General features: G+C 65.2%; 165 protein-coding genes, 1 tRNA gene and 1 pseudogene (2 of these 167 only partly in view). 55 read left to right on the forward strand and 112 right to left on the reverse strand.

Annotation, left to right across the window (positions count from 1 at the left end):
- A pseudogene (locus tag HZA32_14615) lies at positions 1-149 on the forward strand (transposase); it begins 67 nt to the left of the window's first position.
- A gap of 49 nt (positions 150-198) precedes the next feature.
- Complete coding sequence (locus HZA32_14620) at positions 199-1,131, forward strand: IS3 family transposase (protein ID MBI5425309.1); 933 nt, start codon at positions 199-201, stop codon at positions 1,129-1,131.
- 170 nt (positions 1,132-1,301) lie between these two features.
- Here HZA32_14620 and HZA32_14625 read toward each other — a convergent pair whose 3' ends face one another.
- The gene (locus tag HZA32_14625; GenBank protein MBI5425310.1) at positions 1,302-1,568 is read right to left on the reverse strand and encodes a hypothetical protein; all 267 of its coding nucleotides are present in this window, start codon (positions 1,566-1,568) and stop codon (positions 1,302-1,304) included.
- Here HZA32_14625 and tnpB (HZA32_14630) point away from each other — a divergent pair.
- Both tnpB (HZA32_14630) and HZA32_14635 read left to right on the forward strand, forming a co-directional pair.
- Positions 1,567-1,869: an IS66 family insertion sequence element accessory protein TnpB gene (gene tnpB / locus HZA32_14630; protein MBI5425311.1), complete on the forward strand. Its 303-nt coding sequence runs from the start codon at positions 1,567-1,569 to the stop codon at positions 1,867-1,869. The two genes, HZA32_14625 and tnpB (HZA32_14630), sit on opposite strands and share 2 nt — an antisense overlap.
- A gap of 48 nt (positions 1,870-1,917) precedes the next feature.
- Complete coding sequence (locus tag HZA32_14635) at positions 1,918-3,393, forward strand: IS66 family transposase (GenBank protein ID MBI5425312.1); 1,476 nt, start codon at positions 1,918-1,920, stop codon at positions 3,391-3,393.
- Positions 3,394-3,600: 207 nt separating this feature from the next.
- Here HZA32_14635 and HZA32_14640 read toward each other — a convergent pair whose 3' ends face one another.
- The 5 genes from HZA32_14640 to HZA32_14660 all read right to left on the reverse strand — a co-directional run bounded on the left by HZA32_14640 (position 3,601) and on the right by HZA32_14660 (position 19,874).
- A complete protein-coding gene (locus HZA32_14640) occupies positions 3,601-3,936 on the reverse strand; it encodes a helix-turn-helix domain-containing protein (GenBank protein ID MBI5425313.1) in 336 nt (111 codons plus the stop codon).
- A 100-nt stretch (positions 3,937-4,036) separates the two neighbouring features.
- Complete coding sequence (locus HZA32_14645; protein MBI5425314.1) at positions 4,037-4,399, reverse strand: hypothetical protein; 363 nt, start codon at positions 4,397-4,399, stop codon at positions 4,037-4,039.
- Between the two features lie 11 nt (positions 4,400-4,410).
- Entirely contained in the window at positions 4,411-15,351 is a 10,941-nt protein-coding gene (locus HZA32_14650; protein MBI5425315.1) for a VCBS repeat-containing protein, read from the reverse strand.
- 279 nt (positions 15,352-15,630) lie between these two features.
- On the reverse strand, positions 15,631-17,256 hold the full coding sequence (locus HZA32_14655) for a rhamnogalacturonan acetylesterase (GenBank protein MBI5425316.1): 1,626 nt from the start codon (positions 17,254-17,256) through the stop codon (positions 15,631-15,633).
- Positions 17,253-19,874 carry a DUF4982 domain-containing protein gene (locus HZA32_14660; protein ID MBI5425317.1) on the reverse strand — a complete coding sequence of 874 codons (2,622 nt, stop codon included), beginning with the start codon at positions 19,872-19,874 and terminating at the stop codon, positions 17,253-17,255. Before HZA32_14660 ends, HZA32_14655 begins: the two co-directional genes overlap by 4 nt.
- Positions 19,875-19,921: 47 nt before the next feature.
- Between HZA32_14660 and HZA32_14665 the strand changes: the two genes are divergently transcribed.
- Complete coding sequence (locus HZA32_14665) at positions 19,922-20,614, forward strand: hypothetical protein (protein MBI5425318.1); 693 nt, start codon at positions 19,922-19,924, stop codon at positions 20,612-20,614.
- Here the strand turns inward: HZA32_14665 and HZA32_14670 are convergent.
- From HZA32_14670 to HZA32_14680, 3 genes are all read right to left on the reverse strand, one after another.
- Positions 20,580-21,554 carry a glycoside hydrolase family 43 protein gene (locus tag HZA32_14670; protein ID MBI5425319.1) on the reverse strand — a complete coding sequence of 325 codons (975 nt, stop codon included), beginning with the start codon at positions 21,552-21,554 and terminating at the stop codon, positions 20,580-20,582. The genes HZA32_14665 and HZA32_14670 overlap by 35 nt on opposite strands.
- A gap of 73 nt (positions 21,555-21,627) precedes the next feature.
- Positions 21,628-23,652: a tetratricopeptide repeat protein gene (locus tag HZA32_14675; protein MBI5425320.1), complete on the reverse strand. Its 2,025-nt coding sequence runs from the start codon at positions 23,650-23,652 to the stop codon at positions 21,628-21,630.
- A gap of 121 nt (positions 23,653-23,773) precedes the next feature.
- Positions 23,774-27,595, reverse strand: coding sequence for a TonB-dependent receptor plug domain-containing protein (locus tag HZA32_14680; protein MBI5425321.1), 3,822 nt, complete (start codon positions 27,593-27,595; stop codon positions 23,774-23,776).
- A 273-nt stretch (positions 27,596-27,868) separates the two neighbouring features.
- On the opposite strand from HZA32_14680, the gene HZA32_14685 reads away from it, so the two are divergent.
- Positions 27,869-28,954, forward strand: coding sequence for a Gfo/Idh/MocA family oxidoreductase (locus tag HZA32_14685; protein ID MBI5425322.1), 1,086 nt, complete (start codon positions 27,869-27,871; stop codon positions 28,952-28,954).
- 20 nt (positions 28,955-28,974) lie between these two features.
- On the opposite strand, the gene HZA32_14690 is transcribed toward HZA32_14685, so the two are convergent.
- The 5 genes from HZA32_14690 to HZA32_14710 all read right to left on the reverse strand — a co-directional run bounded on the left by HZA32_14690 (position 28,975) and on the right by HZA32_14710 (position 33,979).
- Complete coding sequence (locus HZA32_14690) at positions 28,975-29,751, reverse strand: 3-ketoacyl-ACP reductase (protein MBI5425323.1); 777 nt, start codon at positions 29,749-29,751, stop codon at positions 28,975-28,977.
- 101 nt (positions 29,752-29,852) lie between these two features.
- On the reverse strand, positions 29,853-31,001 hold the full coding sequence (locus HZA32_14695; protein ID MBI5425324.1) for a Gfo/Idh/MocA family oxidoreductase: 1,149 nt from the start codon (positions 30,999-31,001) through the stop codon (positions 29,853-29,855).
- 94 nt (positions 31,002-31,095) lie between these two features.
- Positions 31,096-31,929, reverse strand: coding sequence for a sugar phosphate isomerase/epimerase (locus HZA32_14700; protein MBI5425325.1), 834 nt, complete (start codon positions 31,927-31,929; stop codon positions 31,096-31,098).
- A 116-nt stretch (positions 31,930-32,045) separates the two neighbouring features.
- On the reverse strand, positions 32,046-33,422 hold the full coding sequence (locus tag HZA32_14705; protein ID MBI5425326.1) for a glycosyl hydrolase: 1,377 nt from the start codon (positions 33,420-33,422) through the stop codon (positions 32,046-32,048).
- A gap of 23 nt (positions 33,423-33,445) precedes the next feature.
- Positions 33,446-33,979, reverse strand: a complete 534-nt coding sequence (locus HZA32_14710) for a helix-turn-helix transcriptional regulator (protein MBI5425327.1) — start codon at positions 33,977-33,979, stop codon at positions 33,446-33,448.
- Positions 33,980-34,158: 179 nt separating this feature from the next.
- On the opposite strand from HZA32_14710, the gene asnB (HZA32_14715) reads away from it, so the two are divergent.
- From asnB (HZA32_14715) to HZA32_14725, 3 genes are all read left to right on the forward strand, one after another.
- Complete coding sequence (gene asnB, locus HZA32_14715) at positions 34,159-36,021, forward strand: asparagine synthase (glutamine-hydrolyzing) (protein MBI5425328.1); 1,863 nt, start codon at positions 34,159-34,161, stop codon at positions 36,019-36,021.
- Complete coding sequence (locus HZA32_14720; protein ID MBI5425329.1) at positions 36,018-37,094, forward strand: glycosyltransferase family 4 protein; 1,077 nt, start codon at positions 36,018-36,020, stop codon at positions 37,092-37,094. The genes asnB (HZA32_14715) and HZA32_14720 overlap by 4 nt, the downstream gene beginning before the upstream one ends.
- 316 nt (positions 37,095-37,410) lie before the next feature.
- A complete protein-coding gene (locus tag HZA32_14725; GenBank protein MBI5425330.1) occupies positions 37,411-40,119 on the forward strand; it encodes a TonB-dependent receptor in 2,709 nt (902 codons plus the stop codon).
- 640 nt (positions 40,120-40,759) lie between these two features.
- On the opposite strand, the gene HZA32_14730 is transcribed toward HZA32_14725, so the two are convergent.
- From HZA32_14730 to HZA32_14870, 29 genes are all read right to left on the reverse strand, one after another.
- A complete protein-coding gene (locus HZA32_14730; GenBank protein MBI5425331.1) occupies positions 40,760-43,222 on the reverse strand; it encodes a DUF4838 domain-containing protein in 2,463 nt (820 codons plus the stop codon).
- A gap of 56 nt (positions 43,223-43,278) precedes the next feature.
- Complete coding sequence (locus HZA32_14735; GenBank protein MBI5425332.1) at positions 43,279-44,727, reverse strand: O-antigen ligase family protein; 1,449 nt, start codon at positions 44,725-44,727, stop codon at positions 43,279-43,281.
- Between the two features lie 4 nt (positions 44,728-44,731).
- Entirely contained in the window at positions 44,732-46,636 is a 1,905-nt protein-coding gene (locus HZA32_14740) for a polysaccharide biosynthesis protein (protein ID MBI5425333.1), read from the reverse strand.
- Entirely contained in the window at positions 46,623-47,243 is a 621-nt protein-coding gene (locus HZA32_14745; GenBank protein ID MBI5425334.1) for a sugar transferase, read from the reverse strand. Before HZA32_14745 ends, HZA32_14740 begins: the two co-directional genes overlap by 14 nt.
- A complete protein-coding gene (locus HZA32_14750) occupies positions 47,240-48,382 on the reverse strand; it encodes a DegT/DnrJ/EryC1/StrS family aminotransferase (GenBank protein MBI5425335.1) in 1,143 nt (380 codons plus the stop codon). The genes HZA32_14745 and HZA32_14750 overlap by 4 nt, the downstream gene beginning before the upstream one ends.
- Positions 48,383-48,485: 103 nt before the next feature.
- On the reverse strand, positions 48,486-49,241 hold the full coding sequence (locus HZA32_14755) for an exosortase-associated EpsI family protein (GenBank protein ID MBI5425336.1): 756 nt from the start codon (positions 49,239-49,241) through the stop codon (positions 48,486-48,488).
- Positions 49,241-49,870, reverse strand: a complete 630-nt coding sequence (locus tag HZA32_14760) for a NeuD/PglB/VioB family sugar acetyltransferase (GenBank protein ID MBI5425337.1) — start codon at positions 49,868-49,870, stop codon at positions 49,241-49,243. Before HZA32_14760 ends, HZA32_14755 begins: the two co-directional genes overlap by 1 nt.
- Entirely contained in the window at positions 49,867-50,601 is a 735-nt protein-coding gene (locus HZA32_14765) for an SDR family oxidoreductase (protein MBI5425338.1), read from the reverse strand. The genes HZA32_14760 and HZA32_14765 overlap by 4 nt, the downstream gene beginning before the upstream one ends.
- Positions 50,598-50,831, reverse strand: a complete 234-nt coding sequence (locus HZA32_14770; protein ID MBI5425339.1) for an acyl carrier protein — start codon at positions 50,829-50,831, stop codon at positions 50,598-50,600. The genes HZA32_14765 and HZA32_14770 overlap by 4 nt, the downstream gene beginning before the upstream one ends.
- A 4-nt stretch (positions 50,832-50,835) precedes the next feature.
- The gene (locus tag HZA32_14775) at positions 50,836-51,825 is read right to left on the reverse strand and encodes a ketoacyl-ACP synthase III (GenBank protein ID MBI5425340.1); all 990 of its coding nucleotides are present in this window, start codon (positions 51,823-51,825) and stop codon (positions 50,836-50,838) included.
- A gap of 134 nt (positions 51,826-51,959) precedes the next feature.
- Positions 51,960-54,773, reverse strand: a complete 2,814-nt coding sequence (locus HZA32_14780) for a right-handed parallel beta-helix repeat-containing protein (GenBank protein ID MBI5425341.1) — start codon at positions 54,771-54,773, stop codon at positions 51,960-51,962.
- A gap of 40 nt (positions 54,774-54,813) precedes the next feature.
- Positions 54,814-55,971 carry a glycosyltransferase family 4 protein gene (locus HZA32_14785; protein MBI5425342.1) on the reverse strand — a complete coding sequence of 386 codons (1,158 nt, stop codon included), beginning with the start codon at positions 55,969-55,971 and terminating at the stop codon, positions 54,814-54,816.
- Positions 55,968-57,089, reverse strand: coding sequence for a glycosyltransferase (locus HZA32_14790; protein ID MBI5425343.1), 1,122 nt, complete (start codon positions 57,087-57,089; stop codon positions 55,968-55,970). Before HZA32_14790 ends, HZA32_14785 begins: the two co-directional genes overlap by 4 nt.
- Positions 57,086-57,859, reverse strand: a complete 774-nt coding sequence (locus HZA32_14795; GenBank protein MBI5425344.1) for a polysaccharide deacetylase family protein — start codon at positions 57,857-57,859, stop codon at positions 57,086-57,088. Before HZA32_14795 ends, HZA32_14790 begins: the two co-directional genes overlap by 4 nt.
- A 3-nt stretch (positions 57,860-57,862) precedes the next feature.
- Positions 57,863-58,660: a GNAT family N-acetyltransferase gene (locus HZA32_14800; protein MBI5425345.1), complete on the reverse strand. Its 798-nt coding sequence runs from the start codon at positions 58,658-58,660 to the stop codon at positions 57,863-57,865.
- Positions 58,654-59,244: a methyltransferase domain-containing protein gene (locus HZA32_14805; protein ID MBI5425346.1), complete on the reverse strand. Its 591-nt coding sequence runs from the start codon at positions 59,242-59,244 to the stop codon at positions 58,654-58,656. Before HZA32_14805 ends, HZA32_14800 begins: the two co-directional genes overlap by 7 nt.
- Complete coding sequence (locus HZA32_14810) at positions 59,241-60,422, reverse strand: glycosyltransferase (protein ID MBI5425347.1); 1,182 nt, start codon at positions 60,420-60,422, stop codon at positions 59,241-59,243. The genes HZA32_14805 and HZA32_14810 overlap by 4 nt, the downstream gene beginning before the upstream one ends.
- The gene (gene asnB, locus HZA32_14815) at positions 60,395-62,332 is read right to left on the reverse strand and encodes an asparagine synthase (glutamine-hydrolyzing) (protein MBI5425348.1); all 1,938 of its coding nucleotides are present in this window, start codon (positions 62,330-62,332) and stop codon (positions 60,395-60,397) included. The genes HZA32_14810 and asnB (HZA32_14815) overlap by 28 nt, the downstream gene beginning before the upstream one ends.
- 46 nt (positions 62,333-62,378) lie before the next feature.
- Positions 62,379-62,927 carry an acyltransferase gene (locus HZA32_14820; GenBank protein MBI5425349.1) on the reverse strand — a complete coding sequence of 183 codons (549 nt, stop codon included), beginning with the start codon at positions 62,925-62,927 and terminating at the stop codon, positions 62,379-62,381.
- A complete protein-coding gene (locus HZA32_14825) occupies positions 62,908-64,236 on the reverse strand; it encodes a hypothetical protein (GenBank protein MBI5425350.1) in 1,329 nt (442 codons plus the stop codon). Before HZA32_14825 ends, HZA32_14820 begins: the two co-directional genes overlap by 20 nt.
- Entirely contained in the window at positions 64,233-65,360 is a 1,128-nt protein-coding gene (locus tag HZA32_14830; GenBank protein ID MBI5425351.1) for a glycosyltransferase family 4 protein, read from the reverse strand. The genes HZA32_14825 and HZA32_14830 overlap by 4 nt, the downstream gene beginning before the upstream one ends.
- A gap of 50 nt (positions 65,361-65,410) precedes the next feature.
- Positions 65,411-66,676, reverse strand: a complete 1,266-nt coding sequence (locus HZA32_14835) for a hypothetical protein (GenBank protein ID MBI5425352.1) — start codon at positions 66,674-66,676, stop codon at positions 65,411-65,413.
- A gap of 5 nt (positions 66,677-66,681) precedes the next feature.
- The gene (locus HZA32_14840; GenBank protein MBI5425353.1) at positions 66,682-67,179 is read right to left on the reverse strand and encodes an acyltransferase; all 498 of its coding nucleotides are present in this window, start codon (positions 67,177-67,179) and stop codon (positions 66,682-66,684) included.
- Between the two features lie 154 nt (positions 67,180-67,333).
- Positions 67,334-68,905 (reverse strand): hypothetical protein, encoded by a 1,572-nt coding sequence (locus HZA32_14845; GenBank protein MBI5425354.1) that lies wholly within the window; start codon positions 68,903-68,905, stop codon positions 67,334-67,336.
- Positions 68,905-70,395 carry an N-acetylneuraminate synthase family protein gene (locus tag HZA32_14850; GenBank protein ID MBI5425355.1) on the reverse strand — a complete coding sequence of 497 codons (1,491 nt, stop codon included), beginning with the start codon at positions 70,393-70,395 and terminating at the stop codon, positions 68,905-68,907. Before HZA32_14850 ends, HZA32_14845 begins: the two co-directional genes overlap by 1 nt.
- A 7-nt stretch (positions 70,396-70,402) precedes the next feature.
- Positions 70,403-71,437, reverse strand: coding sequence for an acylneuraminate cytidylyltransferase (locus HZA32_14855; GenBank protein ID MBI5425356.1), 1,035 nt, complete (start codon positions 71,435-71,437; stop codon positions 70,403-70,405).
- A gap of 4 nt (positions 71,438-71,441) precedes the next feature.
- Entirely contained in the window at positions 71,442-72,821 is a 1,380-nt protein-coding gene (locus tag HZA32_14860; GenBank protein MBI5425357.1) for a nucleotide sugar dehydrogenase, read from the reverse strand.
- Between the two features lie 17 nt (positions 72,822-72,838).
- Complete coding sequence (locus tag HZA32_14865) at positions 72,839-73,873, reverse strand: NAD-dependent epimerase/dehydratase family protein (protein MBI5425358.1); 1,035 nt, start codon at positions 73,871-73,873, stop codon at positions 72,839-72,841.
- A gap of 93 nt (positions 73,874-73,966) precedes the next feature.
- Complete coding sequence (locus tag HZA32_14870) at positions 73,967-74,524, reverse strand: helix-turn-helix domain-containing protein (protein ID MBI5425359.1); 558 nt, start codon at positions 74,522-74,524, stop codon at positions 73,967-73,969.
- Positions 74,525-75,349: 825 nt separating this feature from the next.
- Between HZA32_14870 and HZA32_14875 the strand changes: the two genes are divergently transcribed.
- Entirely contained in the window at positions 75,350-77,458 is a 2,109-nt protein-coding gene (locus HZA32_14875) for a hypothetical protein (protein MBI5425360.1), read from the forward strand.
- Between the two features lie 25 nt (positions 77,459-77,483).
- On the opposite strand, the gene tnpB (HZA32_14880) is transcribed toward HZA32_14875, so the two are convergent.
- A complete protein-coding gene (gene tnpB / locus HZA32_14880) occupies positions 77,484-77,927 on the reverse strand; it encodes an IS66 family insertion sequence element accessory protein TnpB (GenBank protein ID MBI5425361.1) in 444 nt (147 codons plus the stop codon).
- Positions 77,928-78,350: 423 nt separating this feature from the next.
- On the opposite strand from tnpB (HZA32_14880), the gene HZA32_14885 reads away from it, so the two are divergent.
- Positions 78,351-78,488 (forward strand): hypothetical protein, encoded by a 138-nt coding sequence (locus HZA32_14885; GenBank protein MBI5425362.1) that lies wholly within the window; start codon positions 78,351-78,353, stop codon positions 78,486-78,488.
- 135 nt (positions 78,489-78,623) lie between these two features.
- Positions 78,624-79,265 carry a response regulator transcription factor gene (locus HZA32_14890; protein ID MBI5425363.1) on the forward strand — a complete coding sequence of 214 codons (642 nt, stop codon included), beginning with the start codon at positions 78,624-78,626 and terminating at the stop codon, positions 79,263-79,265.
- A gap of 887 nt (positions 79,266-80,152) precedes the next feature.
- Here the strand turns inward: HZA32_14890 and HZA32_14895 are convergent.
- The 9 genes from HZA32_14895 to HZA32_14935 form a co-directional block, all read right to left on the reverse strand.
- The gene (locus tag HZA32_14895) at positions 80,153-80,923 is read right to left on the reverse strand and encodes a response regulator transcription factor (protein ID MBI5425364.1); all 771 of its coding nucleotides are present in this window, start codon (positions 80,921-80,923) and stop codon (positions 80,153-80,155) included.
- Between the two features lie 37 nt (positions 80,924-80,960).
- Positions 80,961-81,287: a transposase gene (locus tag HZA32_14900; protein MBI5425365.1), complete on the reverse strand. Its 327-nt coding sequence runs from the start codon at positions 81,285-81,287 to the stop codon at positions 80,961-80,963.
- 162 nt (positions 81,288-81,449) lie between these two features.
- Complete coding sequence (locus HZA32_14905; GenBank protein MBI5425366.1) at positions 81,450-82,514, reverse strand: LacI family DNA-binding transcriptional regulator; 1,065 nt, start codon at positions 82,512-82,514, stop codon at positions 81,450-81,452.
- A 124-nt stretch (positions 82,515-82,638) separates the two neighbouring features.
- A complete protein-coding gene (locus HZA32_14910) occupies positions 82,639-84,372 on the reverse strand; it encodes a hypothetical protein (protein MBI5425367.1) in 1,734 nt (577 codons plus the stop codon).
- Positions 84,369-86,660 carry a glycoside hydrolase family 65 protein gene (locus HZA32_14915; protein ID MBI5425368.1) on the reverse strand — a complete coding sequence of 764 codons (2,292 nt, stop codon included), beginning with the start codon at positions 86,658-86,660 and terminating at the stop codon, positions 84,369-84,371. The genes HZA32_14910 and HZA32_14915 overlap by 4 nt, the downstream gene beginning before the upstream one ends.
- A gap of 63 nt (positions 86,661-86,723) precedes the next feature.
- Positions 86,724-88,238, reverse strand: coding sequence for an MFS transporter (locus HZA32_14920; protein MBI5425369.1), 1,515 nt, complete (start codon positions 88,236-88,238; stop codon positions 86,724-86,726).
- Positions 88,239-88,252: 14 nt separating this feature from the next.
- Complete coding sequence (locus HZA32_14925; protein MBI5425370.1) at positions 88,253-89,329, reverse strand: beta-phosphoglucomutase family hydrolase; 1,077 nt, start codon at positions 89,327-89,329, stop codon at positions 88,253-88,255.
- Complete coding sequence (locus tag HZA32_14930) at positions 89,250-93,035, reverse strand: TonB-dependent receptor plug domain-containing protein (GenBank protein ID MBI5425371.1); 3,786 nt, start codon at positions 93,033-93,035, stop codon at positions 89,250-89,252. Before HZA32_14930 ends, HZA32_14925 begins: the two co-directional genes overlap by 80 nt.
- A 185-nt stretch (positions 93,036-93,220) precedes the next feature.
- On the reverse strand, positions 93,221-94,213 hold the full coding sequence (locus HZA32_14935) for an NAD-dependent epimerase/dehydratase family protein (GenBank protein ID MBI5425372.1): 993 nt from the start codon (positions 94,211-94,213) through the stop codon (positions 93,221-93,223).
- A 221-nt stretch (positions 94,214-94,434) separates the two neighbouring features.
- Here HZA32_14935 and HZA32_14940 point away from each other — a divergent pair, with 221 nt between their 5' ends.
- The 14 genes from HZA32_14940 (at position 94,435) to HZA32_15005 (ending at position 104,846) form a co-directional block, all read left to right on the forward strand.
- Positions 94,435-95,220 (forward strand): DeoR/GlpR transcriptional regulator, encoded by a 786-nt coding sequence (locus tag HZA32_14940; protein ID MBI5425373.1) that lies wholly within the window; start codon positions 94,435-94,437, stop codon positions 95,218-95,220.
- A gap of 50 nt (positions 95,221-95,270) precedes the next feature.
- Positions 95,271-96,590, forward strand: a complete 1,320-nt coding sequence (locus tag HZA32_14945) for a 4Fe-4S dicluster domain-containing protein (GenBank protein ID MBI5425374.1) — start codon at positions 95,271-95,273, stop codon at positions 96,588-96,590.
- The gene (locus tag HZA32_14950) at positions 96,587-97,138 is read left to right on the forward strand and encodes a BMC domain-containing protein (GenBank protein MBI5425375.1); all 552 of its coding nucleotides are present in this window, start codon (positions 96,587-96,589) and stop codon (positions 97,136-97,138) included. Before HZA32_14945 ends, HZA32_14950 begins: the two co-directional genes overlap by 4 nt.
- 132 nt (positions 97,139-97,270) lie before the next feature.
- Positions 97,271-97,948: a phosphate propanoyltransferase gene (locus HZA32_14955; protein ID MBI5425376.1), complete on the forward strand. Its 678-nt coding sequence runs from the start codon at positions 97,271-97,273 to the stop codon at positions 97,946-97,948.
- A gap of 44 nt (positions 97,949-97,992) precedes the next feature.
- Positions 97,993-98,262, forward strand: coding sequence for a BMC domain-containing protein (locus HZA32_14960; protein ID MBI5425377.1), 270 nt, complete (start codon positions 97,993-97,995; stop codon positions 98,260-98,262).
- Positions 98,263-98,289: 27 nt separating this feature from the next.
- Positions 98,290-98,568 carry a BMC domain-containing protein gene (locus tag HZA32_14965; protein ID MBI5425378.1) on the forward strand — a complete coding sequence of 93 codons (279 nt, stop codon included), beginning with the start codon at positions 98,290-98,292 and terminating at the stop codon, positions 98,566-98,568.
- 139 nt (positions 98,569-98,707) lie between these two features.
- Positions 98,708-99,898 carry an acetate kinase gene (locus HZA32_14970; protein MBI5425379.1) on the forward strand — a complete coding sequence of 397 codons (1,191 nt, stop codon included), beginning with the start codon at positions 98,708-98,710 and terminating at the stop codon, positions 99,896-99,898.
- A gap of 46 nt (positions 99,899-99,944) precedes the next feature.
- Positions 99,945-100,235, forward strand: a complete 291-nt coding sequence (locus HZA32_14975; GenBank protein MBI5425380.1) for a BMC domain-containing protein — start codon at positions 99,945-99,947, stop codon at positions 100,233-100,235.
- A gap of 145 nt (positions 100,236-100,380) precedes the next feature.
- The gene (locus tag HZA32_14980; GenBank protein MBI5425381.1) at positions 100,381-100,680 is read left to right on the forward strand and encodes a EutN/CcmL family microcompartment protein; all 300 of its coding nucleotides are present in this window, start codon (positions 100,381-100,383) and stop codon (positions 100,678-100,680) included.
- Between the two features lie 2 nt (positions 100,681-100,682).
- Positions 100,683-102,140, forward strand: a complete 1,458-nt coding sequence (locus tag HZA32_14985) for an aldehyde dehydrogenase (protein ID MBI5425382.1) — start codon at positions 100,683-100,685, stop codon at positions 102,138-102,140.
- A 4-nt stretch (positions 102,141-102,144) separates the two neighbouring features.
- Positions 102,145-102,417, forward strand: coding sequence for a EutN/CcmL family microcompartment protein (locus HZA32_14990; GenBank protein MBI5425383.1), 273 nt, complete (start codon positions 102,145-102,147; stop codon positions 102,415-102,417).
- Positions 102,418-102,476: 59 nt separating this feature from the next.
- A complete protein-coding gene (locus tag HZA32_14995; GenBank protein MBI5425384.1) occupies positions 102,477-102,797 on the forward strand; it encodes an ethanolamine utilization protein EutN in 321 nt (106 codons plus the stop codon).
- 51 nt (positions 102,798-102,848) lie between these two features.
- Positions 102,849-103,937 (forward strand): class II aldolase/adducin family protein, encoded by a 1,089-nt coding sequence (locus HZA32_15000; GenBank protein MBI5425385.1) that lies wholly within the window; start codon positions 102,849-102,851, stop codon positions 103,935-103,937.
- A gap of 57 nt (positions 103,938-103,994) precedes the next feature.
- Positions 103,995-104,846, forward strand: a complete 852-nt coding sequence (locus HZA32_15005; protein ID MBI5425386.1) for a hypothetical protein — start codon at positions 103,995-103,997, stop codon at positions 104,844-104,846.
- Between the two features lie 12 nt (positions 104,847-104,858).
- Here HZA32_15005 and HZA32_15010 read toward each other — a convergent pair whose 3' ends face one another.
- Complete coding sequence (locus HZA32_15010) at positions 104,859-107,024, reverse strand: alpha-galactosidase (protein ID MBI5425387.1); 2,166 nt, start codon at positions 107,022-107,024, stop codon at positions 104,859-104,861.
- A gap of 71 nt (positions 107,025-107,095) precedes the next feature.
- Entirely contained in the window at positions 107,096-109,759 is a 2,664-nt protein-coding gene (locus HZA32_15015) for a TonB-dependent receptor plug domain-containing protein (GenBank protein ID MBI5425388.1), read from the reverse strand.
- Positions 109,760-110,032: 273 nt separating this feature from the next.
- On the opposite strand from HZA32_15015, the gene HZA32_15020 reads away from it, so the two are divergent.
- The 7 genes from HZA32_15020 to HZA32_15050 all read left to right on the forward strand — a co-directional run bounded on the left by HZA32_15020 (position 110,033) and on the right by HZA32_15050 (position 121,883).
- Positions 110,033-111,520 (forward strand): alpha/beta hydrolase fold domain-containing protein, encoded by a 1,488-nt coding sequence (locus HZA32_15020; protein ID MBI5425389.1) that lies wholly within the window; start codon positions 110,033-110,035, stop codon positions 111,518-111,520.
- A gap of 56 nt (positions 111,521-111,576) precedes the next feature.
- Positions 111,577-114,168, forward strand: a complete 2,592-nt coding sequence (locus HZA32_15025) for a glycoside hydrolase family 2 protein (protein MBI5425390.1) — start codon at positions 111,577-111,579, stop codon at positions 114,166-114,168.
- A 13-nt stretch (positions 114,169-114,181) separates the two neighbouring features.
- Positions 114,182-115,987, forward strand: coding sequence for an FAD-dependent oxidoreductase (locus HZA32_15030; GenBank protein ID MBI5425391.1), 1,806 nt, complete (start codon positions 114,182-114,184; stop codon positions 115,985-115,987).
- 2 nt (positions 115,988-115,989) lie between these two features.
- Complete coding sequence (locus tag HZA32_15035; protein ID MBI5425392.1) at positions 115,990-117,246, forward strand: SGNH/GDSL hydrolase family protein; 1,257 nt, start codon at positions 115,990-115,992, stop codon at positions 117,244-117,246.
- 59 nt (positions 117,247-117,305) lie between these two features.
- On the forward strand, positions 117,306-118,343 hold the full coding sequence (locus HZA32_15040) for a LacI family DNA-binding transcriptional regulator (GenBank protein ID MBI5425393.1): 1,038 nt from the start codon (positions 117,306-117,308) through the stop codon (positions 118,341-118,343).
- Positions 118,344-118,419: 76 nt separating this feature from the next.
- Positions 118,420-119,640, forward strand: a complete 1,221-nt coding sequence (locus HZA32_15045) for an MFS transporter (GenBank protein MBI5425394.1) — start codon at positions 118,420-118,422, stop codon at positions 119,638-119,640.
- Complete coding sequence (locus HZA32_15050; GenBank protein ID MBI5425395.1) at positions 119,637-121,883, forward strand: right-handed parallel beta-helix repeat-containing protein; 2,247 nt, start codon at positions 119,637-119,639, stop codon at positions 121,881-121,883. Before HZA32_15045 ends, HZA32_15050 begins: the two co-directional genes overlap by 4 nt.
- A gap of 76 nt (positions 121,884-121,959) precedes the next feature.
- Here HZA32_15050 and HZA32_15055 read toward each other — a convergent pair whose 3' ends face one another.
- The 9 genes from HZA32_15055 to HZA32_15095 all read right to left on the reverse strand — a co-directional run bounded on the left by HZA32_15055 (position 121,960) and on the right by HZA32_15095 (position 131,978).
- Positions 121,960-122,487 carry a YXWGXW repeat-containing protein gene (locus tag HZA32_15055; GenBank protein MBI5425396.1) on the reverse strand — a complete coding sequence of 176 codons (528 nt, stop codon included), beginning with the start codon at positions 122,485-122,487 and terminating at the stop codon, positions 121,960-121,962.
- Between the two features lie 38 nt (positions 122,488-122,525).
- A complete protein-coding gene (locus HZA32_15060; protein MBI5425397.1) occupies positions 122,526-123,056 on the reverse strand; it encodes a hypothetical protein in 531 nt (176 codons plus the stop codon).
- A 136-nt stretch (positions 123,057-123,192) separates the two neighbouring features.
- Positions 123,193-124,674, reverse strand: coding sequence for a hypothetical protein (locus HZA32_15065; protein ID MBI5425398.1), 1,482 nt, complete (start codon positions 124,672-124,674; stop codon positions 123,193-123,195).
- Positions 124,675-124,830: 156 nt separating this feature from the next.
- Positions 124,831-127,440, reverse strand: coding sequence for a DUF4982 domain-containing protein (locus HZA32_15070; GenBank protein MBI5425399.1), 2,610 nt, complete (start codon positions 127,438-127,440; stop codon positions 124,831-124,833).
- 61 nt (positions 127,441-127,501) lie between these two features.
- Entirely contained in the window at positions 127,502-128,086 is a 585-nt protein-coding gene (locus tag HZA32_15075) for a GNAT family N-acetyltransferase (protein MBI5425400.1), read from the reverse strand.
- A gap of 427 nt (positions 128,087-128,513) precedes the next feature.
- The gene (locus HZA32_15080; protein ID MBI5425401.1) at positions 128,514-129,224 is read right to left on the reverse strand and encodes a response regulator transcription factor; all 711 of its coding nucleotides are present in this window, start codon (positions 129,222-129,224) and stop codon (positions 128,514-128,516) included.
- Positions 129,221-130,285 carry a response regulator gene (locus HZA32_15085; protein ID MBI5425402.1) on the reverse strand — a complete coding sequence of 355 codons (1,065 nt, stop codon included), beginning with the start codon at positions 130,283-130,285 and terminating at the stop codon, positions 129,221-129,223. Before HZA32_15085 ends, HZA32_15080 begins: the two co-directional genes overlap by 4 nt.
- Positions 130,282-130,725, reverse strand: coding sequence for a response regulator (locus HZA32_15090; protein MBI5425403.1), 444 nt, complete (start codon positions 130,723-130,725; stop codon positions 130,282-130,284). The genes HZA32_15085 and HZA32_15090 overlap by 4 nt, the downstream gene beginning before the upstream one ends.
- Before the next feature lie 23 nt (positions 130,726-130,748).
- The gene (locus HZA32_15095) at positions 130,749-131,978 is read right to left on the reverse strand and encodes a PAS domain S-box protein (protein MBI5425404.1); all 1,230 of its coding nucleotides are present in this window, start codon (positions 131,976-131,978) and stop codon (positions 130,749-130,751) included.
- A gap of 127 nt (positions 131,979-132,105) precedes the next feature.
- Between HZA32_15095 and HZA32_15100 the strand changes: the two genes are divergently transcribed.
- Positions 132,106-133,077, forward strand: coding sequence for a PocR ligand-binding domain-containing protein (locus HZA32_15100; protein ID MBI5425405.1), 972 nt, complete (start codon positions 132,106-132,108; stop codon positions 133,075-133,077).
- A gap of 91 nt (positions 133,078-133,168) precedes the next feature.
- Here the strand turns inward: HZA32_15100 and HZA32_15105 are convergent, their stop codons facing one another.
- The 13 genes from HZA32_15105 to HZA32_15165 all read right to left on the reverse strand — a co-directional run bounded on the left by HZA32_15105 (position 133,169) and on the right by HZA32_15165 (position 160,960).
- Positions 133,169-134,962 (reverse strand): ABC transporter ATP-binding protein, encoded by a 1,794-nt coding sequence (locus tag HZA32_15105; GenBank protein ID MBI5425406.1) that lies wholly within the window; start codon positions 134,960-134,962, stop codon positions 133,169-133,171.
- Positions 134,963-134,989: 27 nt separating this feature from the next.
- Positions 134,990-137,125: a glycoside hydrolase family 3 C-terminal domain-containing protein gene (locus tag HZA32_15110; GenBank protein MBI5425407.1), complete on the reverse strand. Its 2,136-nt coding sequence runs from the start codon at positions 137,123-137,125 to the stop codon at positions 134,990-134,992.
- Positions 137,125-137,808 (reverse strand): hypothetical protein, encoded by a 684-nt coding sequence (locus HZA32_15115; GenBank protein ID MBI5425408.1) that lies wholly within the window; start codon positions 137,806-137,808, stop codon positions 137,125-137,127. The genes HZA32_15110 and HZA32_15115 overlap by 1 nt, the downstream gene beginning before the upstream one ends.
- Positions 137,805-139,739, reverse strand: coding sequence for a glycoside hydrolase family 125 protein (locus HZA32_15120; protein ID MBI5425409.1), 1,935 nt, complete (start codon positions 139,737-139,739; stop codon positions 137,805-137,807). The genes HZA32_15115 and HZA32_15120 overlap by 4 nt, the downstream gene beginning before the upstream one ends.
- A gap of 2 nt (positions 139,740-139,741) precedes the next feature.
- The gene (gene bglX / locus HZA32_15125; protein MBI5425410.1) at positions 139,742-141,961 is read right to left on the reverse strand and encodes a beta-glucosidase BglX; all 2,220 of its coding nucleotides are present in this window, start codon (positions 141,959-141,961) and stop codon (positions 139,742-139,744) included.
- 65 nt (positions 141,962-142,026) lie between these two features.
- Complete coding sequence (locus HZA32_15130; GenBank protein MBI5425411.1) at positions 142,027-145,215, reverse strand: discoidin domain-containing protein; 3,189 nt, start codon at positions 145,213-145,215, stop codon at positions 142,027-142,029.
- 50 nt (positions 145,216-145,265) lie between these two features.
- Positions 145,266-146,684, reverse strand: coding sequence for an MFS transporter (locus HZA32_15135; GenBank protein ID MBI5425412.1), 1,419 nt, complete (start codon positions 146,682-146,684; stop codon positions 145,266-145,268).
- 21 nt (positions 146,685-146,705) lie between these two features.
- On the reverse strand, positions 146,706-147,596 hold the full coding sequence (locus tag HZA32_15140; GenBank protein MBI5425413.1) for a hypothetical protein: 891 nt from the start codon (positions 147,594-147,596) through the stop codon (positions 146,706-146,708).
- Positions 147,597-147,658: 62 nt separating this feature from the next.
- Positions 147,659-150,388: a TonB-dependent receptor plug domain-containing protein gene (locus HZA32_15145; GenBank protein ID MBI5425414.1), complete on the reverse strand. Its 2,730-nt coding sequence runs from the start codon at positions 150,386-150,388 to the stop codon at positions 147,659-147,661.
- A gap of 120 nt (positions 150,389-150,508) precedes the next feature.
- Positions 150,509-153,952: a cellobiose phosphorylase gene (locus HZA32_15150; GenBank protein ID MBI5425415.1), complete on the reverse strand. Its 3,444-nt coding sequence runs from the start codon at positions 153,950-153,952 to the stop codon at positions 150,509-150,511.
- A gap of 138 nt (positions 153,953-154,090) precedes the next feature.
- The gene (locus tag HZA32_15155) at positions 154,091-156,931 is read right to left on the reverse strand and encodes a TonB-dependent receptor (GenBank protein MBI5425416.1); all 2,841 of its coding nucleotides are present in this window, start codon (positions 156,929-156,931) and stop codon (positions 154,091-154,093) included.
- A gap of 52 nt (positions 156,932-156,983) precedes the next feature.
- On the reverse strand, positions 156,984-159,722 hold the full coding sequence (locus HZA32_15160; GenBank protein MBI5425417.1) for a hypothetical protein: 2,739 nt from the start codon (positions 159,720-159,722) through the stop codon (positions 156,984-156,986).
- A 152-nt stretch (positions 159,723-159,874) separates the two neighbouring features.
- Positions 159,875-160,960, reverse strand: a complete 1,086-nt coding sequence (locus tag HZA32_15165) for a LacI family DNA-binding transcriptional regulator (GenBank protein ID MBI5425418.1) — start codon at positions 160,958-160,960, stop codon at positions 159,875-159,877.
- 91 nt (positions 160,961-161,051) lie between these two features.
- On the opposite strand from HZA32_15165, the gene HZA32_15170 reads away from it, so the two are divergent.
- The gene (locus HZA32_15170; GenBank protein ID MBI5425419.1) at positions 161,052-162,719 is read left to right on the forward strand and encodes an alpha-glucosidase C-terminal domain-containing protein; all 1,668 of its coding nucleotides are present in this window, start codon (positions 161,052-161,054) and stop codon (positions 162,717-162,719) included.
- Between the two features lie 63 nt (positions 162,720-162,782).
- Here the strand turns inward: HZA32_15170 and HZA32_15175 are convergent, their stop codons facing one another.
- The 6 genes from HZA32_15175 to HZA32_15200 all read right to left on the reverse strand — a co-directional run bounded on the left by HZA32_15175 (position 162,783) and on the right by HZA32_15200 (position 171,374).
- Positions 162,783-164,975 (reverse strand): hypothetical protein, encoded by a 2,193-nt coding sequence (locus tag HZA32_15175; GenBank protein ID MBI5425420.1) that lies wholly within the window; start codon positions 164,973-164,975, stop codon positions 162,783-162,785.
- Positions 164,976-165,075: 100 nt separating this feature from the next.
- The gene (locus HZA32_15180) at positions 165,076-166,188 is read right to left on the reverse strand and encodes a DegT/DnrJ/EryC1/StrS family aminotransferase (GenBank protein ID MBI5425421.1); all 1,113 of its coding nucleotides are present in this window, start codon (positions 166,186-166,188) and stop codon (positions 165,076-165,078) included.
- An 8-nt stretch (positions 166,189-166,196) separates the two neighbouring features.
- Complete coding sequence (locus HZA32_15185; protein MBI5425422.1) at positions 166,197-167,228, reverse strand: NAD-dependent epimerase/dehydratase family protein; 1,032 nt, start codon at positions 167,226-167,228, stop codon at positions 166,197-166,199.
- Positions 167,229-167,365: 137 nt separating this feature from the next.
- A complete protein-coding gene (gene polX / locus HZA32_15190) occupies positions 167,366-169,129 on the reverse strand; it encodes a DNA polymerase/3'-5' exonuclease PolX (GenBank protein MBI5425423.1) in 1,764 nt (587 codons plus the stop codon).
- A gap of 23 nt (positions 169,130-169,152) precedes the next feature.
- The gene (locus tag HZA32_15195; GenBank protein ID MBI5425424.1) at positions 169,153-170,400 is read right to left on the reverse strand and encodes an AMP-binding protein; all 1,248 of its coding nucleotides are present in this window, start codon (positions 170,398-170,400) and stop codon (positions 169,153-169,155) included.
- Positions 170,382-171,374: an o-succinylbenzoate synthase gene (locus tag HZA32_15200; GenBank protein ID MBI5425425.1), complete on the reverse strand. Its 993-nt coding sequence runs from the start codon at positions 171,372-171,374 to the stop codon at positions 170,382-170,384. Before HZA32_15200 ends, HZA32_15195 begins: the two co-directional genes overlap by 19 nt.
- An 88-nt stretch (positions 171,375-171,462) precedes the next feature.
- Here HZA32_15200 and HZA32_15205 point away from each other — a divergent pair, with 88 nt between their 5' ends.
- Both HZA32_15205 and HZA32_15210 read left to right on the forward strand, forming a co-directional pair.
- Positions 171,463-173,025: an IMP dehydrogenase gene (locus HZA32_15205; protein ID MBI5425426.1), complete on the forward strand. Its 1,563-nt coding sequence runs from the start codon at positions 171,463-171,465 to the stop codon at positions 173,023-173,025.
- A 173-nt stretch (positions 173,026-173,198) separates the two neighbouring features.
- Entirely contained in the window at positions 173,199-174,971 is a 1,773-nt protein-coding gene (locus tag HZA32_15210; protein ID MBI5425427.1) for an immunoglobulin domain-containing protein, read from the forward strand.
- A 6-nt stretch (positions 174,972-174,977) separates the two neighbouring features.
- On the opposite strand, the gene HZA32_15215 is transcribed toward HZA32_15210, so the two are convergent.
- Positions 174,978-175,907, reverse strand: coding sequence for a hypothetical protein (locus tag HZA32_15215; GenBank protein ID MBI5425428.1), 930 nt, complete (start codon positions 175,905-175,907; stop codon positions 174,978-174,980).
- A gap of 165 nt (positions 175,908-176,072) precedes the next feature.
- On the opposite strand from HZA32_15215, the gene HZA32_15220 reads away from it, so the two are divergent.
- Positions 176,073-177,596, forward strand: a complete 1,524-nt coding sequence (locus HZA32_15220) for an adenylosuccinate synthetase (GenBank protein MBI5425429.1) — start codon at positions 176,073-176,075, stop codon at positions 177,594-177,596.
- Positions 177,597-177,656: 60 nt separating this feature from the next.
- Here the strand turns inward: HZA32_15220 and HZA32_15225 are convergent, their stop codons facing one another.
- The 5 genes from HZA32_15225 to truA all read right to left on the reverse strand — a co-directional run bounded on the left by HZA32_15225 (position 177,657) and on the right by truA (position 181,827).
- Positions 177,657-178,022 carry a helix-turn-helix domain-containing protein gene (locus HZA32_15225; GenBank protein MBI5425430.1) on the reverse strand — a complete coding sequence of 122 codons (366 nt, stop codon included), beginning with the start codon at positions 178,020-178,022 and terminating at the stop codon, positions 177,657-177,659.
- Between the two features lie 61 nt (positions 178,023-178,083).
- The gene (locus tag HZA32_15230; protein MBI5425431.1) at positions 178,084-179,397 is read right to left on the reverse strand and encodes a bifunctional folylpolyglutamate synthase/dihydrofolate synthase; all 1,314 of its coding nucleotides are present in this window, start codon (positions 179,395-179,397) and stop codon (positions 178,084-178,086) included.
- A gap of 17 nt (positions 179,398-179,414) precedes the next feature.
- Positions 179,415-180,311 (reverse strand): acetyl-CoA carboxylase carboxyltransferase subunit beta, encoded by an 897-nt coding sequence (locus tag HZA32_15235; protein ID MBI5425432.1) that lies wholly within the window; start codon positions 180,309-180,311, stop codon positions 179,415-179,417.
- A 9-nt stretch (positions 180,312-180,320) separates the two neighbouring features.
- Positions 180,321-181,064, reverse strand: a complete 744-nt coding sequence (locus HZA32_15240; protein ID MBI5425433.1) for a ComF family protein — start codon at positions 181,062-181,064, stop codon at positions 180,321-180,323.
- 7 nt (positions 181,065-181,071) lie between these two features.
- Positions 181,072-181,827, reverse strand: a complete 756-nt coding sequence (gene truA / locus HZA32_15245) for a tRNA pseudouridine(38-40) synthase TruA (protein MBI5425434.1) — start codon at positions 181,825-181,827, stop codon at positions 181,072-181,074.
- A gap of 52 nt (positions 181,828-181,879) precedes the next feature.
- Here truA and HZA32_15250 point away from each other — a divergent pair, with 52 nt between their 5' ends.
- Positions 181,880-182,539 (forward strand): HAD family hydrolase, encoded by a 660-nt coding sequence (locus HZA32_15250; GenBank protein MBI5425435.1) that lies wholly within the window; start codon positions 181,880-181,882, stop codon positions 182,537-182,539.
- 112 nt (positions 182,540-182,651) lie between these two features.
- On the opposite strand, the gene ruvX is transcribed toward HZA32_15250, so the two are convergent.
- Entirely contained in the window at positions 182,652-183,080 is a 429-nt protein-coding gene (gene ruvX / locus HZA32_15255) for a Holliday junction resolvase RuvX (protein ID MBI5425436.1), read from the reverse strand.
- A gap of 108 nt (positions 183,081-183,188) precedes the next feature.
- On the reverse strand, positions 183,189-184,274 hold the full coding sequence (locus tag HZA32_15260; GenBank protein ID MBI5425437.1) for a mannose-1-phosphate guanylyltransferase: 1,086 nt from the start codon (positions 184,272-184,274) through the stop codon (positions 183,189-183,191).
- Positions 184,275-184,362: 88 nt separating this feature from the next.
- Between HZA32_15260 and HZA32_15265 the strand changes: the two genes are divergently transcribed.
- Both HZA32_15265 and rimO read left to right on the forward strand, forming a co-directional pair.
- Positions 184,363-184,683: a sulfurtransferase gene (locus HZA32_15265; protein MBI5425438.1), complete on the forward strand. Its 321-nt coding sequence runs from the start codon at positions 184,363-184,365 to the stop codon at positions 184,681-184,683.
- Positions 184,684-184,903: 220 nt separating this feature from the next.
- Complete coding sequence (gene rimO / locus HZA32_15270) at positions 184,904-186,319, forward strand: 30S ribosomal protein S12 methylthiotransferase RimO (GenBank protein ID MBI5425439.1); 1,416 nt, start codon at positions 184,904-184,906, stop codon at positions 186,317-186,319.
- A 41-nt stretch (positions 186,320-186,360) separates the two neighbouring features.
- Here rimO and HZA32_15275 read toward each other — a convergent pair whose 3' ends face one another.
- Both HZA32_15275 and HZA32_15280 read right to left on the reverse strand, forming a co-directional pair.
- On the reverse strand, positions 186,361-186,780 hold the full coding sequence (locus HZA32_15275; GenBank protein MBI5425440.1) for a transposase: 420 nt from the start codon (positions 186,778-186,780) through the stop codon (positions 186,361-186,363).
- 98 nt (positions 186,781-186,878) lie between these two features.
- Positions 186,879-188,354, reverse strand: a complete 1,476-nt coding sequence (locus tag HZA32_15280) for a Mur ligase (protein ID MBI5425441.1) — start codon at positions 188,352-188,354, stop codon at positions 186,879-186,881.
- A 110-nt stretch (positions 188,355-188,464) separates the two neighbouring features.
- Here HZA32_15280 and HZA32_15285 point away from each other — a divergent pair, with 110 nt between their 5' ends.
- The 3 genes from HZA32_15285 to HZA32_15295 all read left to right on the forward strand — a co-directional run bounded on the left by HZA32_15285 (position 188,465) and on the right by HZA32_15295 (position 192,495).
- Complete coding sequence (locus HZA32_15285) at positions 188,465-190,252, forward strand: M2 family metallopeptidase (GenBank protein MBI5425442.1); 1,788 nt, start codon at positions 188,465-188,467, stop codon at positions 190,250-190,252.
- On the forward strand, positions 190,249-190,791 hold the full coding sequence (locus HZA32_15290) for a hypothetical protein (GenBank protein MBI5425443.1): 543 nt from the start codon (positions 190,249-190,251) through the stop codon (positions 190,789-190,791). The genes HZA32_15285 and HZA32_15290 overlap by 4 nt, the downstream gene beginning before the upstream one ends.
- Before the next feature lie 174 nt (positions 190,792-190,965).
- Positions 190,966-192,495 (forward strand): TolC family protein, encoded by a 1,530-nt coding sequence (locus HZA32_15295; protein MBI5425444.1) that lies wholly within the window; start codon positions 190,966-190,968, stop codon positions 192,493-192,495.
- Positions 192,496-192,628: 133 nt separating this feature from the next.
- Here HZA32_15295 and HZA32_15300 read toward each other — a convergent pair whose 3' ends face one another.
- Together HZA32_15300 and HZA32_15305 are read right to left on the reverse strand one after the other, a co-directional pair.
- On the reverse strand, positions 192,629-192,871 hold the full coding sequence (locus tag HZA32_15300; protein MBI5425445.1) for a hypothetical protein: 243 nt from the start codon (positions 192,869-192,871) through the stop codon (positions 192,629-192,631).
- Positions 192,872-192,878: 7 nt separating this feature from the next.
- Positions 192,879-193,514: a DUF1080 domain-containing protein gene (locus HZA32_15305; GenBank protein MBI5425446.1), complete on the reverse strand. Its 636-nt coding sequence runs from the start codon at positions 193,512-193,514 to the stop codon at positions 192,879-192,881.
- A gap of 175 nt (positions 193,515-193,689) precedes the next feature.
- Between HZA32_15305 and HZA32_15310 the strand changes: the two genes are divergently transcribed.
- The 4 genes from HZA32_15310 to HZA32_15325 all read left to right on the forward strand — a co-directional run bounded on the left by HZA32_15310 (position 193,690) and on the right by HZA32_15325 (position 199,933).
- On the forward strand, positions 193,690-194,517 hold the full coding sequence (locus HZA32_15310) for an MBL fold metallo-hydrolase (protein MBI5425447.1): 828 nt from the start codon (positions 193,690-193,692) through the stop codon (positions 194,515-194,517).
- Positions 194,518-194,597: 80 nt separating this feature from the next.
- Complete coding sequence (locus tag HZA32_15315) at positions 194,598-197,057, forward strand: transporter substrate-binding domain-containing protein (protein ID MBI5425448.1); 2,460 nt, start codon at positions 194,598-194,600, stop codon at positions 197,055-197,057.
- A 25-nt stretch (positions 197,058-197,082) separates the two neighbouring features.
- Entirely contained in the window at positions 197,083-198,459 is a 1,377-nt protein-coding gene (locus HZA32_15320; protein MBI5425449.1) for an MFS transporter, read from the forward strand.
- Positions 198,460-198,526: 67 nt separating this feature from the next.
- Positions 198,527-199,933: a PAS domain S-box protein gene (locus HZA32_15325; protein MBI5425450.1), complete on the forward strand. Its 1,407-nt coding sequence runs from the start codon at positions 198,527-198,529 to the stop codon at positions 199,931-199,933.
- A 44-nt stretch (positions 199,934-199,977) separates the two neighbouring features.
- On the opposite strand, the gene HZA32_15330 is transcribed toward HZA32_15325, so the two are convergent.
- Positions 199,978-200,052 (reverse strand) — tRNA-Cys (locus HZA32_15330).
- A 264-nt stretch (positions 200,053-200,316) separates the two neighbouring features.
- Between HZA32_15330 and HZA32_15335 the strand changes: the two genes are divergently transcribed.
- Positions 200,317-202,059 carry an HDOD domain-containing protein gene (locus HZA32_15335; protein ID MBI5425451.1) on the forward strand — a complete coding sequence of 581 codons (1,743 nt, stop codon included), beginning with the start codon at positions 200,317-200,319 and terminating at the stop codon, positions 202,057-202,059.
- A gap of 112 nt (positions 202,060-202,171) precedes the next feature.
- Here the strand turns inward: HZA32_15335 and HZA32_15340 are convergent, their stop codons facing one another.
- The 16 genes from HZA32_15340 to HZA32_15415 all read right to left on the reverse strand — a co-directional run bounded on the left by HZA32_15340 (position 202,172) and on the right by HZA32_15415 (position 224,190).
- A complete protein-coding gene (locus HZA32_15340) occupies positions 202,172-202,540 on the reverse strand; it encodes a Dabb family protein (protein ID MBI5425452.1) in 369 nt (122 codons plus the stop codon).
- 352 nt (positions 202,541-202,892) lie between these two features.
- Complete coding sequence (locus HZA32_15345; protein MBI5425453.1) at positions 202,893-203,963, reverse strand: alginate lyase family protein; 1,071 nt, start codon at positions 203,961-203,963, stop codon at positions 202,893-202,895.
- 40 nt (positions 203,964-204,003) lie between these two features.
- Complete coding sequence (gene uxaC / locus HZA32_15350) at positions 204,004-205,422, reverse strand: glucuronate isomerase (protein ID MBI5425454.1); 1,419 nt, start codon at positions 205,420-205,422, stop codon at positions 204,004-204,006.
- Between the two features lie 99 nt (positions 205,423-205,521).
- Entirely contained in the window at positions 205,522-207,339 is a 1,818-nt protein-coding gene (locus tag HZA32_15355) for a hypothetical protein (protein MBI5425455.1), read from the reverse strand.
- A gap of 107 nt (positions 207,340-207,446) precedes the next feature.
- Positions 207,447-208,235, reverse strand: a complete 789-nt coding sequence (locus HZA32_15360; GenBank protein MBI5425456.1) for an SDR family oxidoreductase — start codon at positions 208,233-208,235, stop codon at positions 207,447-207,449.
- 43 nt (positions 208,236-208,278) lie between these two features.
- Positions 208,279-209,331: a pectate lyase gene (gene pelA / locus HZA32_15365; GenBank protein ID MBI5425457.1), complete on the reverse strand. Its 1,053-nt coding sequence runs from the start codon at positions 209,329-209,331 to the stop codon at positions 208,279-208,281.
- The gene (locus HZA32_15370) at positions 209,332-210,747 is read right to left on the reverse strand and encodes an MFS transporter (protein MBI5425458.1); all 1,416 of its coding nucleotides are present in this window, start codon (positions 210,745-210,747) and stop codon (positions 209,332-209,334) included.
- Between the two features lie 26 nt (positions 210,748-210,773).
- Positions 210,774-213,368, reverse strand: coding sequence for a glycoside hydrolase family 88 protein (locus HZA32_15375; GenBank protein ID MBI5425459.1), 2,595 nt, complete (start codon positions 213,366-213,368; stop codon positions 210,774-210,776).
- Between the two features lie 22 nt (positions 213,369-213,390).
- The gene (locus tag HZA32_15380) at positions 213,391-214,470 is read right to left on the reverse strand and encodes a glycoside hydrolase family 88 protein (protein ID MBI5425460.1); all 1,080 of its coding nucleotides are present in this window, start codon (positions 214,468-214,470) and stop codon (positions 213,391-213,393) included.
- A gap of 6 nt (positions 214,471-214,476) precedes the next feature.
- On the reverse strand, positions 214,477-215,688 hold the full coding sequence (locus tag HZA32_15385) for a DUF4861 domain-containing protein (protein ID MBI5425461.1): 1,212 nt from the start codon (positions 215,686-215,688) through the stop codon (positions 214,477-214,479).
- Between the two features lie 143 nt (positions 215,689-215,831).
- Positions 215,832-216,590, reverse strand: a complete 759-nt coding sequence (gene kduD / locus HZA32_15390; protein ID MBI5425462.1) for a 2-dehydro-3-deoxy-D-gluconate 5-dehydrogenase KduD — start codon at positions 216,588-216,590, stop codon at positions 215,832-215,834.
- A gap of 36 nt (positions 216,591-216,626) precedes the next feature.
- Positions 216,627-217,457, reverse strand: a complete 831-nt coding sequence (kduI, locus tag HZA32_15395) for a 5-dehydro-4-deoxy-D-glucuronate isomerase (protein MBI5425463.1) — start codon at positions 217,455-217,457, stop codon at positions 216,627-216,629.
- 210 nt (positions 217,458-217,667) lie between these two features.
- Entirely contained in the window at positions 217,668-218,636 is a 969-nt protein-coding gene (locus HZA32_15400; GenBank protein MBI5425464.1) for a pectin esterase, read from the reverse strand.
- Position 218,637: 1 nt separating this feature from the next.
- Positions 218,638-220,827 carry a hypothetical protein gene (locus HZA32_15405; protein ID MBI5425465.1) on the reverse strand — a complete coding sequence of 730 codons (2,190 nt, stop codon included), beginning with the start codon at positions 220,825-220,827 and terminating at the stop codon, positions 218,638-218,640.
- A 137-nt stretch (positions 220,828-220,964) separates the two neighbouring features.
- Complete coding sequence (locus HZA32_15410; GenBank protein MBI5425466.1) at positions 220,965-221,261, reverse strand: TonB-dependent receptor; 297 nt, start codon at positions 221,259-221,261, stop codon at positions 220,965-220,967.
- A 76-nt stretch (positions 221,262-221,337) separates the two neighbouring features.
- Positions 221,338-224,190, reverse strand: coding sequence for a TonB-dependent receptor (locus tag HZA32_15415; GenBank protein ID MBI5425467.1), 2,853 nt, complete (start codon positions 224,188-224,190; stop codon positions 221,338-221,340).
- A 258-nt stretch (positions 224,191-224,448) separates the two neighbouring features.
- Here HZA32_15415 and HZA32_15420 point away from each other — a divergent pair, with 258 nt between their 5' ends.
- From HZA32_15420 to HZA32_15445, 6 genes are all read left to right on the forward strand, one after another.
- Positions 224,449-225,282, forward strand: coding sequence for an IclR family transcriptional regulator (locus HZA32_15420; protein MBI5425468.1), 834 nt, complete (start codon positions 224,449-224,451; stop codon positions 225,280-225,282).
- Between the two features lies 1 nt (position 225,283).
- Positions 225,284-226,579 (forward strand): DUF2088 domain-containing protein, encoded by a 1,296-nt coding sequence (locus HZA32_15425; GenBank protein ID MBI5425469.1) that lies wholly within the window; start codon positions 225,284-225,286, stop codon positions 226,577-226,579.
- A 191-nt stretch (positions 226,580-226,770) separates the two neighbouring features.
- On the forward strand, positions 226,771-227,406 hold the full coding sequence (locus HZA32_15430) for a bifunctional 4-hydroxy-2-oxoglutarate aldolase/2-dehydro-3-deoxy-phosphogluconate aldolase (protein ID MBI5425470.1): 636 nt from the start codon (positions 226,771-226,773) through the stop codon (positions 227,404-227,406).
- A gap of 24 nt (positions 227,407-227,430) precedes the next feature.
- Positions 227,431-228,507: a mannonate dehydratase gene (locus tag HZA32_15435; protein ID MBI5425471.1), complete on the forward strand. Its 1,077-nt coding sequence runs from the start codon at positions 227,431-227,433 to the stop codon at positions 228,505-228,507.
- A 48-nt stretch (positions 228,508-228,555) separates the two neighbouring features.
- On the forward strand, positions 228,556-229,653 hold the full coding sequence (locus HZA32_15440) for a sugar kinase (GenBank protein MBI5425472.1): 1,098 nt from the start codon (positions 228,556-228,558) through the stop codon (positions 229,651-229,653).
- Positions 229,654-229,846: 193 nt separating this feature from the next.
- On the forward strand, positions 229,847-230,686 hold the 5' portion of the coding sequence (locus tag HZA32_15445) for an amidohydrolase family protein (protein ID MBI5425473.1). It continues 333 nt past the right edge of the window; the window shows 840 of its 1,173 coding nt (coding positions 1-840); its start codon is at positions 229,847-229,849; its stop codon lies off the right edge, out of view.

Consider the following 230,686-nt stretch of genomic DNA (forward strand, 5'->3'; position numbering starts at 1 on the left):
ACACGATCGCGGAGCCGTGCAAGGAGAAGAACATCCCGGAGGTGACGTTCCACCGCTGGAAGCGCGAGTTCGGGATGATGGAAGTGAACGACGCGAAGCGAATGAAGGAGTCGGAGCGGGAGAACACCGAACTGAAGAAGATGCTGGCGGACTCGCTGCTGGAGAATCGGGTGCTGCGCTTCGTGAACGAAAAAAATTATGAGCCCGGGGCACAAGAAGCAGATGGTGCAGGCGGTGATCGCCGAGCGCCTGTGCTCCGGGCGCCAGGCGTGCCGGTTCCTGCGGCTGGCGCGGGCCACCTGGTGGTATCGCGCCGGGGAGCGCAGCGAGCGCCAGCAGCAGCTGGTCGCCCGCGGCCACGCGCTGTCCGAGCGACATCCGCGCTACGGCTACCGACGCATCGCGGCGATGTTACGCGACGAGGGTTGGTTGGTGGGCAAGCGCCAGGTGCAGCGACTGCGGCGAGCGGAAGGACTGCGCGTGCCACCGACCAAACGCAAGTTGGCGCGGCGCGGCCACTCGACCGGGCTGCCGACCCAGGCGACGCACCGCGGGCACGTCTGGACGTGGGACTTCATCGCCGACGCCACCGTGCGCGGCGGCGCCCTACGGATGCTCACGGTGCTCGACGAGTATACCCGCGAGTGCCACGTCCTGCGGGCCGACCGGGCCCTGAAGTCCGGAGACGTGATCCGGCTGGTGAGGGACGCCATCGAGCAGCACGGCGCCCCGGAGTATATCCGCTCGGACAACGGTTCGGAGTTCATCGCCAAGGAACTCCAGCAGTGGCTGGCCGATCAGAAGATCCGGACCATCTACATCGAACCGGCCAGTCCTTGGCAGAACGGGTTGGTGGAATCCTTCCACGGACGCTTCCGCGACGAGTGCCTCAACCGCGAGCAGCTCTGGACGCTGACTGAGGCTCGCATCGTCATCGAGGACTTCCGCATCGACTACAACACCCGCCGGCCGCACAGTCGGCTCGGCTATCGCAGCCCCGCGCGTTACGCCGCCCAACTTACCGCTGTCCCGACTCCGGTCGGCCTCCCGGCCTCCCTCCGTCGGGACAGCTGCAACGACAACCGTAAGCGTCGCTTCGGGTGCCTCGTAGATACGGTAGTTCCGAGGTGATAAGGTCGGTGGGTGGCAAATACGGTATCTACGGAATTGGTGCACCATGGTGAGAGGCGCGATCGTGCCGGACGCCGGCGCGTGCCGCGGGAGCGGCGGGAGCAGCTGTTGGCAGCGTTTCGCGAGAGCGGCCTGACGGCCGTGGCGTTCGCGGAGCGGGAGGGTGTCTGTTACACGACGTTTTGCCACTGGCTGCAGCGGGCGAAGCACGCGCCGCGCGTGAGCGGTGCCTCGACGGTGAGGTTTGCAGAGGTGGCGTTGCCGTTGCCGAGCGTCAGTGCGAGTGGTCTCGAAGTGCGATTGGCGGATGGCACGGTGGTGCGTGGAGGCGGGGTCGAGGAACTGGCCGCGCTGGTGCGGGCGCTGCGGAGCTGAGCGGCGATGCTGTCGTTCCCGCACTCGGTCCGGATCTTCGTGGCGGTGGAGCCGGTGGACATGAGAAAACAATACGACGGGCTGTGGCTCGCCGCGCAGTCGCAGTTGGGCGAAGATCCGAAGCAGGGCGCGGTATTTTGCTTCACGAATCGCGAGCGCACGCGCCTGAAGTTGCTGTATTGGGACGGCACGGGAGTGGTGATCGTCGCCAAGCGACTCGAGACCGGCCGGTTCTCCTGGCCGGAGCCGAGCGAGGCGAAGCGCAAACTCTCGCTGACGCCGGAGGCGCTGGCGCTGATCGTCGGCGGAGTGGATTTGAAAACCGCCACGTTGAAGCCGTGGTATGAGAGGGACGAAAAATAATATAACGCGCGCGGAACTTTTGGCGCGCGAGTTGCACTCAACGCGCGCATGTCCACCACCGCCGCGCCGCTCGACGAAGTCGCGCTCCTGAAACAGGAGGTGGCGTTGCTACGCGCGCAGATCGAGTGGTTCAAAAAGCAACTCTTCGGTGCGGGCAAGAGCGAGAAGCTGGATCGCGCGCAACTGCTCTTGCAGATCGACGCGCTGGAAAAAGCTGCGGCGGCCGCCGAGCGTCCGGTCGAGACGATCACCTACGAGCGCGCCGCCGGCCCAGCGCCGAAGCGCACGCTGCCGGCGGAATCCTTCGCGCACTTGCCGGTGAAGGAGACGGTGGTGATCGAGCCGGAGGCTGTGAAAGCGGACCCTGCGCTCTACGAGCAGATCGGCGAGGAGCGCACGTTCGAGGTGGATGTGGTGCCGCCGCAGCTGTTCAAGCGCGAGATCGTGCGCCCGAAGTATCGGCATCTTCTGGACCGGAGCCGGGCGCCGTTGTTGGCGCCGGCGCCGAAGCGCGTGGTCAGTGGCGGCTTCGCGTCGGCGGGATTGATCGCGTGGGCGCTGACCGCGAAATTTTGCGACCACCTGCCTCTGTTCAGGCAAGAGAAGATGCTGGCGCGGTGGGGCGCTCCGATCTCGCGGCAGAACTTGAGCGAGTGGGTCGGGATGGCGAGCGCTCAGCTCGAGCCGCTGGTCAAAGTGATGAAGCAAGACTTGCTGGCCAGTGGTTACGTCCAGGCCGATGAAACTCCCATCCGCTGCAACGACCCGGACCTGCGGGATGGGAAAACTACCACGGGATGGCTGTGGGCGTTGTCGCGCCCCGGAGGCGATGTCGTCTTCGAGTGGCGATTGTCTCGTCGGCACGAAGAGGCCGAGCGGCTGCTCGGCGACTACCGAGGTGTTTTGCACACGGACGGATACGCCGCCTACGGCGTGTTTGTTCGCAGCCATCCGCACGTCGAGTGGGCCGGATGCTGGGCGCATGCTCGCCGGCAGTTTATCGAAGCGGCGGCGGAGCGGCCGCGCACCGCGGAACGCGTGCTGCGCCTGATCAGTGAACTTTACGCGCTCGAGACGCAATGGGACGAGCAGCAGGTCGGTGATCGCCGCGCGGCGCTCCGACAGGAACACTTTGCCCGCCCGCTCGCGCGACTGCGTCGATTGGTGCTCGCGCTGCAGAAGCGTGTGCTTCCTCGCTCCGGCCTCGGCCAGGCTTGCACGTATCTGCTCGGCCAATGGACGCCGCTCACCGCTCACCTGAATCACAGCCAAACCAAGCTCGATACCAACGCCGTCGAGAACGCGATCCGCCCCTCAAAGCTTGGCGCGAAAAACTGGCTCTTCATCGGACATCCCGACGCCGGCGATCGCGCGGCCGTGATTTACTCACTGGTCATCAGCTGCCAGCGCCACGGCCATGATCCTCATGCTTACCTGCGCGACGTGCTGGCCCGGCTACCGTCGATGACCACGGCCGACGACTTGCGGCCGCTGCTGCCCGCGCACTGGAGCGCGGCATCATAGTCGCATCGGAAGTGCCGTAGTTACGGCACTTCCAATCCGTCCTGCACAAATACCGTATTTACCTCGTCAACGAGGCACTCGGAGCGACGCTTACCGACAACCGATAGATCAACCCATAACAACATCCCGGACCAACACCCGGGGTGGCTCGAAAAGTCGGGGCCGGTCACGCGGGGTAGACGCCGGGGCGGCGGCGGCGCTTCACGCTCAGGCCGTGGCGGCGCAAGATCTCGCCGATCGTGCTGCACGCCGGCGGGCCTCCACCCCGTGCTTCTTCCCCAGCAAATCCTGGAGCTTCTTCGGTCCCCACGTGCGATGGAGCCGACGCTCCGCCAAGATCAGCCGCTCGATCGCGGCAGCGGTGCGCTGCGGGCAACGGTGCGGCCGGTGGCTGCGCACAGCCAGCGCCTTCCAGCCGCCGAGCGCATAACGCTCCAGATGCTTGTAGGCCGTTTTGCGGCTGATGTGGAACTGCGCGCACAGCTCCGTGATCGTGAAACGATCCGTCTGCGCCAGGCTCACGAAGCGGATGATCTCTTCCATCGGGGTCACGGTTCTCCACGGCATAGTGCCGCAAAGTGTAACCCATCACCCCGGTCTATCTGTCACCTATCTCGCCGGATCGAACCTTGGCTCGGCTTTGTTAATCGCGTTTTCGGAAGACGGTCGTTGAACCAGAATCGGCGTCCTCACGAAAAATCTGACCCTGCTCAAAGCGCCATTTATACAACGTTGTAACGGAGAGATACGCCTTACTGTTGGAAGACCCTATCAACCGAATCTCACCGTTCTTGCTCACTGAGTAGGTGAGCCGCAGATTAAGCATTCGCGGCTCCTTTTCTCCGAAGACGCGAGAGAGCACTTTCATTTCCAAGGTGTCACGCGCAACAAGGATGGACTGCTCGCCTCCTGAGTCCAGATACGTGCCGACCGGTGGAAGATCACGGCTCACGCAGGCACTGGTCAGAAGACAGAAGCCCAAGCAAAGGAGGACTAGGGATTTCATGGGTGAGGAGGTTACCACGCATCACTTGGGTTGCCAGCGTATCCACCGCCTCCTTTCCCGTGTGGATCGGGATCACCAGGGCCGGGAATGCGATTTCCCCATTTGACCGCATTATCCCAACCTTCCACTCCGGGATAAACATAGCCGACGGTCATGCCGAACATGTTAGCCACGATATCCATCACCGAATCGATGGCATGGTTCACAGTGCCTTGGGCACTTTGCTCTGCGGAGAAAGAACCCCAATCAAAGGGTGTTTCGTGGTAGATGCCCCCGAGCGCAATGATGGGGGCACCGATCAACCCCAACTTTTGGGCGGCGTAGGCATTTGATCCAGCATGCCACGCATGCATGCCGTTATCAGCAGGGCTTGGGGTTTGAGCCCATGCTTTTTGCTGCGACTCGGCCACGCCCTTATTGAGTTCGCCTGACAGAACTCCACCGGTCTTTCCCTTCCCCCATGCACCGAAGTTGAGCATATCACGCCAAGCTTTGCCGTAATTCTCGCCGATCACGCGATCGATGACGACCTTTCCGGCGACACCCACGCCCTTCGCCATAGCTGAAGGACTCAACTGCGAGCGCGACGGCGGCGAGCCGAGCGCGTAGAAAGTCGCCGCCGCAACCGCTCCGTTGGCAAACTTTCCGCCGCCGAGTTCGGACGCAGTGCCGCCAACGAGCGCCTGGATAATCATCCCAGCGAACCAATTTTGTTTTGCTGCGGCGCTTATCGACGGCCCCATCGCGCCAGTCGCTAGACCGGCAATGAACCCGTGCCGGAACTCGCCACCAGTAGCTTCAGAGACAGCTCCTTGCGCTGCGCCGTGGGCGAGCATTTTTCCGAGCCCGCCGATGCCGCTAGCGTTGATTCCGAAAGTTATCCCGCCCGTGACTGCGCCTATTGCACCACCGATCAAGCCGGCCTTGAAGGCATCGCCGATACTCCCTCCATTGAGTAACGAGCCTGCAAATCCTGATCCGAAGCCGAACCCTGCTCCCGCTGTCACGGCGGCAGCAAATCCGGCCCAGCCGGTGCCGAAACTCATCGTGGCTACCATGCCCATCCCCGCCCACAGACTACTTGCTGCGCCGATGGCGACTAACCCGGCACCGGCAGTCACGACGCCTACAACGACGATGGCGACGATCTTGAGCGCATCCTTGAGCTTAAAGTAACCGCTGGGATCGGTGTGACTGAGCGGGTTGTTGTTAACGTAGCTATACCTGTTGTAGCTCTGCGAATCGTAAGCCCCATCGATGTAGGGATCCGCGCTGAGGAACCTTCCCAGCACCGGGTCGTAGACCCGCCCGTTCATGTGGATGAGACCGAGGTCGTCGAGTTGCTCGTGGTCGGTGTAGCCGCGGGTGAAGCCGCCGCTGGCGGTCGTGCCGGTGCTGGCGTTGGTCGTGATGACGCCGTTGGTCGAGGGCGCCACGCGCTTGCCCCACGCGTCGAAGGCGAAGCGTTTCACGATGGCGCCGGCCTCGTTAGTGACGGCGGTGATCGAGCCGAGGCCGTCGGTGTGGAACCAGCGGGTGTCGCTGGTCATGTTCGAGCGTTGCGTGACGACGGCGACGCGGCCGGTGGGCGTGAAGATGTAGTGCTTGTCCTCGGTGATCGCGCCGGAGCCGGTGGGCGTGAAGCGCTCGAAGAGCGCGCCGATGTAGGTCGTCGTGCCGAGATTGGAGGTCTGTTTCACGCGTTCGTGGCCGGCGCCGAAGGCGAACTCGCTGAACTTGCCGCCGGTCATGTCGGCGCGGAGCAGTTGGTTGAAGGACGTCCACGTGATCGTGCGTCCGCCGCCGGAGGTCATGTTGCCGTTGTCATCGTAGCCGTAGCTCTGGGAGCCGAGGGCGCCGCCGGAGACGGCGGTGACGGCGTGCGGGCGGGATGAGCCGTAGGTGTAGGTCGTGGCGGCGTCGGACTTCGACGTGATGTTGCCTTGCGCGTCGTAGGTGACGCTGACGGTGGCCTGCGCGGTGCCGCTGATGCTCAGGGTGTGCGTGAGCAGGCGGTCGAGACCGTCGTATGCGAACGTCTCGCTGCGCGCGGTGGGGCCGTCGGAGCGTGTGAGGACGTTGCCGACCTGGTCGTAGGTATACTGGAGATACTGGATGCTGTAGGGCGCGGCGGTCTCGGTGCCGCGGCCGATCGCGGCGGTGCGCAGGCGACCGGTGGCGGCGGAGTAGAAACGGTCGTTGGCGAGGCCGTTGCCGTAGAGCTCACCGTTGACGCGCCCGGCGGAGTCGTAGCTGTCGGCCATCCAGTAGATGAAGCCTTGGAGCTGGCTGTTGGCTTTGCCGTTGTCGGAGGCGAGGTATTGGCGGACCTCCTTGAGGTAGCCGAACTGGTTGTAGACGTTGCGCGTGCGGAACTGCGTCGGGTAGATCGTCGTCGCGGGGCGGCCGGCGCTGTCGTAGGTCTGGGTGACGAAGTAGCGCGACTCGGTGCCGGAGAACGGCGAGCCGGGGACGGTGCGCCACGTGGTGGAGGGGCGGCCGAGGCTGTCGTAGTCGTAGGTCTCGGTGTAGCCGCCGGGGGCGGTGACGCTGGCGAGCTTGCCGCGCCAAGCCGACGTGCCGGGGCGGGTGGCGGAATCGTAGTTCCACGTGGTGGTGCCTTCCGGCTCGACGCGGCTGTTCATGCGCCCGAGGGCGTCGTAGCTGAGCGTGACGATCTGACCCTTGGCGTCTTTCTGCCAAATGAGTTCGCCGAAGCCGTTATAGCGGTAATGCCACGTGCCCATGTCCGGATCGACCATGGAGGTCTTCCGCCCGCGAATGTCGTAGGTGAGCGTGGTGATGGCGCCGGCGGCGTTCGTGGAGAGGAGATTGCCGATGGCGTCGTAACTATAGGTGACGGTGGTGGCAGGGGCGCTGCCGGCCGCGTTCTTGTTGCGGGTGTTCGAGAGGGTCCATCCCTGCGAATTTTTCACCGTCTCGCTGACGCGGCCTTTCGGGTCGGTCGCGGTCGTGGTGAAGTTGCTGTAGGCGTAGGTGGTGGTCTGCGTGCCGTTCTCATCGTCCGGGGTGGTGACGGTGAGCGGGCGATCGAGCAGGTCGTAGGTCGTGGACGTCCAGTGGATCGTCGAACCGTTGTTGAAATACGGCACAGAGGATCCGCTCACGTGGCCCAGCGAGTCATAGGTCGTCTGCTGGTAGACGATCTTGCCATCGCCGTTGATGGCCTGGGACCAGCGCGCGCGGCCGTATTTGTCGTAGATCACGCGAGCGGGCGCGGTGCCGGTGGATTCGGTCTCGGCGCAATAGGTCGCGTCGGCGAGGTAGCCGCTGACCCATTTGTAGGTGGTGATCGTCTGAGTGCCGTCGGCGCGAACCTCGAGCAGCTTGCGGCCGAAGCCGTCGTAGGACCAGTCGGTAGGGAGATCGTTCGCGCCGGTCATCGATTTCAGGACACCGAGCGACTGGTCGTAATTCGTGTAGTTCTCCTGGTGGCCAAGGGCGTTCTTGGTCCAAACCGGGAAGCGCCCGTTGGAGTCGTAAGCGGTCTCGGTCGTGCGCCACGTGGGCCCGCCGAGCACGTAGTTGCCGCTGGAGTCGACCGAGCGGTCGGTGTTGATCACCCAGACCTTCGTCTTGTTGCCGAAGGAATCGTAGTCGTATTGGGTGGTGACGCCGTAGGTGAAGTCGCCGGGCTGCACGGACTCGGTCTTGAGCAATCCATCGGCATCGTAGGTGAACGAGGACGCGCGGGTGACCGCCGTGTAGCCCGAAGGTCCAGTGGACGTCACCGTCGCAGTGTCGAGCCGGCCGAGGATCCAGCGGGTGGTATCCGCAGTGAGGTAGGTGCTGGTCGTCGTCTTGGTGAAGCCATCTGACGTGCCGACGGTGATAGTGCCAACGTTGCCGTAGTCATCGGGCACTCCGCTGGTGGTCGTCGTGGTAAGGTAGTTGCTTTGGGTGCCGACGTCGTAGGTCTTCTGCACCACGGTCGTAGCGTAGAGGAGCCGGGTCGGATACGCCGCACCGGTGTTAAGCTGCTTCTCGGCCCAGGTCGTTGTCGACTCGCTGAGCAGCGGGCCGGCGTCGTTGACACGGGTGACCTTGGCGTAGCTCGCTTGGCCGACGAACGGGTAGTCCTGACGGAACGTCGTGATCGTGCGGACGTCAGTGGTGTTGTTCTTAATTTTCATCCGGCCGAAGCCGAGGCTGCCGCGGTCGCGGTGCGTGCGCAGGTTGGCGTAGCTGTATTCGAAGTTGTGCCAGACACCGCCGCCGGCCTCGTGGCTGACCACGCTCACCACATACATGGGCCCGATCACGTTGAGAACCTTCGCGCGTTCCGTGGTGTCGGGGTAGGTATCGGCCAAGTCGTCGTTGTTCGCCGCCTTGGTATAGACGGCGGGGTTCATCAGGGAGTCGTAGGTGATGTTGGCCACTACACCGAGGCCGTTGCTGACGCTGCTCATCCGATCCGCGGTGGGGCGCGCTTTGTTGATCTGCGCGCTCCCGAAGGTGGAATTGTCGGAGTGACGGCGATACCAAAGCACGTCGACCACGCCGTCGCCATTGAGGTCGACGAAGTCCGCGCCGACTTGAGCGACACCGGCATTGGTCGTGCCTTGCAGCAGCAGATACGGGAGGCCCGCAGGATGGCCGGTGCCGGCCCACGCCCAGCCATGGCCATTGCCAAACTGCACCTCGCGCTGGACGGGCTCGGTGCCGGTGAACTGCCGGCAGGTCAGCAAGTCCGCGATGCCGTCGGCGTTGACGTCGATGAAAGCAGAGCCGGCATTGAAAGCACCGTCGCGCGACAGGGGCGATGGAGGAGCGAAGGCGTCAAAATACCCCGTGCTTTGCACGAACTGCGTGCCGGTGTTGATGGCCACGCCGCGCCGCATGCCGCCAGATATCTCTCGATACCACACGACGTCGGGCAATCCGTCGCCATTGACGTCGGCGAACTCGGAACCAGCGGCCTTTTGCTCTGAGCTATCCAAAATCTCGGGGGGCTGGAACGAAGGGGCGGAAGTCCATCCGCTACCGGTGTTGAGCCATGCCTGCGTGAGGTGGATGCCGTCGGCCGCGAGGAAATGCGCCGCGATATCGACGAGACCGTCGCCGTTGAGATCGATGAAGCGCGGGCGATAGTTGCCGAGGTTGTCGTCGCTGGTGGGAATCGCGATCGAGCTGTAACCCGCATCGAACGTCCAGCCGTTGCCATTATTGAGGTAAACCCAGACCTTGTAGCCCGCAGTCCCAAAGAACGCGACGAAGTCAACGCGACCGTCGCCGTTGACGTCCAGGAATCGGCCGCTGCGATGTCCGAAGGTGTCGCGCGCGATCGGCGCGGGCAGCGCCCATTGCGGCGCCGCTTGCCAATCCACGCCGGTGTTGAGGACAGCGCCGCTGCCCTGGTTCCTGCCGCCGGAAGCTTGTTTGCTCCAGACGAAATCGATCAGCCCATCGCCGTTGAGATCGACGAAACGGCTGCCTTGATCGTCCGCTTCGTCTTGGTTGGCGAGACGGAACGGAAGCAGGAAACCGGAGGCATCGACCCAGCCGGAACCGGTATTGCGCTTGGCGTAGTTCGCCCAAACGGTGCCGCTGCTGTTCTCGCGCTTGGCCACAAAGTCGACGCGCCCGTCGCCGTCGAGATCGACAAAGCCGGAACCCGCCGGCTTCCCGCCATTGGCGTTGTCCGCCAGGAAATAGGGGGGCAGGAAGTTATTAACCTCCTGCCATCCCGAATCGTTTTCGTTGTAGCTGAAATTGAGCGGAGGGTAAGCTTTCCCATCCGCGCCCGCCTCGGTAATCGACGCGAGCAGTGAACGGCCGGTGAATTGGCGCTCGAGATAGTCGAGCGTGTAGGTGCGCGCGACAGATTCGCCGAAGCAGGACTTGATGCGCTTCAAACGCACGAGGTTCGAGACCGGCGAACCGGCGATGTAGCCTGACGACCAATCGGACCGGTTCTCATATTCGAAGCGCACGGAGGCGTAGGGTGTCACCGAGCCGTTGCCCGTGTAGTTGATTTGTGCGAGTCGATGCACGCCATTCGCCGCGTCTTCGGTATACACGAAGGTCATGTAATTGCCCTTCGTGTCGCTGATCCGGCTCACATTCCACGACATCACCTCGGACTTGCCCCAAGCGTCGAAGGCGGAGTCGTCCGAGTTGCCGAATTCGATGATCAGTCCCGCTTTGGTCCACACCTTGAAGTAGGCCGGACCGGTGCCGCGACTGCCGTAAGAGACGATCTTGGATATGGAGTCGAGTTCGGTCCGATACTCCGTATTGGCGTAACCGTAGGTTCCGCTAATCGCGAGCAGTCGCTGGCCGTCCAAATAGAAACGATCATCGGCGGTCAAGGTGACGCCCTTGTTGCGCCCATCGATCATCTTGGTCTGCGGCCCCCGCGTGATCGCCGAAACGCCGCCCAGCGACCAGCCAAAGCCGGCGATGCCCACGCCCGCCTGGCTGGAATAGTTCAGGCTCACCTGCGGCTGCATGCCTGCCGTGCCCGGTGTAACCCAGATCGGCACTGAATACGTCAGCGCCCCGGATTTATCGACGTTGAGATCGCCCTTGGTGGCTCCAACGGCAACCGAGGGGCGCGCGTCGGCGATATCCCATCCGCCAGGAATAGTGTTACCAAGCGTGCTGGTGCCGGCGTCGTAAACATTGGGATTTTTGCCTAGATTGGACTCGGCGACATTGGTGAAGCCATCACCGTCCCCGTCCACGAACGCATCGGACGCGCTCTTCGGATTCAGCCCGTTATCCTCCTCCCACCCGTTCAACATGCCATCGCCATCGAAATCCCCGAGGGGGTTGAGGCGGGTGCGGACCGACTGTGTGTTTGTCCACGCGGACCAGTTACCCGCCGCGTCGCGCGCGCGCACTCGCGCAACATATTCCGTGTCCTGCAGCAGTCCCGTGAAGGCCGCGGTCGTGCCAGGCGCGCCAATTGACAAAGTCTGCAGCGGTTGATTCGGCTGGTCTGCCCGCGCAATACTCGCTTCGTAACCGGTGACGCCTACGTTGTCGGTCGACGCATTCCATGACAGCGTGAATCCGGTATCAGTTCGCCCGCTGACAGGCGAGGCGGTGTATGCCGGAAGCGTCGGGGCGGTGGTGTCGACCACCGTAATCGTCAACAGCGGTGTCGCAGACTCGAAGAACGGGTCGCCCGGGACGCCATCTTCGACCATCTTCCACTGGTAAACATACTGCCCGGGGGTCTGCGGGATCGGGAAAGTGAAATTGAAAGTCGCGGTATCGTTGTCGCCGGGGAACGACTGTGGATCGACTTGCGCTTCGGTCATTTCGCGAGTGAGACCGGCCGTGCCACCCCAAACAGTGGGCTGCGGCCCGATGGCGCGCAGGCGATGGGGCGTGTTGAATTGAGCATCGACCTTCTGCCACGGCTTGCTTCCCGTATTGCGCATCTTGATCACGGCAGTGCCCACGCCGCCCGCGTCGCCGGAACCGAGCGTTAACGTCGAGCCCGTGATCTCTTGGCCGTTGATCGTCTGGCTGACAAAATTAGCCGCATTGGTATTACCGTAGACCCATACCGTGAGCGAGTCGCCCGGATGTGAGTTGACGCCGTCGTGTCCGAAGGAATTGAAGTCCCAACGTCCCGGAGTCTGTATGGTTATCGTCGCCTGCTTGGTGCTGTTGAACGGATTGCTGGGCGTATGGTTGCCCATGACCACCCATTGGGCGTCGATCGGATTGGCTCCGGTCACTTGCTGATAGCGAAGGGTGTGATCGACGAGGCCTCCTTCAGTGTCCTGCAGCGTGGACGTGAAGGTGATCGGGTTTTCCGACCACAGCACGTAGTGCTGGTAGGTCGAATTGTAGGATAGCGTCGGCCCGCTCAGAGAGAGAACCAACCGCGAGGGCGTCGAGTTGGGAGTGTGATAACGGATCACAACAATACCCGAACCACCGTTGCCGCCCTTTCCTTCAAAATTTCCGCCGCCACCTCCGCCAGAGCCGGTATTCGCCGCGGCGTTGCCGCCATTGCTGCCACCTGAGCCGCCGGCGCCGGCACCCGCGCCGCCGCCCGCACCGCCCGCGAACCCGCCACCGCCACCGCCACCAAACGTGCCGGCCCACGTAGCCAGCGCGGCACCACCGGTGACGCCATTGCCCGGCCCGCCGGCACCGCCACCGCCTCCGCCATTGACGGTGTCTCCCGTGCTGGAACGATTGCCGGAATAGCCCTGACCACTGGTGCCATCGCCACCTTGGTCCGGGGTGGGATAGCTCGAGCCACCGCCAGAGCCGCCGCTGCCGGCCGGATTGCCGCCAGCTCCGCCGCCGATAGCCCACAGATTGAAGACATTCGAATTTCCGCCGGCCAAACCATTGTAACCGGTGCTGAAGGCGTTATAGCCCGTATTACCGGAGCCACCGAATCCAACCAACACGGTGTAGGATCCGGGAGAAACGCTCACCGTGTTCGCAACTACGACGCCACCCGCGCCACCACCGCCGGCGTGCTGGGTCGCGCCGCCGCCACCACCGGCGACCACCACCGCATCGACAACGATCGGTGAGTTGACGGTGAATGTTCCGTTCCCCGTGAACGTGTGGATGGTGTAGCCACCGCTGGTTGTGACCGTTCCGCCGCTTGCGGCATTCGGATTGGCAATCGTCAGGGTTCCGGTGGCGGAGCCCTGGAAGTTGGAGTCATTCACCGTCGCCACGACCGCATAGAAACCCGCCGCACTCGGAACCGTGGATCCTCCATCGTAGGTCACCACGACAGGAAGCCCGCTCGGGTTGGTCGTGACCGTGACGCTTCGCGGCGAGCCGTTCGCAGTTTGGTTGAGGTTGCTCAAAGACACTGTGGCAGCGCCTTGCCCAATCACCAATGTTCCCGTAGCCGATCCCTGATAGTTGGCATCGTTGATTGTTGCGGAAACTGAATAGGAGCCACGCGCCGTCGGAGGAGTTGAGCTTCCGTTGTAGGTGACCGAAACGGGCAAGCCTGCCGGTGAAGTGCTGGCGACGACCGAAATCGGCGAACCCGTGTAGCCCTGATTCAAGCCGCCCAGCGAGATTGTCGCGGCCGCCTTGTTGATGGTCCACGAGATCGCGCCTGATGTGCCCGTATACAAGCCGCTCGCGTTCGCGGTGACCGAGTAGGTGCCGGCGTTGGTCGCCGTTGCGGTGCCCGTCGTAGTGAAAGTCGCCGCTGCGGGCGTCGGTGTGATCGTCGGGCCCTGCGCGGCCCCCGTGTAGGTGAAGGCGGTCGGGGTGACGGAGAACGTCGTGGCGATCGGCGTCGCGACCGTAATTGTGGCGGTGGCGGTGTTCGACGGGTTGTAATTTGCATCCCCCGGACTGCTCACGGTCACCGTGTAGGTGCCGGCGGTCGGGAAAGTCACGGACTTGCTCGCACCGCTGCCGGTCGCACCGGACGAGCCCCCCCACGAGTAGCCCCCGACCCCGCCGCCGCTGGCCGTGAAGTTCACGGTGGCGCCGGTCGCGACAGTCTGCGACGCGGGCGAAATCGTGACGGTGCTCTGATTCGCCTTCCCGACAGTCCATACCGCGTCCACCGTCGCGGCATTGTAGTTGCCGTCGCCCGCGTAGCTCGCGCGCACGGTGTAGCTCCCACCTGCCGCCAACGCCGTCCCAGCCGCAACTGTGCCGGACCCACCCGCGACGATCGAATAAGTCGGCGTGCCTGTCGGAGCGGCGACGGCGCCCGAATACGGGTTCGAAAATACCGCGTTCAAGTCCGAGGCCTGCACCGAATAGGTGGCGCCGCCGGGACTGAATGAGCGTCCACCAAACGTGCCCGTCGGCGTCGCCTTGGCGATTGTCACCGTGGCGGCGGGGGTATTTACGGCCGCGCCCGCCGCATCGATCACGCCAAGACTCACCGAAAGACTACCCGTAGCCACGGCATGGCGATACACGACACTCCCGCTCACCGCCCCCCCCCCGGAGGACGTAGCGATGGCATTGCCCGAGCTATATTGTCCGTTCCCGGCGACGATGGTCCCGTTCGCCAGCACCCAATTCCACTGGGACAGGCCGGCGCTTGTGATCCAGAGATTCGCGTAGGCTAAATTGTTGTCCGGATCCGATCCCGAATAGGTAAAGGTGATGGTCTGCCCGAATTGGACGGACGTGGAGGAAGGCGTGAGCACCGGCACGCTGGGCGCTCGGTTGGCCACCGAAATTGTCGCTATCTTGGCGGGCGGAGACTGCCACGCTCCCCAAGAACCGCCCCAGTCGATGGCATTGTTCGCGTAGTCCACGTCGCCGGAAGCGCCGCCGCGGAAGGCAATTCTCGTGCGCACCAAAATCGTGCTGCCCACTCCACCTGCGGTTATCGTCGCTGTCCGGGTCGCAGATGTGCCGACGTTTGCGTCATAACAAAACCCAGTCCAGCTTGCGCCTCCGTTTGTGGAGTATTCCGCATGGAAGAAGCCGATCTGCTCTCCGTCGCTCGCCGTTGTTGAGGCCGTTACGGGCACGGAGAAAGTCTGGCCCGCATTTACAGTCGATGGTGCGCTGATCGTCAACGCGCGGTTCGGAACAACTGGGACATTGACGTTCAAAACATACGATTGGGTCCAGTCGTAGTTCTCACCTTCGACGATCACGCGAAACGGACCGCTGAATCCGCTGATCGTCTTCGACATTGTCTGAGGGGGCCGCCACTCCCAGGTGCCATCGCCGGTCCAATAGGACTGCGGTTGGTCCTGCGGCACCGCCCACCAACCGGGCACATCAGCCAATGCCAACGCGCCATTGAAAGTATAGCGCATATAGGTGTGGTCGCCGGATATTCCGGTCGGATCGCAAACGACGTTCGCCGTCGTGGTGCCGGCAGGCAGCGTAATCGAGTAACTACGCCCACCGTTGTAGGTGGCAGATACACCGTTGACCGTCCACGAAAGTCCAAGCGCTTTCACGCAGGATACAATCGCAAGGAGGATGAGAGCGAGACGTTTGCTCATGAGGAAAGACAACTAACGATACGCTTGTTTTTGGCCGTCGAGATGCGTCTGCACGCCACTGTTATAGATCTCCCATGCGAGGAGGTATTTTTGGCCCAAAATACCGCCTGAGCGCATCTAAGAATCGTCCGTCGCTTGGCGACGAACACAATGACCGCACAAACTGTCGCGGAAGCGAACAGCCTGACGCCGCGAGGTCAAGCCACGCTCGCTAAGGGTGACTCCTTATTCCGAATTTTGAGAGATATTTCGCAGGAAACTACTGCGGCAGGAAAACCCTCAGTCTCGCTCGGGATGGTATTTCCTTAGGGCCGCATCAGCGTCGGCCCAGCGCGCAATTTCTCCGGCGACAATAGTGGCGTTCAACTCGGCGCCGGCGCGGCTGGTGTGCGTGTGCTCGTCGGCGAATAACGCGTTGGCGCCAATTTCGCGCAGCTCGTCGTAACGGACGGCGACGAGCTCGTTGAGATCAATGCAGCGGACGTTCTCCTGCTGCGCGACGTCGCGCGCCCACTTCGCGTAGCTGTCGTTACTGCGGACAATCTTTCCGTCTTTCCACGTCTTGCGCGGAACGAGCGTGCAGACGATCGGTGTCGCGCCGACGGCCTTCGCGTCGCGGATGTAGCGTCGCAGGTAGGAACCGTAGGTGCCGACGGTCTCGCGCTCATGCGTGAGCTGGTTGTCGATCGTCTCCGTCTCCTCGCCGATTCCCTTGATCGTGCCGCGAGCGCGCGTCGTGTCGTTAAGCGGGCCGTTGTCGTTATGGCCAAACTGCATCAGCACGACGTCGCCGCGCTTCAGCAATGTCAGCGCGCGCTCCCAATGCCCCTGCGTCAGGAACGTGCGGCTGCTGAGTCCGCCGATGGCGCGGTTGACGACGTTGATCTTGCCGGAATCGAAATGCTCCGCGAGCGGCTCGCCCCAGCCCCATTGCCCGCCGGCACCGTCGCCGCGTCCGTTGCGGACGGTCGAATCGCCGATGAGGAGCAGCGTCGGGAGTTTCGCATCGCGCGGCTCGGGAAGATTCAGCCAACCGATCGGGTCGGGCTTGATCGCGGCGCCTGCGGGCGAAAGCCAGCGAGCGAAGTTCGCTTCCTTCGCCTTCAATCCGGCGAGGCCAGCCACGACCTGCTGGGCCACGGCATCGGCGCCAGCGGCGTTGGTGTGCGTGTGATCCGTCGGGAAAAACGCCTTCACACGTTCTTCGCCGAGCTTCTGAAACGCGTCGGCGACAAGCCGGCTGACGTCCACAAACCACACGCCTTTCGCCTGCGCGAGCTCGCGCGTCCAGTCGCGATGCGGGCCACCGCGCTCGATTTTTCCGTCCGCCCACTGACTGCGCACGGTGCGCGAAAGGAGAACCGGCGTGGCGCCCTTGGCGCGGACGTCGCTAATCATTTCGCGCAGGTAGCTGCCGAAGGTTCGCACGGTCTCGGGCTGCTGGGTGAGAACGTTCACGATGTCCTGCGTCTCCGAACCGAGGCCGGGCAACGAGCCGCGCGAGCGCATTTTTTCGCGGGGCATCGACGGGTCCTCGTTCACCGGGCTGCTGTCGTTGTGCCCGAATTGGATGAGCACCCAGTCGCCGGGCTTCACATCCGCGAGGAGCTTGGCCCACCACCCTTGCGTGATGAACGTCCGCGAACTGCGGCCGCCGAGCGCACGGTTCGACAGGTTCACCTTCGAAAGGTCGAGGTATTTCGCGAACTCCACGGCCCATCCCTGTTGCGGTGCCTTGGCGCGCGCGGCGGTGGAATCGCCGGCGACGAAGATCGTCGGCAGAGCCGGATCGAGCTTGCCGGGATTTTCCGGCGGGGCGTCCGACAGGCCGGCCGGAGGAAGCGTCTGCGCCGACGCGAGGACGATTGAACTCATGGCGAGAAGAACGAATGCGGCGAGTTTCATTGGGCGACGACTTCGATTTGTCCGCTGGCGAGACCTTCGGAAGTGGCGACGATCTTGATGGCACCGCCGGTGCCGGAGCGAGGCCGGACAACAATGAGCGCAAGTCCGTTGAAGGCCGCGCGCTCGGGGCTTTGAAACGAGACGTGGCTGGTCGCGTCGCCGTTGTCGGTCGCGACCAGATCGGCCGGTCCTTCGACGGAGAATCTCAAAAGCGGTTTCGCACGCGGCACGATGTCGCCGCGCGCGTCGATAATTTCGGCGGTCACGAAAACCAAGTCCTGACCATCGGCGCGGAGCGACGTGCGATCCGCCTTCAGGCGCACGGCTGCGGCCGGTCCGGTCGTGCGCACCACGGCATCGGCCCAGGGCTGTCCGTTCTTGTAGGTGACGACTTTCAACTCGCCGGGCTGATACTTCACGTCGTCCCAGCGGAACCGGTATTCGAACGCGCCGCGCTTCTTCCGTCCGAGCGACTGACCGTTGAGAAAGAGTTCGGCTTCGTCGCCGGAACTGTAGACGTGCACCGGCGTCACCTGCCCCACGCGCTCCGGCCAGTTCCAGTGCGGCAGGATGTGCGCCATGCGAAGGTCGGGCCGCCAGCGAGATTGATAGAGATAGTAGCGGTCCTTCGGAAAACCCGCGAGGTCCACGATGCCGAAGTAGCTGCTGCGCGACGGCACGTGGATTTTGCCGAGTTCTGCCAACTCCTTCGCGGCGCGCTCGCGCGCGGCCGGATCGGCGAAGTTGAGCAGGCTCGTGGCGTCGGCGTTGAACGGCGTCGGCTCTCCGAGATAGTCGAAGCCAGTCCACACGAACTCGCCCAACACGCCCGGATTCTCGTCGAGACCCTTCCACTCGACATCGGGCGGGAACGCCCAGCGCGGCGCGGAGAGGTCGTAGCTGCTCACTTGGAAGTCCGAGCGCCCCTCGGCCTTGTCGTCCGACACCGGGAAGAAATACTCGCCTCGCGAGCTGACAGTCGACGCGGTCTCGGAGCCCATGAGCACGACGTTCGGGTAGCGGGCCCGGACCTTCGCGTAATCGTCCGGCTTGTAGTTGTAGCCGACCACGTCGAGCACGTCCTGAAAGCCCATGTAGGGCGCGTTCACGTTGTGCAGGCCCATCACGACGGGGCGCGTGCGGTCTTCCTCGCGCACGATCGCGGCGAGATGCGCGGCCAGCTTCCAACCGTCGGCCTCGAAGATTTCCCGCACCTCGTTGCCGATGCTCCATTGCACGACGCACGGGTGGTTGCGGTCGCGACGCACCATGGCGCGCAGGTCCTTCTCGTGCCAGTCGTCGAAGACGCGACTGTAGTCGTCGCGCTTCTTGCCGAGGCGCCAGGCATCGAACGCCTCGACCATCACGACGAAACCCATCCGGTCGCACAACTCGAGCAACTCGGGCGCCGGCGGGTTGTGGCTCGTGCGGATCGCGTTGCACCCCATCGCTTGAAGAATCTCGAGCTGCCGCTCCAAGGCGCGCACGTTGATCGCGGTGCCGAGCGCTCCGAGGTCGTGGTGGTTGCAGACGCCGCGGAGGACCACGGGCTCGCCGTTCAGGAGAAAGCCCTTCTCCGGCGAAACGGCGATCGAGCGAATGCCAAACGTCGTGCGCACCACGTCGATCGCTTTGCCGTCGCGCGACACGCGGATCTCGGCGACGTAACGGTTGCGCTCGTGGAGACTCCAGAGTTTCGGCCCGGCCACCGTGAGCGAATGAGCGACGTTGGCCTGCCGCCCGGCGGGAATGCGCGCCGCCTGCACAGCGCTCTCGGCCACCGGTTCGCCCACGGCACGCCCCTCGGCGTCCGCCGCGAAGATCCGCACGCTGGCCTGCACCTCGGCCGGCTCCGCGGTGAAATTGTCCAGCGTAACCGCGACATGCACCAACGCCGATTGCGCGCGCACTTCCGGCGTAGTCACGACGACGCCCCAACGCGCCACGGACACGTTGCCGGTCTTCGTCAGCCAGACATTGCGGTAGATCCCCGCGCCCGGATACCAGCGCGACGACTCGCGCGGGTTGTCGAGGCGCACAGCGAGCGTGTTCTCGGCGCCGGGTTTGACGAAGCGCGTGAGGTCGACGCGCCACGACGTGTAACCGTAGGGCCAGCCGCCGACGAACTCCCCGTTGCACCACACGAGCGCGTAGGACATCGCGCCATCGAGGTCGAAGTGGATGCGCCGGCCCGCGTCGCTCGCTGGCAGGTTGAATTTCTTCCGATACCAGCCGACGCCCGCGTAGGGGAGTTTTCCGGTGTCGCCCGAAAGCTCCTGTTGGAATGGTCCCTCGATTGCCCAGTCGTGCGGCAACGTCACGGTGCGCCACGCGTGGTCGTCGAACTCCGGCCGCGTGTATGAAATGGGGCGGCCGCCCGGCGCGCCGTCGCCGCGCACGCGCGGTGTCGGCAGGTAGTTGAGCAACTCGTCGCCCGTCGGCAGCACCCACGGGCGCACGCGCTCGTAGTCGAGCGACGCTCCGATGTCGGGTTGATCGCCGCGCGTGAATTTCCATCCGTCGTTGAACGGCAGACGCTCGCGAGGCGACTCGGCGGCGGCGGTGAACGCTCCCGTCGACAGCGTGGCGGCAAGGAGGAGACAGCGGGCAAGTTTCATGGGAAAAACGGTTCGCGTCGGCGCCGATGCGCGCTTTCGCTGCAGGGGTGAGAATTCGCCGGCTGGTTTCGTTGCTGCTGTTGCTCGCGACGCTCGCTCGCGGCGCCGAGCGCGTGGTGCTCGCGGACGACTTCGCGCACGGACTTTCGCTCTGGAGCGTCGAGCAGATGCCCGGCGGGCGCGTCTTCACCGAGGACGGGCGACTCGTGATCGACGATGCCGCCGGCTGCACCGTGTGGTTTCGCGAGAAGCTCCGGGCACCGGTGACGATCCGCTATCGCGCGACGGTCAGCGCGCGCAGCCGCGTGTCGGACTTGAACTGTTTTTGGATGGCCAGCGATCCGGGGCATCCGGAGCCGTTGTGGGAGAACGCCGCGCGGCGCACCGGCAAATTCGAGGACTACGATCGTCTCGCGACCTACTACGTCGGGTGCGGCGGCAATGAGAACACGACCACGCGGTTCCGCCGCTACGATGGCAAAGGCGCGAAACCGTTGTTGCCCGAGCACGACCGGCGCGATCGCGGCTCGCTGCTGGAAGCCGATCGCACCTACTCGATAGAGATCAACGTCACGGCCGAGGGGCGCGTGCGCTGGAGCCGCGACGGCGTGGTGGTGTTCGACTTCACCGATCCGCAACCGCTGCGCGAAGGCTGGTTTGGGCTGCGAACGGTGCATAGCCGGATCGAGATCGCGGGCTTCCAAGTTACGGCGCCAGTTTCAACGGTTGCAGCGCCCTGACGATCTCGCGCGGCACCGCGATCACCGTGCCATGACGCGGACGTTGCGGGGTGCCTTCATCGGGCAGGCGCAGCTGGCGAGTCGCGTCCTCCCAATGCTCGAGATCATGCGAGCGCAGGACGCCGTAGTGTTTTTCGATGTAGGCTTCGAAATAGAGCAGATACTCGCCGCCGACGCGCACCACCGACGGCCCTTCGGTCCAGAGCTTCGCCGGCGAGAACGGTTTCGAAACGCGCGTGAAGGGCCCGCGCGCGCTCGGGCCGGTCGCGTGCAAGAGATTTTTCGCCGGGTGCGGGTAGCGCGTCTCGTCCTTGAAAAACAGATGCCAGTCGCGCCCGGACTTCAGCAGCGTCGCGTCGATTGCACTGAAACCAAAATCGAACAGGACGCGCGCCGGCGTGAAGGTCGCGAAGTCCTTCGTCGCGGTGTAGTAGATGCGGTGGTTGAGGCCGTCCTCGGAACTCTCGGCTCCCGCCGAGAAGCATCCCGGAATCGTCGTCGCCCACAGGATCAGAAACTCGGCGGCGTCCGGGTCCCAGACGATCTCAGGAGCCCAGCAATTTCGGGCGGCGGATTCCCGCGCCATCACGGGAATTTCCCGCGGCGTGCTCCAGTGGATGAAGTCCTTCGTGGATGCGTAGCCGATGCCGCGTTCCCACCAGCCGGAAGCCCACACGACGTGAAACGTGCCATCCGGGCCGCGGGCGACCGAGGGATCGCGCATGAGCTTCTCCTTCGCGCCGATCGTGGGCCGCAGCACGCTGGCTCCGTCCGCGAGTTTCTCCCACCGGAATCCGTCGTTGCTCCAGGCGAGGTGCAAGCCGTCGGCTCCGTTCTGCGTGAAGTAGGCAAAGAGCAGCACGTCGGACTCCTCGCCGCGCGCCGCGACGAGCGCGGAAAACGCGAAACAGCAAACCAAGGCGAAACGGCGCGATATCATCGGCGAAGGCGGTTAAGGGGAGCGGCTGGCTGGCGGCGCGACAATCGCCGCGAGGGCGGACAGTTCAACGCGATCAAGGCGACGCGAGCATCGAGCGGGCGATGCCGAGATTGGCGCGCACAGCTGCGTCGGTCGGCCGGGATTTCAGGATGAGTTCGTATTCGGCGATCGCCTCGGGAAAACGGCGCAGCGCGAGGTAGCAATTGGCGAGGTTGTTGCGCGCCTGATAGTGCCCGGGCTCCGCCGCGAGCGCGGCGCGAAACGCGTCGATGGCTTCGGCAAAGCGGCCTTGCCGCGCGATGAGATTGCCGAGCGCGACCGATGCCGCCGCGTAGGCCGGCCGGGTGCGCAGCGCGACGCGCAACTCCCGTTCGGCGGTCGCGGCGTCGCCGGAGCGCTCGCGAATGCGCGCATAGTAGAAATGTGTTTCAGGCAAGTCGGGCGGCTCGACGAGCGCCTGCTCGATGAGCGGAGCGGCCTCGGCCGCACGACCGAGCTGGATCAACAGACCCGCGAGGCTGACGCGAATGTCGTTCGCGGGCTGCGGGGCGAGAGCGGCGCGCAGTTGCGCCACCGCGTCCTCCACCCTGCCCTGCCGCTCGAGCACCTGCGCCAGGTTCACGCGCGCGTCGACGTAACTGGGATCGGCCGACACGGCGGCCGCAAAACGCGTCTGCGCATCGGCGAGCGCGCCGGTCGACATCGCCATCAGGCCGAGCTGAAACTGCGCGTAGGCGTGCGCCGGCTGCAACGCGACAGCCGCGAGGAATTCCTTCTCGGCCGCGGGACGCATGCCGTCGACCAGCAGCGCCAAACCGAGATTGTAGTGGGCGCGCGGATTCGTCGGGCAAACCGCCGTCGTGTCGGACCAGAGCGAGCGCGCGGTGCGGTAGGTTTCGTTGCGCGCGTGCGTGGCGAGGCCGAGCACGGTCGCGAGCGCGGCGGTGCCGGAGACCGCGACTCCGGCGGGCACCCGCCACCGCGCGAACACACGGGCGACGCCAGCGGAGAGCAGCAGCAGCGGCGCGGCGAGCGCGAGATACATGCGATGCTCGGCCACGGTCTGCGTCGCGATCGGGATGACGCTGGAAGTCGGTGCGAGCAGCAGGAAGAAGCAGAGGCCGGCCACCCCGGCGGCGGAGCGGCGGGCAAAGCTCCACGCGCTCACTGCGAGCAGCGTCAGCACAATCGCGCTTGTCGTGGCGAGCGTCGCCGCATCGGCGATCGTGAACATTCCGTAGTCGAACGCCTGTCCCACGGGCCAAAGCGCAAGACGAAGGTAATGCACCACGGCCCACGTTTGCGTGAGCCCATACGTGATGACGTCGACGCCCGCGCCGCTGCCGACCGATCCGCCGCGACCACGATTGGCCCACACGAGAACGGCGAGCACGAGCCACGAGGCGGCGAGGCTCGCGTAGAATCGCGCCCGGAGCCGCCTCGCGGCGCGGAAACTGCCGGCAAAGAAACTGCGGTCGAGCAACAGCACGAGCAGCGGTGCGACGGCGGCGGTTTCCTTGGTCGCGACGCCGGCCAAGCACGCGATGGCGGCCGCGACCTGCCATCGCTTCGCGCGCGCATCGCCGCGCACGGAGCGCAGAAAGCCGTAGACCGTCAGCAGTGTGAACAGCGCGGCGAGCGACTCGGCGCGTTGCACGACGTAGGTGACCGCGGCGGTTTGCAGCGGATGAAGCGTCCACAGCAGCGCAGTCGCGAGCGCGACGCCGCTCGTGACCGGCGGCAGGCGACGGAGCACGGCCCAGAGCGTGAGCGCCGCGAAGGCGTGAATCAGCCAGTTGAGGACGTGGTAGCTCCAGACATCCGGCCCGCTGACGGCGTGGTTGAGCGCGAAGGTGAAGTTGAGCAACGGGCGCCCGCTCACGGTTTCGCCGGCGGTGTGCGGCGGGTTGAGCCACGAGAGCGAGGCGAGTTCGCGGATGCTGCGGTTTTCGACGATGGACGGGATGTCGTCGAAGACGAAGGGAGCGCTCCAAGAGTTGGCCCAGGCGAGCGCGGTCGCGGCGAGGAGCAGCGTGAAGACGAGCGCAGGGCGCGAGTGCCATTCGGGGCGCAGGACCGGGGCGTCGGGTTTCTTCATGGGCGCACGAATGGGAATCGGTGGCGCGCCAGCATCCGCCGAGCGGGATGAGGGAACAACATGAAAAGCCCTCCGGGGTCACCGGAGGGCTGAAAGCTTCGACGTTGTTTTTCGGCTTCGCTCAGAAGTCGAACGTGGTCGTCAGGGTGAACTGGCGCGGGTCGATGATGCGGAACGAATACGGCGAACCGTCGTAGTTGACTGCGACCGGGCGGAGGCCGCCGTTCTCGAAGACGTTGGCGACGTTGAGCTGCACCTTGGCGCGGACCTTGTTGTTCCAGGTCGTGAAGCGATAGCTGACCCAGAGGTCGGTGTAGTAGTGCTCCTTGTCGTAGTAGGGCTTCGTGATGTCGGCGTAGTCGAGGACGGGCACGCCGTTGTAGAGGTTCACGCCGCTGGCCTTGCCGGCGTAGCCGATGACGGCCTTGTCTTCCCAGCGGAGGCTGCCGCCGACGCCGAGGCCCTTGAGCTTGCCGGAGCTGAACGAGTAGTTGCTGACCATCGACCAGCGGTATTTGCGCTGGCCTTGGACGGACTGGCCTTGGAGGTCGCGGTCGAGCGTGAGTTGCGGGACGACGACGCCGTTCCAGTTGGCTTCGGGATTGGCGAACGCGTTGGCTTGCTCGGGGAACAGCGCGCTGTTGTAGCCGAAGGAACTCCAGAAGTTCGTCAGGTTCACCTGGCGGCCGGTGCCGTCGCTCTTGGTCTGATAGGTCGCCATGCTCTGGTATTGCGGGAGCAAGTAGTCGCTCGCCTTGGCGGCCTTCCACACGGCCATGCGCTCGTCGGCCCACGGCGTGAACTCCTTGAGGACGCTGGCGTATTTGGTGTCCTGTTTGCCGAAGGTGAACTTCAGGGTCCAGTTGCGGGTCGGGTTGTAGCTGATTTCCGCTTCCAAGCCCTTGGCGTTGGCGTTGCGCGTGGCGCCGGTGGTGTAAGGCAGCGTGCTGTAATAGTCGTAGGGCAGCTTCCAGATCTTCGCGGCGGCGGCTTGGACTTCGGCTTCTTCCGCGGTGCTGAGGTTGGAGCCAAAGTTCGTGGAATCGACCGGGTTGTAGCGCGTGTCGCCCGGGTGGGTCGCCTGGAGATTGATCAGCGAGATCGTGCGCGCCCAGTTGCGGAACAGCGTCGTGTCGATGTTGCCCGACAGACGGCCGAACACGACGGGGGCGGAGATGTTCTCGTTGAGGTTCGAGGCGTCGAACCACGTGACGCGAGCGAAGAGCCGGTTGTCGAGGAGCGAGAACTGGATGCCGATGTCCTTGCCTTCGCCGACGGGCTTTTCGAGCTGCTTGCCGTAGAAGTCGCCGAGCGCGGAGGACGGCGGGTTGAAGTTGTCGGATTTGTTGAAGCTGATGCCGAAGTCGCGGACGAACTGCCAGAGCAGCGAGCCGTTGTCGGCCCGGCGATCGATGTTGGCCCAGCCTTGGAACGGACGGAGCACGGCGCCGAGGGTCTTGGTGCGGCCGGTGAGCTCGGCGTAGGGGCCCCAGCGATTGAAGAGGAAGTCGCGCTGGAAAACGCCGTTGACCCACTTCTGCGGGGCGGTGATGGCGTCGGCGACGATGTTGCCGGCGGAGTCCTTGACGGCGGGGAGACCGGTGTTGGTGACGCGCGCCTTGTATTTGTCCTCACGGAAACCGAAGGTCGCGATGAGGCGGTTGCCCCAGAGGTAGCTGGTCATGCCACCGCTCTTGGAATCGACGATGCGCTGGTTGCGGCCGGTGCCGGAATCGAAGTCGTCGAAGGCGGTGGTGACGCCGATCGGAATGAACGCGCTTTGATCGTAGTCGTAGGCGCGAATGGTGCCGCTGTAGTCGAGATAATCCCAGTAGCCGGCCGAGCGAGTGACGACGCCGTTCGGATCCGAGGGAGAAGCGAGGTAGTAGGTGCGGCGCAGCGAAGTGGTCTGGCGATTCCAGCCGGACGGGGTGCCGTCGGCATTGTTGTTCGGGTTGCGCAGGTAGCGATAGGCACCCGTCTGGCTCGTGCTCGACATGTATTCGAGGCGCTGGCGGATGGTCGTGGACATGTATTCGTCGCGCGACCACAGGCCGAGGATCTGGTGCTTGCCGAGCCATTTGGTCCAGCCGGCGTTGCGCGTGAAGTCCGGCGTCCACGCGAGCATCGCGCGATAGTGGTCGTCGAGCTCCGCGTTGTAGTAGGCGTCGGGATCCTGGTCCTCGAGGTAGGGCTTGCCGAAGTAAGGATTCGCGGAGCCGTCGGGGAGAGTCTTGTTGGTGTCGACGAACAGCGTGGCGACGTTGAGCTGGGCCACGGTGTAGTTCGTGCGCTGGCTCCAATCCTGGCGGAACCAGCCGGCGTTGACGTAGAGGTTCCACGGGAGTTCCTGCTCGAGCTCGACGTTGTAGTTCTTGTTGTTCGCGACGCCGAAGTTCATCGAGTTGATGTTCACGTTCGTCCAATCGTAGATCGATTTGTCCGTGACGCTCGGGTAGCGGTAGCTCGACGCGAGGATGCCGTTGCCCGCGGCGGTCCAGCCCGCGGACGAAGTGTAAGTGCGCGTGTAGTAATCCGACTGGGTCGGGTTCGCCCAAATCGTGGCCTCAGCGGGACCGACGCTGGGGTTGCCCGCCGGATTGCCGGCGACGCCGAAGTTCGGCAGATAGCGGTAATTGTAGGTCGGCTGGAACCAGCTCACGAGCTGGCCGTTCGCGATCTGCATGATGCTGCGGGACTGGTTGACCTCGCCGATGCCGGGGACGAACAGGATGTTTGGAGACGTCGTGCCGGCTTTCCAATTCGCGGGGACGCCCCAGTTCGTGTTACCGAAAATGCTGAGACCGTTGTAGAAGGTGAAGTTCGTGTCGGTGCCGTTGAAGGCCGTCGCAGAAGTGCCGCGCTTGGCGGGGTCGTAGCCGGGTTGGGCGCGCACGAAGTCGCGGAGCGCCTGCGCATAGGTGGTGTTCGCGGAATTGTTCACCATCATCGAGAGGACCTGGCCGGTCTTGAGGCTGTAGATCTTGTGCGACGGCGCGTCGTAATAGGGCTGGCCGGCGAGATTCCACTGCGTGACGTAATCGCGCGGCGTGAGGCTGTTCGGGCGATGGTTCTCGTTATCGTAGCTCTCGAAGTTCGCCCGAATCGTCGTCTTGCTGAAGGGCTTGAACGTGATCGCGCCGTAGTAGCGCTCGGTCTTGTCGAAGGACGGCTTGCGCTGGAATCGGCGGTCGTCGTAGAGCGCCGCGCCGTAGATGGCCAACTTGTCGTGGATGAGGCCTTGGTTGAAATTCAGCGAGCTGCGGAACGAACCGTATTGGTCGGTGCGGAACGCGACCTGCGTGGTGTTGCGGTTCAGCAAAGCCGACGCCGTGCTCTGATTCGCGATGCCGGCCGGGCTGCCGAGACCGAAGAGCATCGAGTTCGGGCCGCGGCTGATTTCGACCGACTGCGTGTTGTAGGCGTCGAACGGCACCGACGAAATCGCCGGGTAGTAGTTGATCGCCGCGCTCGGGGAACCGAGACCGCGCACGCGGTTCGCACCGGCGTTCGTGTAGGACGCGACGGCGTTGCCCTGCGTGCCGCCGGCGATGGTGTCGAGCACACCGTCATTGCGAAAACTCTGCGTGCCCGGCGTGTAGGTGAGCGAACCTTCCGTGTTCACCTCGTAGCGGAAGATGTCGTTGATGTCCGTCGACGCGGTGTCCTCCATCTGCTGCTTCGTGATGACGGAGATCGATGCGCCGAGGTCGGCGAGATTGGTGTTGAGGCGGCTGCCGGCGAGCGTGTTGGCCGCGAAATAGCCCTTGTCGTTGCTCGTCGTAACAGTGAACGGCGAGAGCACGACGGCCTCGTCTTCCTTGCGCGCAGTATCCTTCACCGTTTCCACCGGGATCGGCTTGCGGTTGTCGGGCTGCCGGTCGGCAGCGGCGGGCGCCGCTTGCTGTGCCATGCCCGACGGAGCGAGCAGGACGGCAATCACCGGCGCGAGGGAACGAACTCCGAAACGGAGCCTCGAGGGTAGGTTCAGCATAAGGGTGCGGGGTCGATTCGCTGGGGAAGCGAAGTGCTTGGGTCTGATCGCGCGTGAGGAGGGGTGCGCGAGGTGCGAGAGCTTCCTGCACCTGCCGCAAAAAACAGACAAATCAGGCGCGCCTCAGACAGTTCGAAATCGCCAGGCTCGCGCGCGAAAACCGAGCGGCGAAGATCACGCGACAGTTGCCGCCGCGCCCCGCGGCGCTTCTGCTTGCACGCGATGACCCGCTCCCCTGCCCCGTCCGATTTGCTCCCCGGAGAAAAGCCGCGCCCGGTCGTCGCGGGCGACGACTTCGTGTTCGCCGCGGCGCATCTCGATCACGGCCACATCTTCGGGCAATGCGAAGGCCTCGTCGCTGCCGGGGCGCAGCTGAAGTGGATCTACGATCCCGACGCGCAACGCGCCGCGGCTCTGCAAGCCCAACACCCGACAGCGCGGATCGCGCGCTCGCTCGACGAGATCCTCGAGGATGGTGCTGTCCGTCTCGTCGCCGCCGCGGCTGTGCCCTGCGAACGCGGCCCGCTCGGAGGCCGCGTGATGCGCGCCGGCAAGGACTACTTCACCGACAAGACGCCCTTCACGACGCTCGCGCAACTTGCCGACGCACGGCAGGTGGTCGCCGAGACCGGGCGCAAGTATGCGGTCTATTTCAGCGAGCGGCTCCACAACGAAGCCGCGATGCACGCGACGGATCTCATCGCGCGCGGCGCGATCGGCAAAGTTCTACAGGTGATCGGCCTCGGGCCGCATCGTCTCGGCAAGGCAGGGCGACCGGCTTGGTTTTTCGAAAAGGCGAAATACGGCGGCATCCTCTGCGACATCGGCTCACACCAGTTCGAGCAGTTCCTCACCTGGTCGGGAGCACGCACCGCCGAAGTGACACATGCTGCCGTCGCAAACCACGCGCATCCGGAAACGCCGGAACTCGAAGACTACGGCGAGGCCTCGCTCGCCGGCGACAACGGCGCGACGAACTTCGTGCGCGTCGACTGGTTCACTCCGGACGGCCTCGGCACCTGGGGCGACGGACGCAATTTCATCCTCGGCACGCGCGGCTACATCGAGCTGCGCAAATACATCGACGTCGCGCGCGACGCGGTGGGCAACCAAGTCTACCTCGTCGACGAGCGCGGGGAGCATCATCTCCCGGTCGACGGCAAGGTGGGCTATCGTTTCTTCGGTGAACTCACCCTCGACTGCCTGAACCGCACGGAGCGCGCGATGACGCAGGAGCACACGTTCGCCGCGGCCGAGCTTTGCCTGCGCGCGCAGGCCGTCGCGCGCCGACTGCCGACGGTGCGCTGAGCGAGGCGAAACGCGCAGCGTCAGAGCCGCGGAATGGTCAGGCCGCCGTCGACGAGGATAACCTGCCCGGTGGAATATGGAAAATCGCCGCGCGCGAGCGCGGCCACGGCGCGGCCGACGTCGTCCGGGAAGCCCCAGCGCGGCTGCACGAACGCGCCGCCGGCGATGAGCTTGTCGTATTTCTCGGTTACGGCCGCGGTCATGTCGGTTTTGATCACGCCCGGGCGGATCTCGTAGGACGGGATGCCGTCGGCGCCGAGGCGCGCGGCGAACAGCTCGTTGAGCATCGCGAGGCCGGCCTTGGCGATGCAGTATTCGCCGCGGTTGATGCTCGCCATCGTCGCGGAGACGGAGCTGACGGTGACAATCGCGGCGCTGAACGCGGCGTCGGCTTTCTTCGCGGCCACCATGTCGCGCGCGATCGCCTGCGTGAGGAAGAACACGCCGCGGAGGTTGGTGTTCATCACGTAGTCGTAGCTTTCCTCGGAGGTCTCGAGGAGGTCGGCGCGGACCTTGGGCGCGACGCCGGCGTTGTTGACGAGGAGATTCAGCGCGCGGCCGCCAGTGAACTCGCGGCAGACGGCGAGGATGGCCGCGCGGCCATCGGCGGAACCGACGTCGCCGCGCGCGTAAGTGACGCGCACGCCGTGTTTCGCGAGCACAGCGAGCGGCTCGGTAACTTGGTCTTCGGGGCGCATGCCATTGATGACGAGGTCCCATTTTTCGGCCGCGAGTTTTTCGGCGATGCCGAAGCCGATGCCGCGCGAGCCGCCGGTGACGAGAGCGATTTTTTTCATAGCGATCAGCTGTCAGCGGTCAGCTTTCAGCTTTGGACAATGGAAGATCACAGTTGGGTTGGCTGACAGCTGAGAGCTGAAAGCTGATTGCTGCCGCGCGCTCACTTGAGCGCCGGCACGTCGACCCACTTGCGCTCAGCCCAGGACTTGAGGGCGAGCTCGGCGAGTTGGACGCCCTTGGCGCCTTCGAAGAGATTCCACTGGAACGGCGAGCCGGTGACGACGTGCTTGAGGAAGAGCTCCCACTCGACCTTGAACGCGTTGTCGTAGACGCCTTGGTCGGGCACACGCACCCAGCCGTCGCGATACTTGATCGGGCTGTCGATGTCGGGATTCCAGACGCAGCGCGGCGTAGCGGCGATGGATTGGGCTTTGCAATCGCGCAGGCCGGCGACGGCGGTGCCGTGCGTGCCGTCGACGTGGAGCGTGAGCAGGTCGTCGCGATCGACGCGGGTCGTCCACGAAGAGTTGAAGTGGCAAATGACGCCGTTGGTGAGTTCGAAGGTGGCGTAGGCGGCGTCGTCAGCCGTGCACTTGTAGGGTTTGCCTGCCTCGTCCCAGCGCTGCGGGATGTGGGTGGCGCCGAGGCAGGTGAGGCTCTTGATGTCGCCGAAGAGATTCTGGATCACATACTGCCAGTGGCAGACCATATCGACGATGATGCCGCCGTCGTCTTCCTTGCGGTAATTCCACGACGGGCGCTGGAGTTTCTCATGCTCGCCGGTGAAGACCCAGTAACCGAACTCGCCGCGCACGGAGAGGATTTTGCCGAAGAAGCCCTGGTCCATGAGCCACTTCAATTTCACGAGGCCGGGCAGCCAGAGTTTGTCCTGCACGACGCCGTTCTTGAGGCCGGCGGCGGTGACTTCCTTGGCGAGTGCGAGCGCTTCGGCGGACGTGGTGGCGGTGGGCTTTTCGCAGTAGATGTGTTTCTTCGCGGCGATGGCCTTGCGAACGCCGATGGGGCGCTGGCCGGTGAGCGTGGCGTCGAAGTAGATCTGGTTCGCGGGGTTCGCGAGCTCAGCGTCGAGGTTGGTGGAGATGCGTTTCACGCCGGTGCGGGCGGCGAGCGCCTGGAGTTTCTCCGCGCTGCGACCGACGAGCACGGGATCGGGCACGATGACTTCGGAGTCGGATAGCTTCACGCCGCCCTGATCGATGATCGCCTTGATGGAGCGGATGAGGTGCTGGTTGGTGCCCATGCGTCCGGTGACGCCGTTCATGATGATGCCGAGGGTGTGGACTTTCATAAAGTTGAGAGCTGAGGGTTGAGAGTTGAGAGAAGTGGGCGCCGGAATCTTGAAACTTGTCACTTGTGTCTTGTCCCTTGCGCGCGAAGTGCGCTCAGACGTGGTCGCGGTGGGCTTGGACGATTTTCTTGAGGTAGTCGTCCTGATCGGTGGCCCAGAGGCGCGTGGAGAAGACTTCGACTTCGTTGAAGCCGCGGTAGCCGGTCGCCTCGACCCACGCGCGGATTTGGCGGAGCGGGATGCAGCCTTCGCCCATGAGGCCGCGGTCGTTGAGCATGTCCACGGTCGGCGTGCGCCAATCGCAGACGTGATACGCGAAGAGCGCGCCGAGTTTGCCGCAGCGGGCTATCTCGCGCTCGAGCGCCGGGTCCCACCAGAGATGGTAAACGTCGACCGCGACGCCGACGTAGGGCGAGCGGAGTTGCTCCACCATGTCGTTGGCCTGGCCGAGCGTGTTCACGGCGGAACGGTCGCCGGCATACATCGGGTGCAGCGGCTCGATGGCAAGCTTCACGCCGGCGGCCTGACACTCGGGCAGGAGCGCGGCGATGCCGTCGGTGATTTGCTTGCGCGACTCGACGAGCGATTGGCCGGGCGTGGCGCCGCAGACGAGCACGATGAGCGGCGCGCCGAGCGCGTGCGCCTCGGCGATGGCGCGGCGGTTTTCGTCGAGGGCCTTGGCGCGGTCGGCGGCGGTGAGTGCGGGGAAAAAGCCACCGCGGCAGAGCGAGACGATGCTGAGATCGTGATCGCGCAGCATTTTTCCGGTGGCAGCGATGTCGCGTCCGGCGAGCGTGTCGCGCCAGACCGTGATGCCTTTCACGCCAGCGGCGGAGAACTTCGCGGCGGCGGTCTCGATCGGCCACGGTTTGGTGGTGATCGTGTGGATGCAGAGACGGGAGAAATCGGGAAGCGGAGCGGCGTTCATCTCGAGCAGGATTTGGTCACAGAGGCGGAAGAGGTGGCACAGAGGTCACGGAGAACTGTTTCGTAATGCTCTGTGCGCTCTGTGGTTCTCCGCCTCTCCTCTGTGTCGAAGTTCGATCACTTCAGGCAGCCGAAGAAGGTGTAGTAGGGCTTCGCTTCGATCACGCGCTGGAGGTAGAGAGCAGCTTCGCGGAGGTGGTAGTCGCCCCACTGGCAGGCTTCGCCGCACGGCACCTTCTTGCCCGGCGGGATGTAGTCCCAGCCGTTCGGGCGGTGATAGACGGTGTGGACGAGCAGACCTTGGTGGTCGGGCGCGGTGGCGAGATAGGCGTCGCTGAGGAGCGTGCGCATCGTCGTGAGACCGGCCTGCCAGTAGGTTTTGCCGTCGCCGGTTTCGCCGAGGTAGCGACCGAGGCGGAGCAGGCCTTGCGCGCCGATCGCGGCGGCGGAGGAGTCGACGGGCTCGAAGTCATTGAACGGCTCGGCCGGGCGCGAACGCCAGTCGCCGAGGCGGTGCAGGTGCGGCGCGCCGCCATCCCAATACGGGATGCCGTCGCTGGCGGTGTTGGCGATGAACCAGTCGCAGGTCGCGCGCGCGCCTTTGAGGAGGACCGCTTCCCATTTCGCGCGGCCGCCGAGCGGCGCGAGTTCGGCGTCGCTGAGCGTTTTCAGGAATTCGAGCTCTTCGGCGAAACCCACCATCGCCCACGCGAGACCGCGCGTCCACGTCGTGAAACCGGAGAAACCTTGCTGCGAATTCGGGCAGCGGAAGCGGCCGTCGTTGCGGTTGAAGACAGCTTCGTGCGTCGTGCGGCCGCGCTCGGCCGGGACGTCGTAGCTGTCGCGTCCTTCGCCGTAGTAGATGGAGAACTTCGCGGTGGCGTCGATGTGCTGCAGGCCGCGGTCGAGCAGCGAGTGCGCGGCGTCGTTTTCGCCCATGAGGCGGTGACCGAGGCGATGCGCGACCATGAGGATGCGGACGGAGCGGATCGTATCGACGAAGAGCGAGTGCGGGCCGTTGAACGAGTAGATGTAACCGCCGCCGCCGTGGATCGTGGACCAGCGCGCGGCTTGGACGGCGCCGGAGGTTTTCAGCGCGAGCTCGCAGAAATCGATGTGCGAGGCAGGGAGCTTGCCCTCGTGTTGGAGGCGCAGCCAGTTGCCGAAAGTCGAGAGATTGTTGAAGCCGTGGTCGTGCACGCCGACGTGCGAGACGTGCGAGGCCATGCGCTCGACGGTGAGTTTCTGCGCGGCGTCGGCGAAGTGTTTTTCGCCGGTCGCATCGAACTGAAGGAAGCCGGAGCCGTAGTTGAAACCCTCGGTCCACTCGGTCCAGCCGCGCGCGGTGTATTTGCCAGCGACCGTGAAGACGGGTGAGCCCTTCGCGGGATCGTAGCTGCGGAAAATGGAATCGATCTTCGCGCCGGAGAGTTGCCAGAAGCGCGTCAGCGCCGAGGCGAGCGCAGCGGGTTGGAGGGTGGAGTCGATTTGCATCGGATGGAATGCGGGAGCGCGGCTCAGTAGCGTTTGTCTTTGCGGAGGTGGAGAATAACGAACTGCGAGTCGGCGAGCGCCTCGTAGGTGTGTTGCTGGATCGCGTCGAATTGGATGCTCTCGCCTGCCTCGATCACGCACGTCTCGTGCGGCAGCATGAGGCGCAGCTTGCCCTCGGTGACCCAACACACCTCGGTGTCGTCGTGATGGATCTCGGGCCGCGAGACCTTCGCGCCCTTCGGCGCGGTGCCAAGAAGGCCGACGACGTTCGCGTATTTGATCTGCCGGAATTTGAACTCGCCCGAACGGTAGGTTTTCTCGGCCGTGCGATGGGCCAGTTGCGACTCGGCCATCGCAAGGAGGTCCGTCGCACTCAGCCCGAACGCGCGCGCCAAACGGAAGAGCGTCTCCAGTTCGGCGGATTGCTGATTGCGCTCGAGTTTCGAGATCACCGCCACCGAGACACCGGAGGCTTCCGAGAGCTGGGCCAGCGTGAGCTCGCGCTGCTCGCGCAGCGTGCGCAACACGGAAAAGTCGAATTGGGGCGCATCCGGCATGATTTCGCTGACGACAAATGGAGGCCTGTTTTTGTCTGTCAACGAAAACAACAAAACCAGGCCATCTCCATGCAATGCGCGAGGCGGCATCGCTCCGACGCAGGATTGGCTTGTCCCCTCCCCGCGCTCTGGTCTGCTCGGCGGGAATGTGCGGCATAGCCGGAGTCCTCAGCCCTGTATTGGACCCCGGGCGGCGTGAGGACGCCGTCCGACGCATGGTCGCGCGCCAACGCCTCCGCGGCCCCGACGACGACGGCCTGGCCTCGGACGGCCCCGCCACGATCGGCATGTGCCGGCTCGCGATCTTCGATCCCGCGCACGGCCACCAGCCGATGGTGAGCGCCGACGGGCGGTTCAGCCTGGTTTTCAACGGCGCGATCTACAACTTCCGCGAACTCCGCGAGCGTCTGGCCGGAAGCGGCGCACAATTCCACACGGAGTGCGACACCGAGGTCCTGCTCGCCGCCTACGAACGCTACGGAGACTACTGCGTGCATCACCTCCGCGGCATGTTCGCCTTCGCGGTGTGGGATCGGTTGCACCAGCGGCTTTTCGTCGCGCGCGATTCGCTCGGCATCAAGCCACTCTACTACGCGCGGCGCGCCGACGACACTTTCATCTTCGCTTCGGAGCTCAACGCGCTGCTCGCGAGCAACCTGATGGAGCGCGAGATCGACCCGGTCGCGGTGGGCGATTTCCTCGCTTGGTTCGCAGTGCCGGCGCCGCGCACGATTTATCGCGGCATCTCCAATCTTCCGCCGGGTCACTCGCTGATCGTCGACCGCGAGGGGCGTTGCCGCGTCAACAAGTGGTGGCGTTTGCCCGCCGCGCATCACGCCGCGCCGAAAGGCACGTATCAGCAGTTCGTCGGCGAATTGCGCGAGCGCCTCGACGACACGATCCGCGCGCATCGCCTCGCTGACGTGCCGGTGGGCGCGTTCCTTTCCGGCGGGTTGGATTCGACGGCAATCGTAGCCCTGATGTCGAAAACCGGCGGCGGACGACTGAAGACCTTTTCCCTCGTCTTCGACGAAGCGGACTATTCCGAGGCCGCACAGGCACGTCTGGCCGCGCGCGAGATCGGCACGGAACACCACGAAGAGGTGCTGACCGGCGATCGCATCGCCGCCGACATGCCGCGCATTCTCGATCTGTTCGATCAACCGACGGGCGACGGCATCAACACCTACTACGTGAGCCGCGCGGCGCAGGCGGGCGGCGTGAAAGTCGCGTTGTCGGGCTTGGGCGGCGATGAGCTGTTCGGCGGTTACCCCTCGTTCACAGACATGCCGCGACTGGCCAAGTTGCTGCCCGCGTGGCGGCAGCTGCCCGAGCAAGTGCGCTTGCGACTCGTCGCGCCGCTGCGCCGCCGCGGCACGTGGTCGCGCAAACTCGCGGACTTCCTCGAGAACGCGCGCGACCTGCACGAGCTGTGCGCGCTGCGCCGCCGGGTGCTCTCGGAATCCGTCCGCTTGGAACTGCTTTCGCCGGAGGCGCGCCGCCTCGCCGTGCGCCAGGGCGCGACGCACCCGATGCTCGACGACTTTGTGTTCGACCTGCTCGGCGCCGACCCGGTCCAGATCGTGAGCGCGTGGGAAATGCGCACCTACATGACCGACGTCCTGCTGCGCGACAGCGATGTGTTCTCGATGGCGAACTCGCTGGAATTGCGCGTGCCCTTCGTCGATCGCACGTTCGTCGAGTGGTGGTGGAATCAGCCGAGGGAATTTCGCTTCGACCCCAAGCGGCCGAAATCCGCGCTCGCGGACGCCGTGGCCGATTGCGTGCCGGAGGCCATCCGCACGCGACGCAAGCGCGGCTTCACCCTGCCCTACCCGATCTGGATGCGCGCCCAACTCCGGCCGTTCCTCGCGGAGACTTTCTCCGCGTCGTCGCTTGCACGCTGTCCGTGGCTGAATACCGCGACCGCGCAGCGCGAATGGGTGCAGTTCGACACGGGTCGCGACGACGCGAATTGGGGCCGCGTGTGGACGCTCGCCATCCTGATCGCATTCGCGAACCGCCCGGAGGTGCGCCCATGAAGACGCTCCTCATCTGTCCCGATCTCTTCCACGCGGAGGGCGGCATCGCTCGCATCATGCGCCAATACCTGCGCGCGCTGTGCGACCTCGCCGACCCGGGTGACTCCGTGGAGTGCGTCGCGATGATGGACTCAGGCGACACCTCCGCACGAGTGGCCACGCTGCTCGGCGGCCGGAAAGCCCGGGTCGAAAACTGCGAGCGCAGCCGGTTCGGTTTCCTGTTCGTGGTGATAGTCCGCGCTTTCTCCTGCCAACGGATCGTGTGCGGCCACCTGCACCAGCTGTTGATCGCGCGGATGGCGAAGATCCTCAATCCGCGCCTCAACTACATCCTGATCGCCCACGGCATCGAGGTGTGGCGGCCCTACACCTTGCTCGAGCGCGCCGCGCTGCGCGGAGCGCACCGGATTCTCTGCGTGAGCGAGTATACGCGACGCCAGATGCTTCGCTTCGATCCGTCGCTCGCGCCCGACAAACTCATCGTGCTGCCGAACACGTTCGACCCCGGCTTCAAGCCTGCGCTCCAAGCCGCAACGACGGATGCGGACGCCCATCCGCGCATCCTCGTCGTTTCGCGACTCTCGACCATCGATCCCTACAAGGGCGTGGATCTTATGATTGAAGCGATGCCCGCCATCGTCCGGCAATTTCCGCACGCGCAACTGCGAATCGTCGGCGGCGGCGACGCGCGCCCGCGGCTCGAGGCTCTCGCGCGTGAGCGGGACGCGGGGGCATCGATCGTTTTCCTCGGCCCGATCGACGACGCCGCACTGCGCGCCGAATACGAAGCGTGCGACCTGTTCGCGCTGCCGAGCCGCAAGGAGGGCTTCGGCCTCGTCTATCTCGAGGCCATGAGCTACGGCAAACCGTGCCTCGCCGCGCGCGCAGGCGGTGCGCCGGAGGTAGTCGACGACGACGTCGGCGCGGTCGTGGAATACGGCAACACCGAGCAGATCGCGCTCGCGGTCGCCGATTTGGTTTATCATCCGCGCAGCGCCGACGCGATCGCGGCGCGCGTGACGTTTTTCGCCTATCCGCAATTCGTGCAGCGCTTGGGATCGGCGCTGGCGTAACGTCGGGGACCGGCGGCGGCCGCGGCCCGCCTGGACCGGGTCGCGGCCCTGTGGGAGCTTAGTATCCCGCATATTCTCCGCAGTCTGGCGGTAGTTCCTGCCGAGATAGTCAGCTATCGTCCGCGCATGCCCCACCCCTGCCGATTCGGTGACCTCGGTCGCCAATCCGCATCACCTCCGCGCTGATCGCACGATTTCTCGCTCGTTTTGGATTTTTGATGGGCTCCCCCCGGCCCGCTCAACCCCAGCCCAAAAACCCGAACCACCACCACGAAACCTGGGTCGTGCCACGGTCCAAGTCAGTGGTATTCGTCATATGCAAACCACCCCGTCATTCATCCGGAGGGTAGCCGCTGCTTCCCTCCTCCTGGCCTCGCTGCTGCCTGCCTCAGCCCAGCTTGCGCCCGCCGAGCCCAAGGAGCAGTCCGCTCCCGCCGCCAAGGACGACAAGGTCGTTCAACTTCAGGAATACAAGGTCACCGGCCTGCGCGCCGCCCTAGCTTCGGCGGCTGAAATCAAGCAATCGAACCTGCAGCTCGTCGACTCGATCGTCGCGACGGACATCGACAAGCTCCCCGACATCAACGTCTCCTACGCGCTCTCCCGCATCCCCGGTGTGCAACTAGCCCACACGTTCTCGGGCCTCGGCGGCAACGGCGCCGTCACTATCCACGGCCTCAATCAAATCGTGAACACCCTCGATGGCCGCGAGGTCATCACGCCCGGCGGCATCGCCAACGGCACCGCCGGCGTCGGCACCGGCCAGCGCACGTTCGACTACTCGCAAATCCCCTCCGCGCTCATCGCCGGCATCGACGTCTACAAGACCTCCGCCGCCAACCAAATCGACGGCGGCCTCGGCGGCTTGGTCGACGTCCGCATGCGCAAGCCCTTCGACTTTGCCGAAGGCTTCGGCGCCGGCCTCACCGTCGGCACCGCTTACTCGACGCTGAAAGACGACACGGCGCAGAACTACAACATCTTCGCCAACGCCTCCCAGAAGACCGAGTTCGGCAAGATCGGCGTGCTCGTCGCCGTGAGCAACATCACCACGCCGTGGCGCGAAGACGCGATCGGCGTCGGCAATCCCACGCCCAACGCCAACGTCTCCTCCACTGCGCTGACCTCCGGCGGCTACACCAACAGCTCCGCCTACGGCGAGTTCAAGACCCAGGGCTACAACCTCGTCTTCCAGTGGCAGCCCACGAAGAACCTCTCGCTCTACGCCGGCTACAACCCGAACAAATGGCGCAACATCCAGGACACGGTCCAATTCAGCACCTCGCATCCCGTCGCCAACGTGCTCGCTGGCTCCACGACGATGTTCAGCGGCAGCACGACCGCGGTGCAGAAGGCCACGTTCGTCAACACCACGGCCACCGCCTACGGCCTGATCCGCGACCTGCAGAACAAGCTCTCGATGTATAACGCCGGCGGCAAATTCACCACCGGCGACTTCACGCTCAATTTCGACGCCGCGCGCTACACCAGCTCGAACCGCTTCTACAACAACCTCGTTTTCGCATCGGTCTCGATCCCCTCCCTAACCTACGACCTCGGCGGCGAAATCCCGTCGATTTCCGTCTCCGGCGTGAGCCTCATGGATCCGAGCGTCTACCGCCTCAACGCGGTCAACTACCGCCTCTTCCCCTCCAACACGGTCGGCAAGTCCGGCCGCGTCGACGGCGAATACAACTTCGCCAAAGGCATCTTCTCGAAACTGCTCGGCGGCTTCCGCTACGCGACGACCACGAGCGACAACCTGCCGACCGGCCTCTTCCTCGGTTCGTTCTCCATCCCGTCCTCGGCGAATCTGCTCAGCCAGTATCCCAACCTGTGGCACCCCTCCCCGATCCAGAACATGTTCTCCGGCTACAGCCAGCCGCAGATCCAGCAATTCTGGGCGTCGGACACGGCCTACATGCGCGACGCCAACGCGCTCTACAAAGCCTACAATGCCACCAACACGCCGGACACCTCCGCCACGGTGAATCCGCTCAGCCTCTACGACATCAAGGAGACGACGACCGCCTTCTACCTGATGCCGCAATTCTCGACCAAGGTCGCCGGCTACCAACTCGACGGCAACGTCGGCCTCCGCGCCGTCCAGACCAAGGAAGACCTCAAGGGCTACAAGGGCGCGACCGCTGCGACCGCCGTCCCGCTTCAGCTCGCCAGCAAGTATTGGGACTACCTCCCGAGCTTCAACGCCCGCCTGCGCCTCACCGAGAAACTCTACGCCCGCGCCGCCGTCTCGAAGACGATCACGCGCCCGACCTTCGGCTCGCTCTCGCCCTCGCTGACACTCAACGCCAATCCCGTCGACCCAAACCTCAACTCCGGTTCGCAAGGCAACCCGGACCTCAAGCCCGTTCGCGCGACAAGCTACGACCTCGGCATCGAATACTACCCGAACAAGTCCGACGTGTTCTACGCCGCCGTCTTCCAGAAGGACGTTACCGGTTTCATCGGCAGCTTTTCCGAACAGCGCACCTACGACGGCGTCAGCTACCTCATCCGCACCTCGAAGAACCTGAACCCCGCGAAGATCAAAGGCACGGAGTTCGGCTTCCAGCACTTCTTCAACTACCTGCCGGCGCCATTCGACGGCCTTGGCCTCCAAGCCAACTACACCTACGTCGACAGCTCCACGCCCACGACCGTCTCGGGCGTCGGCACGCCGGTGAACGCTCCGCTCACGAACCTCTCGAAGCGCAGCTACAACCTGATCGGCATGTATGAAAAAGGACCGTTCTCGGCCCGCGTCGCCTACAACTACCGCTCGGACTTCGTCACCGGTTTCGCCTACTTCGTGAACACCGGCCTGCTGAACCAAGTGATGATGGGCTACGCCGACCTCGACGCGTCGCTGAACTACAACATCACGAAGAACGTTCAGATCGCCGTCCAAGGCGTGAACCTCACCAACGCGCTGCGCTATCAAGCGTATGGCTCGAAACAGTTCCCCTCGAACATCTACTTGGACGGCCGCCAGCTGATGGCGAGCATCACGCTGCGCTACTGAGCGCCGCAAGATCACCGCTCCCCTCCCGACCCCGAGGCCGCAAGCCTCGGGGTCTTTTTTCTCAACCGCGGACAGGGAAGCCGCCGTCGATGGATCGCTCCTGGGACGATGGAAAAACGCACCCAGCCACCGAAGAGAAATCGCACTTGGGGTCGGTCCAAGACGGGACTGAGAAGGGCGGTGGGCGACGGCGGCCCCATCGCGCGCGAGCACACCTTCGGCCCTTCTTCGCGACCTCATTAAGCGTGCCGAGCAACGCGCCCACGTGCACCACATCAACGGTGCACTTTGAGAGGCGAACCAAGGCTTACCGCTTCTCGCTTGAGCTGTCGGTCACCACGACAGCGGCCAGAACCAAGACGAGCACCATGGCAATGCTGACGATGAGACTCGGCGTGAGCACATCGGTAGCTTTGTCATGCCGCCGGTTTCGTCAAAGGCGCACGTTGAAAAACTCTTTTAAAATACCCTACTGAAATACCCCACGCCCGTCCGGAGGTTCTCCGGGCGGCGGCGAAATGCTCCTCGCTCACTCGTCTGCGGTCCTGGGCCACATCGCCAGGGCGAAAGCCGCAACGAGGAGACAGGAAACGATCATGCTAACGGGCATGCCCGCCTATCGGCCCTCGGGCGCCGAACTTTAGCGGGAAATCAAGAAATCGATCTCCCGCAGGGATAGCCGATCGAATTCCAGCCAGTCGCCGGGCAACTGGGTGTAGACACTGGGAGACATTCCCACCCAAGCCGCCTTCGCGGGCGCGCGCACGATGATCTCGAGCGTTACGCCGTCGCGCCACTCCCCCACCGGCAACCGATCGACATGGATTCGGCCGACGCGCTCGTTCTTCCCATCCAGAAATGCCACCGAGAGCATCACGACGGAACCGGAACTTACTCGGCCTTTTGTGCGCACCGTTGCTCGATAGAGGCGGCCCGGCGTAGCCGCCACCCACTGCGAGAGGCTTTCCTGCATACACCCCACGTAACGCACACGCTTGCTGCCGTCCGCGTTCGTCAGGAGCGAAACCTCGCGCGTATCCGCCGGCTCGGTTCGTCCCTGCCAGGTCGGCCGCCCCCAGTCGGTGAAGGCAAAGGGATGACTCGCGGAAATCGTCACGTTGCGCAATTGGGGGTCGAGCAGGCACTCGCGGCCGGATGCGGCCAACTCCGCAACTGTGGGGCCCACGCCCTCGAATAACGGAGCGATGGACCGTGGCTCGATCTGCGCGAGGGCGCCTTTCGCGGCCAATGCTCCAACAATCTTGGGACGAGGATCGTTAAGCAGATAGATCTCCAAGTCAGATTGGATGGCAAGTGGCTCGCGGGCTTTGAGGGATTTGAACTGCGCGACGAGCGCCTCGCGCGCCGCAGTGTAGCGCACAAACGCGTTTTGAAGTGCGTCAACAGATGCTGCCCCCGAAAACACGAGTCGACTGACCTCTTCTCGCGCCTCGTCGTGCTCGCAGAACACTTCAGAGACCTTGAATGCCTCAGACACAAAGCGCACGCGTTCGCGGACGACGTTCGTTTCGGCGGCGGCAGCCGCGTCTTGCAGTAATCCACGCAACCGCTCGCGCACCTCTGGCGGAAAGAGGCGGCGTTGGTCCTCGTCCTTGAGATATTTGACCCAGCGCAGCGGGCGCGGCTGATTTTTCCACTGCTCATCGCAGAGTTCGTAGAAGGCCCGCATGGGGCCAGCAGCTTGCTTCCAAAAGCGCGCGTAGTATTCGTCGAGCAGCGTTTGCGGGTTCAACTTCGGGTCCCACAGGAGCTGCCCACTCAGCCAAGGTTTGGGCCCGTCGAGAGCCCAATTCGGTGTCATCTCGGCATAGTAGGCTCGAGCACCTTGCTCCCACGCATACGGGATCGGCTCCGTGACGGCCCACAACGTCGGTCGAGGAACAAAGAACGGCGCTCCGTAGAGATAGTCATAGAGGGCAATAAACTTGGGGCCCGCACGACCCCAGCGAGCGATCAACGCGCGATCCTCCTGCGCGAACGCGGGGTCGCACCACATGCTGCGATCAGCCGTGAGGTAAGGCACAACATTCGACGCCACCCGGAAAGACGGCGCATTCTCGGTCCAGTAGTAGGCGTAGGTCGAAACGAAGCGGTCGGGGTGCTCGCGCGCCACGTCGGCGGCGACCTCGTTCAGGAATCGATAGAACAGCTCCGAGTAGTTTGGGCGGCCGCGGAAATACTGCACGGGAGACACGGTGTTCAGCGTCGCCGCCGACTGATCGAAGCGGTTCGCGTCGTTAAGGCCAAACTGCACGGCCGGCAGATGGGGCGAAGCGGCAAAACGGCGATTGATCTCCCGAGCCACAAAGTCCGCGAATGCCGGCGCCAGGAGATTGGGTTGCCAGAGGCCGACCGAACGCGCCGACCATTTGACCCGGGCCCCGTTGATAACCGGCGCGAAATCCGGGTGGTCCGCCAATGCTTTTTCTGTCGTGAACTCAGCTGCCGTGTGCCCGGAGGACAGCCAATTCACCAATCGGTTCGCCCGAGTCCATGAATGCCCGTTCGGGCCTTTGTTAGCACCACCCAGGAGACGGGAACTGTAGCCGGGAATGACGACGAACTCTCGCGGCGAAAGCGTCAGCGAGCGCTGACGTCGGACCTCTGCGCCTAATTCGCCGGGCATGAACCAACGCGCGCCCACTGCATGCTCTAGAAAAGCGCTCGCGGCCGCGCAGATGTCACCGCGATGCAGACTGCGCACGACGACGCAATCGGCGTCGATCGAGAATGCGACCGGGCGCTCGATCTCAGTGCCGGCGATCGGCTTCGAAAGTCCAGCACGGCGGGTGCGGCCCACGTAAATCGCGCGTCGCGGCGACGTTTCGAGAGTGGACTCCTCGACGATTGGAAAACGACGCGCGGATGTTCCGACGCTCCGGGCGAGCGTTTCGGCAATGAGCTTCGCCGCTTCGCGTTCCTCCTCGGTGCTTCGCCGCGGCAACATGATTCCGCAGCCCGAACCGAATCGATCAAATGCGACGAAAGTCTTGGATTTCGCCGCTGTCTCGGCGGTCCGCCAAGCAGCCAGCGCTCCCACAAGAGCCAGCACAACTGCGGAGACTTGGAAGAGGTGGCGCACGTTCAGCCATGAAGCGTGCGAACGCTGTCGCTGTCCAGCACAGCGTCCGGGTCACTTCACCTAGGAGCGGCCTTGCGCTCCGGAGTCTCCAATTCCAGCCACCGCAACGCGACGACGAGCAGGGTCGCCCACGTCACCAAAACCGCCGGATTTTGAAACGGAAAATCGATCAACGCATGCAGCATCGTTTGCCCGCAGCCCAAGAAAATCATGAAAGCGATCGGGTGGCGCCACCCCGCTTGGCGGAAGAAACGAACGAGGCACCAGCCAAGACCAATTCCTATCAGCAGGACGCCGGGAGCGCCGAGTTCGATCGGGATCTCCAACCAATCGATGTGCGCGGCATCCCACCACACGCCACGCGGCACATCGGGGTGTGTGGCGAGATACGTCGGGAAAATGTAGCGGAAGCTACCTGCCCCGGTGCCCAACACCCAATGATCGGTATACATGTCCCACGCCACATTTCGCACCGCCGCGCGACTGGTCACGCTGGTCTCCCCTGCTTCGGTCAGCTTGAGGAATCTTCTCTCGATTTGGTCGAAGTCCACGTAGCGCAGAATTCCAAACAACGCGCCTGCAAAGACAATCGTCAGCGCCACTCCCACCGCACGAGGCATCGTGGAGGGCGTTGGATTCGCAGATCGCAAAACGAAATACGCCCCGACCGCACTCGCACAAAACACCGCCAAGGTAATCGCCGCCCCTCGGGAGAACGAAAATAGAACAGCAAGGAACAGCACCACCGTGAGCAGGATCCAGAGTGGCGCCGGAGACGACCGCGCCATGCGCTTTCGCGACTCAAAATGATACCACAACGCCAAGCCCAAGCTCACGGAGGCGAGCAAGCCGAGATAAGCCCCGGCATGGTTCCGGTAGACAAAGCTCGCGAAGTAACTTCCCGGCACGCTCCAGATCCAAAGGAGCTTCGGCTCGCCAACCATTCGATGGACGAAGCCCACGCTGGCCAGGAGCACGGCGTTGGCTCCGAGAATGGTCAGCAACAGTTGGAGCGAGCGTCTGCGCGTCAACCCGACCCACGCCGCGCAAATCGACAACCATACGGTCGCGTAGATGATGAAGGCCCGCCAGACATCGAAAATCTCAAACGGCGCGGTCGCACTGGACGGCAGCCATTTCACATGTGGAACCCTTTCCATCCACCATACCTTGGTGTTCGCGCGATACGCCCAAGCGGGATTAAACGCTTGGACCAAAAGGAGTGCCAGCAGACCCACGCCAACCCAAAAGGGAACGAAACGCACCAAGCGCGGCCAGGCAAGAAGCCGGAACGCGCCCGCCACTGCCAAGTCGCCGGAATAGTCGCGCGGCCATAGCGCAAGCACGAAGGCGATCAGCGCGAGCGTGGCGGCGATAGCCTGACTCCACCATCGTGTGGATCCGAAGGCCCAAGGCAGGAACAGCAACTCCACCATAAGCGCGACCAGTAGTGCCCGCTCGAGCGGGTGCAGGTCGGGCCGTTGCTTGTGCGCCGCGACGTTCACGCACTCACGCGGAATCCAGATGCGGATGATACTCCGGCACCAATTCCTTGATCACGAGTTTGACCTGATTCGCTTCCAGCGTGGTAACTTTGCGCTCGAGCGATTCGAGGCAACGCACGTGCCAATCCTCCGAAACCGGCGTCTGCACGCCGAGCCGCGTGATACGCGGATGCTGAGTCGGCAGCAGGGCCTCGGAGCTATGTTGGAGTTCTTCGAACAGTTTTTCCCCGGGCCTCAGTCCGATGAACTCGATCTCGATGTCCTCGCCGACTCTCAGTCCACTGAGTTCGACGAGCTGTTTGGCAAGGTCCACGATTTTGACCGGCTTGCCCATATCGAGAACAAATATCTCGCCCCCCGAACCAAGGTGCGCGGTCCGCAGCACCAAACCGACGGCTTCGGGAATGGTCATGAAATAACGCGTGACGTCGGGATGCGTCACGGTGATCGGTCCACCTGCCTCGATCTGTCGCTTGAAAATCGGAATCACGCTGCCGGAGGAACCGAGGACGTTGCCGAAGCGAACCGCGATGAACTTTGTCCGATTGCCGGGCCGATGCTGGACGTGCTGCAGACACATCTCCGCCAGCCGTTTCGTAGCCCCCATCACACTCGTCGGATTGATGGCCTTGTCGGTGGAGATGAAAACCATCGCCTCGACGCCCGCGGCAGAGGCGAGCTCGGCCAACAACCTGGTCCCGGTCGTGTTGTTTTTCACCGCCTCGCCGGGCTGTCGCTCCATCATGAACACATGCTTGTGCGCCGCGGCGTGAAAAACGATTTGCGGGCGAAAGCGCTCAAAAATGAACTGCATGCGCGGGATATCCAAAATATCCGCGACCAACGGCATGATCGTGTTGCGATGTCCGCGATCGTTGAGCTCGCTTTCGATCGTGAAGAGAGCGCCCTCCGCCTGTTCAACCATGAGCAGCCGTTCGGGGTGATAGGAAAGCAACTGACGGCAAAGTTCGCTGCCGATGCTGCCACCGGCACCGGTTACCAATACGACTCTGCCGGCCACCATTTTAGCCACCTCCTCCGAGCGCAGGTCGACCGACTCGCGACCAAGCAAATCGTCGACCTGAACCGGGCGGATCTTCGTGACCTGCACCCGTCCGCTGGCCAGCTCCGAAATCGACGGAATGATCTCCACGTGCAGCCCTTCGGTTCGCAGCAGCTTGTAGAGCTCCTGTAGCCGCTTGCCCGGCGCCGACGGCATCGCGATGACGCAAGCGTCGACCGCATATTCCTTCCGCAGGCGACCGATTTCCTCAGGGGCGCCCAAAACGGGAACACCGTGAATCTGGTGACCATGCTTGCGCCAATCGTCATCGAGAAAGAACGCCGGCTTCAGCCCGAGCGAGGGCCGAGCCTGCGCTTCCTGCACGAATTGGGCACCAGCGTCACCCGCACCTAACACGACGATGTGCCGAACCTTTTTCTTCTCCTCGCCTTTTCCACCCGTTCGATAGCGCTCGCGGTAGATTCGGAACCCAAGGCGCATGAAGCTCAGCGCGCCAACACTGAGGACAAAATCGATCAGAACGACACCGCGCGGCGCCGTCGCCCCGGGCGTGATCCCCATTCGGAGCAGATACGAGACGAGGTTCGCACTGGCCATCGCAGCGGCGATTCGCAGCAAATCCGGCACGCTAAAATAAGTCAGCAAGCTCCCGAACTGCCGAAAGAGAACCAGAAACAGCAACTTTACCGGGATGTTTACGACGAGGGAAAAAAGCCGCTCGTCCTGAAACGCGGCCGGCACCAGAAAATCGAACCGAAGCTCGTAGGCAAAGTAGCGGCACGCGCTCAGGAGAAACCCATAGAGCGCGAGCAACGCGATGGCCCGCAGAATGGGGTGCGTGAAGCTGCTCCACGCATACGCGCTATGCTGGTTAGCGCTTTTCATCGCTGCGAGAGGACAAATCGGGATTGAATTCCCGCATGGTAGCTTCTCCCTGCGCCGAAATTCCGCGCCGTCCGATGACCTGCCAGAATGTGAGGAAGAGGATTTTCAAATCGAGCCGGCTAGTGTGATTGTCGACATACCAGACATCCAGCGCGAACTTCTCGTCCCACGACAGCGCGTTTCGGCCGTTGATCTGAGCCCAGCCGGTCAAACCCGGCATCACTTCGTGTCGGCGTCGCTGCTCCCGAGAGTATCGAGGCAGATACTGAACGAGAAGCGGGCGCGGCCCGACCAAGCTCATCTCCCCTTTCAACACATTCCAAAGCTCGGGAAGCTCGTCCAACGAAGTTGCGCGCAGCCAGCGCCCAAACGGCGGAAGCCGATCGCCGTCAGAAAGCAAATTCCCCTCTCGGTCGCGCGCGTCCGTCATGGTGCGAAACTTCACCAGCTCAAAGACGCGCTCATCTTTCCCCGGGCGCTTCTGCCGGAAAAGCACCGGCGCCCCCAGCTTCAGGCGGACAACAACAGCCAGCAGCAGCAGCAACGGGATCCAGAGCGGCGCGGACAGCAGCACCAGGAGCAAATCAAGACACCGCTTCGCCCTCATCGCCCGTTGCTTCCGCCGAAACACTTGCGCACCGCCGCCACCACCCGCTCGAGATCCGGAGTGGTCAGGTTGGATCCGGACGGCAGACACAAACCATCGCGGAAAAGGCGCTCCGAAACGTCGCCCCCATAGCAACGCGTGCCGCCGAAGATCGGCTGCAGATGCATCGGTTTCCAAACCGGCCGTGCTTCGATGTTCTCCTCTGCGAGAGCGAGCCGCACCTTCTCACGATCAGTGCCCGCAATCTTGGAATCGATCGTGACGCACGTGAGCCAGCGCGTGCACCGGCCGAAATCCGCCTCCGGCATAAAAGCGATGCCCGGCAGGTCCGCGAACGCCTGCTGATAAAACGCGCAATTCGCGCGGCGTGCATTCACGCGGTCCTCGAGCACGCGCAATTGTCCGCGACCGATCGCCGCCAGGACATTGCTCATCCGGTAATTGAAGCCTACTTCGGAGTGCTGGTAGTGCGGCGCAGGATCGCGCGCCTGCGTCGCCCAAAACCGTGCCTTCTCGATCAGCGCGCGGTCGTTGCTCACCAACGCGCCGCCTCCGGACGTAGTGATGATCTTGTTCCCGTTGAACGAGTGAATGCCGCACAGTCCGAACGAGCCCGGTGCACGTCCCTTGTAAGTCGCCCCGAGCGCCTCGGCGGCGTCCTCGATGAGAGGGATGTCGTGAGCCGCGCAAATTGCGGCGATTGGATCGATGTCCGCGCTTTGTCCGTAGAGATGCACGAGCACGATCGCCTTCGGTCGCTTGCCTCGCTTGATTCCGTCCTCAACCGCCTCGGCGAGCCGCACAGGATCCATGTTCCAAGTGCGCTCATCAGAATCGACGAACACCGGTGTGGCGCGCTCGTAAAGAATCGGATTCACGCTCGCTGAAAACGTCAGAGTCGAACACAGCACCTCGTCCGACGGCTGCAGCTTCAGCCAACGCATCGCCAAATGCAGCGCCGCCGTCCCGGACGAAAGCGCCGCCGCGTGCTTGGTGCCCGCACGAGCTGCGATTTCGTTTTCGAACGCATCTACATGCGGTCCGAGTGGAGCGATCCAGTTCGACGCAAATGCGTCTTTGACCAGCTCCAACTCGTCGATGCCCACGTGGGGCGATGAAAGGTAAGTTCTAGGTTTCACAGGTGTGATCATGCGTTTCGCGGCGCTTCGCCCTCTGCCACGAGCGCCAAGGTCAAAAGCACTGCTTAGATCGATTCGCGTCAACTTCGCAGCTGCTCTCCGCTCACGGCTGCCCCTGCCCAACTTGGTTGCTCGCAGAGGGGGGCTCGGCCAAACCGAGTCTCGCCAGCGCCCCAAGCAACTTGACCCAACCCGGGTCGCCTTTGAACTCCTCGAACGGGCGGTTGCTGGTCAATCGGACGAAATACTGCTCTCCACTGCCCAAAGCTGCGTAGCTGGCGGTGTCCCGAATCCACTTGCCGGGATGAGTGAACAGGGTGAAGCGCTCACCGAAATCGAAAGCCCTGCCATTCACCAGATGCCAAAAGGCCACGTCCTCCCTACCGTTTACCGGAGAGACAAACACTCGTCTCTGGGTCGGCTGCAGTTTCGCACTGCCCGTCGACCACACCTCGTTGAAATTCATCGACTCGCAGGTCCAGCCATTTTCCGACCAACAACGATCCGGAGTGTGCGAAGCGACGCGGCTGACTGGCATTCGGTCGCGTTTCCAATAGGCGACGTAAACGCCGAGGTGCGTCGTGCCGCGCGTGAACACCCGAAAGACATAGTCGTCGAAATTCAGTATCGCCTCGACCTGCCCCTTGACCACTTCGGTAGTGCCCAGGGGCTCCTCCCGCGACCGCCAACCCTCGATCTCCTCGGGAATCTTGCCTTTCAAGTGCCCCACTGCCCGGGCGGTGCCAACATCCCCAGCCGACAGATCACGGATCCGTAGAAATTGAAAGGCGAACGCCGCGCAGAGCACCACGGCACCAACACCGAGACCCCAGTATGTCGTGCGGCAAACCCGTTTCATCAGGTCGCGACCGATCGTGCCGGCACGCCGACGGCCAAGACTCTGGCCGCAACTGCACGGTTGGCAAAAGACGCCGCCCCCAACAGGGACCATTCACCCATGTTGCCGCGAGGGCCGAGGACGGCGTTGGAGCCCATAAATGCGCCTTCGCCCAGAACCGCGAATCCCGAGACCCGTGCCCCCGGGCACAACTGCGAAAAGTCACCGATGACCGCATCGTGGCCGACGGAAACACCCACGTTAACGATTACGTGCTGCCCGACTTGGACTTGGGGACCGACAAAAGCCCCGGCCGCAATATAGGCTCCCGCGCCGATCTCGGCACTGCGGCTCACGGCCGAACGGGGATCGATCACCGCGACAGCCCGGTGCCCTGCTGCCCCGAGCCTAGCGGCAATCCGCAACCTCACATCGTTGGCTCCAATCGCCATGATGTAGGTGCCCTGCGCTCCCAATTCGAAATGACTGATGGGACCGAGGCACGGCCTGCCCATCACCACACGTCCCCTCGCGGATTCATCGTCGTCGTAGAGGGCTGTCACGGTCCAGCCCGCAAGCTCGGCGGCATCCACCACTTCGGCGGAAAAGCCGCCGGCTCCGATCACGACCAGCGATTTGTCGGTTTTCATTGTGCAGTATACCCTCCGTCCACCGGCAAGACGGCTCCCGTAATCCACTTGGCCTGGGGCGAGAGCAAGAAGGCGATCGCGTGCCCAACGTCGTCCGGCTCACCAAACCCCAAGGGATGACGGCCGCGGATCGTGTCGATATTTTCGGCCGTCAGCCCCTTGAACATTTTTTCAACCAGTGGCGAAGGCACGATGCCCGGCGCCACCGCATTGACCCGAATCCCACGCGCGGCCCATTCAACGGCCAAAGTACGCGCCAATCCCGCCACTGCAGCCTTGGAGGCTCCGTAGCCCGTCATCCCGGGCGCTCCGACGAGTCCCATGATGCTGGAAATAAGCACCACTGCGGGCTGAGTGCCCTGCTGCAAATTGGGCCAGCACGCCCGAAGGACGCGCAAGGCTCCGCTGACATTCACATCCATGACCGTCGCCATGTTTTCGTCCGAGGTTCTGGTCGCGGGATGCAACAGTCCGACACCTGCCGCATAGACAAGGCCGTCGAGCGACAGGCTTTCGGCGGCAATCGTTTCGATCAACCGCTGGACGCTGTCCGCGCTCGTGACGTCCAGGCGCAAAATTCGCGCTGAGGGGAACGCGCTTCGCAGATCCGCATCCTTGCCGTCACGGCAATGTGTCAGCACCAATCCCTCTCCACGACGTGAAAGCGCCCGCGCGGCTGCCCCTCCGAGGACCGACGACGCTCCGACCACAAGTATCCGCCGCACGCTCATGACGTGAGCTTCGTCTCCACCAGTGCCACAAGGTCGCCAACGGTTTGGCACTTCTGCAGCGAACCGGGCGGCAGCTCGAAGCCCAACTCGGCATCAAGCATCGCGACGACCGCCATGCGGCCCATTGAGTCCCACGCCGGGAAGGACCTGAGCGGGGCGGAGTCCGTCAATTTCGCCGGCGCGATGCCGAGCTCAGCGCCGAGTTTTTCAATGAATTGCGTTTTGCTCATAGAGTTAGTGCCATTCGAGAATACAGCCGCCCCAAGAGTAGCCGACGCCAAATCCCGCCAGCAATACTTTCATCCCCGGCCTCAGCCGGCCGGCTTGGAGGGCTTCCGCCAAAGCCAGAGGAATGGTCGACGACACGGTGTTACCGCAATACTCCAGGTTGATCACGAACTTTTCGGACGGAATGCCCAATTTCCGTCGCAGATGCTCAAGCATGAAAGCATTTGCCTGATGGAATACCACGAGATCGATCTCTCCGAGCGTCAGCTTGGCTTTCGCGAGGACACTTTGCACCAACTTAGGCACGGCTTTGATCGTGAAGTTGAAAATTTCCGGTCCGTCCATGAACAAGCACGACGGATCCCGCACGTTGCCGGAGTCGTCGACCGAAGTGGTGGGCTGCGCCGCCCGCGCATGACGAGCCCCACCGGTTCTTACGATCAACTGTTCCGCCCCGCGCCCGTCGGAGCCGAGCACGAAGGAATGCAGCCGCGTCTTGGAATCCCTCGTAAGCAAGGTGGCAGTGCCAGCGTCGCCAAAGATGGTCCGCGTGCTCTTGTCCAGCGGATGAACGAGACGGCTATAGGTATCTGCCGTCAAAAAAAGCACCTTCTCCGCCGCGCCACTCGCTAACAGCGCGTTTGCAAGCGACAGGCCGTAAACATATCCGGAACATCCGAGGTTGAAATCCAGCGCCGCGCAACTCGTCGGCAGCCCCAGCCGATACTGCAGCACGCACGCCGTTGTAGGCAGCAGGTAATCGGGCGTCTGAGTGCAAAACAGCAGGCAATCGGCTTGATCCGCGCCTTCGGACAACAGTTGCACGGCAGCGGCATGGGCAAGATCCGACGCGCACTCCCCTTCCGACACCACGCGTCTCTCTCGAATTCCCGTCTTCTCGAAGATCTTTTCTGCTGTCCAGTCAGGATACAACAACGCTAGGTCGGTGTTACTCAGGACGGTCTTAGGGAGGTGACAGGCAATTTTTTCAATCATCGCAGGGATTGGCTAAGACGCGCAACCATCAGGCCCCGAGAGGGAGACAGTGCGCATCAGGTTCGGGCAATCGGCCCCAAAGACCGATGATGGAACGCCGGCCGTAATCGCAACATGTGGAGGGTGAGCCCGCGTCACGGCGAAGCCCAATACTGGAGACTAAGCGAGCGGAGCACGGTATCCTGGAACGCCACTCCCTGTGCAGTGATGCGAAAGCCGATGGCGGTGAGCATATCGACATTGCCAAAATCCAGACGCCCGGGTTGGAGCAGCTTCGCACTGCCGTCCACGAAAACGATGATCGTCTGCGAAGTCGCGCTCGACCGCACGATTCGGAGGCGGAGAACCAGTGTGGTTCCATTCTCGGGTTTGGGATCCGAATCATAAACCACCACCGAACCGAAGTAGGCGCGCACGCGCTTGTTGTTCGCGTTTGCGGCGAAAGTGAGCGCGGCGATGATTTCCAAGGCGTCGCCATCCTTCCGCAGGGCCTGACTCGGCAGGCTAACCTGCCGGAGAGTGGTCTCTGCTCCGCCGGCGACACTCGACGCCGCTTGGGTCGACGAATAGATCATCTGCCCGTTGGTATAGGCGAGCGCGGCGGGCAAGTTACCGACGAGAACGTTGTCGGTCTCGTTGGTGATGATACTGACTCCTTGGGGCGAATTCACCGCCAAGTTGTCCCGCACGACGTTGCCGCCGCTCGCATCCCCGAGCGCAACAGCATAGAAGCTCTTTCGCGCAGTCCCGGTGCGCGAATCAATGATGGAATTGTCGGACACGAGGTTGTTTTCCGATTCCACGCCACCCACCGAACCGAAAACGATAAATGGAGTCGCCGAGGTCGAGCCCAGATTCCACGCGACGTTTCCCCTCACCAAACTGAACCGCGCCCCAAACAACTTGACACCACTACCGTCGGCGCTGCGGATCACCTTGTTGTTGCTGAAAGATCCTGCGACAACGCCATAAAGTTCCAACGGAGCGCCGCTGTCGAACCATGTGTTACTCTCGATAATGATGCCCGGACAGCTGAATTGATCCTCGTGCAACAACGGCCGATTCAGATCGAAGGGCCGATTGAAGCCAGACAGGATATTGTCCTTGATTACCATATCCTCGGCGTTCGCGAGCACGATGCCGCTCGAGTCTCCAGCACTCGCCTGAAGCTGGTTGTTCGAGAAAGTGTTTTTTCTGATTTTGCGCCCGCCGACCGCACTGTTGCACTTGAAACCGACGTAGACGTTTTGCGCGACATTTCCGACAAAAAGGTTGTTTGCCGTGTCCGGAACTGCCGGCGAGCCGCTCGAGTCCGCAGGATCGATCCGGAACGCGGTGAACAAATTTGAAGAGCCGATGCCACGCGCAACGTTTCCGGAGAACACGTTGTTTTTCGAGCCGTTCCAGCACTCATAGCCCGTGCCAAGCACGCCGGTCGCCCCTACGCCATCGACATAGCAGTTGACGACGGAACAATTATTCGCGCCCGAAAGTTCGATTCCGACGTCGCGGACGTTCGTGACTCGACAACTGCTGATCAGGACGGCCTCCGTGGAGCGGCCCGCCGCGCTCGGCGTGTCGTTGTTGCGCACCAGATGGATGGCGTAGCCGGAAGCCGCTTCGACCCAGACATTGGTGATCGAGCCACCCACGACTCCGCCGAACGCCAAACCGTTGTTTCCGGTCCCCTGCAGGTCTAGCTTCAGGTCGCTCACATGAATATCCGTGTCTCCCGTGTCTTGTGTCGTCTGGTCGCCGAAGGACCGAACATTCGCCAGGCAGACCGTTTGCCCCGCGGCGGGAAACCGGATCACGGTCGACCAACCCGCGCCACGAAACGTTGAACCGCTCGGCAGCAAAAGTCCCACTTGGTTCGTCGGGTCGGCAGAAACGTAGTAAGTGCCCGGAGGCAGATACACCTCCTTGCCAACTTCAGCCCCATAGTAAATTGCCGCTTGAATTGCCGCCCGATCATCCGTCACGCCGTTACCAGTCGCACCGAAAACCCTCACATCCACACTGCCCCCATCGCTCGTGATATCCTCCAGGATCACTTTGTTCGTCGCGGCATTGTAGTCCGCCGGCCGAACCAGCGTCACACCGTTGGGAACGTCCGAAACGTTTTCCGCCCGGAGTGCGTAGGAGCGTTGACGTCCGTTCACGTTCAACGTGACCACAGCTCCCGCGGTCATGGCCACCGTGTCGACCGTGCCAAGGGCGACGGTCGGCGTCGCTCCGTCCGCAACTACGTTCCGCACGCCGAGCCAGCCGCGCGTGGCCAGGACGCCCGACTCCGTAGGCAGCGTGAGCGTATTCCCCGCAGCGCTTGCCGACTTGGTAATGGTCGTGCGCGAAGCCGTCAAACCCAGTTGGACGGTGCCCACCCGCGTGTCGATGCCGCCACCGCCGTCATACGTGATGATGTCGCCACCGGGCAAGGTAGCGCCGTAAAGCAGCAGATCACCACCGCGCGCCTCGGCCGCTGTGCCACCCGAGGAATAGAAATTACCACCGCGTGCCGAGGTTGCGCTGCCACCACGCAGCAACAGCGACCCACCGAGTGCTTGGGACCCAGCGCCGCCATAGAGCAAAATGCTTCCGCCTCGAGCCGCATCGCCAGCACCACCGCTCAGGTCAACTTCGCCGGCATCCGCCGCTTGGTCCACCAAAGTCGCGCCGGCCCCAGCGTTCAGGTAAATTTTCCCGCCAACGGCTCCGCCCGTGTTACGCGCTTCGATCAGCGTGGCGAGATTCAGCGGGGTGATGAATTTGTCCGCCTCGGTCCCAGCCCGAATCGTCGCGGCTGTCGCGGCATTGGCTGAGATGAAGTTCAGCGGTGTGGTCAAAACGCCGTTATCATCCACACTGACCGTGGTCTGCCCCCTCAACGACAGAGTCGTCACCAAGATCATAGTGAACAACAGGAGATGGCGATGGGTGCGTTTCACGTAGGTGATTTGCAGTAATTCGCCTATTCCTACCGGTGCATCAAGCCCTGACTTGGATCCCCATGCCGACGCAGAGCACCTGGTTCACCGCCCGCACATCGAAACGCTCCACCGCAATCTGCCGCGAGCGAATGGCCATGCGCCGCACAAGCTCGGGGTCCGATGCCAGCCGTTGCATCGCGATCGATAAGGCGTGAGCTGAACGGGTCGGCACTAACAGTCCGTTCTCTCCCTGCAGAATACCGTGAACATCGCGCTTGCTCCCCGCGGGCACCACGACCGTGTCCCGACAACCGATCGTGTCCGTGGTGATTATCGCGCGCCCGACCGACATCGCCTCGAGCACGGAACGTGGCATGCCCTCGTGATACGATGGCAGCACATAAACCGAGCACTCCGCCAGATGGCCGCGCACATCCTCGCAGAGGGGAAAACGCTCCAGCCATCCGCGGGACACCCATCCGTCGATGTCGGTCTCGCGAATCCCGGTGGGATTGGAGTCTCCCGCCCCCACAATACGACACCCGGCTTCCGGGTGAGTCCGACGCAGCTCCGCCGCCGCTTCCGCCAACTCAACCAGACCTTTGTCGCGCAACATCCGCCCAAGATAGAGGAAACGTGTTCCCGACGGTAACGGCTTCGGAGCGAAATGCTCCGTGTCGACACCCGAGCCAGCCACCTGGACCAACTGCCTCCGGCTCGCTAAGCGGCGCTCAAGGAACAGCGCTTCAATCTCTCCGTTTTGCACGAACACACGTCCGCAGCCCCGCAGCGACCGGCGATAAAGCGCCTCAGCGACTCCGCGCAGCAAGCGCCCTTTAAGTCCTTCCGTGTAGAACGCCGTGCCCAGCCCAGTGATCAGTGCGTGCACAGACGGAACGCCGGCTGCGCGAGCTGCGAGCGATCCGTAAATCACCGGCTTGATCGTGTAGCTGAGCACGATGTCCGGTTTCTCCGCTGCGCAAAGCCGCCGCAAATTTCTGTAACTGCGCCAATCTGCCAAAGGATTTAGCCCAGTCCGTGCGAGGTGGACCGGCACAAAGCGAATGCCAGCCTCGGCCAGTTGAGCCGGGACGCGTGGTGTCTCCGCTGGCGCCGCGGCCACAACCTCCCACCCTGCCGCCAACACCGCCCGCATGAGCGGCAACCGGAAATTGGTCAGCGACGCATCATAGCCGGCAATCAGCAGGAATTTCACCGTTCCCTCCGTTCCAAGACCGCATGGAGGGCCCTTTCGGCCGCTATTGTCACCGCGGCTTCCGCGAAGTGCGCCTGGCAGTATTCCCGAGCTCGAACTCCCATAGCCCTCGCTCGACCGGGCTCGCCGAGAAGACGCACCAGTGCGGCATACGCCATGCGCGCATCAGCGATCGGCACCACCTCCAGTCCGTCACTTTCGCCGGCAATGCGTCGCAGGTCGCCAACCTCGGTCGCAATGCACGGAATGCCCAGCGCCATTGCTTCAAGCAACGCATTCGGCATGCCCTCGTAGCGGCTGAGGAGCATGAACACATCCGCACCCGCCAAGAACTTCACCGGGTCGTCGATCGGTCCCGCCCACGTGACGGTTCCCTCCATGCCTCGGCGTGCAATTTCGCCGTCGAGCCGAGTCTCGCCCGTCGGCTGTGCGCCACCGACCGTGAAGTGGACGTTAGCACCATCAGCGCACGCCAGCTGGGCAATCTCGAGCAGTTGATCGTAACCTTTGATCCAAAAGCGAACGTTGCCCAGCATCCGCACCTCCAACCGTCCCGCGGACTCTCCGCGACGCGCCGCGGATAGAAACGTAGCCTCGATGGCGTTCGGGACGACGTGAGCGCGCGACTCGATTCCGAGCGCAACCTCCTGTGCAAGCTTCACGTTGAGCTCGCTGTTCGAGAGATAGCCGGCGGCATAAAGCCGCGTGGCGCGCAGCAGCCAACCGCGCTTCCGCATCACCTCGCGACTTGCGGAGCGCAACGCCACGATACCCGCGGGCCACCAAAGAATCGGCAGCAATAGTCGCCACAGTTCCGCCCGAAAACCCCAGCACATCAGCACTCCCCGGGGGCCACGCACCACCGCCGCAACCAATGCCGCTAGCACCGACAGCGCCCCCGCACGACCCGGGCGGACGATGTGCACGCCAGCGCGCGCCGCCTCATCCAACAGGGCGGCATAGCGGCCCCCGCCGGGTTGCCATTGCAACACATAGACAGAGCAATCGTGGCCCCGCTCGCCCAACCCTCGGAGCAGCAGCAGCAGTTGCTTTTCCGCTCCCCCGCCCGCGAGCGTGTTCGTGAGCACGCGGACTACCATGCGCTCGCTGTGTTTCATGCCGGATCGTGCAGCGGAGCCGGTGCGGTCAGCGCGAAACGAGCGCGGCGTAGCCAGTGAAACAGCGGGCTCACCTTCAGGCGGAAATTCGTCGTGCCGTCGCCCCGGTAGAGCCCTACGCGCTCCAGCGTCAGCCAGTTCTCGCGGCGCACGAGGCCGCGCGCCCACGGCGTGATCGGCGCCAACTCGTAACCCGCCGCGCGCACCCGCGACAGTGTATCGGCCGTGAACTTGCCAGCGGGATAGCAAAACGACCCAACGCTTTCCCCGAGCAACGACTCGAGCACGCGCTTGGATTCGGCCAGCTGTCGTTCCTGTTCGCCGGCGGAGAGCGTCGGCAGACGCGCGTGATTGCAAGTGTGGCTCGCGATCTCCCATCCGGCGGAGCGCAGGGAGATCAGTTCCTTCGCCGTGAGAAATTCCTTGTGCGCGGGACAGTGCAGTGGCCGCGGTGCGCCGTCGATCAAGGAGTCGGTGATGACGAATACCGTTGCCGTAAACCCTAGTTCTTTCAACACCGGCCGCACATGCGTCCAGCAGTCGCGGTAGCCATCGTCGAAGGTCAGCGCCATCAGCTTCGGTGACCACCGTCCCTCCGCGCGCGCCGCCGCGCAAAACTCCCGGAGACTCACCAGCCGCCGGCCGGCCCGCGCGAGGTATTCCATCTGCCGACGAAAATCTGCCGCCGAGACGGTGAGCCCATCCACATGCAACGGATCGACCCCGTGATACGCCAGGATGCGCGTGGTGCGAATGACCGGAGGAAGCATCGCTCAGATAACCGAACCGGTGGGAGGAACTACTCGCGGTCGGACCAACCCGCGCGCCTTTATCGCCGCCGTCCGCGCGGCCAATGCGAATTGCCCGAGCGGCCCTGCGCCCACGAATCCATTCCATTCCATCGTGGGTTCGCCGCCGAATTCCATTTTGAAACGGTCGATCCCCGCCAGCTCCGCCGTATGGGCGATGCCGCCGAGATCGTAGGCCTCGAATCCTCGCGCCTTGAACGCGAGCATATCGCGCCAGTGCAGCAGCCGGTTGGCCCGGCCGATGAGGGCGCGGCGCGCCGAGTCGTCGCTACCTCGCGCGGCGGAATGCGAATACAGCAGCCGCGTCCGGCGGGCGTCATGCAGATACACGTGCTGCGCTAAGATTGCGCCCTCGCGGCGGACCGTGGAAAGCGTCAATGCGGCCGCCGCGTGCAACGCCACCAGCTTTTCGTTGTTTGCAGGAGCGATGCCGGTGGTGCGGGCAAATTCACTGAAGGCGGCCCGAAAGACGGCGAGCGCCGTCTCGTCCGGCCGCTCGAGCACCTCGCACTCGAGGCCGTCCTTGTCCTGTGCCCGCCGAACCTCGTAGCGACAGTTCTTAGACAGTCCGGCCAGCAGCGCTTCCTCTTCGCGGTCGATGTTCACAATCGAACTGTGAAACCGGATGGCTTGCGGTCCGGGCGGCACCGCGCATTGCACCAATTGGAGGATGTCGCACCCCTGCTCGCGCACGGGCAGATCCGCCGCAAAATAGATTTCGCGGATGCGCAGGCCCTTGAGGCGGCGGTTGATCGTCAGCATGCGGGAAACTCGACTTTCACTGCGGGATGGAATCCGGTGGGCAACACCGGCCGCGTCACGCGACACCGCGGATCGCCTTCGAACACGTCGGCATCCACGGCGTTGTAGTAGATGAAACGCAGATTGCGCAGCCGGCCGCTCGGGCCATAGAGCGCAAAGAGTCGCTCCTTGAACTGCTCCATCAAGGCGCGCGTAAACGGATTGAAAGCGTAGATCACCGTGGCGTCCGCCGGCAGCGTCTCCATGCAGTTGCCGACCGCGATGGTGACGTCGTCCCGGTGCCGCAGGCGATGCGCGACCTCGCCGGCGACTTCGGGGTCGAGTTCGAGACCATGGACTCGAGCGGCCCGCCCTTGATGGAGAACGAAATTGATCACACGACCGCGACCGCATCCGACATCCACGAACACGTCGCCCGCCCGCACCTCGGGATCGAGCAGCAACGCCAACGCGCGGTAATCCGAATTCATCGTGTCCTTCGCACCGAGGTGCGCGTAGGGCGTCCGCTTGCTCCCGCCGAGGAACCGGCCGTAGCGAAGATCGAGGTAGAGATTGCGCAGGAGGCGGCGAATACGAGCAATCATGGGACGCGAGCGGAGGCGCAGGCGGTGAAATAGGCTTGTTGCACGACCTGCACGTGCGCGAAGGCGCGCAGTCGATCGCGGGCTTCCGCCCAACGCGAGGGCGGCGAAGCCAGTGCCTGCGCCACGGTTTCTCCGAAATTCTCCTCGAACCGCTCGGCCGGCACCACGAATTCCGCCACACCGCACCGCGCCATCATCTCCCGCGTGCCGCCGCCCGAATCGATCGTCACTACGCGACACCCCGCAGCGAGGGCTTCCATCAGCGCGTTCGGCTGGCCTTCGTAGACCGACGACGCGAGCACCACGTCGGCCTGCGCCAACCAACGCCGGACATCCGGTGCGAAGCCCGCCAGACGCACACAGGCATCCAGCCCAGCGGCGGCGATCTGGCGCTCCAGCGCCGCGCGCTGACCGCCCTCGCCAAGGATCGTCAGCACCGCGTCCGGGAAGCACGCTCGTCCCTGCGCAAAGGCGTCGATCAGACGCGAGAATCCCTTTTCGGGGGAAAGCCGCCCCACCGCCAGGAACCGCAGGGTCGTGCCCGGCCGACTGCGCGCTCCGTTCTCCCAAGCATCGTCCGGCAGTGGATTGCTGATCACATGGCACTGCATGCCGCGCACGCCGAGATCGGCCAACTCCGCGGCGGCGAAATCGCTTTGCGCCACGACCGCATCAAAGCGCCGCAACACCGGCCGATAGAGCCACCAACGCGACCGCGGCACATTCGATTTCGGCAAGGAACCCTCGCGATAGATCAACGGATGGCGCACCAAGCGCGAAGCCGACGCGATGGCCAGAAGCATCGCCTGCGTGAAACCGAAAACCAGCAGCGGGGCCGGACCGCTGCGCCGGAGGTGCCGCACCAAAGGGCGAAACGCCTCCCGCGCCCGCCGGACCTCCAACGACACGACTCGCACGCGCCGATCCAACGCGCCGAGAAATTCCGCCTCGTGCCGTCCGTAGATGATCGCCTCGACGGCATGCCCGGCTTCGGCCCATGCATTGCAGAGCCGAAGGCAAACCCGCTCGGAGCCGCCGGCTCCGAAGGTAGGCACGAGACAACGCACGCTCGGCCGTCCATTCCACGCCACCGGCCAGAGGACGTTCGCCTTGCCCGGCTCCAAGTCCGGAGCTGATACCTTTTCGTGGCTCAACTCCACCGGTGCGCAGCCAGCCATTGTTTGAGGACGAAGACCCGCCACAGCGATTCGCTGTGATCCCACTTCGCAGTTTGGTGTTCAGTCCATAGACGCTCGACCGCGTCCCGAACCACGATGTCGTCGGCGGAGCCGTCGAAAAGCGCTTCAGCAACGCACGTCTTTAGTTCGGAGCGCATCCATTGCGCGAGCGGCGGGGTGAAACCCTGTTTGGGGCGTTCCATGATCTCGCGCGGAAGATGCCGCGCGACCATGTTGCGCAACAGGCGCTTTCCCCCCTTAAGCTCGAGTTTGTAACTCAGCGGCAGTGTCGCCGCAAAGTCGTGCAGACGAAAATCCAAGAGCGGCTCCCGGCATTCGAGCCCGACCGCCATGCTTGCCCGATCCATTTTGACGAGCAGGTCGTCGGGCAGGACGTTCAAGACATCGAAGCGCATCATCTCCTCACCCAAGTGCAAATTCAACCCTGGCACGCGCCGGTGCTTCCGCAAGTCCTCCCCGCGCTGGAAGACCAAGCGCCCCGAACACGGCAGCGACGTGGCGTCATCGTAAGCCCGGGAAAAGTCGGACCGCGAAGCAAGCTGTAATAGGCGCGCAAACCGGAACCAGCCCCGGCGCCATTTGCCCGACGTAGGCCGCCGCACCGTCAAGCGGGAGGCGACCGCCCGGATGACCGAGCGAAGGAATTCGGGCGTGTGATAGACCGGCCCCAGTCGATCCAAGGCGCGATAGCGCCAGTAGCCGCCGAAAAACTCGTCGCCGCCGTCACCCGTCATAGCAACCGTCACATGTTGCCGGGTCAGCGCCGAAACAAGGTAGGTGGGAACAAACGAGGCATCGGCCAGCGGCTCGTCGAGCAGTGCCCCCACTCGGCTGGCCACCTCCAGTGCCTCCTTGCGGCTGACCGACAAGGTGGTGTGCTCGGTGCCCAAGTGCCGGGCGATCGCTTCGGCATGACGACTTTCGTCGAACTCCGCGACGTCGAACCCGATGGAGAACGTGCGGATCGGCCGCCCGGAGCGTTGCTGCATCAGGGCAACCACGAGCGACGAATCAATCCCTCCGGACAGAAGTGCGCCAAGCGGGACATCGGCGACCATGCGGATCGCAATCGCATCGCGCAGGAGCGACTCACCGGCCTCGACCGCCTCGTCGAATGTCCCGCGAAACGGCGCAGCCAACCCGCGCGACCAGGACTCCGTCGAGCTCCAGAAAGTCCGATAGTGCCACCCGGCTCCGCGCAAGTCGAACGGACCGTCCGGGTTGCCCTGCGCGGCACTGAGGAAACCATTCCAATCGATCCGGGTTGCATCCGCAGCGAATGTGACCGTCGACCCCGGTGCCAAACTCACCGCCGATTCGTAGACGCAGTGATGGTGTGGAAAGTATCCGTAGGCAAAATACGACGGGAGTGCCACCCGATTCAACCGCGCCTCAAAGTGCTCGTCCCGCGCCAAAGCCCGCGCTTCCGAGCCGAAGAGTAGCGTGCCATCGCGTCCTCGGCCGACATAAAGCGGCTTCACCCCCAGCCGATCACGCACAAGCGACAGGGTGGCGGCGCGCCGGTCGTAGCAGGCGAAAGCGAACATTCCATTCATCTTTTCCAAGGCCGCATCGAGCCCCCAAGTTGCCACCGCCTCCAGCATCACCTCGCTATCCGAGTGCCCGCGCCACTCACGCTGCCGGCCGCAATCCAATTCCTGTCGCAGCACGGCGAAATTGTAGACCTCGCCGTTGAAGACGAGTTGATGTTCGCCCGCATGCGAACACATCGGCTGTTGTCCGGCGGGTGACAGATCAATGATCGATAGGCGGCGATGCCCCAAGGCCACCGGATTCTCGGGCGCAACCCATACGCCATCGCTATCGGGCCCCCTATGCTTCACCGCGTCGGCGAGCTGGCGCACCCGACGCTCAAGGTCGGGACGCATCGCCCCGCCCACACCGATCAGACCTACAATTCCGCACATGGTCGGCTCACGGTTTCATCTCCGGCTTGTAGGCATGCTCCAATACGCTGTCGACTCGCTCGCGAAACGTAGCGCCGCGCATCTGCTCGGACGTAGCCCATTGGGAGCGCAGTCGTTGTTCGAAATCGTCGTAGCGCATGATGATGCGCGCCGGGTTCCCCGCGACGACTGTGCCGTCGGGCACCGACTTGGTCACCACACTCCCCGCCGCGACGACCGCACGGTTGCCGACTCGGACCCCCGGCATCAAGATGGAATTCACTCCGATAAACACGTCATCGCCAATCCAAACGGGAGCGTAGCGGAAACGACGCCCCTTTTCATCCCGAACTAGCCAACCGCTTCCATCGTGGGTGATGAAGACGACGCCGGCCGTCACGGTAACACGATCGCCGATTCGCACCAGCCAAGGCTCGCTGCCGAAGCTCTTGCTGTAGATGCGACATCCCTCGCCGACCGTCACCCCGAGATACCGCGCTGCGGCCGGGCCGCCGCGCAACCAGCGGATGAAGTTGAAGGCGAAGAGCCGGTATAAACTAGCGAGACGCGACAGCATGGGAGGTGGGGGGCGGCATATACCCGAGCTGCACCCGTGCCATGATCAATCCGATGCCGAAGCTCACCCACGGAGTCGAATAGGTAATGGTTCCCTCAATCGATTGGAAGGCCACGAGCGCCAATCCTGAAACCGCCGCAGCCAGCGTGATCGGATCGAGTCGGCGCCAATTTCGCAAGCGTGCGATCACCCGAACCAAGGGAAGAAAATAGAGGACAAACAAGATGACGCCGCCTTTGAGAAAGGGCAGTGCCGCACCAGCATGGGTTGAGGTGCGGCCGAATTCGTCTCCCGTGAGTCGGTCGACGGACAGCGATTGGATTTGATTGGCCAGGAAGACCCCTCCCATTCCTCGCCCCACGAGCCATTCCGTGCCCTCGAGTTCCTCCGCGAGATCGCGGACCTCCGCCCAACGCTCGTTTTCCGACAACACCGTGGTCGCCACACCGTATCGGCCTTGGAACCGCTCGATGAGAACATCGAAGGGGAAATACAGCACGATCGCGGCGGCAAAAAGGATGAACCCCACGACCGCAAGCACGATGCGCCGCTGCTGCCGCAGCATGGCCGGCAACACGGCCGCCGCCGCAAAAAGCTCCAGCGCGCAACGCACGGAAATGCCACGGCGCCCGAAATAGAGATAAACAAAAAGGCATCCGGCCGTGATCACGAGGAGCGGCACATACCAGCGATTGCGCACTTCCGTGGTCGCGGCCACCAACGCCAGCAGCGGTGCGAGCGTGAGCGCCGCCTCGAACTGTGAGCCCGATTGTTCGTTGAGAATCGAACGATCGGTCAACACCATGCTATCCGTAAATCGAATCGCGAGGAGGACCGACAAGCCCGAGAGGATGGTCACGGTCAGGCGGATGTCGCGCCAAACGCTGTCGCGTCGACCCAGTATGAACGCCCCCAAGACCGTCCAATATGTGAAGCAATCGAACGCGATGAGACGCACGGGATTTCCGAGCACGACGGCGTAGAGGATGAGAAACCCCAGATAGCCAGTCAGGGCCCACAGGTATGCCCAACTGATGCGCGGGCTCGGCCCGGGGGACTTCTCGTAGAAATAGACGGCAGCGCCGAGGCAGAGCGGATAGATAAACAGACCTAGCAAGCCGACGCTGGAACCAAGCGAGTCGGATACCTGAACGGAGATGAATCGCGAGATCATCACCAGCCACCCGACAACGAGAAACACCTGCAAGCTCCAGCGGGCCAGTCGGGGAGTTGGCGGAGGAGTGCGCTCACGGGAGAAGGAGTCGCCGGCGGCGACAGAGCGAGGGAGAACAGATCGGGCGAGACTCATGCGTGAGATTGGGATTTGTGGCGATGCACCGTCGCCTGCAAATAATTGGCCAACGCCTCGCCATGACGGGCAAGGTCGAAAACGCGCCGCGCAGTGCCATTGCCACGCTGCCCGATCTCCGCCGCCGCTCCCGGATGGCGTTCCACCCAGAGTATTTTCTCCGCCACGGCGGCAGCGCTCCCCGGAGATACCAACAGCGCATCCTCGCCGTCAGTGAAGTAGCGTCGGATATCGCCCACCGCACTCAGGATCGCCGGTGTGCCATGACTAAACAGCTCGAAGAGTCGGCTGGGAAAACAAGCCTGCGACGATACGTCGTCCGATCGCAGCAACACATGGCACGAAGCACCACACACTGCCTCGGTGTAATTTGCTTCATCGAGACGACCGGCAAGCACGACGCCGCCTGCCAATTCGTGGGACCGAGCGCGTGCAGTCAATTTCGCCAGCGTATCGGAGGAAAGACCCACGATCCGCAGTCTGGTTCGCCCACCCGCTTGACGCACCAGCGTCATTGCCTCCAGCAACAATTCCAGCGAGTCGCGCCGCGCGCCGCCACTGATGGCCAGCAGCTCCGGAATCGCCGGCGGCGTTCGCCCCGCGGCCGAAGCCAGCGGAGCAACGGTTGGCACGACCAGCACTGGATGCCTTGCCCGCGCGGACAACTCCGCCGCGAGATAATGCGAGATGACCACGCTGCCAGCCGAGAAATGCGGCAGGACCAGCAAGTGCAGGCGTTCAGAAAGATAATGAGTATCCCGCCAGCCCGCCGCATAGTCGCAGGCCAGGTGCTTCTCCGCGTATTGCTGCACAAATGGAATCCCCCGTTGCCGGCACAGCCGTGCGAGTCGCCACGCGTAGGCGACGTCCTGATTGTAGAAGAACACCACATCGACTCCCCCGGCCGCGTGTCGGCGCCCGATCTCCTGCGCCATGCGGTCGACCGCCCTGGCATTGACACGTGGACGACGCCAGCCGCGCCTCGGCTCCGGTTGACCGCGCGCGACCTGCTGCACCGCAATTTTCTCCCAAACAAATTCGCTCTCTTCGTCACCAACGAGCAACAAGCTGACCTCGCACCCGGTCTGACTCAGGGCCAGCGCGAGATTGCGGATGCGAGCCACTGCGCCTCCCGGATCAAGTCCGAACCCAAATACTCCGATGAGCAAAACCCTCATGACGGCGCAGGGGCTTCCGGGCGATATCGCGCCACGGCGGAGCGCACGCACAACGCCGCCGCCATGATTTGCACAACCGCTGCGATCACGAGCCCAACCGTCACCGCCTCAAGCGCCCGTAACGACGTAGCGTGCAGCAGCAGTGCGGGGCACAGGTAATTCGTCGCCAGCACTGCACCCACATAGGCGAAAAGCTGAGGCCAAGCCTGTAGAACCGACAGCGGCAGAGTTGCGATTTTGAAACACCCGGCCAGCACCAGCAACAGCCCCCACCGCATGGCGGGAACCGATTCCACGTATGCCGGCAGAATTCGCCCGACACAGATTGGGATCAGCCACCAGCCTGCGGCGACAAAAGGCAGCATGAAGACCACGCAAGCGAGCCCGACCCGCCACGAATTGTCCGCGACAGCCATCGCATTGTCGGTTTGACCCAAATCGAAATTTAACCGCGGCAGCAGGTAAGTGGAGATGATCGACGGCGCCATAACCCCGAGCGTGAATATCGCGGAAACCGGCGTGAAGAGTCCCAGTTCATGCTCGCCGCCCCGCTGCAACAGCAGCATGCGGCCGAAAGTGGAGGCCACGACCGTTCCGTAGTTCGAAATGAACAACGGCATACCCGTCGTCACCAGCATACCGACCACGGTCCAATCCCAGCGCGGCGGCAGTCGCACCGGTCGCATCCGGTGCAGCAGCAAGGTGCCTCCCACGGCAATGGCCACCGTGCGGCCCAAATAACCGTCGAACCCTGCCACCCACACCAGCGGAATCGAAAGCACCTGCGCAAGAATCAGCCAACCTTGGTTTCGCGCCAGGATCGAAAACTCGCGTCCACTGCGACACGTCGCCTCCAGATACGTGCGGTAGAGCATCGCCGGACCGTAAAGCGCCATCGCGATCGCCGCTGCGCGCCAGTGCGCCGCTCCGGCGTAGAGGCAGACGATCAGCAGACCCACCACCTCCACGCCACACGCCAGCAGGGTATAGGCTTCCGCCGCCTGCGCCGTCGCCTCCGCCTGCGATCGCTCCCCTCGCCCACTCAGGAAGGGAAACTGTCGATTGAAGGAGTTGATGACACCGAGCCGAACGACACCAAAATAGCTCTCGAGCAAGACGATCGACTGCCAGACACCGTTTTCCGCCGGGGAAACCCACCGCAAGACGACAATTGAGCAGACCATCTGCGTCACCTGCAGCAAAGCCGCGACCGCGCTTTGCGCCGGGACCAACCGACCCAATTCCAGCAATCGTGAACGCACCTGCTTCAGAGAACTCCTCCATCCGCACGCGGAGCGGCACCGCGAATCGGATGCGCTGGATTGCCCGCCCATACTTCCGCGGCAGGCACGGTCCGGGGCACCACCGAACCGGCGCCGACGATCGCCCCGGCCCCAATCGTCACCCCTTTTAAGATCATCACGCGCCCGCCGACCCAAGCATCCTCCTGAATGTCCACCGCGGCGGTTCGGACGGGCGCTTGTTCATGCAACGCACGGGAGCGCGCGTCGTGGGGATGGAAATCCGTATCGACGATCTCACAGGCCCCGCCGATCATGACCCGCGCCCCGATCGTCAATTCACGCTGGCACACCAGCGTGCTACTGCTGATACCGGCACCAGGCCCGATCGTAAGTCGCCCACCGGGCAGCACCCAAATGATCGCGGGGCGGTGCCCGCCGAAGGCATTCACACGCGGTCCGGAGTGAATCCGCACTCCGGGATGAATTGTCACTCGAGCGCGCGGGTCGATTTTCCAAATCATCCGCCCCGTGACCGTCAGCCGACCCAGCAACGTTACCCCGGGATGGCAGCGTAGATAAGCCGAATAGAACGTGCTCCACCACCAAATGACGATATTGTCGCGCACCGAACGGGTGCGAAGCCATAGCCGAATCAACGTCGCACTGAAGCTGTAATCACTCACAATCAGGCATCCGTTCGTCACCGGTGATGATGCGGAAGAACCGATCGTGCTCGGTTTGGGACGGCATCGCCCCCATGCGCAACCCTGTCGCCCGATAATCCCGCGCCGCCGCCTCGTAGGAAAAACCCTTGAACGTGAGATGCAGGTAGCGCTTGCCCCGCACGATCTGATCCGCTGTTGGACGTTGCGCCGTGGCCCCGAGTTCCGCCAGGCGGTTGAAATACATGTCACGCGATGCCGGCTCCTCCACTATACCCAGTCCGCTGTATTTGGGCTTCGCAGCCACAACCGACGGCAATCCGCGGACGACGAAGTCAACACCGGCGGAGCTGAGCCAGGCGAGGCCCGCTCGCGCAAACGGAATCAGTGCGAAAGTGTTCACCGATTCCGCGCTATCGATCACATGCACGTTCGCGATGCCTGCCGCAGCGGCGCGCGCCACTTCTCCCATATAGACGGCGCACTTGCCTCCGATCCAGCGCTCTGCCGGGTGGGCACGAATTACGAGCTTGAGCTGCGGTCGTGCCGCAAACCAGCGGATCAGTTCCCGAACCCATTCTTGCTGACCGGCGAAAATTGTCTCGCGGCACAACATCGAACTGTCGCCGATGACATTCGGTGCCAAGAGGAAGATCGGTGCGTCGCCAGCCATGAAATCGCGCAACCGGGCCGGCAGTGAAGCCGCGACGTTGTCGCGTTGGATGCGGTAGAAATTATTCAGCCACGCTGCATCGTCCGGTCGATTGCCATCGAGAAATTTCAGGTAGGCATTGATCTCGGCCTCCTTCTCCGCGTCCCACGGCCCCAATGCCCGCAACCAACCGGTGACATTATACTCCATCGCCGGAGCACCGAGATTGTAGATCATGTGGCCCGGTCGCCACGCCCAGCCTTCCAAGCAAACAACAGGCATTTGCCGCGCCTGCGCCACAGCCAGCAACCCTGGGGATTCGGCGATCAGGCCGCTGTAGCACAGGAGGCGGGAAAACCGCTCGCGCGTCAGCAATCCGTCGAATGCCTCGCCGGCCGCGACGATCTCCCCTTCCCGCCGGCGCACGGCATCCCCATAGCGTGCTTGATCCGCATGCACATCGGCTTCCTCGACGTGGAAATCGTAAGCGACGTTTGCCGCTGCGATTTGGCGAGCACGCGCCGCCAGCACTCCGCCAAGATCCGGCCGACGTTGCGCCACGTCCAGATCGACGAGTGCGATGCCCGGGATTTCCGGCACACGCGCCCAGAAATTGAACGGGCGCGGTTCAGGATATTCGCGGCGCACTTGCGCGCCGCGGTATAGCAGCGTCGTTTCCCAGCCGAGCGTGCGGAGCACACAGGCGGCATAAGCGGCCCACTCGATCCAAGTGCAACTGCGGAGTGCGGTCAGCGCCACACGACCGCGCACCGGCGGCAGAGGACACGCGGCAAGATGCGCGAGCCAAGTGTCGAGCGACTGCCGAGCCAGGACGGGATGGCAGGTCGTTCCCGTGTTCCAGATTTCCCACTGTGCCGCTGCCGCGGCTCCCAAGCGACGCAGAACACGGGCAGATTTGTCAGCGAGCGGCATCACCACATCGTCAGGACCGTCTTGCGCTGCATCGGGTCAAGTGCCGCGATTTTCGGATCCTCGTAGTAGGAATCGCCGATGATGTGGGTGGTCGAGACCTCTTCGAAGATGCAGCCCTGTTGCGTGCTGAAGCTGTGCCACGTGCCCCGCTCCACCAGCAGGATGTCGCCCGCCTTCAGATTATGCAGGACGCCGTTGAGATTGACCTCGATGTCGCCGCGCAGGAGCTGGAAGGTCTCCTCTTTTTTCATGTGGCGGTGATTCGGATGGCGCTGACCCGGCAGCATGATGATGAGCTTTTTGCAGTATTCGCGGTTCACCAGGTTCACGATGAGTGCGCCATTGGACCGGAATTGCTCCGGGCCGTAGTGATGCGACATCTCGATCGTGAACTTGTCGCCGATCGCGATGTGCGCCTCGTGCAGCATGCCTTTGGCTTGGTGAATGAGGCTGCGGAGCTGGTTGGCGAGCGTGCGCTGGCGGCGTTCGGTCACCCGGCCGTTCTTCGCGATGGCGGCCGATGCAGTCATCGACTCCTGAAATTCCGAAGACGAGGTCTGTCCCTCGGCACAGGGCATCGCGAAGAAGACTTTTTCTCGCGAGAGCGTTTCTCCCTGCGCAACCGCATCCCGTGCGAAAGTGCCACGGCGGAGCGAAAGCAGCGAATCGATTTCCTCCTGCGCGATCTTTTTGGACCCATCGGCGGCGCCACAGATCTCCTGCACCAGCAACGCACTCTCGACCCACTTCGCCGTCTGTTCGGGATTCATCGAGTAGGCATTGAGCGGGATCTTCTCGGTCGGGACACCCACATGGCGCTCGAGAATCCGCGCGCCCTTGGCGACCGCGGCCTTCACGACGTCGTAGTTGTCCGGTGCCTCATGCCCCGAGTAGCCGACGGGCAGCCAGTGGAAGCGACGGGCCAGTGTATCCATGAAGTTCAGATGCACTCCCTTGTTTTGCGTGGGATAGATACCCACGCAGTGGAGCAGCGAGAAATCCTTCACATGGCGATGCATGAAGAAATTCACCACTTGGTCGATTTCGTCGAGCCGCAGCCCTCCCGATGAGCAGATCACGGGTTTCCGCGTCTGCACGATGCGTTCGAGCAGCGGCCAATCGTTCGCACTGCAACTGGCGACCTTCACGATCTCGATGCCGTGATTGACGATGTCGTCGACCGACTCCTCGTCGAAGGGAGTGCAGATCGTGAGCAGTCCCGCGTCGCGAATGGCTTCCACCAAGGTCGCATAGTCGTCCTTTTTCAGCTCGGTGCTGAGAAAGCGCTTGATGTGTTTGTGCTCGGAAGCGCGGAAGTCGGGATGGATGAACGTGTCGAGATTGCGATACTGCAACTTCACGCCGGCGCGGATTCCAAACCGGCGGGCGATCTTGGCCATCTCGTCGATGATTCGGCGGCCGTGGGCGATGTCTCCTTGATGGTTGTTGGCCATCTCGAAGATGAACAGTGGGGAGGCGGAGGGGTTCATGGTAAATTCAGGGGATGCGGTCGAGAGAGGCGAGTTCAACGAGGCTCAGCATGCGATCGTCGATGTAATAGTCGGCCGCGGGCTTACCCAAGCGCAGTTCGTGGTGCAGAAGACCCCACTCGCGCATCTGGCGTTCAGTGGTCGCGCGCCAATCGATACCAGTCACGGTGCCGCGCGCGGTATAGAGCAGGATCTTGTTGCCCGCCAGGTAAAGGCGGTTCACGCGGGCAATGTTTTCGCGGATCGGCCCGGCGCGGTTATAATCGTTGCCGGGTGTGATCGTCGCAATCACGCCGTCGATATCGACGACGAAAGTCTTCCCGCTCGGCAAACCGCCGCTCCAACGGAACGCCGCCTCCGCCGCGACAAACTGCTCCGTCGTGTCAATGTCGTGGAACTGCTCCATCCGCATGGCCCCAATCCGTTGGCCGGCGATGCTGTTCAACTCGAGGATCGTCCGCGCACGAATGACGTCGACGCACGCATTCTGGAGAAATGCCGGAGGAAGCGTCTGCCTCGGCAAGCTGTGCGCCTCGGGAATGTCGGTTTGCACCACGGGTCGCAACTCGCCGTCGCCGCCGATGAACCACATCTTGAACGGCGGCTCCGGGGCCGGAACGACGGACCGGACCGAGTCCCACTCCGGATGAGCCGCAAGCAGTTCGATCGCACGGGCGATGTCCGCCGCCGTGCGATTGGGGTGTGTCGGCCGAAGATGGACGCACGTCGCCGGGATGCTGCCTTCCTGTGACTGGAACCAGCGCAGCGCATGTTGGAACACCTCAAGATCGGTCGCAGTATCGGAGGCGATGTCGGCCGGCCGGAGAAATGGCGTTTCAGCCCCATGCGCCCGGGCGATGCTCGCGTATTCCTCGCTGTCGGTCGAAACAATCACCCGGTCCACCCGGGAGCACGCTCGCGCCTGCTCGATGGAGTGAACGAGCAGCGGCTTGCCCGCAAACGGCCGGATATTCTTGTGCGGAATGCTCTTCGAACCGCTCCGGGCGGGGATGAGCGCGATGGTGGCAGATGAGTAGGTCACCGAATCAAAGCTGCCAGCCTGCCGACCGAATTTCCTCCGCCTTGTAGAAACCCTTCACATCCACAATCACGGGCGCGCGGTGCGGGTTCAGTTGGAGCAGTTCAGGCAGACCGTAGCGTTGCTGCAGCACTCGATGCTTCACTGCGAGCACGACTGCCTCGTAACCCGATGAAACCTCGGGGACGAGATCGATGCCATACTCATGTTTGACCTCCGCCGCGTCCGCTTCCGGGTCGTAGCAGGAAACGTCGACCCCAAAGCTCTGCAGCTCCTGATAGATGTCGATCACCCGCGTGTTCCGGATATCGGGCACATCCTCTTTGAAGGTCCACCCGAGGATCAGCACCTTGGCGCCCTTCACGGGACGATCGTTCGCGATGAGCAGCTTTACGGTCTTCTCAGCGATAAACTTGCCCATGCCGTCGTTGATGCGGCGCCCGGCGAGAATGACCTGCGGGTGGTAGCCAAGGCTCTCCGCCTTGTGCGTCAGGTAATAGGGGTCGACGCCGATGCAGTGCCCGCCCACCAGGCCCGGACGGAACGGAAGAAAATTCCACTTCGTGCCGGCAGCTTCCAGGACGTCGAGCGTCCGGATGCCCATGCGGTCGAAGATGAGCGCCAGCTCGTTCATCAGCGCGATGTTCAGGTCGCGCTGGGTATTCTCGATCACCTTGGCGGCCTCGGCGGTCTTGATGGTCGCAGCGACAAAGATACCGGCAGTGATCACCGCGCCGTAGATGTTGCGCAACAGTCCTGCGGTCACGGGATTGTCGCCCGAAACGACCTTCTTGATCTTGTCGACCGTGTGCTCCTTGTCGCCGGGATTGATGCGCTCCGGCGAGTAGCCGACAAAAAAGTCGCGCCCCCACTTCATCCCGCTCTCCCGCTCGATGATCGGCACGCAATCGTCTTCCGTGCAGCCCGGGTAGACGGTTGATTCGTAAACGACGGTCGTCCTGGCAGTCAGATGTCGGCCAATCGTCGTGGATGACTTGACGAGCGGTGTGAGGTCGGGGCGCTTGTGCCCGTCGATCGGCGTCGGAACCGTCACGATGATCAGGCGGCAGCCGCGGAGTATCTCCGGGTCACAGCTGAATTCGAGGCCGACGCCGTTCTTTGCAGCCGAGTCGCTGCGCACGCTCATGAGGTTCTCCTTTGTCACCTCGCGGGTGCGATCGACACCTTCGCGCAGCTCGCTCACGCGCTGCGCATTGATGTCGAAACCGATCACGCGGAACTTGCGCGCGAATGCGACCGCCAGCGGCAGGCCAACATAGCCAAGACCGATCATTGCGATCGCTTCGCTGCCCGAGGCAAAGTCCGCGAAGCCGGGACGTGCGACCGCTGTCGACGCGGCCGGTGAGGCACTTTCTTGAGGTTTCATACGAATAAGGCGAAGAGCTAGAGACGCACCTCACGCAACCAGGCGCGGTTCTCGAGATACCAATCCACTGTGCGTTGGAATCCCTCCTCGGGCGAAACATGCGGCACCCAACCGAGCAGGCGCCCTGCCTTGGTGATATCAGCCCACGTTTCCTTGATGTCCGCCACGTGAAATGGCTTGCCGGCAATGTTCGCTTTCTTTCCCAGCGATTTTTCGATGAAAGCAATCACCGTCTGCAGGCTGATCGGATTGCGGCCGCCGCCGAGGTTGATGATTTCGTAACCGAGAGATTTCGCTGCGAGAATGGTGCCGCGCGCGATGTCATCCACGTAAGTGAAGTCGCGCGACTGGGTGCCGTCACCGAACAATTCGAGCGGCTGCCCTTCGTCGATCCATTTGATGAAGCGAAAAACGCTCATGTCCGGACGCCCCGCCGGGCCGAAAACCGTGAAGTAGCGAACCACGGTCGTGTCGAGGCCGTAGAGCTTATGGTAGCTGTAGGCCATCAACTCGGCGCCCTTCTTCGTCGCCGCGTAGGGCGAGAGAGGGGTGTTCACCGGCAATTCCTCGGTGAACGGCATCGCGCAACCGGCGTAGAGCGACGAGGTCGAAGCCAGCACCTGCTTCTTCACGCTGTATTTCCGCTGGCACTCCAGGACGTTCAATGTCCCCAGCGTGTTCGTGCTGAGATACACGTAGGGATTCTCCATCGAATACCGCACGCCCGCGCGCGCCGCTAAGTTGAACACCGCGTCAAACTTGAACTCCGAAAACAGCGCGTCCAGTGCCGGGAGGTCTTCGATATCGACCGGACGAAAATGAAAGTGCCCCGCCGACCGCGCGGAGCCGTGAAACTGCGATTTCGCGGCGTCCGCCCGCGACCACCAGTCCGGCTGCGCCAGCAGACCGGCCAGCCGGTAGTCCTTTAGGCGCACGTCGTAGTAGTCGTTGAGATTGTCGACACCGACGACGGTGTGCCCCGCGGCGAGGAGAAATTCGCACACCTTCGAGGCGATAAAGCCGGCGGCGCCGGTGACGAGGTATGTGGGCATGAAATCAGAGCTTCGCCCCGTCGCTTCCAACGTGAAAGCGCGAGTGCAGGTGGAGTGTCATGTGAACGGCCATGGGCCGCCCGGCGCCGCTGGTCAGGCGCCGAGCTTCAGAAATGTGCGGGCCAGCGGCAGTAGGCTGCGGGCCTTGTTGTTCCAATCGGTCAAAGACTTGAGGCGTCGTTTCAGTTCCGTCGCTTCCGCAGCCGCGCTGGGCACCGCCTTGGTGAGCGCGGCCAGCTTCGAGCTTCCCGTCGTGAGCTGCTTTTCCAGGCGCTTCTCGAGAAACCGCGCGACCAGTTTGCGCAGTTCCAAGTCGGGTGTGAACAACTCGGAGCGATTCGCCGGCGTAGAGACTTCCTTCAACGCCCCCACTTCGCGCAGCACGCGCAAACCTTGGCTGATCGAGCCCTTGCTGATGTCCAGACGCGCCTCAATTTCGGCGAAGCTCAGGGGTTGCGGCGAGGCAAAGACGATGCCGTAGATCGCCGCAACGGATTTGGGCACCCCAAGCACGTCGGCGGCGCTCACGAAGAAGTCCACTACCTGCGCGTCGAACGCGACGATTTCCTCGGGACGACCAGCCGCCAGCACCAGTCCAGTTCCGGACGCGGTGGCGTATCCTGCGGGTGTGTCAGGCGCGGGGCGAGCCATGTGTCCGAGGACCGCATCAGGGATTTCTCCGATGTTCAATTCAAAATGAATTAAACTTTGACCCTCTCCTTTGACTGGTCGCAGCGTCGGCAAACGCTTCCCATTTCCCGCGCTCCCGAGGCTGTAGTGTGACACCTGGAGCATGAGCCGTAACGTATCGCTCCGTTCGGTGGGCGAGCCTCATTCCCAAGCGTTGCTCTCGTCGGCAAATCAACACGCCACCCAACCCACCGTGCGATCAGGTTAAGTGGGGTCAAACGGCCTTCGAGAGGAAGGACATTCCGGAGGCTCAGATATCCCTCTGTCCCGTTGGACTCATTGGCCGGCAGAGACGACCCATTGTGAAATTTGAGGCGTCGCCTGGGTTCCGCAGGCGCTCACGACTCACCTGAACGCCCGGCGACGCCGGACCGAGGCGCTATCACACTCCGAGCGACGATCACTCCGGCAGAGGCGCCTAAGGGCACGGGCCGGGTCCCCCACACGACCCTGTAAACGTGAAATCTGCGATTTTTTCACCGAATCCCGCGAACTCCCATAATCCGGGTTAGATGCGCATTGTTTCCCACACTCCTCCCAACCCATCCCACGGTCACGCCCCGTTTCTCCAATCCGCCTCAGCACACAAGCGCGGGACGATCTCGCCCTCCCCCGGAGAAGATGGAGGCGGGTTCATTCAGAACCCTTCGTTCCCCTGCCACCCCCGAACTCCCGATGATCCGGAAAACGCCCACATAGCTCGCGCGCAAACACGACCACCAACGCTCGCGAGCGCGTCCTGAACCGCCACCGGACAACCGCCCTAACGACCCATACTAGCGCTCCGTGGCCCGTCGCGAAAGTTCATCCGAGTCCAGCCATCCGCCGCGATCAACGCCGCGCACGGTGCGTGAGGCACGTGATCTCCTGACTCCACATCTCTGCGACCATGATCGCAATCTGTTGGCCTTGCTTGTTGATAGCGATCTATCGGCCCCCTTCGATTGCCGGTTCTTTGAGGGACTAGTTCAGCGACTGCCGGAAATCCGCACCGCGAGCTTCGCCGAAGACCCCGACCATGGTTCTCTCCAAATGGCCTTCAATCGGCTGCAGCTCCTATTGGTCCTCATGGGCCGCAACGCAATCCGCGCCGAATGTCGCGCCAGCCACCCACGTCTGCTCGGGAGAGTTTCCTTCCTTTGCCGCGTGCTGCCGCAGCTGGCACAAGTGAACCCCATCCATGCTGCGGGACGGATCCATTGCAGTTGGTCCGGCCCTGCGTCCGCAAAGCGCTATACCCCACTGTCGACGATTGAGCACCTAATTGGGAAAGATATTCTCGAGGAGTTATCCCCCGGGGACCGCGAAGCAGACTTCTCTTTGGAGCTTGATCCAGAGAACGCCGAAGTCGCCTTCGCAAAAGAGCTGCAACGCATTATAACCGCGTCGGCATTGACTCACCAGCAGTTCGCCGAGCGGTTTCACGCGCTCGGCATCAGCAAGTCGTGGGTTTCGCAAGCATGCAGTGGCCTGCGTTTACCCAGCGGTCGATATCGTCCGGTTATTGCAACGATCGCAGCCGAATATGAACGCCCGGAATTGTTGAAATATTACGCTCTCGCTCGCAAAACGCGCGCGAAAGAGAAACCTCTGTCGGCAAACCGAGACTTCACTCCAAAGATCGAATACCTAGCGCTGGTCGAACCGGAGTGGGAATTACTGGAGAAGACTGCCGATGCGGAGAATCTTCGGGCTCACGGTTGCACGCTGGCTCCCGCAACGAAAAAAATCCACCGCAATCAGGTCGCCTCGCTGATACTTGCGGCAGTTGCCTCCCGCGATGGCCCGCCGGGCGAAAAGGGTCTTGGCCTCGATACCTTGTCCCTCTCGATTACCGTGCTCGCGCGCCCCGACGTCCTAGACATGGCGCTTGCGAATGCCGCCGCCCGACGGAACGCAAGCAGCGGTGTGCTCGCCAATGCGGACAAGCTGCTGGCGGGCACCGTTGCCATGTTGACCCGTCCGCACGAGGGCGCCTTGTGGCTGTGCGCGAAAGAGGTGACGATGCTGAACCCCGACGCGGCCTCGGGCTTGATCACACAGTGGCCGAAAAACAGCGGACCCGATGGCCAAAAATGCAGCACCCCAACCGAGAGAATCCGCGCGCAGTGTTTTGAGACATTCGCTCACGCATCCGCCATTGCCAGCAAGGCCGATAAAGCGCCCGTGAGCGGATCCCACTTGGAAACAATCTCCTCACTCTACACCAAGTTCAACTCGGGGATGTCGGTGATCTTTGCTATAGCGAACCACGCCTGTCCTCATCGTCCGCCGGTGACTCCTGAAAAAATCGTGGACGCCATGGTCTGCAATTTTCTAGCAGGAGCGATGCAATCTCCAGCGCGCCTTGGAGATGCTCTATTCCTGCAGTTTCATCATGTCGGGCGCCGACCGGATGGATCTTTCGCCGAATATCAGCAGCCAACGCAGAAAACCGGACGCTTCGCGACCGGCAAAGCGGGAATGCTCCTGCTCTACCCCGGGCTCTCGCGCTTTCTCTTTCCGTATCATGACTGGCGAATCCACCAGAAACCGGAAGGGCCCTATTTTATTCGACCGGACGGCCGCCCCTACGACCAAGCATCGTTCCGGTATGCACTTGATAAGTTTTTCGATCGAAAAGCAAATAAAGTGTTTCCGGTGGGGTTCCATCCCCACGATCCCCGCTACATCGTGATGACTGATGCGTGCCAAGCTTACGGGAGACGCACAGGCGAGATCATCGGCGGTGAGGCGCTGCGCAATTGCGGGTCATACACCAGCGGCTCCTATTGCGTATTAAAGGTGGAAGACTGCCAACTGGAATTCGAGGGAACACCCAGTATTCAATACCTGATCAAGCGAGCGCTCACTGATTCGAAGCATATCCTGCGTTCGCACCTATGCCTGACCTGACCCCGTCGACTGGACGGTGGAGACTCTAATTTCCTCGGCTGCCGTCCCAATAGAGCATTTTGAGTCGCGTGCGCGACTGGTTGATGAAGCAGAAGACCGCACCGCTGCGCGGATCCTCCTCGAGTTGCTCGGCCACCGCGCTCCACAGGCCGTTAAACTGCTTTCGCATGTCCACCGGCTGCACCGCCACGTAGATCCCATCATCGCCACGCACGACCACGCCGTCGGACAAACGCACCTCCAGGCTCGCGGTCGTCGGCACTGCCGCTGGAAACTGCACCTGCGCAAACTGCATCGCGCCCTCCCGGGATGACGACATCGGCGACACGCGCAGCTCTCCTTTCGCGGCCTTCTGCACCCAGTGCGCAAAAGTCGAGTAGCGCAGCCCCTCCCGCTTCGCGAACGCCATCTGGTTCAAGCCGCTCTCGCGATACGCGCGCACGTAGTCGGCGCGCTGCGCCACCGACATCCGTCGCCGCCCACGCGAGTCGCGATCTCCCGCATCAATCACCTCCGCCACAATCGTTCCCATCCCGCCACTTTACCGAGCTCAATCATCCGCGCCTAGGAGGACGCCCGCCGGACGCTTACAGAATGCCGCTCAGAGGCAAAGGCCTCCTGAACGCCAAGTGGTCCGAGCATGGCGGCAAGAATTGCAATCGGCGCTACACCTACGCCCACATCAGTGGCAACGATCCCTCCGGCACTCCCCAGCCCTTTAGCGCACTCCGTCTCGGTCCTATATCCGATGAACGCCCCCCCGGACGGCACCGCGCCTTCGGCGCATTCCGTCCGGTTGTTTTTTGGCGAAGCGTGCCGGGCGCCACATCGGCGCACGGTTGATCGCTTCCCTGCCCTCTGGCGCGGGAAGCTCCCGAAAGTAACCGTCCGTATGTCCCTCGAAGACGAGGCCGAACCCGGCTCGTCCCGCGACGTTCGCATCCGTGCTGTTCGCGAGGCGCTCAAACTACTCGGAGACATCATCCGCGTTGTTGACGTCTTGGCGGCGCTCTTGGTGCGCCTGTTGTGAGGATTCGAGTCGAGGTTGGGCATCGTGCCGCGTTTGCGCAACAGAAGCGCGAACGCGGCACCTTCGCGGAACACGGCGGCTAGCCCGCGGGAATTTCCAGCAAACGGCACGGACCATCTCCGGTTCCACAACTCAATGTCCTTCACGTTTGTGATGGTCTCACGGGCGACGCTCTGGCGTCAGCTCCTCCGCGACAAGATCGAGTCCGATCTGTCCGCCCGCTGCCTCGCCGATTGCGAGCATCTCGATGAACTCAGAGCCGATCTCGAAGCGGTCGATCTCGCGATCATCGATGCCGATGACGGCATCGGCCACGCGACTGCTCTGGTGCACACCCTGGCTCCGGCACGCTGCATCCGGTATTGCTGCTTTGTGACTTCAACGCGCGGCTCGTTCCTCGCCCACCATCTCCACCAAGAGGAAAAACTGCGAGGGATCGTGCATTCCGCGGATACGATCGCGGAGGTCCTGCGCTCTATCGGCGATATTGCGAACGGCGCTCAGCGCCTGTCTCGTCACGTCGACCAGAGGGAGCGGCGGTATTTCGGAGCGCTGCTCTCGCCGCGAGAAACCGAACTCGCGGAGGCCTTCGTATACGGGTCGTCAAATGAGGTTCTCGCGGCACGCTTCGGCTTGTCGCCGGAAACCGTGCGCACCCATCGACGGAACCTATTCCGTAAATTGGACGCCCATCAACAGACCGATCTCATCCGCTTCGCTTTGGGTTCCGGACTGGTCGCGACGCGTGAATTCGTGAGCTGGGGACGGCCCCCGTGAACGTCCGCATCTTTTGTTCACGATGGCCATTTTTCCGGGGGCCCCACTCACCGGCAAATCACCACTGTCATTGAAGAGTATCTGTTTCCGGCTCTACCGAAGCTCCGCAGGCGGTCGCGACTCACCTGCGCACTCAGCGATGCTGGGCTGGGCGCTATCGCGCCCCGAGCGACGCAGTCGCTCAGGCAGTGCCTATCAATAGGCACGAGTGGTGCCCGCATACTCCGTCCAAGGTGATTTCTGCGGTTTTTTCACCGAATCCGGCGAACTCCCACAATCCCGGAGTAGTGACGAATGTATTCCGCACTCTGCCCAGCCCGTCCCGCGACCGCGCGCCGTTGCGCGGTCGCTATGGGGCAAGACAACGCGGATCGATCCCGCGCGGCGAGCTACCTATCGCCAACGCCCGAATAACGTCCCCTGAAACCGGCGGAGCCTTTCGGCTCCGCCGGCTCAGGAACCTTCGCGCAGACCCTACACAGGCAACGCACGTTACCGCTTTGCCAAGGCACTGCGCGAAATACTGTGCCGCGCAATCAGGCGGTTGCGCGCGCGACGGAAAAACCGAGAAGGAAGATTCAAACCGACCACCATCTGCCGCGTTTTTTGTGCGCAAGCGCTCCGATCAAAAGCGCAGAATTTACCGCAAACAGCGTAGTCACTTTACCCTCGAGTCGCACGCCCACCGCCAATCGCCCCAGCCGACGCGCGCCCGCTCAACCACGGTAGTTTCCATGATATTTGGATCTCATCGGTTTGGCACTGAAGGCGAGTGCGGAAGCGGTCAGGGGCGCTCGTGCAAATGCGTGAGGTCGCCCTGCCGCCATTGTTTGCGAAATGGATGAATCGAAACGCCCGCCCGCCGCGCGATTTCCGATAAAGTCACCCTAGCCTGATCCGATTCGTCGCAAGCCGGTAACCGCGCTTTGCCCGTCCCGATGCTGCCGCCGACCGACTCGATCAATTGACACGATTTCGGCTCGGCGCATCAAGCTGCACGCCTCATCGAGTGAAACCAATCCCACGCGCGCGGCAAACGCGATGAGTTCCGTCTGCGACTTGATTTCGAGTTTGGCAAACACGTTACGCCGATGTGTTCGCAGTGTCGCCGCGCTCATCGATAGAACCTTCGCTCCCTTCTTGATCCCGGGTTGCAGCACCATCACGCGCATTACCTCCACTTCGCGTTCGGACAACACGCGGGAGAAATAGAACCGTTCCCGTGCGTCCACGTGTGCGCTAACGAAAAGATTCCCCCGTAGGACCGCCGCCACTCCAGCACGAAACTCCTCCACAGTATCGCGTTTGTGCAGGAGGCCGTGGAATCCGTAACGCATTAAAAGGTGCAAATGATACCCACCCGAGACATCGGTAACGAAGATCACGCGACGCCCGCGATGAGATCGGCCCAATTCTGCCGCCTCTCGCGCGGAAAGCTGGCAAGTGTCGCAATCCACGATAAGCAGATCACTCGAATGCCCGGCCGCGACGACGTCCGAGACCGAGACGAACTCACCAAGGCATCTCGCCGCACCAAACTCCCCGAGAGCGATTCTCAGCAACGCGCGCACCAACGTCTGCCGCGACAGCAAAGTGAAGGAGTATGGGATCGGATCGTCGATGCCGGGAAGAAATCGCTCCCAACGACCGCGCGACAAGTGCCGCTTCTCGCCAAGGGCAGGTAGCGACCATACCTCAATTGCAGGAGGTGCATAGTTGGTCTTCGCTAGCTGGAACTAGGATAAAGCTGCAGCCGGCACGCCCGCCGTGCGCCAAGAGCGAAGCTCGCTCGCAACCAATCGGCGATCGGGCGCTTACGCGTGAGCTTCGAACTTTTGCCATGACTACCTGGAGCATCCGCTTGTCGAGGCTCAGATCCGCGACCACGCACTCGAGGGAACTGTTCTCATCGCGAAGCTGCCGTAGCTCGCGCAGCTCTCTAACACCGAGGCCGCCGTATTGCCGCTTCCAGCTAAAATAGGCCTGCTCGGCTACACCGAGTTGCCGACAAACTTCACCGATCTATGCGACGTCTTCCACGGAACGCAGCGCATAGATGATCTGCTCTTCAGACCATTTTCTACGGGGCGGGGCTGGGATTTTCGGATTTATCCGGCCCCGACGACTAACACAACATTAGTCCAGTTTTCAGGGGCAGGATCAGCGGCACATGCGGTGCGGTCCCTAGGCCGCCGATCCCGCCCTCACCGTGCCGCCGTCGCGCCAGTGGCAGTGCACGAGCAGGCTGCGGCGGACGCGCGGGATGCCGCGCTCGCCAGCCCGGATCTTCGAGAGCACCAGATCGACCGCAGCCTTGCCGATCTCGTCCGAGTTTTGATCGATGCCCGCCCAAGAGGCCGTCGCCGGCGTGATGTCGAGGGAGACCAGGCCAATGTCCCGCGGGCACAGCAGGCCCGCGCCAGCGAGCCAGCCCGGCATCGGATTCGGCGCGTTGCGGAAGGTCGAGAGCGTGAGCACGCAATCGACTTCGTGGTCGCGCACCCAAGCGAGGAAGCCCGCCTCGTCCATGTGATCGGGCAGGAACGGCGGGATCGCGGCAAGGTCCGGAATCTCGGTCGTCAGCGCGGCGCAGCCGTTGGCCCAGCCGTGATTCGTGATCGAGTTCTGGTAATGCTCGATCGCGAGTCCGATGCGGCGGTAGCCGCGGGCCGCCAGCACGCGACCGGCCAGCAGCACACCCTGCGTGTGATCGCTCACGACGCAGTCGAGCTGCGGGTTCTGCACCATGTGGCCCACCGGCACCGTCGCGAAATGCTCCCACGGCAGCACGAGTTCGAAGGGATCCTTCGGAAACGCCGCGAGAAGGATGCCAGCGATGCTCCGCGCGCGGAGAATCTCCCCCAGCCGCCGCCCGGTCATGCCGTGCGAGGTCAGCGCGAATTCGCTGATGCCGAAACCAAACAACGCCGCCTGCTCGCGCGCCGCCGACCAGTGCCGGCACAACGTCGGCGTGCCGCGCCACTCCTGCACGTCGTCGTAGGGCGTGAGGTAGGCCAGCGTGCCGAGATACTGATTCGGACCGCCGCGACGCGTCGAACGCATCACTTCGCCCAGCAGCGGATTGTGGCGATACCCGAGCTCCTCCGCCGCCGACAGGACGCGCGCCTGCGTGTCCTTGGCAATGCTCACCGCCCCGCTGAGGCTCCGCGACACCGTCGAGATCGAGACGCCGGCTTTGGCCGCGACGTCCTGAAGGGTGACCTTTCCGGCTGGGGTAACCGAAAGCATGCCGCGTTGATGTCCTCTCGGTCTCCTTCGGTCAACCCCGCCGACCCGTTCCTGCAACGTTTGCAGAAAGCCCTTCGTCCCCATTCGCCGCGCAAATATCCCCGTCGCGCGGCAACCTGCGAGGCTAGCGGACTTGGAAGGTCGCCGAGTCGTTCCGAATCGACGCGAGATCGGTGCGCACCAGCCGCAGCGCACCGTCCGCATCTTCGCGAATCCAAAGCGCCGGGCGACCCGGGGCGCCGAGTCCGACCCCGGCAATGACGACGTCCTCCAGAACCGTGTCCGCGAGGGTCCCCTCGCCTTTCGCCCGGCCCGGAGCGACGACCGAGATGCCGTCCGACAAGCTGTCGCGGATTTCCAGGCCCTGAATGCGCACGCCGGAGATGCTGCGCCGCTCCATGCAAATCTGCAGCGCCGCCCGCCACGTCCACGTGTGGTCGTAGCCGCCACACCGCACGAGCCGGCAATTCGTCACGGCGGTCATGCCGCTGAAATTGTTGTCGATCTTCCGCTCCGCGTCGCGCGTCGGAAACGACGTGCTGATCAGGATGCCGCACCCCGCCGTAATGTCCGTGAACAAACAGTCCTCAATGCGGTTGCCGGCGCCGCCGTAGAGCGAGCCGCCATTGGCAAGGAACGGCAGCTGACCCGTGCAGCGCCGGATCACGTTATGCCCGGGTTTCTCTGCGCCCTCGTCGTGCCCTTGGTCGAATGGCACCGGCCAAATCGCGTAGCAATCGTCGCCCGTGCCGCGCGCCGTGCAATTCTGCACGATGGAGTGCGTCGAACCCACGCAAAGGTTCACTCCGTCGGCGAGAAGATTGCGGAAACGGCAGCCGTCGATCACGAGGCGCACGCCGTTGTAGATCCACGCGCCCGCTTTCGTGTGCTCGACCCACACGCGCGAGATCGAAGCGTCCCGACAATCCGCGCCGACGAGCCCGTCGTTCGGTTCCTCGTCGTTGCGGTAGTTGAGTTGGCCGACCATGGCGAAATCGGCGACATGGACATTCGATCCGGTGAGCTTGAAACGCACGCGCCGCGTCGCATCGCCATAGAGCGCTGCATCGCCCACGAACGTCGTGTGCCACATGCCGGCGCCCTGAATCGTCACGCCGGTCGGCACCACGATGTCACCCGTGATCTTGTAGTCGCCGGCCGGCACCCAGACGATGCCGCCTTTTTTCCGCGCCTCGGCCACGCAACGACGCAGCGCGTCGGTGTCGTCCGTCTCCCCTCGGCCGCCCGCGCCAAAATCCATCACCGACAACGAACCCGCCGGACGCGCGACCGCCGCAGGCACGCACTCGAGGTCGACGAGATCGACGACGCAATTCACGCCGTCGTCCGCCGTCTTCGCGAGACGCACGACGTCGCCCGCCGCAATCGTCAATCCTTTCAAGCGCAGTTCGTCGTAGAAATTCCGCGCCTTCCCCTGCTTCGGGTCGTTGGAGAACGGGTAGTTTCCATAAAGCCACGCGTTGCGGGAGCTGAGCGCCAAATCCCCGGCCGCACGGCCGTTGATCGTGAGCGACAGCTTCGACGTCGTGCCGCCGCCAGTCGCCGCATCGGGCAAGCTGTAGCGCAACACCAGCGCGTCGGCCGCCCGCGGCGCGGTGAACTCCACGAATTCACCCGCGCGGGCGAGCTGCACGCATTGCTGGCCGGACGACTCCATCTCGACGCGGTGCGGAGCGTAGACCGGCCCCAGCACCACGCCAGAAGTGCGCATGCCTTCCACCTCGAGCGTGGTCCACGGAATCTCGGCGCCCACCGGACGCTCGGCTCCGCCGGACAGCGGGGCCGCCCAAACGGCCAGACTGATCGAGCCCAGAAAAAGGAAGCGCGCACGTTTCATGACGAAGAAATCGATTCCGCGGCGAGATCCGGCGCGCCGGCGCTGGCTGTTCCACCGCGCTGCACCGTGCGCCTCGCTCCGGCGGGCAACTTCACGGTTTCCTCGGCCACGACGATCACCGGCACGCCCCGATTCCCGTCGGCCGCCGTGATCGTGACCGCTTGCGGTTCGATCCGGACGCGGAATCGGTCACCGCGATATTCGAGGCCGAACTCCATCGCCCGCCATTGGCACGGCAATCGCGGATCGATCGTGAGCTGATTCTCGTCCGCGCGCACGCCGCCGAAGCCGAGCACGGCGGTCATCCAGGCGCCGCCGTTTGCGGCGGGATGCGAACCGCCCATGAAAATCGTGCCGACGTAGACCTTGTAGGCCGCCTTCAGATCGATCGTGGCCGTCTTGAGGAAATAGCGGTAAGCCGACTCGGTGTCGCCGAACTCCGTCGCGACGAGCGCATACGCACACGCGCTCAAGCTCGAGCCGTGCTCCGTGCGTGGCTCGTAATAGGCCCAATTCGCGCGCTTCACTTCCGTCGAGTAGCGCGCCTTGAACAGGTTCAGCATCATCACGACGTCGGCCTGCTTGATGACCTTCGTCGGCACAGCGAGTCCCTGCCCCGCGCCGAGGTATTCGTGCGGATGCACCATCTTCGCCTTCAGCTCGTCGATCGAGGCATCGCGCAGCTTGAAGTAGCCGTCAAACTGCTCGATCACGCCCGTCGTCGGATCCGGCGCGGGCACAAACAGCCGCGCTGCGGCGTCGGCGAACGCCGGCAACTCGCGCTCGATGTCGAGCTTGGCCAGCAACGCCACGAGTTCTTCCGGACAGCGCTGACGCAGGTGATCCACGACCGCGAGCGCGATCTCGAACGTCTCGCGCACGACTACGTTCGTGAACGCGTTGTTGTTGATGCGCTCGTGGTATTCGTCGGGCCCGATGACATCGAGGATCTCGTAGCGCGCGCGGTCCTTCTTGAAGTGGGCATACGAGTAGTAGAACCGCGCGCATTCGAGGATCACCTCGGCGCCGCCCTCGCGCAGCAGCGTGTCGTCGCCGGTGATTTTGAAATACTGCCACAGCGCGATCGCGACGTCGCCGCTGATGTGGACCTGCTTGTCGCGGAAGTGCGTGCGCAACTCGCGGCCCGTGATCGGATCGCCGATGTTGAAATACGTGCAGGCGTCGTCGCCGGTGTCCTGGCTTTCCCACGCGTAGAAGGCCCCGCGATAGCCCGGCCCCTCCGTCGCCGCCTTCCGGCGCGCGCCATCGAGCGTCTTGATGCGATAGCGCAGCAACTCGACCGCCTTCTCCGGATACGTGTGGAGGAAGAACGGAAACATGAACATCTCCGTGTCCCAGAAAATCGCGCCCTTGTAGACCTGCCCCGACAGCGCGCGCGCCGGGATCGAATTCGCGCTGCCCGCGACCGGCGCGACCATCAGCAGTTGCAGCAGACTGTAACGCAGCGCGAGCTGCGCCTCGTCGTCGCCTTCGATCAACACATCGCAACGCGCCCACCGCTGCGCCCATTCCGCGTCGTGCCGTGCGAGGCAGGCAGCGAAGCCGAGGTCTCGCGCGCGCTTCACCGCTTCGATCGCGGCCAATGCGAGCGGCGCATTGACGCGATCGTTATCCGTGAAGACCGCGAAATATTTCGCGAACGTCACCGGCACGCCGGGCTGCAGCGCCCGACGCGCGATGCGCAGAAGGCGACTGCTCGAATCCGCATGTTCATCCGCGACCAGTCCCCCGCCGACGGCCTCGGCGACCACAACGTGCTTTCCCGCCTCGTGGGTCCGTCCCTGCACGCAGAACACGCCTTCGGAGACCGAGGCCGCGAGTTCGCGCAAATGCGGGCCGTTCAGATCCCAGATTTGGTAGTCGATGCCCGTTCGGATCGTGAGTTCGGCGGCTTGGTCGCACTCGACCGAGAATTCGACCACGCCGAGGTTCGGCTCGACCGCGCTCAGGAAGCGGCGCGAGCGGATCGCCACCGACTTTCCGGCGACAGCGAAACGCGTCTCGCGCTCAAAGCACGCATTGGCGAAGTGCAGCGTTTGCCGATGTTGCGTCACCGTCGTGTCGAGCGCCGAGAGTTCGACGCCGTCGATCGCCACCTTCGTGTAGGCACCGTTCGGGGCATTGACCGGCTCGCGCCACGCCGAGCCGACCTGGTCGAACAGGCCGGCGAGCGTGATGCCGACGGCCTCGTCCGCCCCGAACTCGTCCAACGTGCCGCGATAGCCCATGTAGCCATTCGCGATCTGATAGACGTTGCCCCGCCGCATCAGGCTTTCCTTGCTGCCGGCGCACTCGGTGGTGCTGACTTCCCAAAGGTGTTTCATTCGAAATTACGTGGGCCGCGCCTCGTCGCGCACCCGCAGCGACAGCGCCGCCGCCACGATCATCGAGATGCCGCCGAGCAGCAGCGCGTGGATCGCGTGCCCGTGGAAAACGGTGCGCACGAGCAGGCCGAGCACCGCCGCCGCGAGAATCTGCGGGATGACGATGAAGAAATTGAACATGCCCATGTAGACGCCCATTTTCCGGTAGGGCACGACGCTGCTGAGGATCGCGTAAGGCAGCGTGAGCAGGCTCGCCCAGCCCACGCCGAGGCCGATCATTGAGACGATCAGCAGCTTCGGCTCGGCGAAGAAATACATCGAGCCCAGCCCGAGGCCGCCGACGGCGAGGCACAGCGCGTGCGTGCGAACGCGGCTCAGGCGCCGCGCGAGCGGCGGCAGCAGGAACGCTGCGAGCGCGGCCACGCCGTTATAGACGGCCATCAGCACGCCGACCCAGTTCGCGCCGGCATTGTAGGCCGCCGTCTTCGGATCGGAACTGCCGAAGTGATACTCCGTCACCGCGGCCGTCGCGTAGATGAAGAACGCAAACAGCGCGAACCACGTGAACATCTGCGCGAGCGCCAGCTGCCGCATCGAGGCCGGCATGTTGTTCACGTCGTGGATGAGTTCCACGAGGCCGCGCTTCTTGCCGGCGGCGTAACGCCAGCCGGTCACCACTTGCAGCAACCCGTAGAAGATCGCTCCGCAGGAGAGAATGTAGAGGCCCTTGTCCCAGCTGAGCGCCACAATGAGCGCAGTAAAGACGACGCCCACCAGCGCGACCGCGCCGCCGAAGCGATAGTAGCGCGCGGGATCGAGCACGACGCCGTCCTCGCTGCCGCCCGCGGCGGCCTCCGGCTCGCCGTGAAACGCGCGCTGCTGTTCCGGCGAATACTCCTGCACCTTGAACACCGTCCACAGCACCGCGGCGAGATAGACGACACCGCCGAGGCCGAACGACCATTTCACGGAGTCCGGCACGTGGCCTTCCGGCGCGGTGTTCGCCACCTGAAAGACGTTCGTGAGCAGATACGGCATCAGCGAGCCGACAACCGAGCTCGCGCCGATGAAGAAGGTCTGCACCGCGAAGCCCATCGTGCGCTGCTCGTCCGGCAACATGTCGCCCACGAACGCGCGCATCGGCTCCATCGTGATGTTGATCGCGGCATCCATGATCCAGAGCATGCCCGCCGCGAACCACAGCGCGGGCGAGTTCGGCACCACCAGCAGCGCGGCGGAGGCGCACAGCGCACCGATGAGAAAATACGGTTTGCGGCGGCCGAGCCGGTTCCAGGTCTTGTCGCTCAGGTAGCCGACGATCGGCTGCACGAGCAGGCCCGTGACGGGTCCAGCGATCCAGAGAATCGGAATCTCGTCCACCTTCGCGCCGAGCGTCTCGAAGATTCGGCTGATGTTCGCGTTCTGCAGCGCGAAGCCGAACTGGATGCCGACGTAGCCGAAGCTCATGTTCCAGAGCTGCCAGAAACTCAGACGGGGTTTGGGGATCAGGGAGGAAGACATAGCGCCTCTCATCTTCACGCGGCGGCTCGCTTAAGGCGAACCTGCGCGTTGATTTTTTCCAAATTCAGCTCGGCGAGATCCGCGACCACGACGTCGGCGCCCTGCTCGCGCAGTTCGCGGGCGTTGTAGTCGCGTGCGACGCCGATCACGAGGGCGAAGCCGCCGTCGGCTCCCGCGCGCACGCCGGAGACGGCGTCCTCGAACACGATCGCGCGTGCGGGCGCGACGCCGAGAGTCGCGCCCGCGGTCACGAAGATATCCGGCGCCGGCTTGCCGCGGAGGCCAAGCCGAGCGGACACGAGGCCGTCGACCACCGTCGCGAAGAGCGGCGCGGTCTGGCTGTGCGCGAGAATCAACGCGGAATTACGGCTCGAGGTTGCGAGTCCGATCTTCACGCCGGCGTCCCGCAGTGACCGGATGAGCGCGACCGTGGATGGATACACCCTCGCGCCGCTCGTCGCGACGAGGACGTTGAAGAGCTCGTTCTTGCGGTTGCCGAGCCCGCAGATGGTTTCGGCGCGAGGAGGATCGTCCGGCGAACCCAGCGGCAGGTCGATCCCGCGCGAGGCGAGGAACGATGCCACACCTTCGTAGCGCGGCTTGCCGTCCACGTAGGCGCGATAGTCTCGGCTGTGGGAGAACTCCTGGAATGGCGCACCGGTGCGCTCCGCCCGATGTCGCAGGAATTCATCGTACATCTGCTTCCACGCGGTCGAGTGGAGCGCCGCCGTGTCGGTGACTACGCCGTCCATGTCGAAGATCGCCGCATCGAACGTGCGGGCGGAAACTTCGTTCGCGCGGGAGTCGCAGGGCGCGGAAGGTTGAGCGGATGGAAAGGGAGAATTCACGAGGCGGAAGGGAAAAACCGGCGAGGCAGACGAACCCCGCCGGCGCTTGAGGGGAGCGGCGGCCCGCCGGTGCCTTCGCGGCGCGGCGGACAAACGCTGCGGAATCGGTGTCACCGTTCCGAGTGGCGCGCGGCGCCCCCAAGCACCGCGCGCCCCCCCGGGATCAGAACGTGAACGTGTTGGTGAGGGTGAAGGTCCGCGTCGGAGCGATGCGGTAAGCGGCCACCGTGCCGTCGGGCTCATACGTGATCGGAATGAGCTCCTTGCCGGAGAACGCGTCCTTCACGTTCAGCTGGACGTGCCAGTGGACCTTCTTGGAGATCCTCCGGTTGTAACCCACCCAGAGATCGACGTTCGTCTCGGACGGAGTCTTGAACGGGTTGGCGAGATCATACTCGACGGTCGTCGGGTCGTTCGGGTTGCCGGTCGGACGGAAGCCGGCCGTCGCGTCGCTCTGATAGCGCACGCCGCCGCCGAAGTGCACGCCCTTGAGCGCGCCGGTCTCGAGCTCGTAGTTGGTGACGAGATTGACGCGCCACTCGCGCAGCTCGGGAACCGTGGTGCCTTCGACCAGCTGGGCGAGGCGCCACTCGCTGCCCGGCGCGGCGACGAGACCTTCGCCATCGAACCAGTTCTTGCCGGCGGTCACGACGTCCTCGGTGCCCCAGTAGTGGTGGAGCTTGGAGACGCCGTCCTGAACCTTCAGCGCCGCGGCGACGAGGTTCATGAACTCGCGCATGTTCGCATTGCCGATGTTGGTGCGGCGGGCGTCGGTCTTGGAAGCGTTGAGCAGGACGCGCCAGTTCGGCTTCGGCTGCGCGGCTAGTTCGATTTCCCAACCCTTGGAGACGTTGTCCTCGGTGATGGCGAAGCCGGTCGGCACGCTGTAGGTGACCTCGTTCTTCGACGGGCCGAAGTCGCCGAAGGTGTCGATGCGCCAGGCCTTCCAGAAGCGCGGATCGACGGAGCGCTGGAACTTGCGCGTGTTATCGAGGATCTTCTTCTCGGTCGCGGGCGACACGATCCACGCGCCGTCGTTCGAGAGCACTTCGCCCGGTTGCAGCGGACGATTGGCGAAGTAGTGGAAGTTGTAGCGCATCGGGTCGCCGCCCGAGTTGGTGTTGAAGATGTCGGTGTCGCTGCCGGTCGCGCCGGCGGCAGTGGCGTCGTAGCCCCACGGCTTGATGTTATACTGGAAGACGTTCGCGAAGTTCTGCGTCAGCTGCATCCAGTTGCCGATCGAGGCGGCGTTGATCTGCGTGCTGGTCGCGTTGAAATTACTCGTCTCATAGCGATTCACGCGCAGCGAGAAGCGGCCGTCCTTGGTCTCGAAACGGACACCGTAGTCGACCGTCTTGCCCGCGGGCGCGGCGAGCGATTCGCCGTAGATGTCGACGCGGCTGGAGTCGGGTTTGAAGTTGGTGGAGCGGTTGTAGTAGACGCTCACGTTCACCGGCAGGCGCTCCAAGGTCTTCCGGAGCAGCGGCAGCTGATTCAGGTGCGCGACCAGGCTGTAGGACTTGGAGTCGACCTCGACGCGCTGGCCGATGGCCGGCAGATGATAGTAATCCGAACTCAGGTTCACCGCGCCGCGGTTTTTCGAGACGGGGAAATCATTCGGCGACATGTCGAACGCCCACGACTCCGCGGTGTCCTTGCGCCAGCCGATCGTGCCGACGAGCGAGTCGTCGAGCAACTTGCCCTGCCAGACGAAGACTTTCGATTCGGTCTCGGCCTTGCCGAGCGAGGCGCGCGTGGTGAGGCGGTCGCGATTGGCCGCCGAGGCGTCAGCGTCGACGATGTTGAACGGCGTGGTGCTCCAGCCGACGTAGTTGGCGGGATTCTCGGCTTGGGTCGAGTTGCGCGAGGGATTGCCGACCGGATAGAAGCCGTTTTCCCACGGCGCGGCCGGATTGACGTTCGAGTTCCAGGTCGAATTGAAATAGCGCATCGAGCCGCTGGCCATGGTGGTGTTGCCGCTGACGGACGGGAGATTCGCGCCGGCGAGCGGACGTCCGAGCAGCGAGTCGCCGAGGTAAACCACCTGCACGGGAATCAGTCCGCCATTGAAGCGCTGATCGGCGCGACCGGAGAGCGTGTAGAACGCATCGTCGAAGATGCCGTAGCGCTGCCAGGTGCGGGCGTCGGTCTCGACCGTGTCGCGGCCGACGAGGCCGGTGAGCGTGTGCTGGCCGAGGATGCGGCGCCAGAGGTTGTTGTCCTTCTCCGTGAAGTCGTGCTGCACGAACGCGGTGGCGCGGTAGGCCTCACGCTCCGAGAGGAGCGAACGGTTGCCGCCGGCGTTGTTAGAGGAGACGAAGGCGCGGCCGACGTTGGGATTCTTCGTGCCGTTCGAGTAGGGTTCGCCGTTGCCGAGGCCGGCATCCGGGGAACCGTCACCGTAGACCGCCATGGGATCGATCTGCAGGCGGACGTCGCCCGGGAGCAGCGCCTTCTGGCCGTTTTCGTAGCGCTCCTTCGAGTAGTCCAGCGAGATGCCGGCGCGATTGTGGAAATAGGTCTGCGTGAGGTTGACGTTGCCGACGTTGAAGTCCTGCCATTCGCGCTTCGTGTCGCCGTCGATAAGCTTGTTGTAGAAATCGAAGACCGACGGATCGGTGATCACCTTGTTCTTCCACAGGCCGGCCTTCGAATAGGGAGCGCCGGAGTTGATCGCCCATTGCGCCGTGCCTTGCAGCGAGACCCAGCCGTTGTCGGGCATGGCGGCGATGCCGCCGTCGACGCTGCCGTCGGCCCCGCGGCCGCCGGCGACGAACGCACCGATGATATCGGTAGCCATCACGACTTGGCCGCTTCCGTTCATGAACACGGTCGGGCCCGCGCGACCGGACGGCGTAGCGAAGGTGCCGATGTAGGGCTGATAGGCGGGATTCTTCGCGCCAGTGGCGGCGAGATTGACGCGAAATTGCCCGTGGTTCGGCCGGCCCGACAGATGGTCGAAGGCTTGGAACTGGTTATAGGTCGCCTGATTCAGCGCGGTGAACCAGGGCGAGATCGCATCCGACGGCGGCAGCATGCGCGGGTTGTTGCTATCGATGCTGCCGGACTCGAAGTTGGCTTTGATCGAGGTGAGCAGGCCGTCGCGATTGAGCGCCGCCGGCTCGTAACGCAGGGCGGCGTAGATGCGCCGATCATCTGAAAACGCGGGTTCCTGCCGGAATTTTTCGTTCTGGTTCAACAGCGACAGGCGTAGGGACAGCTCCTTCGGGACGATCACTTGGTTGAGATCGGCCGTGCTGCGCACGGTGCCGTAGTTGTCGACGCCGACCTCGACCGAACCGAAGTTGCGGAATTGGGCCGTCTTCAATCCGGCGTTGATGATGCCGGCCGGGCTGCCCTGGCCGAAGAGGATCGAGTTCGCGCCGCGCTGCATGTCGACGCGCTCGACGTTGTAGGAATCCCACGGCACGTCGGAGCGGAAGAAGTCGCGGGTGTTGTCCGCTGCGGCGAGGCCGCGCACGCGCGTGTTGTCGTTCGGACGCAGCGTGTCCTCGTTGAGCTGCGCCGCGTCGCCGACGCCGGCGAAGTTGCCGCGCGTGCCGCCGACCTCGGTGCCAGTGGTGTATTGCAGCAGGGACTTGTTGTCCTTCGCGTTGACGTCACGGAGGAACTCCTTCGTCACCACTGTGACCGCGCTGCCGATGTCGCGCAGTTCGGTGTTGAGGCGGTTGCCGGCAAGCGACGTCGCGGCGGAGTAGCCGTCCTTGGCGTCGCTGGCCTTGACCTCGAACGGCGAGAGCAGGACCACCTGCTCATCGTCCTTCTTCGGAGCGTCCGGGGCGGCCGGGGCCGTCTGCGCCTGGAGGGCGGGCAGCGTGCTGAAAAGAGCGGCAACAAAGACCGGGAGGAATCGGGGCGACGCTTTCGCGGCCGGTCTGCAAGGAGAACTGAGGCTTGGGTTGGTGCGTAACAGGGTGGTCGATTTCATGGGGAGCTAACGCGGAACGCGACCTGGCATTGATGAGGGTTTCCAGTCGGTCGCCGCTGTTGATAGCGCGCCCGCCGTCGCGGGCTACGCTTCGCGCCTGCAAACGTTGCAGAGATGCCGCACTCCTCTGCGCGAGGAGACACAGCGTCCACCATGGAGGAAAGGCGAGCGCGCCCGCCTTTCGCTCAGAGATAATGGCTCAGCTCGCGCTCGAAGTAAGTCAGCGTGAGCCGCAAGGCCGACCGGAGATCGGCGCGCGGCTTCCACCCGAGCTGCCGCTCGATGAGCGCGCCAGAGGAATAATAGTCGCCGATATCGATCTTCTGGCGATCGGCCGGGAACTCGCGCACGCGGTAGCCAGCGCTTGACGGATGGAGTTCGACCAGCAAGTCGGCCAACTCCCGCAGGCTCACTTTTCCCAACCCGCCAATGTTGTAGACCTGACTGATCGCCTCGTCGCGCGCGCCGGCCTCAAGAAACGCGTCCACCGCGTCGTCCACGTAGGTGAAATCACGCAGCTGCGCCCCACCCCAGACCTCGAATGGCTCGCCCTGCAGCGCAGACTTGATCCAAACTCCCACGAACGTCTGGCGCGCATCCTTGATCCGCATCCGCGGCCCGATCGTGTTGGTCAGGCGCAGCACCGTGCTGCGGATGCCGTGCACCTGCGAATACAGCAGGTGATACTGCTCGCCCGCGAGTTTGTTGATGCCGTTCACGTCGACCGGCCGCAACGGATGCGCCTCGTCCACCGGCAGGTAATCGGGCCGCCCGTAAATCTGCCGCGTGCTCGCAAACACGATCCGCACACCCGGGTTGTGCAGCCGGCAGGCCTCGAGAATCGAAAGCTGCGCCGCGCAGTTGATCTCCAGGTCCGTCACGGGATCCGTCATCGAATCCATGTGGCTGGTCTGCCCGGCCAGGTTGAAGAGCACATCCTGCCCGCGCACGAAGTTGGGCAGGCGGTGAAGGTCCCGCACGTCGGAGATGTGAATCGTCAACCGGTCCTCGATTCCGGCGATATTTCGCCGGTTGCCGCCATACTCGGGAATCAGGCTGTCGATGACGGTCACCTCTGCTCCCGCCTCCACCAGCGCCCGCGCCAGGTTCGAGCCGATGAAGCCCAGGCCGCCCGTGATGAGCACCCGCTTGCCACGATAGGATGAGGCGGACGACATGATCAGGCGCGGCAAGCGGCCGGCATCACAGGGTGAAACGCAAAAACGGGTGACATCAGGCGGGCATCGGAGCACGTCGCCCCGCCCCATTCAAGCCCGACGCAGCGGCCACGCCGCCGCCCGCTCGCGCCCTTCGCACGCATTGCGCAGCACTGGGCTTCGGTTGGCCTTGCCGGATTTATGATTGTCTCCGCTCATATAAATTCCATCTCCTGCCGGCGGTGCGCGTCTCCATGGACATCGTCAATGCCCGCCGGGAGCGACTGCGGCAGCTGATCCGCGTCGACGGTTTCCTGCCGTTGGCCGAGATTTGCCGGCGACTCGAGATTTCCGAAGCCACCGCGCGCCGCGATCTCGCCGTCATCGCCGGCGAGGGCCACATCACCCGCACCCGCGGCGGCGCGCTGGCCGACTACAACGCCTCCTTCGACTCCCTCGCCCAGCGCTCGCACCGCGCCCGCCGCCCGAAGGAAAAGATCGCCGCCGCCGCTCTCGCGCTGCTGCCGCCGAAGGGCACCGTCTTCCTCGACGCCGGCACGACCATCCTCGCCGTCGCGCGCGCCCTCGGCCGCAAGCGCGGCGCGGCCGCCGGCCTGACCTTCGTCACCAACAACCTTTCCGTCGCCACCGTGCTCGGCACGAACGAGGACATCGATCTCCACGTGCTCGGCGGCACCTTCCTGCGACGCCAGGCCGCGCTCCTCGGCGGTGACGCCGTGCGCGCACTGAGCAACTGGCAATTCGACGTCGCCCTGCTTGGCGGCGAAGGCATGGACGCCGACGGCGTCACCAATTCCCACGCCGAGATCGCCGCGTTTCAAAAGACCGTCTGCGAACGCACGCCACGCACCTTCTTCTGCCTCGACGCCACGAAGCTCGGGCGCACCACGCCGCACCGCGTCGCCCGCTGGGGCGAGTTCGCCGGCCTCATCACCGATGCCAACGCGAAGCAGTTCGCCGCCGCCGGCATCAAGATCCCTTCCCGTCAGCTGCTCCACGCCAGTTGAAGTCATGAACCTGACCGCACTCAACACGGCACCACCTGGAGCAACTACGGATGAATCTGGCTGAACTCGTCCGCCTCGCCGGCGTCGTCGGCGCGGGCGGCGGCGGCTTCCCCGCCCACGTCAAACTCAGCGCGCGCGCCGACACCGTCATCGCCAACGGCGCCGAATGCGAGCCGTTGCTCCACAAGGACGCCGCCGTCATGGAGCACCGCGCCGCCGACATCGTGCGCGGCGTCGAACTCGCGATGGACGCCGTCGGCGCCACCACCGGCGTCATCGCGATCAAGGCGAAGAACCAGCACGCCGTCGAAACCGTCACCGCCGCCTGCGCCGGCACGCGCGCCGTCGTGAAACTGCTCGGCGACTACTACCCCGCCGGCGACGAATACGATCTCGTCCACGAAGTCACCGGCCGCCTCATTCCGGCCGCCGGCCTCCCGATTCACGCCGGCGTCGTCGTGAACAACGTCGAGACGCTCGCCAACATCGCCGCCGCCGCAGGCGGCCGCCCCGTCACGCTCAAATACCTCACCATCGCCGGCGCCGTGCGCGAACCCGTCACACTCGCCGTGCCCGTCGGCACGAGCTTCGCGGAGTGCATCGCCGCCGCCGGTGGCGCGACCGTGCCCGATCCGGTGCTTTGCCTCGGCGGCATGATGATGGGCGAAACGACGTCGAATCTCGACGTGCCCGTCACGAAGACTTCCACCGGCGTCATCGTGCTCTCGCACGAACACCCAGTCGTGAAGCGCAAGCTCACGCCGCCCGAGTCCAAGGCGCGCATCGGCAAGTCCGCCTGCGACCAGTGTCGCTATTGCACCGAATACTGCCCGCGCTTCCTCCTCGGCTACACTGTCGAGCCGCACCTCGTGATGCGCGGCCTCGGCTTCAACGCCACCGGTAAACAGGACTGGAACGACTGGGCCGCGCTCTGCTGCGCCTGCGGACTCTGCACGCTCTACGCGTGCCCCGAACAGCTCTTCCCCAAGGAAGCCTGCGACGACGCCAAATCGGCCCTCCGCGCCGCCAACCGCAAGTGGTCTGGCCCCACGACGCCGCGCCCGCACCCGATGCGCGAAGGCCGCCGCGTCCCCATCAAGGCCTTGCTGCGCAAGCTCAGTCTCGAAGGGCTCGATGCTCCCGCCCATCTCCGCGCCGAACCGCTGGCGCCCGCGCGCGTCACGCTGCGCCTGAAACAAGGTGCCGGCGCGCCGAGCCAGCCGCTCGTCGCCGTCGGCGCGCGCGTGGCCGCCGGTGATGCGATCGCCGAGCCCGCCGCCGGCGCGCTGGGTTCGCGCCTGCACGCGCCGTTCGCCGGCGTCGTCGAGGCCGTCACCGCCACCGAAATCCTCCTCTCCCGCTCCGTATGAAAGAGAAATCCATCGGGCTCCTTGAACTCTCGAGCGTCGCCACCGGCTTTCGCGCCGCCGACACGATGCTGAAGGGCGGCGACGTGCGCCTCCTGCTCAGCCGCTCCATCTGCTCCGGCAAATACATGGTGCTCATCGGCGGCGATCCCGCCTCCGTCGAGTCCGCCATCGCCGCCGGCGCCGAGGCGGCCAACGGCTTCCTCATCGACAAGACCGTCATCGCGAACATCCAGCCGGAAGTCCTCGAGGCCATCGGCCGCGCCCAAGTGCCGCAGCCGAACGGCGCCCTCGGCGTCATCGAATCCTTCAGCGTCGCCGCGCTCATCCGCGCCGCCGACACCGTCGCCAAGGCCGCCAACGTCACGCTGCTCGAGCTGCGCCTCGCCATGGCGCTCGGCGGCAAGGCGTATTGCACGCTCACCGGCGACGTCGCCTCGGTCGACGCCGCCGTGAAGGCCGGCGCGCTCGTCCTCGCCGAAGCCGGCGTGCTCGTTGATGCCGTCGTCCTCCCGCGCCCGCATCCCGACGTCTACCGCGAGGTCGTCTGACGCGCGCACCGTTCCCGTTGCCTCAATCTACTCCAGTCCCGATATGAGCGAAACCGCGCATATCCGCACAGCAAAAGCCAACCTACGCCCAGCGCCGCCTGTCGCCCTCTGGCACAATCCCCTCTCCGAAAGATGAGTTCCGCCCCAGCGTTGCCCCATCGGGCTGAGATCGAACACGTCGTCCGCCGCCTCGTTTACCAGCGGCTGAACCTTCCCATGCCCACCGCGGCCAAGGCGCCGCGCCCGCTCGTCGTCAATGTGAGCGCCCGGCATTGCCACCTCACGCAGGCGGCCGTCGACACGCTCTTCGGCAAGGGCCACAAGCTTCAGCCGAAGAAGATGCTCTACCAGGCCGGCCAGTTCGCCGCTGAGGAGAGCGTCACGCTCATCGGCCCGCGCAGCCGCGTCATCTCCAATCTCCGCATTCTCGGCCCATGCCGCGACCTCAACCAAGTCGAACTCGCCTACACCGACGCCATCTCGCTCGGCTTCGAGATTCCGCTGCGCGCCTCCGGCGACATCAAGGGCACCCCGGGCTGCATGCTTATGGGGCCGGCCGGCTTCCTCGAATTGCCCGAAGGCGTCATTCGTGCCGCACCGCACGCGCACATGCACCCCGACGATGCCGCATTCTACGGCGTAAAGGCCGGCGACTTCATGAAGCTCCGCATCGGCGGCCCGGCCGGCATCACTTTCGACCGCATGCTCGTGCGTGTCTCACCCGACTTCAAACTCGAGGTGCACATCGACACCGACGAGGGCAACGCCTGCGGCCTCGGGCCGGGCACGCCGGTCGAGCTGATCCGCTGATCCATTTTCCCAACCCATCGCATCCAACTCCAATCCCCATCCTCATGAGTGAATCCATCGGCATGGTAGAAACCAAAGGCTACGTCGGCTCCGTTGAAGCCAGCGACGCCATGGTGAAGGCGGCCGGCGTCTCGCTGGCCAAGCAGATCCAGATCGGCGGCGGTCTGGTCACCGTCGTCGTTAAGGGCGACGTCGGCTCCGTCAAAGCCGCGGTCGAAGCCGGCTCCGAAGCCGCCAAACGCGTCGGCGAACTCGTCTGCGCGCACGTCATCGCGCGCCCGCACGCCGAATTGGTCAAACAATTCGGATTCTAATCCCCAACCTCGAACACCTCTTTCGCCATGGCTCAAGAAGCACTCGGCATGATTGAAACCAAGGGTCTGTGCGCGCTCATCGAAGCCGCCGACGCCGCCCTCAAAGCCGCCAACGTCACCATGACCGGCTACGAAACCATCGGCTCCGGCCACGTGGCCGCGTTCTTCCGCGGCGACGTCGCCGCGCTGAAGGCCGCTGTCGACTCCGGCGCCGAAGCCGCCAAACGCGTCGGCGAAGTCGTCGCCGTCCAAGTCATCCCGCGCCCGCACGAGGACCTCGCCGGCCTCGGCAAGTGGGTCGCCTGAGCGGCCCGCCGCTAAATCCAGGTGGAGCGCGTTGACCCCAACGCGCTCGGGCGAGAACGCGTTGAGGTCAACGCGTTCCCCCCCACCAACCTGTTTCGCTCTTCTCGAAATCCGCCCACCGCTCTCTCGCGCATCGCTCATGAACATCCTCGTCGCGAACCTCGGCTCCACCTCGTTCAAGTATCGCCTCTTCGGCCTGCAAGGCGAAGCGGCGCGCCTGCTCGCCAAGGGCGGCTTTGAACGCGTGACCGATCATCGCACGGCGATCGATCAGGCGCTGGGCGAACTCGCCGACGCCGGCCTCGTGCGCGGGCCGGCCGATCTCGCCGCCGTCGCGTTCAAGACCGTGCTCGGTGGCGACGTGACGGGCTGCGTGCTCGCCGATGAGCGAGTCGAAGCCGCGCTCCGCGCCACCGCCGACATCGCCCCGGCTCACAATCCCGCCTACGCCGAAGGCTTGCGCGTCTTCCGCGAACGACTGCCCAGCGTGCCGCGCGTCGCGCTGTTCGAGACGGCGTTCTACCAATGGGTGCCCGACTACGCGCGCCGCTACGCCGTGCCGGAGTCGTGGTATCAAGCCGGCATCCGCCGGAACGGTTTCCACGGCGCCAGCCACAAGTTCATCGCCGAGCGCTCAGCCGAACTGCTCGGACGCGACGACATCGCCGCCGTCGTGCGCCGCCTCTATCTCGACGGACCGAAAGTGATTCCCGGCGCCCCGGTGCGCGTCATCTCGTGCCACCTCGGCGGCTCCAGTTCGGTGACCGGAATCTCCGACGGTGTCGCCATCGGCACGAGCATGGGCCTCAGCCCGCAATCCGGCCTCCCGCAGAACAACCGCGTCGGCGATCTCGACTCCGCTGCCGCCGCCACCGCAATGCGCCGTCTCGGCCTTTCCACGGAGCAAGTCGACCGCGCGCTCACCAAGGAGAGCGGCCTCCTCGGTCTCTCCGGCGTGAGCAACGACCTGCGCGACATCAAGGCCGCCGCTGACAAAGGCGATAAACGCGCGCAGACCGCGCTCGATGTCTATGTGCACTCGATCCGCCACTGGGTCGGCGCGTTCTGGTTCGATCTGGGCGGGTGCGACGCCCTCACCTTCACCGGCGGCATCGGCGAAAACGCCGCCTGGCTCCGCGAAGCCGTTTGCGCGGGCCTGTCCGACCTCGGCCTCGATCTCGATTGCGAGCGCAACGGTGCCAACACGCCCGAATCCGACCTCGCCGCCAACGAATCGCGCACGCGCGTCTTCGCCATTCCCGCGAACGAGGAACTCGTCGTCGCCAGTGAAGCCGCCCGCCTCCTCACCGACCTCCACGTCGCCCGCTGATCTTTCTCTCAACTCTCATCCCTCAACTCTCAACCCAACTACCACCATGGCCCAATCCGCCCTCGGTCTCCTCGAAACTCGCGGCATCACGGCGCTCGTCGCCGGCACTGATGCCATGCTCAAGTCCGCCAATGTCTCGCTCGTCGGCCCGATGAAACAGGTCGGCAACGCGCTCGTGACCGCCGTCGTCACCGGCGACGTCGCCGCCGTGAAAGCCGCCGTCGAATCCGGCGCCGCCGCCGCCAAGGCCTACGGCGAAGTCGTCAGCGTGCAGGTCATCCCGCGCCCGCACGACGAGATCGCCGTCGTGCTGCCGAAGCCGGTCGCGAAGAAGTAACGCGCTCCGCCGGGCCGGCACTTCGCGGGCCCGGCTTTCACGGCCTGGCCGCTGCGCATCGCGTCGCACGCCCGGCTCGTCGGGACGACGCGCCCTACCGGTCGGCCCTCCGCTCCAGACTCTCAGCTCTCAACTTCATCGCCCCATGTTCCTCGCTCGCGTTATCGGCGCCGTGGTCTCCACCAAAAAGGACGAGACCATGCGCGGCCGCAAACTTCTGCTCCTGCGCCCGATGTTGGTCGACGAGGCCAAGCCCGCGCAGTTCCGCCCCGGCTCGAACACCATCGTCGCCGTCGACTCGCTCGGCGCCGGCGCGGGCGACCTCGTGCTGTTCTGCCAGGGCAGCTCCGCCCGGCAGGCCGCGGGCATGAAATCCCTCCCCATCGACGCCGCCGTCATCGGCCTCGTCGATACCGTCGAAGTGCTCGGCAACCGTCTCGCCTGACCATGTCTCTCGCCATTGATGAAGCGCTGGTTCGCAGCGTCGTTGAGGAAGTAGTCAAAACCTTCGGCCGCTCGCCCGCGGCCGCGCCGGCTCCCGCGAGCTACGCCGCTCCCGCCATCGTGAGCGGCCGCCGCCCCGGCGTGTTCGCCGACGCCCCGACCGCCTGCGCCGGCGCGCACCAGGCCTTCTTGAAGCTCTCCGCCGCCGGCATCGCCGGCCGCGCCAAGGTCATCGAGATCGTCAAGACCCTCTGCAGCCAAAAGGCGCAGGAATGGGGCAAGTTCGAATTCGCCGAGACCAAGATCGGCCGCTTGCCCGACAAGGTCGGCAAGCTCGAGATCGTGAAGCTCGTCCCCGGCGTCGAGTGGCTCCGCCCCGACGCGCGCAGCGGCGACCACGGCATCACGCTCGAGGAGTTCACGCCCTACGGCGTCATCGCGGCGATCCTGCCGATGACGCACTCCATCCCGACGCTCTCCGGCAACATCATCAACATGGTGGCCGCCGGCAACGCCGTGGTCTTCAACCCGCACCCGGGCGGCGCCAAGTCCGCCGCGCTCGCCGTCGCGACCTACAACGAGGCGATCAAGGCCGCGCTCGGCATCGAGAATCTTGTCTGCACCATCGAGCAACCGTCGCTCGAATCCTTCGACGCCCTCTGCAAGGCCCCCGAAGTCCGCATGCTCTGCGTGACCGGTGGCCCGCAAGTCGTCGCCGCCGCGATGAAATCCGGCAAGCGCGCCGTCTGCGCGGGGCCGGGCAACCCGCCCGTCCTCGTCGACGGCACCGGCTGCGTCCAACAAGCCGCCAAGAAGATCATCGAGGGCGCCGCGTTCGACAACAACCTGCTCTGCATCGGCGAAAAGGAAGTCTTCGTGCTCGAATCCTGCGCCGACGCCTTCATCGCCGCGCTCTCGCGCCACGGCGCCAAGCAGCTCAACAGCCACCAGCTCGACCGCCTCACGAAAGTCGCTTTCTCGATGAAGCCCGACGCCGGTGGCTGCTCGCACGCGGTGCTGAACCGCGCGCTCGTCGGCGCCGACGCCGCCGTGCTCGCGAAGCATGCGGGCATCGAGGTTTCCGCCGAAACGCCGCTGCTCTTCGCCGAGACGGACGAGAATCATCCTTTCGTCTACGAGGAGCAGATGATGCCGATGCTGCCGATCATCCGCGTGAAGAGCGTGGAGCAAGGCATCGCCGGCGCGGTGAAAGCCGAGCACGGCTACAAGCACTCCGCGATCATCCACTCGCTCAACGTCGACCACATGACCGCCATGGCGCGCGCGCTCGACACGACCTTGTTCGTCAAGAACGGCGCCTGCACCGCCGGCCTCGGCCTCGGCGGCGAAGGCTACCTCTCCTACTCAATCGCCACGACGACCGGCGAAGGCATCACGACGCCCCGCACGTTCACCCGCACGCGCCGCTGCGTGATGGTCGACAACCTCCGGATCTACTGAGCCGATGAACTACGCGCGCATCGACGGCACCATCGTGGCGGCGGCCTGCCATCCCAGCATGGCCGGCACGCGCACGGTGATTTGCCAGCCCCTCGATGCCGAAGGCCGCGACGAGGGCACGCCCGTCCTCGCCGTCGATCCGCTCGGCGCCGGCCTCCATCAGCGCGTGATTCTCTCCACCGACGGCTCGGCCACGCGCCAGCTCGTCAAAGATCCGAAGACGCCGTTGCGAAACCTGATCATCGGCATCGTCGACACTCAGGACACACACGCCTGATACCGCTCTGCTTTTCTACTCACTACTCGCTACCCGCTACTCGCTACTCCGCCAAACCCATGCGCCTCGGCACTGTCATCGGCCGCGTCACGCTCACACTCAAGGAGCCCGTCTACTCGGCCGGCAGCCTCTTGATCGTGCAGCCGTTCACCCGCGAGCAATTCGCCGCCGCCGCGCGCGCGATGCCAAAGGACACCCCGAAAGCCCCGCTCGCCCCCGGCTCCTCGCTCGTGGTGTTCGATGAACTCGGCGCGAACGTCGGCAGCATCATCGGCTTCACCGAAGGCGCCGAAGCCTCGCAGCCGTTCGAAGGCGACGCCCCCGTCGACGCCTACAGTGCCTGCCTCGTCGACCAAATCGACTACCAGCCCCTGCGCTAATTTCCCCCTCTCTCAGCTCTAGACTCTCAGCTCTCAGTTTTTTTCCACCTCATGCCTCAAGTCCTCACTCTCAGCGAAGTCGAAGCGCTCACCAAGTCCGGCCAGGCCATCCCGGCCGACGCCATGCTGACGCCCTCCGCCCGCGACTTCGTCAACGAACGCACCCGCTACGCCGGCCGCGCCCACTCGAACGGCACCGCCAGTCACGCGGCGCCCGCTCGCAACGGCAGCGCGCCCAAAGCCCCGTCGATCCCCGACTACGAATTCAAGTGGACGCCCGGCACCGATCCGAAGACGCCGGCCGAGATCGAAAAGTTCTTCAACTCGCCCGCGATCCAAGTCCTCAAGCAGCGCATGTGCGACATGGGCTCGCGCCTCTGGACGCGCGACTACACCGACGGCAACGGCGGCAACATCACGATCCGCGTCGGCGACAACCTCGCGCTCTGCACGCCCACGCTCATCTGCAAGGGCTTCATGAAGCCCGACGATATGTGCCTCGTCGACCTCGACGGCAACCAGCTCGCCGGCACGCGCGTGCGCACGAGCGAAGCGAAGACGCATTTCGGCATCATGAAGCGCCAGCCGGCCGCCAAGGCCTGCGTGCACGCGCACCCGCCGCACGCCACCGCCTTCGCCATCGCCAACGCGCAGATTCCCTCGTGCCTCATCCCCGAGGCCGAAGTGTTCCTCGGCAAGATCGGCGTCGCGAAATACCAGACGCCCGGCACCGCCGCCAACGCCGATGAAGTCGGCGAAGTCGGCCGCGACCACCAAGCCGTGCTCATGCAGAACCACGGCGTGATCGTGTGGGGTAAGGACGTCGAGGACGCTTACTGGAAGATGGAGAACATCGACTCCTATTGCCGCACCGTCTGGATCGCCGCCGGTCTCGGCACGGGACTGCACCGCTTCAGCACCGAGCACCTGAAGGATTTGATCAACCTGCGCCAAAAACTCGGCATGCCCGACCCGCGCGCCTCGCTGAAGGAATGCGAACTGTGCGACACGACCGATTTCCGCCCCGGCGCCGTCTGCGAATCGCCCACGTCGGCGCGCGAAGCTGCCCCGAATCCCGAAGTCGAAGCGCTCGTCCAGAAGCTCACGGACGAAATCACCCGCAAACTGGCCGGCGCCTGAGCCCAAGGCGCGCCCCGCGCGCAACCTTGACGGGCCGCCGCGGTCAGCAGAAGAGCGATGAACTCCTCCCCCGGTGACTCTCCCCGCGCCCGCGAGCCCCTGCGCTCGCCGTGGTTCCGCCGTGCACTCTGGCTCGGCATCCTCGCGACGTTCCTCGGCGTGGCGTGGTCGTGGCAAGCCACCCACTTTGCCCGCCGCGAACGCGCCTCCGCCACCACCCGGCAGGCGCACGCCCATGCGCTCGATCTCGCCCTTGTGGAACTCTCCGCCGCCGCGACGCAGGCGGACGCCGCGGCCGAAATCTTCCTCGCCACGTGGCGCTCCTCGTATCTCGACGACGCACTCGCCACCGAAGACGCGCTGCGCCGTCGCCTCGCCGGCCTGCGCGCCGAGCTCGCGACGGACACAGCACTCGCGCCGTCGCTCGAGACGCTGGATTCGCTCCTGGAACAGCGCCGCACCAACATCGCGCAATTGATCGCGTGGGCCCGCGCCGGCCAGTTCAACCGGGTGCGCGAATGGAGCGAAGCACACCGCGACGCGGTGCGCGCCGGAGCCGTGCAAGCCGCCATCGATTCGCTCATCGCCAGCCAGCGTCTTGCCCGTGAACAGGACGCGGCCGTCCTGGCCGCAGCAGCGCGGCGCAGCGATCAAGTGATGTATCTCAGCTGGATCGTGGAGGCATCGCTCTGCGCCCTCGTTGCGTGGCTCCTCTGGCGCTACGAACGCTCCCGCCAGCTCGTAATCATGTGCGCGTGGTCGCGCACGATCCAGTTCGAGGGCGAGTGGCTGACGTTCGAACAATACCTCGAGCGCCGTTTCGGCCTCCAAACCTCCCACGGCGTGCGCCCCGAAGTCGCCGCGCAAATCGACGCGGAGGATCGCGAAAACCACACCGGCACCCCGTAGTGCCCCGCGTCCTCAGGCGGGGTCAGCGCCGAGCAGCATCACGCCCCCCACCCACTCGGCGCTCGGCTGCCAGACCACCGTCGCTGTCTCCACCCGCGCGGGGGCCGCATCGCCCAAGGTTCGCTCGAGGCGCCACTTTCGACCGGCCGGCAGCGCAAGCTGCAACGGAACAGCCGCGCCCGCGAATACATGCCAGACGACGAGCACGCGCCGCGCATCGGGGGACACGAAAGTCGCGATCTGGCTTCCCATCGGATGCGCCAGCGACTCGCCTCCCGTTCGCCGGTAGCGCGCGATTCCGTCGCGAATCAACGGCGCCACTTCGCGGTAGAGCGCTATCGCCTCCGTCACCCTCCGCCACGCCGTATCGTCCAAGGCACTCACGTCGCCCGAGAGGAACATTCGACCGAGGAACGTGGCCGCGAGCGAATAGCTGAGCCGCGCCGGACTGTCGCTCGCGCGCAACACCGCCCAGATCTGCTTCTGCGCGGACCAAACCAGCGGATTCAGATTCGCCGCGATCAGCGGGATGTCCGGCGTCTCGTGCGCGTCGGAAAACGAACTCATCGCCGTCAGCGCCATCATCGACGGTTCGAGACGATGTCCACCCGATGAGCAGTTCTCGATCACGAGATCCGGCAACTCGCGCCGCAGACGCGCGAAGAACCGCTGCACGCCGGCCAGATGCTCGCGGAGATTTTCGCCCGGCGATAGCGGTCCGTCGACGCCCGGGCCGATCGAGTCGTTGCAGTCGACCTTGAGATAACCGAAGCCGTCGTCGCGCAGCCGCGCGATCACGCGCTCAGCGAGGAATTCGTGCACCCAAGGGTCGCGAAAATCCCAGAAACGCCGCGCACCAACCTGCAACGGCGCGCCGTCGCGGTGGATTTGATGAGCCGTCTCGTTCCACGCGTTCGAGCCGGGATTGATCGCCTCGAACTCGAACCAAAGCCCCGGCACCAGCCCTCGCGCGCGGATTGCGTCCGACGTCGCGCGCAAGCCGCCGGGAAACGCGCGGCGGTTCACGCGCCAGTCGCCGTTCTGCTGAAACTGGTCGCCCGGGCGCTCAGCCCATCCGTCGTCGATGACGAGGTAGCGCACGCCACTGCCGGCCAGCCGGTCCGCGAGCGCGACGAGCGAGTCATGCGTCGGGTGTCCCCACGACGTGCACCATTCGTTGAACACCACCGGCAGCTCCGCCTCTCCGGCGGGCAGCGGCTGTGCGCGGAATCGCGCAGCGTCCAGCAGCCGGTCGCACGCCTCGACCACACCACCGACGGCGGCGGTCAGAATCGCCGCGGGCGCCTCGACGCGGCCGCCCGGGGCGAGCGTGTGTCGCCATTCACCGTGCAACCGATCGGGGCCGCCGCCCGAGAGCGCGACTTGATCGGCGCGCCGATAGACTTCGAGGTGCCACGTGCCGGGCGTGGCGAGTTGCGCTGCCCAAGTCACACCCGCAACGCGATCTTCGAGCGCAAGAAACGGGAACCAGCCGTTCACCGGCAGCGAGCCCGCTTGGCCGAAACGTTCGCTGCGCACGCCGTGGCCAGTCCACGAACGCTCCAAGTGCAGCGCTTCCACCGAGCGCTCCTCGTGTCGCCCTTCCGCGCTCCACGCGCTGCGGAAGCGATGCACGTGCAACCGTCCCGGTGCATCGTCGGCGGCGAATGGCGTCAGGCCGCCGAGGGAAAAGGCGCTGAGGAAATCGAGCGTGAGCGGCCGTGGCGTTGGGTTTTCGGCCGAGACCCGCACCGTCGCGACTCCGGTGCGAGGATCAACCGTCAACTCGTGGCGGCACACGAGGTCGCAATCGGCTGCGAGCACCGTCGTGAGCACGACTTTGCCGTCCGCGTCCTCGCGACGGTGATCGCGCACGACAAAGCTCGCGGTGGTCGCGCTGTTCCGAAGCGTGCGGCCGTTCGCGAAGCCTCCGGGCAACACGTCGCCGCTGACGTGGGCGTGCACGAGCGGGTCGACTTCCCACGCACGCGTGCGATTCCACGGTGCCGGCAGTTGCGTGATCGCGGGCGAATCGAGCCACTCGCGCGGTGCGACTGCGTCGCTCGCTTTCGCGAGCGGCAGCAGCATCAGGCCCCACGCATCGGGACGATCCTCGGGCGCGACGTAGCGCACGAGCAGGTCACCGATTGAGTATTCGGCGCGAACGAGAATCGGCATGCGGGTTCTTAAATGCAAAGCGGCGAAAGTCGCGAGACTTTCGCCGCGAGAGATTTCTCAAAGCTCGGCGCTCAGAACCGCGTGGTCGCGGAGAAGGTGAACGTGCGCGGGTTCGACCAGGTGCGGCCGCCGGCGGAGTAGAGCTTGTCGGTCACGTTCTCGACGTTGAGCTGGAAATCGACGGGACGGCTGGCGACCGTCACGCGGTGGCCGATCGCGGCGTCGAACACCGTCCAGCCGGGCAGCACGGTGCCCCACGAGGAGTTGCTGGCGGCCGGCATGACGGAGGTCTGATAGCGCACGCCGAGACCGAGCCAGAGGTTCTTCAACTTGCCCTCGGTGAAGTTGTATTTCTGCCAGACGCGGACCGTGTCGTCCGGAGTATTGTCCAGCGGGCGGCCGTTGAGGATCGAGTAGTCGATCATCGACTGCGCCGTGGCGGCCGTGCCGGCGAGCGGCTTGGAGAGCGTGAGCTTGTTCGTCCAGAGGTGGCTGGCCTCGAAGCTCATCGTGTAGTTGCGATTCGGCATCCACGTGAAACCGACTTCGATGCCGGCGGAGGTGTTGCCGTCGATGGTGCGGTTCCACTGAACCTTGGCGGTCTGCGCGAGGTTCTGCGTGGCCGGATTCGGATCGACCGCGGTGCCGACGTTGCGCGGATCGTTGGCCGTGCGCTCGTTGTCGATGATGACGGTGTTGTGGCGGGTGAGTTCGAAAACGCCGACGCGGCCGATGAGGCGGCGGTCGAAGAACTCGACCTTCAGACCGGCCTCGCGACCGAGGCCCTCGAGATCGGGCACGGGATTGGCGGCGCGCTCCTCCGGGGTGACGAGCGCGGTGAAGCCGGAAGCGGCGTTGATGAGCGATCCGGCGGGCACGGCTTCCGTGCCGACGTTCTGGCTCACATAGAGGTTGATGCCGGGGAGCGGTTCATAGACGAGGCCGACGGTGTAGGAATCCGTGGTCGTCTGGTCTGTGTGGAGGAAGCGCTGGAGGCGCACGCGATCGCGGTCGAGGTTCCAGGAATCCTGCTGGATGCGCGTGTTGCGATAGCCGCCGAAGGCCGTGATGCGGTCCTTCCAGAAGCTGCCGCTGTAGGCGGCGTAACCGGCCTCGGGGTAGGTGCGCGAGTAGCTCTGGGCGGTGACGCCGGGAGCGAGGGTATCGTCGGCCCAGGTGAGGATCGACTCGTAGTTCGGCACGGTGTGAACGCGCGGGTCAAAGTAGTTGAGGATGTTCGAACCGGTGAGGCTGGCCGGCGAACCCGTGACGTTGGGCGAGGCCGTGACGGCGGCGAGGTTCGCGAAGTTGAAGGTCGGATTGACCGAGCGAGCCTGATTGTAGGCCGCCTCGTAGCCCGCGAGGAACTTGTGCTTCGCCTTCAGGAATTCTCCCGTGAACACAGCCTCGAGCTTGCCGGTGAGCGGGATCTCCTCGCGCTTGGTGGCCGTGGTGGTGGCGGAAAGGAGCGGCGTGCTGCCGTCCGGGTAGCGGCGGAGCGCGTTGCTGAAGAAGGTCGTGTAGCTGTGCTGGTCGGCCCAGCGGCCGACGGCGCGGACTTCGAGCCAATCGGTGACCATCAAGTTGGCCTCGCCTTCGACGAGATCGTATTTCGTGGAGAAGAAGTCGTGCTCGCCGAAATGGTTGGCGTCGTAGCCGCTCGCCCAGTCGCCCGCGGTGAAGCTCTCGCCCTCGCCGAGGGAGCGCCAGCGGCCATCGAGCGTGAACTTGTCGAGGCGCCAGTTGGCGAAGGTGCGGGCGATACGCGTGCGATATTCCGCCACGGTGTAGGGAATGCCGGCCAAGGCGCCGGCGCGGCTCTTGCCGAGGTCGAGCAGCGCCTGCGAGGGATTGTCGTAGTCGGCCTGGTAGGCCGCGGTGGACTGCATGGAATTGCTCACCATGTTGCCGCGCAGGTCGCGGTGGGCGTATTCGAGCCGTGTGGTGAGCTTGTCGAACGGACGCCATGTCACCTGCGGATTGAGGTAGAACGTGGTCGAGTTGCTGAAGTCGCGCCACGTGTTGTCGTCGCTGTATTGCGCGATCAGGCGGTAGGCGACCTTGTCCTTGTAGATCGGACCCGTGAGGTCGGCGCGGAATTGGTAGCTCTCGTTGGAATCGACGCGCACGCCGAACTTGTAGGCTGGCGTGAACTGCGGCTTGGCGGTGACGAGATTCATGACACCACCGAGGGTCGAGCCGCCGATGAACACCGACATGGGACCGCGGGCGACTTCGACGCGGTCGACGTTTTCGGTGCCGAAGCCGAACTTCATCGGCAGGCCGTTGCGCTGGCTGATGTTGATCGGCTGGCCGCGGATGCGGGTGCGCAGCGGTTCGCCACCGGTGACGGAGCCCGCGGTCGGATCGATGCCCGCCGAATTGCGCGTGCCGCCGTCCATGCCGCCTTGGTCCGTGGTGAAGCCGGCCTGGTAGTTCGCGACGCCGTTGAAGCCGATGCCGCCCGTGTCCTCGAGGAACTGCGCGGTGACGACATTGATCGCGAGCGGGATCTTGGAAAGTTCGGTGGCGAAGCCCGTCGTGGCGACGGATTTGTCGGCCACGTAGGCCGAGTCGCGACGGCTGCGCACCTCGAAGACGGAAAGTTGCACAACCGGGTCGCCCTCCTTCGGCGCCGTCGTGTTTGACGGCACCGCTTGCGCAGCGAGCCAGGGAGCGCTGGCGAGAATGCCGGCGGCGGCGAGAACCCGGGAGCCAAAGCGGGAGATGTTCATTGTCGGGGGATGAGGTGGATGGAGGTTAGGTGACTTCCGCAAGCGCGCAGCGCCCCGCGACGACAATCCGGTCGGCAAGAGCCGACGACGGACGAAGAACGGACGGGGCAAAACAGCACACGGGGTTTACGGGGTTGCCTGCGTATGGCTCCGGTCCGCGCGCGCGAAAACCGCTGCGTTACTGAAATCGCTCAGCCGCCAGCGCGCTCGCGTCCTGAGCGATTTCGGCGTCGCCTCGCTGGTGCGCCGGGCGCTTGCTCGGACGCTGCCCCCATGTCTCGCTCCCCGCGTTTCCCCTTCCGCCGTTGGCTCGCGCCGGCGCTCGCGCTATTGATCGCGGTCGCATCGCGCGCCGAGGCCGTTCGCCTCATGGCCGTGGGCGACTCGATCACCGCCGGCGCCGACTTTTTTTCCTGCTACCGTTTTCCGCTCTGGGAGAAACTGTTCGCGGCAGGCTACGTCGTGGAATTCGTGGGCACGCAAACCAGCGAAACCCGCGTCGGCCCTCTCGCCCACGAAGGCTACGGCGGCAAGAACACGGAATTCCTCGCCGCGACCATTCCCGAGCATTTTCGCGCCCACCCGGCCGACATCGTCCTGCTCCACAGCGGACACAACCACACGGTCGAGGAGCAGCCGGTGCCGGGAATCGTCGACGCGACAGAAAAACTCATCGCCGCATTTCGCGCCGCGAACCCACGCGTCACCGTGCTGCTCGCGCAGGTGATTCCCGCCGGCAAATTGCCGAAATACTCCTACCTCCCCGAGCTGAACGCCGCGCTCGCCACTCTCGCGCAACGTTTGGATCGTCCGGAGCAACGCGTCATCCTCGTCGATCAGGCAACTGGTTTCGATTGGGCGACCGACACCGTCGCCGACAAGGTCCACCCGAACGCACTCGGCGCGGAGAAGATGGCGCAGCGGTGGTTCGACGCGCTGCGCGAGGTGTTGCCAAAACCGGCGCGCGAGTTCGCGCCTCGCCGCGTGCTCTATAAGCAGGCCGGCGATACGGCGCTGCAGCTTCACGTTTTCTCTCCCTCCGACCAACGCACGGCGGCTCCCACCCGCGGCCGGCCCGCGATCGTGTTCTTCTACGGCGGCGGCTGGACGCACGGCACGCCCGTGCAGCTCTATCCGGAATGCGCCTTCTTCGCTGACCGCGGCCTCGTCGCGATCAGCGCCGACTACCGCATCGCTTCCGCGCACGGCGCCACGCCGTTCGACGGCGCAGCCGACGCCCGCTCGGCGCTCCGCTGGGTGCGGGCGCACGCGCACGAACTCGGCATCGACCCCGCGCGCATCGCCGCCGCGGGTGCCTCGGCCGGCGGCCAACTCGCTGCCATCACCGCGCTGGCATCGGGACCCGACGACCCGGCCGACGACCGTAGCGTCTCTCCTCGCCCCGATGCCTTGCTGCTCTGGTATCCAGTGCTCGACACGGGGCCGGCCGGTTTCGGCCACGCGCTTTTCGGCGACCGTTTCGCGGAACTCTCCCCGCTCGCCCTCGTTCGCGCCGCGCCGGAACGTCTGCCTCCCACGCTCATTTTGATGGGTGACACAGACAGCGCGACGCCGCTGGCGACGTTGCGCGCCTTCGAAAGCGCCGCCCGCACGGCGCGCCGCACCTGCGACGTCGTCGTGTTCCCCGGCGGCAAACACCCGCTCTACGCCTACCGCGAAGGCGGAGAGCCCATCCGCGGCCGCACGCTCGCCGCGGCGGTCAAGTTTCTCGAGGCACTCGGCTGGCTTCCCGTTCACTGAGCGATTTCAGTGTGGCGCGATTCGCGCCACCTTCGGCGGCTCGCGACAGTGCGGACATGCCACCCCGCCCGCGGCCGCTCCTCCGCGCTCTCGTTTTCGTCGCTTCGCTCGGCGTCGCCGCGACGGGCTGGGCGGATCGCGAACGCCTCCTGCTCGATTTCGGCTGGAAATTCCACCTCGGCGATCCGGTGGGACTCAACCCGGCCATCTTCACCTATCCCGAAGTCGACGCGCTGGAGCGCACCGGCCGCGCCCATCTGGACGACGAGCCGAAGCTCGTCCCGCTGCGCCGCACGGCCGCCGACATCAACGTCGCGCCGGCCGTCGCCTTTGCCCAACCCGACTTCGATGATCGCGCATGGCGCCAACTCGACTTGCCGCACGACTGGGCGGTCGAGCTGCCGTTCAACCCCAAGGCGCTGCGCAATCACGGCTACAAGAACATGGGGGCTGGCGTCGGCGCGCAAAACTCCTGGGAGGCGCTCGAAATGGGCCAGAGCGCGCAGGCCCTCGGCGGCGTGTCGGGCAACACGATCGGCTGGTATCGCCGCAGCTTCGACCTCGTCGCGAGCGACCGCGGCGGCGCGCTCTGGGTCGAGTTCGACGGCGTCTACCGCAACTGCCTCGTCTGGTTCAATGGCCGCTGCCTCGGCCGAAACGTCAGCGGCTACAGCAGCTTCAAGTTCGACCTCGCGCCCTTCGCCCACTTCGGCGGCCGCAACACACTCGTCGTTCGCGTCGACGCCTCGCGCACCGAGGGCTGGTTCTACGAGGGCGCCGGCATCTACCGCCACACGTGGCTGGTGAAAACGCCGCCGCTCCACGTCGCGCATTGGGGCACCTTTGTTTCAACGACGCTCGCGCCCGACGGCACCGCCACCGTGCAGGCGCAAACCACCGTGCGCAACTCCGGCGCGCAATCCGCCCGCGGGATGCTCGTTTCGCGCGTGCTCGATCCCGACGGACGCAGCATCGCAGAGGCGACGACATCCGAGTTCGAAATCGCCGCCGGGGCCGAGACGACGCTGACGCCACAGCTCACGGTGCCCGCGCCACAACTCTGGTCACCCGAGACGCCGATGCTCTACCGGCTCGTTTCCGAAGTGCGCCCTATCGTCGCGGCCCCGATCGAGCCGACCGTGCCCGATCGCTACGAGACGACCTTCGGCATCCGCACCATCCGTTTCGATTCCACCCAGGGCTTTTTGCTCAACGGAAAGAAATACGTCATTCGCGGCCTCGGCGTGCACCAGGACCATGCGGGCGTCGGCTCCGCCGTGCCCGACGCCGTGCAGGAATTTCGCATCCGCCGCTTGAAGGAAATGGGCGCGAACACCTATCGCACCGCGCACCACCCGCACTCGCCGGCGATCCTCGAAGCTTGCGATCGGCTTGGTCTGCTGGTCGTCGATGAGAACCGCCGCTTCGACGACACGCCCGAAACCCTGAGCCAGATCGAGCGACTCATCCGCCGCGACCGCAATCACCCGAGCGTCGTCCTGTGGTCGCTCGGCAACGAGGAATTCCGCGACCGCATGCAGGGCGAGCCGTGGGGCGAACCGATCGCGCGCACCATCCAAGCCCTCGTGAAACGACTCGACCCCACACGCCAGACCATGATGCCGATGAACGCCGATTGGGGGAAAGGGTTCTCGCACATCGTCGACGTGATGGGGTTCAATTACCTGAAACTCGGCGACGTCGACAAATTCCACGCCGATCACCCGCACATCCCCGCGATCAGCAGCGAGGAATCCTCCGCGGTCTCGACGCGCGGCATCTACATTGAAGACCGCGTCCGCGCCTACGTCACCGCCTACGGGGACAAAGTCCCGCCGTGGGGTTCGCGCAACGAGCAATGGCTGCCCTATTTCGAGGCGCGCCCGTGGGTCGCCGGCGTGCTGATGTGGGCCGCCTTCGACTGGCGCGGCGAGCAGTGGCCCTACGACTGGCCCGCGATCAACTGCCAGTTCGGCGTCCTGGATACGTGCGGCTTCGCCAAGGACAGTTTCCATTTCCTCCAAGCCTGGTGGTCCGACCGCGAGGTGTTGCACCTCCTGCCGCACTGGAACTGGGCCGTGCGCGACAAAGAGCCGATCGCCGTCCGCGCCTACACCAACGCCGACGAAGTCGAACTCTTCCTCAACGACCAGAGCCTCGGCCGCAAAGCCGTCCCGCGCGGCGGCTACGTCGAGTGGCCCGTCGTCTACCAAGCCGGCACGCTCCGCGCCGAAGGCTATCGCGCCGGTCAGCGCGTGAGCTCCGCGAAAAGCGAAACCGCCGGCCCGGCCGCCGAAATCACGCTCACGCCCGACCGCGCGACACTCCGCGGCGACGGCGAGGACTGCGCTCTCGTCACCGTTTCCGCGCGCGACAGCGAAGGCCGTTTCGTGCCGACCGCGAGCGACGCCGTGGAATTCGAACTCTCCGGCCCCGGTCGCATCATCGGCGTCGGCAACGGCGACCCGTCGTGCCACGAACCCGACAAGGGCACCCGCCGCAGCCTCTTCAACGGTCTCGCGCAGGTGATCGTCCAAACGACGAAAACCGCGGGCCCGATCGTCCTCACCGCGCGCGCTCCGGGACTGCCACCCGCGAAACTCACGCTCACCGCCGCTCCTGCCACGCCGCGCCCGGCCGTGCCCTGATTTCCCTTTCCTGATGACCCGTCACGAACTTCACACCGACTTCGTCGTCGTAGGCGGCGGCTTGGCCGGCGTCTGCGCCGCGATCGCCGCCGCCCGCAACGGCGCCAAAGTCGTCCTCGTCCAGGACCGCTCCGTCCTCGGCGGCAACGCCTCCAGCGAAGTCCGCATGCACGTCGTCGGCGCCGACGTCCACGGCCGACGTCCCGGCGCGCGCGAATCCGGCCTGATCGAGGAACTCCGCCTCGAAGACGCCTGCCGCAACCCGCACCGCTCCTACTCGCAGTGGGACTTGCTGCTCTACGAAAAGGTCACCGCCGAGCCGAACATCACGCTGCTCCTCGACACGGTCTGCACCGGGTGCGCGACCGAGGACAGCGGCAACGGCACGCGCCGCATCGTCTCGCTTGATGCCGTGCGCCACTCGACCGAGGACGAGTTCCGCATCCACGCCCCCGTCTTCGCCGACTGTTCCGGCGACGGCCGGCTCGGCAGCGAGGCGGGCGCGCTGTTCACCGTTGGCCGCGAGGCGAAGAGCGATTTCGGCGAACCGCTCGCCCTCGACGCCGCTGACCGCCAGACGCTCGGCAGCTCCATCATGTTCACCGCGCGCCGTCACGAACAGCCGCAGCCGTTCCGCGCTCCGGCCTGGGCGCGCAAATTCCAAAAACACGAGTTCCGCCTGCGTCCGTTCGACGGCTACGAATACGGCTACTGGTGGGCCGAATGGGGCGGCCAGCTGGATACGTTGAAAGACAACGCCACGATCCGCCACGAGTTGCTCCGGATCGCGCTCGGCATCTGGGATTACGTGAAAAACTCCGGCGACCATCCCGGCTCGGCGAACTGGGCGCTCGACTGGGTCGGCGCCGTGCCCGGCAAGCGCGAATCGCGTCGCTTCGTCGGCCACCACGTGCTCACGCAGCAGGACCTCGAGTCCGCGCCGGCGTTTCCCGACGCCGTCGCCTTCGGCGGCTGGCCGCTCGACCTGCACCCGCCGAGCGGCATCGACGCCATCGACGAGGCCCCGTGCCGTCACATCCACCTCAAGCACGTTTATCCGATTCCGCTGCGGGCGCTCTGCTCGCGCAACATCGGCAACCTGCTCTTCGCCGGCCGCAACATCAGCGCCACGCACGTCGCCTTCGCCAGCACGCGCGTGATGGCCACCTGCGCCGTCATGGGACAGGCCGTCGGCACCGCCGCCGCGCTCTACGCTCCCGCCGCACCGCGCTCCCTCACGGAACACTTCTCCGGCACCGCCCTCGTGGCTCTGCAGCAACGCCTGCTCCGCGACGACGCCTTCCTGCCGGGCGTTCGGGCCGCCGATCCCGCCAATCTCGCGTCCCGCGCGCAGGCGAGTGCCTCCAGCGCCGCCGCCAACGCCGCCGCCACCCTCGTGCTCGACGGCGCCACGCGCGAATACCTTCCGACGCTCGGCGCCTGGGCCGACGGGCAGACCCACCGCTGGGAATCCGCCTCCCTCCCCGCTTGGCTCGAGCTCTCCTGGGACACGCCCCAAGAAATCGCCGAGGTCCACCTCACGTTCGATTCCGGCTTCCAGCGCGAGCTGACGCTCAGCGCGAGCGATGCCACCACCCGCAAAATCATCCGCGGTCCACAGCCGGAACTCGTGCGCGATTACGATGTCCTGCTCGACGGCGCCACCGCGCTCCGCGTGACCGGCAACTATCTCCGCAAACGCGTTCACCGTCTCGATCGCCCACTCGTGGCGAGCCGCCTGCGCATCGCCGTTCACGCGACCAACGGCATCGACCACGCGCGCATCTTCGAAGTCCGCGCCTACGGACCGGCCCAATAACCGTGAGCCTCCGCGCCCGCAGTCTCGTCCACCGCATCCTCGCGCTCAGCGCACTGGCCGTGGCAACGACCGCCGGCGCGCTTGACGCCTTGCACATCCGCGACGGCTGGCCACACGCGGCAGACCGCGCCGCGAGCGCGCACGAACTGCGCGTGGCCTTCCTCGGCGGCAGCATCACGGCCGCCGCCGACGGCTGGCGCACACTCACGGTCGATCGGTTGCGCACGCTGCTGCCCGGCGCGAACATCGTGGAACTCGCCGCCGGCGTGCCCGGCACCGGCTCCGACCTCGGCGCCTGCCGTGTGGGCCGCGATGTGATCGCGCACCGTCCCGACGTCATCTTCGTCGAGTTCGCCGTCAACGACGCCGCCACACCGCCCGCGCGCATCGAGCGGACGATCGAGGGCATCGTGCGCCAGGTGAAACGCGCCAACCCCGACGCAGATCTGTGCTTCGTCTACACCCTCTCGACCCCCGGCCTCGCGGAGCTCCAAGCCGGACGCATGCCCCCGGCCGCAGCCGCGATGGAAACCGTCGCCGCGCACTACGGCATCCCCTCGCTGCATTTCGGCGTGGAAGTCGCCCGCCGCGTCGCCGCAGGCGAACTCGTCTTCAAAGGCACCGCAACGGACGTCGACCGCGCCTTCTCGCTCGACGGCGTGCATCCCACCGCCGCCGGCCATCGCGTCTACTTCGAACAGCTCGCCGCAGCGCTCCCGCAGTTCCTCGCGACCCGCCATGCCGGACCCGGCCTCCCGCCCCCGCTGCATCCCGACAACTGGGAGCGCGCGACGCTGCGCGAGATCGAGCCGGCCTTGTTCCGCGGCGAGTGGGCATCCGTGCCGCTTGATGACCCAAACCTCCGCGGCGCAACGAAGGCCCTCCTGCCGCCAACTTGGCGCACAGCGACGCCTGGCGCCGCGCTCGAATGGGAGTTCACCGGCACGCGCTTCGGCCTGCTCGGCATCGCCGCTCCCGACAGCGGCGAGTTCGTCGTGACCATCGACAACCAACCGCCCGAGCGCGCCACGTTCTTCGACGCCTACGTCACGCCCACATTCTGCCGCCAGACGATGTGGTTCTTCCCCCACGAACTCACGGCCGGCCGCCACCACGTGCGCATCGAGCTGAGCGCGCGTCCCGTCGACAAAGCAGCAATAAAAGCCCGCGCCGGCAAGGCCCTCGAGCCCACGGCCGCTTTTGCGCCGCAGCGCCTCACGCTCAGCGGCCTCCTGACCGTCGACACCGCCGCGAAATGAGCCCGCCCCGCACTGCACCATTGCCCCGCGACGCGGCTGCCACTGAATTCGTTCAGCCCATGACGTCCCCACGCCGCTGCACGATCAAGGACATCGCCGCCCAGGCGGGCGTCGCCGTCTCCACCGTCTCCTACGCCCTGCGCAATCACCCGAGCATCCCCGCCGCCACCTGCCGGCGCATTCAGGCGGTCGGGGAAAAACTCGGCTACCGTCCCGACCCGCAGATCTCGGCGCTGATGGCGCACATCGGGCGCGGCCGGGCCGTGCCCTCCTCCGGCCGCATCGCGCTCGTCTGGATGCAAGGGCGGCGCGCGGCCACCCGCTCCGAGGGTTTCTTCGTGCAAGTGCGCGACGGTGCAGCGGCGCGCGCGCAACTGCGCGGCTACCACATCGAGGAATTCTGGCCCGACGAGGATCGCCTGAGCGGCGCGCGACTCTCGGGCATCCTTCGCGCTCGCGGCATCCAGAGCGTCATCTTCACACCGAGCATCGAGGGAGTCGCCGCCGACTACGCACTGGCGTGGGAACACTTCGCGTGCGTCGTATTGGGCCACGCGCGCTGGCCGGTGGAGCTGCACCGCGTCGCGCATGACCACTACCACGCCGTCTGCGATTGCCTGCAGCGCATGACCGCTGCGGGCGTGAAGTCGCCGGCGATCGTCCTGACCGAGGAGATCAACCAGCGCACGGACAGCGCGGTGAAGGCGGCGTTCATGACGCATCACCCGATCGAGGCCCGCGCGCGCGGGCTCATCTACGCGCTCGACCAGCGCGGCGCGCGATCGTTCTCGAGCTGGCTGCGCACACACGCGCCTGACGGCGTGCTCCTGCTCCGCCGCGAGATGTGGGACGAGATCGAGTCACCGCGCCTGCGCGAGTTGCGTGCCGCCGGCCGCGTCTGGTGCGCGAACTGGCAGGCGGACGACCCGCTGGCGCTGCCGGGCATCCAGCAGCGCTACGATCTCGCCGCGCGCGCCGCGGTCGACCTCGTCACCGGTCTGGAGCAAAGCCGCAGCCTCGGCCTGCCCGATCACCCGCAAAGCGTCCAGATTCGTGGCGACTGGCGCGACCATCCCGTGCCCGCCGTCCTGCGCTGAACAATTTCAACGTCGCCGGCCTTCGCGCGCGCCGCGGCCCCGCCTTGGCTCCGTTCCTCCCCGCGCCCCACCCCGCATGACCCTCCCCCGCCCCAGTCGCCGCGCCTGGTTGTTGCTCGCCCTGCTTTTCGGCATCGGCCTGCTCAACTACCTCGACCGCCAGACGCTCTCGATCCTCAAGGCGACGCTGAAGGCTGAACTCGCGCTGACCGACATCCACTACTCGTGGCTCGTTACCGCGTTCATGGGGCCCTACATTGTTTTCTACGTCGTGAGCGGGCGGCTCGTGGACCGCTTCGGCACCCGGGCCAGTCTCGCGGCCTTCACCGGCCTCTGGTCGCTCGCCAACATTCTCAGCGGCCTCGCCAGCGGCTTCGGGCAACTGGCCGGCGCGCGCGCACTGCTCGGCGCGGCCGAGCCGGGTGCGTTCCCCGCCATCCAGCGCGTGATGATGACGTGGTTCCCCAAGGAGCGTCGCGCCTTCGCGTGGAGCCTGCTGAGTCCGTGCACGACGGTCGGCGCCATCCTCGCGCCGCCGCTCGTCGCCGCGCTCACCGGCTGGTGGAGCTGGCACCTCGCGTTCATCGTCCCGGGCATCGCGGGCATTGCGCTCGCCTTCGCGTGGTGGGCGGCGGACCGCAACCCGCCGCGCTTCGATGGCGAAGCGGAGTCCGCCCCAAATCCGCCGCCGCTGCGCGTGATTCTCGCCGACCGCCGCGTGTGGCTCCTGCTCGCCGCCCGCGCGCTCACCGACCCCGTGTGGTATTTCCATCTCTTCTGGCTGCCCGGCTACCTGCAGGAACGCCTCGGCGTATCGCTCCCGCAACTCGGCTGGATCGGTTGGATTCCGTCGTTCGTGGCATCGGCCGCGGTGATGGCGACGGGACGCACGACGGACTTCTTCGTCGCCCGCGGCTATTCGGCCGTGCGCGTGCGGGTGACGATGTTCGCGCTTGCCGCGGCGTTCGCCCCGGTGGGGGCGTTCACGACCTTCGCGCCGTCGATCGCATGGGCGCTCGTGCTGATCTCGCTCGTCGCGATCGTCTGCCAGATCTGGTTCTTCGGCCAGGGTCTGCTCGTGGCCGACGTTTTCCCGAAAACCTCGGCGGCCACGATCGCCGGCCTCCTCGGCGCCGTCGGCGCCAGTGGCGGCCTGCTCCTCAATCTCGCCGCCGGCCCGCTGATCGAACGCGCCGGCTACGTGCCGGTCTTTGTCGGCTTGGCGTGCCTGCATCCCCTCGCCGCGCTGATGCTTTGGCGCGCGCAGCCACGCCTCGCGGGAACCGCCGCCGCATGAAATTTCGCGTCCTCATCGTGACGCTCGCGCTGTTCGCGACAGCCCGCCTCGGCGCCGATACCGCGCGCGTCTACCACGTCGCTCCCGCGCCGCGCGGCGACGATTCACACGACGGCAGCGCCGCTGCGCCATTTGCGACGATCGACCGGGCGCGCCGAGCCGTGCACGCCGACCTCGACACGCGCGAACAAACCGGCGACATCGTCGTGGAAATCGCCGCTGGCATCTATGAGCTGCCCGCGGCGATTCGTTTCTCTCCCGAGGACTCCGGGCGAAATGGTCACGACGTCGTCTATCGCGCCGCACCGGGCGCGGAAGTCATCCTCAGCGGCGGCCGTCGCGTGACCGGCTGGCAACGCGAGGGCGCGAGCGGCTTCAGCACCGAGGTCAGTCGCGAAACCGATTTCCGCCAACTCTGGATCGACGGACGCCGGGCGATCCGCGCCCGCACGCCCAATGAGGGCCAGATGCTGAAACTCGCCGGGGAGAAACAGGTCGACGGCTTCGATCTGCCGCGGGGTGTTTTTTCCGGCGTCACTGTTCGCCCCAACGAGGTCGAGGTATCCGTTCTGGTCGCCTGGATGCACAAGCACCTGCGCATCGCACGCGTCGCCGATGACTCACGCCCGGATTTCGTCCGCGCCGTGATTGCGGAGCCCGAATGGGACGCCGTGACCAAACAGCCGCAAGGCGACCGCGTCTATCTCGGCCGCAGCTACTGGCTCGAAAACGCGCCCGAGTTCCTCGACGCGCCCGGCGAATTCTACCTCGACCGCGTGCGCGGCGTAGTGCGCTACCTGCCGCGCGCCGGCGAGGACGTCGCGCATGCCGAAATCGTCCGCCCCGAGCTCGAGAGCCTGGTCGTGCTCGACGGCCGGCTCGACGCGCCCGTGCAGCACCTGCGGTTCGAAGGCCTCACGTTCGCCTACACCGGCTGGACGCGGCCCAACCGCGCCGGCTTCGTCGACGTGCAGGCCAACTCGCTCGTGCCGGCCGATCCCGCCGCAGCGGCCGACGGGCAATACCGGCACAACCAGCGCAAGGACCGCGTGCCGGCGGCGTTTCAGGCCTTCACGGCCGACCGCATCGTCATTCGTGGCTGCCGCTTCGCCCGCCTCGGCGGCACCGGCGTGATGTTCACTCACGGCGGCGACGACAACGTGATCGAGGGCAATTCGTTCTTCGACCTCGCAGCCGGCGGCATCGAGATCGGCGAGGATGCCGCGCGCCCGACCTCGCCCCGCCTTTTCCCGCGCCGCAACCGCATCGCGAACAATTTCCTCGCGCACCTCGGCGAGGACTACTTCGGATCGGTCGCGATTCTCAACTACTACACCGACGCGTCAGTCATCGCGCACAACGAGATCGTCAACGTGCCCTACACGGGCATCAGCCACGGCTGGGGCTGGGGCGCTCCGCCCGCTCCGGGCGATTCGCGCGGCAACGTCATCACGCACAATCTCGTGAGCAACTACATGCGCCGCCTCGACGACGGCGGCGGCATCTACACGACCGACGCGCTGCCCGGCTCGGAGATCGCGGGCAACGTCGTCGAGCACATGCGGCCTCCGGACCGGCAGACGAAGGCCGGCGGAGCAATCTACCTCGACCAGTTCACCAGCGGCGTCCACGTGCACGACAACGTCATCTCCGACGCGATCCGCTGGCTGTTCATCTGGAACCCGAACATCCAGCACAACCGCGTCGAACGGAACTTCGCCGACACCGACGCGTGGCGCAACGACGGCAAGGACAACGTCGTCGAGCCTGCGCAGCCGCTCTCCGCCCCGAGCGTCGCGGCCGCTGCGACGGCAATCCGCACGGGCGCCGGCATCGAGCCCGCCTTCGCGAGTGCCCGGAATTATTTCGCGCCGAAGATTCTCGTGTTCGATGCAACCAGCACCGCTTTTGCCCGGGCAGCAACCGCTCCGTCCACTGCGGACGACCACGCCGCAACGTGGCTCCCCGTTCTCCCGCGCGACGGCGACTACGAAGTCAGCGTTCGGTGCAGCGCTCCCGGCGGTGCGATGACGTGCGTCGTCGGACATGCCGCCGGCCGAGCGAGCGTCGATCTTTCCGCCGCCATCCATTCCGAGTGGATCACGGTTGGAAGATTCCCGTTCAAGGCCGGTGCCGGCGCGGAAATCCGCATCGCCACGCGAGGAGAAACCTCAGCGGCCATCGCCGTGGAGAGCGTGCGCTTCGCATTCGTTGAGACGAAGGAAAATTCGTCCGCCCGCTGACCAGCGTTGCCCGAGAAGGCGAAAGGCACGGCTCCAACGGAAGCCGTGCCGTGAGAATCAGCCCAACGCGACGCGGTCAGCGCCAGTAGCTCTCGACCCAGTAAGTGCGGTGGCCGCGGCGCTCCCAGTGGGCGACGACGTAGGTGCGGTGATGGGGCGGCGGCATTTCCCAGTGTCCCGACACCCACACGTAGCCGCGCGGCCGATAGCTCCAGTAGCCGGGCACCCAAATTGCCTCGGGCGTCGGCGCGGCGACGACGACCTCTTGCACCGCCGGAGCGACCGGCACCGGCGGCGGAGTCGGAGCCGCCGTCTCGACTCGCGACGCGTAGGCTTGGTCGTAGTTGCCGTAGAGCGTGCCGCGCTGATGGTCGGCGGCGTTGCCCAGCGTGCCACCGGCGATGGCACCGGCCGCGGCGCCGATGAGCGCACCGCTGGCGGCATTATGGCTGCCGGAGTTGTTGCCGATGATCGCGCCGGCCAGTGCGCCAATCGCACCGCCAGCGACGGCGCCCTGCTGCGTGTTGGGACCGGTGCCAACACAGCCAGAGAGGAGAAGCGCGCTCGCGCCGAGCGCGGCGAAGGAGAGACGAATGTTGTTCATGGTGAATCCTCGACGTGGAAAATTGGTTTCAGGTTACCTCAGTGCCGGCCGTGGTGGTGCCCGCCGTGGCCGCCGCGAAACGTCCAGCCGAAGCCCAAATTCACGGACACCGGCCCGCGCGGCCAGTAGAACGGGTCGTAGTAATAGGGATCGTAGTAGCGATACACGACCGTCGGGGGCGGCGCGTATTCGACGACTTGCACGGTCTGCGGCGCGGTCTCCACCACCGGCGCAGGCGCGGCCGGCACGGCGGCGGCCGACTCTGAATCGGGCAGCAGTTGATACGAGATCGTGCGCGTGGAGTTGTTGGCGAGGCGATAGGTCACCGTGACGTCGCGCGCGGTCTGCGAAATGGTGGCGATCGTCAGACCCTGTGCCTGGGCGGTTTGCGTCAGTTGCGCGACGCTCGGCAACTGACCCGAGTAGATGATGCGGTCCGGCTGCACGGCCGGGGCGACGATTTCAGGTTCGGTCACGGCGGCGGACGGAGCATCAGCCGCGATCACGCTGGCGGCGCCGAACAAAGCGACCGCGCCCAGCGCAAAAAGGGAAACGGATTTGGCGTTCATCGTAGGAGGTTTGACCGGTGTTACGACGCGCGGTTCATCCGAAAAATTCAATCTAGCCGTCCGGCCCGTGAACCCGGCGCCTCGTTTACCTCCCTTCGCCCCCACGAAGCGAAAGTTCAATCCCGTCCTGCGGGGATCAGTGCGACTCGCTGAAGCTCGTGATGGAGTGCCACTCCAGCACTTCCTGGAGCAACGCGCGTTCCGTCCGCGAAACGACCCGCTCCAAGGTGTTCCACGTCGGCGAATGCGCGAGCTGCGTGCGACCTTCCTCGAGGATCGCGCACATCTCGCGGTAGCGCGCGACCCGCCGTTGCAGATCGTTGATCGAGACGAAGGAGATCAACGCAGCCGCGACCACGGGCAACGTGATCGGGAGAAACGCAAAGACCAATTGCTCCATGCCCTCGGAAAGCAGGTGGAGGTGCAACGTGTGGTCGAGCGCGTAGAGCGCCGTGCAGCCGATCGCGAGCATCGTCGCGACCGCGAATCCGAGACGCAGGCGCTTCAGTTGCGGCAGCGCCTTGCGCTCCTGCTTGCGATAATACGCGAGCTGATCGTCGATGCGGCACTTCAGGTAGGTGGAGCGAAACTCGTCGAGTCCGACCTGCCGCGCGAAGGTCGAGCGGGAGTGCAGGATGTGGAGCGTGCGGGTCAGTTCCCGCATGCCGGTGAGATCGATATCGTTGAACAGCGGGGTCGCCCGTGGCAGGCCCCAGGTGCACAGGGCCGACCGGCAGAACTCCGCCGCGAGACGACAGCGCACCCAGTTGTGGTGCGTGTGATGATGACGGAGGACGGCGGCGACAAAGAGCGCGCCCAGCAAACACATCAGCTTGATCCAAGGCAGGCCTATCCAGTGGAGACCGAAAGCGAGGCCGCTGGCCGCCACCAAGGTGGCCACGACGTGGAGCAGGACCGTGCCGACCGTGAGGAGGCGAAACTGCGGCGAGCCCAGCATCGCCGCGCGGTCGCACTTGAATTGAAACGCGAGCACCTCAGCGGGCGCGCCGAACGGATTGGTGGCCCAGCCCTCGGCGACCGGCGGCAGATTGTTCAACGCCGCGAAGTGCGCGTCCTCGGTCTTGAGCCGGGCGAAATTCTCGCGGCGAACTTCCAGCGTGTTCGCATCGATCAGCACCAACGGCCGGCCGAGATCGCGCGCGTAGGCCACCACTTCCGCCGTGCCGCCCTTGCCGCGCGCCCGCTGGCCGTCCCACACGGCGAGGAGCACGTCCGCACCGTTCACGGTCTCAATGCCGCAATCGAGGTAGGCGTCCTCGCGGGTGCCGTTCTCGGTGATGACCCGCACATGCTCCGCCGCGGAGAGCAGCTCCTCCACCTTTGCCCACTCCAGCGAAGAAAAATCCTTCGCGAACTCCGCGCGCGGCAACGGCAGGATCGCATGCCACGAGCAACCGATCTCGCGCGCCTGTTCCACGAAGAGTTGGTCGCAACCCGCCGCCACCGACGACAGCACGATCCACTCTCCCGCCCCCTCGCTCCGCAACGACCGCAGCACTTCACCGATCACGCGGGCAACACCCTCCGGATTCGGCACCTGCCGATGCCCGGAAAATCCGAGCACGTGAAACAGCGGCAGTTGGGACGGGACGCTCATGGGCGAGGAAGCGCGATAGCACGGCGGCGGCACGGCCGCTGTCAACGGCTAAGCCGCTGCCAGACACGCGCTTTCCTCGAAATCCCGCCGGGGCGCGCCGCACCTACCGCGGCGGCCCCGTGCGCGCGACCGCCGTGGCGGCGCGCGCTCGCAAGATCACTTCGCTTCCAACCGAACTGCCCCGCCTGCCAGACCGGCTGAGGCCACTTGCACGGTGATCCCGCCGCCCGCACCAGCGCGCGCGCGCACGATCGCGAGAGCGAGGCCGTTGAAGGCGTTGCGCTCGGCGCTCGCGAAGACGCGCTGGTCGGTCGGATCGCCGTTGTCGGTCGCGACGAGATCGGCCGCACCGACGACCGAGAATGTCAGCAGCGGCTTCGCGCGCGGCACGACGAGGCCATTCGCGTCGACCACTTCGACCTTCACGAAAGCCAGATCGGTGCCGTCCGCGCGCAACTCGGCACGGTCAACCGTCACGCGCAGCGCCGCGGGAGCGCCGGTCGTGCGTTGCACGGCTTCGGCCCAGAGCTTGCCTCCTTTGTAGGCCACCACCTTCAGCTCGCCGGGCTGATATTTCACGTCGTCCCAACGAAAGCGGTATTCGAGCGCGCCGCGCTGCTTGCGGCCGAGCGACTGGCCATTGAGGAACAGCTCCGCTTCGTCGCCGGATGAGTAGACATGCACCGGCGTCACTTCGCCAACGCGCTCCGGCCAGTTCCAGTGCGGGAGGATGTGCGCCATCGGCAGCTCCGGTCGCCAGCGGGCCTGATAGAGGTAATAGCGGTCCTTCGGAAAACCCGCGAGGTCGACGATGCCGAAATAGCTGCTGCGCGACGGCACACGGATCTTGCCGAGCGCGGCGAGTTCCTTGGCCGCCTTCTCGCGCGCGACCGGATCGGCGAAGTTCAACAGGTTCGTCGCGTCGCTGTCGAAGGGCGTCGGCTCGCCGAGGTAGTCGAAGCCGGTCCACACGAACTCGCCGAGCACGTAGGGATTTTCGTCGAGGGCCTTCCACTCGACGTCCGGCGGCCACGCCCACCACGGCGCATAGAGGTCGTAGCTGCTGACGTGGAAATTCGAGGCGCCGTCGCTCTTCTTGTCCGAGACCGGGAAGAAATACTCGCCGCGCGAACTGATCGTCGAGGCCGTCTCGGATCCCATCATCACGACGTGCGGGTGACGCGCGTGGAGTTTCGCGTATTCGGCGGGTTTGTAGTTGAAGCCCAGCACGTCGACGACGGTCTCGAAGCCGTTGTAGGCGGACGGCGGCTTGTCGCTGCCGACGACGACGGCGCGCGTGCGATCCTCCTCGCGCACGATGGCGGCGAGATGCGCGGCGAGCTTCCAGCCCTCGGCGTCGCCGAGTTCGGGCAGCTCGTTGCCGATGCTCCACTGGATCACGCTCGGGTGATTGCGGTCGCGGCGCACCAGCGCGCGCAGATCGCGCTCGTGCCAATCGTCGAAGAGCCGGCTGTAATCGTCGGCTTTCTTGCCGGCGCGCCACGCATCGGACAGCTCGACCATCACGAGCATGCCCATGCGGTCGGCCAGCTCGAGCAACTCGGGCGCGGGCGGATTGTGGCTCGTGCGAATCGCGTTCGCCCCGAACGACTGGAGAATCTCGATCTGCCGCTCGATCGCCCGCGTGTTCACCGCGGTCCCGAGGGCGCCGAGATCATGATGGAGGCACACTCCGCGAATCGGAATCCGTTCCCCGTTGAGTTTGAACCCGTCCGTCGCGCTGACCGAAAGCGACCTGATGCCAAACGGCGTGCGCACGATGTCCACCACCCGCCCGTCGCGCTCGAGCCGAGTCTCGGCGACATAGCGATTGCGCTCGCGCAAGCTCCAGAGCTTTGGCGCCGCGACGCGCAGCGTGTGCGCGGCGTGCGCTTGGCGGCCGGGTGCGACTGTCGCCGCCTGCGCCTCGGAAACCGCGACCGGGTCGCCGAACGGCTGGCCGTTGGCGTCCGCAGCGAAGAGCCGCACGCTCGCCTGCACGGCGGCGGCCGCGGCGCCCTTGTTATCGAGTGTGATGCCGACGTTCACGAGAGCGTGATCGGGGACGATTTCGGGAGTGGTGACCGTCACGCCCCACTGCGCCACCGCCACCTCCGCCGTCTTCGTCAGCCAGACGTTGCGGTAGATGCCTGCGCCCGGATACCAGCGCGAGGACTCGCGCGGCGGGCTCAGACGGACGGCGACGACGTTCTCCGCGCCGGGTTTCACGAACGGCGTGAGATCCACGCGCCACGACGAGTAACCGTAGGCCCAGCCGCCCGCGATCTGGCCGTTGCACCAAACGAGCGCGTAGGACATCGCGCCGTCGAACTCGAGGTAGACGCGGCGTCCGGCGTCTTCGGCGGGCAGCGCGAATTTCTTCCGATACCAACCGGTGCCCGCCCACGGCAGCTTGCCGGTCGAGCCCGGCAGCTCCTGCACGAATGCGCTTTCGATGCCCCAATCGTGCGGCACATCGATCGCGCGCCAGCCGGAGTCGTCGAACTCGGGCTTGGGAAAATTCAGCCACCAGCCGGAACGCGTCGCGGGCAGCGCGACGCGCGGCGGCGCGTAATTCAGGAGGTGCTCACCGGTCGGCAGCATCCACGCCTTCACCCGCTCGTAGGAGAGCGACTCGCCGGCATCCGGGTCGTCGCCCTTGAAGAATTTCCAACCAGCGTTGAACGAGACGCGCTCGCGTCCCTCCTCCGCCCCGAACATTGCGCCGGCCGCGACCAACGCCACCAACAGGAACACGCGATTCATGCAGGCGCGACACTACGAGCCGCGCCTCGGAGCGCCATCCCGCAATTGCGAGTCGCTTCGGCTAAGCCGCCGGCTGGAGCGCGCGCGGATTCCAGCTGGCGCGGAAGATGGGATGCCCCTCGCACTCGCCGACCCGCACCGGATCGTAACGCTTGATCAACCCGGCGCCGCACGCGCTCCACGCGGTTTGCAGCAGGGATTTCGGGTGAAACACGTCCATCTCCGCCACTGCGCGCTGTAGGAGACGGGTCCCGAGTCCCTGCCCGCGGAACTGCGCGCGCACGGCCACGCTGGTCATGTAGACCGCCGAGCAATCCGCCGAAGACGCCGCGAGGTGCGCGAGCGTCATGCCACCGTCGCGTTCGCCCCGCAACAGGCGCGCCTCGCCCTCGAGATTGAGGGGCACGAGCCAGCAAAAGCCGGCGAGCGAACCTGACTGCTCCATCGCGAGCGACAATCCGCGGGGCGCGACACCGAGCAGCGTCAGGTCGGACTCGAGGGTGCCGAAATCCGCATCGTCGTGAGACGGAAAGTGCTCCGTTTCAATAGAGCGCACCTCGCGGACGGTGGAGAAGGCATCGCGTCCCGATTCGCCGAAAGACAGGATCGAGATTGGCGGGAGAGTGAGAGAAGGAAATGGGATCACGCCGGGGATTTTGGCCGCCACCGCACGGCTCCCCATTGGATAAATGCCGCGAGCCCGCGCTATCACCGGCATTTCGACACACCCCAGAAACACTGCTGAGTGCGCCACTTCCGTGACAGCAGGCACTTGCAAAATGTCATAGCGCGGAACCGGCGACCGCCGCGCCGTTTTGCCTCAATTCCGATGCGCGCTTCCGTCCTCCACGCGTGGTTCGCGAGCACCTTCAAAATGGACGCCGCTCTCGTCCTCCTAGCCGCCCGGAGCAGTGATGCACTGCACCCCGAAGACCGCCGCTAGACCGAGCCAAATCAAGGGGATGACCACCCACGTCGAGAGGACCCACGGAAACGAGTCGCCCGCGGGATGCTTGTGAAGGCTGCGGCGCGATAAAATTTCTCGCAGCCCCCGGAGCGCAACCCTCCGTGCGCTAAGCTCCCGCCTGCGTCTCGACCCAACGCACGGCGTGGCGAACGAGAGCGGTGCCGTCGGAGATGCCGAGCTTGCCCTTGATGTTCGCGCGGTGGACGTCGACGGTCTTGGTGCTGAGGTGCAACTGCGCCGCGATCTCGTGCGTGCCCTTGCCTTGGCCAATCAATTGGAAAACCTCGAACTCGCGGTCGGTGAGCTTCGCGATCGGGGAGCTGGACTGGCGGGGCTGTCCGCCGTGGAGGTTTTCCAGCAAGCGCGCCGAGAGCCGCTGGCTGACATAGATCTCGCCCCGCAACACCTGACGGAGCGCCGCCAGCAGCGCCTCGCCGCCGGCCTCCTTCATGATGTAGCCGCGTGCGCCCGCGCGGAGCATGCGCTCGGCGTAGACAAGTTCGTCGTGCATCGAGATCACGAGGACGGGCAGGCCCGGATGTAGCGCGTGGAGGTCCTTGATGAACTCCGCGCCGCTGCGTCCGGGCATCGTGATGTCGCTTAAGACCAGATCGGGCCGCACGCGCGGCATCGCTTGCAATGCTTCCGCGGGATTGCCCGCCTCGCCCGCGACCACCATGTCGGGCTGCCGGTCGATCAACGCACCCAAACCGGCGCGCATGAACGGATGGTCGTCGACGACGAGGATGCGTTTGCGTTCGCTCGCGGGAGCAGTCGCCGCGGGAGGCGGAGGAGAGTTCTTGCGCGGCGCTTTCATCGCTGGGTCGGCCAGAGACAGGAAATCGCCGTGCCGCCGGCCCGGGAGCGCTTCACTATGAGTTCCGCGCCGATCAAACTCGCGCGGTGGCGCATGAGACCCAAACCGGTCCCGTGCTTTTCGGCGCCTTCGCGTAGACCGACGCCGTCGTCGGCGATCTCCAACGCGATCCGCTCCGTGCGCCGCACGAGGCTCACGCGGATCGTCTTGGCCTGCGCGTGGCGCACCGCGTTGTTCACGGCTTCCTGCGCGATGCGGTAGAGGTGGCCGGCCACGCGCACATCCTCCACCTCGACCGGCTTCTCCGTCAGGAACGCACAGTAGACCCGACCAAGCGCGTTCGTGCGTTCCGCCAACGCCACCAATCCGTGGTGCAACGCTTCGGGCCCCTGCCCGATCGGCACGAGACCGCGCGCGAGAAAGCGGGTCTGCGCAATTGCCTCGCGCAGCATGCCGCTCATTTGGTCGAGGCGCGTCGAAACCATCGGATGAGTGAAGGCCGTGTCCTCCTTCAAAGCGGTGCACATCAGCTCCAGGGCGGTGAGGAGTTGCCCGAGGCCATCGTGAAGGTCGGCCCCGATCGACAACCGCTCGCGTTCGCTGGCGGCCAGCACTTCCGCCTCGAGGCGCACATGCTCGGCGCGGGCGGCGGCGAGGGCGCGATCGCGCGCCACAGAATCGAGCGCACGCTGCGCCACGGCTGGCAGCAGGTCGAGCAGCGCCATGTCCTTCATCACGTAATCGAGCGCGCCGTGTTTCATCACCTCCACGGCGGATTTTTCATCGCCCTGGCCGGTCACGACCACGAAAGGCACACCAAGCCCCGTGGCGCTGTATTTGTTCAGCAGTCCGACGCCCTCGGCGTCACTCAACTTCAGGTCGAGCAACAGCAGATCGTGCGGCTCAGCTTGGAGAATCTCGAACGCCTGGCGGCAACTGGTGGCGGTGCCGACATCGTGACCTTCGGCACGCAACGCCTCGGCCATGAGAATCAGCAGTCCTTCGTCGTCGTCGACGACGAGGATGCGCGCGGGTCCAGAGCCGTGGGAACTGGGACTCACTTGCTCGCAACCGGCGGCACGAGCAGGAGCATCACAAACATGCCCAGCCGACGGATCGCCTCGGTGAACTTGTCGTAATCGACGGGTTTCTGGATGTAGACGCTGCAACCGAGCTGGTGGCAGCGCTCCACTTCGCGGGAATCGTCGGTGGTCGTCAGCATGATCACCGGCAGCTTGCGGAGTTCCGCGTCGGCCTTCAGGCGACGCAGCACCTCGATGCCGTCGACCTTGGGCATGCGAATGTCGAGCAGCACGAGGTAAGTGCCATCGTGACCGCGCACGACATTGCCGTCCCGATCGAAGAAATAATCGAGGATCGCCTGTCCGTCGCGGAAGTGCTGGATGCGATTTTTCAGCCCCGCCATCTCGAGATTTTCGCGGATGAGGATGGCGTGACCTTCGTCGTCTTCGACGATGAGAATAGTAGGAGACTGGTTCATGGCGTGGTCCGGCGGAGCGTGGGTTAGGCCGCCGGCAATGAAACGTGGAAGATGGAACCCTTGTTCACCTCGCTCTCAACCCAAATTCTGCCGGACTGCCGTTCGAGCACGCGCTGCGCGATCGAGAGGCCGAGCCCCTCGCCCGCCGAGTCCGCCGGATTCAAGCGGTGGAAAATCTCGAAAATCTTCGCCTGATGCTCCCGCGCGATGCCGAGACCGTTGTCGGAAACCGTGTAGGTCGCGACGCCATCGGCCACGCGGCCGGAAACCTCGATCAGCAGCGGGCGCTCGGGCGCGCGGTATTTGAGCGCGTTGTCGAGCAGGTTCGCGAAGACTTGGTTGGTCTGCACGCTGTCGCCGAGGCAGCGCGGCAGGATGCCGATGCGAACCTGCGCCTTTGCCTCGTCCAACTGGAACTTCATCGCCGCCGTGATCTCCGAAAGCATCGCGTTCATGTCGAGCGGCCGGACATTTAGCACCACGCGGCCGAGCCGCGAATAGTGGAGCAGACCCGCGAGCAGCGCCTCCATCTTGGCGACGCCGGCGCTGATGAATTTCAGCGCCTGGGGGATCGAGACATCGAGGGGTTTCCGCACCTGCTCGAGCGTGATCTTTCCATCGGTCGATTCCGCCGCGGCGGCGCGGATCTGGTCGCAGGCGCGCGTGAGCTGGCGGCTGAACCCCTGCACGTTCACGAGCGGCGAACGCAGGTCGTGCGAGACCGTATAGACGATCGCCTCCAGCTCCTTGTTCTTCTGCGCCAGGTCGGTGGCGATGCGCTGCAATTCGAGCTCGTCCGCCTTGCGCTGCGTGATGTCGGTGCGGATCGCGATGTATTGGTAGGGCTTCCCGTTGGCGTTGAGGAACGGAAAGATCGTCGTATCGACCCAGTAGAGCGAGCCGTCCTTCGCGCGATTGCGCAACTCCCCGTGCCAGACGTTGCCGTGGGCGATCGTCGACCAGAGGTTTTTGAAAAATTCCTTCGAGTGGTAGCCCGAGTTGATGAGGCGATGGTCCTGCCCGATCAGCTCCTCCCGCGCATATTTCGAAATCGCGCAGAATTTGTCGTTCACGTAGGTGATGCGGCCGGACGGGTCGGTGATCGCGACGATCGAGTGCTCGTCGAGCGCCGCCCGCACATCGCGCAGCTCGCGCGCGGCGTTCACGAGTTCCTCCGGGGACGAAGCCTGATCAGCGGCGAGACGCGCGATCAATTCCTCCCGACTAAGCGTGGAAAAGTCAGGTGTGGACACGCCGCCAAGTTGGGTCGCTCCACGGGCGCTGGCAAGCGGAACGCCGCCGCGATCTAGGGAAATTCTTTAGTGAGTCTTGGCCTAGGTGCCAATTACGCGTCTGCGCACCTTGTGCTATTTTCAACGCATGCAAGCGATCCACGCCGCTCCCGCACTGCCCTTCGTGCCCGCCACGTCCGCCCGCGACTCCGGTCGCAGCGTTGTCCAGCACCTCGAACGCGCCGCCATTTTCCAGGAATACAAGGAGGCGTTCGAAGCCACCACCGGCCTGCCGCTCGCGCTCCGCGCCACAGGCACGTTCAACTCACCGCTGCACGACTCGAAGCGCGTGAACCCGTTCTGCCAGCTCATGGCGGGCCGCAACAAGACCTGCGCGAATTGCCTCGTCGTTCAGCAAAAAGCCGAGGAAGAGGCCCGTAGCGAAGCGAAGACCTTCCAGTGCTTCGCCGGCCTCAGCGAGGCCGCCGTGCCGGTCCGCGTCGGCGAGCAGGTCCTCGGTCACCTTCAGACCGGCCAGGTCCTCCTCCACGCGCCGAGCGCCGCCGGCTTCAAAGCCCTGTCGCGCCAATTCGGCGGCGAGACCTCGCCCAAGAACGTCGAGGCGATCAAGGACGCCTACTTCGGCACCCGCGTGCTCTCGAAGTCGCAATTCGACTCCATCGTGCGCCTGCTGACCGTCTTCTCCCAGCACCTCTCCTCGATCAGCAATCAGGTCATGGTGCAGGAATCCACCGCCGAGTCGCCCGTGGTCGCGAAGGCCCGCGCCTACATCGCCGAGCATTTCAGCGGCGAGATCTCCGTCGGCGAAGTCGCCCGCGCGGTGAACATGAGCACGTTCTACTTCTGCAAGGTCTTCAAGTCGGGCACCGGCCTCACCTTCACCGACTACCTCGCGCGCCTGCGCGTCGAGTCCGTGAAGCAACAGATGCTCAACCCGCACATCCGCGTCAGCGAAGCGGCCTTCGCCGCCGGTTTCCAATCGCTCTCCCAGTTCAACCGCGTCTTCCGCCGCATCGCCGGCGAAAGCCCGAGCGACTACCGCGACCGCGTCGTCGGCAGCACGCCGCATCAAGACGAGCACGGCTCCCGCGCCGCCTGATCGCCCCCGCCGCCGCACGGCGGAGCGAAACTTGCCGGGCAATCGCCGCACGACGCGCGATTGCCCTTTTTCTTTTCCTCGCGCCCGTCGCTCAGGCGCGCAACGCCTGCCCGCGCACCAAGTCCTGAAACAGGCCCGGGCGCGCCACAAGTTCGTCGAACGTCCCATCCTGCGCCACGCGCCCGTCGTCGATCACGAGGATCCGGTCGCAGTTCTTCACCGTCGCCAGCCGGTGGGCGATGAAGATCACCGTCCGCCCGCGGAGGCTCTTCTCGATCACCTCCTGCACCAGCGCCTCGCTGAGCGTGTCGAGCGCGCTCGTCGCCTCGTCGAGCACGAAGCACTGCGGATCCGCCAGCAACGCCCGCGCGATCGCCAGCCGCTGCCGCTGGCCGCCCGACAGAGTCGAGCCGCCCTCGCCGATCTTCGCGTCGAGCCCCCCGGGCATCGCCGCGATGAACTCCCACGCATTGGCGCGCTCGCACGCGCGCCGGATCGCCGCGTCGTCGGCGTTCGGCCGCGCCACGCGGACGTTGTCGCGCACCGTCGTGCGGAAAATGAACGGGTCCTGCGGGACGACGCCGAACTGCCGGCGCAGCTCCGCCGCCTCAAAGCGCCGCAAGTCCACGCCTCCGAGCTTCACTGCGCCCGCCGTCGGGTCGTAGAGCCGCAACAGCAGCTGCGCGATCGTGGTCTTGCCCGCCCCGGATGGTCCCACCAACGCCACGCGCTGCCCGGGAGCGATGCGCAGCGAGAGATCGCGCACGACGGGGCTGTCGCTCTCGTAGCCGAAGCTCACGCGCTCGAACTCGATCTCCGCCTGCGGCGGAATGCCGCGCGTCGGCTCCACCGGATCGGGCGTCGTGCTGGGCGTTTCCAACACCACACCGATGCGCGCCAACGACGCCGCGGCGCCGCCCCAGAACGTGAACGCCTGAAAGATCGCCTGCAGCGGCCACTGGAGCGACACGAACGACGTGAAACACGCCGCCACCACGCCGAGCGAAATGTGCCCGTCGAGATAGCGCCACGTGCACACGCCCATCAGCGCCGCGTAACACACGTAGCCGAAGGTCTCCTGCTTCATCCACTCGACGTGGCTGTTCACATCGCGTTCGTAGGACTTGCGACTGATCATCGCCGCTTGCGCCGCGAAATCCTCCTCCACGCGGTCCTCCATCGCGTAGAGTTTAACCGCCTTGTTGCCGCGCAACAAATCCGCCACGCGCCCGCTCACGTCGCCCTCCGCGCTCTGAAAGTCCGCGCTGATCCGCTGCATTTTCGTCCGCGCATGCAGCATGAACCACACGCTCAGCAACGCCGCCGCCAGCACGACGAGCGCGACCACCCAGTCCCATTGCCAGAACAACAGGAGCAGCGAAATCAGGTTCACGATCGAACCCGGCACCGCCATCGACGTGTGTTGGAAGAACTGCATCACCGACGCCAGCGGCGAGCCGAAGAGGTAGCTGAACAATTCGCCCGAGGAATGCTGGCCGTGGAACCGCAGGCACAGCTGGTTCACGTGCCGGAAAAACTGGCTGCGCAGCGAGAAAACGATCCGCTCGCGCACCCGCGTGATCAGCCGATACCCGATGTGCCAGCACGCCATGCGCAGCAGCACCGTCGCGATCAGGTAGCCGACCGCGAGCCACATCACCCGCCGCCACAGCTCGCCCGGCGCCCCGCGCTGCTCGAGCGCGTCCATGAACCACTTCAAGTAGACGTTCTGCAGCGTCAGGCCGTAGCCATGGATGCCGAGCAACACGATCGAGCCGATCGTCGCCCACTTGTGCTCGAGCAGAACCGGCCAGACATGCTGGCGGAACGCCCGGTTCGCCCGGTCGGGTGCCGCCGCGTCGCTCGTCCGCTCCGTCTCGCTCATGCCGGCACTCAAGACCCAACGCGCCGCTTACGCGAGCACGGTCAGCGCCGCAGCGCGATCGCCGACGAAAACCTGGATTTCCCCCGGTTCGAGCACGCTGCGCCCTGCTGCATCTGGAAACGCAAAATCGCGCCGCGGCTCGATTTCCCAGCGAAAGACCCGCGATTCGCCCGGCGCCAGTTCCGCGGACTCGAAGTGCTTCAGGTCGCGCAAAGGCCGCGTGACGCTCGCCGCCGGATCACGGATGAACCACAGCACATGCTCCCGGCCCGCGCGCGAGCCGGTGTTGGTGACGGTGACTTCCGCCACAACCGTCTCGCCTTCACGCACGCTCGCACGCGACAGCCGAATCTCGCCGTAGCCAAACGTCGTGTAGCTCAGCCCGTGGCCGAACGCGTAGTGCGGCGTCGTTGGCACATCCTGATAAAAGCCCTCCGGGTCGCGCCGCGCACGCGGCCGCATATTGTGATAAAGCGGGATTTGCCCCGTCGTCCGCGGCCAGGTGATCGCGAGCCGACCCGAGGGGTTTGCCTCGCCGAGTAACACGCGCGCGATCGCCGCGCCCGCACGCGAGCCCGGCTGCCAAGCGGCGAGAATCGCGCCGACGCACGGCTCGAGACGGTGCAATTCCACCGGACGGCCCGTCACGAGGACGAGCGCCGTGGGCTTGCCCAGCGCGGCTAACTCAAGGCCAAGCTCCTCCTGCCATCCCGGCAAGCGGATCGAGGAGCGCGACGCGTTCTCGCCGCTCATGGACCACTGCTCGCCCAGACACAGCACGACGAAATCCGCCGCACGCGCCGCCGCCAACGCCGCCGCGAAACCTTCGCGTCCCCCGCCCTCGATGGCGCAACCCGCCACGACAGTGAGCTCCACGCCCGCCGGAAGCCGCGCGCGCAACTCCTCGGCGATGCTCGGCGTCTCATCGCCGCGGCCCTGCTGCGCCCACGATCCGAGCAACGCGCCGCGATCGAGCGCGAGTGGCCCGATCAACGCCACGCGTCGCACGGTCGCCGGCAGCGGCAGGGTGTCACCGTCGTTCTTCAGCAAGACGAGCGAGCGCAAGGCGACTTCCTCGCACAGCGAGAGCTGCGGTGTCGTCGGTGCCGCACCGGTGAGCGCAGTCGGCTCGACGAGGGGCCGCTCGAAAAGACCGATCGCGAACTTCACCCGCAGCACGCGCCGGACCGCCTCGTCCACCACGGCCAGCGGCACGCTCCCGCTGCGCACGAGCGCCGCGAGGTGTCGCCGGTAGAATCCGTCGGCCATGTTCAGGTCCACGCCGGCGGTGAGCGCGAGCGCAGCGGCTTCTTGCTCGGTCGCGGCGTAGCCTTGATTCATCAACTGCAACACGGCGTTCCAGTCCGAGACGACGAGGCCCTCGAAGTTCCAGCGTTCGCGGAGTATCTCCGTCAGCGTTTGCCGATGCGCCGAAGTCGGCACGCCGTTCAGATCGTTGAACGCGCTCATCACCGACAGCGCGCCCGCCCGCACACCCGCTTCGAACGGCGGCAGGTGGCGCTCCCACAGCGCCTGCGGCGAGATTTCCGTCGCGCTGTAGTCGCGCCCGCCCTCGGAGGCGCCGTAGCCGACGTAGTGCTTCAAACACGCGGCGATCGGCACCGGAGCTTCCTGGTAGCCGCGCACAGAGGCCTCGGCGAAACGGCTCGAGGCGAACGGCGACTCGCCGAACGTTTCCGCGACGCGGCCCCAGCGCGGGTCCGTGCAGTGATCGACCATCGGCGCGAACGTCCAATCCACGCCGTGCGCGCGCGCCATCTCCGCGGTCGCCTCGCACGCGCGCCGAACCAGCTCCGGATCCCACGTGCACGCCTGTGCCAGCGGGATCGGCGCGATCGCGCGGTAGCCGTGGATGACGTCGCAACCGAAGATCGCCGGGATGCCGAGCCGGGATTGCTCGACGCACATCCTCTGGAGCGCGTTGCGCGTGGTCAGATCGGCGGTGAGCCCGTTCAGGATGAACGAGCCATAGGTCGGACGAAACTCGTCGGGCCGCTCCGCGATGTTGTTCGGATTGGCGTCGCCGATGCCACACTGGTGCAGCTGGTCGATCTTTTCCTCGAGCGTCATGCGCGCGAGAAGATCCTCGACGCGCGCGGCGACCGGGACCGACGGATCACGGAAAAGAGGAACTTCGCTCATCACTTCACGAACGGCGTGAGCAACTTCGTCCACACGGCGTAGCCGCCCGCGGCCATGTGCAGCCGATCGCTCGTGTAGAGCGATTCGTCGGGGCGGCCGTTCGCGGCCAGCATCGCGGGGTTGGTTTCCACGTAGGCGCGGCGCGGATCGGCGGCGCAAAATTTCGCGAGTGCCGCGTTGGCCGCGACCATCTTGTCCCGAAGCTGCCAGCGCGAGGGCGCGAACTGCAGCGAGACGAACAGGATCTTCGTCGCGGGACGCGCGGCATGGACCTTCGCGCAGAACGCCTCGAAATCTTGCGCGACCTGCTCCGGGGTCTTGCCCGACGCGATATCATTCGTCCCCGCGTAGAACACGATCAGCCGCGGATGATGCGGCAGGATCACTCGGTCGAAGTGCACGATCGAGTCTACGATCTGCGAGCCACCGAAGCCGCGATTGACGACAGGAACCCCGGGAAAGTCCTCCTTGAGCGTCTTCCACAGTCGAATCGACGAACTGCCGGCGAACAACACGCAATCCGGTGCGCTCGGCGCCGCCGCGTCCTGCGCGGCAAAAGCGGCCATGTCTTTCGACCAATCGGCAGACGAGACCGGATCGGCCGCGAGCGCCACGAACGGTGAGACTAGAACCAGAGCCGCGGCAATGGCCGCAAAGCGACGGAGGGCTTTGAACGATTTCATGGATTGGGAGATTTCTGGTGCGCCGGCGCGACGAACTCCTGCCAGAGCGCATCGGCCACGTAACCCGCGGCGGTCGCAAACGCGCGACCGGCCTTGTCCATCCGGCCGGTTCGCGGATCCACGCCTTCAGTGATGATGCCCCCGTCCCACGCGCTCGCGCGCAGGATCTTCAGGGCGTGCTCGCGGCCGCGTTTCAACTGCAGGTGATCCGCCACGCTCCACGACGTCGTGAACGGCACACGATAACTGCCAGGCAGGCCGAACGGCTCGGTCGAATAGGAAAATGGATACGCCGCAGAGTGAAGCCAGTCGTAGGTGCGCGCAAACGTCGGATCGTCCTCGGCCACGAGGCCGACGAGCGGCATCTTCATCTGCGAGCCCGGCGGCACTTCGGTGAAGACGTGCGTGCGGCCATCGGTCGCGCTGGCGAAGATGGGCTCGCGCCCGCCCGGCGGCACCGCCACGCAATGACGCAGGATGGCGGCCTTCAGGGCATCGGCCCGTTGCGCGGCGTCGGTCGATGCGCCGGCATCGCCCAGCGCCGCGTAGAGCGCGCTGAGTTCACGCAGCGCCTGCCACGCGAGCGCGTTGGCATAGGTGATGAAGGGGAGTTTCTGAAATTCATCCTGCGAGTCCTGCAGCGACGAGTAGAGTCCCGTCGTCGCATCGAAACGGCCGAGCAAGCGCTCGCACAGCGCCTTGATCGCCACGCGATGTCCGGTGACGAACGCGAGGTCGCGAGTTTGCCGCCAATAGCGGCCGAGCGCGACCAGCGGCGCCACGGCCTCGTCGAGTTGGAAACCGTCCTCGAGCACCGAGCCATCGATGTAGCGGCTGTGCGTGCCGGTGTTCCGCAGTTGCGTCGTGAGCGCGTAGTCGAGCGCGTCGCGCGCGAGCGCCGGATCGATGTCGAGCAGGCCGGGGAACGACCACAGCATCGCGTCGCGGTCCCAATACGCCGCCGAAACGTAGTAGCGCGGGCTCCGCGAGGTGATCCCGACGAGTTGCTCCGTATCGAGCGTCCGTCCCCACGCGTAGAGGGCGGTGAACAGCAGATTGCGGTTCATCAGCAGATCGAGGTCCGCCTGGCCGGTCGTGCCGGTGCGCGCGCGGCACCAGGCGGCCGCGCGACCCATCACGCCGTCAACGCCGTCGCGTTCGGTGTTTTCGCGCAGCACGCGCGCGGCGTGCACGGCGCTGTTCTCCTCGAGTCCCACGCTGAGAAAGAAGATCGCCTCCACCGTCGCGCCGGGTGGGACCGTGAATTCTCGCATCGCGTCGATGCCGGGCGCGCCTTTCCCGGCACCCGGGTTCGGCTGCACGCGCGCTCTCGGGGCGTTCAAGGCCCAGGCGAAAAGCGTGTCGTGCGTGATGAAACTGAACATCGACGTATCGCCCGTGGAAAATTCCCGCGAGCCGCGCAGCGCCACGGGGGCGTAGGTGACGCGATTCAACGCGCCCCAGGAGGTGCGCACGCCGAGGTGAGCGGCGACCGGCTGAGTCCGCCGGTTCGTGAGCGTCAATCGGATCATCGCCGCGCGCGCACCGGGCGGCACGCAGTAAGTGAGCGTGCGTTCGAGTCCGTCGGCGGCGAGTCGCGCCGTCGGAATCCAATACTCGATCAGCTCCCACTGCGGCGCGCGAAACGGCAGCGGTTGTCCGTCGACTTCGAAATACGGCTGGAGCGCCGGCGCGCCGCCCTCGCCCACCACTTCCAAGAGACCGCGATCGCGCATCGAGAGCACATTGAAGCTGTCGAGCGCTCCGTCGGCCGCGCGAATCGTCGGGAGCGAGATCAGTTCGTTGCCGGTTGGCAGGACGTCGTCCGGCCCCAGCGCGATCGCGAAGCGCCGTGGCTCGTCCGCGCCTGCGCAACCGAGCGCGAGGGCCAGTCCGACCCACGCGACGGCGATGGCGCGGCGGAGCGGCATCGTCATTCGAGCTTGAAGCTCGCCGTGAGCGTCGCCGTCGAATCCGTGCCGACGAAAACGTCGAAGTCGCCCGGCTCGGCGCCGAAGGTCATGTCGCCGCGCCAGAACGAGAGGTCGGCCGGCGTCAGTTGGAACGACACGTCGCGCGCCTCGCCGGCGGCGAGTTCGATTTTCTGAAAGCCCTTCAGCTCGCGCACGGGCCGCGTCAAGGAGCCGACGCGGTCGCGCACGTAGAGTTGCACGACTTCCTCGCCGGTGCGTTGGCCGGCATTGCGCACGCGCGCCGTGACGGTGATCGCACCGTCCGCGGTGAGCGCCGGAGCGCTGAGGCGGAGCTGGTCGTAGGCGAACGTCGTGTAGCTCAGGCCGTAGCCGAACGGATACTGCGGCGTGTTGGGCGAGTCGATGTAGTGCGAGAAATACGGGTCCTTCGGATCCTTGGGCTCGGGACGGCCAGAATTCTTGTGCGCGTAGAACAGCGGGATCTGTCCCACTGAGCGCGGCCAGCTGAGCGGCAGCTTGCCGGACGGATTGTAGGCGCCCGTGAGCACATCGGCGATCGCCGGTCCGCCCATCGTGCCGGGGTGCCAGGGGACGAGGATGGCGTCGACGAGAGCGTCGACTTTGTCCACCAACTGGGGCCGGCCCGCCATCACGAGCAGCACGACCGGCTTGCCGGCCTTGTGCAGCTCCTCGAGGAGGGCGACCTGCTGGCCGGAAAAATCGAGCGACGTGCGGCTGGTGCACTCGCCCGATTGGAAAACATCCTCACCCAACGCCATGATGACGACGTCGGACGCATCGGCGGCGGCGCGCGCGGCCGCGAAGCCGCTGCGATCGTCGCTGCGCGTGTCGCATCCCGGCGCGTAGCGCAGGTTGTCCCCGTAGAGAGCTTGGAGCGCGGCGCGCACCGTGACCGTGTCCTTGCGGTCGACTTGGGCGTGCCAGGTGCCGACTTGATCGAGCGGCGCGTCGGCGAGAGGGCCGACGAGCGCAACCTTGAGCGCGGTGGTCTTCAGCGGGAGCACGTCACCCTTGTTCTTGAGCAGGACGCACGAACGACGCGCGAGATCGCGCGCGGCTCGGAGGTGATCCGGATGCAGCAACAACTTCTCCTGCCGGGCCGGATCGCAAAAACGATACGGATCATCGAACAGGCCGAGCTGGAACTTCACCGCGAGGATCGCGCCGACCGCTTGGTCGAGGCGAGCCATGGAAACTTTTCCCTCACGCACGAGGCCGGCGAGATACGGGCCGAAGGCGCCGTTCTCCATATCCATGTCGAGGCCGGCGTTGAAAGACTTCAACGCCGCATCGCGAACGTCGGTGACGTTGCCGTGCGCGCGCATCTCGGTGACGCTCGCCCAGTCGGAGACGACGAAGCCCTTGAAACCCCACTCGCGGCGCAGAACCTGATCGAGCAGGAACGGGTTCGCGGAGCACGGCGTGCCATCGAGGTCATTGAAGGCGGCCATGAAGGTGGCGACGCCGGCCTCTTTCGCGGCGCGGAACGGCGGCAGGTAGACGTCGCGCAACTGGCGCTCGGTCACGTCGGTCGTGAAGTAATCGCGGCCCGCCTGCGCGGCGCCGTAAGCGGCGAAGTGCTTCGCGCAGGCCAGCACGCGATCGGTGCCGGCGAAAGTGCCATCGCCTTGGAAACCGCGCACCCGCGCGCGCGCCACGGCGGAGCCGAGGAACGGATCCTCGCCCGCGCTCTCGGCGATGCGGCCCCAGCGCGGGTCGCGCGCGATGTCGACCATCGGGGCGAACGTCCAGTGAAGACCGGCGGCCGAGGCCTCGATGGCGGCGATGTGCTCGGCTTGCTCGATGCGGGCCATGTCCCACGAGGAGGCCGAAGCGAGCGGGATCGGGAAAAGCGTCCGGTAGCCGTGGATGACGTCGAGGCCGAAGAGCAACGGAATGCGCAGGCGCGAATGCTCGACAGCGATCTGCTGCCATTTGCGCGTCTGCTCGGCGCCGACGACATTCAGCATGCTGCCGACCTCGCCTTTCTCGAGCTGCGGCGTGATCGAGGAGTCGGAGGCGGGGCCCGTCATATCCTCGCGCGAGGAATACTGGACGAGCTGGCCGACCTTTTCCTCGAGTGTCATGCGCGACAACAGATCGCGCACGCGGTCATCGACCGACGGCGTCGGGGCCGCGCGCAACACGAGGCCGGTGGTGACGAACAGGAGAAGCAGAGCGTGACGCAGGAGGGACATGATGGGGGAGACGACGTTGGGCCGCACACGTGCGGGCGGCACGCGCGCGGCAGCGACCGGGAAGTTCAGTAAGCAATCGACAGTTTCGCCGGGAGGCTGTCGATGCGGATTTCGTTTTGGTGCATCAGTTTTCCGTCACCGTGCACGGAACGGATCGGACGCGAAAGCGGCGAGCGCACGACGATGCCGCCGGCGGGCACTTTCACGCCGTCGGCGATGGAGACTTCCACCGCATTCACGGAGCCGTCGGCCGCGCGCTGGCTCTTCACGGTGTAACTGATTTTGCCGAAGTAGGTGGGCATCGAGACGACCTCGATGCCGGCGGGATCGGTCACCCACGCATCGGACACGCCGGCGGCGAGGACGAGCGCGTCGTCCTGTTCGCGCTCGTAGACGAACATGCCGCGCACGGACCGGATGAAGTCGGAGCCGCACCACGTGTGCGGCATGTCGCCGATCGTGCGCGGGGTCTTCGGATCGCGGAAGACGACTTCGGCCCAATGGTTCCAGCCGGCCGGGCGGCGCAGCGACATGAAGTAGTCGAGGCAGGCCTGCGCGCGGTCCTTTTGCCCGAGGTAGACGAAGGAACCGATCACGCGGTTCTCGTAGGGCGTGAGGTCGAGCCACTCCATCTTGCCGTCGCGGCGGGCGACGAAACGCTCGAAGTATTTCTCGAACGTGCGGCTGAGCGCCGGTTCGGGCAGGAGGCCGACTTCGTTGCCGGGTTGCACGAGCACGGTCGTGGAGGTCGCATCGAAGTCGCCGAGTTCCGCGCAACCCGGGATGTAGTCCACCTTCGTGTTCTGCATCGCGAGGCGGATGGAGTTGTAGAAGTCCTTGCGGAAGTCGTCGCGCTCCGCGGCAAACTCCTTCGCAGCGGCCGTCTCGCCAAGGATCTCGGCGATGGTGGCGGCGTCCTTCAGGCCGCGCAGCGTGAAGGCGTCGTCCCAGTAGGAATGCATCGGCTTGGCGCTGTAGCCCTCGTGGCTGATCGACTCGGGCATGAGACCGTAGAACGCGCGCTGCTCGGCCGTGCCGCTGATGAACGGCTCCACCTTGCGCGTCGCGCGGAGTTCCTGGATGTAGCGCACGGTGCGGACGACGTGCGGCCACTTCGTGCGGAGCCACTCCTTGTCGTGCGTGAAGTGGTAGACCTGCATGAACAGGTAGATGAGCTGGCCATGGCTGTCGTTCTCGGGCGTCGGATCGGCGCCGAGGCGGTCGACGACGCAGGGCACTTTGCCGCTCGGAAACTGGAACGGCGCATACCAATCGGCGAACGCCTTCACGGCGTCGTTGAGACCGAGTTCGAGCAGCGCGGTCGAGGTGAGCGAGCCGTCGCGAATCCACGAGCGCTGGTAGTTGCGCGAGCCCGGCTGGAAGCGCACGCCGTCCTGATTGATGAAAATGTAGGCGAGGTTCGACTTGATGGTGTCGATCACCGGCTGCGCCGACGCCGGCAAGCGCACCTGGAACAGGTCGAGGCGCGACTCCCACATCGCGCGCGTGGCCTTCTGCGCGGCGTCGACGTAGCGCGCGGCTTCGGCGGCGGAGACGTTGGCCGGGATCGGCTGTGTCGGCTGGTGGAACGGCGAAGCGAGGCGCACTTCGTGGCTCGCGCCGGTGCCGAGATCGAAATCGTAGGCGAGCGCGCCGGAGGCGAAACCGGCGGCGTCCTCGGCGGACGTGGCCGCGGGCAAGCGGCCGCGAGCGAGGTGCTCGACGATCTCGCCGGACTCGAACGGGGTCGCACCGAACGCGCTCGGGCGGTCGAGCGGGATGACGCGGCGCGCGCCGACTTGCACGACGCCGTCGACGAGCGCGACGCGCTCCACGCGCGCCCAGCCGGCGGCGCGGAAGATGTTTTGCCACGGCGGGTCGACCATGAAGGGCCGCACCGCGAGGAAGAGTTTTCCCTTCACCGGCGCGCCGGCATTCGTGAGCTGGTAGCGCGTGAGCAGCACGCTGTCCGCGCCGGCGGCACCGGCGGCGAAGGTCGTGATGCGCAGCGTGAGGTCGCCGCGTTTCCATTCGACGGTGGGAATCGGGAGGTAGCCGGCTTCGAGCGATTGCGAGAGCTGGACGTCGCTCCAGGTCACGAGCTGGCCGTCGACATAGAGGAAGGGCTCGACGGTGAAGGACCCGCGCGCGACCTCGATCTGGCCGGTCTCACCGATGAGCGCGTTGTCGCCGTCGGCCGGGCTGCCGGCGGTCGTCCAGTAGCACTGTTCGCCGATGTAGAATTTCGGGAAGAAGCCCCGCCGCTCGCGGCGCGCGATGGCTTCGAAGAAGGTGTTCTCGTTCTGGCCGAATTGCGGGGGCTGCACTTCGAGGCGCGCGAGTTCGGCGCCCTTGGCGACTTCCTCCGGCGGCAATTCGAGGCGGAGCAGGTTGCCTTGCTGCTCGGGCAGGTAGACGTAGTCGCGTCCGCCGTTGCCGCGCGAGACGGAGGCGACGGTGCGCCACTCGCGTCCGTCGGCGGAGAGTTGCACCGCGTAGCTCGCCGCGGCCTTGCCGGGCGCCCAATCGAGGATGAGGCCGCCGATCTCACGCTCGTGCGCGAAATCGATCGTCAGGGCCGCCTCCCCTTCCCCGGGCGCAACGGACCAGTGCTCAACCACGGTGCCGTGCACATCGGCCGTCGGTGCGCCGACGCTGGCTTGGACCGTGGCGCGAGCGGCGGCGGCCGCCGCGTCGTCGATCGGCGCGAAGCGGAGATTGGAAATGTAGATGCGGCCCACGCCGCCGGTGGCGGTGGCGACCGTGAACTCGATCGCGCGAATGCGCTTCGGCTCTGGAATGCGATGCGGGCCCCAGCCGAACGAGATGTGGCGCTTACGCACGTGCTGCGTTTCGAACTGCGCCGGGAAGGTGAACGAGAGCCGCTTCGCCATCCAGACGTTGTCGTGCTCGTCGATCAGCTTCACTTCGAAGTTGTTCACCTGGCACTCGCCGCGCAGCTCAAAGGTCAACTGGTAGTTCGCGGGCAACTCGAGATCGACCGCCTTGCGCGCCGTGGCGTAGCCGTAGGCATGGCTGAGATCGAAATCGAGGACGACCGCGCCGCCGGTCTTGCCGGTGGCATGGCCGATCTTGGCCTGCGCACCCTCAGAGGTGACAGCAGTCCAACCGGCGACGCTGGCAAAGTCGTCGAGCTGGCGCGGCTGCGCGCAACCCAAGGCGGCAGCGGCGAGCGCGACCGCAGCGGCGGCGAGGCGAACGAGCGGACGGAGTGAAACGGAGTTCGTATTCATCGCTTGAAAAGAGATTGGGCCAAGTGCGCCGGCCCTGACGGCGGGCGAACCTAGGCGGCGCCAGCGGGCGTCGCGGAGGCTTTGCGTTGCTTGAGCAGCGCCTTGATTTCATAGGCGCGCGCCTCGGTGAGCGGGTAGCTGGCGAGCAGCCAAACGCTCAGCAGGCAGATCGCGGCCGGCAGGCAAATCTCCCACGCACGCAGCTGGAACAGCGTGGAATCGCTCTGCATCTTCGCGCCCTCCACGAAGCCGGTGAAGCGCTGCAGGTAGCCGCTGATGATGGTCGCGATCGAGACCGCGACTTTCCACCACCAGTTGTAGACGGCGAAGTAGATGCCCTCGCGGCGGATGCCGGTGGCGAGTTCCTCTTCGTCGCAGATGTCGGCGATCATTGCGTTCACGAGCGAGAACGCGAAGACCATGCCCAGCGACAGGCACACCGTCGGGAACGTCGTCCAATACGGGTGGGCCGGGTTGTAGCAGATGATCTTGGAAAGGTTGCCGCCGATGATGAGCGCGAAGGCCAGCAAGACGGTGAAGCGCTTACCGTAGCGCCGGGAGCACCACGCCATCGGGAACGCACCGGCAAGCCCGACCGTGGCCCAGAGCGTGCCGTTCAGCGCCATGACCTCGGAGGCCGAGTCGGTGTTTCCGCCGAAGAGGTAGAAAATCTGGATGTAGTTGTTGAAACCCATCACCAGCTGAAACGCGACGATCAGGAGCACGAACGCGCCCACGAGGCGAAGGAACGTAGGATTGCGGTAGGTCGCCTTGAAGCTTTGCCAGATCGGAATGCGCTCCTGCTGGCTCGCCTGCTGGACCTTGCCCTCCTTGCACACGAACGCGCACCACATCGCCGCGCCGGTGAGCATGACGCTCAGACCGAGGCAGACCCATTTCACGCCGTTGACGGTGTCGCCGCCGAACATCGGGCGGTTGGCGAGATAGTAGACCCACGGCAGCGTGAGCGCGCCGATGTTGCCGATGAAACTCGAGTAAGCGAACAGGCTCGTCTTCTCGTGATAGTCGTCGGTCATCTCGAGCCCGAGCGCGCCGTGCGGAATCGCGTAGATCGGCACCACGGTGTAGAAGAACAAAGACGTCACGAGGAAGTAGCCGAACATCCACTCCTTGCTCCAATCGCGCGGCACCGTCCAAAGCGCCCAGAACGCGATGCCGATGAGCACGCCGCCCACGATGAGGAATGGGATGCGCCGGCCCCAGCGGGAGCGGCAATTGTCCGACATGTTGCCGAGGAAGGGATCGATGATCGCGTCCCACAGCCGCGGAAATGCCTGCGCGTAGCCGATCCAGATCGCGCTGACGCCGAGACCGACGACATAGACGAGGTTCGTCAGCTGGACGACGGAGTTGACGGCGACGATCGTGACCACCGCCCCCATGCCGTAGGCGACCTTTTGCGAAACAGGAATGCGGTCGGCCGCGGCGGTGGTGTGGTGGGAGTTCATGAAAGTGCGGGGTCGCGGAACTCAGCGGGATTCGCCGAGCGTTTTCCAGAGAATGGCGGCGTTGTTCGTGATGAAACCATCGGCACCGCGTGTGCGCAACTCGCGGACCAGCGCCGGATCGTCGATGGTGTAGATCCAGACCTTCAGGCCCCGCTCGTGTGCGGCGGCGATGTTGGCGGCCGTGAGCCCGCGGTCCCAGACGATGACGCGAACGCCGCAGGCAGCGAGTTCGTCCCACACCGAGGCGTCGGGCTGGCCGTCGCGCAAAGGAGCCGCGCCGTGATGGCGTTCGTGCGGCGCGCCGAGGGCGGCGAGCACTTGTTCCGGGAGCTGCTCGTGCAGCTCGCGGAGGAAATTCCAGTCGTAACTCTGCACGACGACGCGGTTGACCAGGCCGCGTCCGCGCAAGAGGCGCGCGAGGGTGGCGGCGTCGCCGGCTTTGCGTTCGATCAGCGGCATGGAGCCGCCGGAGCAGATGAGATCGAGAGTTTCAGCGAGCAGCGGCAGACGGACGCCACTGCGACCGTCGAACCAGCGGCCCGCATCAAGTTCGCCCAGTTCAGCGGCGGAGCGATCGGCCACGCGGAGGGCCTTGCCGCCCCAACGCGCCACTGCGTCGGTGGTGCGATCGAGTGTCGCGTCGTGAATGACAACCGGCACGCCGTCGCGGGAATGGTGGTAGTCGAACTCCACGAGATCCGCGCCAGACGCGAGGGCGAGGCGGAAGGACGCGAGCGTATTCTCGGGAGCGGCCGAGCTGTAGCCGCGATGCGCGATGACGAGCGGTCGCGAACTGGCCAGCAGGGCTTGGGCGTTGTTTTCACCGGCGGCGGCCTGGACCGCGTAACAAGCCAGCGCGAGAGCGATGACCAGAAGCGGACGGGGCAGCGAGAGCGGGTGAAGGAAAACCATCAGGAGAAGGGGGCGGCGCTCCGCGAGGGAGCGCCGCCCGTGACATCGAACTGGAGTGGCGGTTAGAGTTGGAAGCTGGCGGTGAGCTTGAAGGTGCGGGGCGATGGCAGGAAGTAGCCGTTGGGAATGGCACGGCCGGCGCTGTCGCGCCAGGAGCCGTCGTAGCTGGTGATGACCGGATCCTTGTCGTCGAGAACGTTGAGCACGTTCAGGGCGATGCGCGTCGGGATGCCACCGAACTTCGTCGAGTAGGCGATCACCATGTTGGTGGTGTTGCGCTCGGCGCGGTAGTAGGTCTCGTTGCGGATGACGGTCGAGTATTGCTTGCCGGTGCGGGAGACGCCGCCGCCGATCGAGAGGCCCTTGAGCTTGTCGTTCATGAACGTGTAGTTCGCGAAGATGTTCGCGACGTATTTGGTCGTGCCGACGACCGTCTTGCCGGCGACGTTGTTGTCGAGCGTCGTCTGCGCGTTCACGAGTGCGGTGCGGAGGTTGGTGGCGGCGGTGTTGCCGAGGTTGGCGGCCGCATCCCACTTCGAGAAGTTGGCGGCGTAGTAGGCGCGCTGGCCAGCGAGGGCGTCGACGATCTCGGACTCCGGCAGCGCGTAGCTGGCCTGCAGGCGCAGGTTCTTCAGCGGGTTCGCGGTGACTTCGAACTCGTAGCCGCTGACGTGCAGCGACTGCGTGTCGTCGTAGGCGAGCGCACCGAGCGCGGGATCGCGGGCTTCGCTGCGGGCGTCGTAGTAGAGGTTCCAGATGTTGCCGAAGCCGATCTTCGTGCCGGTGATGCGGTCGTAGGACTTCGCATCGTAGTAGACGGCGGTCGCGTAGTATTTGCCGTCGTTGGTGGAGAAGCGGAGGCCGGCGTCGACGCCCTCGCCGCGGGTGGCCTCGAAGGGCTTGCCGGTGAGGCTCGGATTGCGGCCGGGGCCGATGGGCTCGAAGTTCTTGCCGTAGTTCGCGAAGATGCCGACCGGTCCGATGTAGTAAACCGCGCCGCCCGAGTAGGTGTTGCCCGTCGCGGCGGAGGCCGTCGTCGTCGGGATAATGGCGTTGAGGCGATACTGGTCGTAGCTGTCGTGACGCGCACCGAGGAGGACGCTGAGTTTGTCGTCGAGCGCACGGATGTGCGTGAAGGCAGCGACGTGCTTCAGGGTGTAGTCTTCGTCGAAGTCGAACCAGTTGCCGTCGTGCGAGGTGTAGGCGACTTGATAGGAACCGATGGTCGCGGGCAGCGCGATGGTCGGATGCGTGTCGTCCTCGTAGATGCGGGCGCGAATGATGCGGTTGCTGGCGCCAACGATGCCGGCGTTGAGGATCTGGGCGTTGAGCTGACGCGCGTGCCAAGTGATGTCCTGCTGGCCGGCCGAGACGCTGAAGGTCTGGCGGTAGGCCTGGTTGAAGAGCTTCGTGTCGAGCTTGTAGGTCAGCTGGGCGCGGACTTCCTTCACGCCGCGGTTCTGATTCTGGCCGCTGATCATGAAGTCGCCGTAGCGTTTGCCGAAATTGGGGTTCGGGTTGCCGTTCGGGAGCTGCTTGTTGATGTCGACGGCGAGGAAGCCGATGCCCTCGTAGTTCTTCGAATCGCGGGAGTCCTTGTAGTAGTAGCCGGTGACGGCGAGCTCGAGGGAGTTGGTGAAGCTGTGAGTCAGCCAGAGCGTCGCGACGTCGTATTCGGGCTTCGAGATCGCGTCCTTAGCGGCGACAGTGAACTCGCGTTTCGGGAACACCGCGATGGTGCTGCCGTCGATCGTGAGCGTGCCGTTGGTCATCGAAGTCGGATACCAACCGGCTTGCGGGGCGATCGGGAGGAAGATGCCGTTGGAGCGCTGGCCGATATTCCAATTCTGGATGCCGATGCCCGGCAGGCTGGGAATGTAGACGTTCCAGTAGTTGCTGCCGTCGATGCGCGCCGTGGAGCCCGAAGGCGCGGCGGTCCCGGCCGGCGTGAGCGGCGCGGCGCCCCAGGTGTTCGAAACGGAAACGCCATCCCAACGGCTCGTGCCTTCCGGCGCCGAGGCGCGGTAGAACGAGCGCTCCGAGCGGCTCGCTTCGGCGTCGAGGCGGACGGCGGTGCGCGGCGTCACTTGGTAAGCGAACGCGACGTCGACGGCGCGTTGGCGGTCGATGTCCTGATCCTGCCAGCCTTTCTGTTCCTCGATCAGCGCGTTGACGCGCACGGCCATCTTCTTGTTCAGGAAGCGGCTGTTGCTATCGACGGTGAAGCGCTTGCTGCCGTTGCTGTCGAAGACGAAGGCGGGATTGAGAAACTCCTTATCGAAGCGCGCCTGCTTCGTGTAAGTGCTGAGCACGCCACCGACGGTGCCGATGCCGAACAGGATGGAATTGGGACCGCGGTCGAACTCGATGCGCTCGACGTTGTAGGTGTCGGCACTCTGGTAATAGGTGAAGTAGTTGCGCGTCGGGCCTGCGCCACCTTGCAGCGACTGGCCGGCGCCGCGGAAGTTGAAGTCGAAATCGCCGAACGGTGAAGAGGTCTTGCCCGCGCCGTAGTCGGACGGGATGACGTTGAGCGCCCATTGCAGCGACTCGCGGATGTCCTGGATCGCGACGTCGTCGAGGAAGGTGCGCGTCAGCGAGGACATCGCGGCCGGCGTCAGCTTGATCGGAGTGTTGGTGCGCCCGCCGGCGAGCGAGTCGACGGCAACGTAGCCGATGTCGCGATCCGTGTTAACCGTGAAGGTCTCCAATTGGACCACATCGTCGTCGGGTTTCGGCGCCGTAGCCGGTGGCGCCGACTGGGCCGAGAGCAGCGGGGTAAAGGCGAGCATCGCGGCGAGGGACAACGCGAATTTCGCAAGGGGCAGAGCAGGCTTAGCTGGGGCTAGCAGTTGCGATTTCATTTTAGGTGACAAAAACCGACAACACGGTCCGTGGGGCCGCGGCGCAGACTACAGGATGATCTCGATCAGGTTCGATTGGGGGTTGAGATGCGTGGATACGTCAGCAGAGGCGACACGGAGACCGCCCGCGCGATAGGGGTTCGGCTCGGGATTGCCGGCCAAAGCATGCCCGTTCACGCGCACGCTCCGCGGCGAATGCGTGGCGGACTTCACGGCGTAGACGAGGCGCACGGGCCGGCCGCAGAGATGCGTCTCGGCGGTCAAACCATCGAGGCTGCGCGGGAGCACCGGATCGAACACGACATCGCCGAACGACTCGCGGATGCCGAGCAGGCACGCGCGGATCTTGTGCAGGTAAAGCCCGGGGCCGCTCGAGTAGAGTCGCCAGCCGCCGCGGACCGACACGCGCCCCGCGCGCAGTTCCGGCCAGCGCGCGGCCGCTTCCACGCGGTCGGCGAAATCGGCGTCGGAGCTCGAGAAATAGACGTTGCTCTGGCGCGGGGCGGCGCGCGGCACGACCTGTTCGAGGCCCACCGGATTCACGACTTGGAGCGCTTCCCACAACCGGTCCGCATCGCCGATCTTGGCCATCGCCTCGGCGTAGCGGATGTGCGCGTGCACGTATTGCAGGCCGATTTCGCGGCCGACGTTCGCAGCGGTCTCGCCGCGCTTGAAGAGTTTTTCCAGTCCGCCGTGGTAGGTCGCGGGCTCGCTCATGAGCCGCACGCCGTCGGAGAACTTCAGGTCGCGCTCGACAATGGCGAGGTGATGCTTCGCCTCCTCCGGAGTAAACAACTCCGCGATCACGGAGCGCGTCATCGGCAGCAAACGATAGCGAATGCCGGTGATCTTGTCGCTCGGGTGCAGCAGCGGACGTTTCGTGCCGTCGGCCTCGTTGACAAGGAATCCGGCCACGGTGCCGCCGGGCATCAACTGGGCGCTGAAATCCCGGCGCATGCGCGCGAGCAGCGACTCGAGAACTTCGGCCCGCGCCGTTTCGCCCGCCCGCTGGCTGACGGCCGCGAGCTGACGGAAAGTCTGGAAAGCCAGCGCCACCGTCCACGCGCTGACCATGCGGGTCCGCAACGTGGGATCGGCGGGCTGCAACGTGTCGTCCCAGTCGCCGTCACCGTAATTTACCAGCGCCGTGCCGGGCACGAGGCGGCTTTCGACGTGAGCGACGACGCGGTCGCAGTGCACCCAAAGCGATTCGCGCGTGCCGGTCGGCCGGAAAGACTTCGCGTCGGTGTAGTCGATGTTCTGGCTGAGGAAGCTGAGGTCGTTGGTGGCTTCGACGTAGTCGCACAGCGCCTTCACCGGCCAGAAGCACACGTCGCCATGGCTGTGCGCCTGCTGGATGAAGTGGAACGGCGGGAACATGAACCATTGCGGCCATGCGCCTTCGACGCCTTCGGCCTGCGCGGCGGCACCGAGGTATTGTTGCGCAAAAACAGTCTCGAGCACGCGACGCGCGACATCGAACTCGCCGGCGGAGAGCAGCCACTCGATCGAGCCTTGCGTGACGTCGCGCACGCCCCAGGCGGCGCCGCCGTATTGCTCGAGGCCGTGCGGCGTCGAGAAGTGAATCGAGGCGTTGTGAGTGAACCACGGCAGCACGTCATCGACGCGCGCCACACCGGCATCGCGCGCACGACCGAGACGCACGGGAGCCGCGGGCGGGCACGCGAGCGGGCGTTCGGCGGCGAACTCGCCGCGCGCCGCAGCCACGGCGGTTTCGAGCGCGGAGAGGCCGGCGTGCGTGCCGACGAGCGCGAGAGAAAACTGGCTGGTCGCCACGGAACGGACTACGGCGTAGGGGCCGCCGCGCGCTTGATTGTCGGCGTAGAGGAGTTCGTCGCCGCCCAGCTCGGCCGCCTGCGCAGGATCGATCGCCGCGAGGGCAAAGCAGGTTTGCGGCAGATGTTGTGCGAGGAATCCGGCCGGAGACGGCACGGCGGCCATCCAGCCTTGCGCGGCGTTGACCTCCAGCGTGCCGCGCGCATCGAATTCGTTGGCCCCGAGCGCGAGAGAATGCGTGACGAGGAACTCGCACGGTGTCCCGCTCGTCACCTGCAAGACGAGAAAGCTCGCCGCCGATTCGCGGGAGCACGTGAGCGTGGCCTCGATGGTCGCGTCGGTCAGACGGTAGTGCCACCGGACGCGACCCGGCTCCATGACGAAGGCCGAGGGCACGCCGAGCTGGCGCCACTCCCCTGCCCGCCGCACGAACACGCGCTGGCCGCTGGCCCGCGCGAGATTGAGCGGATGGCGCACGACGGAGAGGAGGCGCGCGATGCTCGGGTTGCCGAGATAGACCTGCGCGCCGAAAATACCCGCGGCGTAGGCGGTGATGCCGAACTGGGCGTCGTCGATCCAAAGCGAGGTGCCGTTGCGGACGATGTGGCCGTGCGGGCGGGCGACGATCGCCTCCTTGGCGCGGAGGACGACGTGCGTATCCGTGCCGCAGAAAAACGAGAGCAGGTGGCGCTGGGCGTCGAATTCCTCGTGGCGGCGCGCGTCCGGGAACCAGGCGGCGAGCTCCGCCGCGGTCGCATTCTCGCCATGCAACCACAGCGCGGTGAACACCGAGCGCGGCGCATGACTGAAACGCGCGATTGTCGGGGCACTCGCCCAAACCGCGGGCAACACCTCGGCGAGGCACGCCAGATCGGCGGCGGAGGAGGCGGTCGGGTGGTCCTCGATGAAGCGCGCAACGAAGGTCGTCGTGGCGTTGCCGTCCGGCGCGAGGACGATCGGCCGCGTTTGCAGGCCGGCGAGCGCGCATTCGTATTGGAGGCGGCGCGACGGCAGCGCCGGCTCACGCATCGCGAGCGGTTCGCCGGTCAGACGGAAATCGGCGCCGAGAAACTGGTAGGCGTCGGTGCAGAAGGCGGCCGCACCCTCGGCGCATGCGAACGCGGCCCACGGGTGGCGTCCGCCGGCGGCGGGTTGGTTCTGCCGGGCGAGGATGACGTGCCCGAGAGCCGAGTCGGAAAGCGGAAGGAGATCGAGGTATTGCGAGGTGTAGGCCTCGTTGTTGCGCACGGCGCCCTCGTCGGCGAGGCCGAGGTCCTGCGCATGGAAAATCTCGCACGTGAGCGGGGCGCCCGACGTGTTGCGGAGTTGCACGCGCCAAGCCCAGGCGGCGTGTTGCGGGTGCAGCGTCAGGGTGGTGACGCATTCGAGGCCGGCGCACGGCGTCGTGCGCCAAGCCGGGTCGGCGGCGGCGGAGAAATCGACCTCACGTCCGACCAGTGGCGCCCATCCGGCGACTTTGCCCGTGGCGTCTTTCCAGCGCACGAGAAGGCGGAAAAGACCTTCCTCGGCGGGGCCGGGCAACACTTGGTTGAGCAGGGTCTCGCGATGGCGCAAGGCGAACAGCGTGCCGCTAGGCAGCAGTTGCGCGCGGAGACCGCTGGCGGAGTTGAGCTCGATGAGCCCGAAATCGGCGGCGGCGGAGAGCGAGAGTGCGTGAGGAGAGACGGAACCCATGACGGGTGACGGATTGCGAGCGCGTTGGCGCGACATTGACGAGACAGAATTCCGGGGGTCGCCCCGCGATGAGTCGGGGCGACCGAACGGAAACCGGAGGCGCCAGCAGGAGCCGCGCCTCCGGGGACAACTTACGACTTAGAACTCGAAGCGCGCGGCGAGGCGGAAGGTGCGCGGCGCCCGGAGGACGTAGCCGTCCTTGATGTGGCGGCCGGAGGAGTCGGTGTAGCCCCAGTGGTAGCTGGTGACCCACGGATCCTGATCGTCGAGGACGTTGTCAATGTAGAGCGCGAGGTGCAGCGGCACCGAGGCGATCTTGGTGTGATACTGCAGCGTCATCGTCGTCGAGAGACGGGAGTCGCCGTAGTATTCGATGCCGTCGAAGACGCCGGCGTAGGGCTTGGCGGCATAGCTGGCGCCGCCGCCGAGCTCGAAGCCCTTCAGCATCTCGTCGGTGAACGTGTAGTTCGCGAAGAACGCGACGGTATACTTCAGCTGGCCGTCCTGCTTGGCGCCGGGCTTGGCCTGATCGAGGGCGTTCTGCACGCTGGCGATCTCGGAGCGCAGGTTGTTGCGCGCCGTGGCGTCGAGCGCGGCGTTGTTCACGACCGCGTTCCAAGCCGCCGAGTTGGAGGAGAAGTAGGCGCGGCTGTCCGGGTAATAATCAACCTTGGACGTGTCCTGCGTGCCCCAGCTCGCGACGAGGCGGAGGTTCTTGGTCGGGTTGGCCGTGATTTCGAACTCGTAGCCCTGCACATCGAGCGACGTGGTGTCGGAGAAGGCGAGACCGCCCTTGCCCGACTCGGAGGGGAGACCCTGCGCGATGTTGTATTTCTGCCAGACGCCGCGGAAGCCGATCGGGTTCTCGACCAGATGGCCCTTGGACTGGGTGTCGTAGCGGATGAGGGTCGCGTAGTATTTGTTGTCGCTGGTCGACCAACGCAGACCGTATTCGAGGCCTTTGCCTTCTTCGGGCTTCGGGCGGGAACCGCTGAGGAGCGGCTGCGAACCGGCGTGCGGCGGCTGGATGTTCTTGGACCAGTTGGCGACGAGACCGAAGCCGCTCTTCAGGAAGTAAACGGCGCCGGCGGAGTAGGTGTTGCCGCTCTGGGATTCGCTGACGAGGTTGTCGGTCAGGTTCGGGCCGCGGCGAAGTTCGCGGAGATTCTCGTCGTAGGAATCGCGGCGGGCACCGAGGGTGACAGTGAGCGCGTCGTCCAGGAGACGGGTCTGCGACATGACGGCGACATCGGTGAGCTTGAACGTATCGTCGAAGTCGAACCAGTAACCGTCGGCCTTGGGCATGTAGGCGACCGCGCGGCCGTTGACGACTTCCGGAATGGCCATGACTTGGTTCGGCGTATCGAGGTAGATGCGGCCCCAGATCATGTTCTGCACCCAGTCAGCCGGGTTGGTGATGGAGGTGCCGTTGCCGACCTGGCCGAGATATTGGCGGGCGGATTGCTTGAGGTCCTTCTTCGAAGCGGCGACAGAGAACAGCTGCTTCCACGACTGACCGAAGAGCGACGAGTCGAAGTGGTAGTTCAACTGCGCGCGGCCTTCCGTGACGTTGCGGGTCTGCGTCTGCTTGCTGAGGAAGAAATCGGCGAACGCCTTGCCGTAGTTCGGATTCGCGGTGCCATCGGGGAGCTGCTTGTTGATGTCGATCGCGGCGCCGCCCGTGCCTTCATAATCCTTCGCGGTCTGCGTGTCGTAGTAGCGATAGAAGGCCGCGGTGAAGTCGAAGTTCTGGTTGATCTTCTGGTCGTAGGTGACGGTGATGTCGCGATACTTGATGTCGCTCACGCCGTTGCCGTAAGTCCACTCGTAGCTCGGGCGCAGCGGAATCTTGGCGGTGCTGGAATAGGTGGCTTCCCACGGGAGCTTGATCTGCGCGGGATACCAGCCGGCTTTGGGCTGATAGTTGAGCGCCTGACCGACGTCGGCGAGGCTGCCAGAGGAGGCGTAGCCGCCGGCCCAGCCCATGAGCTGCTTGCCGACCGGCAGATTCGGGATGTAAACCCAGAACGGATTCAGCCAATCGCCCCACGCGCCGGCGTTCTGCATCGGGATGGTGCGAGCGGAGCCAACCGGAGCGGCTTTCCACGTGTTGGACGCGGTGGTGCCATCCCAACCGGAGATCTTGTCGCCGATGCCGGAGGAGATGAGCGAGCGACGGACGTTGGCGTATTCGCCTTCGACGCGGATTTGGGCGTCGTCGGTGATCTTCCAGAGGGCCGCGAGGTCGACCGCCTTGGTGCGGTTGACGTCGGCTTCGCGCCAGCCCTGATTGTTGTCCTTAACAGCGTTCAAGCGCACCGCGACGGTGTCGCTCACCTTGCGGTTGATATCGACCTCGTAGCGATTCGAGCCGTTGTTGTCGACGGTGACGGTCGCCTTGGAGAGGTTCTTGTCGAGACGCGGAACCTTCGTGTAGGTGCTCAGCTGGCCACCGACGGTGCCGAGGCCGAAGATGATCGAGTTCGGGCCGCGGAGGAATTCGATGCGCTCGACGTTGTAGGCGTCCTGGTTCTGGTAGAACGAGAAGTAGTTCCTCGTCGGTCCGGGGCCACCTTGCTCGCCGGCGCCGGCGCCACGGTAATTGAACGCCCAGTCATGGAACGCGGAACCGCCGAAGCCTTTGCCGGCGTTGATGTCTTCCGGCACGACGTTCGGCGTCCACTTGAGCGCCTCACGGATGTTCTGGATGCCGATATCGTCGATGGCCGTCCGGGTGAGGGACGACATCGAGGACGGGGTGAACTTGATCGGCGTGTTGGTGCGGCCACCGGCCAACGAATCGACGGCCACATAGCCGACGTCCTTGTCGGTGTTCACGACGAACGGCGTCAAGGTATAGACGTCATCTTTCGCCGGCGGGGTGTTCTCAGGCGCAGCAGTCTGCGCCTGGAGGGCGGGCTGGGCGCCCAACGTCAGCGCGACGGCCAACGGGATCAGGCGGGGGATCGGGGTTTTCATTTCGGGTGTGGTTGCACGGGTTGGGATTTTGATCTGAGGTTCAGAACAAAAATTACTGGAGGGTCAGAATGCCGAGACGCACATGGCTCTCATCCTCGCGCACGTAGGACCAGATGAGCTTGAGGGTGGCCTCCCACTCTTTGGTGCCTTCGGCGACGACGGCGGGCGACACGCCCATCTGCAGGCCGGGCTTCGGCGTCACGCCGAGCGCGCTCCACGGAATCGAGCCGTCGACGGTGTAGCCGTCGGCCGTCGGCGTGATTTTGCCGCGGCTCGCCGCATGGTGGAAGAACTCGACCGCGTCAGAGGTGTTTTTCAGCTCCCAATGGTGGGCGCGAATGAAGCCGAATTGGTAATCGCCCGCGCCCAGCCAAAGCAGGCCATCGCGGGCGGGATCGACGAAGAGTTCGACGAGGCGGTTGCGCTCGACGGGCAACTTGTAGCCGGCCGGCGAGTCGACGACCACCGCATGGAAATGCAGCGCCTCGGCATCCCACGTGAAGGCGAACTTGAGCGAAAGCGGCGGATCACCGGCGCGCACGTCGGCGAGCGAGTCTTTGTATTCCATGCCCGCGACCGTGTGCCACTGCCACTGCTCGCGCGGAGCATCGGCGGGAACGGCGATCGCGCGGCGCGGCTCCGGCAACACGCGCGGACCGAGCAACTCGCGCTGGGCGACGACGGAGGTCTTCGCGCCAAACGCGCCATCGACGAACTCCGGGATTCCCGCCCGCGCCTTTTGCACGACCTCGTCACGAGCGAACCACGTGCGCACGCAGTCGTTGGAAAGCAGATTGGCCGCCGCGATCACGATGGCAGCCTGCGCATTCGCCGGGTCGTCCGAAGCGCGGCCGAGCGCACCGGAGAACCGGTGCAGAACCTCGCCGGGAAACTGATCGATCAACAACGCGAGCGTCATCGCATCCGGCACCTGCTTGGGATGCGCATCAAGCGTCGCGTAGGCCAGCTGCGAGGCCGATGCGCCGCTGAGCACCGCGCGTTCGTCAAGCCACAGGCCCGGCAACACGGCTCCGGTGACATCGGCCGGCGCGAGCACGTGCACGGCACCGAGAGGTTGCGTCGTGCGATCGAGTCCGCTCCAGCTGGCGCCGCTCTCGCGCCCCTGCCCCACGCCGATGAACGTGCCGAGGCGTGACACCGCAGCGAGTTTCTCTCCCGCTGTTTTCGCCGGCCAGGACAACGCGATAAGTTTCTGCGTCGCTTCGGCCGCGACGACGGGAAGCGCTTGCCGGGCCGTGATCAATGCGGCCGCGAGCAGGCTGGTCCCGGCGTAATCGGCCGATGCCGTGCTGGCGGCAACCAGCCGGCGCACGCGTTCGACCGCTTCAGCTCCATCGAGCAGTCCCAGACGGTGGGCCGCCAGCGTGGCGGTCAGCTGCAAGCCGGCGTCCGCCCCGCCCGCTTGGATTTTCTGCCAGGCGGCCAAGGCATGCGTCCGAACAAGGTGCTGTTCGCCCTGAGTGAGTTCGCGACGGGTCGAATAGAGTCCCGCTTTCGCGATGCCCAGCTGCACCTCGGGTGCGCGCATGAAAAGGCGATGGATGAGCCCGGTGCGAAGGTTCTCCGCCTGGATCATCGAAATGCCCTGATCGATGCCGATGACGTCCGGGTTGACCCAACCGGTCTCGGGATTGAAGGCGTCGACGAACCCGTAGCGCTTCCAGATGCGGTCGCCATAGGCGAGACGGAGGTGGCGAAGCACCGCGAGCGTCTCACGCGGCGCGAAAATCAGGGAGCCCGCCGCGGCGCAAGGCACGATCGTGCCGTCGAGCGAATTGAACCGCAACGTCCGCGGCGGACCACCCCAAGCCTTGTAGCCGGTGGCCGAATCCGAGGCGGTCAAGCCCCAGAGATTCGCGCCCCAGCTCGGAAATTCCTGCTTCAAGTCGATGCTGAACTGCCGCTGCGCCAGCGTGGCGAGCTGGGAGTTCTTGAAATAATCCATCGCCGCGTCGCGCCGCTCGCGCAGGTCGAGATACCCCTGCGGGAACTGGTGCACGAACAACGGCGGCTCCTGCACGTAGACGAAATCACCGTAGCGCCCGAGCGGCTTGCGCTCCCACGCGCGCCAATAGGCGGCCGGCAGCGGCTTGGGCGAGACACCCAGCGCGAGAAAACTCATCAACACGTGCTCCGAGTAGCGATCCCAGCGGTAGCGCGAGAAACCGGTTTCGTCGTGCCAGCTGAGCGCGACCTGGCTGCCCTCGTTCAGGAACCAATTCCAGTCGACGTCGCCCAGCAGGCGGTTGACGAGCGCCGTGATCTCCGGGTCGGCGAAATACTCCCGCGCAACGATCGCGCCCGCATAAATCAGCGCGGAATCGATGGACGACAGCTCGCACTTCCACGCGCGTTCGCCGGTGTCCATCTCCATGAAATGATAGAAGAACCCTTTTTGCCGCGGCGCCTCATTGGCGAGGAAGCGCAGCTTGGCGCGGACTCGCTCGGCGGCGGCCGTGCGCTGAACCCACCCGCGCTCCGTGGCGATCACCCAAGCGGTGAAGGAGAATCCCGAGGAGGCGATGCTCGCCTTGCCGATACTCTCCGAACCATCCGCCCGTGCGCGATCGCGCACGAGACCGGTGCGCGGATGCGCCTGCTCCTGGAAAAAACGAAACGCCGTGCGCTCGATGTCGTCGAGCAACGCGTCGTCCTCCAACGAGAGATTCGCCGCCCGAACGGGTGCGATGAAGAGCGACAACGCAGGCAGCACGAAGCAGAGCGCGATGCGCAGCGCCGGCCAAACGGCGAAACGAGGACGGAACAGCATGGTGTGGGTGCGATAACAGGGCGCCACAAGCGCGCCGGGGATTCCGCACGATTAAATGACAACGTTTGCAGTGCAAGGCCAAAAGCGCCGCAATTCTTGTCATTCCTCCTGGCGAGCCGCGAACGAAGGCCCGCTCGCCTGCTCCTTCCGTTCTATTTCCGCTCCGTCCGCAGCGGCCGCGTCGACTCGCGGATCATCATCGGCGCCGGCATCTCATCGAGGACGACGCGTGTGCTGTGACCCGGTGCGTTCGCAGCTTCCACAATCAATCCCACGGCTCGCTCCGCCATGTCGGCCAGCGGCTGGCGCACGGTGGTGAGCGCCGGCTGGCAGGCGGTCGCCCAGATGCCGTCGTCGAATCCGACCACGGAGAGATCGTCCGGGCACTTCAGTCCCGCGACATGCGCAGCGTTGATCGCGCCGAACGCGATCTCGTCGTTGGCGCAGCACACGGCGGTCGGGCGCTCGGCGCATTGCAGGAATTTCGCCACGCCAGCGCGACCGGTTTCGGCGCTGAAATTGCCCTCGAAAAGCCACTCGGCGCGCGGCTTCGCGCCGGCCTTCTCGAGCATCTCCATGTAGCCCCGGCGACGCTCGTCGGCGTCGCGGGACCCCGGGGGCCCCAGCAGCAAGCCGATCTTCCGGTGTCCCAGCTGCAACAGGAGACTCGCGACCGAGCGAGCCCCGGCGAGATTGTCCACGCCAACCACCGGCACGCCCAAGTCGGCGGCGCGCACTCCCGGAGGCAGGGCGGATTTCGTCAACACGAACGGTCGCCGATAGCCCTTCAGCTCCTGCACGTCACCCTGCGAAAGCGGCTCGGCCAGGTAAATGAGGCCGGAGGAATTCAGCGCGACGTGCTGCATCGCCTCGCGGAAGCTGCCGCCTTCCTTCCGCCGCAGCGTGCAGATGTGCACGCCCCAGCCGCGCGCCGCCGCCGCGTGCAGCGTTCCCGCGAGGAAGCGGCCGTAATATTCCGAGAAGAAAATGTTTTCATCGAGCGGCACGACGACCGTCAGCGTCATGTTCACGCCCTTGCGGAGCATGCGCGCGCCGAGGTTCGGCAGGAAATGCTGCTTCTCCGCGAGATCGAGGATCTCTTTGCGCCGGTCCTCGCGCACGAGGTGCGCCGTCTCAGGGCGAAGGGCGCGGGAGACCGTGGAAGGCGAGACGCCGAGCTTGGCGGCGATCTGGACGATACCGGTCTTGTCGAGCCGTTGGGAACGCCGGGCGGGCATGCGTGAGCTTCTTGCAGGTCGCCCGGCGGGCGGCAAGCAAACGTGTGCAAAGAGATTGCGCGCGGCTTCGCGACGGACCTAGCGTGCCACCATGATCGCTGCCGTTGCCCGTTTCGCCCGCGCCGCGCTGCTGCCGGGCCTGCTCGGCGTCGCCGCGTCCGCGGCCGAGCTCCGTCCCCCACCCGCTTGGCTCGAACAAGCGGTGTTCTACCAGATCTACCCGCAGACCTACGCCGATTCCGACGGCGACGGCATCGGCGACCTGCGCGGCATCATCCACAAGCTCCCCTATCTCCACGAGCTCGGCGTCACGGGCATCTGGATGAATCCGTGTTTCGTTTCGCCGTTCCGCGACGCCGGCTACGACGTGGCGGACTTCTACCGCGTCGCCCCGCGCTACGGCACGAATGACGATTTGCGCGCGCTCTTCGCCGAGGCAAAGCGTCTCGGCATCCATGTGATGCTCGACCTCGTCGCGGCGCACACCTCGGACCAGCACCCGTGGTTTCGCGAGTCGCAACGCGCGGAGAAAAACAAATACACCGACTGGTATATCTGGACCGCCGGCGTCGGCCAGCTCTTCGCCCCGAATCAACAGGTCGTCGTCGGCACCGCCGAACGCAGCGCCAACTACATCGCGAGTTTCTATTCCTGCCAGCCCGCGCTGAACTACGGCTACGCAAAGCCCGACCCGACGCAGCCGTGGCAACAGCGCATCGACGCGCCCGGCCCGCTGGCGGTGCGGGCCGAGTTGAAGAACATCATGCGCTTCTGGTTCGAGATGGGCGCGAGCGGCTTTCGCGTCGATATGGCCGGCTCGCTCGTGAAGAACGATCCGGACGGCTCCGCCACCGCGGCGCTCTGGCGGGAATTCCGCGAATGGATGGATCGGGAGTATCCCGACAAGGCGATGGTCTCCGAATGGTCCGAGCCGCACGTCGCGATCCCGCAGGGCTTCCACATGGATTTCCTCCTGCAGTGGACTAAGCCTGGCTACGCGTCGGTGTTCCGCGAAAACGGCGGACAACCCGCCATCTTCGATCGCCGCGGCACGACGCCTTTCCGGAAATTCCTCACGGAATTCGAGCCGCTCCTCGCCGCCACGCGCGGCAAGGGCTACATGGCGCTGCACACCGGCAATCACGACACCACTCCGCGCTTCGGTAACGGCCGCGAGGCGCGCGACCTCGTCGTCGCCCACGCGTTCCTGCTCACGATGCCGGGTGTGCCGTTCATCTACTATGGCGACGAGATCGGCATGCGCTCCCCACCGTTCACGGTGAACAAGGAGGGCGGCTACGAGCGCACCCCGGCGCGCATGCCGATGCACTGGGACGCCTCGCCGGGCGCGGGCTTTTCGACGGCGCCCCTTGAAAAATTCTACCTCGCCGTCGATCCGGCGCGCGAGCGACCCAACGTCGCCGCGCAACTCGCCGACACGACCTCGCCACTGCGGGCCGTGCAGCGTTTCATCGCGCTGCGCCGCGCCCACCCGGCGCTGGCCGCGAGCGGCGATTTCCGCGCGCTGCTCGCAGACGCCGGACAACCGATCGTCTACCTCCGCGCCAACGCGAGCGAGCGCGTGCTCGTCGCGCTGAATCCCACGGCGCAGGCCGTGACCGGCGAACTTCCGCCCGAGATCGACGGCCGCAGCGCGACCGTGCTCGATGGCGAAACGCACGCCCTCGCCCCAACGGGCCCGCGCTGGCGCGTCGAGCTGCCGCCGGTGAGCTACGCGATCATCCGCCTCGCCCCGTAGGCATCCGCGGGACTTGTCACCCAACAGGTGACAAGTCCCCACTCCGCGCGTCCGACGCGCCGCTCACTTCACCGGCTCGGGATCGGGCTTGAAACCGATTCGGTCGAGCGCGGGCGCGATCTCCGGGTTCGTCATGAATTTGTTCCAGATAAGGCCAGTGCGGTGGTTTTCGATCATTACCACGATCGGCGCTTGGTTCAGAGCCATGTAGTCCTCGTCGAACCAGTTCCAGGTTTCGTTGAAGCCGTCGTGGAAACCGAACGTGCCCCACACGCGGTCGCCCAGATCGCGATAGAAATGCTTCAGCGCGGCCATCGATTCCTCGGGCGTATAGGGCATCGACGAGAGCGATGCCATGACGTTGATGGTGCCGTTATCGTCGCGGGGCTCGGGACGCCCACCGCCGTTGTTCACGCCGGCGGAGCGACCCCAGCAATCGGGACCGTAGCCCGCGAAGCCGCGCGGATTCGCCATGCAGTAGGCGCGCGCGATGAGTGAGATGGCGCGGTTGTTCTTGAAGTAGTTCGTGTAGGCGTCGCGTTTGCCCCTCGGGTCAAACGCCATGTAGGAGAAATGCGTGAAGAACAATTCGGCCCCCGGTCCTTCGCCCACCTCGAGCTTGATGCCGTAGTAGGAGTTGCCGTTCACGAAATGATCACCCTGCGTCGTGCGGCTCCAACCGCGACGGTAGCGCACCGCGAGGTCGGATTGGCCGGCCCACCCGGTATGATACAAACTCGCCGGCACGGCGTGCGTCGGCGATGCGATCGCGAGCAGGTAGATGATCATCGACTCGTTCCAGCCGATGAGCGGGTGGTTGATGTGGAAGCCGTGGTCCGGCGACCAGTGCCACCAGAGGAAATCGCTGTTCGGTTCTTTGCGGAACCAAGTCCACTCCACCTCGCGCCAGAAGCGAGTCACGGTCTCGCGGATCTCTCGCTCCGCCGGTGTATCGCGATCGAAATACTGCCGCGCGGTGAGCAAACCTTGGATCATGAACGCCGTCTCGACGAGATCCGCGCCGTTGTCGTAAACGCCGAAATACGGGATCACCTTGCCGTCGCGCGCATCGAGGAAATGCGCCCACGCGCCGTGAAAACGCGGCGAGCGGTCGAGAAAACGCAGGATCTTCTGCAGGCGCTCCGTCGCTTGGTCGCGAGTGATCCATTGGCGTTCGGTCGCGACGACCAGCGCCATCACGCCGAAGCCGTTTCCGCCCAGCGCCATCAGCTCGGGGTTTCCGGGAAGGATCTCGGCCGCGAGCCCGGAATTGGCGTGTCCGCCTTCCCAGTAATAGCGGAAGCACGCGAGCTGCACCATCTCCAGCAACTCGTCGTCGGTCATCGGTCGCGTGGCCGCGACCGCCGAAGCCTCGCTCAACGGCGACTCGCGTCCCTCGAGGTCGAGCGCCGTGACCTTGTAGCACGCCTGTTTGCCGGGCGCGCCAACCCAGTCCATGAAACGCGTCCATGCGTTCCGCTGCGTGCCGACCGCGGTGAACGTCTTGCCGCCGTCCTCCGAGCGGTGGATGCGATACGCGATGACGTTCTCCGCGCGGCTCGGCTGCCACGTGACGTCGAAATGCCGCTCGTAGCCCGTGACCTGCACCGCGCGCGGAGCATCGGGTGCGGGTGCGGCGGCGACCTTGCTGTCCATGATCACTAAATCGTCAAGGTAGAGCGTGTGCTCGGCGCCGTCGTCGAGACCCTGCGTGAAGATCACCGCAACCGCGTCCTCCATCTTGAACCCGCGATCCGAAGTATCGCGGAAAATCGCCTGGCTGCCGTTCAACTTCATCCGCACCCGCACCCACTGTTTCGCGGGCAGTCGCTCACCGCCGGCCACCAGCGTCTCCGGCGACGCGCCGTAGTTGTTCGCGTCCTGCATCGTGACCCGCGGCGAGTTTTCCGCCGTGAGCTCCGTGTCCGACCAACACCAGAACGCCAGCGTGTCGCCCTGCATCTTCAGCTTCCGCCAATCGCGACCCGGGTCCTTGATCACCGCGTGCCAGGAACCGCCGCTCGCGGATTTCCAGTGCAGCTTCAACGCGTTGGGCGGGCTCACGAACCGCTCCGTCGTCGTCGGCAAGCGCTCGCCGACGCGCTCGATGAAACTCGGCGCCACGACGCCCGCCTCGGAATTGTAGTAGCCGCCGCTCGCGGGGCTGTTGTCATAGATCACATGGAGGTCGTAGTCCGGCAGCGCCGCCGCCACGTTCCCGACCGCTCCGCACACCGCCAGCCACCCTGCGAACATCGCTCTCTGCAAACGTTGGCATTTCATGGCGCGAACAAAGCACCGCGAGCCGCGAGCGCGAGCCTGAATCCGTTTCCGCTCCGAAATTCCCGCGCGAAACTCAGAGCGCCGCGCGAACGGCCGACGCCACTCGCGCCACATCCGCGAGCGACAGGCCCGGGTGCAACGGCAGCGAGAGCACCTCGGTGCATGCGCGCTCCGTTTCCGGCCGGGAAACATCCTGCGCGTAACCGGGCTGCCGGTGGATCGGCACCGGATAAAGCACGCCACAGAAAATCCCCCGCGCCTCGAGCGCACCGCGCAGCGCGTCGCGCAGCGGCGTGCGCACGACGAATTGATGCCACACGTGCTCCCGCCCCGGCGCGACGAACGGCAACCTAACCGCGGCGCCTGCGAGCGAATCGACGTAAGCCGCCGCCAGCTGCGCGCGCTGGGCATTTTCCGCCGCGAGACGCGGCAGTCGCGCCCGCAGGATCGCCGCCTGCAACTCGTCGAGCCGGCTGTTCCGTCCGTGCTCGTCGCTCACGTAGCGCGTGCGCCAGCCGTATTGGCGGAGCAGACGCACGCGTTCGAGCGCGGCGGCGTCGCCGCCGACCACCGCGCCGCCATCGCCGAGCGCGCCGAGGTTTTTGGTCGGATAAAAACTGAACGCCGCGAGATCGCCCCACGTGCCCGCGTGGCGTCCGCCGACCACGGCACCGTGCGCCTGCGCGCAATCCTCCACGACCTTCGCGCCGTGCTCCCGCGCCAGCGCCAGAATCGCCGGCATGTCGCACGCCTGACCGTAGAGATGGACCGGCACGACCGCCTTGATGGCGCGCGCCGTGTCCGCGCGCAGCGTCGCCGCGAGCGCCGCCGCGTCCATCAGCATCGTGTCCGCCGCGATTTCGACGAAGACCGGTTCGGCGCCGGTGGCGACGATCGCGGCGGCGGTCGCAGTGACGGTATTGGCCACCGTGGCAACGCGGTCGCCCGGACCGACGCCGAGGGCCCGCAGGGCGAGTTCGATGGCGTCGGTGCCATTCGCCACGCCCGCGCAACCACTCGCGCCGAGCCACGCGGCGAATTCCGTCTCGAACGCCGCAAGTTCGCGCCCGTGGATGTAAGTGCCGCTGTCGAACACGCGCGCGACGGCAGCGTCAATTTCAACCTTGGCGGTGAGATAGCCGGCTTTCGGATCGGCGGAATAGAGGCGGCGCAGCGCGTCGGACATGGTTGGGCTCAAAGCTGAATTTCCCGCAGCCAACCCGCCTGTTCGCGGTGCCACGCCACGGTGCGACGGAAACCCTCCTCGACCGAAACCTGCGGCTTCCAGCCGAAAAGGCGGTCCGCCTTCGCGATGTCCGCCCAAGTCTCCTTCATGTCGGCGGCATGCGGCGGCTTGCCGGCGAGGGTCGCTTTCCGCCCGAGTGCAGACTCGATGAACCCGATGATCGTGTGCAGATTCACGGGATTGTTGCCGCCGCCGAGGTTGACGATCTCGTAGCCGACCGGCCGCGCCGCGAGGATGGTGCCGCGCGCGATATCGTCGACGAACGTGAAATCGCGCGCCTGCGTGCCATCGCCGAAAAGCTCGATCGGCTGGCCGCGCGCGATCCATTCGATGAACCGGAACGGCGCCATGTCCGGCCGGCCCGCGGGCCCGAACACCGTGAAGTAACGCACCACCGTCGTATCGATCCCGTAGAGCTTGTGATATGTGTAGGCCATCACCTCCGCCGCCTTCTTGGTCGCCGCGTAAGGCGAGAGCGGCGTGTTGACCGGCTGGTCCTCGGTGAACGGCATCGGACACCCCGCGTAGAGCGACGAGGTCGAGGCGAGCACCTGCTTTTTCACCCCGTGCCGCCGCATCGCCTCCATGACATTCAGCGTGCCGTGCGCGTTGGTGGAGAGATAGACGTGCGGGTTCTCGAGGCTGTAACGCACACCGGCGCGCGCCGCCAAATTGAAGACCGCATCGAACTTGAACTCGGCAAACAACGCCTTGAGCGCGGGCATGTCCTCAAGATCGAGCGCGCGAAATACAAAACGCCCCTTCTGCACCGCGCGCCCCGCGTAGCGCGACTGGCGCGCCGCGCCCGGCGCGAATCCCTCCGCTTCGCCGAGGAGCCGCGCGAGCCGGTAATCCTTGAGGCGTGGGTCGTAGTAGTCGTTCAGGTTGTCCACTCCGACGACGGTGTGCCCCGCCGCGAGAAGCTGCTCGCAGACATGGGAGGCAATGAAACCCGCCGCACCGGTGACCAAGTGGATCATCGCGCGCAGCTTGGTCATCGCCGCAATCAACTACAAGCCCGCGTGAGCCGCTGCCCTTCCGTGGACTCGCCGCGACTGCGCAACGCAGCCGGCCGGCACGCAAGACAGCGCAACCGCAGAGATCTCGTGCCGAAGCCCTACCGGCGCCGCGCCACCAGATACGCCTGCACTTCCGCCAGCGAACGCGTGTTGATCACCTGCTCGCGTATCAGCCAGCCCTTCCGCGCGGCGGCGACGCCGGCCTTGAACCACTGCAACTGGTCGGTCGAGTGCGCGTCGGGATTGATGCTCGTCAGCAAACCGCGCGCCGCGGCGCGCCGCCACAGCCGCCAATCCATGTCGAGGCGCCACGGACTCGCGTTGAGTTCGATGATGACGCCGTTCGCGATCGCCGCGTCGATGACCTTCTCGGCGTCGACGTCGTAGCCCGGCCGCTCCAGCAGAATGCGGCCCGTGAGGTGGCCGAGCATCGTCACGTGCGGATTCTCAATCGCACGGATGATGCGCGCCGTCATTTCCTCGCGGCCCTGCTTGAACGACGAGTGCACCGACACGACCACGTAATCCAGCGTCGCGAGCACCTCGTTCGGAAAGTCGAGCCGCCCGTCCGGCAGGATGTCGACCTCGCTGCCCGCGAAGACGTGCGTCGTGAATTTCTTCGCCGTGTTCAGTTTACGGATCGCCGCGACCTGCGCCGCGAGCCGCGCCTCGTCGAGGCCGCGCGCCTGGAAACTGGCCTTCGAGTGATCCGCGATGCCGAGATAATCCCAACCGAGCTCCTGCGCCGCACGGACCATTTCCTCGAGCGTGTTGTGCCCGTCCGATTCGGTGGTGTGGTTGTGAAACACGCCGCGCAAGTCGCCCTCCTCGAGCAACCGCGGCAGCGGCCCCGCTTCGGCGGCTTCGATCTCGCCGAGACCTTCGCGCAGCTCCGGCGAAATGAAATTCAATCCCAGCGCGCGGAACAGCTGCTCCTCCGTCTTGATCTCGGTCTTCCGCCCGCGCTCCTCCGCCTTCTGCTTCGCGGTCCCCTCGCCTTCCGCCGGCACGAGCCCCCACTCGCTCATGCTCAGCCCGCGCTGCAACGCGCGACCGCGCATCTGGACATTGTGGTCCTTCGAGCCGGTGAAATGGTGCAGCGCAAACACGAACTGCTCCGGCGGCACGAGCCGCAAATCCGCCTGGATGCCCGAGTGCAGCCGCACGCTGGCCTTCGTCTCGCCGTGCGCCGTGACCTCCTTCACCACGGGCAACTTCACGAACCAATCCACCACCGGCTGCGGCTCCCGCGTCGCGACCAGAAAATCCAGATCGCCCACCGTCTCGAGCCGGCGCCGCAAGCTCCCCGCATGCTCCGCCTGCTCCACCTGCGGCAGTGCGCGCAGGCCGGCCAGAATCGGCTCCGCGACCTCCCAGGCCTCCAGCCAGACATGTCGCTTTCCATAGGCGGCGCGGTTGGCGATGCCCTCGAGAATCTTCGCCTGGGTCTTATCGCCGAAACCCGCCAGCGCCGCGACCTTGCCGGCCTTGCAGCCTTCCTCGAGCTTCGCGATCGAGTCGATGCCGAGCTGCTCGTGCAGCGCCTTGATCTTCTTCGGCCCGACGCCGGGAATTTCCAACAGCTCCACCAAACCGGGCGGCAACGACGCCTTCAGTTTCTCGTGGAACTCCAACTTTCCCGTTGCGTGCAGCTCGCCGACTTTTTGCGCGAGCGCCTCGCCGATGCCTTTGACTTCATCGAGCGTCCCGGCCGCGACGCGCGCGGCGATTTCCTCCTCGCTCATCGACTCGATCAGACGCGCGCCGCTCGCATACGCGCGAATCTTGAACGGATTCTCGCCCTTCAACTCGAGCAGCGTGGCGATGTCAGTGAGGACGGCGGCGATCTCGGCTTTCTTCATCGTGGAAATTCGGAGCCGAAAACCTACGCAGACGACCGACCCGCGCCAGCGAGAAGCGATGTCTCGGCCAAAGCGCGAAGCTCCACGCGGTTCAGCTTCCCCGCTTCGCTCTGCGGCCAGCGCGACAGAGCGACGTAGTCCTTGGGACGCTGCGCGGGCGACAACTCCCGCAGCGCCGCCGCTCGCGCCCGCTCGAGATCGAACTCCGCGTGCGCCGCGTAAACGGCCACCACGCGCTCGCCCCACTCGCGATCCGGCACGCCGACGACGGCGAGTTGCGCGGTCCCGGTCGCGGATTTCAGCACCGCCTCCACCGCGAGCGGCTGCACTTTCTCTCCACCGGAAATGATGACCGCATCCCTCCGCCCGAGCACGTGGAGGCGACGCGCGCCGTCGAAGCGCCCGACATCCGCCGTCTCGAACATCTTCCGCTCGTGCCGCCAGTCGGGGTAGTAGCCGCGAAAAAGCGAACGCCCGCTCACGCAGATCGCGCCATCCTCACCGAGCACGACGCGCGCATGCGGCAGCACCGTTCCCGAGCTGCGCTCGCCGCGCGCGAATTCCTCCGGCCGCAGCGCCGCGACCATCGCCGCCGTCTCGGTCATGCCGTAGCTGAGCGACAGCGCCACGCGAGCCTCGGCCGCGCGCTCGAGCAACTCCGGCCACGCCGGCGCGCCGCCGAGGAACACGATGCGGAAACTGCGCAGCCATTCCGCCGCCGCGGGATCGCGCAACAGCCGCTCGAGCTGCGTCGGCACGAGCGACAGCACCCAACCGTCTGCGCGCGCCGGCAAATCCGGCCGCAGACCCGCTTCGATTTCCTTCCAGCTGCCCGGGACGAATTCGCCCCCGGTCGTCGCACAGCGCATCCACGCCATGAAGCCGCTGACGTGGTAAAGCGGCAGCAGCCCCAGCGCATTCACGCGCGCGAGACCGAAGTGTTGCGTGAAGCCCTTCACCGCCGCGGCGATGGTGTAGCTGTCGTGCCGCGCGAACTTCAACCGTCCCGATGAGCCGCCCGTCGGAATCATGAGCCAGCCGAGCCCGAGTTGCGCCTTCGTGTTTTCTCTCGACGCAAGCGGCAACTGCTCGAACGCCGCGCGTTGCGCGGCGCTCCACGCCGGGTTGCCCAGGAAAACTTCGCCCTCGCCGGCCGCCGCGCGCGCGAATTCCGCCCGAAACGCCGCGGCGTCCGGCGCCGCGATGAGCACCCGTTCCCCTGCCGAAGGCGACTCCGCGCCGAGCAGACGCGCTAGCTCGCGGCGTTCCATAGTGACTCCGGATTCACGTGCGCGCCCCACGACGCGTCGAGCAGCGGCCCCACCGCCGGGCCGTCCCACAGCGGATCGCCGAAAATCTCACCGACGCCGAAGCCCAGCGGGCGCACCGTCAGCTTCTGGGCAAACGCCGCGCGGAGGATTTGCGCGCGCGCCAGCGCCGACTCGATCGCGCTCGAAAGCACGAGATCGGGTTTCGTCTCGTGCGCCCACACCACGAGTTCGTCGAGCGGCCCGGCGAGCGCCGGTTTGATCACGAACACCCCCGGCCAGCCGCGCGCCTGCCACTCGCGCGCGGCGGAGAGGCCCGTGACGGACTCGTCGAGCGCGAGCTTCACTGGATAATCCGTCGCGAGCCCGAGCAGCGTATCGGCGTTCATCACCGGTTGCTCGACGAATTCGATCGGGCGCTCCGCGCAAAACTCCAACCAGCGCGTCGCATCGCGGTTCGACCAGCCGCCGTTGGCGTCGAGCCGGAGCTTCGCGTAGCTCGGAAGTCGCGCGAGCAAATCGTCGAGCAGCGGCAGCTCCTCCTCCGGGCGCGCCACGCCGACCTTCCACTTGAAGGCGAGGAAACCCGCCTCGAGTTTCGCCTCGAGCGCCGCCAGCACCGCCTTGCCCGCCGGAAGCAGCGCCGCCACCGGCAACCGCTCGCCGTTTGGTTTTGCCGGCAACTCGTGCGCGAGCAGCGCGGCCAGCGCGAAACGCACGCACGTCATCCGCTCCGGCACGTCCGAGACCGCGCTCGCCGTCAGCGTGTCACCGAGACGCGCGCAAGCCTCCCGTGCTTCCGCCAGCGTCTCCGTGCCGAAATCCGGCAGCGGCGCCACCTCGCCGTAGTGCACGGCACCGTCCGCGCCCTCGGCCCGGAGCAGGATCCCCTCGCGCTCGCTCCACAGCCCGTGCGCCGTGCGCAGCGGAGTGCGCAAGGGGCGCCGATACACGCGATGATTGAACCGCAGGGACATCCCCGCCAAGGAAGACGGCGAAGACGCACTTGGCAAAGTTTCTCGTTGAGGTTCCGACAGGCCGGAGTATTTCGCTAACGGCAACACCATGACGAAGTCTGTTGCCGACGAATCCGATTTCTACCTGCCGGCCGAGCGATTTTTCGCCGCCCATGCTCCGAGTGCGCTGACCTACGACGACGTGTCGCTCGCCACGCTGTTCAGCGACATCCTGCCGAAGGACGCAGACACCTCGACCTCGCTCGCCGACGGCCTGCGCCTGCAGATCCCGATCATCTCGTCCGACATGGACACCGTCACCGAGTCTCGCATGGCGATCTCGATGGCGCTGAACGGCGGCATCGGCCTCATTCACTACAACCTCCCGGCCAAGGACCAGATCAAGGAAGTCGCGCGCGTGAAGCGCCACGTGCACGGTCTCATCCAGGATCCGATCACCGTCCAGCCCGACGCGACCATCGCGGACGTGCTCCAAATGATCGAGCAGCGTCGATTCGATTTCCGCACCTTCCCCGTCGTTGAAGAAAGCGGCAAACTCGCCGGCCTGCTCTCCGGCAACCTCGTCAAGGAGCGCTACAAGTCCAAGAAGGTCGCGGACGTGATGACGCCGCGCAAACAGCTAGTCACGGTGCAGGAAAAAGCGCTCGGCGCTGACCCGATCAAGGAAGCGGACAAGTTCTTCACCGAGCACGTCGGCATTCACAAAATTCTCGTTGTCGACACTCAGGACCGCCTCCGCGGCCTCGTCACCAGCTCCGACGTCGAACGCATCACTTCCGAAGCCAAGTCCCGCCGCAAGCCTGCGCGCGACTCGCAATTCCGCCTCGTCGTCGGCGCCGCCGTCTCTCCGATCCGCAAGCCCAACGGCGAGCTCGACCGCGACAAGGTCATCGCCCACGTCGGCGCGCTCGTCGAGGAGGCGGTCGACTGCGTCGCCGTTTCCACCGCGCACGGCCACACCGCCGGTGTGGGCGACGTCGTGCGCCTCATCCGCGGCGCGTTCCCCGCCCTGCCCATCATCGCCGGCAACGTCACGAGCGGCAGCGGCGTGGAGTTCCTCGCCGATTGCGGCGCGAACGCCATCAAGATTGGCCAGGGCCCCGGCTCGATTTGCACGACGCGTGTCGTCGCCGGCGTCGGCATCCCGCAACTCACCGCGCTCCACGTCGCCGGCCGCGGCGCCGCAAAGAAAGGCGTCAAACTCATCGCCGACGGCGGCATCACGAAGTCCGGCGATATCGTGAAGGCGCTCACGCTCGCCGACGCCGTCATCCTCGGCGGCTTGCTCGCCGGTTGCCGCGAGGCGCCCGGCGAAATCATGGAGATCTCCGGCAAGCTCTATAAGCAATACCGCGGCATGGGCAGCCACGCCGCGATGAAGGCCGGCTCCGCCGCGCGCTACGGCCACGACAAGAACGACACCGTGCGCAAGGTCGCCGCCGAAGGCATCGAGGCGCTCAAGGAAGTTTCCGGCTCCGTCGACGACGTGCTCAACACCCTCATCGGCGGCGTCCAATCCGGCATGGGCTATCTCGGCGCCAAGACACTCCCCGACCTCCGCGCCAAAGCGCGCTACGTCCGCGTAACGCCGGCCGGCCAAAAAGAAGCCGCCCCGCACGACGTGATCGAAGTCGCGACGCGCAAGGGCTGATCAACTCCGCGGCCGGCGCCCGCTCGCTCACACGCCGCAACGAAACGCGCTGCGCGCTCAACGTCTCGCGTGATCGCTCCCCGGGGAATTTCGCGTTGCGCCGCGCGGCGGCGGCGCGAGAGATTTCCCACGCGCAGTCCGGCGGGGCCAAGCAGGACGAAACGCGTCCTTCCATGAACACATTCCGGTGCCTGCGGGCGCTTTTTTCCTCGTGCATCTCAGCCGTTGTCGCCGTTGCCGGCGCGGCTGGACCGTCGTCCGCGAACGCCGATGACGCGGCGCAACTCGCGGCGCTGGCTCGTGCGGACGGGCGCACCCTCGACGCGAACGCCAACCTGATTCCGGCGCCGCTCGACCGCGCCATGACAACGCAGCGACTCGCGGACGGTCGCGAGATTGCGGTCCCCATCGGCATGAGACTTGTGCCCGCCGATGCGGCGACCGGCACCGCGTCCTTCTTCGCCGGCATCTACGAAGTCACGCAGGCCGAATACAGCGCGTTCCTCGTCGCGAACCCTGACGTCGCCACGCCGCGCGCGTGGGCCAGCCGCGAATGCCCGGCCGCCACCGCCAATTTCCCCGTGACCGGCATCTCGCACGCCGACGCCCTCGCCTATTGCGCGTGGATCGAGGCCGGCACCGGCCGCGCCGTGACGCTGCCGACGGCAGCGCAGTTTGCCGCACTTGCACGCGGGAGCCAACGCTCTCGGTCTGAGGACTTTTTGCCCCTTCATGCGGTCGGATCAGACCATCACGACATCAGCGCCCTCGGCTGCTACGACACCGCCGGCAACGCCGGGGAGTGGCTCCGCGATCAAAGCGGTAGCTCTGCCGACGACCGAATCGGTTATCGGCTGGTCGCGCGCGCGTATGAATCCGCGATTGAGCGAAAAACGGATGCGTCTCTGTTCGATGCCGTCGTGACGCAGGCGAACGCACCACAGAGCCCTCCACCTGTGCCGTGGATCTCGGAATGGATACGAATCACCCGTCAACCGATCAGCCGCGGCGTATCGCCCGGCACGTCGGTCGATTTGGAAATTGAAGCCGTCTATCATCAGGGCGCCGACGAAGGCCCGATCTCCAACCCATCCTGCCAATGGCTCAAAGACGGCGTGGTGATTCCGGGCGCGTCGAAGCTAAAACTCACGCTGCAGAATGTGCAGGAGAAGGATGTGGGCGTTTACCTATGCTTGATCTCCACGAGTGCCGGGACACTGACCCAAACTTCCGAGCCGGCCGTGATCGCGCTCGGCACCACCGGGACCGCCCCGCGCATCACGCGCTCGCAGCCGGAAGTCTTCGTTCCCAGCGGCGGCACGGCGCTGGTCTCGTTCGATTTCGCAGCGGCCTACCCCAACGCGGCGGTTTGGGAATACAGCTATGCCGTCGTTGGAGATCACCCACCAACGGCACCGGACATCCAAGTTTCCCAATCGGAGACGAGCGCCACCGCCACTTGGCGCAATGTGCCGCGAGACGGACAAACGACGTTGATCATTCGTATCTTCACCGCCTACGGCACGGCGGAAGCATCGACGAAGGTCACGGCGGTCAACGACGGCGCGGCGCCGTCGATCAGCCGTCAGCCCTCGGGCGCTACTGTTACGCGCGGCGGCAGCGCCACGCTCTCCGTGACCGCCAGCGGCACGCCTGCGCCCAGCTTCCAGTGGTCGCTCAACGGCAACGCGATCGCGGGGGCAACGTCAGCCTCGCTTTCACTCGCCAACATTCAGGACGCCAACACCGGAGCCTACAGCGTCACGGTGAGCAACGTCCTCGGCAGCGTGACCAGCACAACGGCGAACATCTCCATCGCTGCGCCGGCACCGACGCCGAGTGGAAGCGGTGGAGGTGGCGGCGGTGCGCCCGGCATCGGCTTCATCGCCGCAATGGCTGTCCTCACGCTGCTCCGCATCGTCGGCGATCGCCGCTCGCGACGCTGAAGTCGTTCAGTCCACCCGCCACTCGAGCCACCAGCGCGCGGTTGCGCCCGGCGCGAGCAGGCCGAACTGCTTCCAATCGTTCACCGCCTGCGCGAGCGAATCCGGCGCGCCATTCGTCGGCTCCAGCGCGACGTGGTGAATACCACCGTGTCCCCGGTTCAGCCACAGGCCGAGCATCGGCGCGGCCGCGACGTCCCAGCGCAGCTCGAGCCGCGCGCCGCTGCGCTCGTTGGCGATCGCCGCGCGGCCCTCACGCAACGGTCCCGCGAAGCCCTTGATGCACCCGCGCGGCATGCCCGGCGTCTCGAGTCGATCGAGACGAAAACCCGGCTGCGGTTCTGGGTAGTTCCAGAGTTCGCCGTGCGCGATCGGCCCGGTGCCGATGCCGCCGTTCACCCGCAGCACGCTCACCTCGGCCGGCAGCTCCAAGCGATCTCCCTCCTCGATCGTGAGCAGCGGATGCACGCACCACACATATTCCTCCGGGCCGGAACCGACGTTCGTTAGCGCGTAATCGAAGCGAAATCCCTCCGCGAAGGCGGAGACGGTGCGACGAAAACGCAGCGGAGTGACCGGCAGGTCGACCGTGGAAGTCAGTCGCCCGACGGCGCGTTCCGCCGCATCGAGCGACCAGCTCTGAAACCAAACTTCTCCGTGATCCGGCACGCGGCGGCCCCGCCATTCACACGCGGCCACGCTCGGCACACACTCGTCGATGCCCGCCTGCGGACTCGCGCCGAAATCCGAACCCGGCGCGCTCGGCCACAACCAACGCACGTCGGGCCGATGCCAGCACCACTCGCGCCCGCTGCGGCGACCGCGCAGGCCGATGACGCGCCCGCCGAGCTCGGGCACCATCGCGAGTTCGGCGGTCGGAGTGCGCAGTCCCACGACCTGGAATCCCTGTTCGTTGCCGGTGAATACCTCCGCCTGCATCCCTCCCGTTTACGCCTCGCGCCGCCGAGCGTCGAGCGTGCGCCGTGGCGGAATTTCGCTCGGTTGGTGACGCGCACGACAGGGGTTTAGCCTTGCGACGGGAAGCGCGCTCGCGTTTTAGCTGTTCGGCAACTGGGGACTCACTTCCTGGCTGCCCTCCCCAGCATGTCGCTCACGCCGTTTAGCAGCCAATTGATCGCGGACGTCGGCATTTCCTTCGGCGACGAAGGCAAAGGCCGCCTCATCCCGGAGGTCGTGCAGGAGCTGCACGACACTCCCGCCGCCGTCTCCGTTGTGTTCAAGGTCAACGGCGGCTCCAACTCCGGCCACACCGCCGGCGGCATCAAGCTGAACCTCCTCCCGGCCGGCGTCGTCGAGAAGAGCGTCGCGCACCTCGCCATCGGCGCCGGCGTCGTCGCCGATCCGCGCAAAATCCTCTGGGAGGCGCAGCCGCTCGAGCAGAAAGGCTACGCGATCTTCAGCCGCCTCGTCATCGACGAGCGCGCGATGGTTTCCGATCTTTCGCACCGCCTGCTCGACCTCGCGTGGGAGGACTACCGCGTGAACGTCCTGAAAGAGGAGCCGCGCGGCTCGACTGGCCGCGGCATCACGCCGTCCTATCAGGACGAGACCGGGCAGTGGCAGATCACTTTCGCCGATTTCCTCGGCGGCGAGAATTTCTTCAAGCGCAAGATCGCGGCGCGCGCCGACCGCGCGCTGCGCACCATCCAGCACGTCTGCCAAGTCTCGCCCGCGACGTGGGACAGCTTTTTCGAGAAACTCACCGCCGCCGAACAGCGCGCGAACGCCGAGGCGGTCGAGATGGGGCTCTTCGCCAAGAGCGACTTCGATTTCCTGCGCTTCCGCGGCACGACGCCGTTCACGCTGAACGTCGACGAACTGGCGCGCGTGTATTGGGAAACCGGCCAGCGCCTGCGCGTCAACATCGGCGAAGTCCGCGAACTCGTCCTGCGCGAGCTCGCCGCCGGCCGCTCGATCGTCGGCGAATTCGGCCAGGCCTACTGGCTCGACAAGCGCCACGGCTTCTCGCCTAACGTCACTGCTTCGCACACGTTCACTCCGGAGTTTTTCGAAAGCGCCGGCGTGCCCGTGCAGCCGATCCACACCTTCGCGGTGGCGAAAGCCTACGACACCAAGGTCGGCACGCACACATTCATCACGCAGATGGACGACGCGCTGCCCACCTGCCAGCGCCTGAAGCAAATCGAGTTCGGCACCACCACCGGACGGCAGCGCATGGTCGGCTGGTATGATGCCGTGGAAAAGGGCGACGCGCTCCGCTACGGCGGCTATCAGGATCTGATGATCAACAAAATCGACGCGCTCACCGGCGCCGACGAATTGTTGATCTGCACCGCCTACACCGACGCCGCGGGCAAACGCTACGCGCACGTCCCGCGCAACGAGGCACTGCGCAAGACGCTCCGTCCCATCTACGAGAAACACGCCGGTTGGACGCAGGATATCTCGAGCGTCCGCCGCTTCGGCGACCTGCCGCGCGCGGCCCAGCTCTACACTGCCGCGATGGTCCGCAGCCTAGTCACGGTGGCCTACGGAGATCGCCTGCCGGCCGCGCTGCCGAACCTGCGCTACCTCGGTGTCGGTCCGCATCCCTCGCAAATCATCAAGGATGTGCCCGCGACCGCGGACCTCATTGCGCTGAAATAACAAAGCCGCGCTGGCCCGCGCGGCTTCGGAAATAGGGAATTTTTGGCGAAACGCGCGCGCTTACTTGCGCGCCTTCACGAGGCCGAGTTCCTTCTTGATGTTCTGCACGCTGGGCAGGGAGATATTGAGCGCCTTGGCGATTTCGCCGCCGGTCTTCCCGGCCTGCACGAGCGCCTTCAACTCCTTTTTCGTTTCGGGAGTGATCTTCGCGCGCGGCTTGCGACCCGTGTTGCCGGTGGTTTTCGCGGCCTTCGCACCACCGGTCTTCGCGGCGCTGCGCAACGCGTCGATGAACGCGTCCATCGACTTGAAGCCAAACTTGCCCGGCAGGCCGAGCAACTTGCGATTAAAGCCAGCCAGCTCCTTCTCCAATTTGGACATCTGGCGCTGATATTCCTGCAGTTTCTTGAGTTTATCGGTAACCATATGGCAGGACATTGCAGACCGACTCCGCTACAGCAAGGGTCAATAAAGCAGCCGTGAACCCCTAGAAGTCCTGCAGTTTTCCCTCACCACACCCCCGGCCGGGCGAAATCCGGGACAGCACTTCGCCGAGCAAATAAATCGAGCCTGTAACCACTATGATATCTTCGTCGCCTCCCAATGCACACCGATCCGCGGCGGGAAAGACGGACTCGATTGTCGCGCGATGCAGACGTCCCGCCAGCTGCGGCCCGGCGAAGCGCTCGAGTTCGTCATAGCTACACGCGCGCGCCTGGTGCGGCGGAATCAGGTAAACCTCAGCCGCATAACGAGAAATCACCTCAAACAAGGCGCGCGCGCGGAACTCGCCCAGCGCGCCCGTAACGACGATCGGGCGTCGGCCGGTTTCCGCCACCAACCGCGCCAGATTGGCCGCGAGCACCGCCGCGCCTTCCGGATTATGCGACGCGTCGAGAATGAGCGGTCGCCCGCCGATCGTCGTGCGTTCCCAGCGGCCGGTCCAGGAAACCTGTCCGAGGCCACGGGCGATTGCCGCGTCGTCGATCCGCGGAAATCTCGCCGCCAGAAGTCGCGCCACCAGCGTCGCCGTGGCCGCGTTCCAGCGTTGGTAGTCGCCTTCAAGGTTCGACCGGGGATAGCGCGCGATATCCTCGCCGAATATCTCCCGCACCGAACTCACGGGAGCGCCGCGCTCGTGCGCGATTGCGCGAATGACCGCCTCCGCTTGCTCCGGCAAACGCCCGAGCACGAGCGGCCGACCGGCCTTCACAATGCCGGCCTTCTCGGTGGCGATCTGCGCGAGGGAGTCCCCGAGCTGCTCCATGTGATCGAAACCAATCGAGGTGATGACCGCGACCTCAGGTTCCACCACATTCGTCGCATCCAAACGACCGCCCAATCCGACTTCGACCACGGCGGCGTCCACGCGCTCGCGCGCGAATTGGAGGAACGCCATCGCCGTCATGAACTCGAAGAAACTCGGGTGATCGTCCGGCCCAGCCGCACCGAGCTTTTCAGCGACCGGCGCGAGCTCGTTCACGTAACGAACAATCTCGTCCTCCGAGAGAATGCGGCGGTTCACCTGCACCCGCTCGCCCAGCTTCACCAGATGCGGCGAAGTATAGAGTCCGGTCTGGTAGCCGGCGTGGCGCAGGACCGATTCCACCATCGCGGAGACCGAGCCTTTGCCATTTGTGCCCGCGATGTGGACGACCGGATAATTGCGTTCCGGATGAGCAAGCGCCTCCGCCAGGCCACGCATGCGGTCCACGCCGAATTTCACGCCCGCGGTTTTCAGCGCGTAAAGATAGTCCGTGGCCGCCGTGTAGTCGGCGAAACGCGGAGGCTGCGACGGCATCGCGGATGTCCCGGGAATCAGGTCGCGGCGGACGCGACCTCGGGCGCCTTCGCCGTAGCGCTGGCGCGCGTCTTCTTTTTCAGAAAGAGCGCCTGAAGGATATCGCGCAGACGATCGCGCATCTCGGTGCGCGGCACGATCTGGTCGACGAGGCCGTGCTTGAGGAGGAATTCCGCGGTCTGGAAACCCGGCGGCAGCGTCTGCTTCGTCGTTTCCTTGATCACGCGGGCGCCGGCAAAGCCGATGAGCGCGCCCGGTTCCGCGATGATCACGTCGCCGAGCGTCGCGAAACTCGCCGTGACGCCGCCGGTCGTCGGGTGCGTGAGCACCGAGATGAACGGCAGCTTGGCCTCCGCCAGTCGGCCGAGCGCCGCGCTGGTCTTTGCCATCTGCATGAGCGAGTAGATGCCTTCCTGCATGCGCGCGCCGCCGGAGGCGCTGACGATGATGCACGGGCACTTCTGCTTCGCCGCCCGCTCGATCGCGCGAGTGATTTTCTCACCCACCGCCGCGCCCATCGCGCCGCCGCAGAAACGGAAATCCATCACCGCGAGCGATACCGGGATGCCGTGGATCTTCGCCGTGCCGCAAATGACGGCCTCGGGCAATCCACTCTCCTTCTCGTATTTCTTGATGCGGTCGGGATACGTGGCGGAGTCGACGAACTTCAGCGGATCGGCCGACTTCACGCCCGCGTCGAACTCCTGAAACGTCCCCTCGTCGACCAGCCCGGCGATGCGCGCGCGCGAACCGATCGGGAAATGGTAACCGCTCTTCGGCACGACCATCAGGTTCGCCTCGAGTTCCTTGTTGAAGATGATTTCACCGGAGAGCGGGCACTTGGTCCACAAGCCCTCCGGGATGTTCTTCTTCTTCTTGGGCGTGGCCAGTTTGGGTTTCGAGAAATGAGCCATGGGCGGAAATCAGCCGTGACCGAACGTGACGACGTCGAGGTTCAACGCACCTGCATCCCGCAGGACTGCGGCGCAGGCGTTGAGCGTGGAACCCGTGGTGAAAACGTCATCGATGAGAAGGTAATGATGGCCGGGGGTTATGACTGCGCCGGGAGCCAAGGCAAAGGCATTTTTCAGGTTCTGCTGGCGCGTCGCGCGGTCGAATTGCGTCTGCGAAACCGTGTCCACGACGCGCACCAGCAACTCCTCGATCCGCGCCTCGCCATCAACCGCTTGCAGCGCGCATTCCGCGAGCAAACGGCTCTGATTGTAGCCGCGCTCGCGCAGTTTCCGCGTGTGCAACGGCACAGGCACGATCGTGCGGCCGCGCACGAAATCAGTGTAGCCCGGCGCGCGACGCATCAACACGACGATGTCCTCGAGCACGTGCAGGCCTTGGTGGTATTTCAACGCGTGCACGACGGCGCGCCCCGGGCCCTTCAACAGAATCGCCGTCTTGCCCTCCCCGAAGTTCGGCACGAGCGCCTCGCAGTGTTCGCACAGCCGATTTACCGCGGCCTCGCCGAAGAAAGGATGCCCACACGTGGTGCAATGCGGCGGCCCGACCACGTGCATCTGCTGCGCGCACTTCGCACACACGTGCCGCAAGAAATGTCCGTCCTCCTGCTCCACCACTGCGAGGCAACTCACACAGGTCGGCGGGAAAACCACATCGCGCGCGGCGCGCCAGGCGTGCTGCAGGGATGCGTTCATCGCGCGCTCAGTATTTCACCTTCACCAGAAACAACCCCTGCGGCGGCGCGGTCACCACCGTCGGAATGCGCCGCCGGGTGCGGATCAGCTCCGCGATGTCCTCGGGCGTGAGCTTGCCGATGCCGACATTGATCAGCGCACCGGTGAGACTGCGCACCATCTTGTAGAGAAACCCGTCCGCCTCGAAGGTGAAGGTCAGCTCGCGCCCGCGCCGGCGGACTTCCAGTCGCCGGAGGTCGCGCACGGTCGTCTCGTAGGTGCGGTCGTTCTCGCCGGAAAACGCCCAGAAATCCTGCTTGCCGCGCAACACCTTCGCCGCGCGCTCCATCGCCGCAAAGTCCAACGGCCGGTCGAACGACCACCGATAATTGGTCGTGAACGGATCCGCTTCGCCGAGAAAAACGTGATAGCGATACACCTTTCCCTTGGCCGAAAAGCGCGCGTGGAAACTCGCCGACGCCTTCCGCACGCTGACGATTTGAATGCTCTTCGGAAGCGTGGCCTGGAGCGCCAGCCGCAGTTTCTCCGCGACGTGCGGCCACACGGCGTCGAAGTGAAAAACCTGCCCGAGCGCGTGCACGCCGGCGTCGGTGCGGCCGCTGCCGTGCAACCGCAGCTCGGTCTTGAAAATCGCCGCCAGCCGCCGCTCGAGCACGTCCTGGATCGTGTTGCCGCTTTCCTGACTCTGCCACCCGTCGAATGCGCCGCCATCATAGGCGACGACGCACTTCCAGCGCGCGGGAGTTGGAGCGGACGATGACATCGCGACCGAGCTTGCGGGCCGGACCGCGCGCCGCAAGCCTCCCGCCCCATTCATGGCGAAAAGCTACCGGCACATCATTTGGGACTGGAACGGCACGTTGCTCGACGACTGCGACTACAGCATCGGCGTCATGAACACGCTGCTGCGAACACGCGGCCTGCCCCTGCTCGACCGCGCGCGCTACCACGACGTCTTCGATTTCCCGGTGCAACTCTACTACTCGCGGCTCGGCTTCGATGCCGCGAAAGACGACTTCCACAGCCTCAGCGTCGAATTCATCACCGGCTACGACGCGCGCCGCCTCGAGTGCGCCCTGCACTCCGGCACGCGCCCGACCCTCGCTGCGATCCAGCGGGCCGGTCGCACGCAATCCGTGCTCTCCGCCTACCGCCACGAGACGCTGTGCGAGATCATCGCGCACTTCGAACTCACCGCTCACTTCCGCGAACTGGCCGGCCTCGATAACATCTACGCTCACAGCAAACTCGAACTCGGCCGCCGACAACTCGCGCGCCTCGGCGTTCCCGCATCCGAAGTCGTCTTGATCGGCGACACCGTGCACGACGGCGAAGTGGCGCGCGAGCTTGGCGTCGATTGCGTGCTCGTCGCCGCCGGCCACCACTCCGCCGCGAAATTGCGCCGCCATCACGACCGTGTCGTCGAGACGCTTGCCGAACTGAGTAGCGTGCCTGGGCTGGAGTTCGTGAGCTGATGTCGGGGAGAGCCGCGGTGCGTGCGGTAGGGCGGGACCGCTGGGCCCGCCGCGCGAGCGGCATCATCTTCTCGGCGGGCCCAGCGGTCCCGCCCTACCCCAAGCCCCATTCTCACTCCGTCGGCGCGAGCGGCGGATTCTGCTGATCGAGGAAGTCCTGCAAGATGATCGTCGCTGCGCGCGAGTCGATCAGCCCGCTGTCGCGCACCCCGCGACGGTCCTTTTTCTTGATAGATGATTCGGCCGCGTAGCTCGTCAGCGTCTCGTCCACGAGATGCACCGGCAGCGCGAAGCGCGCCTTCAGCTCGGCGACGAACGCGTCCACCTCCTTCGCCTTAAAGCCGACCGACCCGTCCATGTTGTAGGGATAACCGACGACGAGGTCCGTGATGCGCCGCGCCTTGATCACCTCGCCGAGCTTGGCCCAGCGCGCATCGCCCGCCGGCTCGATCACCGCCGGCAATGGCGTCGCGACCCCGATCTCGTCGCCGTGAGCGAGTCCGATCCGTTTCGCGCCGTAGTCGATGCCGAGATAGCGCATGAGCACTCAGGGACTCACCACGAGGGAACACGCATCGCCGCGAAGCTCAACCGAGCGCACGCCCGCAGCGCGTATTCGTGTCCATTCGTGTTCATTCGTGGTTTCTTCTCAGAGGAACTTCTTCTTCTCCGCGTCGGCCTCGAGCCGTTTGAGGAGCGCCTTGATCTCCTGCGCCTTCTCCTTCGGGCAAACCAGCGTGGCATCGCCGGTGCTGACGACGATCAAGTCGCTCGCGCCCACCACGGCAGTCAGGTGTCCGTCGCGCGAGACGACGATGTTGCCCGCGCCGTCCTCGACCACCGCGAGCCCGCGCAGCACGTTGCCCGCGGTGTCCTTCGGAAAATGGTTCGCGACCGCCGGCCAGGCGCCGACGTCGTCCCAATCGAACGTCGCCGGCACGACGACGACGTTGGTCGATTTCTCCATCAGCGCGTAGTCGACGGAGATTTTCTTCAGACTCGGATAACCCGCCGCGAGCGCGGCCGTCCAACCGCCCTTCGCCGCCGCCTGCTCCATCGCCGCGAGACCGGCGTGCAGCTCCGGGGCGTGCGCCTTCAGTCCGGCTTCAACCACCGGCACGCGCCAGACAAACATGCCGGCGTTCCAGAAGTAGCGTCCGGACGAAACATAGTTCTGCGCAGTCGCGAGGTCGGGCTTCTCGACGAAGCGCTTCACGGCCATGACCTCGCGCCCAGCCACATTTTTCCACGGCCCCGCCTGCTCGATGTAGCCGAAGCCCGTCGCCGGCTCCGTCGGCTTGATGCCGAGCGTCACGAGCACATCGGCGCTCTCGGCGGCGGCAAACGCCACGTTCAGCAGCGACTGGTATTCGCGCACGTCGTGGATGACGTGGTCCGCCGGCAACATCGCAAACGCGGCCTGCGGGTCGCGCTGCTTCACCAGCAACGCCGCGAGGCCCGTCGCCGCCGCCGTGTCGCGCCCCATGGGCTCGGCCACGAGGTTTTCCGCCGGCAATTGCGGGCACGCCGCGCGCACCCCGGCGAGTTGCGCCTGGGTGGTGATGACGAAGATGTTCTCCTTCGGCGCGACGCCCAGCACGCGATCCACGGTCTGCGTGAGCATCGGCGTCTCGCCGACGATCGGGAGGAGATGTTTGGGTGTGCTGTGTCGGCTGGCGGGCCAGAAGCGCTCACCGCGGCCACCAGCCATGATCACGACGTAACGTGCGGGCATAGGATTCCCCACGATTCCGGGCCGCCCCACTCCGTCAACGGCGAACTGGGTTTGCCTTTCCGGGGTCTTCACCCAGTTTCGCCGTCCCATGCCGTTCCCTCTCGAAACTGACGTCGCCACCGCCGCCCAGCTATTTGCCGCGGGCACGCTGCTGATCGACGTCCGCGAACCCAACGAAGTCGCCGCCGTCCACCTCCCGGGCAGCAAGCACATCTCGATTCGCGAAATCCCCGCGCGCGCCGCCGAAATCCCGCAAGATCGCCAGGTGCTCATCCTCTGCCATCACGGCGGTCGCAGCGCGCGCGTGACCCAGTTCCTGCGCGCCTCCGGCTGGGAAAACGTCACCAACGTCGCCGGCGGCATCGACGCGTGGGCGCTCAAAGTCGATCCGGCGCTCGCCCGCTATTGAGCCGCCGGAGGGCTTGACTCGCGTCGCGCAATCCGGACAAATCCCCGCTCACTCATCACTCAACACCATGGGCAAACAATACAACAAGGTCATCAAAAAGAAACGCCGCGTCGCTTACTTGAAGCGCAAGAACGCCGCCAGCAAAGCCAAGGCGAAGAAGAAGTAACCCGGCGCACAACGCCCAGCCTCTCGCGCCCGCAGTCGCGGGCGCATTTCATTTATGTCGATCAAGGTCAGCCTCATCTCCCTCGGTTGCGCGAAGAATCTCGTCGATAGCGAGATCATGGTCGGCCACCTGCACCAGGCCGGCATGCAAGTCATCCCGGAGGCGGACAAGGCCGACGTCGTGATCGTCAACACGTGCTCGTTCATCGATTCCTCGAAGGAGGAATCCATCGGCCACATCCTAGAGATCAATCAGCAGCGCGGCATGCGCAAGCGCCGCAAGGAACAGAAGCTGATCGTCGCCGGCTGCATGTCGCAGCGCTTCTCGAAGGACTTGAAGGGCGAACTCCACGAGGTCGACGCCTTCATCGGCCTCGACCAAGTCACCAAAGTCGCGCCGATCATCGAGGAGATATACGCGAAGGAGCGCGGCAAGAAGGACCTGCCCGCCGATTACGTCGCGGGCAAATCGACCTGGATTCCCGACTACGATACGCCGCGCTTCCGACTCACGCCGAAACATTTTGCCTACGTCAAGATCGCCGAAGGCTGCAACCACCCGTGCACCTTCTGCATCATCCCGCAGATCCGCGGCCGCCACCGCAGCCGCACCGTCGCGAGCGTCGTCGCCGAGGTCCGTCAGCTCGTGAAGGAAGGCGTGAAGGAGATCAACCTGATCTCCCAGGACACGACCTTCTTCGGGATGGATACCTGGGAACAGCGCCCGAATCCGCGCACTCCCGTCGATTCCTCGCGCGGCACCGCTCTCACCACTCTCCTCCGCGAGCTCAACGCCATCGAAGGCGACTTCTGGATTCGCCTGCTCTACACGCACCCCGCGCATTGGTCGGATGAGTTGATCAAGACCATCGCCGAGTGCCCGAAGGTCGCGCGCTACATCGACATCCCGCTCCAGCACATCAGCGACCACATGCTCGGCCTGATGCAGCGCGAGACGAGCGGCGACTACATTCGAGACCTCATCCGCCGCATCCGCGCCGGCATCCCCGGCATCGCGGTCCGCACGACGTTCATCGTCGGCTTCCCTGGCGAAACCGATGCCGACGTCGACGAGCTTTGCCAATTCATCCGCGAGACCAAATTCGAGCGCCTGGGTGTGTTCCGCTACTCGCAGGAGGAAGGCACGCGCGCCGCGAAGATGGCCGAGCAGATTCCCGCCAAGGTGAAGGAAGCCCGGTGGCACAAACTCATGGCGCTCCAGCAGGAGATCGCCCGCGAAGTCTCCAAGCGCTACGTCGGCCGAAAGCTCCGCGTCCTCGTCGAGGAACCCGGCGTCGCCCGCGGCGAAGCCGACGCGCCCGACATCGACGGCCGCGTCTACGTCCCGAAGAGCCTGTCCGTCGGCGCGTTCGTGGACGTCACGATCAACTCCTTTCACGACTACGACCTGCTCGCCGTCGCCAAGGGCGAGGAGCCGGTCGTCTACAAAGTCGCGAAACAGGCGCAGTGAGCTGAAGAACGTCGCAGAAATCCAGGCGATGCGATTCCGCTTCAGGTAGGGCGAGTCGTCCCCGACGAGCCGTCGTCCACCCGCGGCACCGGCCACACCCACGGCCAGTCTACCGGGCGCTCCACCATGCCAGCTCGCACCGGATTCAACCGGATGTATTCCGCCTTTTGTTCCTCAGACTCATCCGAACGCAGCCGGTGATCGAAAAAACCAGTCTGCCATTTCACTCCTAGTGTTCGCGATTGATAGGCTTTCCAAACGCGGACAACGGTCGCCATCTCCCCGTCGCGCGGAAATGCAACCAACATATGCAAATGGTCCGGCATCAGCAGGACCAGCTTGAGCCACCATTCTCCACGTTCGTGATAGAAGATCGCAGAATCGAGCAGGCGCGTTCCGGCCGGTTCGCGGCAAAGCGAGTTCATGCCGCGCTTCTGCGCGCAAATCGTGACGAAGAACACCGAACCTCCAGCGACCCAAGCTGGGGGCGTGTGATGCAGAGTGCGCCGCTGCGGTGTGTGTCGGTTCATCGCACCCCGGCTCGTCGGGACGACTCGCCCTACCTTTCCACAGCCGGCGCCCGTTTCACGAAGCCGATGATGATGCCGTCGAATGACCCGTTCGTGAAGAACACCACGAGCTGCGGCCTCGGCCTCTCGGCGTGCGTCGCTGCGACGAGCTTGTCCAACAAATCCGCATTGCTCGGCGCCGTGCAGCCGCGCACGCCGAGCGTCGCCAGATGCGCGATGAGCGCGTCGTGGTCGAAACGCTCCTCGGGTTTCAGCAAATGCGCGCGCGCGACCGGCCCGAGGTAAACGTGGTCGGCGCGCGCCAGCGCGTCCTTGAACGCGTCGAGCATCACGCGCCGGCGCGAGGTGTTGCTGCGCGGCTCGAACGCCGCGTGGATCACATGCCCGGGAAAGCGCGCACGGAAACTCGTCAGCGCCTCGCCCACCGCGGTTGGGTGGTGGCCGAAATCCTCGATCACCTTCAGCGCCGGCGTGTCCAGCAACAGCTGCTGCCGGCGTTTCACACCGCGGTAGCGTGCGAGCGCGTCGAGTTTCAGCGCCGCACCCTTTGTGGCGTAATAGGCCACATTCTCCGGGACCGCCTCGCCGACCGGCACGACGGCGAGGCTGAGCTGCGCCGCCGTCGCCGCCATCGCGGCATTGCGCGCGTTGTAGAGGCCCGGCTGCGTCCAACGCACCTCGGTCCACTTCGCGCCTTTCCAAGTCAGCGTGAAAGTCGCGCCTTCGGGTGACTCGGAAAATTGCTCGATGCGCACGTCGCAATTCTCTCCCACACCGACGCGCACGACCCGCGTCCACTTGAACTCCGGCAGCGCCGCGAGGTTCGCATCGTCGCCGTTCAGCACGATCCAGCCGTTGCGCGGCACGATGCGCGCGAGGTGGTAAAACGTCCGTTTCACGTCGCTGAGGTCGTCGAAGATGTCGGCGTGGTCGAACTCGAGGTTGTTCATCACCGCGATGTGCGGCGCGTAGTGAATGAACTTGCTGCGCTTGTCGAAAAACGCGCTGTCGTATTCGTCGCCCTCGATCACAAAAGGATCGGTCGCGCTGCCGAGATGGCTGCCCATCGGCGGATCCTGCGGCACGCCGCCGATCAGGAAGCCCGGATCGCCGCCGTTCTCGCGCAGCAGGAACGCCGTGATCGCAGTCGTCGTCGTCTTCCCGTGCGTGCCGGCGATGACGATGTTCTTTCGTCCCTTCAGAACGAATTCCGCGAGCAGGGCCGGCAGCGACGTGAAGGGGATCGCACGCGTGTCGAGCAACCACTCGACCTCGGCGTTGCCGCGGGTCATCGCGTTGCCGACGACGACCAGGTCGGGTTTCAGCCGTTCGAGGCGCGCGGGGTCGTAGCCTTCGTGCAACTCGATGCCCGCCTCGGCGAGCACCGTGCTCATCGGCGGGTAGATGCCGGCGTCGGCACCGAGCACTTCGTGGCCGTTGGCGCGCGCCAGCAGCGCCGCGTTGCCCATCGCCGTCCCGCACACGCCCATGAAATAGATCCGCATGGGGGTTTTCTTGGCGTCGGCGGGCGACCGTGGCCACGAAAAACTCGCGTCGAAGGACCAGCGCGCCGGATTCAAATTGAGCAGTTCACCGCGCGCACTACGCTCGCGCCATGCCTCGCTCCAACCTCTGGCTCAGTCTGGCCGCGCTCTTCGCCAGCGCGGCGGTCATGCACGCCGACACGAACCCCACGCAGGAACGCGCGGATCGTTTCCTCGCGCTCGTCAACGCGTCCTACCAGGCGCTCTCCACCGTCGAGAGCAACGCCCAGTGGGATGCCGCGACCGACGTCTCGCCGGTGCACGACGCCGCGTCCGAAGTCGCCGGCAAGGCGCGCGCCGCTTTCATGGGGAATCCCGCCCTGATCAAGGAAACCCGCGCGCTCCTGCTCGAGCGCAAGGATCTCAGCGAACTCACCGTCCGCCAACTCGAGCGCCTGCTGCTGCTGTCGGCCGAAGGCCCGATGACGAACCCCGATCTCACGCGCGCGCGCATCGCCGCGGAGACCGCGCAGGCATCCACGTTGAACGGTTTTGAATTCAAGCTGCGCGGAAAGCCGATCTCGGTAAACGAAATCGACAACCTTCTCCAAAGCAGCACCGACCTTGCCGAGCGCCAGGCGGTGTGGGAAGCCTCGAAGGAATCCGGCCAGGCGTTGAAGCCCGGCCTCGTCAAGCTGCGCGATCTGCGCAACGGCGTCGCGCGCGAGCTCGGCTTTAACGACTACTTCGCGCTCCAAGTCGCCGGCTACGGCATGTCGACCGAGGAGATGGTGCAGCTGAACGACGAGTTCATGCGCGTGCTCCGCCCGCTCTATCTCCACCTGCACACGTGGGTGAAATACAAGCTCGCCGAGAAGTATCACCAGCCCGTGCCGAAGCGCATTCCGGCGCATTGGATCAACAACCGCTGGGCGCAGGAGTGGGACGGCATGGTCGAGGCCGCGAACCTCGAGCCCTACTTCAAGGACCGCACGCCCGAGTGGGTCGCGAAAGCTTCCGAGCAATTCTACGTCGGCCTCGGCTTCTCGAAACTGCCGGAGAGTTTCTGGAAAAAATCCGACCTCTACCCCGTCGCCGCCGGCGGCACGCGGAAGAAGAACACGCACGCCTCCGCCTGGCACGTCGACCTCGATCGCGACCTCCGCTCGCTCCAAAGCATCGAGGCCAATCCGTGGTGGTTCACGACCAACCACCACGAATTCGGACACATCTACTACTTCATGAGCTACACGCGGCCCGAAGTGCCCGCGCTGTTGCGCAACGGCGCGAATCCCGCCTTCCACGAGGGCTTCGGCGAACTCACCGCCCTCGCCGCCTCGCAGGTGCCCTACCTGAAATCCCTCGGCGTGCTGCCCGCGAATTTCCAGGCGGACGAAAACGCCTTCCTCCTCAACAACGCCCTCGCTCCCGGCGTGCCTTTCATTTTCTGGGCCTCCGGCGTGATGACGCACTGGGAAGCCGACATCTACGCGCATAACCTCCCCGAATCGGAGTGGAACAAGCGCTGGTGGGACCACGTGCGCAATTTCCAGGGCGTCGAGCCGCCCGCCGAGCGCGGCGAGGAATGGTGCGACGCCGCGACGAAGACGCACATCAACGACACGCCGGCCTACTACTACAGCTACGCGATCGCGCAGGTCTTCAAATTCCAGCTCCACGACTACATCGCCAAACACATCCTGCATCAGCCCCCGCAGTCCTGCAATTACGCCGGCAACAAACAGGTCGGCGACTTCCTCCGCTCGATCATGGAAAAAGGCCAAACCGAAGACTGGCGCAAGGTGCTGCGCGAGGCGACCGGTGAGGAACTCTCAACCCGTGCGATGGTGGAATACTACGCGCCGCTCCTGAAGTGGCTCGAAGAACAAAACCAGGGCCGCCAAATCGGCTGGGAATGACCCGCGCGCCCGCGATCGCCCTCGCCGCGTTTGTCGCGCTCGTCGCGTTCGTCGCTCCGCCGACGCCCGCCGCGAACGCCGCGGATGCCGCGGATGCCGCGAGCCCAGTCGCGCAGGACACCGCCGTCGGTGTCGCCGACCTCGGCTGGCTCGCGGGCACTTGGCGCGGCCCCACGCCGGCGGGCCGCACGATCGAGACCACCTACACTCCGCCGGACGGCGGCGTCGTTCTCGGCACCAGCAAGGAGTTCAACGCGGACGGCCGCTGCGTGTTCTTCGATCTCGAACACTTCGCGCTGAAAGACGGCGTGCTCACGCTCACGCCGCATCCCGCCGGCAAGCGCAGCGCGGACTCCTTCCCGCTCGTCGCCTTCGATCGCACCGCCCGCCGCGCGACCTTCGCCAACCGCGCGCACGATTGGCCGCAGCAATTCGACTACGCGCGCGAATCGCACGACCGCCTCGTCATCGTCCTTTCCGGTCCTGACAAATCCGGCGGCACGCGCACGGAGCGCTACGAACTCGGACTCGTCCGCTGACTTCCGCCGCGCGTCGAGCTTCCCATTTTCGGGAAACCCGAATCCCGCCCCCGGCCGAGCGTCATCCGCCGCACCTGCCTGCCGTGCTCTCTAGTCGTTGACCACAAGCGATTTGAAATAAACAAGTCCGCTGGCATGCCGGGTGCAAAAGCTGACCGACTCACCGCCCCTCTCATGCTCCAGCTTCGGCGCCCATTCGCCCTTTTTCTTTTCCTCGCTCCGTTCGTCGTCGCGCTCGCGCAAAACGCCAACGACGCCACGCCCGCCAGCACTCCGGGGCCGATCCGTGAGAAGCTGACGCTCGACGACGCCATCCGCCGCGCCGTGGCGAAGAATTACACGATCCAATCCGACGCGCTCGACGTCTCGATCGCCCGCGCGCGCGTGCTGGAGCAATTCGGCATCTTCGATCCCCAGCTCACGGGCAAATACACCTACGGGGAAAACGAGAATCCGCTGCAGACCTTCAACTCGTCGACCGGCCTGCGCAATTTCACCACCGACAAGACCGACAGCTACGAACTCGCCGTCGGCGGCACGATGCCGTGGGGCCTCACCTACTCGCTCGGTGCCACGCAGACCAATGCGCGCGGCACGTTCAACGGCTACGCGGACGCGTTCGACACCTTTGCCGGCGTCTCGGCCCGCCAGCCGCTGTTGCGCGGTTTCGGCTTCGGCGCGACCACCGCCCAGATCCGCATCGCGATGGCCGGCCGCGATATTTCCGAATGGCAGTTCCGCCAATCGGTCATCGATACGATCACCCGCGTCACGTTCGCCTACTACGAGCTGAGCTTCGCGCAGTCGAACCTCCGCACCGCGCTGCGCTTCCGCGAAGTCGCCGCGACGCTGCTCGAAGAGAATCAAAAGCGCTTCAAGGTCGGCGCGATGTCCGAATACGACGTCACTTCCGCCCGCGCGCGCGTTGCCATGCGCGAGGAGAACATCTTCTCCGCCGAGCGTGGCGTCCGCGAAGCCGAGAACGCCCTCAAGGCCCTCATCTCCGACGAGCGCAGCGTGAAGCTCCTCGATTGGAAAATCGAAATCGAGCCGCTTACGACGCTGCCCGTCGCGCTCGTCAATCCCGCCCTCGATTTTCAGGAAGCCCTCAAGAAACGCCCCGACTACCAGCAGGCGAAGCTCAACCTCAAGCGCTCCGACATCTCCTACAAATACCAGCGCAACCAGCTCCTGCCGCGCGTCGACCTCGTCGGCAGCTACGGCTACAACGGCCTCGACGCCAACCGCGAGACTGCCCAGCGCATGGTCCGCAACGAGGACTTCCGCTCCTTCAGCTACGGCGTGCAGGTCACCATCCCGTTCACCTTCGCCGCCGAACGCGGCCGCTACCGCCAGGCGAAGTTCGCCAAGCGCCAGGCCGAGATCGATCTCGAGCAAATCGAGCAGAACATCGTCGTCTCCGTCGGCAACGCCGCCGCGAATATCGAGACCACCCGCCAGCGCGTCGCCGCCGCCCGTCAGGCCCGCGAACTCGCCCAAAAGGTCCTCGAGGACGAACAAAAGCGCCTCCGCGCGGGCAGCAGCAGCACGTTCTTCGTTTCCCAGGAGCAGGAAATCGTTGCCAGCACGGAAGTCAGCGAACTCCGCGCCGAAGCCGACTACCGTCGGGCGATCGCCGAATACGACCGGCAGCTCGGCGTCACGCTGGAAAAGCTAAATATCAGCATCACTGCGCCGAAGTAATAATCAGGTTTGTTTAGTGTGTGTGTCCAACAGGCGGCGGCCCCTCAAAAGGCGCCGCCTGTTTGTTTTCGCCGCCGCTACAGCGAACGCGGCTCGGAAGTGGTTTTGCGAAACACGGGTGTAGTCCGGTCTGCTACCGCTTTTTCGCGACTAGCCGATCAATTACCAACGAAGCCTGCTCTTTGCTCAAGCATTCGAGAAACGCCTCGTCCTGAAATCCCTCCGTCCAAAGACGTAATTTCTGCTTCTTCGTGGCGAACTCTGAATATGGGGTCCACGGCGGTAATGCGAAAAATTGAAAACCGCGCCCATCCAAGAATGCCTTCACTGTGTTGTAGCGCACCAGCTCTGGGAGCGATTCGCCTTTATTTTTCATGACACTTTCAGATCGCGCGCACCTTCACGTTCCGCAGCTCGATGCTTTCGCCTGCAACGGCCACCCGGCCACTCCGCTCGGCGACGAACTTCGCCACGGACGGATTCGCGCTCGCCGCGATCGCTTTGCGCCAATCTGGCGTGTCGAGCATGTAGCTCATCACCTTCTCGCCGTTGATCCAGTATTCGACCGAGTTGCCGAACACCACGATCTTGCAGCGATACCACACGTCGAACTGCGGCGGAATCTTCCGGTCGGGCGCACTCAGGCCGTTTCCACCGAGCACGTCGCCGTGCCCGGCCAGCTGCATCACCGGCCCGGATTTCTCCGGCGACGCTTCGTCCTCGAACACCCGGAAATACACCGCGCCCTTGCCGCCCTCGGCGACCTTCCAGTCGAACGTCAGTTCGAAATCCGCAAACGCATCGTTCGTCACCAGCGCCGCACCAGCCGCGCCGAAGAACGAGCCGTCGCGCGCCTGCCAATTCGTCGGCAGCTTGTTGGCCCGATAGCCGTGCCAGTCGCTCGCATCGAGCAAACGCCAGCCCTGCGAGCGCTCGAACGCCGTCACCTTCGGCTGATCGGCCGCCATCAACGCAACCGGGAAAACCAACGCGGCAAACAGAAGTGACTTGGGGCTCATGGTGCTCACGATGTGGCTCGGCCCCGCAGCGTCAATCTCCGGAATAGGGTGAGCCCCCTATTCATTCTCTGGAAAGCAGAATGTGCCCCTCCCCTCCGCGCAAGCGGGCCGTCGCAGCACCGAGCCACGCCAATGTCCGCTTGCGCCGCCGCGCCGCCGCCGCGAACGTGCCTCCATGCCGCGCATCCCTCTCGAGGACAATTTCACCGACGTGCTGGGTAAAGCCCAACGCGGCCTCCACCTCTCCGACGCCGACCTCGTCGCCAAGGCCGGCATCACCGCCGCCGAGTTTGCCGCCCTCAAGAAAGGCGAAATCCGCGACCACCCGCTCCGCGCCATCGCCCGCGCCCTCCAGCTCAACGGCGCCGCCCTGCTCACTCTCGCCCGCAAGGAATGGTATCCGCAACAACCGGTCTTCCCCCGCGGCTTCGCGATGTTCAACACGCCGCACGAGGACATGACGGTGAACAGCTACCTCGCGTGGGACACGCGCACGCGCCTCGCCGCGGCGTTCGACACCGGCGCCGACGCCAGTGCGATGATCGACACCATCGCGAGCGAGAAGCTCACCCTCCGCTACATTTTCGTCACCCACACGCACGAGGACCACATCGCCGCGTTGCCGCAACTCGCCGCCGCCGCCCCCGCCGCGGAAATCTGGTCGAGCGACCGCGAGCCGGTCGCCTTCCCCGGCGCCCGCACGTTTACCGAGAACGCCCACTTTCACCTCGGCGAACTCGCCGTGAAAACGCTGCTCACCTGGGGCCACTCGCCCGGCCAGACGACGTTCTATGTCACCGGCCTCTCCTGGCCGCTCGCGATCGTCGGCGACTCGCTGTTCGCCGCCTCGGCCGGCGGCAGCCCCGAGCACTACGCCGACCAGCTCCGCAACGACCGCGAAAAGATCTTCCGCCTGCCCTCCGATACCGTGCTGGCCTGCGGCCACGGCCCGTTGACGACGCTCACCCAGGAACGTCGCTACAATCCGTTCTTCGCTCGATGAGCTGGCGCACTAGCTGCCGGAAAGAGACTTGAGCCGGTCCGGCGACCCGGTTCCTGTCCGATATAGGTAGGAACCCTCTGATGCCCCGTTTGCCCCTCCGCCGCGTCCGGCTCGTCGCGTGGTGCCTTTTGTGCGCCGGCGTGATCGGTCTTTTGCGCGCCGATGAATCCGCGCCACCGGCCAAACGCCGCTGGCGCGCCGGGGTCGAACTCGGAGCCGCGCCGTTCACCTTTGCCGACGATCAGGGTCGGCCCACCGGCTTCGCCGTCGAATTGCTCCGCGCCGTCGCCGCGGAGCGCGGACTCGAGATCGAATTCGTCACGACGCCGTGGAGCGAGATGCTTCCCAAATTCCGTCGCGGCGAAATCGACATCATCTGCAACATCGTCGACACGCCGGATCGCCACTCCTTCATCGCGTTCAGCAGCACCACGGCCACGCTCAAGGGCGCGCTTTTCCTGCGCAAGGACCACGCGCCGCTCTACGACTACAGCGACATCAACGGCCTCCGCATTGCCGTGCCGCGCGACTCGCGAGCGCACGACTTCCTGAAACGCAGCCCGTGGCGCGTCGAATTCGCGTTCGAGCCCTCGCTCCTCGATTGCATCACCGCGCTCGACCAAGGACGCGCCGACGCCGTCTTTTCCACCGACCTCGTCGCCGCCGACATCATGCGGCGCCGCGGGCTCACCAACATCGTGCGCTCGAAGCTCGAGTTTCCCGATCTCGACTATCGCGAGCACTTCGGTGTCTCGCCCGCCAACCCGCAACTCCTGGCCGAACTCAACGAGGGCCTGCTGACCGTCGAGCGCCACGATCACTACGACCGCCTCTACGAACGATGGATCGGCCCACTCCGCCCGCGCGAACTCGGCTGGCGTGACCTGCGCCCCTACGCGGCTCCCTTCGTCGTCTCGCTCGGCCTGATCCTTTTCGCCTTCGCGTGGCAACGCCGGATGCTGCTGCAAGTTGCCCGGCAGGCCGAAGCGCTGCGTCTCAGCGAGGAGCGCCTCTCGCTCGTGCTCGAAGGCAGCCAGGACGGATTCTGGGACTGGAACGTGCGCACCGGCGAAATCCTCCGCAGCCCGCGTTGGTATTCCATGCTCGGCTACACGGCCGACGATATCCCGCCCGACCACGCCGGCTTCTCCGGCATCGTCCATCCCGACGACCGCGAGCGTTGCGTAGCCTCCGAGTCCGAATTCTGGCGCGGCCAGGATCACTTCACCATCGAACTCCGCTTGCGCACCAAGGACGGCGGTTGGAAGTGGATCCTCGACCGCGGCAAGGTCGTCGCGCGCGACCCGCACACGCACGAGCCGCTCCGCATCGCCGGCACGCACACCGACATCACGTCCCGCAAACTCGCCGAGCAGGAGGCCGAGAGCCTGCAGCGCAAGATGCAGGAGACCCAGCGCCTCGAGAGCCTCGGCGTCCTCGCCGGCGGCATCGCGCACGATTTCAACAACCTCCTCACCGTCATCCTCGGCAACGCTTCCCTCGTCGAACTCGACGAGCGCGCCTCGCCCGCGACCGCCGGCCACGTGGAGAAGATCAAGCAAGCGTCCAATCGCGCGGCCGATCTCTGCCGGCAACTCCTCGCCTACGCCGGCAAAGGCGCGTTCACGATCGAGCAATTGTCGCTCAACTCCATCGCGCGCGACACCGTGCATCTCTTGGAACTCTCCGCGCAGCGCCAGGCCGCGCTCGACTTCGCGCTCGCGAAGGACCTCCCGCTCGTCGAAGGCGATCCGTCGCAATTGCAGCAGGTCATCATGAACCTCGTGCTGAACGCCTCCGAGGCCATCGCGAAAAAAGGCGGTCGCATCCGCCTCACGACGTCGCGCGTCGATCTCGTGCGCGGCGAACTGGCGGACGCCCTGCCGTCGCCCGACCTCGCCGCCGGCATCTACGCCTGCCTCGAGGTGGCCGACAACGGCTGCGGTATGTCGCCCGAGGTTCGCGCGCGCATCTTCGATCCGTTCTTCACGACGAAATTCACCGGGCGCGGCCTCGGCCTCGCCGCCGTCCTCGGCATCGTGCGCTCCCACCGCGGCGCACTCACGGTCCACAGCGAACCCGACCGCGGCTCCACTTTCCGCGTCTACCTCCCCGCCACGGCGTCGGCCGCGCCGCCCCCGAAGCCGCCGACGCGCGACCGCGGCGCGTCGACGGGAGTCATTCTCGTTGCCGACGACGACGAAGCGCTCCGCCCGCTTTTCGCCGAAGTGCTGAGCCGCCTCGGCTTCACGCCGGTCGTCACCGCCGATGGCGACGAAGCGCTCGCCGCCTTCACCGCAGAGCCGGAGCGGTTCACCGCCGCCCTCCTCTATCTCACCATGCCGGGCAAGGACGGCCTGCAGACGTTGCGCGAGCTGCGGCGCATCCGCGCCGAATTGCCGTGCGTCCTTGTCAGCGGCTACAGCGAACACGAGGCCCGCGCGCGCGGCGACGTGCGCGAGTTCACCGACTTCCTGCAAAAGCCGTTCACACCCGAAAGCTTGAACGCCGTGCTCCGCCGCGCCACGAGTAGGGTGTGACCGCTCACGCTCTTCCGGCCCGGCCATGACCGAGCCGCTCCGCGATCCCTACTCCGCCCTCCGCCACGCCGGTTACCGGAGGTTTCTGGTCGGCAATTTCCTCGCCAACGTCGGACGCCAGGCCGTCAGCGTCGCCGCCACGTGGCAAATCTACCAATGGACGCACTCCGCAACGGCGCTGGGGCTCGTCGGTCTCGTGAACGTCGTGCCGCTGCTCGTGTTCGTGCTGCCGGCCGGCGTGTGGGCCGACCGCGTCGATCGGCGGCGGATCATTTCGCGCTGTCTGCTTGGTTCAGCGGTCCTCTCGCTCGCGCTCGCCGTCGTGACCCAGCTCCACGACGCGATCCCGCCCAGCGCCGCACTCGACTCCGCCAACCACGCTCTCCGCGCGGTGGCGCTCCTGTTCGAACGCCACGCCGATCCTGCGACGCTGAACTTCACCAATCCCGCGCTGCCGATCGTCTACACGCTCCTCTTCCTGCACGCCATCGTGCGCGTCGTCGCCGGACCGGCGCGCGGAGCGATCGTGCCGCAGCTCGTGCCCGCCGCCGCGCTGAGCAACGCCGTGACGTGGAGTTCGAGCCTCTTCGAACTTTCCACCGTGATCGGTCCCGCGCTCGGCGGTGCCATCGTGGCGTTCTCGAGCTACACGTTCGTCTACGCCTTCGACGTCCTCTGCGCGCTCGCCCTCGTGTTCGCGCTCATGGGCGTGCAATTGCCGCCGCGCACCACCGACGCGCAACGCCCGGCGGCGCCCGGCATGTTCGCCGGCGCGCGATTCATCTGGCGCCACCCGCCGATTCTCGGCGCCCTCGCGCTCGACCTGTTCGCTGTGGTCCTCGGCGGAGCCATCGCGCTGCTGCCGATCTACGCGGATGAGATTCTTCACGTCGGCCCCGCCGTGCTCGGCTGGCTGCGAGCCGCGCCGTCACTCGGAGCCATCACGATGGCCTTCGTCGTCGCGCATCGCCGGCCGTTTGCGCGGCCCGGGATCGTCATGCTCTGGTCCGTCGCGGGTTTCGGCGCCGCGGTCACGCTCTTCTCGCTTTCGACTTCGCTCTGGCTCTCGCTCGTCGCGTTGTTCCTGAGCGGCGCGTTCGACAACGTCAGCGTCGTGATCCGCCACTCCGTCGTGCAACTCCTGACGCCGGACGCGCTGCGCGGCCGCGTGACGTCCGTGAACCAATTGTTCATCGGCTGCTCGAACGAGATTTCCGCTCTCCGCGCCGGACTGATGGCCGCCCTGTTCGGACCGGTTCTCGCCGGGTCGGCCGGTGGCGCGGGCACCATCGCGGTCACGATTGCCGCCGCGCTGATCTGGCCCGCGTTGCGCGTGCTGCCTCCGCTCGCGCAACTCGCGCCCTCCTCCGCCGAAACTCCAAGCGCCAAGAAAAACAATTAGACACCAGCGCGCCGTTCCCGCTAGCTTGGCCGCGCACCCCCGCATGCAACAGCAGCGCAAGTCATGGATGGTTCTCAGTTTGGTCATTGCCCTGATTTCGGCGCTCGCCGGGATCATCCTGCAAGATGACCTGCGGGAAAAACTCGGGACGAACTACTACGTCCTGTCCCTCGCCATCATCGGGTGCGTGCTGCTCGTGCTGAGCGGCTACCTGTGGGATCGCACGATGGTCACGCGGTTGCGCGCGCTCGGCTCGCAGGCGAAGGCGATCCAGCCGGATGCCGCCATCGATGAGCCGACGAAGGAGGACGAGGTCGGTCACGATGAAATCATCGGCCTCGCCCGTCAGATCGAGCGTATGGCGCGCTCGCTCCAGCGCGTGGAGGCGAGCTACCGCGGCATCGTCGAGGATCAGTTCGACCTCATCTGCCGCTACAAACCCGACGGCACGCTCACCTTCGTCAACGGCGCCTACTGCCGCTTCTACGGCCGCAAACGCAGCGAGTTGATCGGCCAGCCCTTCGCGGGCATGGCCACGAGCAGCAAAATCCCCTGGAACAGCGATCCCGCCATCCAAACCTACGAGCAGGAGATCAAGGGCGCGACCAGCACCACGTGGCTGCAGTGGATCGTGCGCGAGATCTACGACAACGATCACCGCATCGTCGAATATCAGGCCGTCGCGCACGACATCACCGCCCGCAAGATGGCCGAGGTCGCACTGCTCCGCGCCAAGGACGCCGCCGAAGCCGCCAACCGCGCCAAGGGCGAGTTCCTCGCCATCGTCAGCCACGAGATCCGCAACCCCATCAGCGGCGTCATCGGCTTTGCCAATCTCCTCGACGGCGCGAACCTCACCGCCGAACAACGCGAATACGTCACGCTGATCCGCAACAGCGGCGACTCGCTGCTCTTCCTCATCAACGACATTCTCGACTTCTCCAAGATCGAAGCCGGCAAGATCGAGTTGGAGAACGAGCCGTTTTCGCCCCGCACCTGCATCGAGGAAGTCGTCGCGTTCTTCCGCCCGAAAGCCGCCGCCGCCTCGCTCGGCCTCGAGACCCGCGTCGCGCCCGACGTGCCCGCCATCGTCAGCGGCGACGTCTACCGCCTGCGCCAGATTCTGATCAATCTGGTGGGCAACGCCGTGAAGTTCACCAAGCGCGGCGGAGTGACCATCCAGCTCGAAGCCGTCGCGCCCGACGACCTTTCCGACACCTTGCTGCTGCGCTTCACGATCCACGACACCGGCATCGGCATTTCGGCCGAACAAGCCGCCCGCCTCTTCAAGGCCTACGCCCAAGCCGACGCGGGCACCGCGCGGCGCTACGGCGGCACCGGGCTCGGCCTCATCATCTGCAAACGCCTCACCGAGCTGATGGGCGGCACCATCTGGGTCGAAAGCACGCCGAACCTCGGTTCGAAATTCTTCTTCGTGGTCCGGGTTAAACAACCCGTGCCGGCGAGCGTCTGAGCCACTGCCCGCCGCTCAAACTCTTCGGGATCAACGATCCAGAGTGGAGGTGCGGGGCGGAATCGAACCGCCGAATAGAGCTTTTGCAGAGCTCGGCCTTACCACTTGGCTACCGCACCGGAGCAAAATCGGCCGGCAACTTGGGCCATCTCCCGGACGTGCGCAAGAACTGAAATTCGGACCCGCATTTTCCCGGGCGGACCTACCTTTCGAAGCCGTCAGCGGACCGATAATCCGCACAACACCTTGCCTCGCGCCCTAGATGGAGCCCGGCCGGCGTCCGCGGGAGGAATCGCCTCAATTTCGCTCCCAACGAGCCGATTGGGACGGCATCGTTGAGGCGCTCGCTCGCCGAGCGCCTCCGCGTTTCCCTCCTGTCCCCAATGGCCAACGTCCTACTGGTCGACCCTAACGACGTGGCGAGAAAAGCCATGCAAGGCATTCTCGCCCGGGGAGGCCATCGCTTCGCGGCGGCGAACAGCATCCCGGAAGCGTTCGCCCTCCTGCGCCGCAACGTGCGCGTGGACCTGATCTTCGCGGAATTGCGGCTCAAAGGCGACGGCGGCCTCGCCCTCGTGCGCCAGCTCAAAGCCGACCGCCTGCTCAGTTCGCTGCCCGTGGTGATCTACACGGAGCACCCCGACCGGGACAGCGTGAAGCGCGCCATCGAGCTGCACGTCCAGAATTTCCTCATCAAACCCTATAACGACGACGACATCTTCAAGGAGATCGAGAAAGCCGTCGCCACACCGTGGCGCGCCTCGCACTTCGAGGAGGAAAAGGCCTTCTGCCGACTCGTCGGTATCACGCCGGCCGAGCTTGGCCAAAAGCTGGCCGCGCTGCGCGACGCCGTGCCGCTCATCCGCACCGAGGTGGAAAGAGGCACGGCCTTGCGCGACCACCACATCGTCGCCGCGGCCGTGCAAGCGCTCCGCGAGCAAGGCGAGGCCGCGGGCGCGTGGGGACTCGTTGAGGTGCTGAACCAGCTCACGGATCACACCTCAGCCGGGCAATGGCTGCCGGTCCAAGCGGATCTGGCGCAGATCGAATTCGCCGGCGAACTCATCTCGCACTGGATCGACGCCCGCCGGCTCTGCCCTGACTTCATCGCGGGGGAGGAACCCACGCCCACCAATCCAGCGCTCGAACGCGAACGCCGCGCCTGGCTCGCCGCCCCAGGTGAAGGCCGCTGTCCGGTCGTGGACTGGACTCAATTGGTCCGCGAAGCCCTCGCGCTGCCCGGCGCGCCGGTGATCGATTCCGCCGTGGCCGGTTTCCAGATGATCGCGAACGGCCATCCATCGTGCATCAATCCGCTGATGGACCTCGTCGCGCGCGATCCGGGCCTGACGGCGCAGATGCTGGTCGCCGCCAACCGCGCGCATCCCTCAGCCGAGGAATTCAATCGCATCGAGGATGCCCGCCTCGCCATCGGCCAGCTCGGAGAGATGCGTCTGCAGGAGGAGGCGCGCCGGCTGGTCGTGATCGACAGCCGCACTTTTAGCCTGGAGCCCGCGCTGAGTTGGGCGAGCTATTGGACATTCCAGCGCGCCGTGGCGCGCGTCGCTCAGCTGCTCTGCAAGGAACTCGAATTCTACAGCCTCGAAGCCACCGCGCGCACCGCCGGGCAGATGCACGACCTCGGCCTCATGCTGCTGGCTCGCCTCCGCCCCGCCGGATTTCAAGCGGTGCTCGAACACGCCCGCATCCATCGCCAGCCGCTGCGCGAAGTGGAGAAACTCTTCCTCGGCGGAACCACGCCGCAGCTCGCCACCGCGTTCGCGGAGCAGTTCGGCCTCTCGCGCCGCTTCAAGAACGTCCTGCGCTGGATCGAACATCCCGCCGAGGCGCGCGAGGACCAGCCGCTCGTGGCGATCATCTCGCTGTCGCGCCATCTGTGCCGCTGGAACGAGGTCGGCACGTCCGGCGACCCGCTGCCGGAATCGATGCCTGCCTTGGAGCAAACGGAGGAGTGGACGATCCTGCGCGAGGGCCTCTATCCGAGCTTCAACTTCCAGAAGTTCGAACAAAAGGTGCACTCTCACTGTGAGCAGCTGCGCGCGGAACTCTCCGGGCATGAGTCGGGCACGGTCCGCGAGCTGATTTCCGCCGACAACACGCGCTAACCGCAGTCCGCGCGACCCAACGCGAGCGCCCTCTCGAGCGGCGAAAAAGAAAAACGGAGCAACCGTGTCCGGCTGCTCCGTCAATAGATCGGAAGAACGCGAAGACCGACGCTCAGTTCGTCACGTCGAACGTCGTGCTGTGGTCGCGGATCGGCAGGTAGACCTTATACCACGCTTCTTGGGCGGGGCTCTTCGTGTAGTTCTTCAGCGCGTCGGCGTCCTTGAACTCCATCGCGATCACGTGGGTGCGCTCGCCCTGCTGTTTCAGGGTCTTCGTCCAAACGTGCAACACACCCGGATAGGCTGCCGGGATGGCCTGCGCGCCATCGAGAGCGGCTTGGATCTGTTCGGGAGTGGTGCCGGCTTTCCACGTCACGGTGACGACGTGAAGAACGGTCTTCGGGGCGGAGTCGGCAGCAAAGGCGGCGGATGCGAAGAGGCAGGCCGCGCCAGCGAGAAGGACAGTGAGGAATTTCTTCATAGGGTAAGGGAAACGTGCGCGGTTCGCCTCGCCGCGCAAGCCCGCTTCGACGAAACCCACCGTTCGCCAGTATCACGCGACTCAGAGCGAAAGCCGCGCCTCCCTCCCCACATCCACCGCGAACTCCGCTTCACGCGCCTCGTTACGCGAGTCGCCACACATCTCCAGGCTCAATCTGACAGACAACGTCCTGACGACTCACACCTAGAGCGCGCCTTCAAATTGTCACTGCAAGGAGTCCCGCCGAGCAGGACGACGAAGCCACCGAGCGAAGCGACAGCATGACATCCAACTGGATCGCCACGGCCCGCTCTGCGGGCCTCGCGATGACAAGGCATTTTGAAGACGCACCTCAGGGCTTTTCCAATTCAGCCGCGAGAGCGAACACCTCATCGAGGAAGCCGGGTTTGAACTTCTCGAGCTGGCTGTGCGGCCACTTGGACGGATCCGCGTTGTAGGGCGCGATGTAGGCGAGTCCCTTTTTGAGACTCGCACCGCTCGGCGCCTCGTAACGCCAGAGGTCGATGCCCACCGAGCGCGCCAAGCGCGCGAGCGTGAGCTGCGCCTCGAGATTGAAGCGGCTGTAGCCGAGCGCATCCTGCCGCGCGAGTTCCTCGGGCTGGCTGCCGTCGGGCTTGAACTGCGCGGCGATGCGCGCCTTGTTCTCTTCGAAAATCCGTCGCGCGTCGTCCTCCCGGCCGAGGTAGAGCGCGATGCCAGCGGCTTGGACGAGGAACCACGTGCCATGGTTGTTCTCGGCGGCGTGCTCCTTGCGGGCGTTCTTCGCGGTCTGCAGCCAGCGATAGTAGTCCTCGAACCACGCGCGCACCGCGCGCGATTCATCGGCGGTGAGCGCGGGAGAGCCGGCGAGCAAACGCACCGCATCGGCGGCCCACGCGAGCTGCCGGCCGTCGAGGATGCCAGAAGAGCTGCCGCGATTGCCGTCGTGGCCCAGGCGGACCTGCGCGTAGTCGAGAGAGGGATTCATGCGCGTGGCCGGCGTGGCGAACCAGGCGCGCAACCATTCGCCAGCGCGCCGGGCGGCGGCTTCGTCGTGGTTCCTCGACCAAGCGAGCGCGAGCGTCGACACCGCGCCGGTGAATTTCCACAGGCGATTGTTGTCGCCTGCTTCCACGCGCTCGCGGTTGTGGTGACCGTCGTGGCGCACGTAGGGCAACCCGTCGGGCTTCGCGGGATCCGGCCACCAGTAACGCGCATAGCTGACGTAGTCGTGCGCGTCGCCGGTGGGCGACGGCGTCGGCTTGTCGACGATGGTGCGGATCGGCAGCTCGAGTGCCTTTTTGACTTCCGCACTGAAGGCCGCGTCGGAGCGACGATCGAGATCGACCAGGAGCGGACGAACGGGTTGCGCGAACGCAAAGAGAGGTGCCGCCACAGCGGCGGCGAGGCACAGCAATTTCATTGGGGAAAAAGACGGCGCGCGAGGCCGCGCGGTCACGCGCTCAGGCGCGAAAAGCGGGATCGAGTTCGAGGCGGAAGTAGCCGCGAGCGTTGGCGAAGCAGATGTTCTTCACCATGCCGCCGACGAGCTCGCGATCCGCGGGGATTTCGCCACGCTCGACCATGCCGCCGAGCAGATTGCAGAGCACGCGGCGGAAATACTCGTGACGCGTGTAGCTGAGGAACGAGCGCGAGTCCGTGAGCATGCCGACGAAGCGGCTGAGCAGACCGAGGTTCATGAGCGCGTTCATCTGCCACTCCATCGCTTCCTTCTGGTCGAGGAACCACCAGCCGGAACCGAACTGCATCTTACCGGCGACGGAGCCGTCCTGGAAATTGCCGATCATCGTCGCGAAGACGTAATTGTCGGCCGGGTTCAGGTTGTAGAGGACGGTGCGCGGCAGCTCGCCGGTGGAATCGAGCGCGTCGAGGTAGCGGCTGAGCGCGCGCGCTTGCGGGAAGTCGCCGATGCTGTCGAAACCCGTGTCGGGCCCGAGTTGCTTGAGGAGGCGGGTGTTGTTGTTGCGCAGCGCGCCGAGGTGCAGCTGCTTCGTCCAGCCCTTCGCGGCGTCCCAGCGGCCGAACTCGAGCATGAGGAACGAGCCGAACTTCGCCCACTCTTCCGGCGTCGCGGCGCGACCGGCGCGCGCGGCGTCGAAAATCGATTTCGCCTCGGCAAGCGTGCACGGCTCGGCGAGCGCCTGCTCCATGCCGTGGTCCGAGAGGCGGCCACCGACGGCGTGGAAGTCGTCATGGCGCTTCTTCAGCGCGGCCAGCAGATCGTCGAAGGTTTTGACCGGCATGCCGGCGGCGCCACCAAGGCGTTCGAGCCACGCGTTGTAGGCCGCGGGCGCGTTCACGCCGAGCGCCTTGTCGGGGCGGAAGGTCGGATAGACGCGCGTCTTGAGGCCGAGCTGCTTGATGCGCTCGTGGTCGGCGAGCGAGTCGGCGGGATCGTCGGTCGTGCAGATGACGGCGACCTTGTTAGCGGCGAGGATGTCGTGCACGCGCATGCTCGCGAGTTTGGCGTTCGCAGCCTGCCAGATGGCGTCGGCGCTCTTCGGGTTGATGATCTCGTCGATGCCGAAGTAGCGCTTCAGCTCGAGATGCGACCAGTGGTAGAGCGGATTGCCCAGCGTGTGCGGGACGGCGGCGCACCACGCATCGAACTTCTCGCGCGGTGTCGCATCGCCGGTGCAGACGCGTTCCTGCACGCCGTTGGTGCGCATGGCGCGCCACTTGTAGTGGTCGCCGCCCAGCCAGATCTCGGAGAGATCGGCGAACGAGTGGTTGTCCGCGATCAGCTTCTGTGACAGGTGGCAGTGATAATCAAAAATCGGCTCGTCCTTGGCGAACGCGTGGTAGAGGTCGCGCGCGGTCGCGGTTTGCAGAAGAAAGTCGTCGTGAATGAACGGTTTCATGGGAAAAGTTTCTCAACCACGAATAGACACGAATTAACACGAATAGAACGCGCCCGCGTCTGATTCGTGTCCATTGGTGTTCATTCGTGGTTTCCTCCGTCAGCGGCTGATGTCGTTCAGCATCGCGTCCAGCGTCGTGTAGCTCGCGAGCAGTTTCGCGGCGGCGGCACAGCGTTCCGGCGAGGCGAGTCCGGTGTTTTCAGCGAGGAACAGAATGTAGGCGGCGATGCGCTTCGAGAACAGCAGGCGCGCCTCGGGGCTGATGGCGTAGAACCGCGCGCGCTGGCGGTAGCCGGCGGGCGTGTGGTCGCCGAGCGCGGCCTTCTCGGGTTTTCCGTCGGCGGCGAGCACGTAGAGGAAGTTGTATTCGAAAAACGTCATGTGCTCCGCGGACGGCGGCAGCGCGGCGAGCGCGGCGCGGCAAGTGGCGGGCGAAGCGAAGACGTCGACGGACTTGCCGCAGGCCGCGAGCGAAGTCGTGACGAACACACGGGCCATCTTCTGCTCCGTGGGATCGGCGCTGAACGCTCCGGCGACGGCCATGTCGACCGTGAATTGATACCATTCCTGCCAGAGCGCCGCGTCGGCGGCGTTCTTCGACTGCGAGAGCGCGACGCCCATTTCATAGGTGTAGCGGCCGGAGGTCTTGATCTCCAGATGACTGCCGGTGACGCGGCCCATGACTTGGTAGTTCTCTGCGGACTTGCCGGAGCCGGAGTGGAACCCGATCGAGACGCCGAACTTCCGGCAGACGTTCCACTGTGCCTCGATGAGCTTCGTGAGCGCGGCATTGTCGGGATACGGCGTGTTCTTCTGGAAGCCGAAAGCGGGGGCGACGAAGTTCACCGGCATGCCGAGCACTTCGCAGAGCGCGAGCATGATGGCCGTGGTTTCCGGCGTGGTGAGGCCGGGCAGCTCGTCGATCGAGAGTTCGCGGAGATACTTGCGGCCGACGTCGGTGGTGAACGCGGCGGCACGCGCGGCGGCGTATTTCTCGTCGCGGCGTTTCATCTTCTGCATCGGCGTCCAGACGGTCGCGAGGAGCGCGGTGAACGCGGCGTCATCGAGCTTCAGGCCGGCGGCGGCGACGCGCGCGCGGGTCTTCGCGACGATGTCGGCGGGGATCTGCGTGGCGTCGGCTTTCTGGTTGAGCGCGAGTTCGGGCGAGAGGTCGAAGGTGATGTAGCTGGCGAGCAGGCAGCCTTTGACGAGCGCGTCTTCGCGGACGTCGAACTTGCCACCGATGGGCTGGTGGTCGGCGTTGAACGACCACGCGACGCGACGGCGATGGAAACCGGTCTTGAGCTTCGAGAGGACGGAGCCGTGGCTCATACCCTCGACGCTCTGGCCTTGGTGCCCTTCGGGGACGTTGGTGCCGATGAAGGGGAACGGCACGGTATCGAGCCGGCCTTCGAGCATGGCGTCGACATCGTAGACGAGTTCGCGCGGGATCGAGTTTTGGTTCGCGGTGAGGCCGATTTCGAGGGCGCTCATCGCCCACTCCACCGCCGGCCAGTGCAGCGTCGTGAAACGCGCGCCGATGCCGAGCGTGCTCTGACCGAGCTTAGCGCCGGCCGTCGGGAAGATCGTCGAACCCGCGTCGTGCTCCTGGATGAGATTCTTGAGCGTGAGGAGATTCGCGAATGTCGCGGGGAAGAACGTCGCATCGCCGATCTTAACGCCCTCAGCGAGCGGCGCGCCGGAGCCGGCGAGTTTCCAGGCGCAGTCGCCCTGCGCGTTCTCCCACAGCGTCCACGTGCCCGCGGCGGTCGCGAAGGCACTCTTGGCGTATTCGCAGGCCTTGCCGGCGCGGAGATCGGTCTGCAGCCCGGCCCAATCGAGGCAGAAGTCGGGCGACACGCACGGGTTCTGCGCGATGCGGAGATTGTTCTGGAGGAGGAACGTGTTGATGGACATGGGGGGCGGGAGTAGTGAGTAGCGGGTAGCGAGTAGGACCGAACGGAGTTTGGCAGGGGTGGCTTTCGCGAATGCTCGCTACTCACTACCCGCTACTCGCTACTGTTTCAGATCGTCATGGCGTGGTAGCCGCCGTCGACGATGAGTTCCTCGCCGGTGATGAACGAGCCGGCGGCGTCGCTGGCGAGGAGGAGCGTCGCGCCGATGAGTTCGCGGGCTTCGCCGAAGCGCTTCATCGGCGTGTGGCCCATGATGTTCGCGACGCGGTCAGGCGTGAGGACCTTGCGGTTTTGCTCGGCGGGGAAAAAGCCCGGGACGAGGACGTTGACGCGCACCTTGGCCGGAGCCCACTCGCGCGCGAGATTGAGCGTGAGGTTGTGCACAGCGCCCTTGGTGGCGGAGTAAGTGAAGACGCGCGACAGCGGCACGACGCCGGACATCGAGCCGAGGTTGATGATCGAGCCACCCTGGCCGCGATCGACGAGGTATTTGCCGAAGACCTGGCAGCCGAGGAAAACGCCCTTGAGGTTCACGCGCACGATGCGATCGAACTCCTCCTCGGTGATGTCGAAGTAAGGCGTGGCGGAGTTCACGCCCGCGCCGTTGACGACGATGTCGATGCGGCCGGAACGGCCGATCACGGCGTCGCGCAAGCCCTCGAGTTCGATCTTGCTGGTGGCTTCGGCGGCGTAGAACCACGCCTTGCCGCCGGCCGCGGCGATCTTGTCGAGACGCGCCTGGGCCTTGTCGATGTTGCGCCCGACGAGGACGACTTCGGCGCCCGCGCCGGCGAGGCCTTCGGCCATCGCGCCGCAGAGTTCGCCGGTGCCGCCGATGACGACGGCAACTTTGCCGTGCAGGCCGAAGAGGGAGGAGAGGTAGTCGTGGTGGTTCATGCGTGAAGAGGAGTGACGACCAAGCGCGAGCGTGGGGTGACGCTCAGGGCTGCAGCTTGGCCTTCCATGATCGGTAGGCCTTCAGAACGGACCGAGGTTGCTCGGAATACCAGCCGTAGCCGTTCCGGCGCTCGAGTTCGATCTCGTTGACATCGTAGTGCACGACCGAGTCACGGCCCATGAACACGGGCCGATCGGTGCCGAGTTCGTAGAACCGCGCCCAAGTGTCCGGCGCGGCGGGATCCCTTTCGGCAAAGCGCTCCATGCCCGTCGCCGTGGGCTTCTCGGTCCAGCGGATGCCGTGCACCGGAGTCTTCTCGAACCAAGCGACGGCTGCGTCGACGGCGCGGACGATTTCCGGCCACGGCCGCGGCAGGCTCATCAGAAAGTTGACGATCGTGGCGCTCTCGCGACTGGCGATGGAGGGAGGCTCGAACTTGCGGGCCCAGGCGGGCGCGAACGTCGTTTCATCGTGCTGCGCGCACCACGCGGTGAGTATCCCGTTCTGCACAATCTGGCACTTGAGAATGCAGTCGACGCCGCGCGCGACGGCAGCGCGGGCTTTCTCGCGGCGCGCGTCATCGACCCATGAAAACGGTTCACTCCCCTCGCCCACCGCGCGCAGGACCTCGAGCACGCGGACCATCGCGTCGTCGTTGAACGTGATGTGGGTGTAGTAGCCTTTGCGCAGCGGGAAATACTGCGGCCAGCCGCCATTCGGATATTGCGCGGCGAGCAGGTAATCGATGCCCCGCTCGGCCGCGGCGCGGTAGCGCGGCTCCTGCGTCGCGACGTAGGAACGGGCGAGGAATTTGATCTGCGTGGTCGTGGCGCCGTTGTCGATTGTCGCGTCGTCGTGCGCGCGCTCTTCGAGTTCCGCCCGCTCGGCGGACGTGAGCGGCTTGGCCATGTCGATGTTCTTGGGCCAGCCGCCTGACGGGTATTGGTAGAGCAGCAGGTTCTCCGCAATCGCGCGGCCCTGCTCGCCGGCGAGCCACTTCGCGTCGCGCGGCAGGCGTTCGGACCATTTCACGGACTCGACCGCGCCGAGCGGCGCGGCGAGCACGAGGCAAAGCGCGAGGAAGCGGAGCGTCATTTAGGCCTCGTCGAGTTTGACGAGTTGGAACTTCGGCACGAGCAGGTGCATGACGACCCACGCGACGATGTAGGCGGTGCCGCACACGACGAACAGGATGCCGTAGCCGACCTCGATCTTGCCGAGGGTCGTGTAGTGCGCGAGCAACAGACCCGCCGCGCGGGCGATGAGGATGCCGCCAATGCCGCCCGCCATGCCGCCGATGCCGGTGACCGACGCCACGGCGCGTTTCGGGAACATGTCGGAGACGGTCGTGAAGATGTTGGCCGACCAGGCTTGGTGCGCCGCGCAGGCGACGCCGATGGTCAGCACCGCGAGCCAGATGTCGATTTCGCCGAGACGGGAGGCGAAGAGCACGGTCAGCGGCCCGAGCGCGAAGATGAACATCGAGAGCTTGCGCGCCTTGTTCAGGTCCATGCCGCCGTTCGCGAAACGTTTCGGCAGCCAGCCGCCGAAGATCGAGCCGACTGTGGAGATCGAGTAGACGACCGCCACGGCCACGGTCCAGCTGATGAAGCCGGGCACTTCAGAGCTCGGGCCGGTGAAGCCGGGATGCGCGGCCTTGAACGCGGTGATCTTGCGCGCGTTTTCCTCGTTCAGGAACGCCGGGAGCCAGAACATGTAGAACCACCAAATCGGATCGGTGAGGAATTTGCCGAAGAAGAACGCCCACGTCTGGCGGAAGCCGAGGAGCTTGAACCAGCTGACCTTCGCGACCGGGGCACCCGCGACGGCAGCCGGGGCGTCGTCCTTGTCGCTGTGGATGTAGTCGTATTCGGCCTGGGTGAGTTGGCCGTTCTTGAGCTTCGCGGCCGGAGAGTCGTAGGTGCGATACCAGAAGAACAGCCAGAGCAGACCGACGGCGCCGGTGAGGATGAACGCCCATTCCCAACCCCACCACTCGGCGATGTAGGGCACGGTGATGGGGGCGACGATCGCACCGACGTTGGCGCCGGAGTTGTAGAGGCCGGTGGCGAGCGCGCGCTCCTTCTTCGGGAACCACTCGGCCATGGTCTTGTTGGCGGCGGGGAAATTGCCCGACTCGGTGAGACCGAGCGCGGCGCGCCAGAAACCGAAGCTCCACGTGTGGTGGCCGAAGGCGTGGCCGATGGCCGCGATGCTCCAGCCGATGAGCGAGTAGGCGTAGCCGGACTTTGTGCCGACCCAGTCGATGAACCGACCGGCGAAGATCATGCCGATCGCGTAGGTGAACTGGAAACAGATCACCACGGTCGAGTAGTTGAGCTCTTGCGCCGCCTTGTCGGCGCCGAAGACGCCGTCGGCGGAGAGGATCGGCTTGAGGAGGCCGAGCACGTTACGGTCGAGGTAGTTGACCGTGGTGGCGAAGAAAACGAGCGCGCAGATCGTCCAGCGATAGCGGCCGATCTGTTGATTAATTTCTTCAAGTCTGCTCATGGGGGTCGGGGGTTGGGGAACAGCGCTCATTTGCTTTCGGGGCTGGGAACGGAGTTGAGGCCCTTCGGCATTTTCTTGGGAGATAGCGTGACGTTGGTGAAGGTAACAGAACCGGCGTGCTCGACGACCTCGGGTTCAGTCAAATCGTTGAACTGGGAGTTCTTCACTCGGATATTCTCGATCACCCCGTTCGGGATGCCGCGGATGTAAAGCGCGCGCGGGCTGGCGGAGCTGGTGATGTTCTCGAGCTGGACGTTGCGGACAATGGGCCGAAAGTCGCCCTTGGCGCCCTCCTCGTAGCGGAAATCGATCGTGAGGACGGCTTCGCCGACGTGGCCGACGCGGATGTTGCGCGCGAAGACGTTTTCGAGCGTGCCGCCGCGCACGGCGTTGTTCTTGAAGCGCAGGGCGCGATCGAGGTTGGGGCTGTCCATCTCGCAGTTCTCCACGAAGATGTTGCGGATGCCGCCGGAGCATTCGGAACCGAGGACCACGCCACCGTGGCCGTCGAGCATCTTGGAGTTGCGGATGACCATGTTCTCGGTCGGCACGCCGACGCGGCGGCCGTCGCCGTTGCGGCCAGACTTGATTGCGATGCAGTCGTCGCCGGTGTCGAACACGCAATCCTCGACGAGGATGTCGCGTGACGACTCGGGGTCGCAGCCGTCGTTGTTCGGGCCGTGTGAGTGGATTTTCACGCCGCGCACGGTGATGTTCTGCGAGAGCACGGGATGGATTTCCCACATCGGCGAACGGATGATCGTGACGCCCTCGATGAGGATGTTCTTGCAGCGGTAAGGCTGAATGAAATTCGGGCGGAGATGATCCTCGGGGCCGAAGACGCGCTCAGCAACGGGGACGTTGGTCTCGCCCATCTTCAGCAGTTTCTCGCGGGCGATGCGCTGACGCGGGGCGACGCCGGGTTCCTTCTTGTTCCATCCCCACCAGTTGTCCCAGTCGGCCTGGCCGTCGAGCGTGCCTTCGCCGGTGATGGCGATGTTCTCCTGCTCCCAGGCGTAGATGAGCGGCGAGACGTTCATCAGCTCCACGCCTTCCCAGCGCGTGAAGACAATGGGGTATTTCTTCGGGTCGGTGAGAAACTTGAGCGTCGCGCCCTTGCTGACGTGGAGGTTGACGTTGCTCTTGAGGTGGATGGCACCGGTGAACCATTCGCCGGCGGGAATCACCACGCGACCGCCGCCCGCGGCGTTGGCGGCGGCGATGGCCTTGGTGATCGCGTCACTGCTGTCGGGCGAGCCAGCAGCGGTGCCAAAATCCGTGATCGGAAAATCCTTCGCGGGGAACGTCGGGGCCTTGATGCGGGCGAGGACGCGCTCGTAGTCATCCCAACCGCGCGCCTGAAATGAAGCAGACGCCGCGGCCGATTTGGTCGCGACCATCTTTTCGACTTCGATGCCGGCGAGGATGAACGGGCCGGTGCCCTTCGCGTCGTTGTCGACGATGGGCTCGCTGATGTAATAGTCGAACGAGCCGTCACGCGGGCGGCCGTTGGCCATCGTGTAACCGAGGCCGGCGCCCTGGCAGATTTGCGTGAGGCGGATGGAGCCGTCGGAGTTGGACTTGATGAGCGTGTCGAGGATGCCTTGGTAGCCCTTGAGGATCGCGGCTTCGTATTTTTCGCGCGGCAGGTAGCCCTTGTTCACGGCTTTCGCGAGCGCGTAGACGAACATCGAGGAGCCGGAACCTTCGAGGTAATTGCCCTGGCGCGTGCCGAGGTTGGTGATCTGCCACCAGACGCCGGTCTTCGGGTCCTGCCAGCGAACGACGCCGTCGGCGAGGCGCTTCAGGATGCCGACGATGTGATCGATCTCCGGCTGGCTGACCGGCATATAGTCGAGCGAGTCGACGATCGCCATCGCATACCATCCGATGGCGCGGCTCCAGAAGTGCGGCGAGTAACCGGTCTGTTTGTCCGCCCAGCTCTGCGCCTTGGCTTCGTCCCACGCGTGCCAGAAAAGGCCGGTCGCGGGATCGTAGCTGTGCGCGTCCATCAGGACGATCTGCTTCGCGACGTCGTCGAAGAGGGCCGGCTCGTTGAACTCCACGGCGTATTGCGCGAGGAACGGCGAGGCCATGTAGAGGCCGTCGAGCCACATCTGGTGCGGATAACGCTTCTTGTGCCAGAAGCCGCCCTCGCTCGTGCGCGGGTGCCGCCGCATCTGGTCGCGCAGCGCCTGCACAGCCTTCACGTAGGCGGGGCTCTTTTCGCCGCGCGCGATGGCGGCGAGGAGCACTTTGCCCGGCGGGATATTGTCGATGTTGTAGTCTTCCTCCTTGTAGCCGGCGATGACGCCGTCGGTGTTGACGTGCGAGGCGACGGCGCGCGTGCCGAATTGCGTGTAGGCCGCGTTGCCCGTCGTGTCGCCGAGGCGAACCAAGCTGAGCGCGAGCACACCGGGCGAATAATCCCAGCGCGCGCGCGGGTTCGAGCCGCCGGCCTCGAGCGCGTTGCCGAGGCGCTTCATCTCGGAATCGGCGAGGCGCTGCGACCACTCGAGCGGCGTGGCGCCGTTGAATTTCTGCGGAGCGTCGGCCGCGAGCGAGCGGGCAACGAGACCGAAAACAACAGCGAGAGCAAACAGGGTGCGGGTGAACTTCATAACAGCAGAGGTGACGGAAGGATTATTGGCCGAGGCGGATCATCTCGCGGCCGGCGAGCAGGAAGGCGCCGACGCCGTAGGGTTCGGTGGAGTTTTCGTCGAAGGTGACCGGCGTGAAACCAACCGGCTGCACATGCGTGAGACGGCCATCGGGCTTCACACACGCGAGGAGCGCGGACCAGGCTTTGCGGACGGTCGGCTCGAACTTGGCGCGATCGAGGATTCCCTCGTTGATGCCCCACGCGATGCCGTAGCAGAAGAAACCGGTGCCGCTGCTTTCCTGCATCGGGTAGCTCTGCGGATCGAGCATGCTCGCGCGCCAGTAGCCGTCGGGGTTTTGCAACGCGGCGATGCGCTCGGACATCTCGCGGAACTGCTGCACGAATTTCGCGCGTGCGGGATGATCCGCGGGCATCGCCTGCAACATGCGGACGAGGCCGCCGAGCACCCAGCCGTTGCCGCGCGCCCAGAAAACCTTGGCGCCGTTCTTCTCGAGTTTCGGGAAGATGGAGCTGTCGCGGAAATAGAGGCGCTCGCTGCGGTCGTAAAGGTAGTCGGAGGTCACCCACCATTTCGTGACGGCGAACTCGAGATACTTCGCGTCCCCGGTGAACTGCGTGAGCTTGGCCCACGCGGGCGGCGACATGAAGAGCGCGTCGCACCACGACCAGCGGTCGGTGTGGCCGGGATTCTTCTTCGAATCGAAGAGGAGGTTGTCGTCCTTTTGGTGCGCGAGGATGTAGTCGAAGCGCTCGCGCATCGGCGCGATCATGCGCGTGTCCTTGGTCGCGCGATAGAGGTCGGCATAGGTCTGGCCGACCGCGTGGTCGTCGGCGTGGTAGATGCGCTCGCCGAGTTTCCAGGCGTTCCCCTCGCCCATCTTGACCATCGCGTCGCGGAAACGCGGGCTGGGCGAGACCTCAACCAGCGCCATCACGCCGGCGTAGAACGCGGCGTTGTGCCAGTCGGTGGATTTCCACTTGGGCGCGGGATTGGCGAGCTGCCAGTCGGCGACTCGCTCCATCACGGTTAAGGTTGATTCGGTGGCCGGCGCAGCGAGCGCCGCAGACAACAGGAACGCGCAACAGAGGAGTCGTTTCATGCGGAATCAGTTCGGGGTGAGGGTAACGGAAACAGGGGCGCGCGCACGCGCGGCGGCGTTGGCGACGTAGTCTTTCCAAGCCTGGTAAGTGGTGAACTCGCCGGCCTTGGACCAACCGGCGCCGGCGAAGTAGCGGAGCGATTGGCCCGCGGCGACCTTGGCGAGCACGAGTTGGTTGCGATCGTCCTCGGCGAAGCCTTGGAACGCGTCCGAGGCGACGAGGATTGCGGTGCCGAGCGCGCCGTTGGTCTTCTGCTCGACCCATTGCGTGATCGAGCCGTCGGCCGGTGTGGGCGTCGTCGCGATCTTCGGCTCCTGGCCTTTGTCAGCGGGCGTCTTGTTCAGGCCGATGCCGATGACGACTTCCTTCGCACCGGTGATCTGGAAGGTGCTGTCGATCTGATCGAGATTGTGCCCGGCATCGACGGTGAAGCGCTTAACCTCGGAAACCATCACGCCGTTGGCCATCCACGTGTCGTAGGTGAGCTCGAAGATCGCGCGGACCGGACCATTCGCGATGACCTTCCACGATTTGTAGTTTCGGCCAACCCAGAGCGTCTTGCCGTCCCACACGCCGAGGCCGCCGCAGCCGCGCGACGGGCCGACGTTATACATGTCCATGCCCTCGCCCTCGTCCTTGTGGTAGTGGTCGTGGCCCTTGTTATACCAGCGGTCAACGATCGGGTAGCTCACGCGCTTGCACCAGATGTCGAGGCCGCTGGTGACGAGCACTTCCTTGGCGGCACCGTCCGCCGGAGCGGCGAGCGCGGGGCCGTAGGTGCGGTGTCCGATCTTGTCGTTTTCCCAGGCGAAGTCGTCGAGCCGTTCGGGCACGTAGCGCGCGAAGGCTTTTGAAGGAAACACGGGCGCGACGGTCTCGGTTTTCTCGACGGTGAACGTCGCGCTCTTCTCGCCGGCGGCGAAGTCGTGCTGGAAGATCAACTCGCCGTAAGCGATCCCCTCGCCTTTCGGATCCTTGGCCTGCGGGGCGACGTTGGTGACTTGGTAAGGGAGAACGTTGCCTTGCGCGTCCTTCACCGCGATGCGCTGCAGCAACGCGCCGGGGAGGTGTTTGTTGATCTCGGACCACGGGACGGTGATCGTCTCGGACGGGCGGGCGATGTCCAACGCGTGCGTGACGGTGAGCGTGATTTTCTCAGCCGCCAGCAGCGAGCTCGACAGCAAAGCGAGCCCGACGAACAGGAGTTGGGGTTTCATGGAAATTTGGGAAGGAGGCGGGAACTCAGAAAACGAACCGAGGAACCACGAATGGACACGAATGAACACCAATGGTCGTGAGGCGGGCAGCGTTTCGCTCCCATTCGTGTCCATTCGTGTCCATTCGTGGTTTCCACTTCGCCTCAGCGCGCGAGCCAGCCGCCGTCGACGGCGATCGTGTAGCCGTTGACGTAGTCGGACGCGGAGGACGCGAGGAAAACCACGGCACCCTTCAAGTCGTCGGGCGTGCCCCAGCGGCCCGCGGGGATGCGATCGAGGATGGCGGCGGAGCGCTTCTCGTCGGCGCGGAGCGGCGCGGTGTTGTCGGTCGCCATGTAGCCGGGCGCGATCGCGTTGCAGTTGATGCCCTTCGACGCGAGCTCGTTGGCGATGAGGCGCGTCAGGCCTTGCACGGCGCTCTTCGACGCGGTGTAGGACGGCACGCGGATGCCGCCTTGGAACGAGAGCATCGAGGCGATGTTGATGATCTTGCCCGTGCCGCCGCGCGAGACGACGTCGTTGCAGAACGCCTGGCTGAGGAAGAACACGGCGTCGATGTTGATGCCCATTACGTCGTCCCAGTCCTTCTCGGAGAACTTCACGAAGTCCTCGCGGCGGATGATGCCGGCGCAGTTCACGAGGATGTCGAGCGCGGGGAACGTCTGCTTCGCGGTGGCGATGACTTGCGGGATCGACGCGCGATCGCCGAGGTTGCCGACGACGGCGACGGCTTTGCTGCCGAGCGCCTGCACCTGCTTGACGGTGTCGTCCGCGGGCAGGATGTCGACGGCGACGATATTCGCGCCGGCTTCAGCGAGTGCGAGCGCCATGCCTTGACCGAGGCCGCGCGCGGCGCCAGTGACGACGGCGGTTTTTCCGGTGAGTTTGAAGGAGTCGAGGATGTTGCTCATGTGGGTGTGTGCAGGCGGGTGTGAAAATCAGCGCAGCGTCGCGATCGGCGCGGGATCCATGTCGGCGAAATCCTGATTCTCGCCGCCCATGCCCCAGATGAAGCCGTAACTGTCGGTGCCGGCGCCGCTGTGGATCGACCACGGCGGGGAGAGAACGGCTTCGTGGTCGCGGACGACGAGGTGGCGCGTCTCGTCGGGCTTGCCCATGAAGTGCATGACGGCGGCGCTGTTGGGGATGTTGAAATACATGTAGACCTCGGAGCGGCGCGTGTGCGTGTGCGGCGGCATCGTGTTCCAGATGCTGCCGGGCTGGAGGATCGTGAAGCCCATGACGAGCTGGCAGCTCTTGATGCCGCCGGCGTGGATGACCTTGTTGAGCCGGCGATCGTTCGCAGTGGCGGCCGCGCCGAGCGCGACGGCGTTGGCTGCGTCGTAGCGCGCGAGCGTCGTCGGGTAGGCGGCGTGCGCCGGATAGCTCAGCAGGTAGAACCGCGCGGGCTTCGTGGCGTCGGCCGAGGCGAACGAAATCGCCTGCGCGCCGCGGCCGACGTAGAGCGTGTCGAGGTTGGCCATCGCGTAGCGCTGGCCGTCGACGGTGACCGTGCCGTCGCCGCCGGTGTTGATGACGCCGAGTTCGCGGCGCTCGCAGAAAAATGCGGAGCGCAACTCCGCGGCGGCGGAGAGCGGGAGTTCGGCCGCCAAAGGCATAGCGCCGCCGATCACCGTGCGGTCGGTTTCCCAATAGCGCAGCGTGAGCTTGCCGGGTTGATACAGGTCCGTGACGAGGAACGCCTCGCGCAAAGCGGAGGTCGACATCGAGCCGTAGGTGCGGACGTCAGCAGCAGGGATCAGATCCATGAGATAGCGGGGCGGAAGTTCGGACAGCAGGGGGGGGACAGCAGGGAAACAGGGAACGAGAACAAAAGTTCGCTAATGAACTATCGGTTCATTTATGAATTTTGCCGCCTTTTGCGGCAAGCGCGAATTCCTCCAAAATCGGGAAAGAGCACCCCTCATTCGAGGGGTTGGCGGGAGCCGCAGCGAGGCGAGCGTCGTTCTCATCGTCGACTACCGGCCGCTCGCCGTCGGGTCCCAGGCATCCGCACCGCCGAGGACTGCGGCTGGCGTGTAGGAAGCCGCTTCGTCCGATGTGAGCTGGTGCGCCCAAGCCACGCGCGCGGCCGGCGCACCGCCCGGGCCGGTGCTGGCGAATTCGCCGTAGAACGTGGTCTTCTCGGCGTCGGGCTTGTTCCAGTTGTGCCAGCCCTCGGGACGCACGTTGGCGGACATCTCGGTGTGAAGGAACACGGTCTTGGCGAAGTTGCGCCACGGACGGCCGAGGTAGGTTTTCGCGCCCTCCGCGCCAGTGACCTTGCAATGGGAAAATACGTAGCCGTGCGCAGAGCCCTGCGGTGTCGACGCCGCGGTCAGGTAGCCGTCGCGCAGCGCGTGGATGTGGCAGCGCTCGAACCAGACCGTGGCGGCACCGAAGATGAAGTCGACGTGCCCCTCGATGTAGCAGTCCTCGAAGTAGTGGCGCCCGCGGTTGACGAGAATCGTGTCCTGCCAGCCGAGGAAGCGCACGCGGCGGAACTCGAGCCGGTCGCCGTCGGCGCGCAGCGCGAGGGCCTGGCCGACCGGACCCGCGGTGTTGGCGAGAGTGATGTTCTCCCACTGCATGCCGTCACCATCGATCTGCACCGTCGGTGTGCGGAACGTGCCGAGCGGTTTGCCGTCGGGGCCGGGCAGATTCGCATGGACGTTGAACTCGACGACCGTCTTCTCCGCGTCGTCGCCGACGATGCGCATCAGGCCGCGCTCGCGTTGCACGTAGATGCGCTCGTGGTAAGTGCCGGGCTTCACGCGAATGGTCCAGCGCGGCTGGGTCGAATCGGTGCGCATGGGCGCGGAGCTGATGGCGTCCTGCAACGACGTGTAATTGCCACTGCCGTCGAGCGCGACGACGGCGTCGGCTTTGATTTCACCTGCGTGAGCGAGCAGTGCGAGGGCCGAGAGCGCGAGAAACGAGCGGAGCATGTTAGAACAGGAGTCGAGTGCTGAAGGTGAGTTCGCGACCGGCGCCGAGGCGCGCGTTGCTGGCGACGAGGTCGCGGTCGAGGAGGTTGCGGATGCCCGCCTCCACTTCGAAAGTGCGCTTGGGCGTGCGCCAGGAATAGCCGCCGCTGGCGTGCAGCAGGCCGTAGCCGGGGTATTTCAAGAAGGTCCGGCGCGCATCGGCATAGTTCGCGACGTAGTTGCTGAGGTATTGTCCCGTCGCGGCGAAGAACGGTCCGCCCTTCGGGCCGGGGCGGCGGTAGCGCAGCTGGCTGTAAGCGGTGAGCGCCGGCAGGCGCGAGATGGCGCGTCCGATTTCCTGCGGCAGGTCGGGTGACGCAGTTGTGATCGCCTCCATGGCGACCACGCGCGTCGAGAAGGCAACGGCGGGATTCACCTGCCAGCGCACCTCGGCGCGGCCGCCGCGGTAGCGCTCCTCGCCCGCGGCGACGAGCTGCGGCTGCGTCTGGTTGGCGTCGAACACCGGATCGTCGTAGAGCGGGTTGCGGCGGGAAATGTGTTGGTTGTAGAGAACGAAACCGCTCGCGCTGAACTCCACGGCGCCCCGCTTCGAGCGTCCCTTCAAGCCGGCTTCGTAACCGAGCGTCGTCTCGTTGTCCTGGATGCGCCCGGTGCGCGAGTCGACGCGGGTCGACGGATCGAACGCCGTGCTGAGACTCGCGAACGCGAGCAGACGGCTGGGCTTCAGCTGCCAGTTGAGTCCGGCGTGATAGCTGACCTGCGACGCGCGGTCGCTGACGTGCGGGAAGAGCGCGGCGGGTTTGCGATCCTCGACGTGCAGCGAAACGCCGTCGTAACGCAGGCCCGTGGAAACGACGTAGCGGCCGCGCTGGAACGCCGCGCGATCGCTCAGCTCGAATGCGGTGTAGCCGGCGTATTCGGTGCGATCGTTCAGGATGCGGCTGAAGACGGCGGGATCGTAATCGGGGCGATAGTAGTCCGGCGCGTAGGGATTGAACTTCCGCACGGAGAGCGGGAGCGCGTCGCGCGCGGACGTCGGCAGCGCGCGGTCTTCGCGGCCGTATTCGCCCCACGTGTGGCTGCCGGAGGCGAGGAGCTTGTGCTCGGCGCCGAACGCGCGGAAGCGGTTGGTGAGTTCGAGCTGCAACGCGTAGGCGTGCTGCGGCTGCTCGATGTGGCGCGGCTCGCGCGTGCCTTCGAAGAGGCCGGTGTCGAGCGAGAGCACCGAGGTGGTGAAGCGGTCCTGCACGACGTCGCGCCACCACCCTTCCGCGTTGGCGCGGATGGCGAGCGTCTTGGTTGGGGCGCCATCGAACTGCACGCCGAGCACGGCGGCGCGGCGACGGATCGCAGCGTCGGGGCCGTTGGCGTTGAACTCCGCGAGCGGCAAATACGGGCCGGCGATCAGGCCGCCTTTGGGCCGATACTCGGGAATGCCCGGCGTGACGCGCGCGCGGATCTCACGGTAATCGGCGGAGACGAGCGTGCTGGCGGAGCGGCCGTGGCGCCACGTGACGGACGTGCTGACGGAAAGCGTTTCCTCACGGGTGAATTGTTCCGGGCCGGTGCGCCGCTGCCAATCGACGGCGAGGCGCTGCCAGAGTTTCTTTTTCACCAGCGGGCCGGTCGTCTCGAGCTGCGCGCGCTGGCGGTCGAGCGAGGTGAATTGGACCTCGGCGCGCTGGCGGTCCTTCGCCTGCGGGCGCGCGGTTTGCATGTCCTGGATGCCGCCCGGGGCGGCGCGGCCGAGGACGGGGACGAGCGGCCCTTGAATGACGACGGTGCGGGCGGTGTTGAGCGCGTCGTTGATGCCGAGCTGCGCAAAACCGTTGCGCATGACCGGCGTGGGGAAGCCGCGGAGGTTGAGCCGCTCTTCGCCCGTGATGCGGTCGGCGGGCGACGGAGTGCCGACGGCGTTGAGGTCGGCGCCGAGGTCGGACGCCATGTTCTCGTCGAGCTGCGTATCGACCGGCTTGATGAGGTCGTTGGCGAACGGCTCGTCGCGCATCTGTTCGTCGAGCGAGCCCATGCCGGTGGCGTCGTAGCCTTCGTCTTCGCTGGTCGCGGTGACGGCGAGCGGATCGAGTTTGAGGATCGGATCGACGATTGGCGCGGGCGCGGCGGTTTGCGCGACACCGAACGGTGCGGTGAAGCTCAGAAGGACGAGAGCGAGAGCGGAGCGAGCGGACATCGTGCGAAAACTAGCGGGAAGCGAGGGCTCCCCAAAGAGAAAAGTCCGCCAGGATGTTGGCCTGGCGGACCTCCCCTGCGGCGCGAGCCCACGAAGACCCGCGCCGCACCGTGTTGGCTGATGCCAATGCGGCAATTTTAGAAGGTGCCCTTGATGCCGAAGGAGAAGTTCACACCGAACTCTTCCCAGCGGAAACCGCGGGCGTAGCCGGGCGTATCCGGGTTGAAACGTTCGATGACCTGCTCCTTGTTCAGGACGTTGCGGGCGGCGGCGAAGAAGGTGAAGTGCTTGTTGAGCTGGTATTCGCCGCTGAGATCGAGATTCCAGCGCGGCTGGTAGTATTCGAAGAAGCCGGTGGTGGTGCCGTATTGCGCACCGGTCTGGATCGCGGCGGCGGTGGCGGACGTGCCCTTTTGGCGACCGCGGAAGTTCATGTTCGCGTTCACCACCCAGGGCTTCTTGGCGAAGCTGAGGCTGAAGTTGCCGGTCTTGGAGATGAAGCCGCGGAAGTCAGGCGTGTTGTCGCCCGAGAGGTGCAGGGCCGTGCCGTTGGCCTTGACCGTGAAGTAGCGACCCCAGCCCGGGAGGAACTTGAGCGGCTGGATGACGCTGAATTCCCAACCGCTGACCTTGGCGTCGCCCCCGTTGATCGTCGTGTTGACGGACCAGCCGACGTAGCGGGGATCGATGCCGAGTTCCTGCGCGAGAGCGGCGTCGACGACGCCACCGCGCGTTTGTCCAGAAGTCGCTGAGGTTTTTCTGGAAGGCGCCCACGATCATCTGGCCGCCCTTTTCCGGATAGTATTCGAGGGACAGGTCGAAGTTGTTCGCGGTCCAGGGCTTCAAGCCGGTGTTGCGGATGGTGAGCGAACCGGCCGCGGTCGGGTCGGTGTCGTTCTCGTCGATGGTGGTCGCGGGAATGATGTTCGCGTAATCCGGGCGGCCGAAGGTCTTCGCGTAAGCGGCGCGGAGGAGGAGGTTGTCGCGGATTTCGTAGGTGAGGTGCAGGCTCGGGTAGTAACCGTCATAGCTGCGGTCGGCCCTATAGCCGCGCTCGATGAGGGTCATGCCGAGTTCCTGCATCGTCGTGGTGGTGAACGTGCCCGTGGTGACGCCGCCCGTGCCCACGACGGTGCCGCTCGGGGTCTGGGTGTTCGTGGTGGTCGTCGCGCCCGCGGGGCCGGCAGAGGCCTTGCGGACGTATTGGATGCCGGCGAGCGTCGGATTGCCGTCGACGAGCGTGCCGTCGGCATTGCGCTCGAAGAGGACTTCGAAGCCGTTCTTCAGCGCGCCCTGGCCCTTGTCGTTAGTCTTCTCGTAACGGACGCCGCCGACGAAACGGAGCTTGCCGCGCAAGAGGCGGCCATCGATCTGCGCGTAGTAGGCGGTGACGCGCTCGGACATCTTTTCCGAGTTGTTGATGCGGTTCGTCTCGTTGGTGACGGCGTTCGTGGTGAAGTAGCCGGGGTTGGAGCGATAGACTTCGGCGAGCAGGTAGGGATTGATCCACTGGATCGACTTGGAGCCGAAACCGGAATCGCTGCCCTTATAGACGGTGTCGAGGAAAGCACCGGCGTTGTCGTCGGCCGTGTTGGAGACGCCGTCGGCGCCGACGTAGGTGTAGGACTCGGAATAGCGGCGATTGTCGCGGCCTTCCTCGCGGACTTCGCCGCCGAACTTCACGTTGACCGGAATGGTCCAGGAATCGAAGTGGCGCGCGACGTTCACGTGGCCGCTCTTCATGGTGGCCTTGCCGTCGATCGGGTCGTTCGAGGCGGTGGTGAGGCGGAAATTGTTCAGGTTGTAGGGATCGAGCACGTTGCCCGAGGCGTCCTTCGCCGTGATGTTCATGCCGCCGGGGAAGTTGAAGCCATCGGCGCGCAGGTTGGTGACGCCGACGAGGCTCGTGCCGACGTTGGCGAAGTGCCCGCGGGCGAGCGCGCGATACCAAGTGCGCGACTGGACGCCGTTGACGCCGGCATCGACATCCCACTCCGCGTTGTTCCATTTCCAAACGATGTTGCCGGCGGAGGTGTTGCCGAGCTTGTCGCGGAAGGAGCTGCCCTGGGTGACCGAGCCGCGGCCGGACGCCGCCTGCACGAAGTCGGAGCCCCAGGAGATCGGCGTGCCGGTGTTGGTGCTCGGGGTGCCGCTGGTGCCCATGTTGAAGTTCAGGTTACGATTGCCGAAGAAGGTCTTGTAGTAGTTGTCCTGGTAGGCGACCGAGAGCGTCTGGTTCTTCGTGAGCTTCCAGTCGGCCTTGATGCCGATCGAGGCGCGATTGGTGGTCTTGGGACCGTCCTGAATCTGCCATTGCTGCATGTAGGGGTTGGACGGTGTCGCGGCCGTGAGCGTGGTGGCGGAGCCGCCGGCGGGCGTGTAGGTGCCGCCGCCCTGCTGGAAGTTCCACGTCGGCTGCCAGCGATGCTGTTCGACGTGCTGATTGGACGAGAGTCCAGTGATGACGAGGCCGAAGCGGTCGTTGACCGGCAGCGTGTAGTCGAAATCGAAATTCGGGAGCACCTTGAACGTCTTCTTCACGCCGGGCCCGGGCGTCTTCTGGAGGATGTCCATGTTCTCCGAATTCATGTTCATGTAGACGCGGTAATTGAACTGCGCGCCTTTGCGCTCGAACGCGTTCTTCGAAATGAAGTTCACGGCACCGCCGAGGGAGTCGGCCGGGATGTCGGGCGTCGGCAGCTTGATGATTTCCGTGCGGGAGGTGTTGTTGATCGAAACCTGCTCGAACTCGAACACGCGATTGCTGCTGCCCGACGCGGAGGAAGTCAGGCGCATGCCGTCCCAGTAGACGTTGGAGAAATTGGAAGCGAAGCCGCGAACGGAAACCGTGCGCACGTCGGCGGCGACGTAATCGACCGAGACGCCGGGCAGGTATTTGAGGAACTCGCCGGGATTGCCCTCGTTGACCGCACCGAAAGCGTCGGCCGCCATGACGACCTTCACGTTGGGAGCGTAGCGCTGTTCGTTCGTCGCGAGCGCGTTGCCTTCGTATTCGCGGTTGGACTGCACGACGAAGGTGTCGAGCTGCACGACCTTGTCGTCGGTCTTGCCGTAGCGGTCCGCGCTCGTGAGTTCAAAATTCAGCGTGGTGCTTTGGCCGGCCGCGACCGTCACGGACTCGGATTTCGGATCGAGACCGGTATAGACGACTTTGACGGTGACCGTTCCCGCCGGGAGGTCCGCGAAGCGATATTCGCCGAACTCGTTCGTGAACGTTTCGCGCGTGGTGCCGTCGACGGTGACGCGGGCATTGTTCAGGTAGCGGCCGGTGCCGACGTTCAGCACGCGACCGGAAATTTCGCCCGCCGCCTGGGCAAACGAAGGCACTGCGAGCACGGCCATCAGAGCGAGGCCGGCGAGCCAACGCCCCAGCGGGGCGCAGCGTAGGAATCCACGGACAAAGCCGGCAACAACGTGCCGACGAGCAGTCGGGGTGGGTAGCATAGGGTGGGGGGTGGTAGGTTTTAGCTCAGCGAAAAAAGGGGAGCTGGGGAATTTCGCTGAAGTTCACTAATGAACTTGCTATTCAATGGTGAATGTCGTTCGCTTTGGCAATAAAATTCTCCCCCGTGCGCGACTCGCCGCGCATGATCTTCTCTGGTGAAACCCGCCCCCTATCCCACCCGCCCCGCCGCCTCCCGGACAACGTCGCCCGCCTCCGACGCCGAGCGCTACGTCATCCCGAATCTCCGCAACGCCTGCCGCATCCTCAAGCTGCTCGGCCGCTCCACCGAGGGCTACAAGGTCGCGGACATCGCCCGGGAGCTGAAAATCCCCGTGACGACCACGCTGCGCATCATGAGCACGCTCACGCTCGAGGGGCTCGCGCGCAAGGTCGACAGCCGCTTCGAGCTCGGCCCGGTCCTCATCCAACTTGGTAACGCCGCTCTCTCCGGCACCGAGATCCGCGAACTCGCCCAACCTGTCCTGCTCAAGCTCACTCAGGTAACCGACGAGACCGCGCACCTCGCGATTCCCTGCGACGACCGTTCGCTCATCGTCGCCGTGCAGGACAGCCTGCACCCGCTCCGCGCCGCCTCGCGCCCGGGCTTCCTCGCCGAGCTGCACTGCTCGTCGACGGGCAAGACCTTCCTCTCGTTCCTGCACTACGAGCGCCTCGCGGAACTCTTCCCCTCCTCCGCCAAGCCCACCAAGCGCACCCCGCGCACGTTGACGACGCTCGCGGAAATTCGCCGCGAAATCGAAGCGACGCGCAAGCGCGGCTACAGCCTCGACGACGAGGAGTTCAATCCCGGCGTCCGCTGCCTCGCCGCGCCGGTCTACGCCTCCGACGGCAAAGTCGCCGCCGCGATCGGCATCACCGCCGCCACGGTTCGCTTCACCCGCGAACGCATCCCCGAGATGGGCGCGCACGTGATGGCCGCCGCCCGCGAACTCTCCGAACACCTCGGCTACCGCGGCCAGGAATCCTGACATGTCCGACGCGCCCTACCGTTCCCTCGCTCCGTCCGGCCAGTCGCTCAGCGACGACACCGTGCGCGACCTCGTCGCTCGCGCCTGCCCCGCCGCCAACTACCGCGGCAAGCGCGTGTGCCTCATCATCCCCGACGGCACGCGCACCGCGCCCGTCGGCCTGATGTTCAAGACGCTCTTCGCGCAACTCGCGGGCGCCGTGAGGAAATTCGACGTCATGATCGCCCTCGGCACGCACCCAGCGATGACCGACACCGCCATCAACGAACGCGTCGAAATCTCCGCCGACGAACGCGCCTCCACCTACCGCGACGTCGAGTTCATCAACCACGAATGGGACAACCCCGCCGCGCTCCGCGATCTCGGCTGCATCCCCGCCGAGCAGATTCGCGAACTCTCCGGCGGTCTCTTCGCGATGGACGTGCCCGTGCACGTCAACAAGCGCCTCTTCGACTACGACGAACTCATCATCGTCGGACCGGTCTTCCCCCACGAGGTCGTCGGCTTCTCCGGCGGCAACAAGTATCTCTTCCCCGGCGTCGCGGGTCCGGGCATCTTGAATTTTTTTCACTGGCTCGGCGCCGTCGTCACGAACCCGATGATCATCGGCAACAAGTGGACGCCCGTGCGCAAAGTCGTCGATCGCGCCGGCGCCCTCGTCACAGTGCCGAAGCTCTGCTTCGCGATGGTCGTGCAGGGCAAGGGCGACCTCGCCGGCCTCTTCGCCGGCACGCCCGAGCAGGCATGGGATGACGCCAGCGAACTCTCGCGCCAGCTCCACATCACTTACAAGGACCGCCCGTTCCACACCGTGCTCAGCTGCGCGCCCGCGATGTATGACGAACTCTGGGTCGGCGGTAAGTGCATGTATAAACTCGAGCCGATCGTCGCCGACGGCGGCGAGCTCATCATCTACGCGCCGCACATCCACGAAGTCTCCGTCGTGCACGGCAAGATGATCGAGCGCATCGGCTACCACTGCGTGCAGTATTTCCTCAAGCAGTGGGACAAGTTCCAACACGAGCCGTGGGGCACCCTCGCCCACTCCACCCACGTGCACGGCATCGGCACCTACGACGAGAAAACCGGCATCGAGACGCCGCGCGTGCGCGTGACGCTCGCGACCGGCATCCCCGAGGCCACCTGCCGCAAGATCAACCTCGGCTACCGCGACTGGCGCACGATCAAGAAAGAGGACTTCGCCAACCGCGAACACGAGGGCGTTTTCCTCGAGCCGAAGGCCGGCGAACGCCTTTACCATCTCCGCCAGAAGCCCAAGTGGGCCGGCGGCGAGTGAGTCGTCGAATCCGCGTTGCGATGCTCACCACCCGCCATCCCAAGCGCCGCCGCCCCGCGACATTTCGCGCGCCGCCCGCGCACGGGAAGGCGCTTGTGCAGCGCTTGCGTATTACTCGGCATGACACGCTTCCGCCGGGTGTAGACATCGCGCTCTGCTAGAGTTTCGACTGCGAAAAATTTCTTTCTCCCATGAACAAGTCCGAAGTCCTCGCCCGCATCAAACAAGAGAAGGTCATCGCGCTCATCCGCGCCGACGGCCCCGACAGTCTCATCGACTGCGCCCGCGCCCTCGCCGCCGGTGGCCTCACGGTCATCGAGCTCACGATGTCCACGCCCGGCGCGCTCGACGTGCTCGCCAAGGCCGCGAAGGAGCTCCCGCACGTGACCTTCGGCATGGGCACCGTCGTCAACGCCGAGACCGTCGCGCAGGCCCAGGCCGCCGGGGCGAAGTTCATCGTCACGCCTTGCGTGCGCCCCGCGGTCATCGCCGCCTGCAAGGAGCGCGGCCTCGCCATCCTCGGCGGCGCGCTCACGCCGACGGAAGCCTACAACACCTACGAACTCGGCGCCGACGTCGTGAAGGTCTTCCCCGCCGAGTTCTTCGGCCCCGCCTTCATCAAGTCCCTCAAGGCCCCCTTCCCCTTCCTGAACGTCATGCCCACCGGCGGCGTCACACCCGAGACCGTCGCCGATTTCCTCAAGGCGGGCGCCTACGCCACCGCCGCCGGCAGCGCCCTCGTGCAACCCGCCGCGCTCAAGGCCAAGGACTGGGCCGCGATCACGCTCCGCGCCAAGGAATTCGTCGCCGCCGCCAACAAGGCCTGACCCGCACCGCCGCTCCACGCCCCGATGCAAACCGCCTTCCGTTGGTATGGTCACTCCGACCGCGTGCCGCTGCTCTGGCTGCGGCAAATGACGCCGCGTCCGCTCGTCGTCACGCACCTCGCGCACATCCCGCCCGGCGAAATCTGGCCGGTCGAGGACCTGCGCCGGCTGCGTGACGAACTCGCCGAACAGGAACTCGCTCTCGGCCCGATCGAGAGCGTTTTCTGGACCGACGACATGAAACTCGGCCGCGGCGACCGCGACCTGCACATCGAAAACTACATCCAGTCGCTCGCGAACATCCGCGCGGCCTTCCCCGACGCCGGCGAGATCATTGTCACGTATAACCTGATGCCGCTCGACTGGGGCCGCACCGAACTCGCGCACCTCCACCCCAACGGCACGCGCGGTCTCGCCTACGATCACGCCGCGATGGCGCGCATCGACCTCTCGCACGGCCTCTTTCTCCCCGGCTGGGGCCGCCGCTACAGCCGCGAAGAATTCAGCGCGCTGCAAAAAGCCTACGCCGATCTCGGTGCGAGCGGCTTCTGGGAAAACGTCCGCTACGCGCTGAAAGCGATCATCCCCGCCGCCGCCGCGAGTAACATCCGTCTCGCCGCGCATCCGAACGACCCGCCGTGGTCCTACCTCGGCCTCCCCGCGTTTCTCTGCAACGCCGCGGACATCCGCCGCCTGCTCTCGCTCTACCCGCACCGCTCGAACGCGCTTTGTTTCTGCACAGGTTCCTACGGCGCCGATCCGGCGAACGACATCGTGGGCATGATCCGCGAGTTCAAGGACTCCATCGCGTGGGCGCATCTCCGCAGCGTGAAAACGACCGCGGAAAAAACCTTCCACGAAGCCGACCACGCCGACCCCACCGCCAACGTCGATCTCCTCGCCGTCATGCGCACGCTCGTCGAGATCGGTTGGGACGGCGTCTTCCGCTCCGACCACGGCCTCGATCTCCTGCACGAGAGCGACTCCGTCACCAACGGCTATCCCGCGATCGATCGCTACGCCGCCAACAAAATGCTCTGGGCCTACCAGCGCGCCCTGAAGAGCGCCCTGCCCGCCCGCACCGCTTCCACCATTTCTTAGGTTCAGCGCCTCTCAACTCCAGACTCTCAACTCTCAACTCCGACCCTCATGTCGCTCCAAATCAAACCCGCAAACAGCGTCGCATTTGACCAGATCTCGCTCGGCGAGGTCATGCTCCGCCTCGATCCGGGCGAAGGCCGTATCCGCACGGCCCGCTCCTTCACCGCCTGGGAAGGCGGCGGCGAATACAACACCTCCCGCGGTCTCCGCAAATGCTTCGGCCTGAAAACGGCCGTCTGCACCGCGTTCGTCGACAACGAGGTCGGACACCTCGTCGAGGACTTCATCATGCAAGGCGGTGTGGCCACCGACTTCATCAAGTGGCGCGAGGACGACGGCATCGGCCGCACCGTCCGCAACGGTCTCAACTTCACCGAGCGCGGCTACGGCATCCGCGGCGCCGTCGGCTGCCCCGACCGCGGCAACACCGCCGCCTCGCAGCTCAAACCCGGCGACTTCGACTGGGAGCACATCTTCGGCCAGCTCGGCTCTCGCTGGTTCCACACCGGCGGCATCTTCGCCGCGCTGTCGTCCTCGACGGCCGAGCTCACGATCGAAGCCGTCAAGGCCGCGAAGAAGCACGGCACGATCGTCTCCTACGACCTCAACTACCGCCCCTCGCTCTGGAAAACCATCGGCGGCCTCAAGAAAGCCCAGGAGGTCAACCGCGAGATCGCGAAGTATGTCGACGTCATGATCGGCAACGAGGAGGACTTCACCGCCTCGCTCGGCTTCGAGGTCAAGGGCGCCGACCACAACATTTCCAAGATCGAGATCGACGCCTTCAAGGACATGATCGGCACCGCCGTGAAGGAGTTCCCGAACTTCAAGGTCGCCGCCACCACGCTGCGCCGCGTCATCACCGCGACGAAGAACGACTGGTCCGCGATCCTCTGGCACGACGGCCAGTTCTACGAAAGCCGCAAGTATCCCGAGCTCGAGATCCTCGACCGCGTCGGCGGCGGCGACTCGTTCGCCTCGGGCCTGCAGTTCGGCTTCATGACCTTCAACGACCCGCAGAAAGCCGTCCAATACGGTGCCGCCCACGGCGCGCTCGCGAGCACCACGCCCGGCGACACCTCGATGGCCACCCGCAAGGAAGTCGAGAAGACCATGGGCGGCGGCGGCGCCCGCGTCGTCCGCTGACCGGTAGGGGCGGTTGCCCTCAACCGCCCTCGCCCGCTCGCCTCTCAGCCCGAGCCCCGCGCTCGGGCCTTTTCTTTTGTCCGCGCGGAAACGTTCTCCTGCCTCGCGACGTCGCGCGCGCCGCGCCCGCCATAGCTTCCATCAGGTTTATCAATTAACGCTGCAAACGCGCGCGCCGCTACAGTGCGGCGCCATGAAATTCCTTTCCGCCCCCGCGCGCCGACGCCTCCCTCGCCTCCTCTCACTCGGCGCGCTCGCCGCACTCGCGCTCTCCGCCACCGCCGCCAAGCGCCCCTATCGCCCCGTCGAACCGCTCCCCGCCGGCACGTTCATCGATCTGCACTGCCACACCGCCGGTATCGGCGCCGGCGGCAGCGGTTGCCACATCTCCGACGACCTTCGCCGCAGCTACAAACTCGCGTTCTACCTCCGCTCCTTCGGCGTCACCGAGCGCGAGCTCCGCGAGCGCGGCGACGCGCTCGTCCTCGAACGCCTCTCCGCCCGCCTCGCCCGCAGCCAACACGTCGGCCGCGCCGTCGTCCTCGCCCTCGACGGCGTGGTCGACGCCCAAGGCCAACTCGATCTCGCGCACACCGAGGTCTACGTGCCCAACGAATTCCTCGCCGCCGAAATCCCGAAGCACCCGAATCTCCTCTGGGGCGCGAGCGTGAATCCCCACCGCCCCGACGCGCTCGCCCGCCTCGAGTGGGCCAAAGCGCACGGTGCCGTCCTCGTGAAATGGCTCCCGTCCATCCAGCACATCGATCCCGCCGACGAACGTCTCGTTCCTTTCTACCGCAAACTCGCCGAGCTCCAACTCCCGCTCCTCGTCCACACCGGCGATGAGCATTCATTCACACGCGCCGACAACCACCTCGGCGATCCCGACCGCCTGCGCCTGCCGCTGCGCGAAGGCGTCACTGTCATCGCCGCCCACGCCGCCACGACCGGCAAAATCGACGGCGAACGTTGCTTCGATCGCCTCGCGCGTCTTTTGCCCGAATACCCGAACCTCTACGCCGACATCTCGTCG

It is taken from the genome of Opitutia bacterium (assembly GCA_016217545.1).
Classification (GTDB): domain Bacteria; phylum Verrucomicrobiota; class Verrucomicrobiia; order Opitutales; family Opitutaceae; genus Didemnitutus.

What these genes read in the sequence shown, in the direction of transcription:
- HZA32_15290 (MBI5425443.1), top strand. Translation starts at nt 190,249, where the DNA reads ATGACCCGCGCGCCCGCGATCGCCCTCGCCGCGTTTGTCGCGCTCGTC.
- HZA32_15120 (MBI5425409.1), bottom strand. Translation starts at nt 139,739, where the DNA reads ATGCCGCTCCGCCGCGCCATCGCCGTCGCGTGGGTCGGACTGGCCCTC.
- HZA32_14910 (MBI5425367.1), bottom strand. Translation starts at nt 84,372, where the DNA reads ATGAAACGTGCGCGCTTCCTTTTTCTGGGCTCGATCAGTCTGGCCGTT.
- HZA32_14745 (MBI5425334.1), bottom strand. Translation starts at nt 47,243, where the DNA reads ATGAGGGCGAAGCGGTGTCTTGATTTGCTCCTGGTGCTGCTGTCCGCG.
- HZA32_15315 (MBI5425448.1), top strand. Translation starts at nt 194,598, where the DNA reads ATGCCCCGTTTGCCCCTCCGCCGCGTCCGGCTCGTCGCGTGGTGCCTT.
- HZA32_15050 (MBI5425395.1), top strand. Translation starts at nt 119,637, where the DNA reads ATGAAATTTCGCGTCCTCATCGTGACGCTCGCGCTGTTCGCGACAGCC.
- HZA32_14660 (MBI5425317.1), bottom strand. Translation starts at nt 19,874, where the DNA reads ATGAAACTTGCCCGCTGTCTCCTCCTTGCCGCCACGCTGTCGACGGGA.
- tnpB (MBI5425311.1), top strand. Translation starts at nt 1,567, where the DNA reads ATGAGAAAACAATACGACGGGCTGTGGCTCGCCGCGCAGTCGCAGTTG.
- HZA32_14805 (MBI5425346.1), bottom strand. Translation starts at nt 59,244, where the DNA reads ATGATTGCTCGTATTCGCCGCCTCCTGCGCAATCTCTACCTCGATCTT.
- HZA32_15425 (MBI5425469.1), top strand. Translation starts at nt 225,284, where the DNA reads ATGTCCGACGCGCCCTACCGTTCCCTCGCTCCGTCCGGCCAGTCGCTC.
- HZA32_15065 (MBI5425398.1), bottom strand. Translation starts at nt 124,674, where the DNA reads ATGAGCGTCCCGTCCCAACTGCCGCTGTTTCACGTGCTCGGATTTTCC.
- HZA32_14945 (MBI5425374.1), top strand. Translation starts at nt 95,271, where the DNA reads ATGAATCTGGCTGAACTCGTCCGCCTCGCCGGCGTCGTCGGCGCGGGC.
- HZA32_15220 (MBI5425429.1), top strand. Translation starts at nt 176,073, where the DNA reads ATGTCGCTCACGCCGTTTAGCAGCCAATTGATCGCGGACGTCGGCATT.
- HZA32_14695 (MBI5425324.1), bottom strand. Translation starts at nt 31,001, where the DNA reads ATGAAAGTCCACACCCTCGGCATCATCATGAACGGCGTCACCGGACGC.
- HZA32_15340 (MBI5425452.1), bottom strand. Translation starts at nt 202,540, where the DNA reads ATGAAGAAATTCCTCACTGTCCTTCTCGCTGGCGCGGCCTGCCTCTTC.
- uxaC (MBI5425454.1), bottom strand. Translation starts at nt 205,422, where the DNA reads ATGAAACCGTTCATTCACGACGACTTTCTTCTGCAAACCGCGACCGCG.
- HZA32_15100 (MBI5425405.1), top strand. Translation starts at nt 132,106, where the DNA reads ATGCAAGCGATCCACGCCGCTCCCGCACTGCCCTTCGTGCCCGCCACG.
- rimO (MBI5425439.1), top strand. Translation starts at nt 184,904, where the DNA reads ATGTCGATCAAGGTCAGCCTCATCTCCCTCGGTTGCGCGAAGAATCTC.
- HZA32_15165 (MBI5425418.1), bottom strand. Translation starts at nt 160,960, where the DNA reads ATGCCCGCCCGGCGTTCCCAACGGCTCGACAAGACCGGTATCGTCCAG.
- HZA32_15215 (MBI5425428.1), bottom strand. Translation starts at nt 175,907, where the DNA reads ATGCAGGCGGAGGTATTCACCGGCAACGAACAGGGATTCCAGGTCGTG.
- HZA32_14645 (MBI5425314.1), bottom strand. Translation starts at nt 4,399, where the DNA reads ATGAAATCCCTAGTCCTCCTTTGCTTGGGCTTCTGTCTTCTGACCAGT.
- HZA32_14820 (MBI5425349.1), bottom strand. Translation starts at nt 62,927, where the DNA reads ATGCTGTCGCGTCTCGCTAGTTTATACCGGCTCTTCGCCTTCAACTTC.
- HZA32_15335 (MBI5425451.1), top strand. Translation starts at nt 200,317, where the DNA reads ATGGCCAACGTCCTACTGGTCGACCCTAACGACGTGGCGAGAAAAGCC.
- HZA32_14670 (MBI5425319.1), bottom strand. Translation starts at nt 21,554, where the DNA reads ATGATATCGCGCCGTTTCGCCTTGGTTTGCTGTTTCGCGTTTTCCGCG.
- HZA32_14890 (MBI5425363.1), top strand. Translation starts at nt 78,624, where the DNA reads ATGTCCTTCACGTTTGTGATGGTCTCACGGGCGACGCTCTGGCGTCAG.
- HZA32_15405 (MBI5425465.1), bottom strand. Translation starts at nt 220,827, where the DNA reads ATGTCCGCTCGCTCCGCTCTCGCTCTCGTCCTTCTGAGCTTCACCGCA.
- HZA32_15105 (MBI5425406.1), bottom strand. Translation starts at nt 134,962, where the DNA reads ATGAGCGAGACGGAGCGGACGAGCGACGCGGCGGCACCCGACCGGGCG.
- HZA32_15070 (MBI5425399.1), bottom strand. Translation starts at nt 127,440, where the DNA reads ATGAATCGCGTGTTCCTGTTGGTGGCGTTGGTCGCGGCCGGCGCAATG.
- HZA32_15030 (MBI5425391.1), top strand. Translation starts at nt 114,182, where the DNA reads ATGACCCGTCACGAACTTCACACCGACTTCGTCGTCGTAGGCGGCGGC.
- HZA32_14800 (MBI5425345.1), bottom strand. Translation starts at nt 58,660, where the DNA reads ATGCTGACGATCAACCGCCGCCTCAAGGGCCTGCGCATCCGCGAAATC.
- HZA32_15200 (MBI5425425.1), bottom strand. Translation starts at nt 171,374, where the DNA reads ATGTCCCTGCGGTTCAATCATCGCGTGTATCGGCGCCCCTTGCGCACT.
- ruvX (MBI5425436.1), bottom strand. Translation starts at nt 183,080, where the DNA reads ATGCGCTATCTCGGCATCGACTACGGCGCGAAACGGATCGGACTCGCT.
- HZA32_15435 (MBI5425471.1), top strand. Translation starts at nt 227,431, where the DNA reads ATGCAAACCGCCTTCCGTTGGTATGGTCACTCCGACCGCGTGCCGCTG.
- HZA32_15140 (MBI5425413.1), bottom strand. Translation starts at nt 147,596, where the DNA reads ATGGTTTTCCTTCACCCGCTCTCGCTGCCCCGTCCGCTTCTGGTCATC.
- HZA32_14870 (MBI5425359.1), bottom strand. Translation starts at nt 74,524, where the DNA reads ATGGCTCGCCCCGCGCCTGACACACCCGCAGGATACGCCACCGCGTCC.
- HZA32_14765 (MBI5425338.1), bottom strand. Translation starts at nt 50,601, where the DNA reads ATGAGCGTGCGGCGGATACTTGTGGTCGGAGCGTCGTCGGTCCTCGGA.
- HZA32_15145 (MBI5425414.1), bottom strand. Translation starts at nt 150,388, where the DNA reads ATGCTCGCCTTTACCCCGCTGCTCTCGGCCCAGTCGGCGCCACCGGCT.
- HZA32_14850 (MBI5425355.1), bottom strand. Translation starts at nt 70,395, where the DNA reads ATGAACCCCTCCGCCTCCCCACTGTTCATCTTCGAGATGGCCAACAAC.
- HZA32_14690 (MBI5425323.1), bottom strand. Translation starts at nt 29,751, where the DNA reads ATGAAAAAAATCGCTCTCGTCACCGGCGGCTCGCGCGGCATCGGCTTC.
- HZA32_15240 (MBI5425433.1), bottom strand. Translation starts at nt 181,064, where the DNA reads ATGAACGCATCCCTGCAGCACGCCTGGCGCGCCGCGCGCGATGTGGTT.
- HZA32_15020 (MBI5425389.1), top strand. Translation starts at nt 110,033, where the DNA reads ATGTCTCGCTCCCCGCGTTTCCCCTTCCGCCGTTGGCTCGCGCCGGCG.
- HZA32_14980 (MBI5425381.1), top strand. Translation starts at nt 100,381, where the DNA reads ATGTTCCTCGCTCGCGTTATCGGCGCCGTGGTCTCCACCAAAAAGGAC.
- HZA32_15055 (MBI5425396.1), bottom strand. Translation starts at nt 122,487, where the DNA reads ATGAACAACATTCGTCTCTCCTTCGCCGCGCTCGGCGCGAGCGCGCTT.
- HZA32_14775 (MBI5425340.1), bottom strand. Translation starts at nt 51,825, where the DNA reads ATGATTGAAAAAATTGCCTGTCACCTCCCTAAGACCGTCCTGAGTAAC.
- HZA32_15410 (MBI5425466.1), bottom strand. Translation starts at nt 221,261, where the DNA reads ATGAACTTCCGCGGTCGCCAAAAGGGCACGTCCGCCACCGCCGCCGCG.
- HZA32_14635 (MBI5425312.1), top strand. Translation starts at nt 1,918, where the DNA reads ATGTCCACCACCGCCGCGCCGCTCGACGAAGTCGCGCTCCTGAAACAG.
- HZA32_15250 (MBI5425435.1), top strand. Translation starts at nt 181,880, where the DNA reads ATGGCGAAAAGCTACCGGCACATCATTTGGGACTGGAACGGCACGTTG.
- HZA32_14650 (MBI5425315.1), bottom strand. Translation starts at nt 15,351, where the DNA reads ATGAGCAAACGTCTCGCTCTCATCCTCCTTGCGATTGTATCCTGCGTG.
- HZA32_14995 (MBI5425384.1), top strand. Translation starts at nt 102,477, where the DNA reads ATGCGCCTCGGCACTGTCATCGGCCGCGTCACGCTCACACTCAAGGAG.
- HZA32_15325 (MBI5425450.1), top strand. Translation starts at nt 198,527, where the DNA reads ATGGTTCTCAGTTTGGTCATTGCCCTGATTTCGGCGCTCGCCGGGATC.
- HZA32_15370 (MBI5425458.1), bottom strand. Translation starts at nt 210,747, where the DNA reads ATGAGCAGACTTGAAGAAATTAATCAACAGATCGGCCGCTATCGCTGG.
- HZA32_14655 (MBI5425316.1), bottom strand. Translation starts at nt 17,256, where the DNA reads ATGAAACTCGCCGCATTCGTTCTTCTCGCCATGAGTTCAATCGTCCTC.
- HZA32_15175 (MBI5425420.1), bottom strand. Translation starts at nt 164,975, where the DNA reads ATGTTCGCAGGGTGGCTGGCGGTGTGCGGAGCGGTCGGGAACGTGGCG.
- HZA32_14985 (MBI5425382.1), top strand. Translation starts at nt 100,683, where the DNA reads ATGTCTCTCGCCATTGATGAAGCGCTGGTTCGCAGCGTCGTTGAGGAA.
- HZA32_15225 (MBI5425430.1), bottom strand. Translation starts at nt 178,022, where the DNA reads ATGGTTACCGATAAACTCAAGAAACTGCAGGAATATCAGCGCCAGATG.
- HZA32_14620 (MBI5425309.1), top strand. Translation starts at nt 199, where the DNA reads ATGAGCCCGGGGCACAAGAAGCAGATGGTGCAGGCGGTGATCGCCGAG.
- HZA32_14920 (MBI5425369.1), bottom strand. Translation starts at nt 88,238, where the DNA reads ATGTCTTCCTCCCTGATCCCCAAACCCCGTCTGAGTTTCTGGCAGCTC.
- HZA32_15000 (MBI5425385.1), top strand. Translation starts at nt 102,849, where the DNA reads ATGCCTCAAGTCCTCACTCTCAGCGAAGTCGAAGCGCTCACCAAGTCC.
- HZA32_14825 (MBI5425350.1), bottom strand. Translation starts at nt 64,236, where the DNA reads ATGAGTCTCGCCCGATCTGTTCTCCCTCGCTCTGTCGCCGCCGGCGAC.
- HZA32_15385 (MBI5425461.1), bottom strand. Translation starts at nt 215,688, where the DNA reads ATGAAACCCCAACTCCTGTTCGTCGGGCTCGCTTTGCTGTCGAGCTCG.
- HZA32_15375 (MBI5425459.1), bottom strand. Translation starts at nt 213,368, where the DNA reads ATGAAGTTCACCCGCACCCTGTTTGCTCTCGCTGTTGTTTTCGGTCTC.
- HZA32_14905 (MBI5425366.1), bottom strand. Translation starts at nt 82,514, where the DNA reads ATGCTTTCGGTTACCCCAGCCGGAAAGGTCACCCTTCAGGACGTCGCG.
- HZA32_14930 (MBI5425371.1), bottom strand. Translation starts at nt 93,035, where the DNA reads ATGAAATCGACCACCCTGTTACGCACCAACCCAAGCCTCAGTTCTCCT.
- HZA32_15010 (MBI5425387.1), bottom strand. Translation starts at nt 107,024, where the DNA reads ATGCCGATTCTCGTTCGCGCCGAATACTCAATCGGTGACCTGCTCGTG.
- HZA32_14935 (MBI5425372.1), bottom strand. Translation starts at nt 94,213, where the DNA reads ATGTCGTCCGCCTCATCCTATCGTGGCAAGCGGGTGCTCATCACGGGC.
- HZA32_15150 (MBI5425415.1), bottom strand. Translation starts at nt 153,952, where the DNA reads ATGGGTTCCGTCTCTCCTCACGCACTCTCGCTCTCCGCCGCCGCCGAT.
- HZA32_14740 (MBI5425333.1), bottom strand. Translation starts at nt 46,636, where the DNA reads ATGAAAAGCGCTAACCAGCATAGCGCGTATGCGTGGAGCAGCTTCACG.
- HZA32_14685 (MBI5425322.1), top strand. Translation starts at nt 27,869, where the DNA reads ATGACCCGCTCCCCTGCCCCGTCCGATTTGCTCCCCGGAGAAAAGCCG.
- HZA32_14790 (MBI5425343.1), bottom strand. Translation starts at nt 57,089, where the DNA reads ATGAAACACAGCGAGCGCATGGTAGTCCGCGTGCTCACGAACACGCTC.
- HZA32_14640 (MBI5425313.1), bottom strand. Translation starts at nt 3,936, where the DNA reads ATGGAAGAGATCATCCGCTTCGTGAGCCTGGCGCAGACGGATCGTTTC.
- HZA32_14845 (MBI5425354.1), bottom strand. Translation starts at nt 68,905, where the DNA reads ATGCCGCTCGCTGACAAATCTGCCCGTGTTCTGCGTCGCTTGGGAGCC.
- HZA32_14865 (MBI5425358.1), bottom strand. Translation starts at nt 73,873, where the DNA reads ATGCCCACATACCTCGTCACCGGCGCCGCCGGCTTTATCGCCTCGAAG.
- HZA32_15045 (MBI5425394.1), top strand. Translation starts at nt 118,420, where the DNA reads ATGACCCTCCCCCGCCCCAGTCGCCGCGCCTGGTTGTTGCTCGCCCTG.
- HZA32_15205 (MBI5425426.1), top strand. Translation starts at nt 171,463, where the DNA reads ATGACGAAGTCTGTTGCCGACGAATCCGATTTCTACCTGCCGGCCGAG.
- HZA32_15320 (MBI5425449.1), top strand. Translation starts at nt 197,083, where the DNA reads ATGACCGAGCCGCTCCGCGATCCCTACTCCGCCCTCCGCCACGCCGGT.
- HZA32_14990 (MBI5425383.1), top strand. Translation starts at nt 102,145, where the DNA reads ATGAACTACGCGCGCATCGACGGCACCATCGTGGCGGCGGCCTGCCAT.
- HZA32_14975 (MBI5425380.1), top strand. Translation starts at nt 99,945, where the DNA reads ATGGCCCAATCCGCCCTCGGTCTCCTCGAAACTCGCGGCATCACGGCG.
- HZA32_14700 (MBI5425325.1), bottom strand. Translation starts at nt 31,929, where the DNA reads ATGAACGCCGCTCCGCTTCCCGATTTCTCCCGTCTCTGCATCCACACG.
- HZA32_14960 (MBI5425377.1), top strand. Translation starts at nt 97,993, where the DNA reads ATGAGTGAATCCATCGGCATGGTAGAAACCAAAGGCTACGTCGGCTCC.
- HZA32_15400 (MBI5425464.1), bottom strand. Translation starts at nt 218,636, where the DNA reads ATGCTCCGCTCGTTTCTCGCGCTCTCGGCCCTCGCACTGCTCGCTCAC.
- HZA32_14625 (MBI5425310.1), bottom strand. Translation starts at nt 1,568, where the DNA reads ATGTCCACCGGCTCCACCGCCACGAAGATCCGGACCGAGTGCGGGAAC.
- HZA32_15015 (MBI5425388.1), bottom strand. Translation starts at nt 109,759, where the DNA reads ATGAACATCTCCCGCTTTGGCTCCCGGGTTCTCGCCGCCGCCGGCATT.
- pelA (MBI5425457.1), bottom strand. Translation starts at nt 209,331, where the DNA reads ATGACGCTCCGCTTCCTCGCGCTTTGCCTCGTGCTCGCCGCGCCGCTC.
- HZA32_15060 (MBI5425397.1), bottom strand. Translation starts at nt 123,056, where the DNA reads ATGAACGCCAAATCCGTTTCCCTTTTTGCGCTGGGCGCGGTCGCTTTG.
- HZA32_14675 (MBI5425320.1), bottom strand. Translation starts at nt 23,652, where the DNA reads ATGAAGAAACCCGACGCCCCGGTCCTGCGCCCCGAATGGCACTCGCGC.
- kduI (MBI5425463.1), bottom strand. Translation starts at nt 217,457, where the DNA reads ATGGATCTGATCCCTGCTGCTGACGTCCGCACCTACGGCTCGATGTCG.
- HZA32_14725 (MBI5425330.1), top strand. Translation starts at nt 37,411, where the DNA reads ATGCAAACCACCCCGTCATTCATCCGGAGGGTAGCCGCTGCTTCCCTC.
- HZA32_15160 (MBI5425417.1), bottom strand. Translation starts at nt 159,722, where the DNA reads ATGCTGTTCCGTCCTCGTTTCGCCGTTTGGCCGGCGCTGCGCATCGCG.
- HZA32_15135 (MBI5425412.1), bottom strand. Translation starts at nt 146,684, where the DNA reads ATGAACTCCCACCACACCACCGCCGCGGCCGACCGCATTCCTGTTTCG.
- HZA32_15155 (MBI5425416.1), bottom strand. Translation starts at nt 156,931, where the DNA reads ATGAAAACCCCGATCCCCCGCCTGATCCCGTTGGCCGTCGCGCTGACG.
- HZA32_14860 (MBI5425357.1), bottom strand. Translation starts at nt 72,821, where the DNA reads ATGAAACCTCAAGAAAGTGCCTCACCGGCCGCGTCGACAGCGGTCGCA.
- HZA32_15430 (MBI5425470.1), top strand. Translation starts at nt 226,771, where the DNA reads ATGAACAAGTCCGAAGTCCTCGCCCGCATCAAACAAGAGAAGGTCATC.
- HZA32_15295 (MBI5425444.1), top strand. Translation starts at nt 190,966, where the DNA reads ATGCTCCAGCTTCGGCGCCCATTCGCCCTTTTTCTTTTCCTCGCTCCG.
- HZA32_15305 (MBI5425446.1), bottom strand. Translation starts at nt 193,514, where the DNA reads ATGAGCCCCAAGTCACTTCTGTTTGCCGCGTTGGTTTTCCCGGTTGCG.
- HZA32_15235 (MBI5425432.1), bottom strand. Translation starts at nt 180,311, where the DNA reads ATGGCTCATTTCTCGAAACCCAAACTGGCCACGCCCAAGAAGAAGAAG.
- HZA32_15230 (MBI5425431.1), bottom strand. Translation starts at nt 179,397, where the DNA reads ATGCCGTCGCAGCCTCCGCGTTTCGCCGACTACACGGCGGCCACGGAC.
- HZA32_15440 (MBI5425472.1), top strand. Translation starts at nt 228,556, where the DNA reads ATGTCGCTCCAAATCAAACCCGCAAACAGCGTCGCATTTGACCAGATC.
- HZA32_15090 (MBI5425403.1), bottom strand. Translation starts at nt 130,725, where the DNA reads ATGAACCAGTCTCCTACTATTCTCATCGTCGAAGACGACGAAGGTCAC.
- HZA32_15380 (MBI5425460.1), bottom strand. Translation starts at nt 214,470, where the DNA reads ATGAAACGACTCCTCTGTTGCGCGTTCCTGTTGTCTGCGGCGCTCGCT.
- HZA32_14720 (MBI5425329.1), top strand. Translation starts at nt 36,018, where the DNA reads ATGAAGACGCTCCTCATCTGTCCCGATCTCTTCCACGCGGAGGGCGGC.
- HZA32_14915 (MBI5425368.1), bottom strand. Translation starts at nt 86,660, where the DNA reads ATGCGGCGGGGCAACGTCTATCAGATCGCGAATGGCTACATGGGCTAT.
- HZA32_15415 (MBI5425467.1), bottom strand. Translation starts at nt 224,190, where the DNA reads ATGGCCGTGCTCGCAGTGCCTTCGTTTGCCCAGGCGGCGGGCGAAATT.
- HZA32_15280 (MBI5425441.1), bottom strand. Translation starts at nt 188,354, where the DNA reads ATGCGGATCTATTTCATGGGCGTGTGCGGGACGGCGATGGGCAACGCG.
- HZA32_14955 (MBI5425376.1), top strand. Translation starts at nt 97,271, where the DNA reads ATGAGTTCCGCCCCAGCGTTGCCCCATCGGGCTGAGATCGAACACGTC.
- HZA32_15355 (MBI5425455.1), bottom strand. Translation starts at nt 207,339, where the DNA reads ATGTCCATCAACACGTTCCTCCTCCAGAACAATCTCCGCATCGCGCAG.
- HZA32_15260 (MBI5425437.1), bottom strand. Translation starts at nt 184,274, where the DNA reads ATGCCCGCACGTTACGTCGTGATCATGGCTGGTGGCCGCGGTGAGCGC.
- HZA32_14705 (MBI5425326.1), bottom strand. Translation starts at nt 33,422, where the DNA reads ATGCAAATCGACTCCACCCTCCAACCCGCTGCGCTCGCCTCGGCGCTG.
- HZA32_15025 (MBI5425390.1), top strand. Translation starts at nt 111,577, where the DNA reads ATGCCACCCCGCCCGCGGCCGCTCCTCCGCGCTCTCGTTTTCGTCGCT.
- HZA32_15185 (MBI5425422.1), bottom strand. Translation starts at nt 167,228, where the DNA reads ATGATCCACTTGGTCACCGGTGCGGCGGGTTTCATTGCCTCCCATGTC.
- HZA32_14755 (MBI5425336.1), bottom strand. Translation starts at nt 49,241, where the DNA reads ATGAAACGGGTTTGCCGCACGACATACTGGGGTCTCGGTGTTGGTGCC.
- HZA32_14965 (MBI5425378.1), top strand. Translation starts at nt 98,290, where the DNA reads ATGGCTCAAGAAGCACTCGGCATGATTGAAACCAAGGGTCTGTGCGCG.
- asnB (MBI5425348.1), bottom strand. Translation starts at nt 62,332, where the DNA reads ATGCGTCCCGACCTTGAGCGTCGGGTGCGCCAGCTCGCCGACGCGGTG.
- HZA32_14950 (MBI5425375.1), top strand. Translation starts at nt 96,587, where the DNA reads ATGAAAGAGAAATCCATCGGGCTCCTTGAACTCTCGAGCGTCGCCACC.
- HZA32_15170 (MBI5425419.1), top strand. Translation starts at nt 161,052, where the DNA reads ATGATCGCTGCCGTTGCCCGTTTCGCCCGCGCCGCGCTGCTGCCGGGC.
- HZA32_15195 (MBI5425424.1), bottom strand. Translation starts at nt 170,400, where the DNA reads ATGGAACGCCGCGAGCTAGCGCGTCTGCTCGGCGCGGAGTCGCCTTCG.
- tnpB (MBI5425361.1), bottom strand. Translation starts at nt 77,927, where the DNA reads ATGTCGGTGGCGCAGCGCGCCGACTACGTGCGCGCGTATCGCGAGAGC.
- HZA32_15130 (MBI5425411.1), bottom strand. Translation starts at nt 145,215, where the DNA reads ATGAATACGAACTCCGTTTCACTCCGTCCGCTCGTTCGCCTCGCCGCC.
- HZA32_14760 (MBI5425337.1), bottom strand. Translation starts at nt 49,870, where the DNA reads ATGAAAACCGACAAATCGCTGGTCGTGATCGGAGCCGGCGGCTTTTCC.
- HZA32_15210 (MBI5425427.1), top strand. Translation starts at nt 173,199, where the DNA reads ATGAACACATTCCGGTGCCTGCGGGCGCTTTTTTCCTCGTGCATCTCA.
- HZA32_15005 (MBI5425386.1), top strand. Translation starts at nt 103,995, where the DNA reads ATGAACTCCTCCCCCGGTGACTCTCCCCGCGCCCGCGAGCCCCTGCGC.
- HZA32_14885 (MBI5425362.1), top strand. Translation starts at nt 78,351, where the DNA reads ATGTCCCTCGAAGACGAGGCCGAACCCGGCTCGTCCCGCGACGTTCGC.
- HZA32_14925 (MBI5425370.1), bottom strand. Translation starts at nt 89,329, where the DNA reads ATGAGCCCGACGGCACGGTGGCCGCTTACCGCATCGCTCCGACGCGGA.
- HZA32_15310 (MBI5425447.1), top strand. Translation starts at nt 193,690, where the DNA reads ATGCCGCGCATCCCTCTCGAGGACAATTTCACCGACGTGCTGGGTAAA.
- HZA32_15285 (MBI5425442.1), top strand. Translation starts at nt 188,465, where the DNA reads ATGCCTCGCTCCAACCTCTGGCTCAGTCTGGCCGCGCTCTTCGCCAGC.
- HZA32_14795 (MBI5425344.1), bottom strand. Translation starts at nt 57,859, where the DNA reads ATGCTTCCTCCGGTCATTCGCACCACGCGCATCCTGGCGTATCACGGG.
- HZA32_15040 (MBI5425393.1), top strand. Translation starts at nt 117,306, where the DNA reads ATGACGTCCCCACGCCGCTGCACGATCAAGGACATCGCCGCCCAGGCG.
- polX (MBI5425423.1), bottom strand. Translation starts at nt 169,129, where the DNA reads ATGAAGAAAGCCGAGATCGCCGCCGTCCTCACTGACATCGCCACGCTG.
- HZA32_14770 (MBI5425339.1), bottom strand. Translation starts at nt 50,831, where the DNA reads ATGAGCAAAACGCAATTCATTGAAAAACTCGGCGCTGAGCTCGGCATC.
- bglX (MBI5425410.1), bottom strand. Translation starts at nt 141,961, where the DNA reads ATGTCCCTCCTGCGTCACGCTCTGCTTCTCCTGTTCGTCACCACCGGC.
- HZA32_14710 (MBI5425327.1), bottom strand. Translation starts at nt 33,979, where the DNA reads ATGCCGGATGCGCCCCAATTCGACTTTTCCGTGTTGCGCACGCTGCGC.
- HZA32_15265 (MBI5425438.1), top strand. Translation starts at nt 184,363, where the DNA reads ATGCCGTTCCCTCTCGAAACTGACGTCGCCACCGCCGCCCAGCTATTT.
- HZA32_15180 (MBI5425421.1), bottom strand. Translation starts at nt 166,188, where the DNA reads ATGTCCGACGCGCTGCGCCGCCTCTATTCCGCCGATCCGAAAGCCGGC.
- HZA32_14970 (MBI5425379.1), top strand. Translation starts at nt 98,708, where the DNA reads ATGAACATCCTCGTCGCGAACCTCGGCTCCACCTCGTTCAAGTATCGC.
- HZA32_15300 (MBI5425445.1), bottom strand. Translation starts at nt 192,871, where the DNA reads ATGAAAAATAAAGGCGAATCGCTCCCAGAGCTGGTGCGCTACAACACA.
- truA (MBI5425434.1), bottom strand. Translation starts at nt 181,827, where the DNA reads ATGTCATCGTCCGCTCCAACTCCCGCGCGCTGGAAGTGCGTCGTCGCC.
- HZA32_15115 (MBI5425408.1), bottom strand. Translation starts at nt 137,808, where the DNA reads ATGAAATCGTTCAAAGCCCTCCGTCGCTTTGCGGCCATTGCCGCGGCT.
- HZA32_15360 (MBI5425456.1), bottom strand. Translation starts at nt 208,235, where the DNA reads ATGAACCACCACGACTACCTCTCCTCCCTCTTCGGCCTGCACGGCAAA.
- HZA32_15080 (MBI5425401.1), bottom strand. Translation starts at nt 129,224, where the DNA reads ATGAAAGCGCCGCGCAAGAACTCTCCTCCGCCTCCCGCGGCGACTGCT.
- HZA32_14810 (MBI5425347.1), bottom strand. Translation starts at nt 60,422, where the DNA reads ATGGCTGGCTGCGCACCGGTGGAGTTGAGCCACGAAAAGGTATCAGCT.
- HZA32_15110 (MBI5425407.1), bottom strand. Translation starts at nt 137,125, where the DNA reads ATGAGCGAAGTTCCTCTTTTCCGTGATCCGTCGGTCCCGGTCGCCGCG.
- HZA32_15345 (MBI5425453.1), bottom strand. Translation starts at nt 203,963, where the DNA reads ATGAAATTGCTGTGCCTCGCCGCCGCTGTGGCGGCACCTCTCTTTGCG.
- HZA32_14840 (MBI5425353.1), bottom strand. Translation starts at nt 67,179, where the DNA reads ATGATTTGGAAAATCGACCCGCGCGCTCGAGTGACAATTCATCCCGGA.